The sequence below is a fragment of the Alterinioella nitratireducens genome (assembly GCF_013155465.1).
Lineage (GTDB): Bacteria > Pseudomonadota > Alphaproteobacteria > Rhodobacterales > Rhodobacteraceae > Alterinioella > Alterinioella nitratireducens.
Genome location: NZ_JABJVX010000004.1, coordinates 1 through 223,868 on the forward strand (window position 1 = coordinate 1; position 223,868 = coordinate 223,868).

Consider the following 223,868-nt stretch of genomic DNA (forward strand, 5'->3'; position numbering starts at 1 on the left):
CAAAAGTACGCACTCGATCACAAGTCCAGAAGATCAGAATTTCCTTGCAAACCGAGCGGCATCCACAAAAGAAGGTTGGACGTCAGACCCATCCCCTCCGCCATTATCCTTTGATTTCATTGGATAAATTCGTTACGCGGGCCTTTTCTCGGCAATTACGGCATGTCTCCGGTCTATCGCGCCGCACTCATGTGCATGCAATGCAGCACCCCACCTGTTACCGATATGATTGATTGTCCGTGCGGATCTGCGCGTTGTGCTGTATCAGTCCATGACCCGATCCGAGTGAGGTTTCCACCGATGCCCCGTCCCGATACCATGCAGGCCGTTCTCTTGACCGGCCATGGCGGGCTCGACCGGTTGGAATGGCGTGACGATGTTGCTGTTCCGGTGCCTGAGGAAGGCGAGGTCTTGATCCGTGTCGGCGCATCGGCGGTCAACAATACCGATGTGAACACGCGCACCGGCTGGTATTCCAAGGCCGTGCGCGGCGATACGGGGTCGGCGGCGACGACTGGTTACGATGGCGCCTCGGATGCCGACGGGGCCTGGTCCGGCGCGTTGAGCTTTCCGCGCATCCAGGGTGCCGATTGCTGTGGCGAGATCGTTGCCACGGGCTCCGGTGTGGATACCGGGCGCACCGGTCAGCGTGTGCTGGTGCGGCCGATGTACCATCCGACAGGCGCGGAGGATCCCCATGCCCTCGTGACTTTCGGGTCCGAGCGCAACGGGGCCTTTGCCGAGTTCTCCACGGTCGAGGCCGAACACGCGATCCGGGTCGATAGCGCGCTGAGCGACCTGGAGCTTGCCTCCTTTCCTTGCGCCTTTTCCACCGCGGAGGGCATGATCCAGCGCGCCGCGCTCGGGGCGGAACGGGTTCTGATCACCGGGGCCTCGGGCGGGGTCGGATCGGCGGCGGTGCAATTGTCCAAGCGGCGCGGGGCGCATGTGACGGCGGTGACCAGCGCCTCAAAGCAGGCGGAGCTGATGCGGTTGGGGGCAGATACGACCCTGACCCGCGAGGATGCGGTGCCGATGGACGGGTTTGACGTGGTGCTGGACCTTGTCGGCGGGCCGCGTTGGCCGGAATTGCTGGAGGCGCTGGCCATTGGCGGGCGCTACGTGACCTCGGGCGCCATCGCCGGGCCGATCGTGGAGCTTGACCTGCGCACACTCTACCTGCGCGACCTGACCCTCATCGGCAGCACCCGGCAGAACCCGCGCGTCTTCACCGATCTCGTGCGCTACATCGAGGCGGGCGAGATCCGGCCCGTTGTGGCCGAGAGCTTTCCGTTGCGCGATTTGCGCGCGGCGCAGGAGGCGTTTCTTGAGAAATCCCACATGGGCAAGATCGGCATCGACGTGCCGGGTTGATCGCGCGCGGGCGTGAATGGGGACACGCTACCCTGCCTCGCCCGCCTCATCGCGCGCAAGACCAAGCAGCCAGTCCCGAACCTGCGCCGCTGCCCCGGACCCGATATGCCGTGGTGCAAGCAGGTAGAAATCCAGACCTCCCTCCAGGCTGCATCTGACCGGCTGGACCAGGCGTCCCTCGGCCAGGTCCCGCGCCACCAGGAAACGGCTGGCAAGGGCAATCCCCTGTCCCGCGAGGGCCGCATCGAGGCTGAGCGTCGTCTGGTTGAAACGCAGACTGCGTGGCGCGTCCACGCTCTGGCCGAACGCCGACTGGAAGAATTTCGGCCAGAGGTCATGCGTGTCATGCAGCAACGTCATCCGCGAGAAAGCCAAGGCATCGAGCGGCAGATCCTGATTGGCGACAAGTGCGGGGGAACAGACGGCGATAACGTCTTGCGTGAACAGCAGATCGGCCCGAAGGCTTGCCCCGAAAGGCGGGCGTGCCTGCCGCACAGCAAGGTCGATCCCGTCCGAGTGAAAGCTGGCAACCCGCTCGGTCGCGGTGAGGCGGAGATCAATGCCGGGATGGGCACGGGTCAGGTCCGCCAGGCGCGGGATGAGCCATTTGGAGGCGAAGGTCGGCGTGACGCTGATCGTCGCCCGCGCGGGGGCGCGACGCAACGCGTCCGTCGCCTCGGCAAGCTGCGCAAAGGCGCGAGAGACAGCCGCATGGTAGGTGCGCCCTTCCTCGGTGAAGGACAGACCCCGCGGATGCCGGAGGAACAGGCGCAGCCCGAGATGATCTTCCAGTCCGCGCACCTGTTGGGCAACGGCGCCCTGCGTCACGCCCAAATCATCGGCGGCGGCGCGGAAATTCAGGTGCCTGCCCGCGGCAGAGAAGGCGCGGAGGCCGTTCAAAGGCGGCAATGCGGCGTCATCGGGCATGATAGAATTTCTACTGTCACGTGACAGAGCTTCTGGTTGGTGATTCAAGCATAGGCGCCCTATTTCAAGAAGAGAAGGTAAAATTGATATGCGACATGCGGCAAGGAGGAACGGAGCATGACGATAGAAAAAACAGCACTGATCACGGCGGGCGGCAGCGGCATCGGGGCCGGCGCGGCGAAACGGCTTGCGGCTGATGGATACAAGGTTGGCGTCCTTTCCTCCTCCGGCAAGGGCGAGGCCCTCGGTGAGGCGCTTGGCGGTTTCGGCGTCACCGGGTCGAACCGGTCGGTCGCCGACCTTGCCCGCCTGGTGGATGGCGCGATGGATCGGTGGGGGAGGGTCGATGTCCTCGTGAATTCCGCCGGACATGGGCCAAAAGGCGACATCCTCGAAATGACCGATGAGGATTGGCATGACGGGCTGGACGTCTACCTGATGAACGTGATCCGTCCGACCCGTCTTGTCACGCCGATCATGGCGGCGCAGGGCGGTGGTGCGATCATCAACATCTCGACATTCGCGGCCTTCGAGCCCGACCCGTTATTTCCGATCTCGGGGATCTTCCGGGCGGGGCTGGCGGGGTTCGCCAAGCTCTTCGCCGACCGCCATGCGGCGGAGAATATCCGCATGAACAACATCCTGCCGGGCTTCATCGACAGCCTGCCCGAGACCGAAGACCGACGCGCCCGCATCCCGATGGGGCGTTACGGCCGGGAGGAGGAGGTTGCCTCGCTGATCGCGTGGCTTGCGTCCGGAGATGGCGGCTATGTCACCGGCCAGAACTGGCGCATTGATGGGGGTCTGACGCGTGGTGTCTGAAGCGACACCTATCCCCTGCCGATATAGGCTGCCAATGCCGCCTCGGTCCCGTCCTGCCAGATCAGCGTAAGCCAGCGTACGAAGGCGGCGGAGAAGGCCGGATCGGCGGCGGTATCCGCGTATATGCCGGATTGCTCCAGCCAGGCGAGCGGTCGGGTCTTGGCCGCGTTGGCGGCCTGGTGCAAGTCCGCCCAAAACGGGTCGTTCGGCTCGATCACCGTGCCGTCCTCGCGCTGACCGGCGCACATGCGCGCCCATAGCGCCTCGACCAGGGCCAGTCCCTCGACGGGCCCGCCCGCCGCCGGCGCATCGTGCAGGATCGGCAGGACAAAGCCGGGATGGCGCGAGGAGCCGTCAAAGGCCACCCGGCGCGTCGTGTCGCGGATCGCGGGATTGGCAAAGCGGCTTTCGATCAGGTCAAGATACTGGTCCGGCGTCATGTCCGGCACCGGGTCGATATGGGGCAGGATCTCTTCGGTCTGCACCTTGCGGAAGAAGGCGCGGATGACGGGATGCGCCATGCAATCGGCGATGGTGCCCTGGGACAGAAGCTCGCCCGCATTGGCCAGAACCTGGTGGCCCGCATTGAGAATGCGGATCTTCATCATCTCGTAGGAATGCACATCTGCGGTGAAGGTCGCGCCGACCCTGTCCCAGTCGGGGCGGCCCGCGCAGAACGCATCCTCAAGCACCCATTGGCGGTAGTTTTCATGCGTGACCGGCACTTCGTCCGCGATGCCGAGGTCGCGCGCCAGCGCGCGTTCGGCGGGGCCGGTGGCGGGCACGATGCAATCCACCATCGAGTTCGGGAAGGCGCCCTCGCTGTCGATCCAACCGGCAAGGTCGGGATCGCTCAACCGGGCCAGCCCGACGACGGCCTGACGCAGGATGTCCCCGTTGCCGCGCAGGTTGTCGCAGCTCATGCCGGTGAAGGGGCCGTGCCCCGCCGCGCGGCGCTGGTGCAATGCGGCGACCATCGCGCCGAAGGCGGTGCGCGGCCGGTCGGGGTTCTGCGCGTCATGCCGGATATCGGCATGGCCCGTGTCCAGCCCGCCGGTGGCCGGGTCGATATGGTAGCCGCCCTCGGTCACGGTCAGCGCCACGATACGGATCGCGGGGTCGGCCATGGCGCGGATCAGGCTGGCATTGCCCTCCTCGATGGGCAGGTAGTCGATCATCGCGCCGGTCACTTCCGCCGAACGGCTGTCGGGCGACAATTCGATCAGCGTGGTCAGGCAATCCTGCGCCAGCAGCTTCTCGCGCATGGCCGCGTCATAGGACCGGACACCGGCCCCCAGGATCGCCCAATCCCGCGCCGCGCCCAACTGCATCAGCCGGTGCAGATACCAGGCCTGGTGCGCGCGGTGGAAATTGCCCAGGCCGATATGAACCATGCCGGGGGTCAGCGCCGCGCGGTCATAGACCGGTCTGGCGATATCGGCGGGCAAGCGGTCCAGCGTCGCGTCGGACAGCGGAAGGGGGTCTGAAACTGAAACTGTCATTAGCTCATCCAATTGCCGCCATCGACGTTGTAGGTTTGCGCGACGATGTATTCGGCCTCGTCCGAGGCGAGGAACACCGCCATCCCGGTCAGATCCTGCGCGGTGCCCATGCGACCGAAGGGAACAGCCGCGCCGACCTCGCGTTTCTTCTGCCCCGGTGCCTTGCCTTCATGCTTGGCAAAGAAGGCATCGACGCCGTCCCAATGCTCGCCATCGACGACACCCGGCGAAATGGCGTTCACGTTGATCCCGTGCCGGATCAGGTCCAGCCCCGCGGATTGCGTGAGGCTGATGATCGCGGCCTTCGAGGCGCAATAGACCGCAACCAGCGGCTCGCCCCGGCGGCCCGCCTGGCTGGCCATGTTGATGATCCGGCCTCCGCCCCCGCGCGCGATCATGTGCCGGGCGACGGCCTGCAAGGTGAAAAGCGTTCCCGCCACGTTGATCTTGAACACGGCGTCGAAATCGGCGCGCGCGATCTCGACAATCGGCGCGGCGGTGAAGATCGCGGCGTTGTTGATCAGGATGTCGATCTGCCCGAACCGGTCCACCGTCTCGGCCACAGCGGCCTCGATGCTTGCCTGCTGGGTCACGTCCATCTCGACCGCGATGGCCGCATCGCCGATGTCCCGTGCGGCCTTGCTGGCGCGCTCGAGGTCGATATCGGCGAGGGCGACCTTGGCCCCCTCCGCCGCATAGGCCTGGGCGAAAGCCAGCCCGATCCCGCGCGCGGCGCCGGTGATCAGGGCTGATTTTCCTCGCAGGCGGCCCATCAGATCCGCAGCCCCTCGGCGTCGAACCTGTGGATCCGGTCCGCGTGCAGCGGCGAGATATGGACGGTGTCGCCATGGCTGGCCACAAACTCGCCACCGACGCGCACGGTCAGCGTGGCCGCCGGATCGCCCTCGGGATGGACGTGAATGAACGTGTCCGAGCCGAGGTGTTCGGCGACGCCGACGGTGCCTTTCCAGCGCCCCTCGGTGGTCGAGACCGTCAGGTGTTCGGGCCGGATGCCGATGGTGTGGGCATCGTGCTCGGCGGCATCCGCGCCGGAGAAGAAATTCATCTTGGGGCTGCCGATGAAGCCGGCCACAAAGAGGTTCTGCGGCGAATGATACAGCTCCAGCGGGCTGCCGACCTGTTCGATCACACCGGCCTGCAGGACCACGATCTTGTCGGCCATGGTCATCGCCTCGACCTGGTCATGCGTGACGTAGATCATCGTCGTCTTCAGCCGCTCATGCAGTTCGCTGATTTCAAGCCGCATGCCGTGGCGCAGGGCGGCATCGAGGTTCGACAGCGGCTCATCGAAGAGGAACGCCGCCGGTTCGCGCACGATGGCCCGACCGATGGCGACGCGCTGGCGCTGGCCGCCCGACAATTGGCCAGGACGCCGGTCCAGGTAATCGGTCAGGTTCAGCGCCGCCGCCGCGCCTTCGATGCGGCGGTCCTGCTCGGCCTTGTCCATGCCCGCCATGCGCATCGGAAAGGCGATGTTCTTGCGCACCGACATATGCGGATAGAGCGCGTAGGACTGGAACACCATCGCCAGGCCGCGCTTGGCGGGCGGCACGCGCGTGGCATCGTTTCCGTCGATGCTGATCACACCGCCGGAGACGTCCTCCAGCCCCGCGATCAGCCGCAGAAGGGTGGATTTGCCGCAGCCCGAGGGGCCGACGAAGACAACGAATTCGCCGTCATTGATGGTCAGGTCGAGCGGCGGGATGACGGATACGTCGCCAAAGCTCTTCTCGACCTTATCGAGTGTAATGCGTCCCATGGGGCCCTCCGTTCATTTCACCGCGCCGAATGTCAGGCCACGGACAAGTTGTTTCTGGCTGAACCAGCCAAGGATGAGGATCGGTGCGATGGCCATTGTCGAGGCGGCACTGAGTTTTGCGAAGAACAGGCCCTCGGGGCTGGAATAGCTGGCGATGAACGCGGTCAGGGGCGCGGCATCCACGGCGGTCAGGTTGAGGGTCCAGAACGCCTCGTTCCAGGCGAGGATGAAATTCAGCAGCAGGGTCGAGGCGATGCCCGGAATGGCCATCGGCGTCAGCACATAGAGCAGCTCGTCCTTCAGGGATGCGCCGTCCATCCGCGCGGCTTCCAGGATCTCGCCGGGAATTTCGCGGAAATAGGTGTAGAGCATCCAGACGATGATCGGCAGGTTGATCAGCATCAGGATCACGACCAGGGCATAGCGATTGTCCAGCACCCCAAGCTGGATGCAGAGCAGGTAGATCGGGTAGAGCACGCCGACCGCGGGCAGCATCTTGGTCGAGAGCATCCACAGCAGGATGTCCTTGGTGCGGCGCGACGGAACGAAGGCCATTGACCAGGCGGCGGGGATCGCGACGAGGAGGCCCAGGATGGTCGAGCCGCCCGCGATGAAGATCGAGTTCCACAGGAACCGCATGTAGTTCGACCGCTCCTGCACCACCTCGTAGTTTTCCAGTGTCCAGTCGAAGAACAGGAAGACGGGGGGGTTGGCGATGGCATCCGCCTCGGTCTTGAACGATGTCAGGATCGTCCAGAGGATCGGGAAGAAGATCAGGAACCCGACAAGCCACGCGAGTGTGGTGTTCAGGGCCTTGCGTCGGGATGTGACAGCGCGTGCCATGGTTCAGCTCCTCCTCAACGATCCAGGTTCTTGCCGACGATGCGCATCAGGAAGAGCGCAATGATGTTGGCAAGGATGATGGCGTAGACGCCGCCCGCGCTGCCCAGTCCGACATTCTGGCTTTCCAGCACGCGCTGGTAGATCAGGTAGGTCAGGGTCCGGGTTCCGAAGGCGCCGCCGGTGGTCACGAAGATTTCGGCGAAGACGGCCAGAAGAAAGATCGTCTGGATCAGGATCACGATGGTGATGGCGCGGCTCAGATGCGGCAGGGTCAGGTAGAAAAAGCGCGACAGCGGCCCGGCGCCATCCATCTCGGCGGCTTCCATCTGTTCTCCGTCCAGCGACTGGATCGCGGTCAGCAGGATCAGGGTCGCGAAGGGCAGCCATTGCCAGGACACGATCACGACAAGCGCGAAGATCGGCATCTCGCTGAGCCAGACCACCGGGTCGGCCCCGAAGAATCGCCATAGATGGGCGAAGAGACCGTTCACGGGATCCATGAACATGTTCTTCCAGACCAGCGCGGAGACCGTCGGCATGACGAAGAAGGGCGCGATGACCAGGATGCGGACAACGCCCTGTCCCCACATCGGCTGATCCAGGAGGATCGCCAGAAGGATGCCGAAGACGATCGAGATCAGCAGCGCACCGCCGACGATCATCAGCGTGGTGACGATGGACGGCCAGAAGGCGCTGGACGAGACGAAACGGACGAAATTCTCAAGCCCGACGAAGCCCTGGTCGCCGCCACGCAGGGGCAGGTAGCTTCTGAGCGAGAACCACACGGTCATGGAGAGCGGCACGAGCATCCAGACGAGGAGCAGGAAGACGGCGGGGGCCATCATGACTCGGGCGGCTGATCGGGAATGCTGTGTCGCCATGGGACAAATCCTCTGCGGTCAGGCGCTAGGCCCGTTGGAAACCGTGTTCAGGGGGAAAGATGCGGGGCTTTGGGGCCGGAAGGCAACGGCGCGCGCTGCCTTCCGGAACGTTTGCGAGGGGCGGCTTAACGGTAGCCGGCCGCTTCCATCGCTTCGTTGGTGATGGCCTGGGCGTTCTCCAGGGCCTCTTCGACCGAGATCTGACCGGCATAGGCGGCCGCGAATTCCTGGCTCACCTCGGTCGCGATACCCGCGAATTCCGGGATCGCCACGAACTGGATGCCGACGTAAGGAACGGGGTCCACGGTCGGGTTGGTCGGATCGGCCGCAAGGATCGAGTCCAGCGTCATCTGTGCAAAGGGCACATCCTGGTAGTTCGGGTTCTCATAGAGCGAGGTGCGCGCACCCGGAGGCACATTGGCCCAACCTTCGTTCTCGGCCACCAGCTCGATATAGTCGGTCGAGGTTGCCCATTCGATGAACTGCATCGCGGCGTCTTCCTGCTGCGTGCCGGCGGGGATCGCCAGCGCCCAGGCCCAGAGCCAGTTCGCCCGGCGATCGACGCCTTCGGAATTGGGGGCCAGTGCAAACCCGACGCTGTCGGCGACGGTGGAATCTTCCGGGTTGGTTACGAAGGACGCCGCGACGGTGGCGTCGATCCACATGCCGCAGAGGCCCTGGTTGAAGAGGTTGAGATTCTCGGTGAAACCGTTGTTCTCATACCCGTCCGGCCCGTAGTCGTTCATCAGGCTGACGTAGAAGTTGAGCGCCTCGGCCCATTCCGGCTGGTCGAACTGGGCGTTCCAGTCCTCGTCGAACCAGCGTGCGCCGAACGAGTTGCCGGTGACGGTGATGAAGGCACCGCCTTCGCCCCAACCGGGCTTGCCGCGCAGGCAGACGCCGTTGACGCCGTTTTCAGGATCATCCATGGCCGCGGCGGCCTCGCGGATGAACTGCCAGGTCGGTGCCTCGGGCATTTCCAGACCGGCCGCATCCATCAGGTCGGTGCGGTACATGATCATCGAGCTTTCGCCGTAGAACGGGGCGGCGTAGAGCGTGCCGTCATGGCTGAGGCCCGCGCGCATCGCGGGAAGCAGGTCGTCGACATTGTATTCTTCCGACAGGCCGTCCAGCGGAACGAGCCAGCCATTTGCGCCCCAGATCGGGGTCTCGTACATGCCGATGGTCATGATGTCGAACTGGCCACCATTGGTGGTGATGTCGGTCGTCACGCGCTGACGAAGGACGTTTTCCTCCAGCGTGACCCATTCGACATTGATGCCGGTCTCTTCGGTGAACTGGTCGGTGTAGCCCTGCATCCGGATCATGTCGCCGTTGTTCACGGTGGCGATGGTGATGGTGGGCGCGTGGCTTTCAGCGAATGCCGCAGTTGCCGATACGCAGAGCGCAAGAGCAGTGGATGTGCGTAGTGCTGCCTTGAAGAACATCCTATTCCTCCCTGTTTGGATGTGATCGCAGGCAAGATGTCCAGAATGTTACTCCGAGTCAACAAAATATTTTACGCGCGTAAAATTTACTGATGAATCAGGCCGAATCCCGCAAGATCAATCGGGCCGCGAACAGGGTTTCGCGCCGCTGATCGAATCGCCCGCCGCTTTCGATCAGTTCAAACAGCGTATCGACGCTGCGCCCGGACACTTCCGCGTAATCATGCGCCGCCGTGGTCAGCGAAGGGCAGGTGAAGCGCGAATAGGGGTGATCGTCATGACTGGCGACGCGCATCGCGCAGCCATCGCCGCGCCCCACGCGCAGCCCGTGCTCGTAACAGGCCGCCAGAAGGCCGATCGCGAGCCGGTCGTTGCTGCACAGCACCGTGTCGGACGGGAAGCCGCCGGATGCGATCACGTCATGCGTGCCCTTGTGGCCGATCTCCTCGAAGCGCCAGCCCTCGCCGTCGATCTTGATCACCTGCGGGTCCAGCCCCGCGCGTTCCATCGCCGCGATATAGGCCAGCCGCCGCTTGTTGGCATTCGGGTTGGCGGGGGTTTTCATCTCGAAGAAACAGGGCGGTGTGCCGGTGCGGCAGAGGTAATCGACGGTCTGATCGACGAAACTGACATTGTCCGATCCGATGAAGGCAGCGCCTGTCCCCTCCATGTTGCTGTCGAACAGCACGGTGGGAACCGCCTTGCAAAAGCTCTCGATCGCGGACCGGTCCGAGATCCGGCCAAGCGGTGCCAGCAGGACACCGGCGGGCTTGATCGAGCGCAGGCTTTCCAGGTTGTCGATCTCTTGCCCGCGATCCCCGTGCGAGCCGAGCAGGATGGGCCGGAACCCGGCCTCGATCACCAGCATCTCGATGCTGCGCGCGATCTCGGCAAAGAAGGGATCCGCCAGGTAGGGAACCACGATGCCGATATTCTTGGTCAGGCGCCGGTTCTGGTTCACCGCGTAGATGTTCGGGCGGTATTCGTGGCGCTCCAGCGCGGCCTCGATTCGTTTGCGTGTCGTGGCCCGGACGCTGTCGGGATCGTTGAAATACTTGGATACGGTCGGACGCGACAAGCCGCTGACGGCGGCGAACTCCTCCATATTCCGTATCTTTTTTTCGGGCATCCCGTGGCTTCCTGGTCCATGTTCCTGTGCAAGCCGGGCGAACGGGGCTTGCGTCTTGCCCAGTTAACCTGAAAAACATTACGCGAGTAAAGTTTTATTCGAGAGCCGCGACCGTCGCGGCAAGGGGACTGGAATGTATCTGGGCATAGACTTGGGAACCTCCGGGGTAAAGGTCTGCCTCATGCGCCCGGATGGCACCGTGTCGGAAACGGCCACCGCCCCGCTTGCCACAAGCCATCCCTTTGATGGTGCCAGCGAGCAGGATTGCCTGTCCTGGTGGGACGCCTGCTGCACCGCCGTGCAGTCGCTTCCATCGGCGTTGCGCCACGAGGTGCGCGCCATCGGGCTGTCGGGGCAGATGCACGGGGCGGTCCTGCTGGATGGGCAGGGGCAGCCGGTGCGGCCCGTGATGCTGTGGAACGACGCCCGCGCCACGAAGGAAAGCGCCGACATGATCGCGGCGGAACCCGAGACGGGCGAGATCGCGGGCATTGCCCCGATGGCGGGCTTCACCGCGCCCAAGCTGCTCTGGCTGGCCCGGCATGAGCCGCAGGCCCATGCCCGCATCGCCCATATCCTGCTGCCCAAGGATTATCTGGGCCTCCGCCTGCATGGGCGCTATGTCACCGATCCGACCGATGCGGCGGGCACCTCCTGGCTGGACCAGCGCACCCGGCAATGGTCGGAGAAGATCTGCGCGGTCAGCGCGACGGACCCGGCCTGGTTGCCCGAGATCGCCTATGGCACCGAGGTGGCGGGGGAGTTGCGGACCGATGCCGCCCTAGCGCTCGGGCTGCCCGCGGGCATTCCCGTGGCGGTCGGAGGTGGCGATATTGCGGCGGGCGCCGTGGGGATCGGTGCTATCGGGGCGGGGGACGGGTTCATCTCGCTCGGCACCTCGGGGCAGCTTTTCGTGACGACGCCGGACTATCGCCCGAACACCGACAGCCTGATCCATGCCTATGCGCATACGGTGCCGGGGCTGTGGTTCCAGATGGCCGCGATGCTGAACGGCGCACGCCCGATGGCGTGGCTGGCCAACCTTCTGGGCCGACCCATCGCCGACCTGCTGGCCGAGGCCGAGGTGGCGGAGGCGGGGCCGATCTTCCTGCCCTATCTGACCGGCGAACGCACGCCGCATGGCGATTCGACGATCCGGGCCGGATTCTCGGGCCTGGGCGAGACCACGACACCGGGCGGGTTGATGCGCGCGGTGGTCGAGGCGATTGCATTCACCCTTGCCGATGCCTCAGATGCGTTGCGGCGCGGGGGCACGGAGCCTGGCACGCTGCTGGCCATTGGCGGCGGCACCAAGAGCGATTTCCTGATGCAGACCATCGCCACCGTCATGGATTGCCGGATCGGCAGAAGCGGCGCGGCCGGGGTCGGGCCCGCGCTTGGCGCGGCGCGGCTTGCCTGCGTGGCACAAAGCGGGCGGGCGATGCGCGATGTGATGACCAAGCCCGAAGTCGCCAGGTGGTTCGAACCGCAGAGCGCCGACAGGGACCGGCTGCAAGCGCGGCTGGCGGGGTTCCGCGCGCTCTACCCGGCCCTGCGCGGCGTGCAGGCGGCAGGCCGGTCGACCTAACGCTGTGGTTTGGAAATGTCTGCCGCGATCCTGCGCCGCATCAGGCGCTGGTATAGCCCCGGCGACGCGCGCGAGATCAGCGCGGCAAGACGGGCCACGCGGCCCACGGGAATGAACTCCTGCCCCCGCTCGACCCCGCGCAGGATGGTTTCGGCGGCAGCCTCTGCCGACATGTAATCCACACCGTCAGTGGCCGAGCCTGGCCGCTGGATGCCGTCCTCGCCGCGCCCCGCATTGCCGAGGTTAGTCGCCACGAAACTGGGGGCCGCGATCAGGCAGCGCACGCCGAACGCCGCCTCCTCGGATCGCAGCGACCCGAAAAACCCCTGCATCGCATGTTTCGACGCGGCATAGGCGGTGCGGCCATGGAGCGGCGCAAAGCCCGCGACGGACGAGATCGCCAGATGGGTGCCCTGGCTCGCCCGGATCGGGTGCAGGAACGCGCGGGCCAGCTCCACCGCGGAAAAATAGTTGATCTCGAACACGCGCCGGTGACTGGCCGCATCCGCCTCGGCAAAGGGGCAGATCTGCGACACGCCCGCATTGTAGATCACCATGTCGATCGAGGGGCGCGCGGCGATGATCCGATCCGCCGCCCGCGCCAAAGCCTGCCGATCGGTGAGGTCGACGGCCACCGGCGTCCGGGTCTCGGTATGCTCCAGCCCGCCGATGTCGACATCCATCAAGACGCAGTGCCAGCCCCCGGCCTCCAGCCGTGCCGCCATCGCCCGTCCAAGGCCGCCATTACCTCCCGAAATGACAGCCGTTCTCATGGGTTCGCCTCCCGCCGCCAGAGGTCGAAGACCTGGGCCGAGGTCAATTCGGGCGTGTAGCCGAACACCTGCTTGAGCCGCTGATTGTCCAGCACGGGCCGGTATTGCAGGAACCTCACCTGCTCCGGCCCATAGCGCGACAGGCCGAGGGGATGCGCCACCGCCAGCGCCAGTTTCAGGGCCGACGCCGGCAGGCGGAGAACCGGCTTGCCCAGGGCGCGCGCAATGTCATCGACCGTCATCCAGCCATCCCCCGCGACATTGTAGACCCCCGCCGGGGCGCCCGTCGCGGCGCGTTCGACGATCCGGGCCAGGTCACGGGTCCAGATGAAGACGAAGGGGCTGTCGCTGCCCCGGATCGCCAGAAGCCGCCTGCGCCGGAAGAGCGCGGTGATCTGGTTGTCGGTGCCCGCCCCAAGCACGGTGCCGACGCGCAGCACGACCTGTTCCAGCCCCGGATGATCGCGGCGCGCGTCCGCCAGCATCGCCTCGACGCGGGCCTTGTGGTCGGCATAGGCGAATTCGGGATTGCCGTGGCAGGGCACCTCCTCGGTCAGCGGCACGGGGTTGTCGGCGTGATAGCCATAGGCCGCGCCGGAACTGGTGACGACCAGCCGCCTCACCCCATGCTCGACACAGGCCGCCAGCACGTTGCGCGTGCCGGTCACATCGACCGCGAAGGCCCGGTCGCGGGTCATCCCCGGCGGTGGCGTCACGATGGAGGCGAGGTGGACCACGACATCCGGTTTCTCGTCGCCGATGACGGTATCAGGATCGGGGCCGGTCACGTCCATGCGCCGGAACCGCACGCCTTCGGGCAGGCCCACGCGGGCGAGGTCGGTGACCAGGATGTCCTCGCGCGGCAACGCATCGGCCAGCGCCCGTCCCACCATGCCCGCGCCGCCGGTGATCAGGATGCGGGTCATGGCGCGACCGGGGTGCGGGCCATCACGCTGGCCAGTGCCAGCCCGGAAATCGCGTGCCAGATGCCCCAGAACGCGGCGACGATTGCCATGCCGCCGAGCCCGCCAAAAAAACCGAAGATCAGGACAAGGCCGAGCCCTGAGTTCTGGATCCCGGTCTCGATGGTCACGGCGCGGCGGTCGAAGGGCGACAGCCCCGCGAGGCTGGCCAGCGCGTACCCCCCCGCAAGGGCCAGCGAATTATGCGCGATGACCAACCCGGCAATGCCGCCCGCAAAGGCCAGGAACAGGGCCCAGTTCGCGGCGAGGGCCAGCGCGATGAAGGCCACGAAAATCGCCATCGACACCCATTGCAGCGGCCTGCGCAACCGGCGCGTCAGATCGGGCCGCCCGGTGTTCAGCGTCACCCCCAGGATCAACGGCAGGACCAGCATCAGGCCCACGGTAATCGCGATGCGCACGGGGTCGATCGAGGTGGCGCGCAGGATCTCGGCGGAGGGTTCATAGAGGCTGCCCCAGAACGCGATGTTGAGCGGGGTCAGCAGGATGGCGCCGACAGTGGCGAAGGCGGTCATCGACACTGACAACGCCGCATTGCCCCCGGCCCGATGGGTGATGAAGTTCGAGATATTGCCGCCCGGACAGGCCGCGACCAAGATCAGCCCCAACGCCACCGAGGCGCGCGGCGCGGTGGCCAGCACCAGCAGGAAGGTCAGCGCGGGCAGCAGCAGGAATTGCGAGGCGAGGCCCACGATCAGCGGTTTCGGGGCCTTCGCCAGCAGCTTGAAATCGCGCGCGGTCAGGTCGATGGCGATCGAGAACATGACGATGGCCAGGATCGCGTTGAGCAGGGTCAGCGACCCGGCCGAGAAATTCAGAACCGCCTCGTCAATCATGCGCGGTTGCCTTTCAGCTTGCGGATCCAGCCTCGCACGGCCTTGAGATAGGTCGCCTTGTCGACGTAATAGGCCATGCGCGGCAGGTCGAGGTAATTCATGCCCCCCGTCGCGCGGTCGAACTCCTGCGCTTTTGCTTGCTGCAACCCCCGTGCCTCGGGCGTGCCCTCGCGCAGCCCCTTGATATAGCGCACCACCATTTCCGCCTGGTCGTGGCGCCCCTGCCAGCCGAGGCCCGTGGCCTCGACCATGCCGAGGAGGAAGAGGTCATCGCGCTCCGGGTGCATGGCGTTGAGGAAGAGATGTGGCGCATCACCCTGCCAGTTGAGCAACCCGTCGTCGATGAACGGGTAATCCAGCTTGTAGCCGGTCGCGGCCAGGATCATGTCATACTCGGCGCTGGTGCCATCGTTGAAATGGACGGTCTGCCCGTCGAACCGGTCGATATCGGGCCGGATCGAGATGTCGCCATGGCCCGCATGATAGAGCACCAGCGAATTGACCACGGGGTGACTTTCATAGAGCTTGTGGTCGGGCTTGGGAAAGCCGTATTTCTGCGGGTCGCCCACGAACCATTTCAGGATCGTGCCATCGACGATCCGTTTCAGCGCCATCGGCAGCCGGATCGCACCGCCCAAGGTGTCGGCGGGCCTGCCGAAGACGTATTTCGGCACGAAATGATAGCCCCGCCGCATCGACAGGTCGCACGACACCCCGTGATGGATCGCGTCCACCGCGATGTCGCAGCCGGAATTGCCCGCGCCGATCACCAGCACGCGCTTGCCGTCGAACTGGCGCGGATGGCGGTAGTCGGCGGCATGGATCAATTCGCCGTCGAAATTGCCCTTGAACGTTGGCATGTTGGGCGTGCTGAGCGTGCCATTGGCAATGAGGAGGCCCGCGAAGTCCTCCTCATGCGTGCCGTCCGCGTCGCGCCAGGTCACACGCCAGCCGTCGCCAGGTGATCCAAGCGGCGTGCAGGACAGAACCTCGGCCCCGAACCGGTAATGCCGGTTCAGGTCGAACGCCTCGGCGAAATCCTCGAAATAGCGCTTCATCTCGCGGTGCGAGGGGTATTCGGCCACATCCTCACGCATCGGGAAATCGGTGAACTCGGTCATCTTGCGCGATGAGATCAGATGCGCCGTTTCGTACATGGTCGAGCGGGGGCCTTCGATGTCCCACAATCCGCCCACACCTGAGCTCAGCTCGAACCCCTGAAACCCGATCCCATGCCGGGACAGCAGCTTGGCCGTCGCCAAACCCATCGGCCCCGCCCCGATCAGGGCGAAGCGTTCGCGCGCGTTGGTCATTATCGTCCTCCGTTCTTCCGCTTAAGTTGAACAACTGTTCAAAACAAGGCAAGATGAAATCCATGATGACAACCCAACCCACGGAGTCCGAACGCAAAAGAGCGCCGTCCAAGCGGGCGCTGGCGACGCGGGACCGTGTGTTTGATGCTGCGGAACGGGTCTTTGCCCTGCGGGGGTTCGACGGCGCCACGATTCGCGACATCGCGGCGGAGGCGGGCGAACCGGTCGGCACGATCCACCATCACGGCGGCGGCAAGGAGGTGCTGTTTCAGCGAATCGTGGCGCGCCGGGCCGACGCCTTGTCGGATGCGCGCCTGGCCATGCTGGAGCGGACCAAGGAAAACCTGACCCTCGAATCCGTGCTGGAGGCTTTCATCCGCCCCTTCTTCGCGCTGTCGGCACAGGACGGGCGGTGGCGCGATTACGCGCGGCTGGTGGCCTATGTCTCGGTCGATGACAGGTGGCGCGAGGTCTCGGCGCGCCATTTCGATCCAACAGCGGCGATCTTCATTGCCGAAATGCGCGAGCTGATGCCGGGGGCCTCACCCCAGCAGGTGGCCGAAGGGTTCGTGTTCTCGGTCTCGGCGATGCTGGCGCTCCTGACCTCCGCCGACCGGATCGCATCTCTTGGCGGATCGGTCAGGTCCGAGGCCGACCAGGTCGACCGCCTGATCCGGTTCTGCGCGGCGGGCATGGCCGGGACGCTGAGCCGATAGGATCACGCCGCGACGCGCGGCTCCACTTCTGCAAGCGACCAGATCAGCAACTCGTTTATGTCTGCCGGGATCTGCACGGCCAGACCGGCGGTGAAGGCGTGAAACGCCTCGGCGTTCAGGCTGTTCAACCCGACCAGAACCGGAATGCCCCGTGCTGCGGCCTCGGCGATGGCGCCCCGAAACCCGCGCCCGTCGGCCTCGTGCTTGCCGAACTTGTTGATGATCAGCATATCCGCGCCTTGCGCCAACCGCGCCTCGGCCTGCGCCACCGCCGTTTCCAGCGCGGCGGGGTCCAGCCGACATCCCCGCGCCGCCGCGCCCAGGTTCTGCGAGATCCGCAAGGTCGGCCCGTCCGGCAAGACCCGCACATCCATGTCGCAGCGATGCGTGTCGGGCCGGTCGGTATTGATCTGGACGGTGCCGCACAGGCGCGTGCCCCCGGCGATCAGGCGGTCGGCAAGATCGGCCAGCAGCAGGTCGGTATCGCCGCGCCCCTCGGCCATGACATAGGCTATGTTCATTATCTCTCTCGCTTTCTCATCAGGTCTCGAAGGGCAGGAATTCGACCAGGTCGCCCGCGCGCATATGGTCGGCCTCTGCCGGGATCAGGATCAGCCCGTCGGCGCGCGCCAGCGTGGCGACACGGGCGGAATGGGTTTGCCCCTCGAACCGGACCATCTCGCGGCCATTGGCGTCATGTCCGGCCAACAGGGCGGGGCGCATCTCGCAGCGGCCCGGCTTGTGCTCAAGCGGATCGGCAAGGACCGCGTGGCGGCGCGCGGTGACGGGCTGCCTGCCGGTCAGGTGGTCCAGCAGGGCGGTTCCGAAGACCTGCCAGATCACATGGGCCGAAACCGGGTTGCCCGGCAGCCCGAGCCAGGCGGTGCTGCCGAGCGTGCCGACCGAAACCGGCTTGCCCGGTTTGATCGCGACGCCGGAAAGGTGGATCGTGCCGCCAAGCGCCAGCAGCGAGGGCTTGACCAGATCGGTATCGCCCACGGAAATGCCGCCGCTGGTGATCAGAAGATCGGCCATATCGGCCAGCGCGGCGATCTGCGCGGTCAGCGCGTCGGCGTCATCCTCGGCCACGGCACGGGCGGTGATCTCGACATCCGGGCGGGTCAGCATCGCGATCATCATCGGGCCGTTCACGTCCCAGATCTGACCGGGGGCGAGGTCCTGGCGCTGCGGCACGATCTCGTTGCCCGTCAGCAGGAGCGCCACCCGCAGCGCCTTCGTTACGGTCACCGACGCGCGCCCCGATGCGGCGGCGGCGGCGATGTCGCGGGCTGTCAGGCGCCGTCCGGCGGGCAGGATCACGTCGCCCTGTTCCATGTCATCGGCCACCGAACGGACATGCTGGCCGGGGGTGGGCCGGGTGCGGATCTCGATGCGACCGGGATGGGCGGTGACCGCCTCCTGCATCACCACGCAATCGGCCCCGCCGGGCACTGCGCCGCCGGTGAAGATGCGCGCGGCATGGCCGGGGGGCAGTGGGGCACGGGCATCGTCGCCCGCCGCGATCCGGGCCGAGACCGGCAAGACCCAGGGGCCATCGCCGATCAGGTCGCCCGCGCAGAGTGCGTAGCCATCCATCGCGGAAGAGGCGAAAGGCGGCACATTGGCGCGCGCGGTCACCGGGCGGGCCAGCACGCGGCCCATGGCCACCGCCAGCGGCACGTCTTCGGTATCTTTCCGGCGGGGCAGGGCGCGGATGCGCTCCAGCGCCTGGTCGATGCTGGCCAGTCCCTGCGCGGCGTCGCAGCCGCAGCCGGGCGCGTCCAGTCGGGCGATCACGGTCATGTTTCGGCCTCCGTCACGTTTCGTGGGCGTGCGACGCTGCATTGCAGATCGCGCAGGCGCCCGTCTTTCAGCCCATAGATCAGGCCATGCACGCGGACATCCTCGCCACGTTTCCAGGCCGCTTGCAGGATCGGCGTTTCGGCCACCCTTCGCACGCCCTCGACGACATTCAATTCGGCCAGCTTGTCGCGCCGTGCCTCGGCGCTGTCCAGCCGCGCCAGGTCCAGGGCGTAGGCGCGGCCAAGGCGGCGGATCGGTTCAAGCCAGTGATCGGCCAGCCCATGAGCGATCTCCTCGGTCGCCGCCTTGACGCCGCCGCAGCCGTGATGACCGCAGACGACGATTTCGCGGACATTGAGCGCATCGACCGCAAACTCCAGCGCGCTGAGCAGGTTGAGGTCGGAGGAATGCACCACATTGGCGACATTGCGATGCACGAAGACCTCGCCCGGATCCAGACCTGCCACGACATTGGCCGAGATCCGGCTGTCGGAACAGCCGATCCAGAAGAACTCCGGCACCTGCTGCACGGCGAGGCGGGCGAAGAACTCCGGCTCCGCCGCGCTCCGGCCCTCGGCCCAGTCTCGGTTGCGTTGCAGAAGATCGCTCAGCATCGCGCCCGCCTAGCCCGCCATTTCCGGGTTCTTCAGGTCCGCGCCCTTGATCTCGGCTTCGGCCACCAGACCGGCGACGAAATCCTTGGCGGCGCGGGCCCAAGCGGCCTTCTCCATCGCCTCGGCGATGCGCGGCTTGACGGCGTCGAAGGGCAAGACCGCCCCTTTGGCCAAGCCATCGAGGCGGATGATGTGATAGCCGTGACGGGTCAGGACGGGGTCCGCCGTGATCTCGTGTTCGGCCATCTCGCGCAGGGCGGCCTCGAATTCCGGCACGGTGTCGCCGGGTCCAAGCTGGCCCAGGGCACCGCCTGCGGATTTCGAGCCGCAATCGCTTTCCTCACCGGCCAGTTTGTAAAACCCCTTGGGCGCGTCCAGTGCCGCGGCGGTCAGGGCCCTTGCCTTGGTCAGCGCCTTTTCGCGGCCCGCCTCGTCGCGCGGATCGCAGGCCACCAGAATATGCGACACCTCCCAAAGCGGCGGTGCGCGGAAGCGCGACGGATCTTTCAGCCATTCGGCGCGGATGGCGTCCTCGGAGGGGGCCTGGGCGTCGATGGCGGTGTCGAGAAGGCCCCGGATCAGGGCCTCCTCCTCGGTCTCGAACCGGCCCGGTCCCACTTCGGCGGGCTCGGGCGCGATGCCCCGGCGGGCCGCCTCCTGCAACAGCAGGGTCCGGATCGCGACGGCATTGGCGGCCTTGCGCCAGGCGATGCCGGGCTTGCCCTTGGGGCCGGTGTGGTTCTGGGTCTCGGCGGCCACCACGGCGTGGGGGACGGTTTCGCCATTGACCACCAGGTCGGGGAAGAGTGCAGCATTCATGGCAGCTTACTCCGACCGGGCCGCAGGGGCGCGGCGTGTCCGCACGATCTGATAGCCCGAGCGGAACAGGTAACGGAACGGAGCAGCGAAGCCCGACACCATATGCACAAGCCGCGTGAACGGGAACAGGATGGTGATCAGCAGGCCCAGGAAGATATGCACTTTGTAGAGCCAATGCACGTTGGCCACGTCCAGCCAGGCGTTGATGTTGAGCAAGATCACGCTTTGCGACCAGTTCATGAAGGTGACCATCTCGACCCCGTCCATATGGCGCAGCGTCAGGGTGATCGTGCCCAGGCCGATCAGCAATTGCAGCCAGATCAGCACCATGATGCCGATATCGGAGAAGCTGGAGTTCATCCGGATGCGGCTGTCGGTCAACCGGCGGTGCAGCAGGATTGTCGCGCCGACAAGCGCCACGGCGCCGGCGATGCCGCCGATCAGCACGGCCATCCACTGTTTCACCGCGTAGGGGATACCCAACGCGTCCAGCACCCAGACCGGGGTGAAGAGGCCCAACAGGTGGCCGAAGAACACCGTGATGATACCGACATGGAAGAGGATCGAGCCCAGGATCAGCTGCTTGCGGCGCAAGAGCTGGCTGGAGGAGGATTTCCAGGTGAAAGGGTCGCGCTCGTAGCGCGCGATCGAGCCCACGATCAGCACGGTCAGCGCGATATAGGGCATGATCCCGAAGATGAAGAAGTCGATACTGAAGTTTGCAAACATTTCCATTACTCCCTATTCGGCCGCGTGGGGCGCGTTACGGACGGGCATGTCCATTTTCGACAGCATGTCGCGAACCTGCGGACAGCCTGCGTTGGGGTCGGGGCCGAAGCGCACTTCGCTTTCCTCCCAGACCTCGTCCAGCGCCTCCAGATCCTCGGGGTCGTCGTCGGGCTGCTCCAGCAGTTCCGCCAGTGCCTCGTCGTTCGCCCTGGCACCCGATAGCTGGAAAAGAGCGGCGAACACGGCACCATAAGGACTTTCGCGCCGGTCAAGCCGGGTGGCGAGCGCCTCGAAGATATGGGCCGCGTCCGCCAGAGTTTCCCTGGCCTCGACGAAGGGTTGCGTGGCCAGGAATTCCAACAATACGGGCAGGTGATCGGGCAGTTCGGGCGTGGCGGGGTCGAACCCCGCCGCGCGGTAGGTTTCCACCAGCGAAACCATCGCGCCGCCCCGGTCCCGGCTTTCGCCATGGACATGCTCGAAGAGGTTGAGCGACAGCGTGCGCGAGCGGTCGAAGAGCATCACGAACTGCTCCTCCAACTCGTAGATGTCACGCTGCGCCAATTCCTCCAGCAAGGGGCTCAGGTCCCGGCGGGCGGCGGCGGTCAGACGGCTTTCCGCCATCAGCGTGCCGGCGATCTCGGGCATGGCTGCCTGAAGCTCCCGGGTGGGATAGCTCAGGATCAGCGACAATGCCTTCAAGGTGCGGTCTTGCAATTGCAGGGTCATTACCTTGCCTCCGTCGGCATCTTCAGGGGTTTCTTGCCGCCACCGAAGAGCGATCCGCCCTTGTTGCCGGTGGAGCAGCCATTGCTGTCGGTAAAGCCGCAGCCGCCGCGCAGGTCATAGGCTTCCTCGACATGTTCGCGGTGCGTCGTCGGGATGACGAAACGATCCTCGTAATCGGCCAGCGCCATGATCTTGTACATGTCCTCGATCATGCGGCCATTCAGGCCGACGCTTTCCGCGATGCCTTCGTCGATGACGCCCTCGACGGTCTTGGACCGCATGTAGGAGCGCATCGCCAGCATCCGTTCCAGCGCGGTGACAACCGGGGCTTCCTCGCCCGCCGTCAGCATGTTGGCCAGATACTTGACCGGGATCCGCAGGTTGCGCACATCCGGCATCCCGTTCTTGGAGCTGATCGCGCCCGCCTCGGCGGCGTTCTGGATCGGGGAAAGCGGCGGGATATACCACACCATCGGCAGCGTCCGGTATTCGGGATGCAGCGGGAAGGCGACCTTCCACTCCATCGCCATCTTCCAGATCGGGCTTTGCTGCGCGGCCTTGATCCAGTCCTGCGGGACGCCGTCACGCTTCGCCGCGGCGATCACTTCGGGGTCCTTGGGGTCCAGGAAGACGCTCAGTTGTGCCTCGTAGAGGTCGCTCGTTTCATGCGCGTTCGCCGCTTCCTCGATCCGGTCGGCATCGTAGAGGATGACGCCGAGATACCGGATTCGACCGACGCAGGTTTCCGAACAGACGGTCGGGTTGCCGCTTTCGATCCGGGGATAGCACAGGGTGCATTTCTCGGATTTGCCGGTTTCCCAGTTGTAATAGACCTTCTTGTAGGGGCAGCCCGAGACGCACATCCGCCAGCCCCGGCATTTCTCCTGGTCGATCAGGACGATACCGTCCTCCTCGCGCTTGTAGATCGCGCCAGAGGGGCAGGAGGCCGCACAGGTCGGGTTGAGGCAATGTTCGCACAGCCGCGGCAGATACATCATGAAGGTATTTTCATACTCTCCATACATCTGCTTCTGGATGCCTTCGAAATTGTAATCCTTGCTGCGCTTCTCGAACTCCCCGCCCAGGATTTCCTCCCAGTTGGGGCCTTTCTCGATCTTCTGCATCCGCTCGCCCGAGATCCGCGACCGGGGCCGGGCGGTCGGAAATGCCGCGCCCTCGGGGGCGGATTTCAGGTGGTCGTAGTCGAAATCGAACGGCTCATAGTAATCGTCGATCTCGGGCAGGTCCGGGTTGCCGAAGATGTTGGACAGGATACGCCACTTGTTGCCCTGCTTGGGCTGCAACTTGCCGGCGCGGGTCCGTTCCCAGCCGCCGTTCCAGCGGGCCTGGTTCTCCCAATCGGTGGGATAGCCAAGGCCCGGCTTGGACTCGACGTTGTTGAACCAGGCGTATTCGACGCCGTCGCGGCTGGTCCAGACGTTCTTGCAGGTAACGGAGCAGGTGTGGCACCCGATACATTTATCGAGGTTCAGCACCATGCCGATTTGAGCGCGGACTTTCATTCTGCTGCCTCCGTGGGGGTTGCTTCATTGTCGAGCCAGTCGACGTTCTTCATTTTGCGGACCACGACATATTCATCGCGGTTCGACCCGACCGTGCCGTAGTAGTTGAAGCCGTAGGCCTGATGGGCGTAGCCGCCGATCATATGCGTGGGCTTCAGCGTGGCGCGGGTGACCGAGTTGTGGATGCCGCCGCGATTGCCGGTCTTCTCACTGCCCGGTGTGTTCACGATCTTCTCCTGCGCGTGATACATGAAGGTCGAGCCTTCCTTGATCCGCTGGGACACAACCGCCCGGGCCGTCAGCGCCCCGTTCACGTTGTAAAGCTCGATCCAGTCGTTATCGACGATGCCCACCTTCTGCGCGTCCACCTCGGAGATCCAGACGACCGGCCCGCCCCTGTTCAGCGTCAACATCAGCAGGTTGTCGGTATAGGTCGAGTGAATGCCCCATTTCTGGTGCGGCGTGATGAAGTTCAGGAACAGGCTGTCGCCTTCGTCCAGCACGTCCTTGTTGATGGTCTTGAGGTCCACCGGGGGCCGGTAGCTCATCAAGCCTTCGCCGAATGCGCGCATCCACAGGTGATCCTGGTAGAGCTGCTGACGCCCCGTCAGGGTCCGCCACGGGATCAGCTCATGCACGTTGGTGTAGCCCGCGTTGTAGCTGACCTTCTCGGATTCAATCCCCGACCAGGTGGGGCTGGAGATGATCTTGCGGGGCTGCGCCGCGATGTCCCGGAAGCGGATCTTGTTGTGATGCTCGCCTTCGGCCAGGTGCGCATGTTCGCGACCCGTGGCCTTCTCCAGCGCGTGCCAGGCCTTGACGGCCACTTCACCGTTGGTTTCAGGCGCCAGCATCAGCACCGCTTCGCAGGCATCGAGCGCGCTTTCCATCTTCGGACGACCCTCGGCCGAGCCGTCAAGCTGGCGGCCATTCAGATCGCCGAGATTGTCCACCTCGCTTTGCGTGTTCCACGAGATCCCCTTGCCGCCATTGCCGAGCTTGTCCATGAGCGGTCCAAGCGCGGTGAAACGGTCGTAGATCTTGGTGTAATCCCGCTCGACCGCGATGAAGTTCGGCGCGGTCTTGCCGGGGATCAGGTCGCATTCGCCCTTCTTCCAGTCCTTGACCTGGTCCTGCGCGATCTCGGCAGGGGTGTCGTGCAGGATCGGAAGCGCGACGATGTCGGTCTCCTCGCCCAGGATTTCCGGCGCGACCTCCTGCACCTTCTTGGCAATCGCCTTGAAGATTTCCCAATCCGACTTGGATTCATACGCCGGATCGACCGCCGCCTGAAGCGGGTGGATGAACGGGTGCATGTCCGACGTGTTCATGTCGTCCTTTTCGTACCAGGACGCGGTCGGCAGAACGATGTCGGAATAGACGCAGGTGGTGGACATCCGGAAGTCGATGGTCACCAGCAGGTCCAGCTTGCCGCGCGGGGCCTCCTCGTGCCACTTGGCCTCCTTGGGCAGTTGCCCGCCTTCCTCGCCCAGGTCCTTGCCCATGACGCCATGCTTGGTGCCCAGGAGGTGCTTGAGGAAATACTCATGCCCCTTGCCGGACGAGCCAAGCAGGTTGGAACGCCACACAAACAGGTTGCGCGGCCAGTTCGCCGGATCGTCGGGGTCTTCGCAGGCCATCTGCAACTCGCCCGATTTCAGCTGCTCGGTGACGTATTCCGGGATTGCCTTTCCGGCCGCCTTGGCCGCCTTGGCAACCTCCAGCGGGTTGGTCTTGAGCTGCGGCGCGGAGGGCAGCCAGCCCATGCGCTCGGCCCGGATGTTGTAGTCGATCAGGTTGATGTCCCAATCGCCTTCGGGCGCGGTGGGGCTGAGGATCTCCTTGGCCTCCAGCGTCTCGTAGCGCCACTGGTCGGTATGGGCATACCAGGCGCTGGTGGAGTTCATGTGACGCGGCGGGCGGTGCCAGTCCAGCGCGAAGGCCACCGGCAGCCAGCCGGTCTGCGGGCGCAGTTTCTCCTGGCCCACGTAATGCGCCCAACCGCCGCCGGATTGACCGACGCAGCCGCACATCACCAGCATGTTGATGATGCCGCGATAGTTCATGTCCATGTGGTACCAGTGGTTGATACCGGCCCCCAGGATGACCATGGACTTGCCCTGCGTGTCCTCGGCGTTCTGCGCGAATTCACGCGCGACATGGATGATCTTGTCGGCGGGCACGCCGGTGATGCGCGATGCCCAGGCCGGGGTGCCCGGCATCTCGTCGGCATAGTCGGACGTCACCCAGTCGCCGCCAAGCCCGCGATCCAGGCCATAGTTGGCGCAAAAGAGGTCGAACACCGTCGTCACCAGGGTCTCGCCCTCGGCGGTGGTCACCTTGCGGGCGGGGATGTTGCGCGTCAGGATATCGGGATGGTCCGCGCCGGTGGCGAAATGCTCATGCGCCTGGCCGCCGAAATAGGGGAAATCGACGCCGACGACATCGTCATGGTCTTCTTCCAGGATCAGGCTCATCTTGAGCTGCGTATCCGCCCCCTTGGCGCGTTCCTCGAGGTTCCATTCACCCTCTTCGCCCCACCGGTAACCGACCGAGCCATTCGGTGCGACCAGGTCGCCGGATGTCTCGTCCAGCGCGACGGTCTTCCATTCCGGGTTGTTGTCCTCGCCCAGTTTGCCATCCAGATCGTCGGCGCGCAGGAAGCGGCCCGGAACGTATCTGCCGTCTTTCTCCTCCAGCTTCACCAGCATCGGGAAGTCGGAATATTTGCGGCAGTAATCCTCGAAATACTCGGCCTGACGGTCGAGGTGGAATTCACGCAGGATGACGTGACCGAAGGCCATCGCCAGCGCCGCGTCGGTGCCCTGCTTGGCGGGCAGCCAGACATCGCCGAACTTGGCGGCCTCGGAATAGTCGGGGCAGACGACGGCGGACTTGGTGCCCTTATAGCGCGCCTCGGTGTAGAAATGCGCATCCGGCGTCCGCGTCTGCGGCACGTTCGAGCCCCAGAGCAGCAGGTAGCCCGAGTTATACCAGTCAGCCGATTCCGGCACGTCGGTCTGTTCGCCCCAGGTCATGGGCGAGGCGGGCGGCAGGTCGCAATACCAGTCGTAAAAGGACATGCAGACGCCGCCCATCAGGGACAGGTAGCGCGAGCCCGCGGCATAGGAAATCATCGACATCGCGGGGATCGGCGAGAAGCCGAAGATGCGGTCGGGGCCATAGGTCTTGGCGGTGTAGGAATTGGCGGCGGCGACGATCTCGGTCGCTTCTTCCCAGGTGGCGCGCACAAAGCCGCCCTTGCCGCGGGTCTCGACATAGCCCTGGCGCAGGATCGGATCGGCTTGGATCGCGGTCCAGGCCTCGATCGGCGATTTCGTCTCGCGCATCTTGCGCCAGACCTTCATCAGCTTGCCACGGATAAGCGGGTTCTTCACCCGGTTGGCGGAATAGAGATACCACGAATAGGAGGCGCCGCGGGCGCAGCCGCGCGGTTCGTGGTTGGGCAGGTCGGGCCGGGTGCGCGGATAATCGGTATGCTGCGTTTCCCAGGTGACGATGCCGGACTTGACGTAGATCTTCCAGCTGCACGACCCGGTGCAGTTCACGCCATGGGTCGAGCGCACGACTTTGTCGTGGCGCCAGCGGTTGCGATAGGTGTCCTCCCAATCGCGGTTTTCACGGGTCATCTGCCCATGTCCGTCCGAGAACTTTTCGACCGTGTCGGAGCGGAGGAAATTCAGTCTGTCGAGCAGGTGGCTCATGTCATTGGCTCCCTAAGGGGTGGGGTGGTGGGGCCTGCCCGAAGCGGCGCTCCGGGCAGGCGCTGTCGGATCAGGGGTTCTTGATGTAGGCGTTCGGGCGCAGGTAGAACCACCAGTTGATGGCGATACAGAGCACGTAGAAGGCCGCGAACCCGTAGAGGGCGTATTCCGGCGTGCCGGCGCTCATCTGCTCCCCGAAAATCTGCGGGATGATGAACGCGCCATAGGCGGCAACCGCGGCAGTCCAGCCCAGGACCGGTCCGGCCTGCTCCTTGTTGAACGCAACCGCGATCGTGCGGAAGGTCGAGCCGTTGCCGATGCCGGTGGCGGCGAACAGGATCAGGAACAGGATCAGGAAGGGCAGGAAGAAGTCCTGCGGTGTCGCCGAGGCATAGGCGGCCTGGATGAAGTAGGCCACGCCAAGCGCCGAGGCGACCATCACGATGGAAATCCACTGCGTCACACGCGCCCCGCCCAGTTTGTCGGCCATCATGCCGCCGATCGGACGGATCAGCGCACCGATGAACGGCCCCATCCAGGCGAACATCAGGGCGGATGGGCCATCGGGGTTGGCGGTGTCATGCGTCATGATGCCGTCGATCTCGATATGCTGGAAGCCGAAGACCACCTTGATGGTCAGCGCCAGTGCCGCCGAATAGCCGATGAAGCTGCCGAAGGTCATCGTGTAGATCACGGTCATTGCCCAGGTGTGCTTGTTGCCGAAGATCTTGTACTGGCGCGACAGGTTCTGCCCGACGGCACCGGGGATCAGCTTGAGGCCCAACACGGTCAGCGCGATCACGATGGGCAGCACGAGCCATTTCGACAGGCCCAGACCGGAGGACGGCATGCCGCCTTCCACGCCCGGAAGCATCAGCCAGATGCCAAGGACAGAGGTCGCAAACCCGATCAGCAGCATGCCGGTGATGATACCAAAGGCACCAAACGGGTTCGGGATGTTCGGGCTGACATGTTCGTCACGGATGTTGTTCATCCCGAACCAGCCGATGATGACCAGCGGAACCAGCGCAAGCAGCCAGACGAAGCCTGCGTTCTGAATGTAGGTCTCGGAACCTGCGGGGATACGGGCAAAGAAGGTGCCGGAGGTGTTCTGCAGCGTCATCGACTCGCCGCCGAACAAACCGAAAGTCATCACAAGGGGGATCACGATCTGCATCGTGGTCACGCCGAAATTGCCCAGACCGGCGTTCATGCCAAGTGCATAGCCCTGGATCTTCTTGGGGAAGAAGAACGAGATGTTGGACATCGAGGAGGAGAAGTTGCCGCCGCCGATACCCGACAGGAACGCCAGAACCTGGAACTGCCAGAGCGGCGTATCCGGGTTGGTCAGGGCAAAGCCCGTCAGGACAGCGGGGATGATCAGCAGCGCGGTCGTAAAGACGATGGTGTTGCGCCCGCCAGCGATGCGGATGAAGAAGGTCGAGGGGATACGCAAGGTCGCCCCGGCGAGACCCGCGATCGCGGTCAGGGTAAAGAGCTGTGATTGCTCGAAGGCAAAGCCCAGGTTGATCATCTGGACCGTGATGATGCCCCAGTAGAGCCAGACGGCAAAGCCGCAGAGCAGCGATGGAATGGAAATCCAGAGGTTGCGGTTCGCAATCCCCTTGCCGGTCGACGCCCAATAGGACTCATCATCCGGTGTGTAGTTTCTCAGGTCTTGTCCCACGAGTGGTCTCCTCGTTCTTTAGGGTGTGTGACGCCCCGCCGCCTGGGATCGGCGGCGAAGCGCGGGAGATGTTGCTTATTGCGGCTGCGGCGCTTGATCGCGGCTTCTGATCGCGATCAGGCCTTCCTCCAGCTCGGCATTGGCCCGTTCAGCACGGCGGCGCAGCGTCTCGATATTGGCCGCGGCGAAGTTGGCGCGTTCCTCGTCTTCCTGGCGGGTCGAGAAGCGGACGAAGAAGGCCAGGAACGAGGCACAGGTCACCACGATGCCGAGGATGAAGAAGGCTTCGGACCAGTCGATCATGTTCTTGAACAGGAACCCCGCCAGAACCGCGCCCGCATTGCCGCCCGCGCCGACCACGCCGGCCACGGCACCAAGCGCCTTCTTGTTGATGAAGGGCACGACCGAATAGGTGGCCCCTTCGGCCATCTGGGTGAACAGCGAGAAAACGATGAGCGACGGAATGGCCAGGAACAGCACCTGCATCTGGCTGAAGATCATCAGCGCGATGCCCTCGAACAGGAGGCAGATGAACAGCCAGAACGACCGGCCGCGCAGGCCCCAGAGCGCCCCGAAATTGTCCCCGAAAATGCCGCCGAGCGTCCGGGCAAAGAGGTTCATCAGGCCAAAGCTTGCGGCCACCAGGCCGGCAGTCACCAGCGTGAGGTCGAAATAGTCGATGAAGTAGAGCGCGGCGACGTTGTTGACCGTCAGCTCGATGCCGAAAGAGGCCCCGTAGATGACGAACAGAACCCAGACCCTCGGGTCGCGCAGCGCCTGCCTGTAGTTCTTGTTGACGTTCTTTTTCTCGATCATGCGGCCCTGGGCGCGCAGATCGTCGAAATTGCCGTCGGGCGCGTCCTGGGTCAGGAAATAGTAGGCGATCCCGACCAGGAAGATGATGATACCGACAACGACCATCGACAGTCGCCAGCCGACCGCCTCGGAAAAGCCGAACCCGACAACCATGACCGAGAACAGCAGCGGCATGACGAACTGCGTGACACCGCCGCCCAGGTTACCCCAACCGGCCGATGTGGCGTTCGCCTGGCCCACCACGTTCGGTGCGAACATGACCGAGGTGTGGTATTGCGTGATCACAAAGGAGGCCCCGATGCCGCCGATAAGAACGCGGAACAGCAGGAAGGTCTCGAAACTTTGCGCCAGACCGATGCCCATCACCGGCAGCGAGCCCAGAATCAGCAGCCAGGTATAGGATTTCCTGGGGCCGATCCGGTCGCAGAGCCAGCCGATGAACAGCCGCGCGAAGATTGTCATCGACACCGAGCCGATGATCGCCCAACCGATCTGGTTGGGTGTCAGCGCCAGTTCATCGCGCACGACAGACATAAGTGGCGCAATGCCGAACCATGCGAAAAAGCACGAAAAGAACGCAAACCACGTCATGTGGAAGGTTCTGATCTGCACCATCTTCACGTTTAAGAAATTGCCCCAGAGACTGGTGGCCTTGTTTTGCAGCTCCATCGAGTTCCCTCCGATCCTTGGCAGATGCAAACCTGACTGCCTTGCTTGATCTGGCCGGACCCTGTCAGGATGGATGGGCGGGCTGCTTGATCTGGGTCAAAAACCGGGAAAAAGCGTATGAAATAAATGAGTTACAAAAATATGTCAGTTGGCGGGGCAGGGTTTCGCAAGGCAGGGCCCGAGAAATTCTGCAGAGGTGTTGACATCGCCCCCGCCCCGCCTTGATAAATGTCAATCCATCCAAAAGCGGGGCGCGCTGCCACCATGCCTGAGTCGGAAAAGCATCATATCCGATCCCTGAACGTGTTTTCGCAGATGGCGGATTCGCATTTCGATCGGCTGACGCGCGGGGCCTATGTGCAGAATTTCCCGCCGATGATCGACCTGATCGCCGAGGGCGACCAGAGCGATTTCCTGCATATCCTGCTGTCGGGCTCGGTCGAGCTCTATTCAAGCTGGAACGGGCGCGAGACGACGATGTCCACGGTCTGGCCGGTCTCGACCTTCATCCTGGCCGCCACCATCAAGGACGCGCCCTACCTGATGTCCGCGCGCACGCTGGAGAAAAGCCGGGTGGTGCTGCTGCCCTCGTCGGATGTGCGCGAAACCTTCGATGCCGACCCCGATTTCGCCCGCGCCATCGTGACCGAACTGGCGCAATGCTACCGCTCGGTGGTGCGCAACACCAAGGATCTGAAACTGCGCAGCTCGGTCGAGCGGCTGGCCAACTACCTCCTGCGTCAGCAGAAGCGGGCAAACGGTGCCGCGGTATTCACGCTGCACACCGAAAAGCGCCGCCTTGCCTCGTCGCTTGGCATGACGCCCGAGAACATGAGCCGGGCGCTCAAGAACCTGCGCGCCTACGGGGTGCAGGTCGACGGCAACAGGGTCACGATCACCGATCAGTCCGATCTTGAGCAGTTCGCCAAGCCAAGCCCGCTGATCGACGATTACCGGGTCTAGGGCGGGTGACGATGCCACAACGCCGGGCCGTCTTCTTCTTGCACGGGCTGCCCGATTACGAGGCACTGTTCCCGCTGGCCTGTCACCTGGCGGCGCGCGGTGTGCCGGTAAACTGTTTCGGAGCGTCGGCCGCCCCGCGCCGGGAGCCGCGCCTGCGCGGGCTTGTCGCGAAGGCCCCTGTCCCTGTCAGGTTGATCCCCAACCGTCTGCTCAAGCGATTTTCGGGGCTGTGGCTGAAACCGGGCGATGTGCCGGTGGTGCTGGCCGATCCGGCCTATGACAGCAGCGCGACGGGGCGGCGGGGGCAGCATATCCTGCGCCACGGGATCGACAGCATCTTCGTGCAGCATGGCGTGATCCAGACCCATGTGAACTATCCTCTCGACATGGCAGACCCGCAGCCGTTTCATTCCGCCCTGCTGCTGCTCTATGGCCCGCCTCAAGGAGCCACCGCGATCACCGAGGAGGCCCGTGGCCGCGCCCGGCAGGTCGGGTTCCTGAAACGGCCCCTCTTCGCGCCCCGCCCGCCGTCACCGGCCTTTCGCCAACTGCAATCGGGCTTTGCCCGGACCGTTCTGCTCTGTCATTCCTTCCGCTGGCAGGCGCGCTACTCGGGCTCGGAGATCGAGAGCTATTATGCCTTCGTCCGGCAGGTCGCGGGCGCGCGCCCCGATCACCTGTTCATCCTGCGCGGCCACCGTGGCAAGGCGCGGGCGATGCACCGTGAGAAGGATGCCGAGCTGTTGCGCGCGGTCCCCAATGTCGTGCTGTCCAACGCCCATTCGGGACCGTTGAAAGCCATGGACATGCACGATGTGCTGGACCTTGCCGACCTCACCATATCGACCGCGTCAACGGCGATCCTGGACAGCCTCTATCGTGGCAGGATGGCCGCCGTCTTTCGCAACGAACACCCCGTGTTTCAGGATCTGCCCAATATCGAAACGGCCGAGGATGCGCTGCGTTTTCTCGACGCGCCGCCACAGCAGGCGGGGGACGCGCTACTTGGCCGGTTCGGAGAGGTCGACACCAATCTTGACCGCGCGGCGGATGAGATCGCTGATTTCCTCGCCCGCTGAGCCGGATCAGAAATCCACCGTCACGCCGGGCAGGTTCATCGCCTTGACCAGGTCGCGCACTTCCTGCCGCGCGGCGACGTTCGAGATGTTCATCTTCTCCACCCCCATGTCGCGCAGGTCCAGCAGCGTCATGCCCGTCGGGAACAACTCGCGGAAGATCACCCGTTCGGACAGGCCGGGGGCCACGCGAAACCCGATGCGCTGCGACAGCGCGGTCAATGCGTCGCCCACCTTGCGCTTGTTGTGCATGTATTGCGCGCCAAGCCGGTTGCGCACGACGATCCAGTCGATCGGGCTGAGGCCCGCCTTGGCGCGCAACTGACGCGCGTGCCAGACCATCTCGGAATAGACCGATGGGCCCTTGATCTCGTAGGTCTCGGGTTCGATCCGGGCCAGCAGGTCGAAATCGACGAAACTGTCATTCATCGGCGTGACCAGCGTGTCGGCCAGGGAATGAGCCACCTGGCTGAGGCGGGTGTGGCTGCCGGGGCAATCGATGACGATGAAATCGCAGCGCCCCTCAAGATCGCTGACCGCCGCGGACAGGCGCAGGTCATAGATGTTCTCATCGGGGCCAAGCGTGTCTGGGTCGATCTCGGGCAATTCGATCAGCATTGGAGCGGCCAGGGTCAGGTCGCGGGCGGCGATCGAGTTGCGCCGGTTCTCGATATAGCGCCCGAAACTGCGCTGGCGCAGGTCGAGGTCCAGCCCGCCGACCCGGTGGCCCATGCGCGCCAGCGCCGTCGCCACATGCATGGCCGAGGTCGATTTGCCCGACCCGCCCTTTTCGTTGCCGAAAACGATGATATGCGCCACCGCTGTCCCCTTTGAGATATGTCCCGAACCGACCCTCGTTTGGCGGGGCCGACCTCATTTTCGCGGCAATATACGGAAGGGTTTGCCGGGTGTTAAGGCGGAAAGGTCAGGCAGTTGGAAACTGTGTCTGAAACTGCGCGCGTCCGTGGGGGGGAAAGCGGATCACGCGGCTGTTCGGGTCGCGCGTGGCCCATCCGCGCGCCTGCATCATCTCCAGCATCGCCTGCCCCAGACTGCCGGCAAGATGCGTGCGCCGCTCGCTCCAATCCAGGCAGGAGCGGCAGAGCGGGCGGCGCGCGGCCTCCAGCGGTGCCAGGTCAAGGCCCATGCCGATCAGCGCCGCGCGGCCCTTGGCGGTCAGTTCGGGAAACTCGGCATCGTCGCGCAGGAGGCCCCGGCGGATCATGCTGTCATACATCGCGATGCCCATGGTGCCTGCCAGGTGATCGTAGCAGATGCGCGCCTCGCGCAGCGCTGCATCCTTGGGGCCAATGCGGGTGCGCAGATGGCCGGTGCCCGCCGCCAGCCCCATCAGCGCCTCAAGCACATCGGCCACCTGGTCCGAGGCGATGGTGAAATACTTGTGCCGCCCCTGCTTGCGCGCCGCGATCAACGCGCCGCCTGCCAGTTTCGATAGATGCGCGCTGGCCGTGGGCAAGGTGACGCCCGCCTCTGCCGCCAATTCACTGGCGGTCAGGGCCTTGCCGCTCATCAGCGCGGTCAGGATATTGGCGCGGGCCGGGTCGCCGATCAGCGCGGCGATGGCGGATATGTCGGGGCCTTCTTTCATGGTTCGACCGTAGCCGAACCATCGGCGCGAATCAATCCGCTATGGTTCGCCCATCATCGAACCATGAAGGAAGACCCCATGCTGACCTGCATCATCCGCTACCAGATCGACCCGACCAAGCGCGATGCCTTCGCGCAATATGCCCGCAACTGGGGCCAGGCCATTCCGCGCAACGGCGCCGATCTGATCGGCTATTTCGCCCCGCATGAGGGATCCTCGACGCTGGCCTATGGCATCTACAACATCCCGTCGCTGGCCGAATACGAGGCCTATCGCGCGCGGCTGGCCGATGATCCCCTGGGGCACGAGAATTACGACTATGCGCAGCGCGAGAAACTCCTGCTGCGCGAGGATCGGACGTTCCTCAAATGCGTCTCGCTGCCGCATGGGGGGTGAATTGACAGTCCCCGCCCCGGCCTGCATGGTCCGCCACCTACTGCCAATTTGCTGGAGATACTGTCATGATGTTGGGTGAAGTCCTTGCCGCCGCGCGCAAGTCCGGGTCCGGAATGGAAGACTGGCTGGCCCGTGCCGAGCCGGAAATCTGGGCCGCATTGGGCGAGGCCGCCGCGTCCGAAGGCATGGACCCCGCCGGTTATGCCCGCATGGCGGTTGCCGACTTCTCGAACCGCGCGCCCGAGGAAGACTGGGCCACGCTGATGGGCCGCATCCGGGATGCGCGCGACCCCGGTCAGGCCTGCCTTCTGTCCATGATCACCTGGCGGTTGAGAAAACCCACCAGCTCCTGCGGCCACAATCACTAAGCCGCACGCCGACCAGGCCCAAAGAAAAACGCCGCCCGAACGGGGGCGGCGTTTTTCCGTAGAACAGCGAGAGCGAAGGCTTAGAAGCCGAGCCCCTCGTATTTCTTCTTGAACTTGGACACGCGGCCGCCGGTATCCATCAGGCGGGACGAGCCGCCGGTCCAGGCCGGGTGAACGGTCGGGTCGATGTCCAGCGACAGCTGGTCGCCCTCGGACCCCCAGGTGGATTTCATCTGGATCACATCGCCATTCGTCATCTTGACGTCGATGATGTGGTAATCGGGATGGGTCTCTTTTTTCATGACATCCGCTCCTTACGCTTCAGCGCCGGATTTGGGCTTGTAGTTGGTGACTTCCGCGATCCGGGCCGACTTGCCGCGGCGCGAGCGCAGGTAGTAGAGCTTGGCGCGGCGTACACGGCCACGGCGGACAACCTCGATGCTGTCGATATTCGTGGAATGCAGCGGGAACACACGTTCCACGCCTTCGCCGAAGCTGATCTTGCGGACGGTGAAGGATCCGGCGATGCCCGACCCGTTCTTGCGCGCGATGCAGACGCCTTCGTAGTTTTGCACACGGCTGCGCGTGCCCTCGGTCACCTTGTAACCGACGCGGATGGTGTCACCCGCCTTGAAATCGGGGATGTCTTTCCCCAGGGCGGCAACTTGCTCCGCCTCGATCTGTGCGATCAGGTCCATCGCAATTCTCCAATACTGACCACGGTTTGTCCCGTGAATGTGATGCCGCCCTCGAGAGCTCTCGGTCTTCTTCCGGGTCCGCATGATGCGCCCGCCAGAGGTCAGGTCAACGTTTCCTTGTCGCGTCTTGCAGGTGCCAGTGGCCGCAGGGAGGGGGCGAAGAAACCCCGTTTGCAGATGGCCGTGGCAATAGCAAAACGGCCCCGAGTCGGATTTCCGACCGGGACGGGCGGGGTATAGGCAGGAAAGGGGCCGGGATCAAGCGCAACTTGGCGGCGCGCCCCCAAATCGCGGGAACCTGACCTTGGCAGCACCCTTCGGCCAATGCAACATGGCGCGAAACGCATAGGGGGAACACGATGGCAGGTTCGGGCAGGGCGGTTGACCTCGCGGTTATCGGCGGCGGCACGGCAGGGTTCGGTGCGGCGGTGACGGCTGCGCGGCAGGGGCTCGAGGTCTGCCTGGTCGAGGCCGGGGCCAGGATCGGCGGGGTCATGGCCTTCTGTCCCGGCATGCCGTGGGGCGGCGGATATCCCTGCGGCACGTCCATCGGGGGGGTGATGGAGGAGCTGACCGACCGGCTCAGGGCGCTTGATCCGCCAGCCGCGGAGATCCGCCGGTCGACATTGGAGAATTTCGGGCCCGAGATTGTTTACGACCCCGACATGCCGCAAATCGCGATGTTCGGGATGCTGGAAGAGGCTGGCGTCGAATGCCACCTGAACACGCTGGCGCAAAGGCCCGTGATGGACGGGGCGCGCATCGCACGCATTGATTGCGCCAACCGGCATGGCTGTTTTGCCCTGACCCCGCGCCTTGTCGTGGATTGCTCGGGCGATGGCGATCTTTCGGCGCAAGCCGGGGTGCCGTTCGACCTGGGTGACGCGAGCGGCGCGATGATGGGGGTGACGCTCTCGTTTCTCTTGGTGAACGCGCCCTGGGACGTGGTGTTTGCCGATCCCGACCCCTATTTCACGAGCCATGCCAGGCGCGGTGTTGCCGATGGTCGCCTGCACTCCGATCTGGCGCAGCTTTACCTGATGCGGGGGTTTCACAGCGATACGGTATTCTGCAACTCGGTGATCATCCGCGATGTCGATGGCCGGGATGCCGATGCCATCGCCCGCGCCACACAGGAAGGCCGTCGCCGGGTGGCGCAGCTGGTGGCGTTCCTGCGGGCCGAGGTGCCGGGATTCTCAGATGCGTGGATGACCGCGCTCGGGCCGACAGTCGGCGTGCGCGAAACCCGAAAATTGCACGGGTTGTATCGACTCAGCGCCTCGGACGTGGCGATGGCGACAAAGTTCGAGGACGGGATCGTGGCCTGTTCCAACCCGGTCGATGACGTGATGCGGGGGGCCGATGGCGCAATGACACATGAGGCGGCGGTTGAAGGGCAGGGATATTACACGCTGCCCTTTCGCTGCCTGGTGCCCGAAATGGTCGAGAACCTGCTTTTTGCCGGTCGGATCGTTTCGGCCGACCCGGCGGCCTTCGCGTCCATTCGCGGCATGCCGCAATGCATGGCGATGGGGCAGGCTGCTGGCAACGGGGCAGCCCTGGCGCTGCGCGGGGAATGCGCGGTGCAGGCGATTGATCCTGCCGATGTGGTGGCCGCGATGCAGGCGCAGGGCATGCGGGGGCTGGCCGGTGAGGGGCTTGGGCCGCCTCAGCTCTGATCCTTGCGCGCCTCATACGCGGCCCAGAGGTCGGGGCGGCGTTCCTGCGTCAGCTTCTCGGCCTGCGCGCGCCGCCATTCGGCGATCTTGGCGTGATTGCCCGAGAGCAGCACCTCGGGGATGGCATGGCCCTGCCAGTCTGCGGGCTTGGTGTATTGCGGATGTTCCAGCAGGCCGTCGGAGAAGCTCTCCTCCTCGGTCGAGGCCTGGTTGCCGAGGACATTGGGGATCAGCCGCACGGTCGCGTCGATCAGGGCCTGCGCCGCGATCTCTCCGCCCGTCATGACGAAATCGCCAAGGCTGACCTCCTCCATGTCGAAATGGTCGATCACGCGCTGGTCGACGCCCTCGAAACGCCCGCAGAGCAGGGTCATGCCCTCGGCGCGGGAATAACGCTCGGCATCCGCTTGCGTGAAGGGCCGCCCGCGCGGGGTCAGGAAGACGCGGGGCCAGCGGGCGGGATCCTCGGGCGTGCCGCGTGACGCCATGCCGATGGCGCGGCCAAGCACATCGGCGCGCATCACCAGCCCCGCCCCGCCACCCGCCGGCGTGTCATCGACATTGCGATGCTTGCCCTGGCCGAAGGTCCGCAGGTCGATAGGCTCCAGCGCCCATAGCCCGTGTTGCAGCGCCTTGCCGGTCAGGGATTGGCCAAGCACGCCGGGGAACGCCTCGGGGAAGAGGGTGATCACCTTCGCCTTCCACGCGCCCTTCAGATGCGGCGTGGGCGTCATCAGGTCGCGCGGCGTGTGGCTGGCGCTGATCGACAGGCGACCATGGGATTTCCTGGGCGGTTCTTTCATGAGCGATGGCGTTACCGGGAAAGCGGGGCGGTGACAATATCAGGCAGGAACGACCCCTTGTTTGCAGGGCCGGTGAAATAGGTTAACGTGCCCGTCATTCAAGACCATCCCTGCCAGGATGGGGTTTTTCATGGGGGCATCCAATGCGCATTTTTTCGCGCCTGTTTCTGGCGGGCCTGCTGATCCCGCTTTTCGGCTGCGCCACCGGCACGCAGACCCGCGCCACGCCGACGGAAGGCACGCCCGTCACCGTCTGGGCGACGATCTACCGCCTGGTCGAGGCGCGCCCGGTCGAGGGAGGTGTGCCGATCCGCAACATGCGCGGCGCCGAGATCGGGCCAGCGGTGGCCCGGGCCGACTGGTGCGCCGGAGCCTTGGCAGGGTCGATGCGCGTCGGCGGACAGGTCTACAACTTCGCGGGCACCAATGGCGGCTCGCAGGCCTCCTGCCCGCATGACCCGAGCGAGCGGGTGCGCTGGCAACGCTCACCGCACCCCTACGGCACCGGATCCCGCTCGAACCCGCTGCGCCCCTTCCGCACCATCGCCTGCGACCTGGGATGGGTCGGCGGCTCGCGCCCCTGGGTGGCGGGGGGATACCCGGAGTTTGGCCAGAGGCTCTATATCCCGGCCGCCGATGGCACGGTGCTGCCCGATGGCTCCGTGCATGACGGCATTTTCACCTGCGGCGATACCGGCGGCGCGGTCACCGGCAACCATATCGACGTGTTTCTGGGCCCGTTTCGCGGCGACCTGACGGCGGCACTGGCGTACAACCCGTTCGATTTTGTCAGCCATGGCGATAACCGCGAGGTCGAGGCACTGCTTCTGCCAATGGAAAGCCCGGAGCCCGAGGCCCCCCCGGTCCCGCGTTGCGGCGCGCCCGCCTTCCTGTGCCGGTTGGGCGGTCCGGGCTAGGCGTCGTCCAGCAGACCCTCCGGCGGGTCGATCACGATGCGGCCCGAGGCGAGATCGACGGTCGGCACGATGCCTTGCGTGAAGGGCACCAGCGCGGTGCCGGTCCGGCCCTTCTGGCGCAACTCCAACAGGTCACCGCCGCCATGGTTGTGGACGGCATGAACCTGGCCCAGTTCTTCCCCGCCGGTCTCGACCGCCGTGAGGCCGATCAGGTCGGCGTGGTAAAACTCATCGTCTGGAAGCGCGGGTAATGCCTCCCGCGGGGCGTGGAGCGTGGTGCCGCGCAGGGCGTCGGCCTGTTCCTTGGTCTTGACGCCCGAGAGGCGCACCGCGAAGCCGCCCTTGACGGGGCGGGTGATGGTCAGGCTGTAGCTGGTCTGCCCGTCCTTGGTGGTCAGCGGGCCGTAATCGCCGATCGCGGCGGGCTCGGCGCAGAAGCTCTTGACGCGGGCTTCGCCCTTGACGCCGAAGGAGCCGGTGATGGCGCCGACACAGATGCGATCCGTCATGACAGTCCCATCCCCTCTGCTATCAGGTTGAAATCGCTTTCCGAAATCTCGAACTGGCGGCACCTGAACGGCGATTTGGCGAAGCTGAGACGGTCGAGCAGCGGGCGCAGGAAATCGCCCTTGAGCGTATAAGACAGGACATGGTCCCCCGGAGAGCGCGTCTTCGCCGCAGCTTCCTTGCCATGTGACAAGGCAATGAGCCCGGCCGCTTGCGCGGCGCGGGCCTGGGCTTGGTGAACGACGCCGATCCAGTATCGGGGGACCATGTTTTCTTGTGTCCTTCCAGACGCTTATTCCGCGCTGTCGTCGGCCGGGGCGGCCTCGGCGGGGGCGTTGGCGGCCTCGGTGGCGGCGCTGGCTTTGGCGGCTTTTTCCTCGGCGCGGTCGGTGGCTTTCTTGCCCGGCGTGCCTTTCTTCAGGTTGGCGCGCTCTTTCTTGGCGATCACGCCGGAGGCTTCCAGGAAGCGGCTGACGCGGTCGGTCGGCTGTGCGCCCTGGTCGAGCCAGTATTGCACGCGCTCCATGTCCATCTGGATGCGATCCTCGGAATCCTTCGGCAGGAGCGGGTTGTAGGTGCCCAGTTTCTCGATGTAGCGGCCATCGCGGGGCATCCGGCTGTCGGAGGCGACGATGCGATAGAAGGGACGCTTTTTCGAACCACCACGGGCGAGACGAAGTTTCATGGCCATTTGAGTTTCTCCTTTGAAATGGCGGGTTTGGCGGGGGTTGCCCCCGCGCCTTACGATTGGTGTCGCTGGTGATGCCGAATGACTTCGGCGATGATGAAGTTGAGGAATTTCTTGGCGAATTCCGGATCCAGATCGGCCCTGCGGGCCAGGTCTTCGAGCCGTTCGATCTGCGCCTCTTCGCGGGCGGGATCGGACGGGGGAAGGGCGTGTTCGGCCTTGAGTCTGCCCACGGCCTGGGTGTGCTTGAAGCGCTCGCCAAGCGTGTAGACCAGGATCGCGTCGAGCCTGTCGATGCTCTCGCGGTGGTCCTTCAGAAGGGCGGCGGCGCGGGTCGCGGCGTCGGTCATGTCTGGCCTCCAGAGGTCGAAATCGGGTGTGCACCCCCCGTACACCCCCCGATGCACCCCCCGTACATACGCGTGGTCATGTTCGGGCCTCCGGGGTGGGGTGGCGGTAGACGCGGATGGAGTTGCCATGCGCGGCTTCGGCCGCACAATCGCGGGCCGCGCCGAGCCGGGTGGCGAGGCGGATGGAGCGGGCATTGTCAGGGTCGATGGTGCTGACGAGGCTTGGCAGGGCGAGGGTGGTGAGGGCGTGGTCGCGGGCGGCGGTTGCAGCCTCCTGCGCATATCCCCGGCCCTCGGCGGTCTCGCGGAAGAGGTAGCCCAGTTCCGGTTCGTGATCGCCGGGCTCGAACCCGATCAGGACGAAGCCCAGGACCGCGCCATCCGTGCGCGCCTCGACCGTCCAGACGCCATGGCCGCGCAGGAGCCATGTTGCGACCATCTGGGTGAAATCGAGCCAGAGCGCCGCGCGGTCGGTATTGTCCGCGACCAGGTGGCGGCCCCGGTCGCTGGCGCCGATCCGGGCATAGATCTCGAAATCCTCCAGCCGGGGCGCGCGCAGGATCAGGCGGGCGGTTTCCAGCCGCGGCAGGGCGGCCCGCATCCGGACAGCCGCATCGGCGGCGGGGCCGGGGGTGGCGATCTCATGCGGAGGCCGGATCATGCCAACGCCTCCGGGGCGGGGTGGCGGTAGACGAGGATCGGCCTGTCGGCCTCGGTCGCGGGGGCCTCGGCCTGCGGGTCGAGGGTGCAGCCAAGCCGTTCGGCCAGCGCGATGGAGCGGGTATTGCGCGCGTCGATATAGGAGACGGCGGTGGTCCAGCCGAGCCTGTCATAGGCGAAGCGGCGCGCGGCGGTCGCGGCCTCACTCTTGCCTTCGGCGGCGGCGGACCAGATTGTCCAGCCCAGTTCCTTTTCCGGCCAGTCCAGCGGATGCCAGGGGCCGGTCATGCCGAGCGGCGTGCCGGGGTCGGATTTCAGGGCGAAGACGAAGCTGCCATAGCCGCGCAGCATCCACATGCCCGCGGCATGGGCAAAGCCGCGCCAGCCTTTCGCCAGCCCCAGATTCGGGCCGCCGACAAACTCCGCACGGTCGGTCTCCACGAAATCGACCCAGGGCTGCGCGTCGCCCATGACGGGGCCGCGCAGGATCAGGCGCGCGGTTTCGAGGGTGGGGATAGGCAGGGGCGCGGTCATGCACTCAACCAAATTGACGCGCTGCCGCGCGGCTTGTTTGCAGGCAAGGGGCCGGTGATCGCATCAACGCGGGCGTGGCGCGGATGCGGGCGGTGTTGTTTGAGTATTTGGACCAAGAAGATGGGATCATTTCTTTTTTCCCAGGCCGGAGAGACCGGGGGGAAGCGGCTGGCCGCCGAGGCCGGGCAGGCTGCCGCCCTGGCCCATCTGGCGGGCCGCCGCCTCCATCGCGGCGGGGTCCATGCCCGCGCCCGCGCCGCCCGGGCCACCTTGCATGCCGCCCTTGCCGAAGAGCGCGCCGAGGCCGCCGCGCATCATGCCCTTCTTGCCCATCTTGCCGAGCTTCTTCATCGCGTCCGACATCTGGCGGTGCATCTTCAGGAGCTTGTTGAGGTCGGAGACCTCCTGGCCCGCGCCCCTGGCGATGCGTTTCTTGCGGCTGGCCTGAAGGAGGGCCGGATTGGCGCGCTCGCGTTTGGTCATCGAGTTGATCAGCGCGATCTGGCGGCGGATCACCTTGTCATCCATGCCCGCATCCTCGACCTGTTTGGCCATCTTCTTCATGCCGGGCATCATCGACATCATGCCCTCCATGCCGCCCATCTTGAGCATCTGTTCAAGCTGGCCCCGCATGTCGTTGAGGTTGAACTGGCCCTTCTGGAAGCGCTTCATCATGCGTTCGGCCTGTTCGGCCTCGAGCGTTTCCTGCGCCTTTTCCACCAGCGCCACGATGTCGCCCATGCCGAGGATGCGTCCGGCAATCCGTTCGGGCTCGAAGGTTTCGATGGCGTCCATCTTTTCGCCGAGGCCGACGAAGCGAATGGGCTTGCCGGTGACGGCGCGCATCGAAAGCGCCGCGCCGCCGCGCCCGTCGCCATCCATCCGGGTCAGGACCACGCCGGTGACGCCGATCTTGTCGTCGAATTCCTGCGCGACATTGACCGCGTCCTGGCCGGTGAGGCCGTCGACTACGAGGAGGGTTTCGCGCGGGGTGGCGATGTCGCGGACCTCCTGCGCCTGGGCGATCAGCTCCTGGTCGATATGCAGGCGACCGGCGGTGTCGAGCATGTAGACGTCATAGCCGCCGAGGCTGGCCTGGGTCTTGGCGCGCTTGGCGATCTGTTGCGCGGTCTCGCCCTTGACGATGGGCAGGGTGTCGACGCCGATCTGGCTGCCGAGGATGGCGAGCTGTTCCATGGCCGCGGGGCGGTTGGTGTCGAGCGAGGCCATGAGGACGCGCTTGCCCTCCCGCTCCTTCAGGCGCTTGGCGAGTTTCGCGGTGGTGGTGGTCTTGCCCGAGCCTTGCAGGCCGACCATCAGAATGGGGGCGGGCGGGCTGTCGATCTTGAGCTTGCCGGGGTCGCTATCGCCGGTCAGCGTGGCAATGAGCTCGTCATGGACGATCTTGATGACCTGCTGGCCGGGGGTCACGGATTTGGTGACGGCGGCGCCGGTGGCCTTGGCCTCGACCGCCTTGATGAACTGCCGCGCGACGGGCAGGGAGACGTCGGCCTCCAGGAGCGCCACGCGGACCTCGCGCATCGCGGTCTTGACGTCATCCTCGCTAAGTGCGCCCTGCTTGGTCAGGCGGTCGAAGACACCGGAGAGGCGTTCGGAGAGATTTTCAAACATCGGGCGCGGCCCTTTCCTTCATGCGTCACTGGTCCCCGCCAAGATAGGGGCCGAGCCCGAATGCACCAACACCCCCGTGGGCGAAACCTCGCTGACGGGGGGCGATCCTGACGCAGGCCAGGACCGGAAAGCTGGCACTTCCCGGGTATTGGCGCGGGGTTTAGTCCTGTGGGGCGTCGGAGTCAACACAGGTGGCATCCAGCCGGGTGACGTCGCCGCCGAGCATGTCCTGGCTGTTGGAGGCGTGCAGGATGAAGACGCGGCGCAGGTCGAGGCTGTCCCATTCATCTTGCGTGATCGGCGGGCGGTCATGGCGCCAGCTGCCGGGATCGCCGTAGAGGGTGATGGCCATCGGTCCGGTGAATTCCTGACCCGCGAATTCCAGCCCCTCGACATCGACGGCATAGACCCCGACCAGATCGGCGGCCTGGGTGCGCCGGGTGGTGATGAGCGTCCACAGGCGACCGGCGATATTGCCGTCCAGGGTCATCGAGCCGGTGGCGAGGTGGCCGGTGGCGCCGCCTTCCTGGCGGAAGGAGCGGACCGTGCGGAATTGCGCCTCGCCGGACAGGGTGGTGCCGGGCGGGTAGGGGCCGATGCCGTGGGTGACGGTGATGTCGAAGCTCAGCGCGCAGGTGAGGGCGAGGGCCGGCGAGGGGAGGAGGGTGAGGGCGAGAAAGACAAGGGAACGCATGGGACGCAGGCTAGCACGGGCCTGCCTATATGCGAAACGCCGCGTTGGGCGTCGCCGGACGGGCGGTGGATGGGATGCGTTCGGTTTCATCTGGCAGGGGCAGGCTGAGGAGGCGGGCCAGCGGTTTGCGCCTCTCCGCCTTCGGAATGCGCGCAGGCTCGATACCTTTGCCGAACAAGATGTCGAAGACGCGATTGACCAGGCCGTCGGTCAGCCATGCGCCATGCCTTCCGTTCCGACAGGCGGAAGAGACCGGGTATCGCGCCCGGTCCGGCCCCGGCAATCCATTCCGCACTGGAACGGAGCCCAAAGGTCCGGATTGCAAAGAAGATAGCCCGTCCATTCGGGCCCATCCGCAGGCCGCGCTGCCCCTGCGGAGGCTGGTCGCGCCTCCGCAGGGGTGGCGCGCCTCGTCGGGGTCACGCCGCCAGTGGCAATGCGGCGACCTGGTCATGCGCGGATTTCACCGTCGCCTCGGGGTCCAGCGCCATCCGGTCGGCGCTGACGAAGCTGACATCAGTGATGCCGACAAAGCCGAGAATATGGCGCAGGTAGCCGGTGGCGAAGTCCAGTGGCGATCCTGTCTCGGTGCCGCCAGATGCAACCGCGACGATGGCGCGTTTGCCGGTCAGAAGGCCCTCGGGCCCGGCCTCGGTATAGCGGAAGGTCACGCCGGCCCGCGCGATCAGGTCGATCCAGGCCTTGAGCGTCGCGGGCACGCCGAAATTGTAGATCGGCAACCCGATGACCAGCGTGTCGGCGGCCCTGACCTCGGCAATCAGCGTATCGGAAAGGGCGAGGGCGGCGCGCTGGGCGGCGTCGCGGTCTGCCTCGGGCGTGAAATTCGCGGCAACCCAGGCGGCGTCGATCAGCGGCAGGCCGTCGGCCAGGTCGCGGGTGGTGACATCGGCCTGCGGGAACCGGGCCAGGATACGACCGGTCAGGTCGCGCGTGACCGAGCCGTCGCGGCGGGCGGAGGCATCGAGGCGGAGGATGGAATGGGGCATGATCTGGATCCTGTTGATGGGGGGTCTTGCATGCTCCGACAAATTGGGCCTTGCGCGATCAGGCACAATCTGGCCAGATGATATGGTTTATGTGCAGTGGCGCACGGAGTTATGGATATGTCATTTGATCATTGGGATGAGATCCGCACCGCCTACCAGGTGGCGCGGATGGGGACGGTCAGCGGCGCGGCGGATGTGCTGGGGGTGCATCATGCCACCGTCATTCGCCATATCGACGCGCTGGAGGGGCGGCTTGGCGCGAAGCTGTTTCAGCGCCACGCGCGCGGGTACACGCCGACCGAGGCGGGCCAGGACCTGTTGAGCGTCGGCAGCCGTGCCGATGACCAGTTCACGCAGCTTGCGGGCCGCATCAAGGGGCGCGGCAACGAGGTGACGGGCGACCTGATCGTGACCTCGATCAACGGGCTCTCGGGCCTTCTGGTGCCCGCGATGGGCGAGTTCCAGGAGCGTCATCCCGACCTGCGGGTGCAGCTTGTCACCGATACGCGGCTCTTCCGCATGGAATACGGCGAGGCGCATGTCGCCATCCGGGCGGGCAAGCCCGGCGACAGCCCCGACAATATCGTGCAGCCCTTCTGCACCTCCTCGGTCGGGCTTTACGCCACGCAGGCCTATGTCGACGCGCATGGCCTGCCCGATGACACCAACCTGGACAGTCACCGTTTCATCGGCTCGACCATCGAGAACAGCCGCGCGCCGTTCCTGCGCTGGCTGACCGAGCAGGTGCCGGCCGAATGTATCGTGTTCCGCGCCAATGAGCTGGACACGTTCCGCCACGCGGTGCGGGCGAATATGGGCATCGGCTTCATCAGCCGGGCCGAGGTGCGCGAGGAAGACGCGCTGGTCGAGGTGCTGCCGCCGATGGAGGAGTGGTCGACCAAGCTGTGGCTGGTCACCCATATGGACCTGCACCGGACGGCGAAGGTGCAGACCTTCCTGCGGTTCCTGAAAGAGAAAGTGCAGGATTGGCCGGTGGAGCCCGCCTGACATGTCAGGCGTGTCTCGCGGCCACCTGGCCATGCTGGTGTTCTCGGCGCTGGTGGCGGGGTCGTTCTCGCTGGGCTCACTGGCGGCCAATCATATCGCGCCGGTGGCCCTGAACGCGGTGCGTTTCGTGTTGGCGGCGGCGGTGATCGGGGGCGTGGCGCTGGCATGGGGCGGGGTGCCGCGCGCCGCCTTTCGCGCGCCCTGGCGCTACCTGGTGCTGGGCGGCCTCTTCGGTTTCTATTTCGTGATGATGTTCGAGGGGCTGAAGACCGCGCCGCCGGTGTCGGCCTCGGCGGTGTTCACGCTGACGCCCCTGATGGCGGCGGGGTTCGGATACCTGCTCTTGCGCCAGCACATGACAGGCCGGATGGCGCTGGCGATGTTCTGCGGCGCGGTGGGCGCGCTCTGGGTGATCTTCCGGGCCGACCTGGGGGCGCTGATGGCCTTCGAGGTGGGCCGGGGCGAGGTGATCTATTTCATCGGCTGCGCGGCGCATGCGCTTTACGCGCCGATGGTGCGGATGCTGAACCGGGGCGAGAACGCGGTCGTCTTCGCCTTCGGCACCATGCTGGGCGGCGCGGTCACGCTGATGGGCTGGGGCTGGCAGGAGGTTGTGGCGACCGACTGGCCGGGGCTGCCCGCGATCGTCTGGATCACGCTGGTCTACACGGCGGTCTTCGCCAGCGCGGCGACCACGGTGCTCTTGCAATTCGCGGCGCTGCATCTGCCCTCCTCCAAGGTCATGGCCTATACCTATCTGACGCCGACCTGGGTGATCGGGTGGGAGTTCTTCCTAGGCAACGGATTGCCGGGGCCGCTGGTGGCGGTGGGGGTCGGGCTGACTGCGGTGGCGTTGCTGCTCCTGTTGAAGGATGAGCATTGACGGGTGGGTGGGCCCGCCCACCCACCCCCTTTCGTGGGGGCGCTGCCCCCACACCCCCGAGGTATTTCCGGCAAAATGAAAGGGTCAGTCTGAGGGCGTGTTGAATTCGCGCGCCAGGAAGGCCTCGAAGGCGTCGAGGTTGACCGGCTCGAACTGGCCGAAGCCCTGCATCCAGACCGAGGCCGCTTTCAGCGCGTCGGGCTCCAGCTTGCACCATTTCAGACGGCCGCGTTTTTCCTGCGTGATCAGGCCCGCATGGGCCAGGATGGTCAGGTGCTTGGAGATCGCGGCCAGCGACATCTCGAAAGGCTCGGCCACATCCGTCACGGCCATGTCATCCTCGAGCAGCATCGACAGGATGGCGCGGCGGGTGGGGTCGGCGAGGGCCGCGAAGACGGTGTCGAGAGAGGCGGGCATGGCGGAACTCTACGCGGTGCGGAGCGGCAGGGAAAGCGCAGGTTCCGGATTGTGCATGGCGCGCGATCGGGGGTAGAGCGGGCGGCGGACCGGACGCGACAGGAGAGACCGACAGATGACAGTGCGCCATTGGCTGGTGATCTTCGTGCTGGGCATCGGCTGGGGGTCGTCCTTCTTCTTCAACGAGATCCTGCTGCGCGAGCTGGGACCGATCACGGTGGGCTTGGGTCGGGTCGGCATGGGGGCGGTGGGCTGCTGGCTGTGGCTGTCGGTGCGGCGGGTGTCGGCGGCGGTGCCGCGCGCGGCGCTGGCGCAGCTGGCCCTGTTCGGCACGGTGCAATATGCCGTTCCGCTGACCATCTACCCGGTTATGCAGCAATTCATCACCTCCTCCGCCGCGGGCATCGTCAATGCGATGACGCCGATCATGGTGGTGCTGGTCAGCCATGTCTGGCCGCAGGGCGAACGCGCGACGCCGCTGAAATCGGCGGGGGTGGTGCTGGGCTTTGCCGGCATCGTCGTCATGGCGATCCCGGCGATGCGGGGGCAGGGGCCGTCGAACCCCTGGGCGCTTCTGGGCACGATCTCGGCGCCGCTGTGTTATGGCATCGCAGTGAACCTCTTGCGCCGGATGGATGCGATGGACCGGACCGTGCTGACCGCATGGTCGCTGAGCTTTGGCGCGCTGATCATCGCGCCCCTGGCGATCTGGGCCGAGGGCGTGCCGGTGATCACGCGGGCCGAGACCTGGGGGGCGCTGCTGTTCATCGGGTTGTTGCTGACCTCGGCCAGCTTCATCGTGATGTTCTGGCTGATCCGGATCGTCGGCGGAACCACCGCCTCGACCATCACCTTCATCGCGCCGGTTTCGGCGGTGTTCCTGGGCGTCGTCATCCTGAACGAGGAGATCGGGGCCTTTCACATCGCCGGGATGGCGTTGATCTTCGCCGGGTTGCTGTTCATCGACGGGCGCGCGATGCGGGTTTTCGGGCGCCGGGTCGGGCATGTGCCGTAGAATACTCAACCAAAGGGTTGAATATGGGATTTGCGGATCGCGGGCCGCCGTGCCGGGAGGCGGGTGGTACGACAAATGGAAAAATATAGCTATATCAATGACATGGGCAGCCTCCAACGACGTCAACTTCGCGTTGACTCCCACCCCCCGCCTGCCTAGGTTCCGCACGACACCTCGGATGGGGCAATTTCGATGTCTGACCACCCTGATCCTGATCGCCTGAAGGCGCTGGAAGAACGGCTGGACCGGCTGAAGGGCCAGGGCGACGCGAAACCGCATACCGAGGAGCATTATTCACAGGCGCAGCACGCCTGGCGGATGGTGGTAGAGCTGGTGGCCGGTCTGGGGATCGGATTTTTCATCGGCCTCGGTCTGGATGCCCTGATCGGCACCGCGCCCTGGCTGATGGTTGTGTTTACATTGCTGGGGTTCGTGGCGGGGGTCAAAACCATGATCCGATCCGCCCATGAGATGCAGCGGGATGCGCAGGCGAATGAGGCCGCGCAGGGCGATGAGAGGGACTGAACGGTGTCTGAAGATACAGCAACCAACGGCGCGGAAACCCTTGCGGAAGGCGGCTCGAACCATGGCGGTGACGCCGCGGCCGCCGTTGGCGGATCGAGCCATGACATTCCCGGCGTCGAGCCGAGCGGGTTGCAGATCCACCCGATGGACCAGTTCATCCCCGAGCGTCTGTTCGGCGAGGGCGCGATTGCTTGGTACACCCCCACCAATGTGAGCCTGTGGATGCTGCTGGCGGTTCTGGCGGTCGCGCTGATGATGGTTGTCGGTACCTCGGGCCGCGCGATCATCCCGAGCCGGGCGCAGTCCATCGCGGAGCTGGCCTATGGCTTCGTGCGCAAGATGGTCGAGGATGTGGCGGGCCGCGATGCGCTGCCCTTCTTCCCCTATATCATGACGCTCTTCATGTTCATCGTGATGGCCAATTTCCTGGGCCTCATCCCGATGAGCTTTTCCACCACCTCGCATATCGCCGTCACCGCCGTGCTGGCGCTGGCCGTGTTCCTGACCGTCACCGTGGTGGGCTTCGTCAAGAACGGCACCAAGTTCCTGGGCCTGTTCTGGGTGGCCTCGGCGCCGCTGGCGCTGCGCCCCGTCCTGGCGATCATCGAGCTGATCTCGTATTTCGTGCGCCCCGTCAGCCATTCCATTCGTCTGGCGGGCAACATCATGGCCGGTCACGCCGTGATCAAGGTCTTCGCGGGCTTTGCCGGGGTGCTGGGGGTCGGCTCGGTCCTGCCGATCTTCGCCATCACGGCGGTCTTCGGGCTGGAGGTGCTGGTCGCCTTCATCCAGGCCTATGTCTTTACCATTCTGACCTGTGTGTATCTGAAAGATGCGCTGCATCCGTCACACTGAGGTCCGACCCGTCACTCTCAATTCAAACTTCCAATCGTAAGGAGAATTCTCATGGAAGGTGAACTCGCACATATCGGCGCAGGTCTTGCAGCAATCGGGTCCGGCGCTGCCGCGATCGGGGTTGGCCATGTGGCCGGCAACTTCCTGTCAGGCGCCCTGCGCAACCCCTCGGCCGCTGCCGGCCAGACCGCGACCCTTTTCATCGGCATCGCCTTCGCGGAAGCGCTGGGGATCTTCGCGTTCCTCGTCGCCCTGCTGCTGATGTTCGCCGTCTAAACCCCCGAGCGGACCATCCTTACGCACGGCCCATCTGTTTGGACGGGTGGGCCGGAGTAACCCGGTTTCCAGGAGGATATGATGGCTGTTGACGCAACAGAGGGCGCTGCTTCCGCACCCGGAATGCCGCAGCTCGACTTTTCGACTTTCCCGAACCAGATCTTCTGGCTCGTGGTCGCCATCGTGGCGATCTACCTGATCCTGGACCGCGTCGCGCTGCCCCGGATCGGGGCGGTTCTGGCCGAGCGCCAGGGCACGATAACGAATGACATCGCCGCGGCCGAGGATCTGAAACGTCAGGCCACGGAGGCGGAGACCGCCTATAACAAGGCGCTGGCTGACGCCCGTGCCGAGGCGCAGAGCATCGCCGCCGAAGCCCGGTCCGAGATCATGGCCGAGCTGGACGAGGCGACCGCCAGGGCCGATGCCGAGATCGCGGCGAAAGCGGCGGAATCGGCTGCCGTGATCGACGAGATCCGCGCCGGTGCGCTGGAGGCGGTGGAAGCCGTCGCCAAGGACACCGCGCAGGCGATCGTGGCCAAGCTGGCCCCCGGTGCCGCCGCCGACGAGGCCGATATCGCCTCGGCTGTCGAAGCCCGCGTGAGAGGATAGGATCATGAAACGACTGACCCTTCTCTTTACCCTGATCGCAACGCCGGCACTTGCCGCCGAAGTGTCGTTCTTCTCGCTCTTCAACACCGATTTCGTGGCGTGGCTTGGCTTCCTCGTCTTCATCGCGGTGCTGCTCTATTTCAAGGTGCCCGGCATCCTGGCCGGTATGCTGGACAAGCGCGCCGAGGGCATCCGCGACGATCTGGACGAGGCGCGTGCCCTGCGCGAAGAGGCGCAGACGATCCTGGCCACCTATGAGCGCAAGCAGCGTGAAGTGGCCGAGCAGTCCGAGCGTATCGTCGCCCAGGCCCGCGAGGAGGCGCAGCTGGCCGCCGAGCAGGCCAAGGCCGATCTGCAAGCCTCGATTAAGCGCCGGTTGGCGGCGGCGACCGATCAGATCGCGTCCGCCGAGGCCAATGCCGTGCGCGAGGTGCGCGACCGCGCCATCGCCATCGCCACCCAGGTGGCGGCGCAGGTGATCGCCGAGAAGACGAGTGCGGCCGATGCCAACAAGCTGATCGACGCCTCGATCACCGAGGTGGGCGAACGTCTGCACTGACAGTGCGAACGTCTGCACTGACAGGCGCCGCCCCTGGCGAAACGAGATACCCGGACTGACGCGGCGTCGGTCCGGGTTTTTCTTTGCGGGGGCGGGTCGGGCGCACTAGGTAGAGTCGGAATGCTGCCAAAGGAGACCCAGCCATGACCCTGCCCTCCAAGATGTCCGCCCTGATCCAGTGCCATGACGGCTACGCCAGTGGCGGCGACCGGGACATGCCGAAAGACCTGACCGGGCTGGTCGAGCTGGCCGAGGTGCCGCTGCCCGAGGTCGGTTCGGGGCAGGCGCTGGTCAAGGTGGCGCGCGCGGCGGTGAACCCCTCGGACCTGATGTTCGTGGCGGGGCTTTACGGTCAGCCGCGCGTCAAGGGTGCGCCTGCCGGTTTCGAGGGTGTGGGCGAGGTCGTGGCGGGCGACACGCCGCTTATCGGCCAGCGGGTCAGCTTTTTCGGCAGCGGTTCGGGCACCTGGGCGGAATACGCGCTGACCGATGCGAAACAGATGATCCCGCTGCGCCCCGACCTGAAGGACAAGGATGCCGCCGGACTGATCGTGAACCCGATGACGGCGATGGCGATGTTCGGCATCGCGCGGGAGGATGGCGCGGAAAGCTTCCTCTTTACCGCCGGTGGCTCGCAATTGGGCAAGTTCATGATCGGGCTCGGCAAGGATCACGGGCTCGCGCCCATCCCGGTGGTGCGCCGGGCCGAGCAGGTCGAGGACCTCAGGGCGCTCGGGGCTGCGGAGGTTCTGGTCACCTCTCAGGATGATTTCAAGGAGAAGGCGGCGGAGGTGATCAAGGCGCGGGGCCCGCGCGTCCTGCTGGATGCGGTGGCCGACCAGATCTCGGCCGACCTGTTCTTTGCCATGCCGAAGGGGGCGCGCTGGATCACCTATGGGCGGCTGGCGACCAAGCCGCCGGTGCTGAGAGAAATGGGCCAGTTCATCTTCATGGACAAGCGGATCGAGGGGTTCTGGCTGAGCCAGTGGATGCGCGAGGCCGGGGTCGAGAAACTTGGCAAGGCCGTCACGGATGTGCAGGCGCGGTTCGCGACCGGGGCCTGGTCAACCGACATTTCCGCCACCCTGCCGTTGAATGAGGCGCTGGAGACATCCGCGCAGGCGCTGGCGGTCAAGGACGCGAAACTGCTGATCGCGCCCTGACCGAGACCGGCCCTATTGCCCGAAATTTTGCATCTCGCGGAAATCCATGGTTTCGAGGTGGGCGATCATGGTGTCGATATCGCCGCCCTCGGCCTGCACCAGGATGCGGTTGGCCACCAGCGCGTTCAGGTCGCCATCCTGCTCGACGAAGCTGACGCGGCCAATGCGGTGGATCGTGCCCATCGAGGCCATCAGGGCGGAGTTGCCGAGCATGGCGCCCATCGAGGTGACCATGGGGCTGTCGGCCATCAGGGTGATGGTAAAGCCGTCGCCATTGCCGGAATAGTCCCCTGACGCGATGGAGCCGCCGCCCATGAAGCCCATCGCGGCCCCGGCTTCCTCGTTGAGGGTCATGGTCCAGCCGTCCATCGGCTCGGGCAGGAATTCGGCCAGTCCTTCCGCCTTGAGCGCGTTCAGAAGCTGTTCGGCATAGGCGAGCTCGTCCAGCGCGTATTGCAGGTCACCATCGGCATAGGCGTCCAGCGCGTTTTGCAGGCTGGTTGCGATGGGATCGGCATGGCTGTCGGCGAGGCTTGGCACGGGGGCAAGCGCCAGGGTTGCGGCGGTGGCGAGGGTCAAAAGACGCATGGGACATCTCCGTTCGGTGAAAACTTCCCCGTCAGGGTAACGCCGCCGGGGCTTTCGGGGAAGCCCGATCAGGACCGGCGGAAGCGGTCGGCATGGGTGGGCAGCGTGTCGCCCCTGGCGGCGGTCGCGTGAAAGACGCCCCGCGCGATGGCCCGCGAGAGGCACAGCGCCGCGGCATGACCCAGCAGAAGCGGGGTCTGACCGGAAGGATCGAGCGGGCGGGTGCCGGTGGCGGCGGCGAACACGAGGTCGCCATCCATCGGCGTGTGACTGGGCGAGATCGCGCGTGCCATGCCGTCATGCGCGGCGGTGGCCATGCGGGTGGCCTCGGCCTGGGTCAGCGCGGCATCGGTGGCGACGATAGCGATGGTCGTCGCCTCGCGCGCGTGGCCCTTGAAGCGGGGCATGGCGGTGGGGTCATGGATGGGCGCGGGGCCGAGGCCGCCGAACTCGGCCCCGATCTCAGAGGGCGCGGCGAGGAAATGCGGGCTGTCGCCCACCGTCACCTGCCCGAGCGCATTGACCACGACCAGCGCGCCGACCGTATGGCCCGAGGGCAGGATCAGCGAGGCCGATCCGAGACCGCCCTTGAGATCGGCAATCGTGGCGCCGGTGCCCGCGCCTGTGGTCCCGATGGGGAACTGTGTGTCCGCCGCCTCCAGCGCCGCGCGCCCGAGGCGCTTGTAGGGGTTGTCGCGCCAGTCCTTGTCGCCGCCATTGAGCAGGTCGAAGACGATCGCACCGGGCACGATCGGCACGCGCTGGCCGCCGACGTCGAAGCCGCGCCCCGCCGCGCGCAACCCGTCGGCCACGCCCGAGGCCGCATCCAGCCCGAAGGCCGAGCCGCCCGACAGCACCAGCGCGTCGATCTGCTGCACCGTCTTGTCGGGGGCCAGAAGGTCGGTCTCGCGCGTGCCGGGGGCGCCGCCCATGACATGGACGGCTGCGGTGAAGGGGGTGTCGGAGAGAAGCACGGTTGCGCCGGTCTTCACGGCGTGATCCTCGGCATTGCCGACAAGAAGGCCGGGAATGTCGGTGATCAGGTTGCGGGGACCGGGGCGCATCATGGGCGGGGGGCCGAGTTTGGATGGGTTCGACGCGCAGGCGCGCCGACCGGTGCGAGGGGGCTGTCTGCCCCCTCGCGCTCCCCCGAGGATATTTTCGGAACAAAGAAGGGGAAAAGGAGGGGTGTCATATGCAGCGGCCTCCGTCGACTTCCATGGCGACGCCCGTGACCATGCTGGCCTCGTCCGAGCAGAGGTAGAGCGCGGCATTGGCGATGTCGTCGGGCGTGGAGAAGCGGCCGAGCGGGATGGTGGAGAGGAATTTTTCGCGGATCGCGGGTGTGTCTTCGCCCATGAAGCTTTTCAGGAGCGGCGTTTCGCCCGCCACCGGGTTGACCGCGTTGACGCGGATGCCGTGCGAGGCAAGCTCCACCGCCATGGTCTTTGTGGCCGTGATCATCCAGCCTTTCGAGGCGTTGTACCAGTTGAGGTTGGGGCGCGGCGAGACGCCCGCCGTGGAGGCCACGTTGAGGATCGCGCCGGCGCCTGCGGCCTTCATATGGGGCACGATGGCGCGCGCCGTCAGGTAGACCGACTTGGCGTTGACCGAGAGGACGCGGTCGAACTCTTCCTCGCTGACCTCCTCCAGCGGTTTCGGCATATGGGTGATGCCGGCGTTGTTGACGAGGATGTCGATGCGGCCCCAGCTGTCCATCGCGGTCTGGGTCATCGCGGCCACATCCGCCGCGGAGGACACATCGCAGACCTGCGCGATGCCGCCGATCTCGCCCGCGACACCCTGTGCCGCGCCTTCGTTGAGATCCACCACCATGACGCGCGCGCCTTCCGCCGCGAAGCGGGCCGCAATGCCCGCGCCGAAGCCCGAGCCCGCGCCGGTGATGATCGCCGTCTTGTCCTGCAACCGCATGGGGGTACCCTCCGTTATCGCGGGCAGCGTTTCACGGAAATCGCCTGTCGAAAAGCCCTAAGAACCCGCGCCGAGGACCAGCGCCACCACCTGCGTGGCCGAGGTCAGGCCGAGCTTGCGATAGGCACGGCGGCGCAGGGTGCGGATGGTGTTCTCGGACACGCCCAGTTCCAGCGCGCTGCCCGCCACGCTGATGCCCTTGACGATGAGGTCGCAGACCTGCGCCTCACGCATGGAGAGGCCGGCGAAGCCCGCGACGCTGCGCTCCCGCAGGGCGGAGGCGCTGGCGCGGGGGGCGAAGTGGAACGCCTCGGAGCCCACGATGCGATGGCGCAACCCGATCAGTTCATGGGCCAGCGGCAGGACCGATTTGAGGCGGGCGAGGTCCGGCGCGCTGATCGGTCCGGCCTCGGCCCCGCGCAGGTAGAAGGACAGGAATCCGGCCCGGCCCGTGCGCGAGGAGACGGTGACCCTTTCGATCACGCCATCACGGGCGTAGATCGGTGCACGGGGATCGTGACTGGGCGGGTGCCAGTGTTCGATGGCGAGGCCACCCTCGGGCGCGGCCGCGATCCGCGAGGCGATGTCGTCGCGCAGGAAGGGGTTGGACAGGATCGTGCGGGCGTTGCGGTTGAACCAGTAATCGCTCATCTCGCCCGACCAGACCGACAGCACCGGGTCGGGCCGCGCGCGATCGGCGATGTAGAAGGCCCCGAAATTGGCGATGCTGGCGGCGGTGCGGATATGGGCCAGCAGCCTCTGCCCGAAATCGGGGCCGGGGACCGAGGCCGCAAGGCGCGCGGCGGCATCGCGGGGCAGGGGGCGCATGATGTCATACATTCGGGTGACATGACTAATCTCCGGCGGCGCGGTATTCAAGGCGAGGATCGCCAGACAGGACCGCTCATGACCCGCATCTTTTCCGACAAGTCCCGCCCCGTGCATCTGGGGCCCTTCCCGCTGGAACGGCTGGCGCGGGTGGCGCGCGTGGACCTGGACGCCGTAACGCCGATGCGGCCCCTGTCCTTCCGCAGGCCGGGGGCGCCGGAGAGCATCGTCAACGCGATGGGCGAATACCAGGCGATGATGGATGCGATCCGGATCGGGCTGGTCAACAAGGCGGTGGCCGAGATCCCCGCCGATCCGGTTGAGCGGTCGAACCACCTGAAATCATTCGGCTACTTCTCGGATGCCGCGATGGTGGGGGTGTGCGAGCTGCCGCGTGCGGCGCTGCTGGAAACCCCCGTCGAGAACCCCGATATCGACCGCCTGGCGCAGGATCTGCGCACCAAGCAGACCAAGACGCTGGCCTCGGGGATCGACATGATCATGGCCGACCTCAAGGAAAGCATGGAGGCCCCGGCGACGAGCATCGCAGGGCATAGCCATGCTCTGGTCTTCCTCTACGAGAACCCGCGCGCGCCGGAGCCAGGCGAGGAGGGCTGCGACTGGCTGGAGGATGCGCAGGAGCATCGCGCCTGCCTGCGGGCGACGGAAACCGCCTGCGTCATCGCCAATTACATCCGCATCCTGGGGTTCGACGCGCGTGCGCATTCCTCCAACGCCAGCGATGTGGACCTGAACAAGCTGGCCGTTGCGGCGGGGCTGGTCTGGGGGGAGTCCTTGCGCGCGCCCTATATCGGGGATCGCTTCGGGCTGGCGGCTGTGACCTGCGACCTGACGCTCGAGGCCGACAGGCCGCTGGCCCCCGAGGCGGCGCAGCCCGCGTTCCGCACCAGGGGCCCCGCGTGGCAATTGGGGATGGGCTTTGCCCGGTCGGGGCTGAACGGCAACCCTTATGACAAGCGCCGCTTCGTCGATGGCGCGCAGCCCTTTGAGAAGCTCAAACGCGTCGACACGCCCACCACCTATATCGACGAGCCCCGCGTCGCGCGGGTGCCGAAACGCGCCGACATGTTCGCCCGTGCGCAATTCGGCGATATGGGCAAGGCGTTGCAGGACGGGGCCAAGGGCGGGCATTACGTGCGCAAGGCCGCGCCCGCCTTTGCGCAGCGCCGCGCGCTTGGCGCTTTCGTGCTGTTGCAGGACGGCCCCGCCGGGGACGGTCCGCGCCCCGATGACGCCGCCCGCAATGCCGCCAATATAAAGGCGGCGAGCTATTTCCTGGGCGTCGATGCGGTGGGGATCAGCCGCTGCCCGGACTGGACGTGGTATTCCCATGACGCCGCCGGCGACCCGATCGACCCGCCGCATGACCAGGCCATCAGCATGATCATCGACCAGGGTTACGAGACGATGGAAGGATCCAGCGGCGATGACTGGATCGCGGTGGCGCAGTCGATGCGGGCCTATCTGCGGTTCTCGCTGCTCGGTGGCGTGATCGCCAAGCAGATCCGCAACCTCGGCTACAAGGCCAAGGCGCATACGGTGATGGATGGCGAGGTGTTGCAGCCGCCGCTGCTGCTGCTCTCGGGGCTGGGCGAGGTCTCCCGCATCGGCGAGGTGATCCTGAACCCCTATCTGGGCCCGCGCCTGAAATCCGGCGTGGTGACGACCGATATGCCGCTGACCCATGACAAGCCGATTGATTTCGGGCTGCAAAGCTTTTGCGAGTCCTGCAACAAATGCGCCCGCGAATGCCCGTCCGGCGCGATCACCGCCGGGCCGAAGCTGATGTTCAATGGCTACGAAATCTGGAAATCCGACAGCCAGAAATGCGCCACCTACCGGATCACCACCAAGGGCGGCGCGATGTGCGGGCGCTGCATGAAGACCTGCCCGTGGAACCTTGAGGGGCTGTTCAAGGAGGCCCCGTTCCGGTGGGCCGCGATGAAGCTGCCCAAGGCGGCCCCCGTGCTGGCGAAGCTGGATGATGCGGTCGGCAATGGCGGGCTGAACGATGTCAAGAAATGGTGGTGGGATATCGAGTTGCAGGAGGATGGCGGCTATCGCCCGACGCAGCACGCGGTCAACCGACGCGATTTGCAGACGGATCTGGACCTGAAATTCGAGGATCAGACGCTGGCCGTCTATCCCGCGCCGCTGGCCCCGCATCCCTGGCCCTACCCGTTCCACATGGACCGCGAGGCGGGGATCGAGGCCTATCAGGCGATGGTCACGGCGCGCGAATACCAGGCGCGGCTGAAGATGGGCGAGACCGGGTTCCTGCACAGCTACAAGGTTCCGGGCGATGCCCCCGTGATCCGGGTCGAGGTGACGAAGGCCGAAAAGATGACCCCCGAGGTGACCAAGTTCGAGTTCCGCGCGCTCGATGGCGGCGACTTGCCGGAATGGACCGCCGGGGCGCATCTGGATATTGTCGTCGCGCCCGAGTTCCTGCGCCAATACTCCATGTCCGGCGACCCGGCGGACCGGTCGAAATACCAGATCGGCGTGCTGCGCGAGGAGGGCGGGCGGGGCGGATCGGCGCTGATGCACCGGATCTTTGCCGAGGGGCGCAAGATCTTCATCTCCAAGCCGATCAACCACTTTGAGCTGGTGGAAGACGCCGGAAAAACCTTCCTCATGGGCGGTGGTATCGGGATCACGCCGATGATCGCCTTCGCCCACAGGCTGCACGCGTTGGGGCGCGATTTCGAGCTGCATTACTCCTGCTCCAGCCGGGGCGCCGCGGGGTATCTGGACGATCTGGCGGCGATGCCCTGGGCGGGCAGGGTGCAGTATCATTTCTCGGATGAAGGCAGCCGCGCCGATCTGCCCCGCATCCTGACCTATGCCCCCGGCACCCATGTCTATACCTGCGGGCCGGATCGCTACATGGCGGGCGTGATCGAGGCGGCGGAGGCGGCGGGCTTCCCGGACGAGGCGCGGCACCTGGAGTATTTCTCGGTCCCCGAGGTGCCGGATTACGTCAACCACCCCTTCACGCTGGAACTCAAGGATGGCCGCAGGCTGGAGGTGCCCGAGGACCGATCCGCCGCCGAGATGTTGCAGGAGGCCGGGATCGCCGTCGATATAAAATGCGAGGATGGCATCTGCGGTGTCTGCAAATGCGGCGTGCGGGAGGGCGCGGTGGAGCATCGCGATTTCGTGCTGTCCAAGGCGCAGCGCGAGGGCGCGATGATCACCTGCCAGAGCCGCGCCGCCAGCCCCGGCGCGGTGATCAAGCTGGATATCTAGCCAGGTTTAGTGGCGCACAATCTGCTCCGAAAACTGGTGCCCACTTTTCGGATTGCGCTCTTTTGAGGACGCGCAATCTGCTCCGAAAACCGGTGCCCACTTTTCGGATTGCGCTCTTTTGTGGACGCGCAATCTGGTCCGAAAACCGGTGCCCACTTTTCGGATTGCGCTTAGTGACTCATCAGCACCGGGATTTTCGGGGCTTTCAGGATGTCATGGGTGACGCCGCCAAAGATGTCCTGCGAGAACTTGGAATGTTCGAACGCGCCCATGACCAGCAATTCGGCCCCGACCTTCTGCGCGGCTTCGGCGATGATCCGGGCGATGGAGCGGCGGTCGCGGTCGACATGCATGGACACCGCGTGGATGCCGTGGCGCTCCAGCAATGTCATGATGCCGCCACCGGGCATGGCCGCGGGCAGGGTCTTGCCGATGGTCAGCACCGTGACCTTGGCCTTTTCCTCCAGCGTGGCCATCGCGTCGCCAAGCGCGCGGGCGGCGGATTTCTTGCCGTCCCAGGCGATGATCGCGTGGCGGGACAGCCCCTCGGCCTCGAACCCGTCGGGCACCACCAGCACCGGGCGGCCACTGTTCAGCGCCAGCGTGTCGGGATTGGCCGAGAGGTGCGATTCGGCGGTCGCGCCGCTATGCGGGCCGGTGACGATCAGGTCGTAATGGCGGGCAAGCTCGGACAGGCGAACGCCGCCCTCGGGCTCCAGGCTGATGAACTCGGAGCGGTCCTGCATCCCCGACTTCTCCATCGTGCGGGCGAACTTGCGCTTCACCTCGGTGATGCGGTCAGAGTCGAGGTTGCGAAGCTGCTTCATCAGGTCATGCGGGATCATCGCGTGATGGCGCGATTGCAACAGGTCGTTGCCGTGGCGCAGCACGCCGGTTAGGTGCGCGCCGTGGTGATCGGCCAGGCGCAGGGCATGGCGCAATTCGCCTCCGCCGCTGGTCTCGCCGCCATAGGCGCACAGGATGCTCTTCAGACTCATGCCGTTTCCCTCCGCTGGTCCTGACATGGATCATAGCGGGTTTCAGCCGACGGGACTTGATCCGGATCAATCGCGGGCGACCGGGCCATTGCAACGCCCGGTGGCTTCGGTGCAGGCTGGCCCGGACCCGACCCCAGGAGTGACCCACGCAATGACCCTTCGCCCGACCCGCCGCATGATCGCCCTCGGCCTGCCTGCGCTGGCCCTTGCGGGCTGTTCCACCGGGATCGGCGGCATCGCCCCGCCCGCGCGCAGCGCCAATGAATGGCGCACGGTGCCGAATGCCGATTTCGACGCCTGGCTGGCGGGGTTCCGGACCCGCGCGGTGGCCAGCGGCATCTCGGAGCCGACGGTGACGCGCGCCAGCCGCGAGATGGGCTATGTGCCGCTGGTGATCGAGCGCGACCGCAACCAGGCCGAGTTCAACCGCACGATGGAGGACTACCTTGCCATCGCCGCCTCGGATGAGCGGATTTCGCTAGGTCGCCAGAGGCTGCGCCAGCATGGCGGCACCCTGGACGGGATCGAGGCGGAATACGGCGTGCCGGGAAACGTGGTCGCGGCGATCTGGGGGATGGAGACCTTTTACGGCACGCGCATGGGCGATGCCCCGACGCTGGCCGCCATGGCCACGCTGACCTTTGACGGGCGGCGCGAGCGGTTCTTCAACGCGCAGCTTCTGTCGGCCTTGCGCACGCTGGACCGGGGCGATGCGCAGCTTGGCGATATGTATGGCTCCTGGGCGGGGGCGATGGGGCATACGCAGGTCATGCCCGAGGTGCTTGAGGAATACGGCGTCGATTTCAACCGCGACGGGCGCAAGGGCGCCTGGGAGGACGACCCGACCGACGCGCTCGCCACCACCGCCAATTACCTGCGCCGCTACGGCTGGCAGCGCGGCCGCCCCTGGGGGATGGAGGTGCAGGTGCCGGACGGGTTCGACGCCGACTTGGCCGGCCGCGGCAACGGGCGCAGCGTGGCGGCCTGGAACGCGGCGGGCGTGCGCGACATGGACGGGGCCCCGGTGCCCGATCACGGCGAGGCGGCGCTGCTTCTGCCGATGGGGGTGAACGGGCCGGGGATCATGGCGTTCCGCAACTTCTTTGCGATCCGGCGCTACAACCCCGCCGACAATTACGTCATCGGCATCGGGCATCTCTCCGACCGGCTGGTCGGCGGGCCGCCCATTCGCGGCACCTATCCGCCCGATGAATACGGGCTGACGCGGGCCGGACGGCAGGAGGTGCAACGCCTGCTGACCCGCGCGGGTTATGACACCGGCGGGGTGGATGGCGTGATCGGGCCGGCCAGCCAGTCGGCGATCCGCGACTACCAGCGCGCCAACGGTCTTGGCGTGGACGGCATCGCCAGCGCCGCCCTGCTGACCCATCTGCGAGGGTGAGCCGGGGTAAATCCAGGACAAACCTTGAGCGAACCCGGCGACTCCCCCTAGGCTGTAACCCTTAATCAAAGCAATTTTGGAGGGTTTTCACCAATGTCCCGTTTCGCATCCGCCACAGTCCTTGCCCTGGCCCTGTCGCTGCCTGCGGCGCCCGTTCTGGCGCAATCGCCGCTGACGCCGGTCTCGATCTCCGTCACCCGCTATGACACGCTGCCGCAATTGCAGCCCGATCACGGCATGGCCTGCTGCGCCCTGCCGATGCTGGAAAGCGGACCGGATCAGGATTTCTACTATATCGACCTGGATTTCAACGTCGCCTGGTCGGATGATCTGGACCGCGTCTCGATTTCGCGGCGCGACATCTTGCTGAATTTCGAGGGCGGCGACGAGGACGGGCTGCGCGCCTTCGGGCGGATCAACTACCTGCCGATGGTGGAACTCTCCGGCGGCTCCATCTCGGCCCGCCGCCCGCGCGACTGGCCCGATGAGACCGCGCAGGCGTTCCTGAACAACCTGTGGATGGTGCCAGACGGCGTCACGCAGGCGACCTTGACCGTGGGGGAGGAGGGCGAGCAATTCGAAATCATCCTGAACCTCGACATCCCCGTCAGCGAGATGATGAGCCCGCTGGAGACAGTCGAGGTCACGCTGAACGGCCTCTCCATCGACGAATCCATGTCGCGCGACCGGCGGCTGACGGGCGGCGAACTGGCCATCACCATGACGCCGACCATGGGGCAGCTTCTGCGGCTGGATGCGACGTTGAGGCCGCTGATGAACACCAAGACGGATTCCGATCAGGGTGAAAACCGCTTCTTCTTCTATAACAACTACATCTCGCTGGTCGGCCCCGATGGCATTCCCCTGGCCCCGCTGGGGCAGGATCTGAGCGGGTCGTTGCAGAACGATTACTCCAACTCGATCAGCTGGGATGACGAGGAGGCGAACGGCTCGGATCGCGGGCTCTATTTCCTCGGCGCGGGCACGCCGGGCACCTACCAGGTCTATTACCTCAGCGATCTGGTCGGCGAGATCACGCTGCAATAACCGGCCAGTGGCACGCATGGGCGGCGGATGGGCAATGGGCCCCCCGCCGCCCATTTTCGTGCTGGCCATTCGGGCGGCCCGGTGGTCAACTCCCCGCGCGATGGCAAGAACGGAGGACCGGCCCGATGAGCATGACCTGTGGCGAAGCGACGATGCGCCTTCTGGCGCGCTATGGCGTGAGCACCGTCTTCGGTATTCCCGGCGTTCACACGCTGGATCTGTGCCGGGGCCTGACCGGCGGCGACAATGCGGGCGCGATCACCCATATCCGGGCGCGCAATGAACAGGGCGCGGGCTACATGGCCGAGGGGTGGGCGCGCGCGACCGGCGAGGTCGGGGTGGCCGTCGTCATCTCCGGCCCCGGCGTGACCAATGCGGCCACCGCTGTGGGGCAGTGCTATGCCGACAGCCTGCCGATGCTGCTGATCTCGGCCGAGCCGCCGACGCGAACGCTTGGCAAGGGGTGGGGCGTATTGCACGAGATCACCGAACAACGCGGCGTGACCGAGCCGATCTGCGCGTTTTCCGCCACCGCGCATTGTGCCGCCGACATCCCCGACCTGGTGGCGCGCGCCTTTGCCGCCTTCAACAGCCAGCGGCCCCGCCCGGTGCATATCTCTTTGCCGATGGATGTGCAGGCCGAGTTGGTGGACGAGATCTGGGAGGCCGTTCCGCTGCCCGCCCGCCCGGCACCCGATATGGCTTTGGTCGACCGCGCGGCGGAATTGTTGCGGGGGGCCAAGCGCCCCCTGATCCTGCCCGGCGGCGGCGCGACCGGGGCGGCGGCGGACCTGACCGCGATTGCCGAGGCGCTGGGCGCCGCCGTGATTCCATCCAGCGCGGGCAAGGGGATCGTACCGGATGATCACCCGCTGTCGCTCTCTGCCGCGATGGGCAAGCCTGAAGTCAGGGACTTCGCGGCCAAGGCCGATGTGATCCTGGCCGTCGGCACGGAACTGGCCGAGACCGACAGCTATGTCGAGCGGATGGACCTGCCCGGCGACATCATCCGCGTCGATATCGACCCGACCAAGATCAGCGATCTCTACCCGCCCAAGATCGGCATCGTGGGGGATACGAAACACGCCATGGCGCGGCTGCGCAAGGCGCTGGAGGGGGGCGCGGCGGTGTGCGATCCGCGACCGGAATTGGTGCAGGTCCGCGAGAGCATCGCCGCCACGCTCAGCCCCGCCGAGCGTCAGCATGTGCGCCTGACGAGGATCATGGACGAGGTCGCGCCCGAGGGCACGATCTGGTCCGCCGATGCGACGCAGATCGCCTATACCGGGCTCTTCTCCCTGCCCACGCGCGCGCCGCGCCACTGGATGTATCCGGCGGGGTTCTGCTCGCTCGGCAATGCGCTGCCCAATGCGATCGGCGCGATGAAGGCGCGGCCCGGCGTGCCGGTGGCGGCGATGGTGGGCGATGGCGGATTCATGTTCACCATGCCCGAGATCCTGGTGGCCGCCGAACAGGGCCTGTCCCTGCCCATCGTGATCTGGAACAACGAGGCGCTGAAACAGATCCGCGACGACATGGATGCGCGCGGCATCGACCGGGTCGGAATCGACGGGATCAACCCGGATTTCCAGATGCTGGCACGGTCCTGTCAATGCCATGCGGAATGCCCGGGATCGGAGGCGGAATTCCGCGAGGTCTTCGCGGCGGCCTTCAAGGCGGGTCGCCCGACGCTGATCGAGGTGCGCGAAGGCAGCGACTGGCTGCTGTGACGCGCTACCGCGCGACGGCGTAATGCACCGGCATCGGTGTGCAGTCCGGGCCGTTGATCGGGGCCGCGCCGCTGCCCGGTGGGACATCCATCGGGCAGGTCGAGAGCACGAGAAAAAGGTCGCAGAGCGCGCGGAAGGTAACGTTATCGCCCGGACGGCTGAGCGGCGCGGTGACGGTGACGGAATTGCCCTCGACCGGCACATTCATCCACAGGTTCAGCGGGTTCGGCGCGGTATCGGCATGGAGGCCCTGTTCGGCCAGCGCGGCGATGAAATTGTCGCGGCAATTGGCATGACCGGGGGCACAGCCGAGATGCGCATAGAGCCACGGATCGCAACAGGCCACGATGGTGTCATGCGTGCCGGGAAAACTGTCCTCCACCAGAGCCAGCATGGGCGTGCGGCGATTGCTGAGCATGTGGTCGCCTGTCACCGGATGCAGATGGCCGGTGACGCGACGGGTATGCTCCATCGACAGAACCTCGGATGGGTCATTCGCGCTCACGGCCCAGGTGTCGACGACCTGGCTGCCATGCGTGTTGGTGATGCGGATGCGGTCGCCGGGGCGCAGCCGGATGGCGGTGCCCGTGCGGGCGGGCAGTTCGGTGGGTGGGCCGAAATCGGGTGCGGTCATGGCTGGTATCCGGGACTGGACAGGGATCGGAGCATTGTAGGCGGCGTCGGAGAAGGGATCAATTTCGGGCAGGGGGATCCTCTCGCATATCCTTGGGATATGCTGCCGGATCGTGCAGCTTGCGTTGCAAGGTGCTTGGTGGAGCCTAGCGGGATCGAACCGCTGACCTCCTGCATGCCATGCAGGCGCTCTCCCAGCTGAGCTAAGGCCCCGAATACCGCCGCTGTCGCGACCGTAGGCGCGGTTTATGGGAGAGCGCGGACAGGATCAAGGGAAAAATTCGCGGCCCTTTACCCCGGCAATCCGGCACGAAAAAAGGCGGGCATGATGGATGCCCGCCCCGTCTCGTTCTCCGCAAGTCGGACCCGCTCAGCTGTCGTCGTCATCCGAGGCGACATCGGCCAGATCGTCCAGCGCGACGGTATCGTCGTCGTCGTCATCCTCGAGCAGATCGTCATCCAGTTCGATGTCGTCATCGTCATCTTCCAGGATCGCATCCGCATCATCGACCACGGCGGCATCATCGCCATCCTTGGCCTTCGCCTTGGTTGCGGATTTGTCGGGCTTGTCGGCGGTCAGGCTGCGCGACCCCTTGCCGGTGTCGATATTCACGACCTCGCCGGTATACGGGCTGACGACAGGCGACTGGTTCAGGTCATAGAACCGCTTGCCGGTGGTTGGGCAGACCCGTTTGACGCCCCATTCTTCTTTGGGCATGACACCCCCTTCAATCATCGCTATCGAGTGAATGCGGTCACCTGACACAATGTTCCGGGGCTGTCAAAGCCTTTCCTCGGCTGCCGGGGGTGGGCCAATGAGGAAAGCGGGCGCATGGGGCGGAAAACCCATATTCTGGACGGAGATCCACCGATCGAGGTGGCGCTGAAGCGCAATCCGCGGGCGCGGCGGTTCACCTTGCGGGTCTCGCGCTCGGGCGGGACGGTCAGCCTGTCGATGCCGCCCTTCGCGCGCGAGGCCGAGGCGCTGTCCTTCCTGCACGATCGCGCCGGTTGGGTGCGCAAGCATCTGTCGGATGCACCGGGCCCCAGGCGGCCCGAGATCGGCGGCAGCTTTCCCGTGCAGGGCGTGGAACGGCTGGTGCAGGCCGCACACGGACGCGCCGCACGGTTTCGCGATGGCGTGCTGTTCATGCCCGAGGGACCACGCGGGCCGGTGGCGCTGACCTCCCTCCTGAAACGCATGGCGCGCGAGGAATTGGCGGCACGCTGCGCGGTTCATGCACGAGCGCTTGGCCGGTCCCACGGCAAGATCACGCTGCGCGATACGCGGTCGCGCTGGGGCAGTTGTTCCTCGCGCGGGGATCTGATGTTCTGTTGGCGGCTGATCATGGCGCCGCCCGAGGTCTTGGATTACGTCGCCGCGCATGAGGTCGCGCATCTGGCCCATATGGACCATTCGCCCGCCTTCTGGGCCACCTGCGCGCGGCTTTGCCCCGGCTACGCCGCGCCGCGGGGGTGGTTGAAGGCGCAGGGCTCCGAGCTTCTGGCCTGGCGCTTTGACAGCTTGCCCTGAGGGGCGGCTTGTGATCACGTAATTTCATGCTGTTGAACCCCCGCCCGCCCGATGCCGGTGTCGCCCATGACCGCGTGTTCCGCACCTTGCGGACCCGGATCATGCATGGCGAGATTGCACCGGGCCAGGCGCTGACGCTGCGCGGGATCGGCAAGGAGTTTGGCGTCTCGATGACGCCCGCCCGCGAGGCGGTGCGGCGGCTGGTCAGCGAAGGGGCGCTGTCTCTGTCCTCGTCGGGGCGGGTCGGGACGCCGGAACTGAGTAATGACCGGATCGAGGAGCTGGCCGCGATCCGGGCGCTGCTGGAGCCGGAACTGGCCGCGCGCGCGCTGCCGCGGGCGCATCTGGCACTGCTGGATCGGCTGGATACGATCAACACCACCGTGGCCGAGGCGGTCGCGAAACGCGATGCCGTGGGCTATATCCGCGCCAACCTGGAGTTTCACCGCACCCTCTACCTGCGCGCGCAGGCCCCGGCGATGCTGGCGCTGGCGGAAACGGTCTGGTTGCAGATGGGCCCGACGATGCGTGCGCTTTACGGGCGGCTCAGGCGGACCGATCCGCCACGTCACCACCGGCTGATTCTGGCGGCGTTGAAGGCGGGGGACGAGCCGGGGTTGCGCGTGGCGGTGCGGGCCGATGTGACGCAAGGCTTGCGGCTCTTGGCGGGGTAGGGGATCGAATTGCTTCGCAATCCGACGAATTGGGGGGCCAGCCCCCCAAACCCCCCGGGATATTTCCGGAACAAAGAAAGGTCAGGTCGGGGCAAGGTGCGAGGCGGGGAGCCAGCCTTCGTTGCCCGTGCGGTCGCGGCACCAGTGCCAGCCGGCGCGGGTCTTGAGGCTTGTGACGATCATGCCGGGATGCACCGTCAGTTCCGCCGTGTCGAAATCTGACGCGACGCGGCCCCCCTCGAGCAGGCTGGCCGGGATCCAGCCGCCGAGGCCGCTGGCATTCGTGACCCATTGCCAGCCGGGATAGTCGTCGTCCATCCGTCCGGGCGTGACGCTGTCGCCCGCGCGGACGGCAAGCGCCGGCACGTAGGTCGCGCGCCAGGCGGAGGTGACGCGCATGCTGCGCGGTTCAGGCGTGGATGGCGCCATCGCCGCACGCGAGCGCGGCTTCCCGCACGGCCTCCGAATAGGTGGGGTGGGCGTGGCAGGTCAGCGCCAGGTCCTGCGCGCTGGCCCCGAATTCCATAGCGACGCAGACCTCGTGGATCAGATCGCCCGCCGAGGGGCCGATGATATGCGCGCCGAGGATACGGTCGGTCTCCTTGTCGGCCAGGATCTTGACGAAGCCTTCGCCCTGGAACACGGCCTTGGCCCGGCCATTGCCCATGAAGGAGAACTTGCCCACCTTGTAGGCGCGGCCTTCGTCCTTCAGCGCCTCTTCGGTCTTGCCGACGGTCGCGACCTCGGGCGTGGTGTAGATGACGCCCGGAATGACGCCGTAATTCACATGGCCATGCTTGCCCGCAAGTACTTCGGCCACCGCCATGCCCTCATCCTCGGCCTTGTGGGCCAGCATCGGGCCGGGGATGGCGTCGCCGATGGCATAGATGCCCTTGACGCTGGTGGCCCAGGTATCGTCGGTCTTGATCTGGCCACGGTCGGTCATCTCGACGCCGAGCTTGTCGAGGCCGAGGCCGTCGACGTAAGGTTTGCGCCCCGTCGCGACCAGCACGACATCGGCGTCGATCTGGTGCTCGCTCTCCTTCTTGCGCAGGGTGTAGTTCACCTTGGCCTTGGTCTTGAGCGCCTCGACGCTGGAGACCGCCGCGCCCATGACGAAATTCATCCCCTGTTTCTTGAGGATGCGCTGGAAGGTCTTGGCGACCTCGCCGTCCATGCCCGGTGTGATGGCGTCGAGATATTCGATCACCGTGACCTCGGCCCCGAGGCGGGCATAGACCGAGCCAAGCTCCAGCCCGATCACACCCGCGCCGATCACCACCATCTTCCTGGGCGTCTTGGACAGGCTCAGCGCGCCCTCGGAGGTGACCACGACCTTTTCATCGACCTCGACACCGGGGAGCGATGAGGGCTCCGACCCCGAGGCGATGATGATGTTCCTGGCCTCGTGCGTGTCGTCGCCGACCTTGACCTTGCCCGCCTCGGGGATCGAGCCCCAGCCCTTCAGCCAGTCGATCTTGTTCTTCTTGAATAGGAATTCGATGCCCTTGGTGTTCTGGCCGATCACCTCGTCCTTGTATTCCAGCATCGCGGGCCAGTCGACCGACGGCGATTTGCCCTTGAGGCCCATCTTGGCGAAGTTGTGCTCGGCCTCGTGCAGCATGTGGCTGGCATGGAGCAGCGCCTTGGAGGGGATGCAGCCGATATTGAGGCAGGTGCCGCCGAGCGTCTCGCGCCCCTCGACCACCGCCGTTTTCAGACCCAGCTGCGCGCAGCGGATGGCGCAGACATAGCCGCCGGGGCCGGAACCGATGATGATCACGTCATAGCTTGCCATGTCAGGGTCTCCTTGTCAGAGGCACGGGGCCGATTTCCCCAAGGTTTGGGCCGTTCGCGACGCGAGGTCAACCGGAATTGGAAAGCGGCGCCAAAATCGGGGCGGTTTTTCGCGCGCGTTTCTCCGCGTGCCGAATTGTGTGATCACAAATGGGCGGGCTCAGACCAGGGCGGCGCAGAGCATCACGATTGTGGCCAGGAATCCCAGCCCCCAGATCGCCGAGCGCCACATGCCGACGGCGATCACATAGGCCGGGACATAGAGGATGCGCGCGACCAGATAGGCCCAGGCGCTGGTGACGGTCACGGCGCTGGACTGGTCCGAGACGGTGATGACCATGACGGCGATGGAGAACAGGATCAGCCCCTCGAAATGGTTGTCCTGCGCGCGTTTCAGCCGCCCGGCCAGCCCGTGCAATTCCAGCGGCTGGTCGCGCGGGCCGGTCGTCTTGGCGGGTCCAAGCTGGATGTTCGCGGGCACGGCCATGATGACGAATTGCACCACTTGCAGCAGCGCGGCCAAGGTCAGGGCGGTCAGTTCCTGGGTCATTCGGCAGCTTGTGGCAGATCGGCGGGGTCGGTCGTCCACTCGGCGATCTTCTCGGGGGTCAGGATGCGATCGCGGCGCTCATGGAACCAATGCAGCGCGGCCTGTTCGAGATGGTAGAGGATCATGTCGTCGCGCAACTCCTCAAGCTCCTCCTTCAACGCGGGCAGGATGCGCAGGATCGACGCATCCTCGACATCGTTGCGGTTGCAGCGGGTGTAGAAGATCGAGTCCATGAAATACTTGCCCAGGCCTAGCGTATTCGCCGCGCCCCTGTCGTTCTTCATCAGGAAGGTATCGTCCGAGCGCACGGCGTAATGGTTGATCTGGGCGTTGTCCCAGGTCAGTTCCGCCCGGTCCATCTTGCGGTGGCGTTCATGGGCCGGTTTGAACATCGAATCCGTGGTGATGGCATTGCCACGCGTGTTGTGGTTGCGCACTTTCGGATGGGTCGGGTTCTTGGGCATGTGGATCGAGATCGTGTTGAACTTGCGCGCCTTGAACAGGGCCTTGTGCAGGCAGGAATTCCAGGCCGGTTCGGCGCGGGCGCGGGTGAAGTTCTCGGTCACCAGCCCGCCGGGCCAGGTCTTGTGGCCATTGTTGCCGAAGAGGCGCCAGGCGATGGCCACCGTCTCGGTCGGCGGCATCAGGTCCAGCAGGTCATCGACATGGCCGTCGCCGCAAGTGACATTGAGAAATTCGTCGCTATCGACATGCAGGCACCATTCGGCCAGCACGAGATCGTCGATCTCCTCACGCGCGATGCGCAAGCTCTCCATCTGCGGCCGTCCCGCCCCGCGCCAGTCATTGCGCAGGTGGCGGACATAACCCATCTGCTCCAGCCGATCCAGCATCAGGTCGGTGCCATCGGTGCAATTGTTGGTGACGACGACCGCCTTCTCGAACCCGATCACGCGGTAATAGGCGATCCATTCCAGCAGGAACATGCCCTCGTTGCGCATGCAGCTGAGCACGATCTTTGACCCGTGGCGGCTTTCCATCAGGCGGCCTTTGCGGGGGTGTCGGCGCCCTCGACCGGCAGGGTCCATTCGGCGATACGCTCGGGCGTCAGAACGCGGTCGCGGCGGTTGTCCCACCAGATCTGCGCGGCCTGTTCCAGCGTCGCCAGCAGGGGATCGGCACGCATTTCGGACATCCTTTCGCTGACCTCGGGCATGTGCCGCAGGATCGAGCTGTCGGAGCGGCGATTGGTGTTGTAGCGGCGGTGGAAGGTGGAGTTCAGGTAGCGTTTCGTGCCGCCCTGGTTGGCCCCGTCGCCACGGTCGTTCTTGAGCAGGAACAGATCCTCGGACTTGATCGTGTAATGGTTCAGGCAGGCCCCTTCCCAGGTCAGCTTGGCCCGGTCCATGCCGCGATGGCGTTCATGCGCGGCGGTATAGAGCGCGGCGGCGTCGATCTCCTCGCCCATGGCGTTGCATTGGCGCGCGTCGGGGCGCAGGGGGTGTTTCGGCATATGGACATGGATGCCCTGGAACTTGCGCGGCTTGAACAGGGCCTTGTGGAAGGCATTGTTCCAGAACGGTTTCTTGTCGCAGCGGAGGAAGTTTTCCAGCACCGTGCCGCCGGGCCAGGTCTTGTGACCGCTATCGCCGAAGGGCCGCCAGGCGATGGCGCAGGCGTCGAAGCCTTGCGCGACCTCGATCAGGTCGTCGATTTGATGATCGCCGTGAAAGATGTTCAGAAATTCGTCGCTGTCGATATGCAGAAGCCAGTCGGCCTCACCCACGATGGGCAATTCCTCCTTCGCCTTGCGCAGCCCGAAGATCTGCGGGCTTTCCGCGCCATAGGCATTGTTGCGCAGATGGGTCACGAGGCCCATTTCCTGCATCCGGTCCAGCATCAGGTCGGTGCCATCGGTGCAGTCATTGGTGATGACGACGAGGTTGTCGAAGCCGAGCGCGCCGTAAAAGGCGACCCATTCCAGCAGAAAGAGCCCCTCGTTGCGCATGCAGGACAGGACGGTTCGGGTGCCAAAGCGACTGCTCATCGCGTGCCTCGTTCGGTGACTGCTCGGGTTTGCGGTCTTTGCCGCTTTGGCGACAGTATGGAGGAGAGGTCAAAATTTGGCAAATGAAAGCGCCCGGTCCTGTGACGGACCGGGCGCGTGGGCGGGAAAAATCTTCCCGAAGATTTTTCAGGGCGGAAGAATTTTGGGCAAAATTCTTCCGCTTGGACCGCTTACAAATCCATCAGCAACCGGCGCGGATCCTCCAGCGCTTCCTTGACGCGCACCAGGAACGTCACCGCCCCCTTGCCGTCAACGATCCGGTGATCGTAGCTGAGCGCCAGATACATCATCGGGCGGATCACGATCTCGCCGTCCACGACCATCGCGCGGTCCTGGATCTTGTGCATCCCCAGGATCCCCGATTGCGGCGGGTTCAGGATGGGCGAGGACATAAGCGAGCCGTAGACACCCCCGTTCGAGATGGTGAAGGTGCCGCCCTGCATCTCGGCCATGGACAGCTTGCCATCCCGCGCGCGTCGGCCCTTTTCGCCGATCGCCTTCTCGATCTCGGCAAAGCTCATCCGGTCGGCATTGCGGATGACCGGCACGACAAGGCCCTGCGGCGTGCCGGCGGCGACGCCCATATGCACGAAGTTCTTATAGACGATTTCATTGCCGTCGATCTCGGCATTGACCTCTGGCACCTCTTTCAGCGCGTGGCAGCAGGCCTTGGTGAAGAAGGACATGAAGCCCATGCGCACGCCGTGCTTCTTCTCGAACGCCTCCTTGTAGGTGTTGCGGAGCGCCATCACCTCGGTCATGTCCACCTCATTGTAGGTGGTCAGGATCGCGGCGGTGTTCTGGGCGTCCTTGAGGCGGCGGGCAATGGTCTGGCGCAGGCGGGTCATCTTGACGCGTTCGATGCGGTCGGCGTCCTCGGCGGCATCGGGCGCACGCGGGGCTTGGGCGGGGCTTTCCGTCTTGGCGGGGGCGGAGCCTGCGGCGGCCTTCACCACATCCTCTTTCATCACCCGGCCATCGCGGCCCGAGCCCTTGACGCTGGCCGCGTCGATGCCCTTTTCGGCCATGATCTTCTTGGCGGCGGGGGCGTCTTCCACGTCCTTGCCGCTGCTGGCCTGGGCCTTTTCTTCCGACGCGTCGGGGCGGGGGCCGGGTTCGACCGTGCCATCCGCGCTGCCCGAGATCACCGCGAGCTTGGCCTTGGCATCGACCGTGGTGCCCTCGGGGGCGACGATTTCCGTCAACACGCCGCCGCAGGGCGCGGGCACCTCGACCGAGACCTTGTCGGTCTCCAACTCGCACAGCATCTCGTCCTGGCTGACGGCATCGCCGACCTGCTTGAACCAGGTGGCCACCGTCGCTTCGGTGACACTTTCGCCCAATGTCGGCACCATCACATCGGTGGAGCCGTTGCCTCCCTTCGCGGGGGTCTCATCGGCATCCGGTTTCGCCTTGGGCTTCTCCTCGGCATCGTCTTTGGACCCGCCGTCAGAGGCCCCGTCACCGGCATCCAGCGTCGCCAGCAGCGCGTCGACGCCGACGGTCTCGCCTTCCTCGGCCACGATCTCGGCCAGCGTTCCGGCGGCGGGCGAGGGCACTTCGACCGTCACCTTGTCGGTCTCCAGCTCGCAGAGCATTTCGTCTACGGCGACAGAGTCACCCGGTTTCTTGAACCAGGTTGCGATGGTCGCCTCGGTGACACTTTCGCCCAGGGTGGGCACGCGGACTTCTACGGACATGGATTACTTCCCTTCGATCGTGAGCGCATCGTTGACGAGTGCGGCTTGCTGTTCTTTGTGCATGGAGGCGAGGCCGGTCGCGGGCGACGCGGCGGCGTGACGCCCGGCATAGCGCGGGCGCGTGTGATCGGCGCCGATCCGGCTCAATACCCATTCGATATTGGGTTCGACAAAGCTCCACGGGCCCTGGTTCTTGGGCTCTTCCTGGCACCAGACCATCTCGGCGCCCTTGAAGCGCTCCAACTCCTTGACCAGGGCCAGCGCCGGGAACGGGTAGAATTGCTCCAGCCGCAGCAGGTAGACATCCGTGATCCCGCGCTTGTCGCGTTCTTCCAGCAGGTCGTAATAGACCTTGCCCGAGCACATGACGACGCGCTTGATCTGGTCATCCGCCACCAGTTCGGTGTCGGAATGGCCCTTCTGGGCGTCATCCCACAGCACCCGGTGAAAGCTGGACCCGGTGGTGAAATCGTCGGCATCGCTGATCGCCAGCTTGTGACGCAGCAGCGATTTCGGCGTCATCAGGACCAGCGGCTTGCGGAAATCGCGGTGGATCTGGCGGCGCAGGATGTGGAAGTAGTTGGCGGGCGTCGTGCAGTTGGCGACGATCCAGTTATCTTCGGCGCACATCTGCAACCAGCGCTCCAGCCGGGCCGAGGAGTGTTCCGGCCCCTGGCCCTCATAGCCATGCGGCAGCAGCATCACGAGGCCCGACATGCGCAGCCATTTGCGTTCGCCCGAGGAAATGAACTGGTCGAACATGATCTGCGCGCCATTGGCGAAATCGCCGAACTGCGCCTCCCAGGCGACCAGCGCGTTGGGTTCGGCTAGACTGTAGCCGTATTCGAACCCGAGCACGGCATATTCCGACAGCATCGAGTCGATGACCTCGTATTGCGCCTGCCCCTCGCGGATGTTGTTGAGCGGGTAGTAGCGGTCCTCGGTCTCCTGGCTGACCAGCGCGGAATGACGCTGGCTGAAGGTGCCGCGGCTGCTGTCCTGACCCGACAGGCGCACCGGGTAGCCCTCGGTCAGGAGGCTGCCGAAGGCAAGCGCCTCGGCGGTGGCCCAGTCAAAGCCCTTGCCGCTGTCGAACATCTCCTTCTTGGCGTCCAGAAGCCGCCCGACCGTCTTGTGCAGGGCGAAGCCGTCCGGGGCTGTGACCAGCGCCTTTCCGACCTCCTCGAAGGTCTCGGGCTTGATCGCGGTCTGGCCGCGCTCATATTCCTCGCCCTCGCGGTCCAGGTGGCTCCAGCGCCCGTCCAGCCAGTCGGCCTTGTTGGGCTTGTAGCTTTTTCCGGCCTCGAACTCATCGTTCAGATGGCTCTGGAAGGCGGCCTTCATATCCTCGATCTCGCCCTCGGGGATCAGCCCGTCATTGACCAGCCGGTCGGTGTAGATCTGAAGGGTGGTCTTCTGTTTCTTGATCTTCTTGTACATGATCGGGTTGGTGAACATGGGCTCATCGCCCTCGTTATGACCGAACCGGCGGTAGCAGAAGATGTCCAGCACCACGTCCTTGTGGAATTTCTGGCGGAACTCGGTGGCGACGCGGGCGGCGTGGACCACGGCCTCGGGGTCGTCGCCATTGACGTGGAAGATCGGCGCCTCGACCATCAGCGCGATATCGGTGGGGTAGGGGCTGGAGCGGCTGAAATGCGGCGCGGTGGTAAAGCCGATCTGGTTGTTGACGACGATATGCATCGTGCCGCCGGTGCGGTGGCCGCGCAGACCGGACAGGCCGAAGCCCTCGGCCACCACGCCTTGCCCCGCAAAGGCCGCGTCGCCATGCAGCAAGATGCCCAGAACCGCGGTCCGGTCCGAGTCGTTCTGCTGATCCTGCTTGGCGCGCACCTTGCCCAGGACGACGGGGTTCACCGCCTCAAGGTGGCTGGGGTTCGCGGTCAGGCTGAGATGAACCGAATTGCCGTCGAAACTGCGGTCCGAGGACGCGCCGAGGTGATATTTCACATCGCCCGAGCCATCCACGTCCTCGGGCTTGAAGCTGCCGCCCTGAAACTCGTTGAAGATCGCGCGGTAGGGTTTGGCCATCACGTTGGCCAGCACCGAAAGACGCCCCCGATGCGGCATCCCGATGACGATGTCCTTGACGCCCAGGGCGCCGCCGCGCTTGATGATCTGCTCCATCGCCGGGATCAGTGCCTCGCCGCCATCGAGGCCGAAGCGCTTGGTGCCCATGTATTTCACATGCAGGAATTTCTCGAAGCCCTCGGCCTCGACCAGCTTGTTCAGGATCGCCTTGCGCCCCTCGCGGGTGAATTTGATCTCCTTGTCGAAACCTTCGATCCGCTCCTTCAGCCAGCCGGCCTCCTCGGGGTTTGAGATGTGCATGTATTGCAGCGCGAAGGTGCCGCAATAGGTCCGCTTCACGATCTCCAGGATCTGCCGCATCGAGGCGACATCGAGCCCAAGCACCTGGTCGATGAAGATGGGCCGGTCCATGTCGGAATCGACAAAGCCGTAGCTCGCCGGGTCCAGCTCGGGATGCGGCGTGTGGGCGCGCATGCCAAGCGGGTCCAGATCGGCCACCAGATGCCCCCGGATGCGGTAGGCCCGGATCAGCATCAGCGCGCGCAAGCTGTCCAGAACCGCGCGGCGCACCGCCTCATCCGAGACCGAAACGCCCTTTTCGGACGCCTTGTCGGCGATCTTCTTGGCCGCCGCCTTTGCCTCGGCGGACGCCGTGTCGGGCCATTCCCCGGTCAGGGCATGGGTCAGGTCGTCTCCCGGCATCGGCGGCCAGTCGGCGCGCGCCCAGGACGGGCCGGCGGCCTCGGCCTTGACCTGCGCCTCGCCATCGCCGAGCGATTTGAAGAACTCCACCCAGGCCTGGTCCACGGCGGCGGGATCGCGCGCGTACTGGGCGTAGAGCTGCTCCAGATATTCGGCATTATGGCCCTGCATGAAGCTGGAGGCCTGGAAGGCGTCGTTGGGGGATTGGTCGGTCATGGGGGGGACCTCATGTGGGTTGGGACCGTATCTATTGGGGCCGGGTTAGGGGCAAATGTGTGGAGCGAGGTAGAGGCGAACCCGCGACAAAATGAAATGGCTTTCGACAGGATGGGCACACCGCGGACAAGGCGAACCCTTGGAATTTACCAAATCTCCACCGGTTTGCGTCACGTGCTGAGAACTCTTGAGGCATCGTCAGGATCTAGCGAGTAGCCGCCCGCAGCGAACATCCAGCCAAGCTCATTGCGAACGATATCTGCGGTCGAGCGATCATACCAGTCCGCAATCGGCATGCGATCTCCACTGCGCGAAGCCGTTTTTGATTTTCCGACACGAAGTTCCATGGGCTCCATACTACAGCTAGCGCAGACTCTTCGCATATCGTCCTCGAGGAACTCAGAGCGAACCCAGTGGTCAATCACCTGCTGATTGCCCAAATGAGTTGCCTCGTAGTCTACATGGAAACCTGGCCGGGTTCGGATGTCGCCGCCGGTTGTTTGGACGAACTCTCGGAATTTGGACACAAGTTGTGAGCGGCTCAATCCACTGATGTCCAAAACCACATCATGTCCTTTCGACCGCCAGAAAAACGCGGATACTGTCTTGTCGAAGGGATTCCGCACCATTGCAATTTTCGAATACCGATCAAAGAGCTCTTCTCCGAGTGCCGCACGGATGCGTTTCACCGGTGCGTGTGGCCCCCCCCAGCAATCGTCGCCGTGATTTCCGCCTGTCGAGATTATTCCATGCTCAGTTTCACGTGGGAGCGGCCTAATTGTTGGGTCGGTTCCAGGCGCAAGGCAAAAAGGAACAAGGGCGTTCTCCGCGGCCGTACTCGCTGTTTTGAACGTCTTCATATAAACGAATTGGTATCGGTGCGAAATCAACATGGTATCACCCAATCGCCTCAAGCACCGCCTCTCCAAGCGTCGCGGGGCTGTCGGCCACCACGATCCCGGCGGCGCGCATGGCTTCGATCTTGTCGTCGGCGCCGCCCTTGCCGCCGGCGACGATGGCACCGGCATGACCCATGCGGCGGCCCGGAGGGGCGGTGCGGCCCGCGATGAAACCGGCGGTTGGCTTCCAGCGGCCCTTCTTCCTCTCGTCGGCCAGGAATTGCGCCGCGTCTTCCTCGGCATTGCCGCCGATCTCGCCGATCATGATGATCGACTGGGTCTCGTCATCTGCCAGGAACATCTCCAGCACGTCGATATGCTCGGTCCCCTTGATCGGGTCGCCGCCGATGCCCACGGCGGTGGACTGGCCCAGGCCGATATCCGAGGTCTGCTTGACCGCCTCATAGGTCAGCGTGCCGGAGCGGCTGACGACACCCACCGACCCGCGCTTGTGGATATGGCCCGGCATGATGCCGATCTTGCAGGCGTCGGGCGTGATGATGCCGGGGCAGTTGGGGCCGACCAGACGCGACTTGGAGCCCTCCAGCGCGCGCTTGACCCGCATCATGTCCAGCACCGGGATGCCTTCGGTGATGCAGCAAATGAGCTCCATCTCGGCGTCGATGGCCTCAAGGATGCTGTCGGCGGCAAAGGGTGGCGGCACATAGATGACACTGGCATTCGCCCCGGTTGTCGCGCGCGCCTCATGCACCGAGTTGAAAACCGGCAGGTCCAGATGCGTCTGCCCGCCCTTGCCGGGGGTCACGCCGCCGACCATCTTGGTGCCATAGGCGATCGCCTGCTCGGAATGGAAGGTGCCCTGGCTGCCGGTGAAGCCCTGGCAGATAACCTTGGTGTTTTCGTCGACGAGTACGGCCATGTTGCCTGTCCCTCTTTTTCTGGTTCTAGTCGGCGGGCGGCGGCAGCCGCTCCACGTTGATGAATGTTTCCTGGCCGTCCGACCCGTCCCGCGTGCCCACATGCACAACGGCCCGGATGCCGCGGGCGTTCAGCAGGCGGGCTTGGATGAAATGTGTGCCGTCATGGGCTTCGAAGCCGTCTGGCAACTCGGTGACGGTGCCGAAGACAGGCGGGCCTTGCATGGCGCTCCGCAAGGTCTCGGTCGCGTCCTCGACATGGTCGCCGGGAAAGGACACCTCGCAGCGCCGATTGGTGCCGGGCGTCGGATCATCCGGCGTGTCGCCAAGCGTGGTGTCGTAGAAGCTGGTCCCGAAGGGCAGGCCCGAGCCGCCCGCGTTGGCCACATGCGCCCGCATCCGCGCCTCCATCACCGCCGCCGTCTGGCCCGGATTGGTGCAGATCGCGGCGAAGGCCGATTGCGCCAGCGCGGCGGTATCAGGGGCCTCGTCGGCCACGGCCTGCCCTGCCGCAAACGCGACGGCCCCCGCGATGCAGAGGCCCTGCAAGAGCCGCCAATGGGGAAGGGAAGTCATGGGCTCAGATGCTCCTGGTCTCCAGCCGGGGTGGTCAGTAGTGGCGGGTGGCGGTGACGGCCTGCCCGTTCAGGATCACGCCGGGATGGCCCGGATCATCCAGCACCCGCTCCATCCCGTCGGTCGAGATCGGCGGAAAGAACGAATGGCCGTTGTTGCGCACCAGTTCCCGCGAGCAGCCCGCCAGGCCGAGCACGAGGACAGAGGCAATCGCGAGTTTCATGATGGCAGTCATGGTCGTCTCCTTTTGGTTTTCGTTCTGATTGTCTCTAAATTCCTGAATCTACAACGAGGGGTGCCAACTCAAAGCGAATCCAGTCGTAGGAGAATTTGGACGGTCTGACAGCCAGATTTCCCCCGGAGTATTCGGCAAGCTCCAACGGTGAAGGCCATCCTCAACGACAGCTGTAGTTAGACGATCGTCCAACCAGGTAGAGCGCGAAATGGATGACAACACTGAACTAAATTCACCATATTGTGAGGAAAGTGTGCAACCTTCGGTCCCAGGGCCTTGATCATACGCAAGCATAAAGACTCCGCTTCGGTAAACCCTCCGATCAGCTGCCGAAATTAAGTGCTCAAATCCGACTGCGAGGACGGTTTGGGACTCGCCGCCTGACCGCCAAGTCGATTGGAGACACAGTAGTTCGAATACTTGGCCAGCAACGTCACCGACGCTTATGGTGGGCTCGCTAGTCTGTGCGTAGGTCAGCGTCGGAAAAGAACCGCTGATGACCTGAAGAACTGCTGCGAAAGACAATATGGACAGGCTTCGCAAATCCCTTACCCCTTCACTGCTTTCACGATCTTCTGCGCGCCGTCTTTCAAATCGTCGGCGGCAATGACGTTGAGGCCCGAGGAATTGATGATCTCCTTGCCCTTTTCGACATTGGTCCCTTCCAGGCGCACCACCAGCGGCACCTGAAGGCCCACTTCCTTGACCGCCGAGACCACGCCCTCGGCGATGATGTCGCAGCGCATGATGCCGCCGAAGATATTGACCAGGATGCCCTTCACGTTCGGATCGGAGGTGATGATCTTGAACGCCTCGGTCACCTTCTCGGCGGTGGCGCCGCCGCCCACATCGAGGAAATTCGCAGGCTCGGCCCCGTAGAGCTTGATGATGTCCATCGTCGCCATGGCAAGCCCTGCACCATTCACCATGCAGCCGATCTCGCCATCCAGCGCGATATAGTTCAGGTCGTATTTCGAGGCCGCCAGTTCCTTGGGGTCTTCCTCGGTCTCGTCGCGCAGGGCCGCGATGTCGTCATGGCGGTAGATCGCGTTGCCGTCGAACCCGACCTTGGCGTCCAGCACCTTGAGGTCTCCATTATCCGTCACGATCAGCGGGTTGATCTCCAGCATCTCCATGTCCTTCTCGGTGAAGGCCTTGTAGAGGATGCCCATCAGTTGCACGCATTGCTTGACCTGCTGGCCCTGGAGGCCGAGGGCAAAGGCCACGCGGCGGCCATGGAACGGCTGGTAGCCGGATGCAGGGTCAACGCTGAAGGACAGGATCTTGTCGGGCGTCTCGGCGGCGACCTCCTCGATATCCATGCCGCCTTCCGTCGAACAGACGAAGGAGATCCGGCTGGTCTGCCGGTCGACCAGCAGCGCCAGGTACATCTCGGTCTCGATGCCCGAGCCATCCTCGATATAGATGCGGTTGACCTGCTTGCCCGAAGGGCCGGTCTGATGCGTCACCAGGGTGCGGCCGAGCATCTTCTTGGTGTGCTCGGCGGCCTCTTCGACCGACTTGGCCAGGCGCACGCCGCCCTGCTCGCCGGCATCGGCCTCCTTGAAGCTGCCCTTGCCGCGCCCGCCGGCGTGAATCTGCGCCTTCACGACCCAGAGCGGGCCGTCCAGCTCGCTTGCGGCTGTCTTGGCATTTTCGGCTTTCTGAACCACGCGGCCATCACTGACCGGGGCACCGTATTGGCGAAGCAGAGCCTTCGCCTGGTATTCATGAATGTTCATGAAACTGTCCCGTGTTGCTTTCGGTTGGGGCAGTCTAAACATGACCGGATGTTGAAAAGAAACAGCAATCCAGTTGCTTTTCAGGGATTCGCGGGGAAATCCGACATTTGTGATCACACGAATTGGGCCTGTGATCACATAAGTTCAAACCCGTGCCAATTCCGGTCTTCGCACGGCGAATCGACCCCGAATCGCGGGGTCGACCGACAGCATGCTGTCCCAGGCAGGCCGGGGTGACAAACGGAAAAGGGCCGGAGGCGATGCCCCCGGCCCCTGCGATACCCGCGCGGGGTGTGCCTTACTTCAGGCTCTCGTCGATGCCCTTGCAGGCTTCGATCAGGCCCTTGACGGCCTCGACCGATTTGGTGAACCCGGCCTGTTCTTCCTTCGACAGGTTGATCTCGACGATGCGCTCGATCCCGTCCTTGCCGATCACGGTCGGCACACCGACATACATGCCGTCGAGGCCGAACTCGCCGTCACACCAGGCCGCACAGGGCAGCACGCGCTTCTGGTCTTTCAGATAGGCTTCGGCCATTTCGATGGCGCTGGTGGCGGGCGCGTAGAAGGCCGAGCCGGTCTTCAGCAGGCCGACGATCTCGGCGCCGCCGTCACGCGTGCGCTGTACGATGGCGTCCAGTTTCTCCTGCGTGGTCCAGCCCATCTTGACGAGGTCGGGCAGGGGGATGCCCGCGACGGTGGAATAGCGCACCGAGGGCACCATCGTGTCGCCATGCCCGCCAAGCACGAAGGCGCTGACATCGCGCATCGAGACGCCGAATTCCTCGGCCAGGAAATGCCGGAAACGGCCCGAGTCGAGCACGCCCGCCATGCCGACGACCTTCTTGTGCGGCAGGCCGGAAAACTCGCGCAGCGCCCAGACCATTGCGTCCAGCGGATTGGTGATACAGATCACGAACGCATCGGGCGCGTTGGCGGCAATGCCCTCACCGACGGATTTCATGACTTTCAGGTTGATGCCAAGAAGGTCGTCGCGGCTCATGCCGGGCTTGCGCGGCACACCGGCGGTGACGATGACCACATCGGCGCCCGCTATGTCGGCGTAATCGGTGGTGCCTTTCATATCGGCATCGAACCCTGCGGCGGGGCCGGCCTCGGCGATATCCAGGGCCTTGCCCTGGGGGATGCCATCCGCAATGTCGAACAGGACGACATCGCCCAGTTCCTTGAGTGCTACCAGATGGGCAAGCGTGCCGCCGATCTGTCCTGCGCCGATAAGGGCGATCTTGGGTCTGGCCATGAGAGACGTTCTCCGAAGCTCCGTTGATATTGGAGCGTGGCCTATCCCCACTGGGAGAGTCGTGCAAGGCCCCTGCAATACGGCCCCATAGGCCACTGGTCGGGCGTTACCGGGCGCGGGCGTTCTAACGGTCGGATATCACGTTGTTTTTCGCGCCGACTGATGCAAATCGTCACTGTATACCGCAGTATGCCATCAGCGATTGCACCGCCCTACAGCGCTCCGCCCACCGGAACCGGGGCCAGGTTTTCCCAGTAGCGGCCCGAGGCGACAAGGCATGTGGTGCCGTTGGCGTCGGTCACGGTGATGGTCCAGGTGCCGGTTTCCTCGGACGCGAAGACCTCCACGATGCGGTTGCCCGGCCCCATGCCCCAGCTTTGCGCGACCTCGCCGAAGCGCCCGGTCAGCGTCTCGACGACCTGGTCGCGCGCGCCGCAGACGGCCCTTGGGGCCTGTGCGTGGAGCGTGCCGGTGGTGAGGATGACCGCCAGCGCGCCGGTGATCAGTTTGATTGCCTGTGTCATGGTCCTGCCTTTCAGGTCGAAGGGGGCAGGCTGACGGGGATCGGCATCCGAAAGGGGTGGGTAGGCAACGGATCCGTCCCGCAGCTCGTCCCCCGATTGGATCGGGTCCGCCATGAGCGGCGGATCGTCCCGACTATGCTCATAAAATAGCAAAGTAATGGTTAAGGCGCGAATAACCATTCTTCACCCCTCGGCGCGCGCCGCGTGATTGCGCAATAATATTTCGCTACGCTGCGGCGAAACGGAACTTGCGTTCGCAGCATTCTTGCTGTTCCTTGCGCCCGGAAGCAGACCGGACACAGACAGAAGGACCGCCCGCCGATGGATCAGACCGCCCGCCCATTCCGCTCGGTTCTCTATATCCCCGCCTCCAAGCCCCGCGCGCTGGAGAAGGCCAGGACCCTGCCCGTCGATGCCATCATCTTCGACCTCGAGGATGCCGTCGCGGTCGAGGAGAAGCCCGCCGCGCGCGCCACGCTGGCCGAGGCGCTGGCCCAGGGCGGCTACGGCCCGCGCATGAAGATCGTGCGCATCAACGGGCTGGATACCGATTGGGGCGCCGACGATGCCAGGGCCGCCGCCGGTATGGGCTGCGACGCAATCCTCCTGCCGAAAGTCGAACGCGCGGATCAGGTGCTGGCGCTGGCCGACCTCATCGGCGACACCCCCATCTGGGCCATGATGGAGACGCCGCGCGGTATGCTGAACGCGGCCCAGATCGCCGCCCATCCTCAGTTGCAGGGCTTTGTCATGGGCACCAATGACCTCGCCAAGGATCTGAACACGCGGGCTCGCCCCGACCGCCTGCCGGTGATGGCGGGGCTGGGCCTCTGCCTGCTGGCGGCCAAGGCCGAAGGCATCCCCATCGTCGACGGTGTCTACAATGCCTTCAAGGATGAGGACGGGCTGCGCGCCGAATGCGACCAGGGCCGCGACATGGGCTTTGACGGCAAGACCCTGATCCACCCCGCCCAGGTCGCCATCGCCAACGCCGCCTTCGCCCCGTCCGAGGCCGAGATCGACCTTGCCCGCCGCCAGATCGCAGCCTTCGAGCAGGCCGGGGCCGAAGGGCAGGGCGTCGCCGTCGTCGATGGCAGGATCGTCGAGAACTTGCATGTCGCCACCGCCCGCGCCACGCTGGCCAAAGCCGACATGATTGCCAGATTGGAAACCGCCTGATGTCCCTTATCCTCCTCCTCGCCGGTCTCGCCCTCTGGGCCGGGGCGCATTTCTTCAAGCGTATCGCACCCGATGCCCGCGCCCGGATGGGGCAGGGCGGCAAGGGCGTCATCGCGCTGGCTCTGGTCGGCGCGATCGTCCTGATGGTGATCGGCTATCGCGGGATGGACTTCATCCCGGTCTGGTCGCCGCCGCCCTTCCTGACCCATGTGAACAATCTGCTGGTCCTCATCGCGCTCTATCTGTTCGCGGCGGGCGATACCAAGGCGTCGCTGACGGCCCGTATGCGCCACCCGATGCTGGCGGGGATGAAGACCTGGGCCATCGCGCATCTGCTGGTCAATGGCGACCTTGCCTCGATCATCCTCTTTGGCGGGCTCCTGGCCTGGGCCGTGGCCGAGGTCATCGTGATCAACCGGGCCGAGCCCGGCTGGAAGGGCCGCGAAAACACCTCGCTCAAGGGCGATGCGATGGCGGCGGTCGGCGCGCTCGTCCTCTTCGTCGTGATCGGCTATATCCACAGCTGGCTCGGTCCCTGGCCGTTCGGCGGCTGAAGGGGCGCTGATAAATGGCCAAGACCAATCCCGGCAATTTCTTCGAGGATTACCGCCTCGGGCAGCGCATCGACCACGCCGTGCCGCGCACCGTTTCGGGGGGCGAACGCGCGCTCTACCATGCGCTCTACCCGGCCCGTCATGCGCTGCACTCCTCGGACGACTTCGCGCGCGCCTGCGGGCTGCCTGCCTCGCCCATCGACGATCTGGCCGCGTTTCATGTGGCCTTCGGCAAGACCGTGCCGGATGTCTCGCTCAACGCTGTCGCCAATCTGGGCTATGCCGAGGGGCGGTTCCGGAAGCCTGTGTTCCCCGGCGATACGCTGCGCAGCACCTCCGAAGTGATCGGCCTCAAGCAAAACTCCAACGGCAAATCCGGCGTGGTCTATGTCCGCACTGAGGGGCTGAACCAGAAGGGCGAGGTGGTGCTGGATTACGTGCGCTGGGTCATGGTGCGCAAGCACGACCTGAATGCCCTAGCCCCCGAAACCGTGATCCCCGATCTGGCCAAGGTGGTTCCGCCCGACAGCCTCGTGATCCCCGAGGGCCTCGATTTCACGCGCTACGATTTCACTCTGGCGGGTGAGCCGCACCGGATGGCCGATTACGAGGTCGGAGAGGTGATCGACCATGTCGATGGTGTCACCGTCGAAGAGGCCGAGCACATGCTGGCCACCCGCCTGTGGCAGAACACCGCCAAGGTCCATTTCGACGCGACCAACCGCGCCGATGGCAAGCGGCTGATCTATGGCGGGCACGTGATCAGCCTTGCGCGCGCGCTGTCCTTCAACGGCCTTGCCAACGCGCAGATGATCGCGGGCATCAACGCGGGCGCCCATGCCAACCCCTGCTTCGCGGGCGATACGGTCCGGGCCTGGACGGAGGTGCTGGACAAGGCCGAAACCTCTGCGCCGGGTGTGGGCGCGATGCGCCTGCGGCTGGTGGCAACCAAGGGCGGAGAGGTCGGCGCGCTGAAGGGCGCGGATGGCAAATACCTGGCCGACGTGCTGCTCGACCTGGATTACTGGGTGCTGATCCCGGTTTGACGCGGGGCACCCGCTGCGGCTACCGTGCCCCCATTCGTAACGGAGCGACGCCCCCATGATGATCCTGTCCCTGTCGCTCTATGGCCTTGCCGCGCTTGGCACCATCGGCATCGCCGCGCTCTATGTCTTCGGCCCGGTGCCAATGCCCTATCATCGCGAGATCCTGGAACGCGACGGCACGACACTCACGCCCGGGCTGGAGGCGGTGCTGACCGCCCTGTGCCGGATCCTGGGCGCGGGGCTGATGGCAAGCGGCATATCCGCGCTGCTCTTCGCCCTTGCGATCCAGGCGAGCGACCCCTTGCTGATCAAGATGCGCCCCCTGTTGATCGGGCTGATCGTCGGCCTGCCCTGCGTGATCTATCCGCGCCGGGTCGAGACGTTGACAGGGGTGCGCACACCCTGGCGTCCCGCCGTCGCGCTGATCGCGGTGATGCTGGCGGGGTTCGTTGCCTCGGTTCTGTGATCACACCGCCAATTCATGTGATCACAACCGCGAAAAATGCGGCGATACGACCCATGAAAGGGCGATGTTTTCCCATTGTCCCCCGTGACTCCGCCACAAAACTCGGTATTCATTGGGGCACACGGACCTGAGATACGCCTAACCTGAAAGGGTCACAGCCATGGCAGACGTTAACAGGGGCGACCGGCCCCTATCCCCGCACCTGCAAGTCTATCGCACCGAAATCAACATGGTCACGTCGATCCTGACCCGGATCACCGGCGTGGCGCTTCTGGGCGGCGCGGTTCTGTTCGTCTGGTGGCTGATGGCGGCGGCGGTGTCCGAGGAGTATTTCGCGACGGTCGACTGGCTGCTGACCTCGATCCTGGGCGATATCGTCATGACGCTCAGCGTCTGGGCGCTGTGGTATCACGCGCTGGCGGGCATCCGGCACCTGGTCTGGGACATGGGCTATGGCTTCCATCCCGACACCTCCGACAAATCCGCCTGGGGGGCTGTGATCGGCTCGGTGGCGCTGACCTTCCTGACCATCATCACGATCTGGGGGACCTGAGCCATGGCCATGATGACCGCCCGCAAACGAGTCGAGGGGTTGGGCTCGGCCCGCTCCGGCACCGATCACCACTGGAAGACGACGATCAGCTCGGTCGCGCTTCTGGTCATCGTGCCGATGTTCCTCTTTTCCGTCGCGCCGCTTCTGGGCAATCCCTATACGGACGTGCAGGCCGCCCTTGGCCGTCCCTTCCCGGCGCTCTCCACTGCCTTGATGCTGATCGTGGGCTTCTATCACTTCCGCCTCGGCATCCAGATGGTGATCGAGGATTACGTGCAGGGAACCGCGCGCAAGGTGTCCATCGTGGTCATGGCCTGCATCAGCTACGGTCTGATGGCGCTCGGCCTCATTTCCCTCGCTCAAATCGCGCTCTAATCCATTTCAGGGGGCTTTTCCGCTCATGACCGCTTCGCAAGAGATCATCCATCATACCTATGACGTCGTTGTTGTCGGGGCCGGCGGCGCGGGCCTGCGCGCGGCACTCGGCATGGCGGAACAGGGGTTGAAGACCGCCTGTGTCACCAAGGTCTTCCCGACCCGCAGCCACACGGTCGCGGCGCAGGGCGGGATCGCTGCCAGCCTCTCGAACATGGGGCCGGATCATTGGCAGTGGCACATGTATGACACCGTCAAGGGCTCCGACTGGCTCGGCGATACCGACGCGATGGAATATCTCGCGCGCGAGGCGCCCAAGGCGGTCTATGAGCTGGAACATTACGGCGTGCCCTTCAGCCGCACCGAGGAAGGCAAGATCTACCAGCGCCCCTTTGGCGGCCACACCACCGAGTTCGGCGAAGGCCCGCCCGTGCAGCGCACCTGCGCCGCCGCCGACCGCACCGGCCACGCCATCCTGCACACGCTCTATGGCCAGTCCCTCAAGCATAACGCCGAATTCTACATCGAATATTTCGCCACCGACCTGCTGATGTCCGAGGATGGCGAATGCCAGGGCGTCGTCGCGTGGAAACTGGATGACGGCACGCTGCACGTCTTCAACGCCAAGATAGTCGTGCTGGCCACCGGCGGCTATGGCCGCGCCTATTTCTCGGCCACCTCCGCCCATACCTGCACCGGCGATGGCGGCGGCATGGTGGCCCGCGCTGGCCTGCCGCTTCAGGATATGGAGTTCGTGCAGTTCCACCCCACCGGCATCTACGGCGCAGGGTGTCTGATCACCGAAGGAGCGCGCGGCGAGGGCGGGTATCTGACCAACTCCGAGGGCGAACGCTTCATGGAACGCTACGCGCCCACCTACAAGGATCTGGCGTCGCGCGACGTGGTTTCCCGCTGCATGACGATGGAAATCCGCGAAGGTCGCGGCGTCGGCGAAAAGGGCGACCATATCCACCTGCACCTCAACCACCTGCCCAAGGAAACGCTGGACCTGCGCCTGCCGGGCATCTCCGAATCCGCCCGCATCTTCGCCGGTGTCGACCTGACAAAGGAGCCGATCCCGGTCCTGCCGACCGTGCATTACAACATGGGCGGCATCCCGACGAATTACTGGGGCGAGGTGCTGAACCCGACCAAGAAGGATCCCGACGCCATCGTGCCGGGCCTGATGGCCGTGGGCGAGGCGGGATGCGCCAGCGTTCACGGGGCCAACCGCCTCGGCTCCAACTCCCTCATCGACCTCGTCGTTTTCGGCCGCGCCGCCGCGATCCGGGCGGGCAAGGTTGTGGACCCGGAGGCGTCGAACGCGCCCACCAACCAGGCCTCGCTCGACAAGGCACTGGGCCGCTTCGACGACATCCGCTATGCCAACGGGTCGATCCCGACCGCCGATCTGCGCGACGAAATGCAGCAGACCATGCAGGAAGACGCCGCCGTCTTCCGCACCGACAAGACGCTGGCCGAGGGCGTCGAGAAGATGCAGGCCGTCGCCGGCAAGATGTCCGATCTCAAGGTCACCGACCGCTCGCTGATCTGGAATTCGGACCTGATGGAGAGCCTTGAGCTCACCAACCTCATGCCCAACGCGATGGCCACCATCGTGGCGGCAGAGGCGCGCAAGGAAAGCCGCGGTGCCCATGCGCATGAGGATTACCCCGACCGCGACGACAAGAATTGGCGCAAGCATAGTCTCGCCACGGTCGACGGGGCCAAGGTGACGCTGGCCTATCGTCCCGTGCATCTCGATCCGCTGACGGACGAGGATCAGGGCGGCATCGACATGAAGAAGATCGCGCCCAAGGCGCGGGTCTATTAAGGTGGCCAGGTGAACGCGGCGGGTCATATTGCCATCGGGGTCGCTCTGGTCGTGCTTACGGCCTGCGGCCCGATGAGCGCCAGCCGCGCCTATGATCTCTGTTCCGAGCGCGCCCGCCTGGCCGCCCAACCGCGCGGCATGATCGGGGTGGGCGTCGGCTCGGGCGGGGCGTCCGCGACGGGGTCCATCACCATCACCAGCGACTACATCCAGGGCCGCGATCCCTACCTCGTCTATGACACTTGCTTCCGCCAGAACACCGGTGCCGGTCCGACCCGGCCCCTGTCGCTATGAGGCCCTTGATGCGCGCACGACTGCTTCCCCTTATGGCGCTGACCGCCCTCATCGCCTCCTGCGGTGTCGTCTCCGAGGCGACCGACGACCTCGCCCGCGACCAGGCCAGATCCACCGTCAACCGCGTCGTCGCTGACCGCTTTCCGGGCGTCAACGCGGCCCCCGTCACCGATTGCATCATCGACGCGGCGGATGCGTCCGAGATCCTGTCGCTGGCGGGCGCCTCCGTCACCGGCGTCACCGACCGCACCGTGCAAAACGTCCTCGACATCGCCGCGCGCCCCGAGGCCGTCACCTGCCTCGCCCGCAACAGTTTGAGCCTACTGTGATCCGCGCCGCCGCCATATCCAGGAGGGCGCCATGGAATTGACCCAACCCCGCGTCATGGGGCTCGGCACCCATCACAAGACCGGCACCGTCTGGATGCAGCGGGTATTCCGCTCGATGGGCCGGACGCTGGGCATCCCCTGCGCGCAGGTCTTCCGCAAGACGGCTGACGAATTGGTGCCCGAGGAGGGCCGCATCTTCCTCTTCTCCTGGTCGACGCGGTTTCACGAAAGCATCCTGGCGCGCCCCGATACCCGCATCATGCACATCATCCGCGACCCGCGCGACGTGCTGCTGTCGGGCATGCGCTATCACCAGGTCTGCGGTGAATTTGGCGAGAAAGCCATCCACATGAAGCGCGATGATCTCGGCGGGCTGAGCTACCAGGAACACATCTGCAGCCTTCCCAATGACGAGGAAAAGCTGCTCTTCGAGATGCGCGAACGTCACGCACGGACGATTGGCGAAATGGTCGCCTGGGACTACACCCGCCCCAACGTGATCGAGCTGCGCTACGAGGATCTGATGCAGGACAGGGACGCGGTCGCCTTCACCCTGCACCTGCGCGCCCTCGGCCTGACTGTGCCCGAGGCCGAGGAGGGGGCAAAAATCTTCTGGCGCAAGAGCCTCTTCGGCGGCCTCGCGAAAGACACCAAGCGCGACGACCGCGTGAAGACACATGTGACCTCCGGCAAGATCGCGCAGTGGAAGACCGCCCTGCCGCGCCGCGTCGCCGAGATATACGCCGAACGTCATGGGCAAGACCTCGTGACACTCGGCTATGAGACCCACCCCACGTCCTGGTTGCGGGAGCTGCGCCATGCAGCCTGACCGCCCATCCACACCGCCTGAAGGAGCAGCCCCATGGTCCAACTGACGCTTCCGCGCAATTCCAAGATGATGACCGGCAAGACCTGGCCCAAGCCGAAGGGCGCGACGAACCTGCGCAAGTTCCAGATCTACCGCTGGAATCCCGATGCCGGGAAGAACCCGCAGATCGACACCTATTTCGTCGATATGGACAACTGCGGCCCCATGGTCCTGGACGCGCTGATCAAGATCAAGAACGAGATCGACCCGACCCTGACCTTCCGCCGCTCCTGCCGTGAAGGCATCTGCGGCTCCTGCGCGATGAATATCGACGGCATGAACCGGCTGGCCTGCATCTTCGGCATGGACGAGATCAAGGGCGACGTGAAGATCTACCCCCTTCCGCACATGCCCGTGGTCAAGGATCTGGTGCCGGACCTCACGCATTTCTACGCGCAGCACGCCAGCGTCATGCCCTGGCTGGAGACCAAGACGCAGCGCCCGGAACATGAATGGCGCCAAAGCATCGAGGACCGCAAGAAGCTCGACGGGCTCTATGAATGCGTCATGTGCGCGTCCTGCTCGACCGCCTGTCCCAGCTACTGGTGGAACGGCGACCGCTACCTGGGGCCGGCCGCGTTGCTGCACGCCTATCGCTGGATCATTGACAGCCGCGACGAGGCGACGGGCGAACGCCTGGACGACCTCGAGGATCCGTTCAAGCTCTACCGCTGCCACACGATCATGAATTGCACCAAGACCTGCCCCAAGGGCCTGAACCCCGCCGAGGCCATCGGCGCGATCAAGAAGATGATGGTGGAGCGGCAATTGTAGCCGCAGAGCCTTCCAAGGCTCTGCTGAGGCTCTTCGAAGAGCCTCGCCCCTGCCGATAGCTCCGGCCCCCGGAATCGTGCTACCTTCCCCACCCAGGGGGAGGCGCATCCATGACCCATCCAACCATCCTCATCGGCACCACCAAGGGGGCCTTCCTCCTCAGCCATGCCGACGGCTGGCAGGTCTCCGGCCCGCATTGTGGCGGTTGGGGCATCAAACATGTCGTCGGCGATGCGGAGACCGGCCATATCTGGGCCGGCGGTGGTGGCGACTGGTTCGGCGCGGGCATCTGGCGCTCGACCGATCGGGGCGCGACCTGGACGCTCGCCAAGCTCTCCAACGGCCAGATGGATGAATGGGCCGCGGGCGATCCAGACATGGCGGCGATGTTCGACTGGACGCCGACCGAGACGCCCTTTGACGGGCAGGTCACATCCATCTGGTCGCTGCACCACGCCCATGGCCGCCTCTACGCGGGCGGCAACCCGGCCAACCTCTACGTCAGCACCGACAATGGCGAAACCTGGACCCAGTCCGAGAGCCTCGCCAGTTTCCCAGACCGCGAGCAATGGGCCCCCGGTGCTGCAGGCCTCGTCCTGCACTCCATCGTCAGCCATGACGACCCCGCGAAACTCTGGCTCGGCATCTCGGCGGCAGGTGTCTTCGCCACCGAGGATGGCGGCGAGACATGGGCGCGCCGCAACCGCATCTCCAATGCCGATGCCTGCGACCATCACCACCACCCCGCCGCCCCAAGCGGGGGCGAGATCGGCCATTGCGTCCACAACATCGCCCGCGCCGAGGGCGACCTGCTCTACCAGCAGAACCATCACGGCACCTATCGCAGCCCCGATGGCGGGCGCGTCTGGCATGACATCAGCCACGGCCTGCCTTCCCATTTCGGCTTCCCCATCGCGGTGCACCCGCGCGATCCCGAAACCCTCTGGACCATCCCGCTCAACGGCGACATCGACGGCCGCTTCCCGCCCGGGGCCAGGGCCGCCGTCTGGAAATCCACCGATGGCGGGCAAAGCTGGTCCGACAAGCGCGCTGGGCTGCCGCAACAGGGCTGCTTCTTCACGGTGCTGCGCCAGGGCATGGCGGTCCACGGCGACGCCACGCTGGGTTTCGGCACCAATACCGGCTCGATCTTCCTCAGCCATGATGAAGGCGAGACCTGGGACGAGGTCGCCCGCCACCTGCCCACAATCCTCTCGGTCGAGATGATGTGACCGACCCTGCCTTCACCGCCGGATAAGGTTAACGCGCCCCCGCCCCCCTTCTTTGTTCCACAAATATCCCTGCCCATTGCCCGATAGGCGGCGTCATACCGCTGAAAGGGGAGGCTCCCGTGCCCCGGCCAAGCGCACAACCTCTCAAACCACGGCACGCCGCCATCCCCATTCCCGCAACACACCCGCACCGAATCCGCCCCTCCATCGATTTCCAGCTTGCCCCGCCCCGTCCCTCGCCTAGGCTGAACCTCCGAAGGAGAGGGGGGGCATGGACGCAGACGTGATCATCATCGGCGCGGGTCTTGCGGGCATGAGTGCCGCGCATGAGGCCGTGAAACGCGGCCGCAAGGTCATCTTGCTCGACCAGGAGGGGCCGCAATCCCTGGGCGGGCAGGCGTTCTGGTCCCTGGGCGGCCTCTTCATGGTGGACACGCCCGAACAGCGCCGGATGCGGATCCGCGACAGCCACGCATTGGCGCGCTCCGACTGGATGGGGTCGGCGCGCTTCGACCGGGCCGAGGACGCGAACCCCCGCAAATGGGCCGAGGCTTATCTGGATTTCGCCGCAGGCCCGATGCGCGCCTATCTCTCTGCCCTCGGCATGTCGTGGTTTCCCGTCGTCGGTTGGGCCGAACGCGGCGGCGGGCTGGCGACGGGCCACGGCAATTCGGTGCCGCGCTTTCACATCACCTGGGGCGCGGGCGAGGGCGTCGTCGCGCCCTTTGCAGCGCGAATGCGCGAGGCCGAGGCAAAGGGTCAGCTGCAATTGAAATTCCGTCACCGCGTCACCGCGCTGGACTACCACGATGACGGGGTCGAGGGCGTGCATGGCGACATCCTGGCGGATGACGACGCGCCGCGCGGGGCCCCCACCAGCCGCGAGATCACCGGCAGTTTCGACCTCAAGGCCGGGGCCGTGGTCATCACCACCGGCGGCATCGGCGGCAACCAGGAGGTCGTGCGCGACTACTGGCCGCGCGACCGTCTCGGCATGCCGCCCGAGCACATGGTCACCGGCGTGCCCGACTACGTCGATGGCAAGATGCAACTGACGGCGGAGCGCGCGGGCGCCCATGTCATCAACCGCGACCGGATGTGGCATTACTGCGAGGGGCTGAAGAACTGGGATCCGATCTGGCCGGGCCACGGCATCCGCGTGCTGCCCGGCCCCTCCTCGCTCTGGTTCGACGCCGACGGGGTGCGGATGGAGGCCCCCTGCCTGCCCGGTTTCGACACGGCAGCGACGCTCAAACGCATCCTGCAAACCGGCCACGCGCACAGCTGGTTCATCCTGACGCAAAGCATCATCGAAAAGGAATTCGCCCTCTCCGGCTCGGAACAGAACCCCGACCTGGTGGCGGCGAAATGGAAGGCGGTTCTGAAGGAACGGCTCGGCAAGGGGGCCACCAGGGCGGTCGAGGCGTTCAAGGAGAAGGGCGAGGATTTCGTCGTCGCGCGCGATCTCGACACGCTGATCGAGGGCATGAACCGGCTGACGCCCGAGGCGACGCTGAACCCCGCCGAGATCCGCGCCCAGATCGAGGCGCGCGATGCCCAGATCGCCAACCCGTTTTCCAAGGACGCGCAGATCATGGCCATCCGCGCGGCCCGCGCCTATCGCGGCGACCGGCTCATCCGCACCGCCAGACCGCATCGCATCCTCGATCCGAAACACGGGCCGCTCATCGCCGTGCGCCTCAACATCCTGACCCGCAAATCGCTCGGCGGGCTGCACACCGATATGCAGGGCCGGGTGCTGCAACCCGGCGGCCAGCCCTTCACCGGTCTCTTCGCAGCCGGTGAGGCGGCAGGCTTCGGCGGCGGCGGCTATCACGGCTACAACGCGCTGGAGGGGACGTTCCTGGGCGGCTGCATCTTCTCGGGCAAACGGGTGGGCGAGGCCGTGTGATATTTTCGCGCCCCGTATCCGCCGGGGGGGTGTACAGGGGGTGCATCGGGGGGTGTACGGGGGGTGACATGCCAATTTCAGGGGAGAAACCGACCATGACCGAGCCAAAAGACGCCGAGGCCCGCCGCGCCGTCACCCCCGTGATCTGCTACCCGAATGACACGCTGCCCAGGCTGGACCCGGCCCTGATGGAGCGCGCCAGATCGGATTGGCAGAAGGTGTCCGAACTGCTGGTTCCGCCCCGCGACGCGCGCTGTTTTCACGTCAAACCGGGCCAGGCGTTCCGCATCACCTCGGTCGAGGGGCCGCAGGTGGGCGACCTCAACCTGTGGAATTCAAAGGATTTATCCGAACGCTTCTATTCCGGCAAGACCCGAGCGCTGCACGGGGCGCATGTGACGACGGGCGACCGGCTCTGGTCAGGTTTCCCCGCCCTGCGCCCGATGGCGACCATCATCGCCGACACGCTCGACTGGTATGGAATCGACAGATTCGGCGGCTCGGTTCATGACGTGATCGGCACAAGATGCGACCCCTACACACATCATCTGTTAAGCGGCGGGCAGTATCATCACTGCTGCCATTCCAACCTGACCCGCGCCCTCGTCGCTGAAACCGACCTCTCCCCCGACGAGGCCGAGCCGCTCGTGCATGACGTGCTCAACGTCTTCATGTGCACCGGCTTCACCCGCGACACGGGCCAGTATTTCATGAAACAAAGCCCGGTGCGCCCCGGCGATCATATTGATTTCATATCGGAAATCGACCTTCTCGGCGCGCTCTCGACCTGTCCGGGCGGCGATTGCGGCGCGCAACATTCCTCCGATGCCGCCGCCTGTCACCCGCTGCTGGTCGAGGTCTTCGACTGCGCCGCAACCCCCGATTGGCAAGCCCCGGAACGCAACGGATATTGCGGCGGGCACGGGCTGAAAAAATAATCTGGCCGACGCGAAAAAAGTCTTGATTTGTGATGCGAACGGGCGCAAATGCGCAATCAAGACGCCAACGCACGCGCCTCTGTCACGGTGGGCTACATCCCACGCAGTTACGTAGCGACGGTAACGTCTCCCTTTGAAGTGAGCGGTCTGCGCCGGGAAACCGGAATGGCCGGGTCTTATGGAGATGACCAATGCACGTAACGCAAGCCGATTTCTCGGCACGATTCCCTGTCGCCACCCCCTCCCGCGTGGAGCAGTTCATCCGTCAAACCAGTTTCGACCGGCCGACGCTGGTCCTGGATATCGACGCGGTCGAGACGCAGTATCACGCGCTGAAAGCGGGCCTTGGCCGCGCCGACATCCATTTCGCCGTCAAGGCAAACCCGGCGCGTGAGATCATCGAACGTCTTGTGTCGCTCGGCTCGCATTTCGACGCGGCCTCGCGCGGCGAGATCGAGCTCTGCCTGTCGCTCGGCGCGCATCCGGAGCATATCTCCTTCGGCAACACCGTCAAACGCGCCTCGGACATCGCCTTCGCGCACCATGCCGGGCTGACCCTCTTCGCCGCCGATGCGGAGGAAGAGCTTGAGAAGATTGCGGAAAACGCCCCCGGTGCGCAGGTCTACATCCGCCTGATCGTGGAAGCCTCGGGCGCGGATTGGCCGCTCACGCGCAAGTTCGGGACCACCCGCGGCAAGGCGCTGCACCTGCTGGCGATGGCGCGTGACCTCGGCCTCGATCCGGTCGGCTTCTCGTTCCATGTGGGCTCCCAGACCCGCAAGCCCGAGATGTGGTCCTCGACCCTCGATCAGGTCGCGGCGATCTGGACCGACGCGCGTGACGCGGGCTTCGCCCTGTCGCTGATCAATATCGGCGGCGGCTTCCCGGCCTTCTACGGCGAGGAGATCGCCCACCCCACCACCTACGCCGCCGCCGTCATGGCGCAGGTCGAGGCGCGCTTCCCCGGTGCCCGCGTGATGGCCGAACCCGGTCGCGGGCTGGTCGCCGAGGCCGGCATGATCGCCGCCGAGGTGCTGCTGGTGTCGCGCAAATCGGACGACGATCTGTGCCGGTGGGTCTATCTGGATATCGGCAAATTCTCGGGGCTTGCCGAAACCATGGAAGAGGCGATCCGCTACCAATTCACCACCGACCGCGATCACGAGGATACCGGCCCCTGCATCCTGGCCGGTCCCTCCTGCGACAGCGCCGATGTGCTTTACGAGATTCGCCCGGTGGCACTGCCCCTGGGTCTGAAATCCGGCGACCGGATCCTCATCCGCAACTGCGGCGCCTACACGTCGAGCTACAGCTCGGTCGGCTTCAACGGCTTCCCGCCGCTGGATGTCGTGGCAATCTAGAGCTTTTCAGGTCCCGATCGAAACAGAGGATCGGTTTTCGCGTTCGGCCCTGAAAGGGACGAGGCAGAGAAAACCGATGCTTTGCGGACCTGAAACGATCTGAGGACAGGGTCAAGGGGGAGGGGGTCCGGGGGTCCTGCCGCGTCTGAATGACGGCAAGACCCCGGAGTCCAAGGGCCTGACGGCTCAGGCGAAGGCCGCCTCCAGCGCGATCTCGACCATGTCGGCGAAGCTGGACTGCCGATCCTCCGACGGCAGCGCCTCGCCGGTTTGCAGGTGATCGGAAATCGTCAGAACCGCCAGCGCGCGCGCCCCGTGACGCGCGGCGACAGTGTAGAGCTCGGCGGCCTCCATCTCGACGCACAGCACCCCGTGACGGGTCATCTGCTCGGTCAGGTCGGGCCGTTCGTCATAGAATACGTCCGAAGAATAGATGCCGCCGACATGGATGCCCGCGCCGGTCTTCTCCGCCGTCTTGTGCGCCGCCATGAGCAACCCGAAATCGGCGCAGGGCGCATAGTTGAGTTCCTTGAAGAAACCCGAGGACGGCGTGGAAAGCGTCGTCGAGGTCATCGCCAGCACCACGTCGCGGATCTTGACATGTGGCTGCATCCCGCCCGCCGATCCGATGCGGATCAGCGTCTTGGCGCCATAGTCGCGGATCAGTTCATTGGCGTAGATCGACAGGCTCGGCATCCCCATGCCCGAGCCATGGATGGTCACCGGGTTGCCCTTCCAGGTGCCGGTAAAGCCCAACATGCCGCGCACGTCATTGACGCATCTTGGATCGTCCAGAAATGTCTCCGCCGCCCATTTCGCGCGCAGCGGATCGCCCGGCATCAGGACGGTTTCGGCAATATCACCTGGCTTCGCGCCGATATGGACTGTCATGGGAACCCCGCATGTGACTGATTGCGGGCATCAGACCCAAAACACGGACCCGGCGCAACCCAGTGAAAGCGCGCCGGGCCCGGTGCGGGATTTCAGATCTCCATTTCGGAGGCGTCTTTTCCGGCTGCGATGGCCGATTTGTACCAGGCAGGCTGGCGTCCGCGTCCGGTCCAGGTCTGGCTCGGGTTCTCGGGGTTGCGGTATTTCGGCACCGCGGTCTTGCCTGAAGTTTTCTTGCCGAGAATTTCGTCCAGCGAAAACCCGTGCTCCTCGGCGGCGCGTTTCGCAGCGGCCAGAGCGGTTTCCTTCTGGCGCTTCTCGAAACTCGCCAGCGCCTTGTCGACGTTCTTCCTCAATGCCAGCAATTCGTCTTTCGACATCGAATCAAGGTCGATTGCCATTCTCATTTCTCCCTGTTTGCGTTCAGGGACTGACATAGCCGAAGTAGAACCGAATTCAATTCCCATTGGCGTGACCTGACGAAAAGTATAGGCGGATTGCCGAGGGAATGACGGATCGCGCCTTATTCCGCGGCAATTTCCGTCGGGTCGAGCAGACCGACAATATCCATCATGATCCGGTTCAATTCGAAATCCTTGGGCGTATAGACCCGCGCCACGCCGAAACCGCGCAATTTCTCGGCATCGTCATCGGGGATGATTCCGCCCACCATTACCGGAATGTGACCCAGGTTTTCGGCGCGCAGCCGGTCCATCACTTGGCCGATCAGGGGCACATGGCTGCCTGACAGGATCGACAGGCCGATGACATCCGGGCGCTGCTCAATCGCCGCCGCCACGATCTGTTCCGGCGACAGGCGAATGCCCTCGTAGGAAATATCCATGCCGCAATCGCGCGCGCGGAAGGCGATCTGCTCGGCCCCGTTGGAATGCCCGTCGAGGCCCGGCTTGCCGACCAGGAATTTCAGCCGATGGCCGAGCTTGTCCGAAACGAGGTCAACCGCCGCGCGAATATCCTCCAAGCCTTCGGTCTTGTTCGACACGCCCCGTGCTACACCCGTGGGGCCGCGATATTCACCATGCACGACGCGCATCACATCGGCCCATTCGCCCGTGGTGACGCCGGCCTTGGCGGCCTTGATCGAGGCGGGCATGATGTTGCGCCGCTCGGTGGCGGCGGCGCGCAGATCGTCCAAAGCGCGGCCCACCTCATCCGCGTCGCGGGACGCGCGCCAGTCGTTAAGGCGTTCGATCTGCTCGGCCTCGGTGGCGGGATCGACGACCATGATTCCGCCCCCTTCGCTCATCAGCGGCGAGGGCTCGCCCTCGGTGTATTTGTTGACGCCGACCACGACCGTGTCGCCGCGCTCGATCGCGTTCACACGGTCGGCATTCGATTCGACCAGCCGTGTCTTCATGTAATCAATCGCCGCAATCGCGCCGCCCATGGCATCGAGATTGGCCAATTCCGCCCGCGCGCCCTCTTTCAGCGCCTCGACCTTGCCATCGACCACGGGATTTCCGTCAAAGAGGTCGCCATATTCCAGCAGGTCGGTTTCATAGGCCATGATCTGCTGCATCCGCATCGACCATTGCTGATCCCAGGGGCGCGGCAATCCGAGCGCCTCGTTCCAGGCGGGCAATTGCACGGCGCGGGCGCGGGCGTTTTTCGACAGGGTGACGGCCAGCATTTCGATCAGGATGCGGTAGACGTTGTTTTCGGGCTGCTGTTCCGTCAGCCCAAGCGAATTGACCTGCACGCCGTAGCGAAAGAGCCGCATCTTGGGGTCGTCAACGCCATAGCGGTCGCGGCAAATCTCATCCCAGAGATCCACGAAAGCGCGCATCTTGCACATTTCGGTGACGAAGCGAATGCCCGCATTCACGAAGAAGGAAATGCGCCCGACCAGCATCGGGAAATCACCCTCGGGCACCCGCGGTTGCAGCGCGTCCAGCACCGCGATGCCCGTGGCCAGCGCAAAGGCCAGTTCCTGCTCGGGCGTGGCACCGGCCTCCTGCAAATGGTAGGAACACACGTTCATCGGGTTCCATTTCGGCACATTCGTGTAGCAAAACTCGGCCACATCCGCGATCATCCGCAGGCTCGGCTCGGGCGGGCAGACATAGGTGCCCCGGCTGAGATATTCCTTGATCAGGTCATTCTGCACCGTGCCGGTCAGCTTGGAGATGTCCGCGCCCTGTTCCTCGGCCACCGCGATATAGAGCGACAGAAGCCAGGGTGCCGTCGCGTTGATCGTCATCGAGGTGTTCATCTGCTCCAGCGGGATCTGATCGAACAGCGCCCGCATGTCGCCCAGGTGACAGACCGGCACGCCAACCTTGCCGACCTCGCCGCGCGCCAGTTCGTGGTCGCTGTCATAGCCCGTCTGCGTCGGCAGGTCGAAGGCCACGGAAAGCCCCGTCTGCCCCTTGGCTAGGTTCCCGCGGTAGAGCGCGTTCGACGCCTTGGCGGTGGAATGGCCCGCATAGGTGCGGATCAGCCAGGGGCGGTCTTTCTGGGCGGCGGTCATGGCAAGGCTCCTGAGCGAACGGGTAATCTTGTTTCGTTAGTCACGATATATGAGAAACAAAAATACCTTGTCAACGTGCTGCGTTGCGGCATGGCGGGACCGTCAGCCGCATTTGCGAAACTGCATGATCAGGGCCCTGTCAATGCCGTGGTCGCCCCCGGGCTTGTCGTAGATGTCAAACTCATGAAACGAGACCGGCGTTATCTGTCCGCGCGCCACCATCTGCGCCAGCGCGGATCCGAACCCGGCGCTGTCCAGAACATCCGCGATCACGGTGCAGACAAAGAGGGCATCCGGCCTGGCGATGCGCCACAGTTCGGCCAAGCAGACCGCGCCGACATGGCCATGCGTGAAAGTGCCGGTTGACACCAGGCCGCCATAGCTTTCGGACGGGATATCCAGCGGCCCGGTCAGGTCGCCGGTCATCAGATTGCGATAGACGCCCTTGCCGCGCGCGACCTCCAGCATCTCGGGCGACAGGTCCAGCGCGTCGATCACCGTGCCCTGCATGGCTTCGCCAAGCAAGCCCGTGCCCGCGCCGATATCCAGAACCGGCGCGTTATTCCCCTCGGCGGCGCGGAACACCCGTGCCACCTCACGCGGGGAGGCATAGCCGCGCGCCTCGGCAAAGCTCTCGTCATAGGTCTCGGCCCAATCCGCGTAGAACTCCTTGGTCTCTTTCGCGTCGCCAAGGGCATAGGCGCTGTCGAGATCGGGCTTGGGCATCGGTCGTCTCCTCTTGCTGTCCGGCCCCGATCATGCTGCATAAGCGCAATTGATGCCACGCGGTTTTCCTGCCACCGTCGCCCGCAATGTTCAGATCAATCGAAGTCCCGGCCTGGTTCCTGATCCTGATGCTGCTTTTCGCGGCGGTCACCGCGTTGGACCGGGTGCTGATGCCGTCCGTCCGATGGTATCTGCGCCGCCGGTTGGAGCGCGCGGTCGAGCGGTTGAACCAGCGCCTTGCGATCCCGATCCGGCCCTTCAAGCTGGCGCGGCGCCACGACACGATCATGCGGTTGCGCTATGATCCCGCCGTTGCCCGCGCGGTGCTGGATTACGCGCGCGAGCATAATATCCGCGAGGATGCCGTGGCTGAACGCGCCGAGCGCTACGCGCGCGAGATCGTGCCCTCCTTCTCGGCCTTCACCTATTTCGGGTTTGCCATCCGCGTGGCAAGGTTCCTGTCGCGCTCGCTCTACCAGGTGCGGGTCGGCACAGAAAACGCCGACGCGCTGGAGGGCGTGGCCGAGGATGCCACCGTCGTCTTCGTGATGAACCACCGCTCGAACATGGATTACGTGCTGGTCACATGGCTGGCCGCGAACCGGTCCGCGCTGGCCTATGCGGTGGGGGAATGGGCGCGGGTCTGGCCGCTGCAACCCCTCATCCGGATGCTCGGCGGCTACTTCATCCGCCGCCGCCACAACAACCCGCTCTACCGCAAGGTGCTGGCGCGCTACGTGCAGATGGCGACCGAGGCGGGCGTGACCCAGGCCGTGTTCCCCGAAGGCGGCCTCAGCCGTACCGGCGCATTGCGTGAACCGAAACTGGGGCTGCTGTCCTATATCATCGACGGGTTCGAACCGGGCAAAAGCCGTGATGTCGTCTTCATGCCGGTGGCGATCAACTATGACCGGGTGATGGAGGATCGCGCGCTGATCCAGGCCAACACATCCGGCACGCGGAACTTCCGGTTCTCGCTCAAGCCGATCTACCGTTACCTGCGCAACCTTGTCTGGCAGAAACTGACGGGCCGGGTGCATCGCTACGGGATCGCCGCCGTCAGTTTCGGCGAGCCGCTGCGCCTGAGCAGTTTCATGGAAGAGCACCAGGGCCAGGCCGAGACACTGGGCGATGACCTGATGGCGCGCATCTCGGACGTGATGCCCGTCGTGCCCTTCCCGGTGATCGCCCATGCGATGACTGCGGGCGTGCGCAGCCGGGCGGCGCTGACCCCTGCCGTCAAGGCCCGTGTCGCGTATCTGGAGGCGCGGGGCGCGCGGATGCAGATGCCCGAGGCTGACCTCGACACCGTCATCGACGCAGGGCTCAACGGGCTGGCGCTGCGCAAGATGCTGCAGGTGCAGGATGATGCCCTGATCCTGACCCAGGATGGCGAAGAGATCATGCAATTCTACGCCCAATCCATCGCGCCTCTCCTGGTGGATTTTGACGGAGACAGCCCGGACTGATCTACGCCGCGACATAATATTACGCGATACCCCCATTTCCGGGTTGCATAGTTGCGCAGGGGCTTTTATCCCTTGCTGCAAGCGCGGAATCATTCCGCATTGCAGAAATTCCTGATGGAGGAGCTGATGGCCTTGGACAGCAACCCCCCAATCGCGACCTATGACGCGCCCGAAAAAGACCTCTACGAGATGGGCGAGATTCCCCCGATGGGGTTCGTTCCCAAGCAGATGTATGCCTGGGCGATCCGCCGCGAACGCCATGGGGAGCCGACCGAGGCGTTCCAGGTCGAGGTGGTCGACGTGCCGGTGCTGGACAGCAACGAGGTGCTGGTCCTGGTGATGGCGGCAGGCGTCAATTACAACGGGGTCTGGGCGGGCCTCGGCGTGCCGATCAGCCCCTTCGACGGCCATGGCGCGCCCTATCACATCGCGGGCTCGGACGCCTCCGGCATCGTCTGGGCCGTGGGCGACAAGGTCACGCGCTGGAAGGTCGGCGACGAGGTCGTGATCCACTGCAACCAGGACGATGGCGACGACGAGGAATGCAACGGCGGCGATCCGATGTTTTCCACCAGCCAGCGGATCTGGGGCTACGAGACGCCGGACGGCAGCTTCGCGCAGTTCACCAACGTGCAGGCGCAGCAGTTGATGGCGCGTCCCAAGCACCTGACCTGGGAAGAAAGCGCCTGCTACACGCTGACGCTGGCCACCGCCTACCGGATGCTCTTTGGCCACCACCCGCATGAGCTGAAGCCCGGCCAGAACGTGCTGGTCTGGGGCGCCTCGGGGGGCCTGGGGTCTTACGCGATCCAGCTGATCAACACGGCAGGCGCCAACGCAATCGGCGTGATCTCGGACGAGGACAAGCGCCAGTTCGTGATGGACCTGGGCGCAAAGGGCGTGATCAACCGCAAGGACTTCAAGTGTTGGGGGCAATTGCCCACCGTCAACACGCCGGAATATGCCGAGTGGTTCAAGGAAGCGCGCAAGTTCGGCAAGGCGATCTGGGACATCACCGGCAAGGGCAACAATGTCGACATCGTCTTCGAGCATCCCGGCGAGGCGACCTTCCCGGTCTCGACCCTGGTCTGCAAGAAGGGCGGCATGGTGGTGATCTGCGCCGGAACCTCCGGGTTCAACACGACCTTCGACGTGCGCTACATGTGGATGCACCAGAAGCGCCTGCAAGGCTCGCATTTCGCCCATCTCAAGCAGGCTTCGGCGGCCAACAAGCTGATGGTCGAGCGGCGGCTGGATCCCTGCATGTCCGAGGTCTTCCCCTGGGAGGAGCTGCCGCAGGCGCATATGAAGATGTACAAGAACGAGCACAAGCCGGGCAACATGTCGGTCCTCGTGCAGGCCCCGCGCACTGGTTTGCTGACGCTGGAGGATGTGCTGGAGGCCGGGCCGAAAGCCTGATCCGGATGCACTGGACTGAGAGGCCCGCGCCCATTGAACGCGCGGGCCTTTGTCGTTGCGGGGGGCCGGGGCGGCGCGCGTCAGGCCGCGTTTGGCAGCCCTCCTTGCGCCGCATTTCCATGGACAGGATCAGGGGGCGATGAGTCCAACTGACCATGGTGGTTGTGACCGCTGTTGCGCCGGTGAGTATTTGCACCAAGAAGATGATCAGACGCGGTTTTCGCATGGTGGCCCGATTTCCTTGCCGGTAGGGTGGCCCCATGGCAGGCGCGGCAGTGACATTTTCGGACGATCAGGCGGCGGCCTTCGATGCGCTGGCCGAGGCCATGCGCAAGGTCGGTGTCGATCTGGAGGCCGAGACGCTTCTGCCCGCAGCCGAGGGCAAGGCGCAGGTCATGGCCGTGATCGGCAAGGCGGGCAGCGGCAAGACCTTGCTGTTGGCCGAGCTTGTCACCGCGCTGGAGGGCCTGGGTGTGGAGCTGGTCTCGGGCGATTGGGAGGGCAAGCGGCGGCGCGACCGGCGCACCCTGGCCATCCTGGCCCCCACGAACAAGGCGGCCTCCGTGTTGCGCACCCGCGGCGTGCCCGCGACCACCATTCACCGCATCCTCTATACGCCTGTCTATGACCCGGAATACGAGAAGGTCGCGGAATGGCTGGCGGGCCAGGGCGAGCGCCCCGAGATCGAGGCACTGACCGAGGCCATGCTGGACCGCGCCAAGCTGGTCTATGACGCGCATAAATCGGTGCCCGCGGCGCTGGCGGCTGCGGGGCTGCGCGGCTCGGATTTCATCACCGGCTGGAAACGGCGCGAGGACGGCTTGGATATCGGCTTCGTCGATGAAAGCTCGATGCTGGATGAGAAACAGCTGGACGATCTGCGCGAGATCTTTCCGATGCTGGTGCTTTTCGGCGACCCGGCGCAATTGGCCCCTGTCGGTCAATCGGGTGAGATGGTGTTCGACCGGCTCTCGGGCCCGCGCAAGCTGGAGCTTCGCCGCATTCACCGGCAGGAGGCGGATAACCCGATCCTGGACCTGGCCCATGCGCTTGGCGATCCGGACCTCGGCTTTGAGCAGTTCGAACGCATGGTCGAGGAGGCGGCAGCCCGCGATGAGCGGATCGTGTTGGGCGCACGGGCCGATAGCGACCTGATGGCGCGCAGCCCGGTCCTGGTCTGGCGCAATGCCACGCGTATCCGGCTGATCCGGGCCTTCCGGCTGGCGCATGGCGCGCCCGAGGATGCGCTCTTGCCCGGCGAGCCGCTCATTTGCGACGGCATCGAGTTGCCCGTGAAGCACCGCAAGAAGCGCATCGACCTGGAGGCGCGCGGCCTGATCAAGGGCGCGCAGGTGGTCTACCTGGGACCGGGGCGCAAGCCCGGCTTTTCGCGTCTGCACGTGGTCGGGGCGGAGAGCCCGCAACTGTCGGCGGCCTCCATCGTCAAGATCGAGAAACCGGATGAGGAGGAGCCCTTCATCCCCTATGCCGCGCGCATGGGGGCGGCGTTCCTGCACGGGGCGGCGGTAACCATCCACAAGGCGCAAGGGTCGCAGTGGAAGGATGTGCAGGTCTTCGCGCCCGACCTCTACGGCGCGGCGCGGATGGGGCGGATGGAGGCGGGGCAGGCCCTGTGGAAGCGGCTGGCCTATGTCGCGATCACGCGGGCGGAGGAGCGGTTGATCTGGATCCGGCGCTATGCCCTGTCGAAACCGACCACGCCGCTTGGCACCGACGATCTGGAGGTGCCGGTGACGCCGCTGACGCTGCAAGCGCAGGACGATCTGGAGGGGATATGAGATGGGCGTGATCCTGATCACCGGGGCAAGTTCGGGCATTGGCCGGGCGACGGCGCAGGCGTTCCTTGGCGCGGGCTGGCAAGTCGGTCTGCTGGCACGGCGGCGGCAGGCGCTGGAGGCGGTGGCGGAGGGCCACGAAGAAGCGCTGATCCTGCCCGCCGATGTGACCGACCTGGCCGCCATGCAGGGCGCAGTGGCGGCGCTGGTGGCCCGCTTCGGCCGGCTCGATGCGCTGTTCAACAATGCGGGCATCTTCGCGCCGCAGGGCACCATAGACGAAATCGACCCGGAAGATTGGGCCGCCAGCCTCGCCGTGAACCTGACCGGCATGTTCAATGCGGCCCGCGTGGCATTCGGCCAGATGCGGGCGCAGGTGCCACAGGGCGGGCGGATCATCAATAACGGCTCGATCAGCGCCCATTCCCCGCGCCCCGGATCGGTCTGCTACACGACCACCAAGCATGGCGTGACTGGCCTGACCAGGACGCTGAGCCTTGATGGGCGGCCCTATGACATCGCCGCCGGTCAGATCGACATCGGCAATGCGCGCACGCCGCTCCTTGAAAGCGTGGCGGAGGGGGCGCGGGCGCTCGGCCAGGAAGAACCGCCGATCATGGAGGTGGAGGATGTCGCCCGCGCCGTGCTGCATATGGCCAGCCTGCCGCCGGGGGCGAATGTGCAGTCGATGACCGTGATGGCGACGAAGATGCCATTTGTTGGCCGAGGCTGAGGGGGCGCCGCGTCGGCGCGGCGTATTCCACGCGGTTTCGAAACCGCGTGGAAGGGCCGTCGACGGCCCTTCTTTCCAAGGCCTGTCGACAGGCCTTGCGCGCCGCTCAATTGCTGCGGATATACCGGAACACCGCCGAGGCCGACCAGCCCGCCGCGATGGCGATCACCAGCGACAGCAGCCCGTAGACCAGCGGGCGTTCATGCGCCAGCGTGTAGATCAGCCGTTCCAGCCCGACCTTGCGCACCTCGATGGCGGCGGTGTAGCTCGACACCACCTCGCGCCCGCGGGTCAGGAAGATGCGCGCGCGGTAATCGCCCTCGACCAGGTTGGCGGGCAGCGCGATGGAGGTGTTGAACAGGGTTTCGCCGCGCAGCGTGACCGTGTTTTCCAGCACCTGGTAGAGCCCCGCATCGGAGCGGATGCGGATCACGGCCTGGGTGAAATCGGCGGGCCTGTCGCTGCCGGTGCCCACGGCCCGGATCGCGCGCGGGATCGAGATGCGATGGCGCAGGTCCTCGGTCGATGTGATCACCTCGTTGAAAGGCGCGGTCGTGGCGACCGCATAGAAAGTGGGGGCGGCGTCGATCTCGACCGACTCGACATTCATCCAGATGCCGTAATTGCGGTCCATCCGGCGCACGGTGGCGGGGCGCGGAGGGCCCTCGATGGAGATGATGACCTCCAGCGGGTCTTCGCCCTCCACCGGTCCGTCTCGCCGCACCGCCCCGAAGACGAGGATTTCCGAGCCGTTGAAATTCGCGGTGATGGCGACGGATTCCTGGCTGAGGCCGACCACGATGGATTCGGGCGGGGTTTCGTCGTCTTCCTGCGCCAGCCCTGCGAGGGGGGCCAGCATCAGCGCACATATGAGGGCGAGCCGTTTCAATGCGACCCTTCCATGCCGATCGAGAACAGCTCGGCCGGTTGCACCAACAGGTCGAAGGCCAGCTTGCCGCAGACCGCCAGCACCATGATCGCCAGCAGGATGCGCAATTGTTCGGCCTTGAGGTAGACACCGATCCGCGCGCCCACCTGTGCGCCGACGACGCCGCCGACCAGCAGCAGCACCGCCAGAACCATGTCGACGGTAAAGTTCGTGGTCGCGTGCAGAAGCGTCGAAAAGGCGGTGACGAAGATGATCTGGAACAGCGACGTGCCGACCACGACCTTGGTGGGCATGCCGAGGATATAGATCATCGCGGGCACCATGATGAAGCCACCGCCGACGCCCATGATCGCGGCCAGCACACCGACCGCGACCCCGACCAGGAGCGGCGGAATGACGCTGAGGTAGAGGCCCGAGGTGCGGAACCGGGTCTTGAAGGGCAGGGCATGGATCCAGCCGCGATGGTGGCGGCGCGGTGGTGGGCCGCTGGCCTTGCGGGACTTGGCGATGGCGTTCAGGCTTTCGACGAACATCAGCGCGCCGATGATGCCGAGGAAAACCACGTAGGACAGCTTGACCAGCAGATCGACCTGCCCGATGGCGCGCAGCGCATTGAAAAGCTGCACACCGAGCGCGGCACCGATCAGCCCGCCAACCAGCAGCACGCCGCCCATCTTCAGATCGACCGTCTTGCGCTTGAAATGCGCCAGCACGCCGGAAAAGGAGGAGGCGACGATCTGGTTCGCCTCGGTCGCCACCGCGACGGCGGGCGGGATGCCGATGAAGAACAAGAGCGGCGTCATCAAGAACCCGCCGCCGACGCCGAACATGCCCGACAGGATGCCGACCAGCCCGCCAAGCCCAAGCAAAAGAAACGCGTTTACGCTGACTTCTGCGATGGGAAGGTAGATCAACATGTGCGGCGCATTTCCTTATACGTGCATGTCCCTTAGCCTGACCCGCGCGCCATTGCCAGTCACGCACGCGGGCCCCTGCCTGCGACAGATCGGAGCAATCGGCCCTTGGGTTCGGGGCCGGTGCGAAAAACCCGCGCCGCCGGGGATCGCGCGTCAGGTCGCGCGCAGATACCGGCGCAAGATCTTTTCCAGCTTGGCCGCGCCAAGCGGGGCCATCTCTTGGTGTGCTCGTGGCTGATGGACTCGTCGCTGAGGCCCGCCGCCATGTTGGTCACGGTCGAGATCGCGGCCGCCTTCAGCCCCAGGAACCGGGCCAGGATGACCTCCGGAACGGTCGACATGCCGACGGCATCGGCACCCAGGATGCGGATCGCGTTGATCTCAGCGGGGGTCTCGAAGGAGGGGCCGGAATACCAGGCATAGACGCCTTCGGACAGCGCGATGTCCTCGGCGATGGCGGCGGCCTGCAGGGCGCGGCGGATCGCCGGATCATAGGCGTCCGTCATCGGCACGAAGCGCCGGTCCGAGGCTTCCCCGATCAGCGGATTGAGGCCCGAGAAATTGATGTGATCGCTCAGCAGCATCAGGTCGCCGGGCTGGATATCGGGCCGCATGGAGCCTGCCGCATTCGTGGCAATCAGCGCCTCGGCCCCAAGCGCGTGCAGCACCTCCAGCGGAAAGCGCATCGCATCGCCGCGCCCGCTTTCGTAGTAATGCGCGCGGCCCCCGAAGACGGCGACACGCGTGCCCTCCAGATCGCCGATGACCAGCTTGGGATTGTGACCCGACACGCCCGCATGGGGAAATCCCGGTAGGTCGGCATAGTCGATCGCCACGCCCTCGACCGCGTCGGCCAGGTGCCCCAGGCCCGAGCCGAGGATCAGGCCGATGGCGACCGGATCGGCCCCCGCACGGTCGCGGATGGTTGCAAGCACACGGTCGAGCCCGGCCATCTCAGCGCTCCTTCACGTAAGGCTCGCCGCCGGCGCGTGGCGGAATCGCCTTGCCGACGAAGCCCGCCAGGATCACCACGGTCAGGATATAGGGCAGCGCCTGCATGAACTGCACCGGGATCACGAATTCGCCAATCGCGATGTTCTGATACCGCGCCCCCACCGCGTCCAGCAGACCGAAGAGCAGGCTGGCATAAAGCGCATACCAGGGCCGCCATTTGGCAAAGATGAGGGCGGCCAGCGCGATAAAGCCACGGCCCGCGCTCATGTCCTTGTTGAACCCGGCGGCCAGGCTGGTGGCAAGGTAGGCCCCCGCGATGCCGGTCAGCACGCCACAGATCAACACGGCCGAATAGCGCGCCCGCACGACCGAGATCCCGGCGGTATCGACCGCGGCGGGGTTTTCGCCCACGGCCCGCAGGCGCAGCCCGAACCGGGTGCGGTAGAGGACCCACCACGTCAGCGGCACGAAGAAGAAGGCCATGTAGACCAGGATCGAATGGCCCGAGATGAGGTCGGAATAGATCGGCCCGACCAGGGGCACGTCGGCGATTGCCTCGGCAAAGGGCAGGGTGATGTCGCGGAACCGGCCATCGCCCACCAGTTGCGGCGTGCGGCCGCCAAGCTGGAACCAGCTATCGCCAAGCACCACGGTCATCCCGGCAGCAAGGAAGTTGATCGCCACGCCCGAGATCAGCTGGTTGCCCCGGAAGGTGATCGAGGCCAGCCCGTGCAGCGCCGCAAAGACCATGGACGCGGCGATGCCCGCCAGAAGGCCGATCCAGACATTGCCGGTGAAGGCCGCGACCGAGGCCGAGAAGAAGGCCGAGATCAGCATCTTGCCCTCGAGCCCGATATCGAAAATGCCCGAGCGCTCCGAATAGAGCCCCGCCAGGCAGGCCAGCAGCAGCGGCGTCGCCGATCGGACGGTCGAGTCGAGCAGTTGGAGGATGGTTGCGAAATCCATGGCTCAGCTCCGGCTGGTGGCAAGTTTGAAGGCGGCAAAGGCAAAGAACACGCCAAGCGCGCCTTCGACCCCGGCCCTGGCGCGGGCATTGGGCGCGCGGAACGGGGCCAAGGACAGCGCGACGGCCCATGCCCCGTGCCCGAGGAACGAGATCAGGAAGCCGCAGACCAGGATCAGCGCGACACCGGGGCCGGATGACAGAACGCCGGTCAGGTGCGCAGCCCCGGCGATCAGCAGGTTGGGCAGCCGTTCGAGGATCATGCCCTCTCCCTCCTGAGGCTGAGGAACACCCGCGCGACGGGTGTGCGCACCATATTGTCCAATGCGCCGGTAAAGAGGATCACCAAGGCCTGGATCACCAGGAGCATCTCGCGGCTCACGGCGGGCATCTCGAACTCCAGCTCGGCCCCGCCCTGGTAGAGCATCCCGAAGAGGAGTGCCGCCAGGAACACGCCGACGGGGTGCGAGCGGCCCATCAGCGCCACCGCGATGCCGACGAACCCCGCGCCCTGCACCGGGTCGATGACCAGCCGTTCGGCCTCGCCCATCACCGAATTGATCGCCATCAGACCGCTCAGCCCGCCCGAGACCAGCATCGAGATCATGATGATCCGCACCGGGTTGATGCCGGCATAGACCGCACCGGGTTCGGAAAACCCGTAGGCCCGGATCTCGTAGCCGAGCCGGGTGCGCCAGATCATCAGCCAGACCCCGATACAGGCGGCGACGGCGACGAAGAACGAGACGTTGAGGGGGGTCGAGCGGCTGAAGCCGAGCCAGGGCGCGACATCATAGGCATTGGGCAGGCGCGCGCCCTCGGCAAAGCGCGCCGTTTCCGGGGCCATGTTGCCGGGCACGCGAAAGACGTTGACCAGCAGGTAGACCAGCAGCGCCGAGGCGATGAAGTTGAACATGATCGTGGTGATCACGATATGGCTGCCGCGCTTGGCCTGCAGATAGGCCGGGATCGCGGCCCAGGCCGCCCCGAAGATCGCCGCCCCGATCGTCGCGCCGAGCAGCGCCAGCGACCAATGCGGCCAGGGGATGTAGAGACTGACCATGGCCACGCCAAGCCCGCCCAACGCGGCCTGCCCCTCGCCGCCGATATTGAACATGCGGGCGTGGAAGGCCACCGCCACGCCAAGCCCGGTGAAGATGAAGTTGGTGGCGTAATAGAGGGTAAAGCCCCATCCATAGGCGCTGCCGACGGAGCCCCGGATCATGACCTGCAATGCCTCGACCGGGCTTTCGCCGATATAGAGCACGACCAGCGCCGACACCGCCAATGCCAGCACCAGATTGATGAAGGGGATCAGCGCCACGTCGGCCCATCTCGGCATCTTGTCCATTACGCGGCCCCCTTGGTCACACCGGCCATCAGCAGGCCGAGTTCCCCCTCATTGGTCTCGTCCGGCAGGCGCTCGCCCATGATGCGCCCGTCGAACATCACCGCGATGCGGTCCGATAGCGAGAAGATCTCGTCCAGCTCGACCGAGACCAGCAAGATCGCCTTGCCCTCGTCGCGCAGGGCAATGATCTGCTTGTGGATGAACTCGATCGCGCCGATATCCACGCCCCGCGTCGGCTGCCCGACCAGCAGCAGGTCCGGGTTGCGCTCGATCTCGCGGGCGACGACGATCTTCTGCTGGTTGCCGCCCGAGAAATTCTTGGCCTGCAACATCGGATCGGGCGGGCGCACGTCGTAATGTTCCATCTTTTCGGCCGTGTCGCGCTTCATCGCGGCATTGTCCATGAAAAGGCGGTTCTTCTGGTATTTCGGATCGTGGTGATAGCCGAAGGCGACGTTTTCCCACGCCGCGAAATTCATGATCAGCCCCTCGCGCTGGCGGTCCTCGGGCACATGCGCGATGCCACGCTTGCGGCGGCTCTGGCCGTCGGATTTCGCCCCGGTCAGGTCGATGCTGTCGCCGTTCAGGACGATCTCGCCGCTGGTCGCGGCGATCATGCCGCCGAGCACTTCCAGCAACTCGGTCTGGCCATTGCCGGACACCCCCGCGATGCCCAGGACCTCGCCGGCCCTGATCTCGAAACTGACGCCTTTCAGCCGTTCGACCTTCTGTTCGTCATGCACCACCAGGTCGCGCACTTGCAGGACCGTCTGGCCCGGTTTCGTCGGGGACTTGTCCACCCGCAAGAGAACCTTGCGCCCCACCATCAGTTCGGCCAGTTCCTCGGGGCTGCTGTCGGCGGTCTTGACCGTCGCGGTCATCTCGCCGCGCCGCATGACGCTGACGGTATCGGTCACATCCATGATCTCGCGCAGCTTGTGGGTGATCATGATGATCGTCTTGCCCTCGTCCTTGAGACGTCCGAGGATGCGGAAAAGCTGATCGGCCTCGGCGGGCGTCAGAACCCCGGTGGGTTCGTCCAGGATCAGGATGTCCGCCTCGCGGTAGAGCTGTTTCAGGATCTCGACCCGCTGCTGGTGACCGACGCTGAGATCCTCGATGATCGCATCGGGATCGACATGCAGCTCATATTCCGCCGCCAGTTCGGTCAGCAGCTTGCGCGCCTTGGCGACCGAGGGCTTCAGCAGCGCGCCATCCTCGGCCCCCAGGATGACATTCTCGACAACGGTGAAATTCTCGACCAGCTTGAAATGCTGGTGGACCATGCCGATGCCCGCGCGGATCGCGGCCTGGCTGTCGGGGATCGGGGTCAGGGTGCCATTGATGAAGATCTCGCCCTCATCGGCCTTGTAGAACCCGTAGAGGATCGACATCAGCGTCGATTTTCCGGCCCCGTTTTCACCCACGATGCCGTGGATTGTGCCCTTGCGGACCTTGATCGAGATGTCCTTGTTGGCCTGGACCGGCCCGAAGGCCTTGGAAATGCCCTTGAGCTCGATGGCATAGGGCGCGCTGTCCGATTGGGCGTCTGTCATTGGCTGATCTCTGTCCCGCGTGGTCTTGTTGGTCTTTCCGGCCCGCCGCCCGGGCAGACTCAGACGTTACCACAGCACTTCCCCCTGTCCAGCGCCGAGGCAACAGAAAACGGGCCGCCCCTTGCACCGGGCGGCCCGTCCTTGTCATGTCAGGGCTGTGGCGATCACATCACCGGGCAGGCCCCGTCATCCGAGTAGTTATGCACCTCGATCTCGCCGGAGATGATCGCGTCGCGGGCCTCGGCCACACGCGCCTGCATCTCTTCGGTGATCAGGTCGGCGTTGTTCTCGTCCAGCGCATAGCCCACGCCGTCTTCTTCGAGGCCAAAGAAGTGCAGGCCGGTCTCGATCTCCTCGACGGGAGTCGAGAAAGCGTCATAGACGGCCACATCGACGCGCTTCAGCATCGAGGTCAGGACCGAGCCGGGATGCAGGTGGTTCTGGTTGCTGTCCACGCCAATACCCAGAATGCCCTCATCCGCCGCGGTTTGCAGGACGCCCAGGCCGGTGCCGCCTGCGGCCGCGAAGACCACGTCGGCGCCCTGGCTGATCTGGCCACGGGTCAGTTCACCGCCGCGCACCGGGTCGTTCCAGGCCGCGGGCGTTGTGCCGGTCATGTTCTGGATGATCTCGATATCGGGATCGACCGCACGCGCGCCTTGCGCATAGCCGCAGCCAAAGCGGCTGATCAGCGGAATATCCATGCCGCCGACAAAGCCGACCGTGCCGGTCTCGGAGGCCATCGCGGCCAGCATCCCCACCAGGTACGAGCCCTGCTCCTCCCGGAACACGACCGAGCGCACGTTCGGCGCGTCGACCACGCCGTCGATGATCACGAAGGTGGTGTCGGGATAGTCGGGGGCCACGACTTCCAATGCCGAGGCCTGGCTGAAGCCTGCCATGACGATGGGGTTCGAGCCCGCTTCGGCCAGGCGGCGCATCGCCTGTTCGCGCTGCGCGTCCGACTGCAACTCGATCTCGCGGTAGGAATTGCCGGTTTCCTCCGACCACTGCTCGGCCCCGCGCCAGGCGGCCTCGTTGAACGAGCGGTCGAACTTGCCGCCGAGGTCGAAGATGATGGCCGGGTCCTGGGCCAGCGCGGCACCGGCCGAAAGGGCCATGGCCGCAGCGGCACCGAGGAAGGTTTTCATGAGTGTCATATAAGTCTCTCCCGAGTTGGATGGCGGCGGGGCATCGTTCGAAAGGCGTGTGCCCCGCCCGCAAAGATCATCTGATCCCTGCGGGATTAAGGCCAAAGAGGGGGCGGGCGGTCAACCGGATTCTGGCATTGCGACCGTGCCGGAGGTCAGGTTTCGCGCCATCAGAACCGCATCGGCCCGCGTTCCGTCGGGGCAGGCGTAGTAGGCGGGACGCAGGCCGATGCGCCGGAATCCGGACGCCTGGTATAGGGCAATCGCGCCTGCGTTTCCGGCGGCAACCTCAAGAAACATGGCCTCGCCCCCCCGCGCCGCGGCCCTGTCCAGGGCGGCCCCCATCAGGCCCTGCGCGATTCCCTTGCGCCGATGCGCCGGATCAACGGCGATGGTCAGAAGCTCGGCCTCGCCTGCAAGGGTGCGGACGAGGGCGAAGCCGTGATCATGGGGAATCAGGTCGCAGAGGGGATCGGCCAGGAAGCCCGCGAACTCCTCCGCCCGCCACGGGCGCGGCACCGTGAAGCCGGCGCGGTGCAGGCTGGCCAGCGCCTCGGGCGTCACAGCAGGACCGGCCCGGTATCGCGCGCGGGTGCCGCATCGGGGCTGCGCAGATAGAGAGGGGCGGGGCGGGGGGCACCGTCGCGGTAGCGCCGCGCCGCGATCCGGGCGATGGCAGGGGCGGGCGCAAAGGGGGCGGGGCCGGTTTCGGCATTCAGCTTGGTCGCTATCTCGGCGGCACGGTTGCCGAGACACATCAGCCCCGGAAGCGACCAGCTATCGTCAATCGCGTCGAAGGCCACCATTTCAGGGCCGCGATGCGCGCCCTCGGCAAAGCGTTGCAGGTAGAGCTGGTCGCGCCGCGCGTCGATGCTGGCCAGAACCGGGCCGTCATGGCCCTCGCGCAGCGCCTCCAGCAGCGTCACACCGACCGCCGGGATGCCGAGCGCCAGCGCCAGCCCCCGTGCTGCCGAGACCGAGATACGCACGCCGGTGAAATTGCCCGGACCGATCCCGACGCCAATGGCGGTCAGGTCGCGCAGACCCGCACCGCCCGCGCCCATCACCGCCTCGATCATCGGCATCAGCGCCTCGGCCTGGCCCTTGCCCATCTCCACCTGCTGAGCCGCCAGCACCCTGTCGCCCGACAACAAAGCGGCCGCACAATGCGCGGCCGATGTGTCGAAGCTGAGGATCAGGGGGGTGTCAGACGGCAACGGGCCGCACCTCGACCACTTCGGGGATGTAATGGCGCAGCAGGTTCTCGATCCCCATCTTCAGCGTCACGGTCGAAGACGGGCAGCCCGCGCAGGCACCCTGCATGTGCAGGTAGACAATGCCACGGTCAAAGCCGTGGAAGGTGATGTCGCCACCGTCCTGCGCCACGGCAGGCCGTACGCGGGTGTCAAGCAACTCCTTGATCTGGCCCACGATCTCGGCATCCTCACCGCTGTGTTCGGCATGGCCGCCCGCGCCTTCGGAGCCCTCCATGGCGGGCGCGCCGGATTGGAAATGCTCCATGATCGCGCCCAGGATGGCGGGTTTCACATGGTCCCATTCGACGCCGTCCTGCTTGGTCACGGTCACGAAATCGGTGCCCAGGAACACGCCGGTCACACCATTGACGCCGAAGATGCGGCTGGCCAGCGGCGAATTGCCCGCCGTGTCCGCCGCCGGGAAATCGGCGGTGCCTGCGTCCAGCACCTGCTGGCCCGGCAGGAATTTCAGCGTGGCGGGGTTCGGGGTGGATTCGGTTTGGATGAACATCGGGCGCACTCCTTCGCGGTTGCATCGGATATGCGCGTCAGGGGCGCAAATGTCAAGATTTAGAACCGTTCTAAACGGTCAGGTGATCGCCTCGAGCTGCTCTTTCGACAGCTCCCCCGGCACGATGGTGATCGGCACCGGCAAGGTGCCCGCGCTCTTGGTCAGCGACGTGACCAGCGGCCCCGGCCCCTTGCGGCCCGTTCCGGCCCCCAGGACCATCACGCCGATCTCGCGGTCTTCCCGGACCTGCGCCAGGATCTCGTCGAGCGGCACGCCCTCGCGGATCACCAGTTCGGGGTCGACATTCTGCTTGTCGCGCATCCACTTGGCGAAGACATTGAAATGTGCCTCGATCCGCTCGCGGGCCTCGGCGCGCATGACCTCGCCCACGCCGATCCAGTGGTTGAACTCATCGGGCGGAATCACCGACAGAACCTGCACGCCGCCGCCGGTATGCGCCGCCCGCATCGCGGCAAAGCGCATCGCGTTCAGACATTCGCGTGAGTCGTCCAGAACGACAAGAAACTTGCGCATGGGCTGATCCTTCTCTCCCCGGCGGGCATCATGGCCGAGCACGGCCCATCCCGCAACCGCCGGATTTTCCTTGGGCCGGACGCATGACCTGCGGCATGATGGCACCGGCAAGGGGGGGGCGCGATGGCATTCTACCACGATCTCAAGGGCTATGGGCCTGAAAAAGCGGCCTGGATCGCGCAGCGCCTGCTGGAGTTGCGCGCCGACTTGGAATTGCAGATCCGGGTGCGGCGGCGGTCGAACTCGCTGATCATCGGCTCGTGGAACATCCGCGCCTTCGACGATGGCCGCCCCCGCATGGACGAGAGCTTTCACTATATCGCCGAGATCATCGACAATTTCGACATCTGCGCCGTGCAGGAGGTGAAGTCCGACCTTGCCCCCCTGCGCCGGTTGGTGAAGCTGCTTGGGCCGTCCTGGGATTTCTTCGTCTCCGACGTGACCGAGGGCGGCCCCGGCAACCGCGAACGCATGGCGTTTCTCTACAATCGCAACCGGGTCCGGTTCCGCAACCTGATCGGCGAGTTGGTGCTGCCGCAGGAGGCCCTGATCGAGGGGCGGCAGATCGCGCGTTCGCCCTTCTTCGCCAGTTTCCAGGCCGGCTGGTTCCGCTTCACCCTGTGCAGCGCGCATATCCTCTATGGGGGCACGGGGCCGCGCGACCATGCCCTGCGCGCCGCCGAGATCGCGGCCATTTCCGACGCGCTGATCAAGCGTTCGAATGCCGAGGATGAGGTTTATGTCCTGCTTGGTGACATGAATATCGAGGCGGCTGATGACAGCATCATGCAGGCGATGACAGACCGCAGGCTGCATGTGCCCCTGTTCGGTCCGACCAATCTGGGCGGGACCAAGCATTACGACCAGATCGCCTTTACCAAGGATCACGTCAAGACGCGGCTTCTGAACAAGGGCTGTTTCGATTGGCGCAGCGCGGTCTACCGGCCCGGCGACATGGACCATTACCGGCCTCACGCGAACGCGATGCGGGATGCGCCCTACAAGGATTTCTCACGCTCCTACAAGACCTGGGCCACCTACGAGATGTCCGATCACCTGCCGATCTGGATCGAACTTGAGGTGGACTATTCCGACGACTACCTGCGCCGGTTCGTGCCTTAGCCGCCCTTCGCCCAGGCCCAGTAGAGATCGCGCGCGGCCCTTGCGACCGGGCCGACCTGGTAATGGGTGCCGTCGAACTCCACCACCGGGGTGACCTTGGACATGTTGCCGGACATGAAAACCTCGTCCGCGCTGCGGAAATCGTCGAAACTCAGCACCTCTTCGCGCACGTCATGGCCCGCCGCGCGCAGGTTGACGATATGGCGCGCGCGGGTAATGCCGGACAGGAAGGTGCCGTTTGGCACCGGCGTGCGCACGATGCCGTCCTTGACCATGAAGATATTGGCGGTGGCGGTCTCGGCGACATTGCCCATCGCATCGGCCACCAGCGCGTTGTCATAGCCCTTGGCGCGCGCCTCGGCCAGCATCCGGGCGTTGTTGGGGTAGAGGCAGCCCGCCTTGGCATTGGTCACGTTGTCGGCCAGCACCGGGCGGCGGAACTGCGTCGTGGTCAGGCGCGCGGTGCGATCTGGCGGGGCCAGCGGAATCTGTTCCAGGCAGATGCAGAACCCGACCGTGTCCGATTTCGGCACCACCGCGGTCGCGTCCCCGTCGAGGCCCCAATACATCGGTCGGATATAGAGCGGCGTATCGGCATCATAGAGCGCGATGCCCTGCCAGGTGATGTCATGGATCTCCTGCGCCGAGTGCGTCGGCTCCAGCATCAGGGCACGGGCCGATCGGTTCACCCGCTCGCAATGTGCCATCAGGTCGGGGGCGACGCCATAGGCGTAGCGCGCGCCGTCGAAGACCGTGCTGCCGACCCATGCGCCATGATCGGCGGCGCGCATGATGGGCACGTCGCCCTCATGCCATTGGCCTTCGAAATATGTGCGGATATTGGTGCCGGTCGCCATTGCAGATGCCCCCTTTCAGATCTCGGGGGCACCTTGCGTCGTATCGGGCCTAGCGTCCAGACGTAAAGCCCTGCTGGTAGTCCATGGTGACGGGAATCGCCGCAGGCTCGGGCTTGTCGGCTGCCGCCGCGGTTTCGGGCTTCGCTTGGGGGGCCTGCGTGACGGGTGTAGGCGTCGGGTGTGCAAGTGTCTTGGCGTCAGACATGCCGTCTCCTCCTTGTCGATTTTTATTGACTGTCGCGCCTCGTGAGAAGGCGCAAGTGCACTATCCCGCTTAGGTCTTAAGCGCGGGTTAACGCTAACAAGGAGGGTTTAGCCGATCAGGCTCAAAATGCCAAGGGTCAAGCGCGCGGGACCGGGGATTGGGCGGTGCCTTGCGCATGAATGTTGCGTCAAATCAGGGCTGATCTGTCAGATGTTGCGGCAGTTTGTCCCGCTCGGATCAGCGTCCGACCATGCCGACGATGCGGTAGGTTTCCTCCAGAACCGGCGCGCTCAGCGCGCGGGCCCGGTCCGCCCCGCGCGCCAGGATGCGGTCGATCTCACCCTCGTCCTGCATCAGCCGGGCCATCTCATCCGCGATCGGAGCCAGTTTTTCCACCGCGATCTCGGCCAGGTCCTGCTTGAAATAGCCAAAGAGCTTGCCCGCATTGGCCTCGACCACTGCCTCGGGCGTGGTTTCGGCCAGCGCGGCCCAGATATTGACCAGGTTGCGCGCCTCGGGCCGTGCGTCCAGCCCCCCCAGATTGTCGGGCAGCGGGTCGGGGTCGGTCTTGGCCTTCCTGATCTTCCTGGCGATCGTGTCGGCATCGTCGGTCATGTTGATGCGCGTCATGTCGGACGGGTCGGATTTCGACATCTTCTTGGTCCCGTCGCGCAGGTTCATCACGCGGGTGGCGGCGCCTTCGATCACAGGTTCGGTGATGGGGAAGAAATCGACGCCGTAGTCATGGTTGAACTTGGCCGCGATATCGCGGGTCAGCTCAAGATGCTGCTTCTGGTCCTCGCCTACCGGCACATGGGTCGCATGATAGATCAGGATGTCAGCGGCCATCAGCGCCGGATAGGCGAAAAGCCCAAGCGATGCGGCCTCGGCATTCTTGCCTGCCTTGTCCTTCCATTGCGTCATCCGGCCCATCCAGCCCATGCGCGCGACGCAGTTGAAGATCCAGGCAAGCTGCGCGTGTTCCGGCACCTGGCTCTGGTTGATCAGGATGGATTTCTCCGGGTCGATCCCGGCGGCGATGAAGCCCGCGCACAGCTCGCGCGTGCTGCGGGCCAGCGCGGCGGGATCCTGCCAGACGGTGATCGCGTGCAGATCGACCATGCAATAGACGGTCTCGTGCGTCCCGGCGTTCTGCATGTCGACCCACCGCTTCATCGCGCCCAGGTAATTGCCCAGATGCAAATCCCCCGAGGGCTGCATCCCCGAGAACACACGGGGGGTAAACTTGGCTGTCATCGCTGTCGCCCTTCGCTGGTGCCCTTGCGGTCGGGGCATCTTTTCATCCACGCGCGTCTCGCTTACCCATGGGCGCAAGGCCCGTCAACCGAGAGGCACAGACGATGCGTAGCGACGATTCATCCCCCTTCAACGTGATCCCGCCCGCCGTGGTGGCCCTGTCGGTCCTGATCGCGGGGCTGGAGGTGATGTTCCAGCTTGCCGCCGCCGGAATACTCGGCGGGCAGGACGGGGTCGGCTGGCGCATCGCGGCGCTGACCGATTACGCGGTGCGCGACGATGTCTGGGAATGGATGCTGGCCAACCGGAATTTCCGGCCCGATGAACTGCTCCGCTTCATCGCCTATCCGCTGCTGCATGGCGGCTTCGTTCATGCGGCCTTTGTCGTTGTCTTCCTGCTGGCCCTTGGCAAGCTGGTGGCCGAGGCGTTCTCCTCCGCCGCCTTCCTCGCGATCTTCTGGATCTCGGCCCTTGTCGGCGCATTGGCCTTCGTCACGATCCTGGACAGCCGTCCGGCACTGGTCGGGGGCTATCCCGGTGTTTATGGCCTGATCGGGGCGTTTTCCTTCATCCAGTGGGTCGGCCTGCGCGGCACCGGAGGCAGCCAGTTCCGCGCGTTCCAGCTGATCGCCATCCTGCTGGCGATCCAGCTTCTCTTTGCCACGCTTTACGGCCAATACGGGGATATCGTCGCCGATCTCGGCGGCTTCGTGACCGGGTTCCTCCTGTCCTTCCTGCTAAGTCCTGGCGGCTGGCATCGCTTCCTGGTCAAGATCCGGCGGCGTTAGCCCCGGCGCAGGGCCTGCCGGAAATCGGACAGGCGAAACGCGCCCATCACCTGCCCCGCGACCCCGTAGACCGCGATCCCGAGCACCACCAGAAGCGCCAGCGCCAGGTAGCGCCAGCCGCCCGTTTCCAGCATCGGCGCCAGCGCGCGGGCCAGGCCCCAGAGGAACGCCGCCATGAGAGCCGAGGCCATCACGATCCGGCCAAGACGCGCCATATAGCGGGCGTCGAACCGCGCGACGTCTCCGAATTTGCGCGCGCCCCAGAACAGCAGCCCGCACATCGCCCAGGCCGAGACCGTGGCGGCGACGGCAGGGGCCAGCCAGCCGATCCAGGGCATGAGGCCGAAGGCGAGAGCGGCATTCACCACCATCGCAACCAGCGCATAGCGGAAGGGCCGCGCCGTATCCTCGCGCGCGAAGAAGAGCGGCTGTTGCAGCTTTTGCAGGACGAAGGCGGGCAGGCCGAGACCGTAGATCGCCAGGGCGGAGGCAATGGCGGCACTGTCGCTGGCCTCGGTCGCGCCGCGTTCATAGAGGACCGAGACCAGCGGCAGGGGGATGACAAGGAAGGCCGCCGCGCAGGGCAGGGTCAGGGTCATGGCAAATTCGCCCGCACGGCTGAAAGAGGACCGAGCGCCCGCGTCATCGCCCGATTTCAGCCGCCGCGACAGCTCCGGCAGCAGCACGATGCCGATGGCGATGCCGACCACGCCAAGCGGCAATTGATAGAGCCGGTCGGCCGCGAAAAGCCAACTGACCGCGCCCTCGGTGCGCGAGGCGACCAGTTGCCCCACGACAAGATTGATCTGCACCACGCCATTGGCGAGCGCGGCAGGCAGGCCCACGGCCACAAGGTGCTTCATCTCGGGCGACCAGCGCGGGCGGCTTGGCCGGATCACGACGCCCGCCTTCTCCGCCGCGCGCCAGACCAGCGCCAGTTGCGCGGCCCCCGCCAGTGGAATGGCCCAGAGAAGCCAGGTGATCACCGCGCCACCCGTCAGCGCGCCAAGCGTCATCGCACCGATGGCGAAGATGTTGAGCAGCACCGGCGCGGCGGCGGCGGCGGCGAAACGGCCATTGGCGTTCAATACGCCCGAGAACAGCGCCGCCAGCGACATGAACAGGATGTAGGGAAAGACGATGCGCCCAAAGCCCACGGCGAGGTCGAACCGTTCATCGCCCCGGAACCCCTCCGCCGTGGCCCAGACCAGCGCGGGCATGAAGACCATGCCAAGTGCGACCAGCACAAGCACGACCGCCGAGAGACCGCCGAACGCCTCGCGCGCGAAATCATCGGCATCCGCGCCCGCCTCGGCGCGCTTGGCATACATCGGCACGAAGGCCGCGTTGAACGCGCCTTCGGCCAGGAAGCGGCGGAAGAGGTTGGGCAGCCGGAAGGCGGCGACGAAGGCATCCAGCAACGGGCCGGGGCCGATCAGCGCCAGGATCAGGATCTCGCGCAGGAACCCCATGACGCGGCTGACCAGCGTCCAGCCCCCCACGGTCAGGAACCCCGAGACCAGCCGGATGGGCCGCGCGCTCATGCGCCCGCCCGTTCCGCGACGCGGGCGATGGCGGCGCGCAGCTTCTTCTCCAGCGCCTCCTGCTTGAGCTTGTTGTGCAGCTTCAACCCGAACATGTCCTTGACGTAGAAACTGTCGATCACCTGTTCGCCGAAGGTCGCGACGACGGCGCTGGCGATGTAGATATTGCTGTCGGCCAGCGTCTTGGTCAGGTCATAGAGCAGGCCGGGCCGGTCGCGGGTATCGACCTCGATGATCGTGTAGATCTCGGATCCGTCATTGTCGAAGGTGATCGTGGTCGGCACGTTGAAGCGGCGTTCACGCTTCTTGATCTTGTCGCGCTGGTCCATCGCGGTCGAGGTCACGACCTCGCCCTTCAGCGTCTTCTCCATCATCGTGCGCAGGCGGGGCAGGCGGCGTTCCTCGTAGGGGTGGCCCTCGTGGTCCTGCACCCAGAAGACGGCGGTGGCATAACCGTCCTTGGTGGTGAAGGTGCGCGCATCGACGACATTGGCCCCCACCAGGCTGAGCGCGCCCGCCATGCGGCTGAAGATGCCGGGATGATCGGCCAGCGCGAATGAGACGCGGGTGGCGTCGCGATCCTCGTCCAGGCCGGTTTCGATGCGGATCTCGTGCTCGGTTATATCGCGCAGCATCTCGGCGAAGATGACATGCGCATCGGTGTGCAGGCCCTGCCAATAGGGCGCGTAATGGCGCCCCGTCTCGGCAGTCAGCGCCTTGCGGTCCCAGCCTTTCAGCCGCGCGCGCAGGGCCTTCTTGGCCTCGGTCTTGCGCTTGTCGCGGTTCAGGTCCTCCAGCCCCGTCTCCAGCGCCTCGCGCGTGGTGTGGTAGAGTTGGCGCAGAAGCGTCGCCTTCCAGTTGTTCCACACTTTCGGCCCGACGCCGCGAATGTCGCAGACCGTCAGCACCGTCAGCAGGTCCAGCCGCGCGATGGTCTTCACCGCCTTGGCGAAATCGCGCACCGTTCGCGGGTCGGAAATGTCGCGCTTCTGCGCCATGTCCGACATCAGCAGGTGATGGCGCACCAGCCAGGCGACGGTTTCGGTATCCTCGGGTTTCAGACCCAGGCGCGGGCACATCAGCCGCGCGATCCGGGCCCCCAGGACAGAGTGATCCTCGGATCGGCCCTTGCCCAGGTCATGGATCAGGCAGGCCAGGTAGATGACCTTGCGGTTGACGCCCGCCTTGAGGATGGCGGAGGCCACCGGCAATTCCTCCTCGACCTCGCCGCGTTCGATCTGTGCCAGGTGCGAGATCACCTGGATCGTGTGCTCGTCGACCGTGTAGCTGTGATACATGTTGAACTGCATCATCGCCACGACCGGCGCGAATTCCGGCAGGAAGGCGGCAAGCACGCCAAGCTCGTTCATCCGGCGCAGCGCGCGTTCGGGATTGCCGTGTTTCAGCAGCAGGTCCATGAAGATGCGGGTGGCGACCTTGTCGCGGCGCATCTCGTCGTCAATGAGGTGCAGGTTGGCCACCACCAGCCGCATCGCATCGGGATGGATCAGGTAGCGGGTGCGCAGCGCCTCCTCGAAGAGGCGCAGAAGGTTCAGCTTGTCGGACAGGAACTCTGCGTCATCGACGATGGCCAGCCGCCCCTGGATCACGGTGAAATTCGGTTTCAGCTTGCGCCGCCGCGCCCGCGCCCCGCGCAGAAGGCCGATCAGCATCGGCTCCTTCTTCAGATGCGCCGCCTCCATCGCGGTCAGGAAGATGCGGGTCAGCTCGCCTACGCGGGTGGCGTGGCGGAAATAGTCCTGCATGAAATGCTCGACCGCCCGCCGCCCCCCGTGATCGACATAGCCGATGCGCTCGGCCACCTCGACCTGCAGATCGAAAGTCAGCTGGTTCTGCGCCCGGCCCGTGATCAGGTGCAGATGACAGCGCACCGCCCAGAGGAACCGCTCGGCGGCATTGAAGGCGCGGTATTCGTCCAGCGAAAAGACGCCGAGATCGACCAGTTCGCGCGCGCGCTGCACGTCATGCTCGTATTTCGCGATCCAGTAGAGCGCCTGCAGGTCGCGCAGGCCGCCCTTGCCCTCCTTCACGTTCGGCTCGACCACGTAGCGCTGGCCGCCCTGTTTCTCATGCCGTTCGGCGCGTTCCTCCAGCTTGGCCTCGATGAACTCGCTGACGGTGCCGGCAAAGACCTTGTCATGCAGGGTGCGGGTCAGATCCTCGGCCAGCCCCGCATCGCCCGCGACATAACGCATCTCAAGCAGTGAGGTGCGGATGGTGAAATCCTGGCGGGCCAGCCGGACGCAATCGGGGATCGAGCGGCTGGCGTGACCCACCTTAAGGCGCAGATCCCACAAGATGTAGAGGCAGCTTTCGATCACGCTCTCGGCCCATCCGGTCATCTTCCAGGGCAGCACGAAGAGCAGGTCGAGGTCGGAATAGGGCGCCATCTCGGCGCGTCCCGAGCCGCCAACCGCCATCAGCGCCAGGCGTTCGGCCTCGGTCGGGTTGGGGCAGGGGTGCAGATAGGTGGTGGCCACGCGCAGCGTCTCGCGCACCATCCCGTCGGCCAGAAGGGCATAGGCCCGCAACACCCGGCGCGCGGCCAGCGGCTTTTGTGCGAAGGCCGCGGCGATGGCGGCGCGCGATCTGTCCTGAACCTCGTTCAGCACCGCGACCGTTGCGGCGCGGATGTCAGCGGCATCGCTCAGACCGGCCAGGTCGGCATCCAGCCGGTCAGCGACGGCGCTTGCGTCAAATATCTCGGACCCCGGAAGAATAAGCTCTCCGGGGTCCGATGAAATGGCGGGAAGGCGGGGGTTCCGGTCAGAAGCCGGGACCGCCAAGGCGTCCTGGAGCGGGGTCAATGATCGCCACCTGTTGATCTTGGATTTCAGCGATGGCCAGCGCGCGCTGCACGGTGCCGGTGCTGCGCAGACGGAACGCGCCCCCGGCCCCGTTGAAGCCGGTCGCGCCCGCCAGATTGGTCACCCCGAGGGCACCGGTCGTTGCCGCCGTTTCGCCGACCGCGCGCATCGCGTCATAGCCGATCCCGGCCAGCACATGCGGCGCGTCGCCATAGGCGGCGGTGTAGCGCGCGTTGAAGGCGGCGGCGGCGTTCGGGTCGGGCAGCGCGAACCAGCCGCCCTGCAGCCCCGACAGCTCCAGCGTCTGCGAGGGCACATCCCACCGGGTCAGGCCCATCACCCGCACCGCCTCGGTGTCCAGCCCGTTCTCCGGCAGAAGCTGCGCGAAGAGGGGCAGGGCGGCGGAGGCGTCCGAGGTGATCACCAGCGCATTGGCATCCGCCGACCGGATCTGGCCCATCACGTCGGGAATGGCGTTGATCACGCCGGTTTGCGAGAACTCGTAGCTGGTCACGCCCGCGACCGTGCCGCCGGCGCGGGAAACGGCGCTCTGCACCGCGTCGCGCGCGACCTCGCCGGCCAGGTTCTGCGCGTGCAGGATCATCACCCGGTTGCGCCCCTGCGTGACCGCGTAGCCCGCCAGCCGCTCGGCGGTGTTCTCGTAGGTGTTGCCGAGGACAAAGACATTGCCGCCCGCGATTTCGGTGTTGTTGGAGAAGCTCAGCACCGCGATATTGCTGCTGGCGACGGCCACGCCAACGGCGGCGGCGGCATCCGAGCGCAGCGGCCCGATGATGACCTGCGCGCCGTCCTGCACCGCCTGGCGCGCCACCGACGCGGCCTGTGCGGCATTGCCCGCCGTGTTGTAGACGGTCAGCTCGACCTCGACGCCGTTCAATTCCGAGGCCGCCAGCCGTGCCGCGTTTTCCAGCGACCGCGCGACCAGCTCGTCGCCTGCATTGGCCGAGCCATAGGGCAGCAGCATGGCGACCGACACAGGCGTGCCGCTGCGCAGTTGCGGGCCCGCGCCGCCGATCGGCAAGGCCACGTCGCAGGCGGCCAGCACGAAGGCGAGGAAGGTCAGGATCAGATAGCGTGGCGTCCGGCGAAGCAGGCTGATAGCAATGGTCATGAAAGCCGTCTCCCGATGCGGCGAGGGGGATGTTTTGCCCGGACCCTACACGGGTTCATTGCCACAAGTAAACGACAGGAAACGCCCGCGATGAGTGATCAGCCAGCCACCGCCAAAAAGGGGCTCGCGCACGACCTTGCACCGGGCCTCTACCTTGTGGCGACCCCGATCGGGGCGGCGCGCGACATCACGCTGCGCGCGCTCGATGTCCTGGCCGGGGCCGATGCGATCGCGGCCGAGGATACCCGCACCGCCCGCAAGCTGATGGAGATCCACGGGGTCGCCGTCGCCGGGCGGCCTCTTCTGGCCTATCACGATCACAGCAAGGACAGCGCCCGTACCCGCGTGCTGCGCCTGATCGAGGAGGGCAAATCCGTGGCCTATGTCTCCGAGGCCGGCACGCCGCTGGTCGCCGATCCCGGCTACCAACTGGCCCGCGCCGCGATTGCGGAGGGCTTGCCGGTGACCACCGCGCCGGGGGCCTCGGCGGCCATCGCCGCGCTGTGCCTCTCGGGCCTGCCAAGCGACCGTTTCCTCTTCGCGGGTTTCGCGCCGCAGTCCAGGGCCGCGCTGAAGACCTGGGTCGCGGAACTGGCCCCGATCCGCGCCACGCTGATCCTCTACGAATCGCCGCGCCGGATTCACAAATTGTTAGATGTTTTGGCGGATGGTCTGGGGGGCGACCGGCGGGTCGCGATCTGCCGGGAACTGACGAAACATTTCGAAGAGGTGCTGCGCGGCAGTATTGATGACCTGCGTGACCGAATCGCGGATCGAGCGCTCAAGGGCGAAATCGTCGTCGTAATCGACAAGGGCGACGCGGTGGAAACAGACGCGGAAACACTTGACGATGCGTTGCGTCAGGCCCTTGTCGGCCAGTCGGTCAAGGATGCGGCGGCGATGGTGGCGGCGGCGACCGGGTTGCCGAAGCGGCAGGTATACCAGGCGGCATTGCAACTGTCGCGGCAGGAGGATGAGACATGAGCGGCAAGGTTTCCTATCTCGCGGGGTTGTCGGCGGAAGACCAGGTTGCACGCGACTACGCCCGCTCGGGCCATGTGATTCTCTCCCGCCGCTGGCGGGGCGCGGGCGGTGAGATCGACCTTGTCGTCGAACGCGATGGCGTTGTCATCTTCATCGAGGTCAAGAAAAGCCGCGATCACGCGCGTGCCGCGGAACGCCTGTCGCAACGCCAGTTGCGCCGCATCTTCCTCAGCGCCGAGGATTACATCGGCTCGCTGCCGGACGGGGCCAACACCAATGCCCGCGTCGACGTGGCGCTGCTCGACGCGCAAGGCCGGATCTGCATCCTCGACAACGTGATGTGCGCCTGAGGCGGCAGGCCCGCCATTGCACCTCGCGCCAACTCGGGTCATCTATGCCGCAGCCTGACCAGCCCGGAGATGCGCCATGGCCCTCAAGATTGCCTTCCAGATGGACCCGATCGACGCGGTCGATATCGACGCCGACAGCAGTTTCCGCATCGCCGAGGAGGCGCAGGCGCGCGGTCATTCGCTGTTTTACTACACCCCCGACAAGCTCGCCTACCAGGAGGGGCGGATCACCGCGCGGGGCTGGCCGCTCACGGTCCGCCGACAGCGCGGCGATCACTTCACCCTGGGCGACAGGGCCGAGGTCGATCTTGCCGAATTCGACGTGGTCTGGCTGCGCCAGGATCCGCCCTTCGACATGAGCTATATCACCACGACGCATCTGCTCGACCGCATCCATCCCGAAACCCTCGTGGTGAATGATCCGTTCTGGGTCCGCAACTACCCCGAGAAGCTGCTGGTCCTAGACTTCCCCGACCTCACGCCGCCCACGACCGTGGCGCGCGATCTGGCCACGCTCAAGGCCTTCAAGGCGCGCCATGGCGACATCATCCTGAAGCCGCTTTACGGCAATGGCGGGGCGGGGGTCTTCCGCCTGACGCCCGAGGATCGCAACCTCAATTCGCTGCATGAGCTCTTTGCCGTCCTCAACCGCGAACCCCTCATTGCGCAGAAATTCCTGCCCGACGTGGCGGCGGGCGACAAGCGGATCATCCTGGTCGATGGGGAGCCTGTGGGCGCCATCAACCGGGTGCCCGCCGAGGGCGAGACGCGCTCCAACATGCATGTCGGCGGCCGACCCGAAAAAGTCGAGATGACCGAGCGCGACCGAGAGATCTGCGCCCGCATCGGGCCGCTTTTGCGCGAAAAGCGCCAGATTTTCGTCGGCATCGACGTGATCGGCGGCTGGCTGACCGAGATCAACGTGACCTCGCCCACCGGCATCCAGGAGCTTGAGCGCTTTGACGGCCTGAACATTGCCGAAAAGATCTGGCAGGCCATCGAGGCGAAACGGGGCTGAAGCGAGGAGCGCGCGCAAGCGGGCGAGGAGCGGCCCCTCAATTCCGCGCCGCGATCAGCCGGAAACTCAGCGCCTCGGCGATATGGGGCATCGCCACGCCGTCGGACCCTTCCAGATCGGCAATCGTGCGCGCCACCCGCAAGATCCGGTGGTAGCCGCGCGCCGAGAGGCGGAACTTGTCGGCGGCCTTCAGCAGCATGTCGCGTCCTTCCTTGTCTGGGGTCGCGATCTCCTCCAACAGCGCGCCGTCGGCATCGGCATTCACGCGCGCCGTCACCTCCAGCGCCTCGAATCGCGCGCTCTGCACCGCGCGCGCCGTCGCGATCCGGGCCGCGACCGTGGCGCTGTCATCGCCCGAAGGCGGCAGGTCCAGGTCGGTGAACCCTACCGGCGGCACCTCTAGCCGCAGGTCGAACCGGTCCATCAGGGGCCCCGAGATACGGCCCATGTAATCCTCACCGCACAGCGGCGCGCGCCCGCAGGCCTGGTCGGCATCGTAGAGATGGCCGCAGCGGCAGGGATTGGCGGCGGCAATCAGCAGGAACCGGCACGGGTAGGTCACATGCGCATTGGCCCGCGCGACCACGACATCGCCGGTCTCGATGGGTTGGCGCAGAGTCTCCAGCACGGGGCGGGCATATTCGGGGAACTCGTCCAGGAACAGCACACCATTATGGGCCAGGCTGATCTCGCCCGGCTTGGCATTGCGCCCTCCGCCGACAATCGCGGCCATCGACGCGGTGTGATGCGGCGCGCGGAAAGGCCTTGTGCGGGAAATTCCGCCCTCGTCCAGCAGGCCCGCCAGTGAATGGATCATCGAGGTTTCCAGCGCCTCGGCGGCAGTGAGCGGCGGCATCAGGCCGGGCAGGCGCGCGGCCAGCATCGACTTGCCGGACCCCGGCGCCCCCACCATCAGGAAGTGGTGCCGTCCGGCGGCGGCGATCTCCAGCGCCCGCTTGGCGCGTTCCTGCCCGCGCACTTCGCGCAGGTCCTTCACCGATGCCTCGGCGATCACCTCGCCGGGTTCGGCGGGGGCCAGCGGCGCGCGGTCGGTCAGGTGGCCGATGATCTCGGCGAGGGTGCGCCCCGCGAACACCGGCGTCGCCCCGACCCAGGCGGCTTCCGCCCCGCAGGCGGCGGGGCACAGCAGCGCGCGGCCATCCTCGCCTGCCGCCAGCGCCGTGGGCAGCGCGCCGATGACGCCCACGAGCGAGCCATCGAGCGACATCTCGCCCAGGCTCATCGCCGCCTCGACCCGCTCCTGCGGGATCACGCCGAGCGCGCCCAACAGCGCCAGCGCGATGGGCAGGTCGAAATGCGAGCCCTCCTTGGGCAGGTCGGCGGGCGACAGGTTGATCGTCACGCGCTTGGATGGCAGCGCAATCGCCATGGTCGAGAGCGCCGTGCGCACCCGGTCGCGCGCCTCCGAGACCGCCTTGTCGGGCAGGCCGACGATGGAAAAGGCGGGCAGGCCGGGGGTGACGGCGCATTGCACCTCGACGCGGCGCGCCTCCAACCCCTCGAAGGCGACGGTGTAGGTGCGGGCAAGGCTGTCTGGGCGCGGGGCATCGAGCATGGTTAACGATTAGCCCGCGCGGGTTAGCGAAAGGTTAACCGCCGATCAGGATTGCGGAAATTCCCGGCGCGGCAGGTCCATCTCATAGGCGGGCTGGTCCGGCCCCTCGTCCAGCCCCGCCTTGCGCCATTCGACAAGGCGCGGGTGGGCCAGGTGGCGACTGACATAGGCGCGCGCCCTCTCGGAGACCGGCAGACCGTATGTCACCAGCCGCGTCGCCAGCGGGGCAAAGAACACGTCGGCCAGAGAATAGGCGCCACAGAGCCACGGACCGCCATGCGCCCCCAAGGCCCGCGCCCACAACGCCTCGACCCGTCCGATATCGGCCAGAACGGCGGCGCTCGGCTCGAACCCCGTCCAGCCCGTGCGCAGGTTCATCGGGCAGGCGGCGCGCAGGGCGGAAAACCCTGAATGCATCTCGGCCACGAGGCTCAGCGCGTCGCCGCGCGCGCCTGGGTCGGCGGGCAACAGCCCCTTGTCGGGGAAGGCTTCTGCCAGAGCCCATGCGATGGCCAGGCTGTCAGTCAGCAGCGCGCCGTCCGGTGCCTTCACCAGCGGAACCGTGCGGGCCGTGTCGGAAAACGCCGCCAGATCACGGGCGAAATCGTCGCAATACATCCGGGTCGAGGTCACGTTCACCGGAATACCGAACGCGGCGAAGCACAGCCAGCCGCGCAGCGACCAGCTGGAATAGGATTTGTCGGCGATGAGCAATTCATATGTCATGGCGGCACAAGACCCTGATCCGGCGCGCCTGTCCAATGCCAATTCGTGGCGCGCCCCATCACGGGCAGCGATTGATCGCCTCGACGCGCCAGCCGCCCTCATGCACCAGATGCGTCACCGAGAGATTGCCGATCTCATGCGCCAGCGCCTCATAGGCCGTGCAGCTTGATGCGCGCTGGATCTGCGTCAGGATTACGCCGATATGGGCCACCGCGATGATCTCGGCCTCGGGATGGACCGCATTAATCCGATCGACGAACCCCGCCACCCGTTCCGCCGCCGCGTTCCAGCTTTCGCCGCCGGGGGGCGCGACATCGCCGGGCTCCTCCCAGTAGCGGCGGCTCAAGGCCGGGTCGCGTGCAGCGACCGCGTCGAACCGCAGCCCGTCCCAATCGCCCAGGTTGAACTCGCGCAGATCCGCCGCATGGGGCAGGCGTGTGCGTCCACCCGCCAGCGCATCCGCCGTTGACACCGCGCGGATCAGGTCGGAGGAGACCAGCAGCGCCCCCACTGGCAGCGCCGCATCAAGCCGCGCGATCCGCGCCCTATCGCTCAGGTCGGCGGGCACGTCGCGCCAGCCCACGAAGGCCGTCTCATGCGTCGGAGCATGCCGCACCCAGTGCCAGACGGTCATGGGCCGTCCCCTTTCAGGACCATCGGCAGACCCGCGACCACCATGGCGACAAATCCGGCCTCCGTTGCCAGCTTCTGGTTCAGCCCGCCCTGCGCCGCGCGAAACCTTCGCGCCAGCGCGTTCTCCGGCACGATGCCCTGGCCGACCTCGTTGCTGACGACGACCACCGGGCAGGGGCAGGCGGCAAGGGATGCCATCAGCGCCCGCGCCTCCGCCTGCCAATCGCGGTCCGCCAGCATCAGGTTGCTCAGCCACAGCGTCGCGCAATCGACCAGCGCCACGTCCCCCGCCGCAAGCCCGCCAACCGCATCGGCCAGCGCAAGCGGAGCCTCGACCGTGTCCCAATCGTCTCCCGCCCGCGCCTGCCTGTGCGCCGCGATCTTGGCCTCCATCTCGGAATCGAACGCTTGCGCCGTCGCAATATAGACCCGCCGCGCGGAGACCGCGCGCACCAGCCCCTCGGCATAGGCCGATTTGCCGGACGCGGCCCCGCCCAGGATCAATGACAAAGACGGCAAAGACATGCGCGGCCCCCCGCATTTTTTCGCAGAAAATTTGAACCAGACCCCTTAACGGCGCGTAACCCTAGCAGAACCTGACCCAGGAGGGGGCGTTATGGCACTCGATATTCACGCTGACCAGACACTTTCCCGGCACGCCCGCGCGGCGGAATTGCTGGATGCGGAAACCGAGGCCGACCTCGCCCGCGCCTGGCGCGATGACCGCGACGAGGCCGCCCTGCACCGCCTGATCACCGCCTATATGCGGCTGGCCATCTCGGTCGCCTGGAAATTCCGCAATTACGGCGCGCCCATGAGCGACCTGATCCAGGAGGCGGGGCTTGGCCTGATGAAAGCCGCCGACCGGTTCGACCCGGATCGCGGCGTGCGCTTTTCCACCTATGCCGTGTGGTGGATCCGGGCGGGAATGCAGGACTTCGTGATGCGCAACTGGTCGATGGTGCGCACCGGCTCGACCTCCTCGCAAAAAAGCCTCTTCTTCAACCTGCGCCGTGTGCGCGCCCGGCTGGAGCGCGAGGCAGCCGCCAATGGTGAACGCCTCGACGGGTTCCAGCTGCGCGAGATGATCGCGCATGAGATCGGCGTCAAGCTGAGCGAGGTCGAGATGATGGAAGGCCGCCTTGCCGGCTCGGATTTCTCGCTCAACGCCGTGCAGAGCGAGGGCGAGGAGGGCCGCGAGTGGATCGAGCTTCTGGAGGATGAGACTGAACAGGCCGCCGATCAGGTCACGCGCGAACGCGACACCGAGACATTGAAGGGCTGGCTTTCGGGGGCCATTGGCAGCCTGACCGAGCGCGAACAGACCATCATCCGCGCCCGCAAGCTGTCCGAGACTGCCCGCACGCTGGAATCGCTAGGCGAGGAGCTTGGCCTCTCCAAGGAACGCGTGCGCCAGATCGAGGCGGCGGCGCTGGTCAAGATGCGCCAGAACCTCGCCCCCCGCGAAGAGGAGTTGCGCGCCTTTATCGGCTGAGCTTGCGGATAGGGGGCCGATCATGGTCAAGATACGCGCCATGATGCTGCGCCTTTTCCTTGCCCTGTTCATCTTCACCGTCCCCGCACTGGGCGAGGAGCTTTCAGGCATCGACGCCCTGGCCGGGGCCGATGTGGTGCTGCTCGGCGAAGTGCATGACAATCCCGATCATCACCTCTTCCAGGCCCGTGCCCTGCGTGCCCTGACCCCCACCGCTGTTGTCTTCGAGATGCTGAGCGGAGACCAGGCCGCCCGCATCACGCCCGACCTACTGGACAACCCCGAGGCGCTTGCCGCCGACCTGGACTGGGATAACAGCGGCTGGCCAGATTTCGGGATCTACGCGCCGGTCTTCGCGGCCCTCGGCTCGGCACGGGTCTACGGCGCCGCGCTGCCGCCCGCGACGGTGCGCGCCTCCGTGACGGAGGGCGCGGTTGCGCATTTTTCGGGCGATGCAGATCAGTTCGGGCTGGCCGCGCCACTGGAGCCGGACGAACAGGCGGCGCGCGAGGCGGGGCAGGGGGCGGCCCATTGCGGCGCCCTGCCGGTCGAGATGCTGCCCGGCATGGTCGCGGCACAGCGCCTGCGCGACGCGGAACTGGCCCGGCAGGTGATCCTGGCGCAAGAGGCCACCGGCGGCCCGGTCGCGGTCATCACCGGCAATGGCCATGCGCGCAGCGATTGGGGCGTGCCGCGCGTTCTGGCACAGGCCGCGCCGGAGCTGACCACCCTGTCGCTCGGCCAGCTGGAGGCCCCGCCGGAGGGCACGGCCCCTTATGATCTCTGGCGCGTTACCCCGCCCATCGACCGCCCTGATCCCTGCGACGCCTTCCGCTGATCCGGGCCATTTCGATTGAGTTTGGCCCCTCAACCCCCTACCTCTGGGGCAAGCGGCACAAAGGGACATCACGATGCTGACCGACAAGCGCATTCTCCTGATCATCGGCGGCGGCATCGCGGCGTTCAAATCGCTCGACCTCATTCGACGGTTGCGCGACCAGGGCGCCACCGTCACGCCGGTCCTGACCCGCGCGGCGGAGGAATTCGTGACGCCGCTATCGGCCTCGGCGCTCTCGGCGGAGAAGGTCTATCGCGACCTCTTCGACCTGACCGATGAGGCCGAGATGGGCCATATCGAGCTATCCCGCGCCGCCGACCTGGTCGTCGTCGCGCCCGCCACCGCCGACCTGATGGCCAAGATGGCGGGCGGGTTGGCCAATGACCTCGCCTCCACCCTGCTGATGGCCACCGACAAGCGCGTGGTGATTGTTCCGGCCATGAATGTGCGCATGTGGGAGCATCCGGCGACGCAGCGCAACCTGGCGACGCTGAAAGGCGACGGCGTGCTGGTCGCGGGACCAGAAGAAGGCGCGATGGCCTGCGGCGAGTTCGGCCCCGGACGCATGGCCGAGGTGCCCGACATCATCGAGGCGATCCGCGCCGCGCTGACCGATGGGCCCTTGAGCGGCAAGCATGTCCTCGTGACCTCCGGCCCGACGCATGAACACATCGACCCGGTGCGCTACATTGCCAACCGCTCCTCGGGCGCGCAAGGATCGGCGATTGCCGCGGCCTTGCGCGACCTGGGCGCGACAGTGAGCTTTGTCACCGGCCCCGCCGATATCCCGCCGCCTGCCGGGGTCCGCGTGGTCCGGGTGCAGACCGCGCGCGAGATGCTGGAGGCGGTCGAGGCCGCCCTGCCCGCCGACGCCGCCGTTTTCGCCGCCGCCGTCGCGGATTGGCGCGTGGCCAATGCCGCCGACCGCAAGATGAAGAAGACCGACAGCACCGGGCTGCCGACGCTGGAATTTGCCGAGAACCCCGATATCCTCAAGACCGTCGCGCAGATGGGCGAGGGCCGCCCCGCCCTCGTCGTGGGCTTTGCCGCCGAAACGCATGAGGTCGCCGCCAACGCCACCGCCAAGCGGATGCGCAAGGGCTGCGACTGGATCGTGGCCAACGATGTCTCGGCGGCGACCGGCATCATGGGCGGGGCCGAGAACAAGGTGAGCATCATCACCGGAACGGGGGTCGAGGACTGGCCGCGCCTCAGCAAGGAGGAGACCGCCCGCAGGCTGGCGCGCCGCATCGCCGATGCGCTTGGCCGCTAGGGCGGAATTTTGAGTATTTTGGCCAAGAAGATGGGAGGGGCGATGCGCGTCGATATCCGGGTCATGCGGGAAGATTGGGCCGATGCGCGCGTGGCGTTGCCCGCCTATGCGACGCCGGGCGCGGCGGGGGCCGACCTGCGGGCGAATTTCGCGGAAAGTGATCGGGACGGGATCGTGCTGGCCCCGATGGCGCGGGCGATTGTGCCGACCGGGCTGCGGGTCGAGATCCCCGAAGGCTACGAGATGCAGATCAGGCCGCGCTCGGGCCTGGCGCTGAAACAGGGTCTTTCGCTGCCCAACACGCCCGGCACCATCGACAGCGACTACCGGGGGCCGCTTGGGGTGCTGATGATCAACCTCGGGGCTGAGCCCGTGCATATCGCCCATGGCACCCGCATCGCGCAGGCCGTGATCGCGCCGGTGGTGCGGGCGGGGTTCGACCTGGTCGACGCCTTGACCGAAAGCGACCGGGGCGGCGGCGGTTTCGGCTCCACCGGGGTGGGCTGATGGGGTGGGTTCTGCTGATCGCGGGCGGTCTCTGGGCGCTTGGCTGGTGGATGGGAACGCCGGTGCGGGCGCGGCTGATCCTGCTCGGGCTCCTGTTCCTGGGCGTTCTGGCGATCCATGTAGCCCTGCCGGACGGGCATCCCTTGCGTCTGGCCCTGGGCGACAGCGCCGGTCCCTGGCTGGTGCTGGCGGGGCTGGTCGGGCTGGTGCTGGCCTATCGCCAGGTTCTCGGACGCCTGCGCGCGCGTGCCGGTGAGGCCGAGGAGGCCCGCGCCGACGAGGCGCCGCAACCGGGCCCTTTCAGTGACGCCGAGCTTGAGCGCTACGCCCGCCACATCACCCTGCGCGAGATCGGCGGCACCGGGCAGCGGCGTCTGAAGCAGGCCAAGGTGCTGGTGGTGGGGGCAGGCGGCCTTGGCTCGCCCGCCTTGTTCTACCTTGCGGCGGCGGGGGTGGGCCGCATCGGGGTCATCGACCATGACGTGGTGGACCTCTCGAACCTGCAACGCCAGATCATCCATACCGACGCGGCGCAGGACATGCCGAAGGTGTTTTCCGCGGCCGAGCGTGTCGCGGCCCTCAACCCGCATGTCGATCTCCGCCCCTACAACCGGGAACTGACAGAGGATATCGCGCAGGAGCTTTTCGCCGAGTATGACCTCATCCTCGACGGCACCGACCATTACGCGATCCGCGCGCTGATCAACCGGGCCGCAGTGGCGACCGGAACGCCTGTCGTGTCCGGGGCCATCGCCGCCTGGGAGGGGCAGGTGACGATCTTCGACCCTGCGCACGGCGCGCCCTGCATGGCCTGCGTCTTTCCCAAGCCCCCCGCGCCAGGACAGGCGGCAACCTGTTCCGAGACCGGCGTGATCGGCGCTTTGCCCGGCATCATCGGCTCGCTCATGGCCGCCGAGGCGATCAAGCATATCGCGCATGCGGGTGAACCGCTGAAGGGCCGGATGCTGATCTATGATGCGCTCTACGCCGAAACGCGCGTCATCACCGTCAAGCGCGACCCCGACTGCCCGGTCTGCGGCGCGGGCTGACCCCCTTGCGCGGGCGGGGAACCGCGCCATACTGCGGGGATAACAGACAGGGAGATCACGAAAATGAACCGCCTAGTTGCTGCCGCGCTGGCCATTGCCGCGCTGGCCCCGACCCTTGCCCTGGCCGATGGCCACCTGCCCGATCTCGACGGGCGCGAGATCGTCATCGCCACCGAGAACGCCTATCCGCCGCTGCAATTCGTCGATCCCGTCACTGGCGACCCCGTGGGATGGGAATATGACGCGATGGAGATCATCGCCGCGCGCCTCAATGCCGACATCACCTATGAGACGATCTCCTGGGATGCGATGATCGCCGCCGTTGCCGAGGGCCAGTTCGACATGGGCATGACCGGCATCACCATCCGCGAGGACCGCGCCGAGATGGTCGATTTCTCGGACAGCTACATGACCAGCCAGATGCGGATGCTGGTGCGCGCCGATGAGGACCGGTTTTCCGACGCGCAGGGCTTTGCCTCGGATGACGATTTCCTGATGGGCAGCCAGGCCGGCACCACGCCCTTCTATGTCGGCGTCTACGAGGTTCTGGACGGCGACGAGGCCAACCCGCGCATTGTCCTGTTCGAGACTTTCGGGGCCGCCGTGCAGGCGCTTTTGACGGAAGATGTCGATATGGTGCTGACCGATTCGACCGGCGGCGAGGGCTATGTGCGGGCCAATCCCGACGACCTCCGGATTGTCGGAGACCCTCTGGGAACCGAGGAGTTCGGCTTCATCTTCCCGCCGGGATCGGACCTGGTCGGCCCGATCAATGCCGCGATCGCCTCGATGCGCGAGGATGGCACGCTGGATGCGCTGAACCAGCACTGGTTCGTCGAGTATGAGTTCGAATAACCTGCAACGATAACGTGTTTGCGGCCCGGCCACCCCTGCGAGTGGCCGGGCTTTCGCATGGAGGGCGGCGATCATGGCGGCATCCGCGCCGGACAAGGATTTCCCCTGGTGGCTGCTGGCGGTGGTGGCCCTTGGCGGCTTTGCCTATTGGCAGATCCTGTCGGACGACCTCTATACCCAGGTTCTGTCCACGCTGAGGCGCGGGATCGTGACGACGGTTTTCGTGACGCTGGTAGGCTTTGCGCTGGCCGCCGCGCTTGGGCTCCTGCTGGCGCTGGCGGCGCTGTCGCGGTCCCTGATCCTGCGCCAGGTCTCGCGCTTCTATGTCGAGATCATCCGCGGCATCCCGATCCTCGTTCTGCTGCTCTATGTCGCCTTCGTGCTGGCCCCGGCGCTGGTCGCGCTGTGGAACTGGGGCGCGGAAAGCGTCGGGGCCGACCCCATCCGCACCCGCGATTTCAACCTGCTCTGGCGGGCGATCCTGGCGCTGTCCATCGGCTATTCCGCCTTCCTGGCCGAGGTGTTCCGCGCCGGGTTGCAATCGGTGGACGCGGGCCAGATCGAGGCCGCCGAGGCGCTTGGACTGAACCGCTGGAACCGGTTTCGCCATATCGTCTTTCCGCAGGCGATCCGCACCATCCTGCCGCCCCTGGGCAATGATTTCGTGGCGATGGTCAAGGATAGCAGCCTGGTCTCGGTTCTGGGTGTGCTGGACATCACGCAACTGGGCAAGGTTACGGCGGCGGGCAACTTCCGCTATTTCGAGACCTATAACGTGGTCGCCCTGATCTACCTGACGATGACCATCACCCTGTCGCTGGTCCTGCGCCGGTTCGAGAAACGGATGCGGCAGAGGCCGGACGGGTAGGGGCGTGCCAGGGCTTGTGGGTGCGGTGCCTGTGGCTTGGGTCGGATTTTGAGTATTTGGACCAAGAAGATGGGGGCAGGCGCGCGTTAACCTTAATCGGGGGTTAGCGGGGCATGGCGGTTGCGGATGTGAAGGTCTATCTAGGCGCCAACAGAGGAGATCGTATATGACCAACCCGCTCTTGCAGGACTGGACCACGCCGTTCGGTCTGCCGCCCTTCGATGGGATCGAGGACGCGCATTTCGGACCCGCGCTGGAGGCGGCCCTGGCGGAAGGACGGCGCAATATCGCCGCGATTGCGGAGGATCCCGAGGCGCCCACATTCGCCAATACGCTCGAGGCGCTGGAGTGTGCCGACCGGCTTCTGGATCGGGTCGCGGGCGTGTTCTATAACCTCGCCGGGGCCGATGCGACCCCGGCCCGCGAGGCGTTGCAGCGCGAGATGGCGCCGAAGCTGGCGGCCTATTCCTCCGAGATCACCAATAATCGCGCCCTGTGGCGCCGGATCGAGACGCTCTGGCAGAGCCGCGAGGCGCTCGGCCTGACCGAGGAGCAGGCCCGGGTGCTGATGCTGACCCGCCGGTCTTTCCTGCGCGCGGGCGCGGCGCTGGAAGGTGAGGATCGCGCGCGGCTGACCGAGGTGAAGGCGCGGCTGGCGGTGCTTGGCACGCAGTTCACCCAGAACCTGCTGGCCGAGGAACGCGGCTGGTTCTTGGAGCTGGCCGAGGGCGATCTCGAGGGCCTGCCCGGTTTCGTCGTCGATGCGGCGCGGGCGTCAGGTAGGGAAAAGGGTGCGGCGGGGCCGGTGATCACGCTGTCGCGCTCGCTGATTGTGCCGTTCCTGCAATTCAGCCCGCGCCGGGACTTGCGCGAGAAGGCGCAGAAGGCATGGGCGGCCCGCGGGGCCAATGGCGGCGACACCGACAACCGCGCCATCGCGGCGGAGATACTGGCCTTGCGCCAGGAGCGGGCGCAGCTTCTGGAGTATGAGAGTTTCGCCACCTACAAGCTGGAAACCGAGATGGCGAAGACGCCGGGCAATGTCCGCGAGTTGCTGATGCAGGTCTGGGAACCGGCCCGCGCGCAGGCACAGAGGGATGCCGAGATCCTCACCGGAATGATGCGTGAAGACGGGATCAACGGCGACCTCGCGCCCTGGGACTGGCGCTACTACGCGCAAGCAAGGCGCAAGGTCGAGCACGATCTGGATGAGGCCGAGCTCAAGCCCTATTTCCAACTCGAGCGCATGATCGCGGCGGCCTTCGATTGCGCAAACCGCCTCTTCGGGTTGGACTTCACGCCGCTCGATGTGCCCCTCTATCACCCGGATGTCCGCGCCTGGGAGGTGACGCGGGAGGGCCGCCACATGGCTGTCTTCCTCGGCGATTATTTCGCGCGCGGCTCGAAGCGCTCGGGCGCGTGGTGTTCGGCGATGCGGTCGCAGTCGAAGCTGGATGGCGAGACCCGGCCCATCGTGGTCAATGTCTGCAATTTCGCCAAGGGCGACCCGGCGCTCCTGTCGCATGACGATGCGCGCACGCTGTTCCATGAATTCGGCCACGCGCTGCACCAGATGCTGTCGGATGTGACCTATCAATCCATTTCCGGCACCTCGGTGGCGCGCGATTTCGTCGAATTGCCGAGCCAGCTCTATGAACACTGGCTGGACGTGCCGGAGGTGCTGGAGAAACACGCGCTGCATGTCGAGACCGGCCAGCCGATGCCGCGCGACCTGTTGCAGCGGCTGTTGGCCGCGCAGACCTATGACATGGGGTTTCAGACGGTAGAGTTCATCGCCTCGGCGCTGGTCGATCTCGATTTCCACGACGGCCCCGCACCCGCCGATCCGATGGCGGCCGAGGCCGAGACGCTTGCCCGGATCAAGATGCCCGATGCCATCGTGATGCGCCACGCGACGCCGCATTTCGCACATGTTTTTTCCGGCGACGGCTATTCCTCGGGCTATTACAGCTACATGTGGTCCGAGGTGATGGATGCCGACGCCTACCGGGCCTTCGAGGAGGCGGGCGATCCGTTCGATGCGGACACGGCGGCCAGGCTGGAACGCTTCATCCTGTCGGCGGGCGGCAGCGCTGAGGCCGATGCGCTCTACACCGCGTTCCGGGGGCGGATGCCGGGGGTCGGGGCGCTGCTGGACGGGCGTGGGCTCAGCGCGGACAGCCCGTAGGGGCAGGAGACGCGGCGCGGGGCGCGGTCAATCGAACTCCTCGCCCGGATCGACGCCCCAGAGCGTCGTGATCGGCACCCATCCGCTATGCCCGCCCACGTCCAGCCGGCACCAGTCGTCGGCGCACTCCTCGACAAAGGCGATGACGCCAAGCTCGGCCTGCGCGCGCACCGGGGAGTCGGGGTCGGGGCGCTGGCGCAATTCCAGCATGTCGACCTCGACAATCGCCGTGCGCACGCCCGAAAGCAGCGAGTAATGCATCCAGCCACCAGCCCCGTCGCGGTCGATCACGCGCCGCCAATTGCCATATTCGGCGACGATCTGCATCGGGATGTTGCGGCGCTGGAAAACCCAGTCGATGCGGTGACTGCGCGACGGTCCGCGCCGGGCATGGGCCTCGGGGGCCCGGATCGAGACGTAGCGCGGCAAGGGAAAGCCGGTGACGGGTCCGACGGCCTGATCCTGCGCCGGAACCGGGTCCGCGCCAAGTGACAGTGCCAAAGCCAGGACGAGGCCCGCCCAGATGCGTTTCATGTGGTTGTCTGCCCGTCTCATGGGCCGCGTTTGTTGCGGCCTCGTTGGTGTTTTTGTCGCGCCCGCGCGGCGATGCCTTGCGGCGCGGGCGCGGATAAGAGAGTGTCACGGAAAGGGCAGCAAAGCCAGCAAAGGATGCATGTGATGCCAGGTCAGAAGCTGAGTGTTGTCGTAACGCGACGGTTGCCCGAAGCCGTTGAAACCCGGATGTCGGAACTGTTCGATGTCGAGTTGCGCAGCGACGACACCCCGATGAGCCGCGATGAACTGGTCGCCGCGACGCGTCGGGCCGATATCCTTGTTCCTTGCGTGACCGATACGATCGACGCAGGGCTTCTGGGCCAGGCGGGCGAAAAGCTGAAACTGATCGCCAATTACGGCGCTGGCGTGGATCATATCGACGTGCACACCGCCCGCCAGCGCGGCATCCTGGTCTCGAACACGCCGGGCGTGGTGACGGAAGACACCGCCGACATGACCATGGCGCTGCTGCTGGCCGTCACCCGCCGCATCCCCGAGGGGCTGGCCACGATGCAGGCGGGCCGCTGGACCGGATGGGCCCCCACCGCCTTCATGGGCGGGCGCATTGGCGGCAAGCGTCTGGGCATCCTCGGCATGGGCCGGATCGGGCAGGCCGTCGCCCGCCGCGCCGCGGTTTTCGGGATGCAGGTGCATTACCACAACCGCCGCCGCTTGCATGAGGATATCGAGGCCGAGTTGGAGGCGACCTATTGGGAAAGCCTCGACCAGATGATCGCGCGCGTCGATGTGTTGTCGATCAACTGCCCGCATACGCCGTCGACCTTTCATTTGATGAACGCGCGGCGGCTGAAGCTGATGAAGCCCTCGGCGGTCATCGTGAACACCTCGCGCGGTGAGGTCATCGACGAGAACGCCCTCACGCGGATGCTGCGCGCGGGCGAAATCGCGGGGGCAGGGCTGGACGTCTTCGAACACGGCAAGGACGTGAACCCGCGCCTGCGCGAGTTGGAGAACGTGGTGCTGCTACCGCATATGGGCTCGGCCACGGTCGAGGGCCGGGTCGAGATGGGCGAGAAAGTGCTGATCAACATCAAGACCTTCGCCGATGGGCACAGGCCACCCGATCTTGTGGTGCCGAATATGTTGTGAGGGGGGTGGCGGGAGATGCCGTATTGAAAGCCTTGCGTTTCAAATCGTTGGCATTTGTCCTGATCGGCACCCTGGCCTTGGTTGTTGGCTTGTGGGAAATATCCGGTGGCGGTGGCGTCAACCCCGCAGTTCCGATTGCGGAGGAAAGGGCAAGCGAAATCGCCGCGGCGACCGCAAGCGTCTATGTTTCCCTTCGCGTGATCAACGCGGCGCTCTCGGCGGCACAGGAGATTGAAGTTGGTGGTTCCATTGGCGTTCAGGCCTCCGCGCAGCCCTTCAGAGTGCTCGAACCCGTTGATGATACCGTCGAACGGGTAAGTCATGTAATCTTTGCGATCGCCGCTGGTGCCGCGCTGATGCTGGTCGGACTGGGGCCCGTGGCCAGTTTGGGCTTGGTCTTGTTGGGAATTGGATCGCTCGGCTTGGCTGCCGCGGATGTCTCGGGATCATCCAAGATCCAAAGGTCCAGTTTGCGCGCCGCACGACTCGGCCTCGCTTTCGGCTTGGCATTGCCGCTCGTCTTTGCCGGCGGCAGTTGGCTTGGTGAGCGTATGACCCAACCACAATGGGACTCGGCCATCTCTCAACTGGACGCTGTGGCGGGGGAGGCACGTGTCCTGATCGGCGAGGGCGACGATGTCGAGATTGAGGTTGAGGAAGAAGCAGGCGGTCTGTTCAGCTGGGTGGGAGATGGCGTGTCCGCGGCTGGCGATGCGATGGATGCTGTCGCCCGCTACAGAGACGCTGTGCGCCTGTTCATGAACGAGGCGGATGTGTTGTTCAGCTCAAGCCTGACGATCATCGGTCTCTTCGTATTGCGAATGGTTGTGCTCCCGGCGCTGCTGCTGTGGGGGCTGATGGCGCTGGTTAGACGTTCGATCGCGTAGGTGTGCCTCCTCCTCCCCGCTCTGATCGCGTTCGCCTGTCTCCTCGCCGGTCTGGGGTCCGCCGCGCACCGGCGCATGCGAAAAGCTGACAAACCTGTCAGGAATTTCTGACAACCGCGTCGGAAATGTGCGCTATCAGGTCGGGTCAACCTGTCACCCCGGCGCGAATTTCGCCAGATTGGCCGCAACAAATCAGACGCGCGGAGTCCGTTCCCCATGAAAACCCAGGTCAAAGCCCTTGTCGTCGGCGGCGGTGCCGTCGGAACCTCCATCGCCTATCACCTGGCCAAGGCCGGGTGGGAGGATGTGATGCTGCTGGAACGCGATGAGCTGACCTCCGGCTCGACCTGGCACGCGGCGGGCCTCCTGCCGCTCTTCAACATGAGCTTCGCCACCACCCATATCCACAAATACTCGGTCGATTTCTACAAATCGCTGGAGGCGGAAACCGGCCTCAACGCGGGCTTCGCCGTGGTCGGCAACCTGCGCATGGCGCAGACCGATGCGCGGATGGATGAATACATGCTCTATGCCTCGACCGCCGAAACCTGCGAGGTGCCGTATCAGTGGCTGACCCCCGACGAGATCAAGCAGCGTTGGCCCCTGATCAATACGGAAGACCTGAAAGGCGCACTCTATCACCACACGGACGGCTACATCAACCCCGCCGATGTGACCCAGGCCATGGCCAAGGGTGCCCGCCAGCGCGGCGTCGCGATCGAGCGCAAATGGCAGGCCGATGCCTTCCACTGGACCGGCGAGGCCTGGGAGGTCACTTGCACGAGAATGGTGGAGAAGGGCGGCAACCTGGTGCCCTCCGACGAGCAGATCGTGATCACCGCCGAACACGTCGTCACCGCCAGCGGCAACCACGCGCAGAGCACGGCGAAGAAGCTCGGCATCAAGATCCCCGCGATCCCGGTCGAGCACCAGTTCATCGTCATGGACAAGGATCCGGCGCTGGTCGAGTACCGCCAGCAGGGCGGCAAGGAACACCCCGTCATCCGCGACGCCGATGCGCAATCCTACGTGCGCGAGGAACGCGGCGGCTGGATCCTCGGCGTCTACGAGAAACACGCGCCCGCCGTCTTTGAACATGGCGTGCCCGACAGCTTCCGCGCCGACCTCTTCCCGCTCGACCTGGAGCGGATCGAAGAGCAATACATGGCGATGATCCACCGCATCCCGTCCTGTGAGGAAAGCGGCCTCAAGGACGATTTCAACGGCCCGATCTGCTACACGCCCGACGGCAACCCGCTGGTCGGCCCCGCGCCCGGCCTGCGCAACATGTGGCTGGCGGAGGGGTTCTCCTTCGGCATCACGGCGGCGGGTGGAACGGGCTATTACCTGGCGCAGATGATGGTCGATGGCGAGGCCGAGATCGACATGGCCTCGCTCGACCCCAAGCGCTACAGCCAAAGCTGGATGACCACCGAGTTCGCCGCCCGCAAGAACGAGGAATGCTACGACCACGTCTACATCCTGCACCACCCCGATGAGGAACGCCCCGCCTGCCGCCCCCTGCGCACCGCCCCCGCCTATGACCGCCAGAAAGCGCGCGGCGCGCAGTTCGGCTTCGTCAACGGGTGGGAACGGCCCAACTATTACGGGCCCCTCGATGCGCCCGAGACGTTCGACCACGACGCGCGGTCCTTCCGGCGCGGCGATTGGTGGCAATACGCGGTCGAGGAGGCGAAAGCGATCCGGGAAGGTGTGGGCCTGATCGACGCGACCGCCTTCACCAAGCATGTCGTCAAGGGGCCGGGGGCCACGCGGTTCCTCGACTGGTTCACCTGCAACAAGCTGCCCAAGGTGGGGCGGATCAACCTGACCTACGCCCTGACCGCGCATGGCACGACGCGCACCGAATACACCATCGTGCGCAATGGCGAGGACAGCTATTACCTCGTCTCCGCCGGGGCCTGGACGGAATATGACGCCGATTTCCTGCGCAAGGCAGCCGCCGACAAGATGGGCGAGTTCGGCTATATCGAGATCCAGGATGTCACCACGCAATGGGGCGTCTTCGCCATTGCCGGTCCCAAATCGCGCGATGTGCTGCGCGAGGTGGTCAAGGATGCCGACCCCGACACGGTGCTGTCGAACAAGCGCTTCCCGTGGCTCTCGGCCCGCAGGATCGAGCTTGGCATGTGCCCCGTCAACGCCATCCGCGTCGCCTATACCGGCGAATTGGGGTGGGAGCTGCACCATCCGATCGAGATGCAGAACTACCTCTTCGACCTGCTGGAGACCGCGGGCGCGAAGCATGGCATGAAGCTGGTCGGCGCGCGGGCGCAGAACTGGCTCAGGCAGGAGAAGAGCTACCGCGCCTTCGGCAATGAGCTTGGCCGCGACGCGACCCCGCTCGAGGCCGACCTGCCGCGCTTCGTCGATATGGACAAGGACTATCACGGCAAGCAGGCGATGCTGGACACGGGCGTGCGCGCCAAATGCGTCACTCTGCTGATCGACGGGCCGGAGGATGCCGACCCCTGGGGCCGCGAGGCGCTTTATGACGGCGACACCAAGGTGGGCCGACTGACCTCGGGCGGCTATTCCGTCGCTTTCGGCAAATCCATCGGCATGGGCTATGTCCGCCCCGATCTGGCGGTGCCCGGAACTCGGCTGAAGGTCAAGATGTTCGACCGGCTCTGGAATGCCGAGATCGCGCAGGACAGCCCCTATGACCCGACCAACGCGGCGATCCGCAAGGACGGATAACCCCTTTCATTTTGCGAAAAATACCTCGGGGAGCGCGAGGGGCAGCGCCCCTCGCATCGGTCGGCGCGCGTAGCGCGTCGATACTTCTACCGGATAAACCGCCCCAACACGTCATCCAGCGCCGATCCGTCGCCATCGGCGTCCAGCATCCGTGACAACGCGTTCGCGCCACCCCCACCGCCGCCGCCGAGCAATCCGCCGACAAGCCCCATCAGCCCGCCACCCTGATCCTCGGTCTCCATCGCGTCGATCGAGCTGTCGGGCACCTGACGCTGCAAGCCGCCCTGCACCATTGCGGCAAGGGCAGGCAGGAATTGCTGCACGGTGCCGCTATCGACGCCCGCGCGTGTCGCGGCTTCGCTGGCCAATTCGTCGGCCTGATCGCGGCCGCCAAGCAGCGCGGACAGGAAATCGCGTCCCTGTTCGCGCCCCTCCTCGCTGGCCGCGAGTGTGGCGTCGTCGAAATTCCGTGCCTGCGCCTCACCGCGCAGCGCGCCGAGCAGGTCGGCCATGCCGCCCGATTGCACCCGCCTGTTGGCTGCCGAGCCGATGGCCGGGGCCAGCATGCCCGTCAACTGGTTGGCCTGATCGCGGTCGATCCCCAGTTGCTCGGCCAGCTGGTCGATGCCGTGCCCGCCCTGGGCCTCTTGCAGCAAACGAAGAATGGACATGAATGACCCCCCGGTCGGTTTCCAAAATCCGCCTCAGATCAGCATGTTTGGGGGCCCCTTGGGAAGGAGAATCTTGGCGGTCAGCCGCCCCGATCCGCCTGGCGTGCGATCAGCATCAGGTTGTTGGCGGGCATCTCCTGGGCGGTGACGACCAGCGGAGACAGCCTGTCAACGACCCAGGCGAGGTCCTTGTAACCGATCTGCGCGTCCTGCGCCTGAAGGCTGGCGTGGAACTGCGCGTCGCCCGCGCTGGTGGTCGCGCCGTCGCGCAGGAACGGACCGTAGAGGAAACCCGTGCCGCCGGGGGCCAGCGCGCGGGTCATCTCGGACAGCAAGGTCTCGGTCTCGCGCTTGGAGATCAGGTGCAGCAGGTTGACAGCCAGGATCATCTCGACGGGACCGTGATCTTCGGCCCATCCGGGTCTTGTCGCATCCATGTGGATCGGGGCGCGAAGGGTTTCCGGCCCCTCGGCCCGCGCCCAAGCCGCGATCGAGGCAAGCCGGGTCTCGTCAATATCACTGGGCTGCCAGTCGAGGCCGGGAAAGGCGCGGGCAAAGGCCACGGCATGTTCGCCGGTTCCCGCCGCGATCTCCAGCGCGCGGCCCTCGCGGGGGGCATGGCTCAGCAGGACATCGAGGATCGGCCCCAAATTGCGCGCCGTTGCGGGCGCGCGCAGGCGGCCATTCTCCTCTGCATCGGGTCGGTCGGGATGAATGGGCGCGCGGGTCATGCGAAGCGCGCGGGGCTGAGGGCCGCGACGATCCCGGCGGGGAGTTCGGGCCTGCGGTCCGCGATCAGGTCCGCGATCAACTGGCTGGCTGCAGGCGCGGTCTGGAACCCATAGCCGCCCTGCGCCGCAACCCAGATGAAATCACCGGCGTCCACGGCAGGCCCAAGCACCAGCGTCCGGTCGGGCGCGAAACTGCGCAGGCCCGCCCAGGAGGTCTCGACCCGCGTTACCTCTTCGGTGACATAGGGCTGATAGCGGGCGATCCCCTCGGCCAGCACCATGTCATCGGCCCAGGCATCGTGGGGCGTTTCCACCGGGTCTTCCTCGGCAGGGGAAACCAGCCACTTGCCCGCGTCGGGCTTGGCATACCAGGTCTCGCCCGCGCCGATCAGCATCGGCCAGCCGCCGACATCATGGCCGCCAGGGGCAGGCAGGCGCGCCATCGAGCGGCGCAGCGGCGTGATGCCGATGGGGGCGACGCCCGCCATGCTGGCGATGTGATCGGCCCAAGCACCGCCCGCATTGACCAGGATGCGGGCGCTGTAGCTGTCCGATGCGGTGTCGACCTGCCAGCCGGAGCCACCCCGCGCGATGCCGGTGACCCGCGCCTTCGTCGTGATCACCGCGCCATTGCCCCGTGCCTCGCGCGCGAAATTCTGCACCATCAGGTCGGTGTCGATGTCCCAGGCGCTGGCGTGATAGGCGGCCCCCGTGAGGTAGGCCGTATCCAGGATCGGCACCATCGCCCGCGCGTCCGCAAGGCTCATCGGCGTCAGGTCCATCGCTTTGATGTCGGCCTCTAGGCCCGCCTCTTCGCCCGGTCCCGCCAGGAACATCAGCCCGCGCGGGGACAGCACGCCGCCATTGGCCCCCTGCAGATAGGCCGCCGAGGCGCGGTTGAGGGCCACGGTCGGCGCGTTGCCATAGGAGGGCTCGAACAGCGCCGCCGACCGGCCCGAAGCGTGATAGGCCAGCGCCTCCTCGCCCTCCAGCACCTGGACCGAGCCGAGATGAGACAGCCGCGCGGCGGTCGAGATGCCCGCGATGCCGCCGCCGATGATGAGGAAATCCGTGCTCATGCGCGAAGGCATGGCATGTCAGAAGCGGACGGGCAAGGCGAGGGGGCCGCGAAAGGTGAAGCCGTGCCATCTGACGGCGCCTGCGTCGATCAGCGCCATGTCGGGAAAGCGATCCAGTAGCGCGGGCAGCAGCGCCTCGGCCACGCTCATCCGCGACATTCCCCGCCGACAGGCCGGGGGCCAGCGCGCCGTCCTTGCGCATCATCGTGGTGGCCTGGAAGCTACGGTCGGCGGGGGTGGTGGTGTCCTCGGCTCGCGAAGAGGTCGGGGCTTTCCTTGATGTGGCGCAGGTCGGCGGCGCGGGTGATGAAGACCCGGCCCGTCGCGGGGATATGCGCGACGGGCGCCTCATGCCTCAACCGCGTGTAGATCGCCTGCGGGTCGCGGTAGAGATCGGCAATGGTGACGTCGTCGAAACGGGGTATCCGGGTCATCGCCGGTTCCTTTGTGTCTGACCGACCCCGGCATGAATCGAGGCGCGGCGAGGAGCTGAAGGCGAGGAGCAGCGTCGAAACGAAAAGAGGCCCGCCGGGTCAGGGCGGGCCTCTCGCTGTCTTTGTGCTGCCGGGCTTAGTTCGGCACGTCGCCGGTCATGCCCTCGACATAGAAATCCATGCCCAGGAGCGTGCCGTCATCGGCGGTTTCGCCCTCGGCCAGCCAGACCGAGCCGTCCTGCCGGTTGATCGGGCCGGTGAAGGGGTGGTAGCTGCCATCCTCGATGCTGTCGGCCAGTGCCTGCGCCGAGGCGCGCACCTCTTCGGGGATCGCGTCGGATATTTCGCCGATTTCCACCATGCCGCTGTCGATGCCGCCCCAGACATCGCTGCTTTCCCAGGTGCCATCCATGACCGCCTGCACCCGCTCGATGTAATAGGGGGCCCAGTTGTCGATGATCGAGGAGACGCGCGGCGTCGGCGCGAACTGCCCCATGTCGGAGGCCTGCCCGAAGCCGATGGCGCCCGCCTCGGCCAACACGGTCATCGGTGCGGTCGAATCCGTGTGCTGCAAGATCACGTCGGCACCCTGGTCGATCAGCGCCTGCGCGGCCTCGGCCTCGACCGCCGGATCGAACCAGGTATAGGCCCAGATCACGCGGAACTCGACATCCGGGTTCACTTCGGCCGCGTGCAGATAGGCCGAGTTGATGCCCCGGATCACCTCGGGAATCGGGTAGGAGCCGATATAGCCGATGATGTTGCTTTCCGTCATGTTGCCCGCGATATGGCCCATCACGGCGCGGCCCTCATAGAAGCGCGCGGCATAGGTCGAGACGTTGGGCGAATTGCGCAGATAGCCGGTGGCGTGCTCGAACATCACGTCCGGGAACCGCGCCGCGACGTTGTTGGTGGGCTCCATGTAGCCGAACGAGGTGGTAAAGATCAGGTCGGCCCCCGACAGCGCCATCTGCGTCATCACGCGTTCGGCGTCGGCGCCTTCCGGCACGTTCTCGACATAGGTGGTCTCGACCGCGTCGCCGAAATACTCCTCGACCGCGAGGCGGCCCTGGTCATGCTCATAGGTCCAGCCCAGATCGCCGATCGAGCCGACATAGACAAAGCCGACCTGAAGCGGCTCGTCCTGCGCCATCGCGCCGCCCGCCAGGCCAAGCGCAAGCGCCGCCCCGGCGAGGAGTGTTGTGGTTGTCTTCATGTGACATCTCCCTTGTTGTCATCGTTGTCTTCATGCGTTTCCGAAAGCTCCAGCCCTGCATCCTCCAGATCGGATTCGAGCAGGGCCGCCGTGATGATCGCTGCGGGACCGGCCACGATGCCGAGGCCCACGAAAAGAACCAGTGTTGTGAAAATCCGCCCTCCCACTGTCAGCGGAACCATGTCCCCATAGCCGACAGTGGTCAAGGATGCGACGGCCCACCAGAGCGCCATGGGGATCGAGGAAAAGATCTCGGGTTGTGCCTGGTGTTCGAAAATGTAGATGCCCACGGCGGCGACATAGAGCACCATCGCCGCCATCACGCCCAGGACCGTCAATTCGCCGCGCACCGAGCGTACGGCCCGGCGCATCCGGTTCAGCGCCAGCGAGGTGCGGAACAGTTTCAGCAGACGCACCAGGCGGATCAGCCGGAACACCCGGACCGAGGCCCATTGCGGTTGCAGCAAGACCAGCGCGGGCAGCACGGCCAGCAGGTCGACCAGCCCCCAGAAACTGAAGATGTAGCGCCAGGGCCGGGGCGCACAGATCACGCGGACCATATATTCGACCGCGAAGATCGCCAGGATCGCGACCTCCAGCCAGAAGAGGGCGGATCGCAGCGGGGCGGGCAGGCCCGGCATGGTCTCGACCGCGATCGTGGCGGCCGACAAGAGGATCAACCCGTTCAGCGCCAGCGCCACGGATTTGCCAAAGCGCGGCCCGGTTCCATCCAGGATGTGCAGGACATCGCTGCGGGTCATGGTCTCTCCTAGCCGGTTGCATGGAACACCTTGCCGAGGGATGCGGGCGCATTCAATGCGGCACGATTGCGGTCGGAGGACATGATGACCAGCACCAGGATGGTGACGACATAGGGCGACATCGACAGGTACTCGACCGGAATGTCGAAGCCTGCCGCCTGTAGTCGCAGTTGCAGCGCCGTGATGCCGCCGAAGAGGTAGGCGCCAATCAGGGCGCGCCAGGGTTTCCAGCTGGCGAAGACCACGATGGCCAGCGCGATCCATCCCGCGCCCGCCGTCATGCCCTCGGTCCATTGCGGCACCCGCACCAGGCTGAGATACGCCCCGCCGAGCCCCGCGCAGGCCCCGCCGAACATGATCGCCAGAACCCGGATCCGCACCACCTTGTAGCCAAGCGCATGGGCGGCATCGTGGCTTTCACCGACGGCGCGGATGATCAGGCCCACGCGGCTGTATTTCAGCGTCGCCCAGACAGCGGCGACCAGGGCCACCGACAGGTAGACGATGGCGTCATGCGAAAAGAGGATGGGCCCGAGCACTGGCATGTCGCTGAGGCCGGGGATGTCCAGCGAGGGCGTCACCGGCGGCGAGATACCCGAATAGCTGACCCCGATCAGGGCCGAGAGGCCGAGCCCGAAAAGGGTCAGTGCCAGCCCCGTCGCCACCTGATTGGACAAAAGGTATTGCGTGAGGAAGGCGAAGACCAGCGACAGCGCCGCGCCGCCCCCTGCCGCGGCGATAAAGCCGAGCGTGGGCGAGCCGCTATCGACCGCGATGGCAAACCCGCAGATCGCGCCGGTGATCATCATGCCCTCGACGCCCAGGTTGAGGACGCCCGCCTTCTCGACGACCAGTTCGCCGATGGCCGCCAGCAGGATCGGGGTGGAGGCCACGATCAGCGCGGCGATAAGGGTGACCGGATCAATGCCCATCATGCCAGGCCCTCCCGCTTCAGTCTTATTCGGTAATTCGACAGCACGTCGACGGCCAGCAGGAAGAACAGCAGCATCCCCTGGAACGCCTGGATCGCCGGGGCGGGGATGGTCAGCATAAGCTGCGCAAGCTCCCCCCCGATATAGGTCAGTGCCATCAGGAGACCGGCCAGCAGGATGCCCACCGGGTGCAACCGGCCCAGGAAGGCCACGATGATCGCGGTGAAGCCGTAGCCGACGTTGAAGTCGATGCTGATCTGACCGGCTGGACCCGTAACCTCGAAGACGCCGGCAAGACCCGCCAGCGCGCCCGAGGTCCCGAGGCAGAGCACGATCAGCCGCGTCGGCCTGACGCCCGCGAAACGGGCCGCGCGCGGGGCCTGACCGGCCAGCTTGATCTGATAGCCCAGAATGTGCCGGTTGAGCAGGATATAGGCCATGATCACCGCGATGAAGGCGGCCACGACGCCCCAATGCATGCCCGTGTTCGCAATCAGCTCGGGGTTGTTCATCGCCTCGATCTGGCTCAGGTTCCGGCTGCCCGGAAAGCCGCGCCCGTCGGGGTTGCGCAGCCAGCCCGTCGCGGCGGAGGCCAGGAGTTTCTCGGCCACGTAGACCAGCAGCAGCGAGACCAGGATTTCATTGGTGCGGAACCGGGTCTTGAGGATGGCGGGAATCATCGCCCAGGCCCATCCGCCTGCGGCCCCCGCGATGATCATGCCGGGAAAGACCAGCGGGTTTTCGGTCGGGTAGAAATAGAGCCCGAAAGCCGCACCCGCCAGCGCGCCCATGATATATTGCCCCTCGGCCCCGATATTCCAGATACCGGCCCGAAACCCGAGCGCCAGCCCGATGGCAATGAGGATCAGAGGCGCCGCCTTCACCAGCAATTGCGGCCGCGCATAGGAGGCGAATTGCGCGTTGAAGAGCGGATCCCAGAAGATGATCCGAATCGCCTCGACCGGGTTCTTGCCAAGCGCGGCAAACATCAGCCCGCCCGCGATCATGGTCAGCACCACGGCCAGAACCGGCGTCGCCGCGATCCAGCCTTTCGACGGCTGCGGGCGTTTTTCAAGCACCAGCATGGAGTGCCTCCTTGTCTGCTTCGTGCATGTCATGCGCCCCGCCGAGCATCAGGCCGATGGTCTCCATCGTCAGGCCGGACGTGGCGCGCACATTGGACAGGCGGCCCTCGTTCAGAGCGGCGAAATTGTCCGAGACTTCCAGCAACTCATCGAGGTCCTGGGAAATCACGATCACGCCCGCGCCTTCCTGCGCCAGGTTCAGCAGCGCCTGCCGGATATCGGCGGCGGCCGAGGCATCGACGCCCCAGGTGGGCTGGTTGACGACCAGCACGGTGGGGCCCTGCAGCACCTCGCGCCCGGTGACGAATTTCTGCAGGTTACCGCCCGACAGCGACCGCGCCGCGTTCTCCGGGCCGGGGGTGCGCACGTCGAAATCCCTGATGATCTCTTCGGCGTAGCTTCGGGTCTTGCCCCAGTTGATGAACCCGCTCCGGGCCAGCCCCTTGCGCCCGCGCGCGGTCAGCAGCGCGTTTTCCGTCAGGCTCATATCGGGGGCGGCGGCGTGGCCGAGCCGTTCCTCGGGCGCACAGAGCAGCCCGCGCGCGCGGCGTTCATTGGGGCCGAGCGCGCCGATCTTCTCCCCCTCCAGCGTGACCGATCCGGGTGCCGTCGTGGCCTCGCCCGACAGGGCGGCCAGCAATTCGTCCTGTCCGTTGCCCGCGACGCCGCCGATGCCCAGAACCTCGCCCTTGCGCAGCTCGATCCCGATATGGCGCAGCGGCGTGCCGAAGGGGCTGGCGGGCTCCACCGAGAGACCGGAGACCTTCAGGACCACCTCGCCATGCGTGACATCGCTGCGCCCCGGTTTGGCCAGCGACTTGCCGACCATCAGTTCGGCCATCTCGGCGGCGGATGTTTCGCGCGGGGTGCAGGTGCCGACGACCTTGCCAAGCCGCAGGATCGTGGCCTCGTCGCAGATCGCCCGGATCTCCTCCAGCTTGTGGCTGATATAGAGAATCGCGGTGCCCTCCTCGGACAGCTTGCGCAGGGTGTGGAAAAGAATCTCGACCTCCTGCGGGGTCAAGACGCTGGTCGGCTCGTCCATGATCAGCAGCTTGGGATCTTGCAACAGGCAGCGGATGATCTCGACCCGCTGGCGTTCGCCCGCGCTGAGATCACCGACCAGTCGGTCAGGGTCGAGCGGCAGGCCGTAAGCCTCGCTCACCTCGCGGATGCGGGCGGCAAGGGCGGCCTGTTTCGGCGGGTTTTCCATGCCAAGCGCGATGTTCTCGGCCACGTTCAGCGCCTCGAACAGGCTGAAATGCTGGAACACCATGGCCACGCCCGAGGCCCGCGCGGCGCGCGGCTCTGATGGCGTGAAAGGCGCGCCCTTGAAGCTCATCGACCCGCTGTCGGGGCGCACCAACCCGTAGATCATCTTGACCAGCGTGGATTTCCCCGCGCCGTTTTCGCCAAGCAGGGAATGCACCTCGCCGGGCATGATCTGGAACGAGACGTCATCATTGGCGACGACGCCGGGATAGGCCTTGGTCAGCCCCTCGATCTTCAGAAGCGGCGTATCGCTCATGGTCCCGCCCCCTGATCCGCGTCTTGTGTCATGGTCATGTCCCCTGTTGCGGCGTGTGACGCGGCTCTTGCGCGTGTGAGTAAGTCTGCGGCGACGCCGACGGCAATGGCCTGCGGATGTTTGCCGAGATCCGGATCGCCGATCGGGCAGGTGATCCTGTCGATGGTCTCCGCCGCATGTCCGAGCGCCTTCAATCGGCTGCGGAACCGCGCCCATTTGGTGTCGGACCCGATCAGCCCCGCAAAGGCGAAATCACGCGATAGCAGCCGGTGGCAGATCTCCAGGTCCATCTCATGGCTATAGGTCAGAATGAGGTGTTCAGCGTTATCCGGCGCGTGGCGCACGGTATCGGCAGGCTTGACGGCGGGCAAATACGAGACGCCGGGTTCGCGGGTTGCGGGGTAACGCGATGGCGAGGTGTCGATCCAGGTGATCCGCCAATCCGGCAACGGGGCCATGACCCCGACGATGGCCCGCCCGACATGGCCCGCGCCGTAGATCCAGAGGCTGTGCGCGGGTCTCAGTTCGGGCTCGATGAACCAGCCCTCCAGCACGGTCGGCCCGTCCAGCGCCCCGTCCTGCACCAGCCGCGCGACCGATTGCGGCATGTCGGCCGGATCGTCGTGTGGGTCGAGAGGGCGCGCATAGGGCAGCGGCATGGCGGTGTCGGCGATGTCGAAGCGCTCCATCAGCAATGTGACGGCCCCGCCGCAGCACTGGCCCAGTTCGGGGCCGAGCGGCAAAGTGACAAGCGCGCGGGGCTGCGCCTGTCTGCGGGCGCGGGTGGCGGCCTGAAACTCAAGCTCTCCCCCGCCGATCGTCCCCGATTGCCCGCCCGGCCAGACCAGCATCGACGCGCCGACCTCGCGCGGGGTCGAGCCGCGCACCCGCACAATGACCACCCGCATCACAGGCCCATGCGCATGGGTCGCCCGGGCAAGGGCTGAGCGGTCGAAACTCACCCGCGCGCCCTCGCAACGGCGGCCAGCACGGCCTCTGCGGTGGCGGGGGCCTGCAGGTCCGGGTAGTTCGGCCCGCAGGCGGAGACCGCATCGGCCAGGGCCGACCAGACGCTTATCCCCAGCATGAGGGGCGGCTCGCCCACGGCCTTGGAACGGTAGATCGTCTCGGCGGGGTTGGGCGCATCCCAGAGCGCCACGTTGAAGATGCGGGGCCGATCGGAACAGGCGGGGATCTTGTAGGTCGAAGGCGCGTGGGTGCGCAGGCGGCCCGTCTCGTCCCAGACCAGTTCCTCGGTGGTCAGCCAGCCCGCGCCCTGCACGAAACCGCCCTCGATCTGGCCGATATCAATCGCTGGATTCAGGCTGGAGCCCGCGTCATGCAGAATATCGGTGCGCAGGATGCGGTTCTCGCCGGTCAGGGTGTCGATCACGACCTCGGAACAGGCGGCCCCTTGCGCGAAGTAGAAGAACGGGCGGCCCCGCCCCGCGATCCGGTCCCATTCGATATCGGGGGTCTTGTAATACCCGGTCGCGGACAGGCTGACGCGGCCCATATAGACGCGATTGGCGGCCTCGGCGAAGGGGATCTCCTCGGCGCCCACATGCACCATGCCATCGGCAAAGCGCACCTGATGCGGTTTCACCTGGTGTTCGGTGGCGAGATATTCGGCCATGCGGTCGCGGATCGTGTCGCAGGCGGCCTTGACCGCCATCCCGTTCAGATCGGAACCCGAGGAGGCGGCAGTGGCCGAGGTGTTGGGCACCTTGCCGGTATCGGTCGCGGTGATCTTGACCATGTCGGGCGAGATGCCGAAGCGGTCGGCGGCAACCTGCGCGACCTTCTGGTTCAGCCCCTGGCCCATCTCGGTGCCGCCATGGTTCATATGGACCGAACCATCGGCATAGACATGGACCAGCGCGCCCGCCTGGTTGAGATGCGTCAGCGTGAAGGAAATCCCGAACTTGACCGGCGTCAGCGCGATGCCCTTCTTCAGCACCGGCTGGCCCGCGTTCCACTCGGCAATCGCCGCCTTGCGCGCGGCGTAGTCGCAATCCGTGGCCAGTTTCTCGGTCAGCCCGTTCAGCAGGAAATCGGTGACCTCCATGTGATAGGGGGTGGTCTGCGCGCCGCCTGCCATCGGCTCAGGCGAATGCGCCCCGCCAAAGCGTTTCGAGGCCCCGGTCCCGCTCGACAGCTTGTGCGCTGTCCCTGCCTTCTTTGTTCCGGAAATATCCTCGGGGGGGCCGGGGGGGGCAGACAGCCCCCCCTGCGCCACGCCTGCCCCAAACGCATCGTCGTAATAGTTGCGCTGCCGCACCTGCAACGGGTCCAGCCCAAGCGCGTGCGCGATATGGTCCATCACCCGCTCGATCCCCACAACGCCCTGCGGCCCGCCGAACCCGCGAAAGGCGGTGGCGCTCTGGGTGTGGGTGCGCAGCCGGTGCGAGGTGATCCGCGCGGCGGGCAGGTGATAGGCGTTGTCGGCATGCAGCATGGCGCGGTCGGCCACCGGCAGCGACAGGTCCAGCGCCCATCCGCAGCGGGTCATCTGGGTGAACTCGGCACCGGCTATGCGGCCCTCATCATTCACGCCGACGCGGTAATCAATCCGGAAATCATGCCGCTTGCCGGTGATCATGAAATCATCGTCCCGGTCATAGCGCATCTTGGCGGGCAGCCCGGTGCGATGCGCAATGAGGGCGCAGGCGATGGCCAGGTGGTTGCCCTGGCTCTCTTTGCCGCCGAAACCGCCGCCCATGCGCCGCGTTTCGACCCGGACGCCGTTCATCGGCAGGTGCAGGGCATGCGCCACCTTGTGCTGGATCTCGGTCGGGTGCTGCGTCGAGGAATGCACGATCATGTCGCCATTATCCTGCGGCATCGCCATCGCGGCCTGACCTTCGAGGTAGAAATGCTCCTGCCCGCCCATCTCGATGCGGCCTTCGATGACATGCGCGGCGCTGGAAAGGGCCTGATCCACGTCACCCTTTTCATAGACGCGCGGCCCGTCCTCGAACCGGCTATTCGCTTCCAGCGCGGCGTCGATGGTCAGCAGCGGCGTGGCCTCCTCATACGTGATCTTCGCCAGCGTCACCGCCCGGCGCGCGGCCAGGTGGCTGGTGGCGGCGACCAGGAAGACGGGCTGTCCGAGGTAGTGGATGGTGCCGTCCGACAGAAGCGGCTCATCCTCGGCGGAGGGCGAGCAATCGGGGATCTCGTCCAGATCGGACCCGGCGATGACCTGAACGACGCCCTGCGCGGATCGCACAGCGTCCAGGTCCATCGAGGTGATGCGCCCATGCGCGATCTGCGCCATCCCGAAGGCCAGGTGCAGGCAGGTCGCGGGTGTCGGGATGTCATCGACATAGCGCGCGCGACCCGTGACATGCAGCGGCGCGGAATCGTGGGGCAGAGGGGTGCGCACGCTCATGCCGACACCTCCAGCACATTCGTAGCCACGCCCTGATCCTCGTGGAAATAGCGCATAAGCATGTTGGCCGCCGTGGTCAGGCGGTAATGGGCCGAGGCGCGCATGTCGCTCATCGGGGTGAAATCGTCGCCATAGCGGGCCATCGCTTCGCGCACCGTGGCCTCGGTCCAGGCTTGGCCGATCAGGGCTGCCTCCACGTTGGTGGCGCGTTTCGGGATACCCGCCATGCCGCCATAGGCGATGCGGGCGGCGGTGACAGTGCCGTTTTCCACCGTGATGTTCAGGCATCCGCAGACGGCGGAAATATCCTGGTCAAACCGTTTCGACAGCTTGTAGCAGCGCAGCCGGTCGGTTTGGCGGGGGATGGAGACGGCCTCGACGAACTCACCCGTCTCGCGGTCCTGCTTGCCGTAATCGAGGAAGAACTCCTCCAGTGGCAGGCTCCGGCGGGCCTCGCCCTTGCGCAGGTGCAGCGTGGCCTCCAGCGCGATCAGGGCGGGCGGGCTGTCCCCGATGGGCGAGCCATTGGCGATATTGCCCCCCACGGTCGCGGCGTTGCGCACCTGGACCGAGGAGAACCGGCGCAGCATCTCGTCCAGGGAGGGGTGCAGGGGCGCGATGACGGGCATCATGTCGGTGAACGAGACCATCGCGCCGAAGCGGATCTCATCCTCCGTGGAGGTGATCTGCTTGAGGTCATCGCAGCCCGACAGGAACGCCACCGGATCGAGATGGCGCAGCGCCTTGGTCACCCAGAGCCCCACATCGGTGGCCCCCGCGATCAGCACCGCGTCGGGATTGGCCAGATACCACTCGGCCAACTCATCGGCAGAGGTCGGCGCGTAGGGCGGGTGGTTCTGCGGCGCCGCAGCGGGGTCACCCACCAGCCTTGCATCCTCCAACATCCATTCCGGCACTTCATGGCTCGCCGCCGCCTCAGCCGCGCGGATGATCGGCGCATAGCCGGTACAGCGGCAGAGGTTGCCCGCCAGCACATCATCGTAATCCGTCGCACCCTTCAGATGCGCCACCGCCAGCGACGCCACGATCCCCGGCGTGCAGAAGCCGCATTGCGACCCGTGCAGATCGACCATCGCCTGTTGAATGGGGTGCATCCGGCCATCCGGGCCGCTGATGCCTTCCACCGTGCGCACCGCCTTGCCGTCGATCTGCGGCAGGAACAGGATGCAGCCATTCATCGCACGCGGGCCGTTCTCATCGGTGACGATGATCGTGCAGGCGCCGCAATCGCCCTCGTTGCAGCCTTCCTTGGTGCCGGTCAGGCCCATATCCTCGCGCAGCCAATCCAGGAGTGTGCGCGTCGGCGGGGGGGCCGGCACCTCGACAGGCTGGCCGTTCAGATGAAAACGCACCGTGTCAGTCATGACGTAACTCTTGGTCGCGATCTTGTCGGAGGATCGTTGTCCTCTATTGCGCGGCCCGAGGCGACGATAAGGCGCAGCGCCGTATTTCCCTGTTGCATGGGGCAGGAAAGCGGCTTTTGGGGCGTGTGGCAAGGGTGGATGCCCGACGGTATCGGGAAAGTCTTTCAACGATGCGGCGAAAATCTCTGTGGTTCGGCCCGCATCTGCACCATTGGCTGACCGCTCCTCGCCCCCGTTCCGGGCGCTCCTCGCCACTTCCCGGGTGGTTTTGCGTGGCGGCGCGATGCGGCCTGCGCTAGCCTCGCCCCCATGACCGATAGCCCCCGATTCATCCACCTGCGCACCCATACCGAATACTCGTTGCTGGAAGGCGCGATGCGGGTCAAGAAACTGCCCGCACAGGCCGCGGGTCTGGGTATGCCCGCGATTGCAGTCACCGATACCAACAACATGTTCGCGGCGCTGGAGTTTTCCGAGACCGCCGCCAAATCCGGCGTGCAGCCCATCATCGGCTGCCAGATGGACCTGGACTATGATCCGCCCGCCCCGGGCGAGAAACCGCGCCTGCCCGCGCCCATCGTGCTGCTGGCGCAGAACCAGGCGGGCTATTCCAACCTGATGAAGCTCAACTCCTGCCTCTACCTGCGCGGCGATGGCAGCGTGGCGCACATCACCGAGGCCGAGCTTTCTCTGCACAGCGAGGGGCTGATCTGCCTGACAGGGGGGCCGGACGGGCCGGTCGGGCGGTTCCTGCAGGGTGGCCAGCATCCAAAGGCCGAGGCGCTGATGGCGCGGCTCAAGGATATCTTCGCCGACCGGCTCTATGTCGAGTTGCAGCGCCACCCGTCCGATGGCGGCCTGCCCGAGGCCGAACGCGCCAGCGAACGCGGCTTTGTCGAGATGGCCTATGCGATGGAATTGCCGCTCGTTGCCACCAACGATGTCTATTTCCCCGAGGCCAGGATGTACGAGGCGCATGACGCGCTGATCTGCATCGCCGAGGGGGCCTATGTCGACCAGCAACAACCCCGCCGCCGCCTGACGCCGCAGCACTATTTCAAGTCGCCCGAGGAGATGGTCACGCTCTTCGCCGACCTGCCCGAGGCGCTGGAGAACACCGTCGAGATCGCCCGCCGCTGCGCCTTCCGCGCCCGCACGCACCCGCCGATCCTGCCGAAATTCGCCGATGACGAGGTCGAGGAGTTGCGCAGACAGGCCCGCGAGGGTCTGGAGAAGCGGCTCGCCGTCATCCCCCATGCCGCCCCGGTCGAGGATTACGAAAAGCGGCTGGAATTCGAGCTTGGCATCATCGAGAACATGGGCTTTCCCGGCTATTTCCTGATCGTGGCCGATTTCATCAAATGGGCCAAGGATCATGACATTCCGGTCGGGCCGGGGCGCGGTTCCGGTGCCGGGTCATTGGTTGCCTATGCGCTGACCATCACCGACCTTGACCCGCTGCGCTATCAGCTTCTGTTCGAACGCTTCCTGAACCCCGAACGCGTTTCGATGCCCGATTTCGACATCGACTTCTGCATGGACCGCCGCGAGGAGGTGATCCGCTACGTGCAGGAGAAATACGGCCGCGAGAAGGTGGGCCAGATCATCACTTTCGGCGCGCTCCTGTCCAAGGCCGCCGTGCGCGATGTGGGCCGCGTCTTGCAGATGCCGTTCGGGCAGGTCGATCGCCTGTCCAAGATGATCCCGGTCGAAGGCGTCAAGCCCGTCAGCATCGAAAAGGCGCTGGCCGATGAGCCGCGCCTGCGCGAGGAGGCCAAGAACGAGGAGGTTGTGGACCGCCTTCTGACCTATGGCCAGCAGGTCGAGGGGCTGCTCAGGAACGCCTCCACCCATGCCGCCGGGGTGGTGATCGGCGACCGGCCGCTGGATGAGCTTGTGCCGCTTTACCAGGATCCCCGCTCCGACATGCCGGCGACGCAGTTCAACATGAAATGGGTGGAGCCTGCCGGACTGGTCAAGTTCGATTTCCTGGGGCTGAAGACCCTGACCGTGATCCAGAACGCGCTGGACCTTCTGAAACCGCGCGGGGTGGAATTCGATATCGGGCTCATTCCGCTCGATGATCAGAAGACCTATGACCTTTACGCCAGCGCCAAGACGGTCGCCGTGTTCCAGGTGGAAAGCTCGGGCATGATGGACGCGCTGCGCCGCATGAAACCCACCTGCATCGAGGACATTGTGGCGCTGGTCGCGCTCTACCGGCCCGGCCCGATGGAGAACATCCCGACCTATTGCGAGGTCAAGAACGGCCTCAGGGACCGCGCCTCGATCCATCCGCTGATCGACGACATCCTGGAGGAAACGCAGGGCATCATCGTCTACCAGGAACAGGTGATGCAGATCGCGCAGGTGATGGCGGGATACTCCTTGGGCGGTGCCGACCTGCTGCGCCGCGCCATGGGCAAGAAGATCGCCGAGGAAATGGCCAAGGAACGCCCCAAGTTTGAGGCGGGCGCGATGGCGAACGGGGTCGACAAGCGCAAGGCCACCGAGGTGTTCGACCTGTTGGAGAAATTCGCCAATTACGGCTTCAACAAATCGCATGCCGCGGCCTACGCGGTGGTCAGCTACCAGACCGCCTACCTCAAGGCGAATTACCCGGTCGAGTTCATGGCCGCCGTGATGAATTGCGACATCCACCTGACCGACAAGCTGAGCGTCTACAAGCAGGAGGTCGACCGGCTGGAGATCGAGGTGATCCCGCCTTGCGTCAACCGCTCCGCCGCCATGTTCACGGTCAAGGATGGCTGCGTGGTCTATGCGCTTGGCGGTCTCAAGAACGTCGGCACCGACGCGATGCGCCTCATTGAGGAGGCGCGCGGCGATCAGGTCTTTTCCACCCTCTTCGACTTCGCCCGCCGGGTCGATCTGAAACGGGTCGGCAAGCGGTCGCTCGAAATGCTGGCGCGGTCCGGTGCCTTCGATGAGCTTGACCGCAACCGCCGCCGCGTCTTCGACAGCCTCGATGCGCTGGTGGCCTATTCCGCCGCGATCCACGAGCAGCGCAATTCCAACCAGGTCTCGCTGTTTGGCGAGGCCGGGGATGACCTGCCCGAACCGCGCCTGACCTCGCCTGCCGACTGGCTGCCCAATGAACGGCTGGCCGAGGAACACAAGGCGGTCGGCTTCTACCTGTCCGGTCATCCGCTGGACGACTATATGCCCGCCCTGAAACGGCGCAAATGCCTGACGCTGGAGGAGGTGCAGGCGCGCGCCGAGGGCGGGGCTTTCGTGACCAAGATGGCCGGGTCGGTGTCGTCACGCCAGGAACGCAAGAGCCAGCGCGGCAACCGTTTCGCCTTCGTCTCGCTGTCGGACCCCACGGGGCTTTACGAGGTCACGATGTTCTCGGACGTCCTGGAGGCAAGCCGCGAGCACCTGAATTCCGGCTCCAACCTGGTACTGACGGTCGAGGCGACGTTTGAAGGCGATCAGCTGAAACTTCTGGCGCGCGGCGTGCAACCCATCGACGGCGCGGTGGCGGATGCGGGCGGCAGCGGCTTGCGCGTCTTCATCGAGGAACCCACGGCGGTGCCCGGTATCGCGGGGCTCTTGGAACGCGCGAAGGGCGAGGCCAAGCTGAAGGGCCGCGGGCCGGTGCAGCTTTGCCTGCTGGACGCCGATTTGCCGGGTGAGGTGGAGGTGCTGCTCGGCGAGGATTTTCCGGTCAACCCGCAGATCAAGGGCGCGCTGAAGAGCCTGGAGGGCGTGGTGATGGTGGAGGAGGTTTAATTGAGAACCTATGAAAGATACGTATTCCAGTCTGGCACGTTCACTCGGGATTCAACGGTCAGAGGGCTTTCCTGGTCTCATCGTGCAGAGTGATCGCGTGCATACACTAGAGGTTGTCAAATGCCCCCCAACGCATGTGGGTCTAGGGCGGGTTGTGATTCATAATTCACAACGGGATGGAGCAAAACGCCATCAGGTGGTTCGGATCCTGACGTCTTGCGGAAAGTTTGCAGATGCAGCCGTTATTGGTCGGCAAGTTCTCGACAATAAGATCGGCATGGATTTCGAGCTTCGTAACTCGCTCGGTTTGAACGTCGGAAAGAAATACTCTCTCGAAATTCGCAAACTCAGATTCTGGGGGGCGCTGCGCTGGTACTTGCGTCGACGCGATCCCGCGATAAGAATCCCGGCGCTCTTGGCTTCCCTCTCAATCGGTCTGGGAGTTGTAAGCCTGTTGATAGCATTGTTTTCTTGATCGCATCTTCCCATTCCCCACCCTCGCGCCTACCGTCCGGCGCATGATGCACCCCTCCGCCCTCGACTCGCGCGCCTCCTGGCTGCGCCTTGCGATCTCGCTGGCCATCGCCGTGGTGGGCAATGTGGGGATGTGGGCGATCATCGTGATCATGCCCGCGATGCAGACCGAATTCGGGGTCGAGCGGGCCGATGCCTCGATCCCCTATACGCTGACCATGATCGGCTTCGCGCTTGGCAACTACTACATTGGCCGCGTCGTGGACCGGTGGGGCATCACCGTGGCGCTGTCCGGCGCGGCGCTGATGTTGGGGGTGGGGTTCGGCCTCGGGGCGTTTGCGCCCAATATCTGGGTACTGTCGGCGTTGCAACTGATCACCGGCTTCGGCTCGGCGGCCTGTTTCGGGCCGCTTATCGCCGATATCTCGCATTGGTTCCTGAAACGGCGCGGCATCGCGGTGGCGATCGCGGCCAGCGGCAATTACCTTTCCGGCGGGATCTGGCCCCTGGTCCTGGCCGAAGTGCTGGCCGGTCCGGGGGGCTGGCGCAGCGCCTACCTGATCATCGCGGCGACCTGCGTGGCGGTGATGATCCCCCTCTCGCTGCTCCTGCGCGCGCAGGTTTCCGAGGCGGGGCGGGCCGAGGCCGAGAGCGCCGCCGCATCGCGTGCGCTGACCTCGGGGTTCAGCCCGCGCGCGCTGACCTGGCTGCTGGCCGCGGCCGGGATCGGCTGCTGCGTGGCGATGTCGATGCCGCAGGTTCATATCGTGGCGCTGAGCGCGGACCTCGGCTATGGCCCTGCCGTGGGGGCCGAGATGCTGTCGCTGATGCTGTTCGGCGGGGTTGCCTCGCGGCTGGTCTCGGGCGCGCTGGCCGACAGGATCGGCGGGGTGGCGACGCTGCTGATCGGGTCGGGGCTGCAATGCGTGGCGTTGTTCCTCTACCTGCCGACCAGTGGGCTCAATGCGCTCTATCTCGTCAGCCTGATCTTCGGACTCAGCCAGGGCGGGATCGTGCCGAGCTATGCCGTCGTGGTGCGCGAGTATCTCCCTGCGCGCGAGGCGGGGCAGCGGGTGGGCTTCGTGATGATGTCGACGATCCTGGGCATGGCTTTGGGCGGCTGGATGTCGGGTTGGATCTATGACCTGACCGGCAGCTATCAATGGGCCTTCCTGAACGGGATCGCCTTCAACCTGGTCAATATCGCCATCATCGGGCTGATCCTGATACGGTCCCGCCCGCGCCGGCGCGGGACGGTTCCGGCCTGAACGGGCGGCTTTCGGCCCATTGCGCGCGGCCCCAGTCGGCCGCTGGACAATTCCGCCATTTCCTTGAAATCATTCGCGATGATCCTAGACTGCCGGGGTGAAACCAAACCCGCCTTTGAAGAGTTTCAGTGTCATGGCCACGATCCGAGAGATTACCCGCGCCTATTGCAACCGCAGCGATCCGCTGGCCGCGGCCAGTTATTTCGGCACGTTCGCGGTGTATTTCCTGACGCTGTGGCTGGCGGTGATCAGTTTCGACACGCTGTGGCTGATGGTGCCTTTGGCGGTGATCAATGCGCTGTCGGGGGTGCGGCTTTACGTGTTGCAGCATGATTGCGGGCATCATTCGCTCTTCGCCAGGGCCTGGGTGAACGATTGGGCGGGTTATGGCCTGTCCACCTTCACGCTGACGCCCTACCGGGTGATGCAGTTCAACCATAACCAGCATCACAAGTTCCTCGGCGACCTGGAGGAGCGGCGCTCGGGCGAGATCCACACGATGACGCTGGCCGAATGGGAGCGGGCAGGGGTCTGGGAGCGGCTTGGCTACCGGCTCTACCGCAACCCCGCGATCCTGATTCCGCTTGGCGGCATCTTCGTCTACGCGCTGCGCTATCGCTGGCCCAAGAACACGGGCCGGGTCGGCGTCACCGGCGTGCTGATCCACAATATCCTGTTGATTGCATGGATTTTTCTGCTGTGGATCCTGGGCGGTACAAATGCGCTGATCGTCTATGCCATCACCGTTTTCGTGGCGGCCTGCACCGGGGTTTTCCTGGTCTATCTGCAGCATAATTTCGAGGACACCTATTGGGACCGCCGCCCCGATCTGCGCCCCGACATGGCGGCGCTGCAGGGCTCCTCGGCGCTGGATCTGGGGTGGTGGTTCGACCTGGCGACGGGCAATATCGCCTATCACGACATCCACCATTTCAACGCCAATATCCCCTCCTACCGGTTGCGCAAATGCCACCGGGCGCTGCGCGATGAATACGGGCTGAGGGTGATCAAATGGCCCGAGGCTTTGCGCAGTTTCACGCTGAAACTGTGGGACGAGGAACACGAGCGGCTGGTGCCGTTTCCGCGTCGGGCGGCGGGGCATCTGGTGGCGAATTGAGGGGGGTGCATATGCGTACACCCCCCGATGCACCCCCCGTACACCCCCTGATGCATTAATTCGGGGTTATTGGAGACTTGGTTTCGCCGCGCCCTCGGCGCGCCGACCGGCCGGGGCTCTGCCGTCGTCATTGTCGCTCGGACCAATGGCGCAACAATGACGACCCCGAGGTATTCTCAGCAAAATGAAAGAGGCATGTCGGTGGGCTTACCAATGCGGCGGTTTCTGGTCGGCCAGCGGGATGGTGCCGGAACTGTCGGCCTCGCGTTCGGCCTCGCGGTTCATCAGCATCTGGACGCGGGCCGTAAGGCGGTCGATCTCTCGGTCCTGGCGGGCGATCACGTCCGACATCTCCTCGACCTGGCAGGTGAGGTGGGCGAGGGCTTCTTCGAGGTCTACGAGGCTGCTCATGGCGCGGTTCTAGGGCAGGGGAGGGGCTTTGGCCAGCCCGGCCCTCCTTGCCCCCCGCTGGCCACTGGGCTAGGAGGCGGGCGACCCAGAGTTGAGCCGGGATGGACCAGATGGCCAAAGTCAAGAAACAGCCGCGCCCCAAGGCGGAAACGCCGAAAGGGTTCGTCGATTATTTCGGCGCGGATGTGCGCGAACGAAATGCGATGCTGGAGACGATCGGCAAGGTCTATCACCGCTATGGCTTCGACCCGCTGGAGACCTCGGCGATCGAAACGGTCGAGGCGCTGGGCAAGTTTCTGCCCGATGTGGACCGCCCGAATGAAGGCGTCTTTGCCTGGCAAGACGAAGATGAGAAATGGCTGGCGCTGCGCTATGACATGACGGCGCCCCTGGCGCGTGTGGCGGCGCAGTTCCGCAATGACCTGGCCGCACCCTACCGGCGCTACACGATGGGGCCGGTCTGGCGCAACGAGAAGCCGGGGCCGGGGCGGTATCGGCAGTTCTACCAGTGCGATGCGGATACGGTGGGGTCTGCCTCGATGGCGGCGGATGCGGAGATCTGCGCGATGCTGGCCGATACGCTGGAGGCGGTGGGCATCCCGCACGGGGATTATGTGGTGCGGGTGAATAACCGGAAGGTCTTGAACGGGGTGCTGGAAAGCATGGGGTTGGGCGACGACCAATCCCGCCGCGACGCCGTGCTGCGCACTATCGACAAGTTCGACAAGGTGGGCGAGTCGGGCGTGCGAGAGTTGTTGGGAAAAGGGCGTCTGGATGCGTCGGGGGCCTATATCGACGGGGTGGGGTTGAGTGAGGATCAGGCGGGGCCGGTGCTGGCCTTCCTGACCTCGAAAGGGGCAACCGGGGCCGAGACCGTGCGGAACCTGCGCGCTGCCGTGGGGGACTCGGTCATGGGGTCCGAGGGTGTGGCGGAGCTTGAGGAGATCGCCGCCCTTCTGGATGCCCAAGGCTACGGCCCCGACCGCATCGTCATCGACCCTTCCGTCGTGCGCGGCCTCGGCTATTACACCGGGCCGGTCTATGAGGCGGAGCTGACCTTCGAGGTGCTGGACGACAAGGGCCGTCCGCGCCAGTTCGGCTCGGTCGCGGGCGGCGGGCGGTATGACGATCTGGTCAAGCGGTTCACCGGACAGGCGGTGCCCGCGACGGGCATCTCCATCGGCGTCGACCGGCTGCTGGCCGCCTTGCGCGCCAAGGGACGCGCGGGCGGCAAGATGCAAGGCCCCGTCGTCGTCACCGTGATGGACCGGGACCGGATGGCCGACTATCAGGCGATGGTGGCGGAGCTTCGCAATGCAGGCATTCGGGCCGAAGTCTATCTGGGCAACCCGAAGAATTTCGGCAATCAGCTTAAATATGCCGACAAGCGCGAAAGCCCGGTGGCGATCATTCAGGGCTCGGACGAAGCGGCGCGCGGCGTGGTGCAGATCAAGGACCTGGCGCTTGGGGCCGAGATTGCCGCCAGCGCCAGCCTTGAGGAATGGAAGAGCCAGCCGGCGCAGCGCGAGGTGGCGCGGGACGACCTGGTGGGCGAAGTGCGGGCGATCCTGGACCGGTTGGCATGAGCGACAAACTGGCGGTGCGGGCCGAGGCGGAGCGGCTCTTTGCCTTTTTCAAGGCGGGCGGCGCGGAGCCGGTGGATGCCGATCTGCTGCAACCGGCGGGCACGCTCCTGGACCTCTATGGCGAGGATATAAGGGCGCGGGCCTATGTCACGCAGGACCCCGACGCGGGCGAAATGATGCTGCGCCCCGATTTCACCGTGCCGGTGGTGCAGACCCATATGCGCGAGGGCGGCGAACCGGCGCGCTACACCTATATGGGCGAGGTGTTCCGCAAGCAGCAAAGCGGCTCGGACCGGGCGCGGGAATATCTGCAGGTGGGCTACGAGGTCTTTGACCGGGAGAACCCCGAGGCCGCCGATGCCGAGGTCTTCGCGCTTTTTGCCGAGGCGCTGTCGCCGCTTGGCCTGCGCGCGGCGACGGGCGATATCGGGGTGCTGAAGGCGGCGGTGGGCTGCCTGTCCACGACCGGGCGGCGCAAGGCGGCGCTGATGCGCCATATCTGGCGGCCGCGCCGGTTTCGCGGGTTGCTGGACCGCTTCACGGGCCGCGTGGCGACCGACCCCTTGCGGCTGGCGACGCTGGCCATGGTCGCGCAGGACGGGGCCGAGGCGGTGCTGGAGCGCGCCGGACCCCGGATCGGGCAGCGCAGCGCGGGCGATGTGCTCCGGCGGCTCAACGCGCTGGCCGAGGATTCGGCGGCGCCTGCCATCGGGCGGGCCGAGGCGGAGGTGCTGGACACCATCCTGTCCCTGCGCGAGACCCTGCCCAATGCCCGCAACCAGTTGCGCGACATCGCCGTCGACCTGCCCGGTCTGACGCCTGCCCTTGAGCGGATGGAACGGCGGATGGAGGCGCTGGCGCAGGCGGGTGTCGATGTGGCGGGGCTGCCCTTCGAGGCCAGTTTCGGGCGCACCACGATGGAATATTACGACGGGTTCGTCTTCGGCTTTTTGGCCGAGGCGCGGCCCGACCTGCCGCCTGTCGCCACCGGCGGGCGCTATGACGCGCTGACGCGGGTTCTGGGGCGCGGAGCCGAGATCCCGGCCGTGGGCGGCGTGATCCGTCCGGGCCTGGTGCAGATCCTGCGGGAGGGGCTGGCATGACGCTGAAACTGGGCGTGCCGTCCAAGGGGCGGCTGATGGAGAAGACCTTCGACTGGTTCGCGGCCCGTGGTGTCACCATGCGGCGGACCGGGTCGGACCGGGAATATGCCGCCGAGGTCGAGGGGGCGGACCTGGACCTGGTGCTGCTGAGCGCCGGGGAAATCCCGCGTGAATTGCAGGCGGGGCGCATCCATCTGGGTGTCACCGGCAGCGATCTGGTGCGGGAGCGCATCCCGGCCTGGGAGGCGGTTGTCAAGGCGATGCAGCCGATGGGGTTCGGCTATGCCGACCTGATCATCGCGGTACCGGCCTTCTGGGTCGATGTGAACACGCTGGAGGACCTCGATGCCGCCGCCGCCGATTTCCGCCGCAGCCACGGCCACCGGCTGCGCATCGCCACCAAGTACCACCGGCTGGTGCGCGAGTTCTTGCGCGATGCGGGCGTTGCCGATTACCAGTTGGTCGATAGCCAGGGCGCGACGGAGGGCACCGTCAAGAACCTGACCGCCGAGGCTGTGGCCGACATTACCTCGACCGGAGAGACCCTGCGGGCCAATCACCTGAAGCTCTTGTCCGACGGGTTGATCCATCGCAGCCAGGCGGTGCTGTTCAAGTCGCGCGTGGCGGAGTGGAGCGACGCGGACCGCGCGGCGCTGGAGCAGTTGAGCGAGCGGTTGCGGTAGACAACGGTTCGACCTGGGGATGCGCTCGGTCGATCGAGCGCATCGGCGGCCCGTCGACGGGCCGCGGACCCGTTCCGAACGCTCAGGAATCGCTGCTGACCACGCCCCAGATATTCCCGACCGGGATCATGCCGGGGCCGCCGCTATGAGCCGGAAGTCGGCTGTCAGCGGCGTTGTCGCGGTTGTCGCCGAGGACGAAGACATGGCCCTCGGGCACTGTCAGCAGGCCGGTGTCGTCCAGCGGGCCGTCCCTGAGGTTCAGCACCGGGTAGTTGGCCCCGCCGGGCAGTGTCTCCATCGCCCGGTCGATCTCGCAGGTCGCGGTGCCGGGCGGGGCGGAGGGGCAAGGGAAGGTGGGGTCTTGCGATGTGTCATAGGTCAGATCGGGCAAGGCGCTTTGCGCGACCTCCGCGCCGTTCAGCCAGAGCCGTCCGTTGCGCATCTGCACCTCGTCACCGGGCAGGCCGGTCAGGCGGAAGATGGGGTCGGCATCGGTGAGCGGATGGCGAAACACGATGATCGCGCCGCGCGGCGGCGGATTGGTGTCGCGGTCCCGCCTCTCGGTCACGAAACAGGCACCGGGGGCGAAAGCGGGCAGCATGCTGGTGCTGGCGGCCTGGAAAGACCGGAAACCGGGCAACACGCATTGCGGACAGAAACAGAGCGCGGCAGCCTAGCCCGCCATCAGTGAGGCGGCGAGGAAAGTTGCCAGCCCCGTCATCGCACGCCGATCTCGGCCAGGGCCGATTGCAGCTCGGGCGGCAGTTTCTCTTCCCGCGCGCGGGCAGCGGAGAGGTCGGCGGGCGCATCATCGGGGGGCAGATAGCGCCAGCCCTGGAAGGCGCGTTTCGGCGTCGCCTCGACCCGGATCAGGGGGCGGTCGAGCACGATGCCGCAGCGGCGGATGCCGTCTTCGCGGATCACCTCCTCCAGCGCCAGGATACGCTGGCGGCACAGGATCACGCCCTTGATGACCCAGTAGATCGAGCCGCCATTCAGCACCTCATCGGCGCGCTTGGGCCACATCCGCGTGATGTGGCGCGGCTGTTTGTCCGGCCAGCGCAAGCGCGCGGTCTCCTGCCACTCGGTGAGCGATTCGACGGACTCGGTGCCGACCGAGAGCTTGATGAGATGGGTAAAGGTGCCGGGCATCGCGATTCCTTCCGAATTGCAACATAGGGTGTCAAACCGGTGCCGTCCACGTTGACCCGGCAAAGTCTTGTGGGTATCTTGTCCCTCTTCCACCACCTATATGGACCTGCCCCAAGGGCGCAGGCAGTGACCCATGAGCCGTTTCTCCGCCCCCATCGCCGAGGCCATCTGGGATATGAAATACCGGATGAAGGAGGCCGATGGCACGCCCATCGACCAGACCGTCGAGGATAGCTGGCGGCGCGTGGCGCGGTCGCTGGCGGCGGTCGAATCGGAGCCGGACCTGTGGGAGGAGCGATTCTACGACGCGCTGGACGGGTTCAAATACCTGCCCGCGGGCCGGATCGCGGCGGGGGCGGGGACGGGGCGCAACGTCACCCTGTTCAACTGTTTCGTCATGGGCACCATCCCCGACAGCCTGGGCGGCATTTTCGAGGCCCTGAAAGAGGCCGCGCTGACCATGCAGCAGGGCGGCGGGATCGGCTATGACTTCTCGACCATCCGGCCCAAGGGCGCGGATGTGAAGGGCGTGGCCGCCGATGCCTCGGGCCCGCTGTCCTTCATGGATGTCTGGGACGCGATGTGCCGCACCATCATGAGTGCGGGCAGCCGCCGGGGCGCGATGATGGCGACGATGCGCTGCGATCACCCCGACATAGAGGAATTCATCACCGCCAAATCCGACGCCGCCCGGCTGCGCATGTTCAACATGTCCGTGCTGGTCACCGATCCGTTCATGGAGGCGGTGAAGGCCGATGGCACCTGGGACCTGGTCTTTGGCGGCAAGGTCTACCACACCGTGCAGGCGCGCGATCTGTGGAACCGGATCATGCAGTCGACCTATGACCATGCCGAACCCGGCGTGATCTTCATCGACCGGATCAATGCCGCGAACAACCTGGGCTATGCCGAGACCATCGCCGCCACCAACCCTTGCGGCGAGCAACCCCTGCCGCCCTATGGCGCCTGCCTGCTGGGCTCGGTGAACCTGGCGCGTCTGGTGAGCGACCCGTTCGAGGAGGCGGCAGCCCTGGACATGGGCGCGCTGGAGGACCTGGTGCGCGTCGCGGTGCGGATGATGGATAACGTGGTCGATGCCTCGCGGTTTCCGCTGCCGGAACAAGCGGCCGAGGCGAAGGCGAAACGCCGGATCGGGTTGGGCGTGACCGGGCTGGCCGATGCGCTGCTGATGCTGGGGCTGCGCTATGGCTCGGACGCGGCGGCGGCGCAGACCGAGGCCTGGATGAAGGCCATCGCGCATGCGGCCTATCGCGCAAGCGTCGATCTGGCCAAGGAACGCGGGGCGTTTCCGCTGTTCGAGGCGGAGGCGTATCTGGCCTCGGGCAACATGGTGAACATGGACCAGGAATTGCGCGATGACATCCGCAAGCATGGCATCCGCAACGCGCTGCTGACCTCGGTCGCGCCCACGGGCACGATCAGCCTCTATGCGGGCAACGTGTCCTCGGGCATCGAGCCGGTCTTTGCCTATGCCTACACGCGCAAGGTGCTGCAACGCGACGGCAGCCGGACCGAGGAAGAGGTGGTCGATTACGCCGTGCAGATGTGGCGCGAAAAGTTCGGAGACCGCGAGTTGCCGGAGTATTTCGTCAACGCCCAGACCCTGACCCCGCTGGAGCATGTCAAGATGCAGGCGGCGGCGCAGAAATGGGTGGATTCGTCGATTTCCAAGACCATCAACTGCCCCGAGGATATTTCCTTCGAGGCGTTCAAGGATGTCTACATGCAGGCCTGGGATACAGGCTGCAAGGGCTGTACGACCTATCGCCCGAACGAGGTGACGGGATCGGTATTGAGCGTGTCGGAAGCCTCCGAGGCCCCGGCGGCCACGCCCGACGACCAGGGCGACGTGGTCTATATCGCCGAGCCGCTGGACCGCCCCGCGCAACTGGAGGGCCACACCTACAAGCTGAAATGGCCCGACAGCAATCACGCCATCTACATCACCATCAACGATATCGTCATCGCGGGCCACAGGCGGCCCTTCGAGATCTTCATCAACTCCAAGAACATGGAGCATTTCGCCTGGACCGTGGCGCTGACCCGGATGATCTCGGCGGTGTTCCGGCGCGGGGGGGATGTGTCTTTTGTCGTGGAAGAATTGAAAGCGGTGTTCGACCCGCGCGGCGGGGCCTGGATGCAGGGCAAATATGTGCCCTCGATCCTGGCGGCCATCGGCGGCGTGATTGAGAAGCATCTCATCGCAATCGGCTTTATCGGCGGCGAGGGGATGGGCCTGAAATCGGACCCGCAGGCGGAAGTGGTCGAGATCGGCGCGCGTCCGTCCTCTCCCGCCTGCCCGAATTGCGGCGAGCACGAGATGCGGATGATGGAAGGTTGCCTGACCTGCGCCAATTGCGCCTATTCGAAATGCGGGTGAGGCGGGGCTAAGGCGGAACAGATCGCGCCCCTCAGCCGTTGGCTCGCCAACGAAAGGATGAGGAGCCCTGACATGTCCCAGATCACCACGATCAACCCCGCCACCGAGGAACCCCTGGCCAGCTATGACCTGATGTCCGAGACGAAAGCCACACAGATCGTCGAAGCGGCCCATGCCGCGTTCCTGGATTGGCGCACGAAAACGCATGCCGAACGCGGCGAGCATCTGACCGCCATCGCCGCCAAGCTGCGCGAGAACGCCGATGACCTGGCGAAGCTGATGACGCAGGAGGTGGGCAAGCTCTACAAGGACGGCAAGACCGAGGTGGAGCTCTGCGCCGGGATTTTTGAATATGCCGCCAAGCACGGTCCCGAGTTGCTGGCCGATGAGGAGCGCGTCCATGGCGACGGGAAGCGCGGTGTCGTGACCTACCAGCCAATTGGTGTCGTCTATTCGATCCAGCCGTGGAATTTCCCGCTCTACCAGCCGGTCCGCGTGCTGGCGGCGAACCTGATGGCGGGCAATGGCTGTGTCCTGAAACACGCCGCGATCTGCACCGGCAGCGCATTGCGCCTGGCCGAGATCTGCGTCGAGGCGGGGCTGCCCGAGGATCTGTTCCAGGTCCTGGTGATCGACCACGACATCAGCGACCGGATCATCGCCCATCACCATGTGCGCGCCGTGACCATGACCGGCAGCGACGATGCCGGGCGTCATATCGGCGCGAAGGCCGCCGAGGCGCTGAAGAAATCGGTGCTGGAGCTTGGCTCGAACGACGCCTACCTGGTGCTGGAGGATGCCGATATCGAAACGGCGGTGAAATTCTCCACCATCGGGCGGCTCTACAATAACGGTCAGACCTGCGTCAGCGCCAAGCGGTTCATCGTCACCGACAAGGTCTATGACGCCTTCGTCGACGCCTATGTCGAACAGATGAAGCAGATCGAGATGGGCGACCCGATGGAGGAAGGCACCAAGCTGGGCCCGCTCTCCAGCCAGGAGCAGCTGGATACGGTCGTCAGACAGGTCACGAAGAGTATTTCGAGAGGTGCCAGCCTGCTCTGCGGTGGCGAAGCGCCGGAGCGGGTGGGGGCCTATTACCCCGCCACGGTGCTGGGTGATGTGGAGCCGGGCATGCCCGCCTATGATGACGAGATCTTCGGCCCCGTCGCCTCGATCATCCGCGCCAGGGACGATGAGGACGCGATGCGGATCGCCAATGACAGCCGCTACGGGCTGGGCGGGGGCATTTTCTCGAAGGATGAGGCGCGCGCGCTGGACCTGGCGCGCAAGCATTTCGACACCGGCATGGTGCGGATCAATTCCTTCGGCGCGGCTGACCCGAACATGCCGTTCGGCGGCGTGAAAAACTCCGGTTATGGCCGCGAACATGGCGGGTTCGGAATGCGCGAGTTCGTCAATATCAAGTCGGTCTTCCTGCCGTCGAAGGCCGCCTGACCGGGGGTGCCGAAGATCCTTCTTGAAGGATTTTCCGGTGAGGAAGAATTTTGTGACAAAATTCTTCCTCACGGCCCCGAATTTCGAATCGATGCCACCTTGGGCTGGTCCGATCGGACTCCGCGTGATAATTTCGCCTCAATTCAACAATAAGCTCGCAAAAAAATCGCGACGGGCAGATGAGGCAATGACGATGATGCAGGTGCTGGGCCGGGCAGGTGTCCTCCTTTTTCTATTGGCGCTCTTGCCGCAATCCGCGCTGGCGCAGTCCTGGTGGGACAGTCGCGAGACGCTGGGGCGCGCGCGCCTTTTCACAAACGATCTGATCGGCGATGGTGAAGACCGCTGGCGATCCGGGGCCTATAGCGTCTCGGTCCTGCGCGGGTCCGGCTGGGATGGGGGCCTGCCCATGCGCATGGGCGAGATCATGGAATACCGGTTCCGGGGCGAGACCATCACGCCCGCCAATATCAACCGCCCCGCTGCGGGCGACCGGCTCTATGCCGGGGTGCTGTCGGTGGGCGCGCATACGTATTTCACCTGGCAGGGCCTGGAGGCCGCGCTTGGCGCAGACGTCATGGTGTTGGGCGAACAATCCGGCGTGCGCCACATGCAGGAGGCGGTGCATGACGTCTTCAGCCTGGTCAGCCCGAATGTACAGAATTTCCAGGTCGAGAATGGTGTCTACCTGCATGGCACGTTTGAACTGGGCCAGGAGATCGACCTTGGCGGCGCGCGCATCCGCCCGTTCGTCGAGGTGCAGGCAGGGGTCGAGACGCTGGCCCGGATCGGGTTCGACCTGACCATCGGCGATTACGGGCTGGACGGGCTGCGCGTGCGCGACAGCACGACAGGCCAGCGGATCACCGCCATCGACGGCGGCATCGACCAGGGCTTTTCGTTCCTGCTGGGCGGTGACATGGCCTATGTCGACAGCTCGCGCTACCTGCCATCGGATCGCGGCTACGAGGTGGAGGAGGCGCGCTACCGGCTGCGCGCGGGCGTCAATTACGCCTTCGGCTCCTCCAACATCTTCTATGGCCTGACCCACCTGTCCGAGGAGTTCGTCGGCCAGCCCGAGGGGCAAACCATCGGCTCGGTCTCGTTCGGGTTTCAGTTCTGACAGCGCTGCCGCAGTGATTCGAAAAAATGCCGCAGGGGCGAATCATCTACTTCACAGGGTGATTCGCGCGTGTTAGCGTCGGTCCAAAGAGCGGTATAAGCACTATAATAAACAGGCAAATGAAGATGGGCACGGGCATTCGGGGCCTGACCATGATCGCATGGTCGCAAACCCTGATAGAGGGCGATCCGGCAGATAATAATAGTGAACTGGCCGAAGGGATGACCTGGCGCTGGCATGGCCGCGCACTTCCTCTGGAAGGCGATGGCGCCGCGCTGCTTCTGGGAGTCAGCCAGGATCACGCCGAGCTGCGTGCCAGGGCGGCGCGGGTGGTGCGCAAACTGATGCACCACCCCGCACCCACCCAGAGCGAGACCGCCGCCGATGAGGCCGACCCGCTATTCGCCGATGCGTTCGTGCTGTCCGATGGCACCCGGTTCTACACCGTGGTGCCGGTCGCGGCCCATGCCGGGCGGCTGCCGATCCTGATCTTTCCCGACACCATCCCGCCAGTGGGGCGCGACCTGACCATCGTGCGCGCCAACCAGCCGCGTCCGCGCGCCTATGCGCCCGAGGTCGCCTCGGTCATCTGCTTCACCCCAGGCACGCGGCTGCGCACGCCCGAGGGTGCGGTCGCGATCGAGAATCTCGGCCCCGGCGACAAGGTGCTGACCCGCGATGACGGCCCGCAGGAGGTTCAGTGGACCGGCCAGCGCCGCATGTCGGGTGCGCGCCTTTTCGCGATGCCCTCGCAGCGGCCGATCCGTATTCGCGCCGGTGCGCTTGGCCTCTACAGGCCCGACGCCGATCTGGTGGTGTCGCCCGAGCATCGTGTGATCGTGAAGGGGGCCGCCGCGCGCGACCTCTTTGCGCAGCCCGAGGTTCTGGTCTGTGCCAGCGACCTGATCGGCGACGCGCGGGTGACGGTCGATCACTCGATGCGCGAGACCTGGTATGTGCACCTGATGCTGGAACGTCACCAGGTGGTCTGGGCCAACGGGCTGGAGGTCGAGACCTTCCACCCCGGCTATATGGGGCTGGAGCATCTGGACGGCAAACAGCGCGAGACGCTGCTGGACCTGCGCCCCGAGCTTGGCACCGATCCCTTCACCTATGGCGCGCCCGCGCGGCGGATGCTGGACCGGGCCGAGGCGGCGATCCTGATGCATGGAATGAAGCCACGGCTTTCGCGGCATTGACACCGGCGCACACGGGTGTAAAAGGCCCCGATCCCGGCAGGCGACTGCCGGGGTTTTCATTGGTGTTGGTGGCCCCCGCAAGGGGATGCCTGTCAAAGCGCAAGCTTAGAGGACAACGCCCTTCAATGCCGCGTCTGGTTTGGACGTCGGTTCGCGCAACGGGGACTGTCGCAGCAGCGACCATCACCCGAAAAGTGGGAACCGGTTTTCGGATCAGATGATGGTGCCAAGATAGAAGGAGATCAGACGGTGACCAAACGCACCTCTGCCAAGTACAAGATCGACCGCCGGATGGGTGAAAACATCTGGGGTCGTCCGAAATCCCCGGTCAACCGCCGCGAATACGGCCCCGGCCAGCACGGCCAGCGCCGCAAGGGCAAGCTCAGCGACTTCGGCCTGCAGCTGCGCGCCAAGCAGAAGCTGAAAGGCTATTACGGCGATCTGACCGAAAAGCAGTTCCGCCGCATCTATGCCGAGGCCGAGCGTCAGCGCGGCGATACCGGTGAACAGCTGATCGGCCTGCTGGAGCGTCGCCTCGATGCCGTCGTCTACCGCGCCAAGTTCGTGCCGACCGTCTTCGCCGCGCGCCAGTTCGTGAACCACGGCCATGTCCGCGTGAACGGGCAGAAGGTCAACATCCCCTCCTACCGCGTGAAGGAAGGTGACGTGATCGAGGTCCGCGACCGCTCGAAGCAGAATGTCGCCGTGCTGGAAGCCGTCGGGCTGGCCGAGCGCGACGTGCCCGATTACATCGAGGCCGACCACTCCAAGATGACCGCCACCTTCGTGCGCGTCCCGGCCCTGGGCGATGTGCCCTACCCGGTGATGATGGAGCCGAACCTGGTCGTGGAATACTACGCCAAGAACTGAGCCGCGCCTCGCGCAGCAAAGGAAAAAGGGGCCGCGCCATATGGCTGCGGCCCCTTTTCATATGTGGTGATGATCGCGGCCAGGAGGAGGTCATCGTTTCGCACGATGCTGCGGGAGGGTTGCATGGCCGCCTTGCCGGTCCGGGCGGGTCTGGGCATGTCCTGGCCTCGTGGTAAGCTGGTACGGACTGCCGAGCAATGATCCGGAGAAACACATGCTGTTCGTGATGGGGGCGACGGGACGCATGGGCGGCGCGGTGCTGCGCCATGCCGCCGGTCGCGTCCGGGCGGGCACACGGTCGGGCGCGCCCGTGGACGGCGCGGCTGAGGCCGTGCGCTTCGACCTGGATGACCCGGACGGCTTCACCGCCGCGCTGACGGGCTGCACGGAGATCTTCGTCATGCGTCCGCCGACCACGACCTCGCGCGCGCCGTTCGAGCGGTTGATGACCGCCGCGCGGGAGGCGGGCCTGCGCCACGTCGTCTGCGCCTCGGTCTACGGTGCCGACACCTCACGGGTGCTGCCGCATCGGCACATGGAGGCGGCTGTGCGGGCAAGCAGCCTGCCGCACACGTTCCTTCGGCCTGCCGACTTCATGCAGAACCTCGCCGACAGGCATGGGGTTTCGATCCGGAAGGACGGAGAGATCGCGGTACCGGCAGGGCGGGGCCGGTCGGCATTCCTCGACGCCGACGACATCGGGCGCGCCTGCGCCGCCGTGTTGGCCGCGCCGGGCGAGCATGACGGGCGCGGCTACGATCTGACGGGGCCCGAGGCGCTGACTTTCGGGGAAGTGGCCGAAGTGATGACGCGGCTGCTCGGTCGGCGGGTCTGCTACCGCCCCACCTCCGTCCCCGGCTTTGTCCTGCGCGAGGTCCGACACGGGCGGCCCGCCTCCTTGGCCTTGGTCATGGCCGCGCTCTACACCGTGCAGCGCCTTGGCCGCGCGGCCCCCGTGCGTCCGGACCTCGAACGCCTGACCGGCCATGCCCCGTCCAGCCTGGCAGATTACCTGGCGCGCGAGAGAGCGGCGTTTGCCCCGCCATAGGAGCGGCGGACAGCATGGCGTCAGCCCCTTTCTTCCTGTTCCCGAAGGGTGTCAGAAACTGACCGAACCTTGCGCGCCCGCATCGGGCTTGGCGTCGGTCAGCGTGCTTTTCGCGATTTCATAGAGGAATTTCGCCCCGCCATCGGTTAGCGAGACCTCGCCCGCGCGCGGCGTGAATTGCAGCAGGCAGACATCGGGGTCGGTCTCGCCGCCCTCGAACCAGGCTTCGGCGATGAAGCTCCAGACCTCGTCCAGCGCCTCGCGGTCGTTCGATTGGCGCAACTGGCCCGCGACATCGGCATAGAGCCCCGATTTCGCGTCTGCCACGACAAAGCGCGCGTCCTTGGGGCCGCTTGCCACGCCCTCGGCCAGATCGGTGCCCTTGGCGGTGATGAACCAGACATGGCCCGGTACGTCATCATCGACCTGCGGCGACATCGGGACCAGCCGATCCTGGCCGTCAAGCCCGAGCATGCCGGCCTGGACATCGTCCAGCCTCTTCCAGAACTCCTGTCTCAGATCGGTCATGTTGCGTGTCCTTTCAAAGCGGTGCGTTTCGGACCCAACCGAATGCCCCCGCCCCTTGTTCCCCGCCGCCTTGCGCGCGCGGCGACAAAAGACCCCCTTGCGATCCGGCCCCGACCGTCGCATCACGGGTTCCCACGGCAAGACACGCGCGGAGGATGCAGGCCATGACCACGGAATACCCGGTTTACGGCAGGATCGACGGACCCATCGTCATCATCGGCTTCGGCTCGATCGGCAAGGGAACCTGGCCGCTGATCGAACGCCATTTCGACTATGATGCCGACAAGCTGGTGGTGATCGAGCCCGATGCGGGGCAGGCGAATTTCCTGCGCCAGCATAAGCTGAACCACGTTGCCACGGCGCTGACGCCGGAGAACTACCGCGATGTCCTGGGCGGGCTGTTCGAGCGCGGCAAGGGGTTCTGCGTCAACCTGAGCGTCGATACCTCATCCCTCGACCTGATGAAATTCTGCCGCGAGATGGAGGTGCCTTACATCGACACGGTGGTGGAGCCCTGGGCCGGGTTCTATTTCGACACCACGGAAAACGCCGAGCGCACCAATTACGCGCTGCGCCAGGCGGTGCGGGACGAGAAGGCGCGCAATCCGGGCGGGTCCACGGCGGTCAGTTGCTGCGGCGCCAACCCCGGCATGGTCAGCTGGTTCGTGAAAGAGGCGCTGTTGACCCTGGCCCGCGATACCGGGCGCAAGATCAAGCAGCCGGTGGCGCGCGAGGGATGGGCCGGGCTGATGCGCGATCTGGGCGTGCAGGGCATCCACATCGCCGAACGCGACACGCAGGCCCGCCGCAAACCGCGTCCGCGCGGCACCTTCGTCAACACATGGTCGGTCGAGGGCTTCATCGCCGAGGGCTTCCAGCCCGCCGAACTGGGATGGGGCACGCATGAGCCGTGGTTCCCCGAGAACGGCCACCGTTTCGAGACCGGCTGCCAATCCGCGATCTGGCTGGAGCGGCCCGGCGCCATCACCCGCGTGCATAGCTGGTGTCCCACGCCGGGGCCGCAATTCGGGTTCCTGGTGACACATAACGAGGCGGTCTCGATCTCGGATTACTACACCATCGGCGATGCGGGCGACCCGGAGTATCGCCCGACCTGCCATTATGCCTATCACCCGAGCGACGACGCGGTGTTGTCCTTGCACGAGATGTTCGGCTCGGGCCGGCAGCAGACGCGCCATGAGATCCTGGATGTCGACGAGATCGTCGAGGGCATCGACGAGTTGGGCGTGCTTCTCTTCGGGCACGAAAAGAACGCGCTCTGGTTCGGCTCGCGCCTGTCCAATGACGAGGCCCGCGATCTTGCGCCCTATCAGAACGCGACCGGGTTGCAGGTCACCTCGGCGGTGCTGGCGGGCATGGTCTGGGCGCTGGAAAACCCGCAGGCGGGCATCGTCGAGACCGATGAGATGGACCATGCGCGGTGCCTGGACGTGCAGCGCCCCTATCTGGGCCCGGTCGAGGCGCATTACACCGATTGGACCCCCTTGCAGGACCGGTGGGAGCATTTCCCCGAGGAGATCGACGAAAGCGTGCCCTGGGCGTTCCGCAACGTGCTGGCAACCTGATCGGCGGCCCCTGGCCGGGGCTGTGCATGGAGGCACAGTGCAGCCGCAGGGGCCGCGTGTCCCTGACCTCTCGTCAATCCCGCGCCGCGGGTGTAAAGGGCGGGGATGATTGGCGACAAGATCAGAACCGTGACATTGGAGGAGGCCCGCGCCCTGCCGCGCTGGCGTCAGCCGATCGGCTTGCTGGTCCTGATGGCGCTGGCCATGCCGATCGCCTATTCGACCTGGTCGGCATTGCTCAACAATTTCGTCATCGAGGTGGCCAGTTTCGACGGGGCCGATATCGGGCTTCTGCACACGGTGCGCGAGATCCCCGGTTTCCTGGCCGTGGGGGTGATCGCGCTGATCATCTTCATCCGCGAACAGGTGTTGGGACTGGTCTCGCTGGTGCTGCTGGGTGTGGCGACCGGGCTGACGGCACAGTTTCCGTCGCTTGGCGGCATCCTGGTGATCACGCTCTTCAGTTCCATCGGGTTTCACTATTACGAGACGGTGAACCAGTCGCTGCAACTGCAATGGCTGGACAAGAAGCGCGCGCCGCAGGTGCTTGGCTGGCTGATGGCGGCAGGGTCCGCCGGGACGCTGCTGGCCTATACGCTGATCATCCTGACCTGGCGCGCCTATGATCTGAGCTATTCCACCGTCTACTGGGCGGGCGGCGGCTTCACCGCGCTGGTGGCGGTCGCGGCGCTGCTGCTCTACCCGCAATTCGAGGCCCCGAACCCGCAGCGCAAGCAGATGATCCTGCGGCGGCGCTACTGGCTCTACTATGCGCTGCAATTCATGGCAGGCGCGCGGCGGCAGATCTTCATCGTCTTCGCGGGCTTCATGATGGTGGAGCGGTTCCATTTCGACGTGCATGAGGTCGCGGGACTGTTCATGGCGACGCTGGTCCTGAACATGATGGTCGCGCCCATCCTGGGCCGGGTCGTGGCCGTCTTCGGCGAACGCGCGGCGCTGGTCTTCGAGTATATCGGGCTGGCGGTGATCTTCCTGCTCTATGCCGGGATCTACCTGTTCGACTGGGGCGTGTGGCTGGCCATCGTGCTCTATATCGTCGATCACCTGTTCTTTTCGCTGGCCCTGGCGATCAAGACCTATTTCCAGAAGATCGCCGACCCCGGCGACATCGCCCCCACGGCGGCGGTGGCCTTCACCATCAACCATATCGCGGCGGTGTTCCTGCCGGTGGCTCTGGGGCTGTTGTGGCTGACCTCGCCGATGGCGGTGTTCCTGATGGCGGCCGGAATGGCGCTGACCTCGCTGGTGCTGGCGACGCTGATCCCGCGCCACCCGGAGCCGGGGCATGAGACGGTGTTGACGCTGCCGACACCGCGCCCGGCGGAGTAGGGGTTTCGCCGCCTGACGGCGTCGACCGGGCGCGCGGGCTGACGCCCGCGCGGAGTTGAGTATTTGGACCAAGAAGATGGGGCTGGCGAAGTTGCGCGTCCCGGCCTATGCGGGGGGCCATGTTCCGAATGGGAGAGACCCGATGCCGACCTTTACCGCGCTGACCACCCTGACCGAGCGGTCCCAGGCCGAGGCCCTGGGCGAGAAGCTGGAGAGTCTCGATCCTGCCCCGACCGGCGTTGGCGTGTTCGAGATGGAGGACGGATCAAACCTGTGGGAGGTCGGGGCCTATTTCGTGGAGGCGCCCGACGACGTGGCGCTGGCGGTGCTGGCGGCGGCCTATGGGGCCAAGCCCTTCGTGGTCTCGGAACTGCCCGAGACCGATTGGGTGGCGCATGTGCGGCGCGAGCTGCATCCCGTCGAGGCCGGGCGGTTCTTCGTCTATGGCAGCCATGACGCGGATGCCGTGCCCGAGGGGCGGGTGGCGCTGCTGATCGAGGCGGCGATGGCCTTTGGCACCGGGCATCACGGCACCACGCAAGGCTGCCTGGAAGCGCTGGAGCGGCTGATCCAGGCGGGCCATGAGAAGCGCAACGCGGTCGATATCGGTTGCGGCACCGCCGTTCTGGCGCTGGCGGCGGCCAAGACCTGGGGCCAGCCGGTGCTGGCCTCGGATATTGACGCGGTCGCGGTCGAGGTGGCCCTGGCCAATGTCGCGGCCAATGGCGAGGCGGGGCGGGTCGCTTGCGTCGAGGCGGCGGGGTTCGACCATCCGACGCTTGGCAAAGCGGCGCCCTATGACCTGATTTTCGCCAATATCCTGAAGGGGCCGCTGATCGAATTGGCCCCGGATGTGGCGGCGCATCTGGGCACGGGCGGGCATGTGATCCTGTCCGGGCTGCTCAACGCGCAGGCCGGGGATGTGATCGCTGCCTATGAGGCCGAGGGCCTGCGGCTGGAGCATCGCGCCGAGATCGGCGACTGGACGACGCTGACGCTGATCCGCTGATGACCACAAATTTGCCACAATTCTGCATATAATTTGCCACGGGGTTGGGGGCGTCAGATGCAGGGCTGCCACCCATGGATCAGAACTTGTCGCGCTTCAACCAGCGCGTGAACCGAATCGAACGCTCCGCCTCGGCGCGGCTTCCCCGTAACATGCATATCCGCCGCGATGGGCTGGTCGAATACCGCAAGCCGATCTGGCGGCCCGGTATCCCCTGGCGTAGCCTGACACTGGCACTGGCCTGTTTCCTGGCCCTCAAGGGTTTCATGATCTGGCACCAGGGCGAGACCGGCTATGCCGCGCGGCTGGCCGAGTTGGAGACCGGGACGACCGGTGGCCAGATCGCGGCGCGGGTTCTGTCGATGGATCCGGCCTCGACCTGGATTGCGCAACAGATCTCTGCCGTTATCGGCGCGCCACCGGACCGCGAGGCCGCACCGGAGAGGACTGCCGGTCTGGAGGATGGCGCGCCCGCGCCGGTCCAGTAGGCGGAACACGAATGGGCCGCGTCCGCGCGCGGCGGAAACGGCCCTTCGATCTGTGACCTGTGCGGCCGGCTTAGCGGCGGATGCCGGTCGCGATGCCGTCGATGTCGCCGCGATGCAGGCCGAGGTCGTCCAACTCACGGTCGGTCAGGGCCGACAGCGCCTTGCGGGTCACGCGGGCGTCGTTCCAGGCGGCGATGCGGCCCACCAGGGCGGCGAAGATGTTCACAGTGCTGAGGCCAGCGCCGAGGGTGCGGTTCGTCATGATAGCCATCTGAGTCATCCTTTCCGATCTCTGAAATTGGGGCCTGTCAATACGTTCGATAAGTCGCAACTAGGCTTTGGCCCCTGCCGGGGCAATAGGTGAATTTTGCATGGGTGCCATGCGATTTCCGCATGACGGGAATCGCGCTTAACATGATGTAAACACGGCAAGAATCCGCTCTGTCACATGTCCGAAACTGACTATCCGCTTGTCTGGTTCGGACAGGATCAACGCCGCATGTCGCAATCAGGATATCGGCGCACTGAAAGCGACCAAGGCTGGTCAGTGTTCGCGTTTCGTGCTAGTGGTGCAAAAAAGAAACAACAAAAACGACGGGTCGGGCGGAAATGCGGATAATCGGAATCGATCCGGGGCTGAGATACCTCGGATGGGGCGTGATCGAGGCGGATGGGTCGCGACTCAGCCATGTCGCCAACGGGGTCTGTTCCAGCAGCGGCACCGACCTGGCCGCGCGGCTTCTGTCGCTGCATGTCCAGTTGAGCGCGATCGTCGCCCGCTACGCCCCCGATCAGGCGGCGGTGGAGCAGACCTTCGTCAACCGCGACGGGGCCGGGACGCTGAAACTGGGGCAGGCGCGCGGAATCGCGATGTTGGTGCCTGCGCAGGCCGGGCTGGCCGTTGCCGAATACGCGCCCAATGCCGTAAAGAAGACCGTGGTGGGCGTCGGCCATGCCCAGAAACAGCAGGTGGCGCATATGGTGCGGTTGCAACTTCCCGGCGCGTTGCCCGAAAGCGCGGATGCCGCCGATGCGCTGGCCATCGCGATCTGTCACGCGTTTCATGCCCGGACCGCCGCGCGCATCGCCGTCGGGGCCGCAAGATGATCGGCAAGCTGACGGGGGTGGTCGATCACAAGGGGCCGGGGATGGTCCTGCTGGATGTGAACGGCGTGGGGTATGAGCTGCATTGCTCCGACCGGACGCTGGCGGAATTGCCGGGGGTGGGCAGCCGCGTGGCGCTCTTCACCGAGCTTCTGGTGCGCGAGGATCTCATGCAGCTTTTCGGCTTTCGCACCGCCTATGACCGGGAATGGCACCGGCTGCTGGTCTCGGTCCAGGGGGTGGGCGCGAAGGCGTCGATGGCCATTCTGGGCACTTTGGGGGCGGAAGGCGTGGCCCGCGCGATCGCTCTTGGCGATGCGGCGGCGGTCAAGGCCGCGCCGGGTGTCGGCCCGAAACTGGCCGCGCGCGTCGTGAACGAGTTGAAGGACAAGGCGCCGGGCGTGATGGCGATGGGCGGCGATGTGGTCGAGGCGTTGGGCGATGCGCCTGCCGCGCCCGCTGCCGCCGTCACACCCACCACATCTGCCGCGCAGACCGAGGCGCTGTCGGCCCTGCGCAACCTCGGATATGCCCCCGCCGATGCCGCGCAGGCCGTGGCACGGGCAGCGGGTGCGGAGGAGGGGGCCGGAACCTCCGCCCTGATCCGCGCCGCGTTGCGCCTGCTGGCGCCGAAGGACTGACATGACCGACCCCGATCCCACCCTGCGCCCGACGCCCCTGCCCGAGGATCAGAGCCCGGATCGCGCCTTGCGGCCGCAGCACCTGTCCGAGTTCATCGGGCAGGAGGAGGCGCGCGCCAATCTGGGCGTTTTCATCGAAAGCGCGCGCAGGCGGGGCGAGGCGATGGATCACGTCCTCTTTCACGGGCCGCCGGGATTGGGCAAGACCACGCTGGCGCAGATCATGGCGCGGGAATTGGGCGTGAACTTCCGCATGACCTCCGGGCCTGTCCTGGCAAAGGCGGGCGATCTGGCGGCGATCCTGACCAATCTGGATGCGCGTGACGTCCTGTTCATCGACGAGATCCACCGCATGAACCCGGCGGTGGAGGAGGTGCTCTATCCCGCGCTGGAGGATTTCGAGCTGGACCTCGTGATCGGCGAAGGCCCCGCCGCGCGCACTGTGCGGATCGAGTTGCAGCCCTTCACGCTGGTTGGCGCGACGACGCGGCTGGGGCTGCTGACGACGCCCTTGCGGGACCGGTTCGGCATTCCCACGCGGCTGCAATTCTACACCGTTCCCGAGCTGAACGAGATCGTGACCCGTGGCGCGCGCCTTCTGGGCATTTCCTGCGACCCCGATGGCGCGATGGAGATTGCGCGGCGGGCGCGCGGCACCCCGCGTATCGCGGGCAGGCTGCTGCGCCGGGTGGTGGATTTCGCCCTTGTCGAAGGCGACGGCACCCTGACCCGCGCGATTGCCGATTCAGCGCTGACCCGGCTTGGTGTCGATCACCTGGGCCTCGACGGGGCCGACCGGCGCTACATGAGCCTGATGGCCGAAAACTACGGCGGCGGCCCGGTGGGGGTGGAAACGATGTCGGCGGCTCTGAGCGAAAGCCGCGACGCGATCGAAGAGGTGATCGAGCCGTTTCTGCTGCAACAGGGCTTGATCGCGCGCACCCCGCGGGGAAGGATGCTGGCCAGCAAAGGCTGGTCGCATCTGGGCCTGGACGCGCCAAAAAGCCCCGATCAGGCCAGCCTGTTCTGAGTTTTCGTCCTGAAGGAGGACCGTCATGCGCCGTTTCCTGTGTTCCCTGTCACTGGCGCTTGCCGCGACGACGGCCAACGCCGATGTGGAATTGGGCGCCTACCAGCAATACCAGACCCGGTTCGGCCCGGCGCAGGTGACGGGTGAGATCTATCAGCAAAGCCTTTCGGTCCTGGGCGCGGCCCTGCCGGTCGAGACCGATTACCGCTGGACCATCCTGGGGGCCTATGCGCTGGCGGAGGCTGATCACGACTGGCTCCTGGCCACGCATCACCATGGCGGCAATATGTGCGGACCGGGCATTACCGTCATCCGTGTGTCTGAGGCGCGCGTGCAGCCGATGGGCGAGACCGGCGGCTGCGAGGGGGCCTTGCGCGATCTGAGGGTCTACCCCGAGGCGCTGGAGCTTGACATCTACCGCGACGGGATGCGCCAGCAATTCACAACCTACCGGTTCAGCGACGAGGGCCAGCTTGAGACGCCGAACGAATTGCCCTTCGCCTCCGGCCAGCCTGCCGGGGCGGGGCCGGAGGCGCAGCGCTGGATCGGCGAACACCCCTACGAGATCTTCCGCCACGCCGATGAGCGCGCCCGGTTCCTGACCATCATGACAGTTGAGGAGATCCGCGACCTCTCGACCCGCATCGGCCCCGCGAACAACGTGATCCAGCGCGGCGACTGGGTGCTTGGCGCGGGCTGCATGGCGCATAGCTGCAACGTCTCGGGCGGGGTCTGGGGCATCCGCATCTCGGACGGCGCCCCGGCGGCGGCATTGCTGGATGCGGGCAGCCCCCCGGTCACCTATGGCGCTGAGGCGGGCGACCCTGTATTCCGCGGCTGGATCAACGAGCACAGCAACTAGGAAGGCCCGCCATGGACGCCGACACCGCCGCCGCGCTGTTTACCCGGTCGACGGGGGAATATCTCTTTGCCCGTTGGGGCCGCCCCATCGTGCCGGTCGTCTTCGGGGTGGAGGAGGCCACGGTGTCCATCGTCAAGGGCGCGATCGAGGCGGTCGTTGCGCTGGCCGGTCACAAAATGGCCGAGACCGACCCGGAGCTTGGCGCGAACCTGATGATCTTCTTCATCCGCGACTGGGACGAGTTGACCGAGACACCCAACCTGCACCGCCTGATCCCCGATCTAGGGCCGTTGGTCGAGCGGTTGAAGGCGGCGGACGCCAACCAGTATCGCAGCTTTCGCTTCGACGGGGACGGCGCGATCCAGGCCAGCTTCGTCTTCGTGCGGATGGACGCGGCCATGCGCGACCTGCCCGCCGAGACGATCGCGCTTGGCCAGATCGTGCAGGTGATCTTGCTGTGGTCCGACACGGCCTTCGCGGAAACCTCCCCCCTGGCCGCCGCCGAGGGTGGCCCCGCGCTGCTCAAGCCCGAGATCGCCGAGGTGATCCGCGCCGCCTACGACCCGGTGATGCCCGTCAGTGCGAGTGACCCGGCCCATGCGCTGCGACTGGCGGCGCGTGTTTCGGCCCCGAGGTCGGGTTGACCCGTATCGCCGCGGCGGCGGCAAGCTATGCGGGGCTGATCTTTGCGGCGGGGTTTGTTCTGGGCACGTTGCGGGTTCTGGTGCTGGTGCCGCGGATCGGCGCGGTATGGGCCGAGGCCATCGAGGTTCCGATCATGCTGGCGTTGTCCTTCCTGGTCGCGCGCTGGCAGGTGGCGCGGCATGGCGTGCCCGCGCGCCTGCCCCTGCGGCTTGCGATGGGCGGGGTCGCCTTCATTTTGCTGATGTCTGCCGAGATCGTCTTGGGGGTGATCGGGTTCGGTCAGCCGCTGGCGGAGGTTCTGACCAGCTATGGAGACCCGCGGCGATGGATCGGCCTGGGCGGCCAGATCGTCTTTGGCCTCATGCCCGTGCTGCTGCTGTTGAAGGGAACCCGGCCATGACCCACCATTTCCACACCCGCGTCTATTACGAGGACACCGACCTTGCGGGGATCGTCTACCACGCCAATTACCTCAAGTTCATCGAGCGCGCGCGATCCGAGTTGGTGCGCGAGGCGGGGGTCAGCCAGAGCGACCTCAAATCCGATCACGGGATCGTCTTCGCCGTGCGCAGAATGGCGGTGGAGTTTCTCGCCCCCGCGAAATTCGAGGATATGCTGGAGGTGCGCACTGGATTCGTCAGCCTGACCGGCGCGCGATTCACGCTGGATCAGTCGGTCTGGCGCGATGGGACGCGCCTCTTTCAGGCCGATGTGCAGGTGGTCTGCCTGGACGCGGCAGGCCGTGCGGCGCGGATTCCGGCGGATATTCGCCAAAAGTTAACGCGATTTCAGCAAGCCAGCGGCGCAGACCCGGAATAATTGGTTTTTTCCCTTCCGCTTTGCTAGTGTCCGGCCCAAATGAGGTGTCGCGAACAACCAGACACCCGATCAGAGGCCGGGCAATCAGGAATACGACTTCATGGAAACCGAAACGCTTGCAGCCGCGCAGGAGCTTGATTTTTCCTTGCTCGCGCTGTTCTTCCGCGCATCCTTCGTGGTGCAGATCGTCATGGTGCTGCTGTTTGCGGCCTCTGTCTGGGTCTGGGCCATCGCCTTTTCGCGCTTTTCGACCTATCGCCGCTCGCGCCGCCGCGCGGCCGAGTTCGACGCCGCCTTCTGGTCGGGCGAGCCACTGGATGAGCTTTACGAGCAGATCGTCGAATCACCCAAATCGGCCTCGGAACGGGTCTTCGCGGCGGGCATGACCGAATGGCGGCGATCCTTGCGTGACGATGGCGCGCTGATCCCCGGTGTGCAGCAGCGCGTCGACCGGTCGATGGACGTGGCGATCACGCGTGAGGCCGAGCGGCTGACCTCCGGCCTCAACTTCCTTGCCACCACCGGGGCCACGGCGCCCTTCATCGGGCTGTTCGGCACGGTCTGGGGCATCATGCGGTCCTTCCAGGAGATCGCGACCTCGGGCAACACCTCGCTGGCCGTTGTCGCGCCGGGTATCGCCGAGGCGCTTCTGGCCACCGGGCTCGGCCTTCTGGCCGCGATTCCCGCCGTCATCCTCTACAACAAGCTTTCCGCCGATTCCGACCGGCTGGTCGCGATCTACGAGGGCTTCGCGGATGAGTTCTCGACCCTGCTGTCGCGGCAATTGGACTGAGCCATGGCCGCCGGTATCCGTCAGAAACAGACAGGCCGCAGGCGCAGCCGCCGTTCGGGCCATGCCGCGATGTCCGAGATCAACGTCACGCCCTTCGTCGACGTGATGCTGGTGCTGCTGATCGTGTTCATGGTCTCGGCGCCGCTGATGACCGTGGGCGTGCCGGTGGAACTGCCCGACACCTCGGCCGAAGCATTGCCAAGCGACAGCGATGAGGAACCGCTTTCCGTCACCCTGACCGAAGATGGCCGGGTGCTGATCCAGACCACCGAGGTGGCGATGGACGAGTTGATCACCCGGCTTCAGGCCATCGCCGCCGAACGGACGAGCCGCCAGATTTTCCTGCGCGCCGACGGGGCCATTCCCTATGACGCCGTGATGCAGGTGATGGGGGCGCTGAACGCCGGTGGCTTCCGCGAGATCGGCCTGGTGACGGATGCGGGCGGCCCGCGCCTTGACGCGGGGCTGGAATGACATGGAGATGCGGCGCGCGCTTTACGCATCCGGCGGGATTCACCTGGCCGTGCTGCTCTGGGCGGTCCTTGGCGGCAACCTGCTTTGGGACCGGGAAGAGCCCGAGTTCCAGGTCACCGGCGTGACGCTGCTCAGCACCTCCGAGTTCGACGCGATGTTCGAACAGGCTCCGGCCCCCACCGTGTCGGACGCGCCGACACCGCCCTCGGTCGAGGCCCCGACCGAAACGCCTGTCGCCCCCACGCCCGAGGCCCCCGCGCCGGAAACCGCCGTGCCCGACGCCACGCCGCCGCCGCCCACCGAAACCGAACCGGATGTCACCGCGCTGGCGCCGCCGCCACAGGCCGATGTGACCGATGAGGTCGGCGCCCTGCCGAGCCCGCCCGCGCAGGACGAAACAGCACCGCCGAGCGAGACCCCCGCACCGAGCGAGGCCCCGCGCGTGGCCCCCACCCCCGCGCCAGCACCGCCGCCCGAGGCCGACATCGCGCCCGAGATCGTGACGCAGCCCGAGCCGTCCGAGACGCCCGCGCCGCTGCCGGAAGTGGCGGAAACAGCGCCCGAGGAAGCCACGAGCGAGATCGTGACCGAGGCCGAAACGCCCGCCGCCAGCCTGGCCCCTGTGGCCTCGACCCGGCCCGCCGCGAGGCCCGACCGCGTTGTGGCTGCTGCCGAACCGGCGCCTGAGGTGCAGGTGCCGGACACGGCCGACGAGCCGGAGACCGAGGAGCCTTCCGACGCGATGGCCGACGCGATTGCGGCCGCCGTGGCCGAAGCCGCGACCTCTGCCCCCGCCACGCCCTCCGGCCCGCCGCTCAGCGCGGGCGCGCGCGAGGGCCTGCGCCTGGCGGTGCAGGAGTGCTGGAATATCGGATCCCTCTCGACCGAGGCGCAGCGCGTGACGGTGACGATCTCGGTGCAGATGTCGCAAAGCGGCGTGCCCGAGACCAATTCGGTGCGGATGATCGACAATACCGGCGGCTCCGAGACCGCGATCCGTCAGGCCTTCGAGGCCGCGCGACGGGCGGTCCTGCGCTGTGGCACATCGGGCTATGACCTGCCGGTCGAAAGCTATGACCATTGGCGCGAGATCGAGATCACCTTCAACCCCGAAGAGATGAGGTTGAGATGAGCGAGACCAAGCGGCCCATGACCAAGAAGAGTGGCGGTTCGGTCACGCCCCTCGGGCAAGCCTTTGATGCCGACCGATGTGCTGTGTCAGGCCTGGGCCAGTCCGGCTATGATTTCCCGATTGAACCTTTTTGGTTGTTGCGCCGTTTTGACATGACGCCATTTTCCCCGGAGAAGAGGTTGAGATGACCCGATTCCTGACCATTGCCTTCCTGGCCCTCGCCAGCCTCGCCGCGCCCGCTGTGGCGCAGGACACTCCCGGCCCGCTGAGGATCGAGATCACCGAGGGCGTCATCGAGCCGTTGCCGTTTGCCCTGCCGCAATTCATCGCCGGACCCGGCGCCGAGGACCAGGCCGCCGACATCACCCGTGTGATCGCCGCCGACCTCTCGGGCACCGGCCTCTTCCGCGAGATCCCGCGCGATGCGCATATCTCGCCGATCACCAGTTTCGACAGCCCGGTACAATATGCCGATTGGCAGGCGATCAACGCGCAGGCGCTGATCACCGGCTCGGTCACCATCGAGGGCGGGCAGCTGGTGGTGCGGTTCCGCCTGTTCGACGTGTTCTCGAACGAGCCGCTCGGAGCCGGTCTGCAATTCGTGGGCTCGCCCGACAGCTGGCGCCGCATGGCCCATAACGTGGCCGACAATGTCTATGAGCGTATCACCGGCGAGAGCGGCTATTTCGACAGCCGCGTCGCCTTCGTGCATGAGGAAGGGCCGAAGAATGCCCGCCTCAAGCGGATCGCGATCATGGATTACGATGGCGCGAATGTGCAGTATCTGACCGACAGCCGGTCGCTGGTGCTGGCTCCGCGCTTCGCGCCCGATGGGCAGACGCTGCTCTTTACAAGCTACGAAAGCGGCTCGCCCCGGCTCTACACGCTGGACCTGGCCACTGTCAGCCGCCGACCGCTTTCCGACCATCTCAACGGCACGATGAGCTTTGCGCCACGTTTTTCGCCCGACGGCGACCGCATCGTGTTCTCGCTGGAGCAGGGCGGCAATACCGACATCTACCTGATGGATGTGGCGACCGGCATGCAGACGCAGCTGACCGAGGCGCCGTCGATCGAGACCGCGCCGAGCTTTTCGCCCGATGGCACCCAGATCGTCTTTGAAAGCGACCGCTCGGGCAGCCAGCAGATCTACATCATGCCCGCCACGGGCGGCGAGGCGCGCCGGATCAGCCAGGGCGAGGGGCGCTATGGTACGCCGGTCTGGTCGCCGCGCGGCGATCTCATCGCGTTCACCAACCAGCAGAGCGGGCGATTCCATATCGGCGTGATGCGCACGGATGGCTCCGAGGAACGGCTGCTGACCTCCTCCTTCCTGGATGAAGGACCGACCTGGGCCCCGAATGGTCGCGTGATCATGTTCACCCGTGAAACCGCCGGGACCGATGGCGCGCCCGCGATCTATTCCGTCGACATCTCGGGGCGCAATTTGCAAAGGGTGGCGACGCCCGGCATGGCCTCCGATCCCGCGTGGTCGCCGCTCAATAACTGACTCTTTCACGCCGCCCATGTTCAGGGCGGCGAAGACATGGTAATTTGCCGCAAAAGGGCAAGAAACAAGGATACCGCAGGTATGAAACTCCTCCTCAAACTGACATTGCTCGTCGCAGTCCTGGGCCTTGGGGCCTGTGCCAACAACCGCTATCTGGGCGACACCACGATCAATCCGAACGCCGCAGGCGCGGCGGGCGACCCGAACTCTGTGGCCTATTTCAACCAGACCGTGGGCGACCGTGTGCTGTTCCTGGTCGATCAATCCAGCCTTACGCCGACCGCCGAGGCCACGCTGGACGACCAGGCCGATTGGTTGCTGCGCAACATGGAATACACCGCGCTTATCGAGGGCCATGCCGACGAACAGGGCACCCGTGAATACAACCTCGCGCTTGGCGCACGCCGCGCGGCCTCGGTCCAGGCCTACCTGATCAGCCGTGGCGTCTCGGCCTCGCGCCTGAACACGATCAGCTATGGCAAGGAACGTCCGATCGAGATCTGTTCGAATGAAAGCTGCTATGCCCAGAACCGCCGCGCCGTGACGGTGCTGTCGGCTGGCCTGGGGAGCTGACGGTCATGTGGCGCGCGGCTCTTGTCTCACTGGCCCTGCTGGTGCCCGGCGCGGCCCATGCGCAGCAGGAAACGCTGGCCGATATTCGGCAGGAACTGTCGGTGCTCTATGTCGAGTTGCAGCGCCTGCGCGGTGAGCTGAACACGACCGGCGCACCGTCGGGTTCGGGCGGCGGCGGGTCGGTCCTGTCGCGGGTCGATGCCATCGAGGCCGAGCTGCGCCGCCTGACCAGCGCCACAGAAGAGCTGGAGCTGCGCATCGACAGGGTGGTCTCGGACGGCACCACCCGTGTCGGCGACCTGGAGTTTCGCCTCTGCGAATTGGAGAGCGATTGCGACATCTCCACACTGGACGAGACCTCGACCCTTGGCGGCGGCGATTCGGCGGGGCTGGCCCCTGCGCCCGCCCCGACCACCACGTCCCCCGGCACCAGCATGGCAGCGGCCGAGCAGAGCGACTTCGACCGCGCCATGGCCGCCTATGAAGAAGGCGATTTCGACAGCGCCGCGACACAGTTCGAAGCCTATACCGAGACCTATCCCGGCGGCGCATTGTCCGCCGAGGCGCATTTCTGGCGCGGCGAGGCCGAAGCCGCGCAAGGGGCGTGGAACCGGGCCGCGCGCGCCTATCTGGCCAGTTTCAGCGGCTCGCCCGAGGCCCCGCGCGCGCCGGAAAGCCTCTACCGGCTAGGCACCAGTTTGCAGGAGCTTGGCCAGTCGGACGAAGCCTGCCTGACCCTGGGCGAGGTCGAACGGCGCTATCCCGATTCTCCGAGTGTCCTGGACGCCCGTGCCGCGATGACGCGTTTCGGCTGCAATTGACCCTGACGGACAGGTTTGCCGAGGCGATGGCCCGCGTGCTGGATGGTGCGCGGCCGGATCGCCTCTGCGTTGCCGTCTCGGGGGGTAGCGATTCGCTGGCCCTCTTGGCGCTGACCTGTGATTGGGCCGGACGCGGCACCGCCGTGGAGGCTGTCACCGTCGACCACGGGCTGCGAGAAGGCAGCGCCGAGGAGGCCGCGCAGGTGGCCAGGGAGGCGCAGCGCCTGGGGGCCGATCACACGCTCTTGCACTGGCAGGGATGGGACGGGACCGGCAACCTGCAGGCCGAGGCGCGGCAGGCCCGCCGCCGCCTGATCGCGGAACATTGCAAGGCGGAAGGCATCGACGCGGTTCTTCTGGGTCATACGCAGGACGATCAGGCCGAGACGCTGCTGATGCGGCTGGCGCGGGGCTCGGGCGTCGACGGGCTGGCGGCGATGCGCCAAGGGCGCATGGGCCGGGATCTGTTCCTGCGCCCCCTGCTGGCCGAGACCCGTGCCGACCTGCAAGCCTACCTGACGGCGCGCGGCATGACCTGGGCCAGCGACCCCAGCAATGACGATCCGCGCTTTGACCGGGTGCGGGTGCGGCGCGCGATCGACGCGCTAGGCCTCGATCCGGCGCGCCTGGCCGAGACCGCGCGCGCCATGGACCGGGCACGCGAGGCGCTGGAGCGCCGGGCCGAAGATGTGGCGACCCGGATTGCGACCGAACAGGCCGGCATCATCGCCTTTGACATTCAGGGACTGGCCGGGACCGAGGCCGAGACCCGTCTACGCCTCGTCGCCCACGCGTTTAAATGCCTCTCCGGCGCGCCCTATCGCCCCCGCCTGACAGCCCTCGAACACACGCTGGCCGCCGCATTGGCGGGTAAGGCGGGCACGCTGCATGGCTGCCAGCTGATGCCGTATCGCGAAACCCTGCTGATCTGCCGGGAATACAGCGCGGTCGCGGGTCTTGAGGTCGCCGCCGACGGCACCGCCTGGTGGGACAACCGCTGGCGCATCCAGGCGCCCGATCACCCCGCCGCCACCATCCGCGCGCTCGGCGATTCCGGTACCGCGCAACTGCCGCGCCCCGAGGGCCTGCCGCAGGCCGCGCTGGCCGCTTTGCCGGGCGTCTGGCAGGGCGATAACCTGCTGGCCGTCCCGCAATTCCATCACCCCGAGCGGATCGCGGCCACGCCTGCCCCATGGGCGAGTTTCCACCGGACCATTTTATCGCATTGAAACCCCGGCGCGCATCCCTATTTTAAGCCCGTGGGACCGTGGCACCGCTGCGCGCCCCCGACCGCCATGTAGAGGAGATCACTTTTGGGCAACGCTAGAAACATCGCTTTCTGGGTCATTCTGTTTTTGTTGATCCTCGCGCTCTTCAATCTCTTCAGTGGCAACCAGTCCGAAATGACCGCGCGCTCGGTCGCCTATTCCGATTTCATTTCCCAGGTCGAGGGTGGCGGCGTGACCTCTGTCGTGCTGGATGGCGAGACCATTCAATTCACGACCGGACAGGGCACGTTCGAAACCGTGCGCCCCTCCGAGGTTGATGTGACCCCGGTGCTTCTGGAAAACGACGTGCGCATCCAGGCCCGCCCGCAGGAGCAGTCGGGCTTCATGGCCGGCCTCGTGATGTGGCTGCCGGTGCTGGTGCTGATCGGCGTCTGGATCTTCTTCATGAACCGGATGCAGGGCGGCGGACGTGGCGGCGCGATGGGGTTCGGCAAGTCCAAGGCAAAACTCCTGACCGAGAAATCCGGTCGCGTGACCTTCGACGATGTGGCGGGCATCGACGAGGCCAAGGAGGAGCTTGAGGAGATCGTCGAATTCCTGCGCAACCCGCAGAAATTCAGCCGCCTTGGCGGCAAGATCCCGAAAGGCGCGCTGCTGGTCGGCCCTCCGGGCACCGGTAAGACGCTGCTGGCGCGTGCCATCGCAGGCGAGGCCGGGGTGCCCTTCTTCACCATCTCGGGCTCCGATTTCGTCGAGATGTTCGTGGGCGTCGGCGCCAGCCGTGTGCGCGACATGTTCGAGCAGGCCAAGAAGAACGCCCCCTGCATCGTCTTCATCGACGAGATCGACGCCGTGGGCCGGTCCCGTGGCGTGGGCTATGGCGGCGGCAACGACGAACGCGAACAGACGTTGAACCAGTTGCTGGTCGAGATGGACGGGTTCGAGGCCAATGAGGGCATCATCATCGTCGCGGCCACCAACCGTCCCGACGTGCTGGACCCCGCGCTGCTGCGCCCCGGCCGTTTCGACCGCCAGGTGCAGGTGCCCAACCCCGACATCAAGGGGCGTGAGAAGATCCTGGGCGTTCATGCCCGCAAGGTGCCGCTCGGACCGGATGTCGACCTGCGCATCATCGCGCGCGGCACGCCGGGGTTCTCGGGCGCGGACCTTGCCAACCTCGTCAACGAAAGCGCCCTGATGGCGGCGCGTGTCGGACGGCGCTTCGTGGTGATGGAAGATTTCGAGAACGCCAAGGACAAGGTGATGATGGGGGCGGAACGCCGATCCATGGTCATGACCGAGGACGAGAAGAAGCTGACCGCCTATCACGAGGCGGGCCATGCCATCGTCGGCCTCAACGTTCCGGAACACGACCCGATTCACAAGGCCACGATCATCCCGCGCGGGCGCGCGCTCGGCCTTGTCCTGTCGCTGCCGGAACGCGACCAGTTGTCTGTGACGCTGCGCAAGTACAAGTCCAAGATCGCCATGGCGATGGGGGGGCGCGTGGCCGAGGAACTGATCTTCGGGCCCGAACATGTCACCTCGGGCGCGGCCTCGGATATCCAGCAGGTCTCGAAGATCGCGCGCGCCATGGTCACGCAATTCGGCTTCGCGGAGGAGCTTGGCTATGTCGATTACGCCAATGAACAGCAGTCCCACCTGGGGCCCTATGGCGGCGGCACGTCGCATTCGGCAGACACGCAGAAGGTGATCGACGACAAGGTCAAGCAGTTGATCGACGAGGGGTATCAGACCGCCAAGCGCATCCTGACCGAAAAATCCGACGATCTGGAGCGGCTGGCGCAGGGCCTCCTGGAATACGAGACCCTGACCGGCAACGAGATCACCCGCGTGATCGCCGGTGAGCCGCTCAACCGGGGCGAGGATGACGACGACGCCGATACCGGCGGCACCCCGTCCATCACGGCCATTCCGAAGACCAAGACCAAGGCGTCTTCCTCGGATGAGGATGGCGGGATGGAGCCGGAACCCTCGACCTGATCGCCCCTGCTGCAGGATAGACGAAAGGCCCCGGACAAGAAAATCCGGGGCCTTTTTGCGTGTGGACGCAGGCGCGGGTTACTCGAACCGCTTGCGGGCGGATTCCATGGATTTCTCCATTTCCTTCCATGCCTTGTCGACACCCGCCTGCATGTCTTTCATCGCGGCGCTGTTGGCGTTGGCCATGGTCTCCAGCTGCTTCTCGGCCTCCTTGCGCTGTGCGTTCAGGGCCTCCAACTGGGTCTTCATATGCTCCTGCCCGCTCTCCATGGCCTGTTTCTGCAGCTTCTGCATCTCGCTTTGCCATTTCTCCATCTGGGCCTTGGCCTGATTGAAAAAGTCCTTCTGATCCGACATGTCCATTAGCCTCCGTTTGGGGTTGCGCCCGATGCTAGCACGATTTCCGGGGGGCAGGTCAAATTTGGTCGCCTCTTCGCGGGTCTGCTGCTATCCGGGGGGCCGACCCCGCATACGAGGACTTGGGACATGCCCGCGCTTTTGCCCACACAGTATTATGGCACGATCATCTGGCTAGGCATCGTCGAGGATCGCGACGCCGCGCTGCCCTCCGCCCGCCGCGACCGGATGGAATTGCGCCTTTCCGGCCCCGAGGGTGAGGCGCATGGCGGGCTGACGCGCCCCTCTTGCAGCCGGGTGACGGCGCAATACCCGCGCGGGACCGAAATCCGCAACACCCGGCAGCTGTCCATCGTCAGCGCCGAGGATCTGGCGCGGATTGCGCGGAATATGGGGGTGGAGGGGCTGGATCCGCATCTGATCGGGGCCAGCATGGTGATCGAGGGCATCCCCGATTTCACGCATATCCCGCCGGCATCCCGTCTACAGGGCGAGGGCGGCGCGACATTGGTTGTGGATATGGAAAACCGGCCCTGTCATCTGCCCGCGAAGCCGATTGACGCGGAGGGGCCGGGGCGGGGCCGTGCCTTCAAACAGGCGGCGCAAGGTCTGCGCGGCATCACCGCCTGGGTCGAGCGCGAGGGGGTGCTGGCCATCGGCGAGCGCATCCGTCTGCATGTGCCGGACCAGCCGCGTGGCCGCATCTCGCGGCGGCGCGGCGGGGCGCTTAGGCGCCGATCAGGACCAGGGCCGCGAGGCCGAGGCCAATGCCGAAACCGAAACCTGCATGGATCAAAAGGATCGGGGTGCTCATCTGGTTTACTCCTGCTTGAATGCATCGTCGTTACCAGTAAGACGCGCAGGCCCGCCAAAAGGTTCACAAAAAAACGTCTTCGTGATCGGGACGCCGGTTTTGGCGGATGCAAGACGGAATTGGTCGCAATCGCTCAGCTTGCCGCCCGGTCAGGTTGCTATAGGCTGCGCATGAACAACGCCGCTTCCAACAGGAGCCTGCCCAATGGCCTTCAAGACCGACATCGAAATAGCCCGCGAGGCCAAGAAACGCCCGATCCAGGAGATCGGAGAGAAACTTGGCATTTCCAGCGACCACCTGCTGCCCTATGGCCATGACAAGGCAAAGGTCAGCCAGGAGTTCATCAACTCGGTCCAGGACCGCAAGAACGGCAAGCTGATCCTGGTGACGGCGATCAACCCGACGCCCGCGGGCGAGGGCAAGACGACCACCACGGTGGGTCTTGGCGACGGCCTCAACGCCATCGGAAAAAAGGCCGCGGTCTGTATCCGCGAGGCCTCACTGGGCCCGAATTTCGGGATGAAGGGCGGGGCCGCCGGGGGCGGCTATGCGCAAGTGGTGCCGATGGAGGAGATGAACCTGCATTTCACCGGCGATTTCCACGCCATCACCAGCGCCCATAACCTGCTGTCGGCGATGATCGACAACCACATCTACTGGGGCAATGAGCTGGAGATCGACGAGCGCCGCGTGACCTGGCGCCGGGTGCTGGACATGAACGACCGCGCGCTGCGCGACACCGTGACCTCGCTTGGCGGCGTCTCCAACGGGTTCCCGCGCCAGACCGGGTTCGACATCACCGTCGCCTCCGAGGTCATGGCGATCCTGTGCCTGGCCCGCGACCTGGCCGACCTGACCGAACGCCTGGGCCGGATGATCGTGGCCTACCGCCGCGACCGCAGCCCGATCTATGCGCGCGACATCAAGGCCGATGGCGCGATGACCGTGCTGCTCAAGGACGCGATGCAGCCCAACATCGTGCAGACGCTGGAAAACAACCCCGCCTTCGTGCATGGCGGCCCCTTCGCCAATATCGCGCATGGCTGCAACAGCGTCATCGCCACCACCACGGCCCTGAAACTGGCCGATTACGTGGTGACCGAGGCGGGCTTCGGCGCCGACCTGGGGGCCGAGAAATTCATGAACATCAAATGCCGCAAGGCAGGGCTGGCCCCCGATTGCGTGGTGCTGGTCGCCACCGTGCGCGCGATGAAGATGAATGGCGGTGTGGCCAAGGCCGACCTGGGACAGGAAAACGTCGATGCCGTCAAGGAAGGCTGCGCCAACCTGGGCCGTCATATCGGCAACCTGAAAAGCTTTGGCGTGCCGGTCGTCGTGGCGATCAACCATTTCGTCACCGACACCGATGCCGAGGTGCAGGCGGTCAAGGATTACGTGAAGACGCAGGGTTCCGAGGCGATCCTGAGCCGCCATTGGGAGCTTGGCAGCGAAGGCTCCGCCGAGCTTGCCACCCGCGTCGCCGAGATCGCCGATAGCGGTGTCAGCCAGTTCGCGCCGCTCTACAAGGACGAGCTGAGCCTCTTCGAGAAGATCGAGACCGTGGCCAAGCGCATCTACCGCGCCGATGAGGTGCTGGCCGATGCCAAGATCCGCAACCAGCTGAAGGAATGGGAAGAGGCCGGGTATGGCAACCTGCCGGTCTGCATGGCCAAGACGCAATACAGCTTCACCACCGATCCGAACCGGCGCGGCGCGCCCACGGGCCATTCGGTGCCGGTGCGCGAGGTGCGGCTGTCGGCGGGCGCGGGCTTTGTCGTGGTGATCTGCGGCGAGATCATGACCATGCCGGGCCTGCCGCGCACCCCTGCCGCCGAAAGCATCCGCATCAATGACGCGGGCGTGGTCGAGGGGTTGTTCTGAAAAACAAGGGGAGAGGGCGTGCAACCGGCGCGCCCTTTCTCTAGAAGCGTGACCAGTTCGACCGAGGGAGACAGACCAGATGACGGCCAAGATCATTGACGGCAAGGAATTCGCGGAACGGGTGCGGATGCAGGTGGGCGCCCATGTTGCGCGGCTCAAGGACGATCACGGGCTGACGCCGGGCCTGGCCGTGGTGCTGGTAGGCGAAGACCCGGCAAGCGAGGTCTATGTCCGCTCGAAAGGCAAGATGACGGTCGAGGTCGGCATGGAGAGCTTCGAGCACAAGCTGCCCGCCGACACCTCCGAGGCCGACCTGCTGGCGCTGATCGACCGGCTGAACAACGACCCGGCGGTGCATGGCATCCTGGTGCAACTGCCGCTGCCGGATCACCTTGACAGCGACCTGGTGATCAACGCGATCAACCCGGCCAAGGATGTGGACGGGTTCCATATCTCGAATGTCGGCCTTCTGGGCACCGGGCAGAAAAGCATGGTGCCCTGCACCCCGCTCGGCTGCCTGATGATGCTGCGCGATCATCACGGCTCGCTGTCGGGGATGAATGCGGTCGTTGTCGGTCGGTCCAACATCGTCGGCAAGCCGATGGCGCAGCTTCTGCTCGGCGACAGCTGCACCGTGACCATCGCCCATAGCCGGACCAAGGATCTGGGCGAGGTTTGCCGCGGGGCAGATATTCTTGTCGCCGCCGTGGGCCGGCCCGAGATGATCCCCGGCGATTGGGTGCGCCCCGGTGCCACCGTGATCGACGTGGGCATAAACCGCATCCCCCATCCCGAGAAAGAGGGCAAGACCAGGCTGGTCGGCGACGTCGATTTCGCCAGCGCCAAGGAGGTCGCGGGCGCGATCACGCCGGTGCCGGGCGGCGTCGGGCCGATGACGATCGCGTGCCTGCTGGCCAACACCGTGACCGCGTGCTGCCGGGCGAACGGGCTGGAAGAGCCCGAGGGCCTGACGGCCTGAGTGGGGGGCGCACGGGCCTCAGGCCCCCTGCAGGAGCCCTCGTCCGCGCGCATTGCCATGGACCCGTGGCGGGTCGCGGGGGCAGAGTCGCGGAGGTTCGGGGTCTCTTGCAGGCGTTGCGAGGGGTTTTACCCCTCGCGCTCCCCAAAGTATTTCGACCAAGATGAAGGCAGAACCGGGCCTATTGGTGACCCGGGGCGCGGGCGGCTATGCTCGATCCCAGTGCAGCCACGCCAGGAGGATCCCATGGCCAAGCCCCGCAGCTATTCCGGGACGGATATCGACATCAGCTTCGACATGTCCCGCTGTATCCATTCGCGCAATTGCTTTCTGTCCTTGCCACAGGTCTTCGACCCCGCGCGCATGCCCTGGGTCGATCCGGATGCCGTCCCGGCAGAGGAGGTGGCGGCAATGATCCGGACCTGCCCTTCCGGCGCGTTGCAGTTCGCCCGCAAGGACGGGGGCGCTGAGGAGCGTCCCGCAGGCATCAACCGGGTGCGGATCCAGGAGAACGGGCCGCTGGAACTGACGGGCGATCTGCGCCTGAACGGCGAGAGCCATACCCGGCTGACGCTTTGCCGCTGCGGCGCGTCGAAGAACAAGCCGTTTTGCGACAGCGCGCATAAAGAGGCCGGGTTCGCCGCGACAGGCATGCCGCCTGCATCCGACAAGGACAGCGGCGGGAACGAGATCGGGGCGGTGCTGGAGATCAGGCCGGTGCCGAACGGGCCGCTTGGCCTGGTCGGCCCGATGGAAGTGACGGATGCGACCGGCGGGCGGATCGCGCGGGGCGAGAAGCTTTTCTTCTGCCGTTGCGGGCAGTCCGCCAACAAGCCTTTTTGCGATGGCAGCCACAAAGCGGGCGGGTTCAGCGCCCCCGCGGAGGAGTGATCAGCCTGATTTCGGAATCACCGGCACCATCGTGCCTTGCAGGATCGCGACGGGTTTGCGGGTGCCGTCGGCGGTCTCGGTCTCGACCGTGGCGCGCACCACGACCAGCTTGCGGCCCGGTTTCACGACCTCGCCCGTCGCGATCAGCCGGACCCCGTCGGCGGGGGCCAGCAGGTTGATCTTCATCTCGGCGGTCAGCACCTCGGCCCCCTCGGGCATAAGCGTCAGGGCCGAGTAGCCCGCGGCACTGTCGCCAAGCGCGAAGGTCATGCCTGCATGGGCGAAACCGTGCTGCTGGCTGGCCGCAGGGGTGATGGGCGCGGTGATCACGACGCGGCCTTCGGCGATCGCGGAGAGTTCCGCGCCGAGCGTCTGCATCAGGCCCTGTCTGGCAAAGCTGTCCTTGATCCGGTCCATGTCCTCAGGATGCCCGCACCGAGGCGGGCGCACAAGTCCGGCGCGGCATCGGCACCGCGAGGGGCGGATCGGCCAGCATCAGGGCGCGGGCCTCGGGGGCCATGAGATCGGTGAGCACCGCGCTGTCGCTGTAGAGCCCGCCGGTATAGGTGCCATAGGCGGGCAGGATCAGGCGGGCGTCATCGACGAGGAAACAGGCGCGCGTCAGGGTCCGGCCCTTGAGCGCAAGCCGCGCCTTCGGGTGGTAATGGCCGGACACTTCGCCCCTGGCATCCGGGCTGGCGATATGGCGGAAGGTGAGGGGGGCGACTTGCAGATCATGCAGATGCGAGCCGCCAAGATCGACCGGTCCGGCATCGTGATTGCCCTCGATCCAGATCCAGCGCCGTCCGGCCATCAGCGCCGCGATCTCGGCCTTGGCTGCGTCCTCCAGCGCGCGCATGGCCCCCAGGTCGTCGAAGCTGTCGCCAAGGCAGATGACGGTCTGTGGCCTCACCGCGTCGATGTCGCGGGCCAGTCGGGCGAGCGTCTCCCGCGCCTCGTAGGGCGGCAGGATCGGGCCGCCGCGCCGGGCCATCCGCTCGGATTTTCCAAGATGCAGGTCCGAGACGCAGAGCAGGTCCCGCGCGGGCCAGAACAGCGCGCCGGAGGCCAGGGCCAGCAGGTCCGCGCCCGCAAGACTGAAGGAAAGCCCGTTCATGATTTGTTCAATCGCACGGGGCGCCGCGCTATTCAAGCCCCGCCGCCGCCATCAGCGCGTGCCGTTCGCGGTCTATCAGCGTCTCTTCGGCCCGTCCCGCGACGGGCACCCGGCCAGCCTCAAGAAACAGGGGGGCGGCGAGGGGTGAAACGCGGGTGAGCACGACATGGTCGATGCGGCCCCCGATCCGGTCCAGCATCGCCTCGATGCGGCTGAAATCGACCAGCCCGCGCATCGCCTCGTCCCGCGTGACCTGCATCATCAGGTGGTCGGGATCGTATTTGCGCAGCGTGTCATAGAGGATGTCGGTGGAAAATGTCGCCTGCCGCCCCGATTTGCGCCTGCCGGGGCTGTTGCGGTCGATGAGCCCCGCGACCAGCGCCGCCGTCTTGAAGGTGCGTTTCATCACCGCGTTGCCCGCCAGCCAGCCCTCGAGCGCGTCTTTCAGGTTGTCGCGGGCAAAGAGCGGGGCGGGGTCGGTCACGGGATCGAGCCCCCAGATCAGCGTGGCGTAATCGGTGGCGACGAAGCCGAGCGGGTTCAGACCGGCCGCCTCCATCCGCTGCGTCAGGAGAAGCCCGAGCGTCTGTTGCGCATTGCGGCCCGCGAAGCCGTAGGCGGTCAGGTGATGCAGCCCGTCATGCGGAAACGTCTCGACCAGCAGCCGCTTGCGTTCGGGCAGGCGCGAGACCTGGCGTTGCAGGGCCAGCCACTCGGCCGTGTGGGTGGGCAGGTTGGGCCAGCTCTCTTGCTGGAACATCGCGAGGATACGGTCGGAAAGCTGGGTGGAGGTGGCGAACTTGGTGCCCGAGAAGACCGCGACGCGGGGTTTGCGGCCGGCGTTCTTCGTCACTTCCACGACCATCTCGCGCAAGCCTTCGTAGCGCACGATGCGGCCCCCGATCAGAAAGGTGTCGCCTTGTGTCAGGGTGGCGGCAAAGCCTTCCTCGACCTCGCCAAGCGCAGCCCCGCCGCGGGCGTGTCTGAGCCGCACCTTCAGTTTCTCGCTATCGGTAATGGTGCCGATATTCATCCGGATGCGGGATGCGGCGCGCGGGTCGCGCAACTGCCAGAGGCCGTCCGGGCGCTGGACCAGCCGTTGCCACTGATCATAGGCGCGCAGGGCATAGCCGCCGGTTGCCGTGAAATCCAGGCAGCGGTCGAATGTGGCGCGGGGCAGGGCGGCATAGGCCCCCACGGTGATGATTTCTGCGAAGAGGTCATCGGCGTCGAACGGCCCCGCGGCAGCGCGGATCAAGACGTGCTGGCAGAGAACGTCCAGCGGACCGGGGCCGCGCGCCTCGCCGTCTAGGTCGCGGGCGCGCACGGCCTCCAGCGCCGCGACGCATTCGACGACCTCGAAGCGGTTGGCGGGCACCAGCAGCGCCTTGGAGGGGGCGTTGTAGCGGTGGTTGGCGCGCCCGATACGCTGCACCAGGCGCTTGACGTTCTTGGGCGCGCCGACTTGGATGACCAGATCGACATCACCCCAGTCGATGCCCAGATCGAGCGAGCCGGTGCAGACGATCGCGCGCAACTTGCCCGCGACCATCGCGGCCTCGACCTTTTCGCGTTGCTCGCGGGCCAGCGCGCCGTGATGGATGCCGACGGGCAGGGCCTCGTCATTCGCAAGCCACAGGTTGTGAAAGAAGATCTCGGCCTGCGCGCGGGTGTTGTGGAAGATGAGCGTGGTCTTGTGCTGGCGGATCTGGTCCAGCACGGCAGGGATCGCATAGGCGCCACCCCCGCCGGACCAGGGCGGTTTCTCCCGCGTTTGCAGCATCGAGATGTCGGGATCCGGGCCGGGATCGGCCATCAGGATGGCGCAGGGGTCGGGGTGGCGGGCGAGGAGGTTGGCCAGCGCGGGAGGATCCTCGACCGTGGCCGACAGCCCGACACGGCGCAGGCCGGGGGCGAGGGTCTCCAGCCGCGAGAGGGCGAGGAAGAGCTGATCGCCGCGCTTGCTTTCGGCCAGCGCATGGATTTCATCGACGATCACCCGCTTGAGGCCCTTGAAGGTGCGCGCTGCATCCTCGTAGGAGGTCAGCAGGGCGAGGCTTTCGGGCGTCGTCAGCAGGATATGCGGCGGGTCGGCGCGCTGGCGTTTGCGCTGCGTCTGGCTGGTGTCGCCGGTGCGGTCCTCGATGCGGATGGGCAGGCCGATCTCCTCGACCGGGCGGCGCAGGTTGCGCTTGATGTCGGCCGCGAGCGCCTTGAGCGGCGAGATGTAAAGCGTGTGCAGCCCGTCATGACTGCCATCGGCCAGCTCGGCCAGCGTGGGCAGGAACCCGGCCATGGTCTTGCCGCCACCCGTGGGTGCGATCAGCATCAGGGCGGGCTCGCCCGCGCGGGCGAGCATGGCGCGCTGATGCGGATGCAGGTGCCAGCCCTGATCGGTGAACCAGGCTTCGATGGTGGCGGGGAGGGGCGTCATGCCCCAAGGGATACGCCAGAGCCGGGGCGCGGGGAAGGCGCATGATGCGCCTTTGCGCGCGGTCGACCACGCGGCGGTCTTTTCCGTCGACGGAAAAGGCGCGCGTCAGTGGGCGATGGTTTCCTGGGTCACATACATGTTCTGCCAGGCGCGATCGAGAAGGTCGGGCCGCATCTGGTAGGGGATGCCCTCGAACTCGCAAATGGCGATCAGCTGATCCATCAGGAACGGCGCGTGATAGTTGGCATAGAGGTTGTCGATCGTCGGGTATTTCTTCTTCAGAAGGTGCAGCAGCGACGCCTCGTCCAGCGGCACTTTCTTCTTGCGCGCGACCATGGCGAAGATCTTGAGGAATTCCTCCTGCGTGGGGCCGTCCACCTTGACCTTGAAAAAGATCCGGCGCAGCGCCGCACCGTCGAAGAGGTCATTGGGGTGGAAGTTGGTCGAGAACACCACCAGCGTGTCGAAGGGCACCTCGAACTTTTCACCCGATTGCAGCGTCAGGATGTCATATCCGACCTCCATCGGGACGATCCAGCGGTTGATCAGGGCCTGCGGCGGCTCCTCCTGGCGGCCAAGGTCGTCGACGATGAAGACGCCGCCCGAGGATTTCAGTTGCAGCGAGGCCTGGTAGGTGCGCGAGGTCTTGTTGTAGTTGAGGTCCAGCATCGACAGGGTCAATTCGCCGCCCGTCATCACCGTGGGCCGCTGGCACATCAGGTAGCGCGTGTCGAAGCGTTCCGAACGGCGGCGCAGCGCGCTGGTTTCGGTCTCGTCCACGGCGACGGGGCTGTGCACGATGGGGTCGAAGACCGTGATCACCTGACCGGCATAGGAAATCGCGCGCGGCACGTAGATCGTGTCGCCAAGGGCCGCACGGATACCTTCCGCGATGGAGGATTTGCCGTTGCCGGGAGGGCCGTACATCAGGACCGAGCGGCCCGAACTGACGGCTGGCCCAAGCTGGTCGATCATGCCCTTGGGCAGGATCAGGTGGCCCATGCTGGCCTCAAGCGCGGCTCGCGTGATCAGCACGTTCTTGACCGACTGGCGCTTGACCTGTTCCTTGTAGGCCTCCAGCGGGATCGGCATCGCGCCGTAATACTCGGACTGGGCGAGCGCATCGAGCGCGCGCGCCTTGCCCGCATCGGTGAGCTGAAACCCCATCTCGGAGCTTGAGGTCGCGTGCATCGTGCCCATGGCCTGCAACAGGCCCATTTCCCGCAGCCCGTCGATCAGCGCCTGTGTCAGTGGCATCGGCAGGCAGATCGCCTCGGCAATCTGGCTGGCCTGTTCGACATTCTTGCGAAAGACCGTCTTGAGCAGGATATCCCGCATCATCACGGGTTGGAGGCCGGTATCCTCCAGCCGCCGCAGCTTGGGCGGCGCGAAGGAGGCAGTGTCATTTGCGTGCATGTTCATGGGCGACGGACCTTCTGCTTCACACCAGCAATTTCACACCAGAATTGCGAATTAATTAAGGCGCGGTGACAATCCCGAGGGCCAGGTAAACCACCAGCGCACCGGCCAGCGCCACGCCCATGGGGAAAAGCTTGCCGCGATCCCAGGAGACCCAACCGGGTGTCGCGCGGCGGACCGCCGGCACGGCCTTGGCCCCGCGATGGGTGATCCACGATCCGATCAGCACGGCGGCGAAGAGGGTCAGGAACATCAGGTAATCACCCGGTGCGATGAAGGGCGCCATGGCGGCAGCGAACTTGGAATCGCCCGCGCCGACCAGGCCGAGCGAGGTCAGCAGGAACCCCGCCAGCAGCACGATCGCCAGTTGCAGCAGGCGCATGTAATAGACTTCGAAGGGCAGCGCGATGAGACCCACGGCCAGGAAGACACCGGCCAGCGCCAGCACGCTGACATTGGGGATGCGCATCTCGCGCAGGTCGGACCAGGCGACCCAGATGCAGATCGGCAGGACGAAGGGCAGGAACCAGAGGGCCTCAGCGGCGGTCAGGGCGAGGGTCATGGGCGGTCATCCTTGGCTATCGAGCGAGCGCAGCGCGGTGACGGCTGCCTCGAAATGCTGCGGGTGGGTGTCGATGGCATCCTGCAACAGGCCACGACCGATATCGATATCGCCGCGACGCACGGCGGCCAGCGCCATGGTGTGCAGCAGCTGCGCCCGTTCCACCTGCGTCACCTGCACCAGCGGCAGGGTGTACTGCCCGCGCGCGGCACGGGCCAGCACAAGGTTGTTCTTGGCGTGGAACAGGTCGGGGTCATAGGTCAGCGCCTCGGTGAAGAGGCGTTCGGCCCCTTCGTGATCGCCGCGCGTCAGCATCGAATAGCCCCAGTTGTTGAGCACGCCCGCGGGCTGCATCGTCAGCCCCACGGCGGTTTCATAAAAACTGTCGGCGCGGTCCCATTCCTGGTCGCTGTCGGCGACCATCGCCTCCAGCCGGTAGCGTTCATAGGTCTCGAAGGTGGGCGGCACCAGGTCCAGCTGCTCTTCCGCCCCGCCCCAGTCATTGGTGCGGATCAGCGCATCGGCATAATCGACCCGGTCCTGGTCGGTGACCTCGTCGCTTGCCACCACGCGGGCCCAGGCGGCGGCCCCTTCGGTGTGCATTCGGGCGCGAATGAGGCTGGTGGCCAGACCGCGTTGCAGGTCGATCCGGTCGGGGTTTTCGGCGGCGGCACTGCGGAAATAGGTCACCGCCTCGGCCGGGTCCGCCGCCGACAACATGATGTCGTTGAGGTTGTTTTCGTCGATGACATTGAGATCCCCGATCGCGCGGTCCACATCCGCGGAACCCGATTGTTCGCAGCCTGCAAGCGCAAGCGCGACAGAGATCACTGCCGTGATTTTGATATATGGGCGCATTATCGGCCTCTCACTGCTCTCGTTTCCTTCGATCATGGGGTCCGGAGGAGGAGGTATCGCCCGCCGCCTCGCCGCTCCAACTCGAAGCTGTTATTCGTATTTTCCTCAGTGTAGTCGGGAATTTCGGTTCGCGCGATAGCCAGCCGAAGATTTTCGCGGATCGAGTCGCTTTCGCCACTATCCAGCGCATAGGCATGGCGGAAGATGCGCCGCGCCTCGCCGTATTCGCCGCGTTCCATCAAGACCACGCCGAGGTTGTTCCAGGCGGGGACCGAGTCCGGGTCAAGCTCGACCGCCTCGCGCAGCTGGTCCTCGGCCTGGCCCAGGCGGCCCAGGCGCAGGTTGGCCGACCCGAGCGAGGACAGCGCCTGCGCCGTCATGCCGTTCTCACCGGCGGCGCGCATATAGGCGGTCAGCGCAAGCTGGTATTCGCCCGCATCCATCAGCCGGTGGCCGACGATCATCTGGTCGACGCCGCCGCGCTGGACCGCCATGCCGGGGGGCAGCGGGGGCCCCCCTTCCAACGGGTCAAGCCGCGCCGAATTCTCGCACGCGGCCAGACCGAACACGGCCATCACCAGGAATGTCTTGCCCCACATCCAGTTTGCCCCTTCTTCTCCTATTGCCCGCCCAGGTTCTGGCTGATGCCGTAGACCGACGGACCGATCAGGATGATCAAGAGCGGCGGCACGCAGAACATCATCGTGGCCAGTGTCAGTTTCGTGGGCAGCTTGTTGGCCTTTTCCTCGGCCCGCATCACCCGCTTGTCGCGCATTTCCTCGGCATAGACCCGCAGCGCTTCGGCGATCGAGGTGCCGAAGGTGGCCGACTGGATCAGCACGGTGACGAAGCTGTTCACATCCTGCACGCCGCAGCGTTCGCCGAAGTCGCGCAGCACCTTGGTCTTGTCCTTGCCGGCCTTCATCTCATAGGCGACGATCTCGAACTCGTCGGCCAGCGATTCATAGGAGGACCGGATTTCCTTGGCGACGCGGATGATCGCCTGGTCCAGCGACTGGCCCGCCTCGACGCAGACCAGCATCAGGTCGAGCGCGTCGGGGAAGCCCGAGGTGATCTCCTCCTCGCGGGTCTGTACCCGGCGCTGGACCCAGTATTTGGGCAGGTAATAACCGACCGCACCGGGGATCAGCACGCTGAGGATGCTTTTCTGCGTCGTCATCTCGCCCGCGATGAAGGTGTAGATCACGCCGAGCGCCAGAAAGCCCATGCCAAGCGCGAATTGCGCGAAATGGAAGGTCTGCACCGCCCCCTTGGAGCGATAGCCGGCCCGGATCAGCATCAGCTGGACGGCGCCGTATTCCTCCTGGTTCTGCGGCTCCAGGAACTGCTTGAACTTGTCCAGTTTCTCATTCTTGCCGCCGACGCGCAGGCCCTTGGGAACGCCTGCATGGCGATCGTTCTGCGACTCCTTCAGCTTGGACAGCGGATCCTTCTTCTGGAACAGGATCGCGGGCACCGCCAGCAGGACCAGCAGAAGGCCAAGCCCGCCGACCACGAAGAGGGGGCCGAGGGGGCCGAGGAGATCGGTGATATATGTGTTGATCGCGTCCATACTGGTTGCTCCTCAGACCTTGATATTGACCATCATGCGCATGACGATGACGTTGACACCCAACATGACGGCAACGACGGCGGCGGCCGGAATGAAGGCGGCACTTTCCATGACGTCATCGTAATAGTCGGGCTGCATCACGTTGATGCCGACCAGCGCCAGCAGCGGAAAGATCGACAGGAACATGCCCGACCACTTGGCCTCGGCGGTGATCGCCTTGACCTTGCGAAAGAGCTTGAACCGCGAGCGGATCACGGCGGCGAGGCCGGACAGGATCTCGGCCAGGTTGCCGCCCGATTTCTGCTGGATGCCCACGGCAACCGCCAGAAAGCGCAGATCCTGCAGGTCCAGCCGTTCGGCCATGGCCTCGATCGCCTCGGAGATGTCGCGGCCATAGGCGGCCTCGTCCGCGATGATGCCGAGTTCCGAGCCGAGCGGATCCTGAACCTCCTTGGCCACGGTGTTGATGGCCGAGATGAAGGGGTGGCCGACGCGCAGGGACCGCACCATCAGTTCAACCGCGTCGGGCAGTTGTTCCTCGATCATGCCGATGCGCTTCTTGGCCTTGGAGTTGACCCAGTAATAGACCCCGCCGACCCCCATGATGACCGAGACCAGGAGCCTGATCGGCAGCGACGCACCCGTCGCGGTGGTCAGCATTACAAAGGCGGCGACCGTCAGCCCGGCCATGACCAGCAAGAGTTGCGGCGGCGTGAAGGCGATATTGGCCTTCTGCGCCTTGGACGCGATCAGGGTATAGAGCGGGATCGTCTTCGACCCGGTATGCTGGTCCAGTTCCTTGCGCAGCTTGGCCAGCACATCCTCGCGGTTGCCGCCCTTGTTGATCAGGTCCAGGCGCCGGTTGACGCGGGAATTGAGGCTGATCGACTTGCCGAAGACCATAAGGTAGACGCCTTCGACCAGCATGATGACGCCGATGAAGATGCCGATATAGATAAGCGGTTCGATGGAGAGGTTCATGGGCGTCAGTCCCCGGCGGGTTCATAGATGGAGGTCGGCAGGTCATAGCCCCATTGGCGGAACCTGTCGGAATAATGGCTGCGCACACCGCAGGCGGTAAAGCGGCCGATGATCTTGCCATCGGGTTGCAGGCCGAGGCGCTCGTAGCGGAAGATCTCCTGCATCGAGATCACGTCGCCCTCCATCCCCGTCACTTCGGTGATCGAGACCATGCGGCGTGAGCCGTCCTGCAGGCGGCTGGCCTGCACGATCAGGTTCACGGCCGAGGCGATCTGGCTGCGCACCGCTTTCAGCGGCATTTCGATGCCCGCCATGGCGATCATGTTCTCCAGGCGGCTGACTCCGTCGCGGGCGCTGTTGGCGTGGATCGTGGTCATCGAGCCGTCATGGCCGGTATTCATGGCCTGGAGCATGTCGATCACTTCCTCGCCGCGCGTCTCGCCGACGATGATCCGGTCGGGCCGCATCCGCAGGGCGTTGCGCAGGCAGTCGCGCTGCGTGACCGCGCCCTTGCCTTCCACGTTCGGCGGGCGGCTTTCCATCCGGCCCACATGTTCCTGCTGCAATTGCAGTTCCGCCGTATCCTCGATCGTCAGGATGCGCTCGGAATTGTCGATGAAACTGGACAGCGCGTTGAGCGTGGTCGTCTTGCCCGACCCCGTGCCGCCCGAGACGACGACATTCAGGCGGCAGGCGACGGCGGCTTGCAGATAGGCGGCCATTTCCTCGTTGAAGGCGCCGAACTGCACCAGGTCGTCGATCTGCAGCTTGTCCTTCTTGAATTTACGAATGGAGACGAGGCTGCCATCGACGCCCACGGGCGGCACCATCGCGTTGAAGCGCGAGCCGTCCTTCAGGCGCGCATCGACATAAGGGTTCGATTCGTCGACCCGGCGGCCCACGGCGGACACGATCTTGTCGATGATGCGCAGAAGGTGGCGTTCATCCTTGAAATGGATACTGGATTTTTCCAGCTTGCCGGCGCGTTCGATGAAGATGTTGTAGGGGCCGTTGATCAGGATGTCGTTGACCGTGTCGTCCTTGAGCAGCGGCTCCAACGGACCGAGCCCCGTGACCTCGTCAAAAAGCTCGGTCTGCAACGTGGTGCGATCCTCACGGTTCAGCACCGCGCCCATATCGGCCAGCTCGTCATTGGTGATCGAGATGATCTCGGCGCGCAGCTCGCTTTCCTTGGCGGTTTCCAGCGCCGAGAGGTTGAGATTGTCCAGAAGACGCGAATGCATCTCGGTCTTGATCTCGTCCAGGCGCTGGCGGCGCTTGGCTTCCTTGTCCAGCGCGACAGGTTCCGCCGGGGCCACATCCGATTTCTTCGGCGGCTTGCGCAGCGTGGTCTTGGGCTTGACCTCGGCCTCGGCGGATCTGGCCGGGGCAGGGGGGGCGTCGGTCATCAATGCGGGGTGGATGGGCGTCGCATTGCCGGATTTCTTGTAGCGCGAAAACATCCTAGGCGTCCTCTATCTGGCGACCGCTTGGACCGCGATGGCCTCATGCAGGGTCTTGGCAAGCTTCAGGATTTCCTTGCGCAGCGGGTTCTTGCGGGCCATGTCGGCCAGTGGCACGCCATGGTCGCAGGCCTGGCTGACCTGCTTGGTGCCGTCGGGAAGCTGTGTCTTGAGCTCGATATCCAGGCTTTCGGCCAGGCGCTTGACGCGGCCCTTGCCGGACAGGTCCAGGTTGCGGGGCGCGCGATTCAGCACGTAGTGCAACTTGTCTGTTGGCAGGCCCTCGGCCTGAAGCGCCTTGATGAAGCGCATCGTGTTCTGCGCCGACCGCATGTCCAGTTCCAGCGTGGCGAAATAAACATCGGCCTCGTTCATCACGGTCTCGGACCAGCCCACGATGGTCGAGGGCATATCGACGACGACCACATCGAAGGTCTCGCGCGCCAGTCGCAAGAGCGCCTTGACCTCTTCCTGGCCGATGATGTCCAGCGGCAGGATATCCGAGGGCGCGGTGAAGACCGACAAACGCTGGTTGAAGCTGAGCAGCGCCTGCTTGAACGCATCCACATCCATGGTCTGCGCGTCCGAGAGCACCTCGTAGATCACCTCGCGGCGCGGCAGGTCCAGATAGGTCGAGGTCGAGCCGAATTGCAGGTCCAGGTCCAGAAGGCAGACCGAGGGCGACAGTTTCTTGTCGATATTGGCCAGTTCCCAGGCCAGGTTGACGGCCAGCGTCGTGGCCCCGGTGCCGCCTGCCATGCTTTGCACGGCGAAAAGGACGTGATCCTTGATATCGGTCGTGGTGGGCTGGATCGACTCTGCCCCCTCGCTCACGTGATCGCCGATCTCGGCGGGGGCGGGGGTGTTGCTGCGGATGCGGGCCAGCGAATCGTGAAAGGCGCGCTCGGGCAGGGGGTAGGGCACGAAATCGTCGGTGCCCGATTGCAGCAGCTTGTGAAGTGCCGCCGGGCTGACATCCTCGGCGATCAGCATCACCTTGATATCCTTGGATTTCGCAAGCCGGATGATGGAGCAGACAAGCTCGATCTCGGGCTCGTCCTCGTCGTCGATGGCAATCGCCACGAACTCCAGGGTTTCGGCATCGGGCTGGTTCAGGAAGGTCTGTGCCTCAAGAAAGCTCAGGTCGCCCCATGCTTCGCCCAGTTCCGCCTCGATGTCGTCGATCAGCAGGTCAAAGATCTGCACGTCTCGCGCAATTGTACATGCAACGATTGGTGCTGGATTAGATTGTAACGCCAAGCCTCCGCTCATCCTCAGTACCCCGGTTCGCCCGGCTTGTCGCCGGATCGGTTGTCATATCGGTCCGGGCAGATAGCCCAAGGAACCGGGAGGACCATGTTCGGGGATATGCTCGATCAGAACCCGGGTCTGGTGCCTCCGCTCCGATACTTGCCCGTTAACTTGGGCGAGATTGCGACCAAAAAGCCGAAATACTGGGGTATTGTTCCCGATTTTCGGCAGTTTGGCCGGTTATTCCCCGCTCCCGCCCGAGGCGACATAGGTGCGGTAAACAATATCGGCATAGCGCCCGTCCAGGACCATCGGATGATCCTGCATGAAGCCCGACACCTCGGTCACGGTGCGCCGGTTGCGCATTTCCGGGTTCGGCGTGGCGACCAGCGGCTGCGTCTCGCCGAAGGAAACCAGCGCATCCAGGCGGTGGCGATCGACGCCTTGCGCGATCATGTAGTTGACGGCGGCCTGCGCGCGGCGGCGTCCCAGACGCAGGTTATAGGCGTCGGTGCCGACAAGGTCGGTATGGCCGTAGACGCTGAACCGAACCTCGGGGAAGGCATTGATCCAGCGCGCCTGTTGCCGCAGCACGGCCTGTGCCTGCGGGCTCAGCTGCGCCGAGTTGAAGGCGAAGTTGATCGTGGTCGGCACTTCCGCGGCAAAGCGTTGCGCCAGTTGTTCGTAATAGTCGCGCTGGCCGGTCATCACCAGGATGTTGTTCATCGTCGGGTCGCCAAAGCGGCCCTCATCCAGGGAATGCCCGGCTTCGCGGACCCCGCCGATGGTTTCACAGCCCGCGACGGCAAGGACCGAGAGGCCCGCGACAAGTGCGATCGGGAATCGAATGGTCATGTCCTTACTCCATCACATAGCCGTAGGAACCGCTGAAATCCTGCTGCGCGACATCGCCGGCGGCGCTGCCTGCGGCGGGCCGCCCGGCGGTCTGTCCAAAGAGGAACAGCTCGTTTTCCGTAGGGATGCGCACGCGATCGGTGGGCAGGGCCAGCGCCTCGCCCCGTGTCGGCGACACCAGGTGGGCGGTGACGATGATGACCAGTTCCGATTGCTCGCGCTGGTAATTGGTGCTGCGGAAGAGCGCACCCAGAACCGGGATGTCGCCAAGCCAGGGCACCTGGCCGATGCTGTCGCGGAAATCGTCCTGCAAGAGCCCTGCGATGACGAAGCTTTCCCCGTCACGCATTTCCACAGTGGTCGAGGCGGTTCGGGTGCGCAGGCCGGGGACGCCCTCAACCCGAAGAGCCGGATCAGCGTCGATTGCCGAAACTTCAGCAGCCAAGTTCAGGTTGATGATCTCATCGCTGAGCACGGTCGGGGTGAATGCCAAGTTGATGCCAAAAGGACGAAACTCGATCGACACGCCGTCGTCGGAGCGAACAGGAACAGCAAACTCACCGCCCGCATTAAACGACGCGGTTGCGCCGGATAACGCACTCAAGTTCGGTTCGGCCAGGGTGCGCACCATGCCGTTGCTTTCCAGCGCTTCGAGCAAGACGGCGAATTGCGCAGATCCGGACCCAAAAGTGACACCAAGAGCGCCGTTTGCATCACCAGACGGGCTTGGGGATGGCGGGAACGCAGCCGCTGCGTTGCCTGTGCCAAGTTGAAAATCGCCCACAGTTGCCCCGAAGCTCGCGTTCAATTCTCGCCGTACGGTACGCGACATCTCCGCGAAGCGGACCCGCAACATCACCTGCTGCGTGCCGCCGACGACCATCAGGTTCGACACCCGGTCCGGCGCGTAGCGTTGCGCCAGTTCAAGCGCGCGATCCAGGATCTGCCCCGAGGAGACGGTGCCGGACAGGACAATGCCGTCATTGGCGCTGCGCACCTCGATGGCCTCGCTTGGCAGGATCTCCCGCAGGCGTTCGCGGAATTCGGCCAGGTCGGGGATGACCTGAACCTCGACATTGGCGATCAGCCCGCCATCGACACCCAGAAGCGTCATCGTCGTGCGGCCGGGCGCGCGCCCGAGGACGTAGATGGTACGCTCGGACAGGGTCGCGATATCCGCGATCTGCGGGTTGGCGACGGACAGCTCGGCGAAGAGAGCCTCGCTCTCGACCACCACGGCGCGGTTCATGGGCACGCGCAACGTGGTCGATGTCGCGCCTTCCAGCACGCGCAGGACCTGGGCCGTCGAGGGAAGGGGGGTTGTGACGATCACTGCACAGCCCAGGAGGACCGCGCAGATATGGCGTATAATGCTCATTGTGATCCTGCCTCTCTGATCACGGATTTGGGAGGGTTCTTTTGACCCGATTGTGCGCACCATGCCCCAATTTGCAATAATGCGCAAGAATCAGCATCTTGTGGGGTGAGTTTCATGTGATTTGAAAAGCACGCAACCGCAAGTTCAGCAGTGGAACGCAAACGGCCCCCAATATTGTGGAGGCCGTTTTGTCATTTGTTTCCGGTTAGTTGGTGCAAGGCACCTGCGTGACGATCACTTCGGCTCCGCGCCGGTTGCGCACGGTGCAGATCTCGGGCCCTTCGGCTTCCACGGCCTGGGCGATACCCAGAAGCGCGTCCTGATCGACCTCGATGGTCTCGCTTTCGCTGTCGTCGCGCACACCGACCAGCGACAGGCTGAGCGCGCCGGTGGACTGCGCCTGTGCCAGCGCCGCGATCTGATGGGCGGGTGCGGCGATGGTGATGGTACGGGCCACGGTCGGGTTGCGCCGGTCCTGATCCGAGATCTGGTCGATCGCGATGATCGGAACCGAGGCCTGGATCAGACGGGTCACGTTTTCCCCGCGTGCATTGCCGGACCAGTAGACATCGACCCGGTCGCCGGGCCGGATGAAACCCGACACGCCGGTGGCGACATCGACGCGCAGCGCAAAGGCGCGCATCCCGCGTTCCAGCCGCGAGGCGACGCCGGCATCCGCACCGGGGGCCGAGACCTTGGTGATCAGCACCGGTTCATTGCGTTCCATCACGCGCAGAACGGTGCGCAGGTCCTCGCCTTCGGGAAACAGCTCCTCGGCGCTGGTGAAGGCCCCGAAAGGGACACTTGCCTCGGGCCATTCGATGGCCTCGACATCCGCCGGTCTGATCTGTTCGCCATAGCGCATCTCGCGGTTGACGACATAGACGGATGTGGTCGGAACGATGGCATCGCGCTGCGAGGCCAGTGCATCCTGGTATTGCGTGAACCGGTCCTTTGCCACGTAAACGGCAAATCCCGCGAGGCCAACGCCTATGATGAGGACGAGTCCGAAAATTACGCGCATGTCACGAGCCCCTTATATAGTGCCTGTCATCAGGCCGGATCGGTCCCGGCCGGTTTCGTTCCGCGCCAATCTGTCAAAGGATTGGGGCGAAAGAATGGTCGGCGCGGGACGTTTGATCGGCAGTTTTGGTTCGGCGCGCAACCGCGAGGCGGGCGGCGCGCCGAACATGCGAGTGGATTGGCCGGGCCGCTCATGCGGGGCCAGGTCAGGCGGATGTGGCAACCTCAGTCCGAAAAGGCGTCGGTGATGTGGTCTGCTTCCAGCTGGCTGTTGATATCGCCCGAAAGATCCTCGAGCCCGCCCGAGACGACCGACATCACGGCCAGGCCAAGGCCCACCAGCGCGGCGGTCAGCACGACCCAGTCGACGGTCACGGCGCCGGATTCGTCGGCAAGGAAATTGGGAAGAGATTTGAAAGACATGGGGTTTGCTCCTGCGTTTGTCTTGGAAAGACCGCCACGCGGATATCGCGGGGGCCGGAGCGCATTCTGTCGCCTGCACCTTGTAGGGCCCGCTCAATTGGCCCGCAGGAGGGGGCAGAAAAAAGGCAGAGCGGGGACCGGGCGGTGCAAAACCGCGAGAGTTTGACTCAATTCCCCCCGGACTCCGGTGCAGGATCCGGAGCGGGGGGGGAACGAGACCCGTCGGGGATCAGTCGAAGCCGGTGCTGATGTGGTCACGCTCCAGCTGTGTCCGGATTTCATTGGACAGGTTCGACAGACCCGCGCCGACCGTGTTGGTTACGGCAAGCCCCAGGCCGACAAGAGCGGCGGTCAGGACAACCCAGTCGACGGTGACAGCACCGGATTCCGACAAGGCAAACGACTTCAGGCGAGCGGCAGCACGCATGGCAGATCCTCCAGGTTTTTAAGGGATGTGGCAGCATCCCGAGCAGACCTGGAAATAATCGCGGCGAACTAAGGCGGAAATTGGGCAAAAGTGGGCAATTGATGACAAATTGCGGGTGAAATTTGGAAACAAATTTCGTGAATTATCTGGGTATTGGAAACATGAAAAGGGCCGCGCTGGTTGCGCGGCCCTCTTTGCGGGAGGTGTTTGGGATCGCGTCCTATCAGGGCAGGGTGGCTGCGGTGCTGAAATCGGTGTCGATGCCCTGGCCCACCAGTTGGCCTTGGATGTCGCCCGACAGGTCTTCCACACCGGCAGACACGACGGCCATGACGGCCAGACCAAGGCCGACGATGGCGGCGGTCAGCACGACCCAGTCAACGGTCACGGCACCGGATTCGGATTTGGTGAAGTTCTTGATATATGCGGTCATTTGTTTAGCTCCAGATTTGGTTTGTCTTCAGTCAGGGTTGGCCCGTTTGAGGGGTGTGCCCCCTTGGGATGAGATGAATATGCTGGTCCATTGAGGCACGAATTGGGCGATCGAGGGGATTTGTTTGGATTTTAGTAAGAAGATTCGGAGACTTTTCGGGATCGTATGGCGCGTCTCTGGAAATGAGAAAAGGGGGCCGCGCTGGTTGCGCGGCCCCCTTTGTAGGAGGTGTTCTGGATCGCGTCCTATCAGGGCAGGGTGGCTGCGGTGCTGAAATCGGTGTCGATGCCCTGGCCCACCAGTTGGCCTTGGATGTCGCCCGACAGGTCTTCCACACCGGCGGACACGACGGCCATGACGGCCAGGCCGAGGCCCACGATGGCGGCGGTCAGCACGACCCAGTCAACGGTCACGGCACCGGATTCGGATTTGGCGAAGTTCTTGATATATGCGGTCATTGGATTGTCCCTCGACAGGTTTGTGGTTGCTCGGTTTCTTCTTGCCCGCCTCTGGTGATCCGGACCGGGGATGTGCTCTGCGTTGGTCCCGCCCGGATCGGCGAATGAGAGAAGTTAGGCCCCGGAAATCGGGCAGGAATTGGGCGGGTTTTCGGTCATTTCACGTAATATTTACCATGCCGGCTCAGGGTTTTGGGGTGGGAATTATTTATTATCAATAAGTTAACGCAGATTGGTCAGAGGCGCGGCCTGGACCTCTTTCCTAAAAAATGCGGATCAGGCAGACTGAAAGGAAAAAATCGCAGCCATGAGGAGCAGGTTCCATGCGCAGTGCAGGTCTTTCCGCCGTCTTGCTGGTTCTGGCGGGGCTGGTCGCGCCCGTCGCGGCGCAGGAGGGTGATACAGACGGTCCGCCGCCGTTCCCCGAATTCAGTTTTCGCCGCATCACGGTGCCCGATGCAGGCCATACCGGTCCCCTGATCAATATCCAGATCGGGCCCCAGGCGGTTGCACCCGCTGCCGTCGCCACACCCGAGAGGCCAGCCGCGCCCGCCTCCTCGGCGTGGTTCTGGGACCAGATACCGGCAGGCCGCGATCAGGGCGCGGGGCGCTTCATGGCGGCGATCCGTCTGCTGGAAACCGCGCCCGAGGCGGCGGGCCTGCCCATCGCGCGGGCCGAGACATTGCTGGCGCTCTCCGAAAGTCATGACCTCGACATCCTGCGCGCCACCATCGGCACGCGCGTCTCACCGGCCTTGGTGCTGGCGGTGATGGCGGTGGAATCGCGCGGCGACCTGCGGGCCGAAAGCAGCGCGGGGGCGCAAGGTCTGATGCAGCTGATCCCGGCCACCGCCACCCGGTTCGGCGTGTCCGACAGTTTCGATCCGGTCCAGAACATCTCCGGCGGTGTCGCCTATCTCGATTGGCTGATGGAGGAGTTCGACCGCGATCCGATCCTGGCGCTGGCGGGCTACAACGCGGGCGAGGGGGCCGTGCGCGCGGCGGATGGCGTGCCGGATTACGCGGAGACGCGGGACTATGTGACCAGGGTTCTGGCAACCTGGCGCGCGGCGCGGCTGCTTTGCGTGACACCGCCGGAACTGGTCACGGATGGCTGCGTGTTGCGCACGATGATGGACGGGTAGGCGCGGGGTCGTCTCAAGCGCGTCCTTTACTCAGGCCGCAGCCCCAGGATCTCGCGCGCCTCCTGCCAGCTGGCAACCGGGCGCCCGTATTTCTTACAGGCATTGACCGTGCGTTCCACCAGCGCCGCGTTGGAAGGGGCAAGCGTGTCGCGGTCCAGGCGGATATTGTCCTCCAGCCCCGTCCGCGTATGCCCGCCCGCGGCAATCGCCCATTCATTGACCTCAAGCTGGTGCCGCCCGATCCCCGCGGCGCACCATTCGGCCTCGGGGGCCAGGCGCTCCATCGTTCTTACATAATAGTCGAACACGTCCCGATCCACCGGCATCGCGTTCTTCACCCCCATGACGAACTGCACATAGAGCGGCTTTGGCAGCCGCCCGTCCTTGTGCATCGCCACCGCCTGGTGGATATGGCTGAGGTCGAAGGCCTCGATCTCGGGTACGACATCATGCGCGCGCATTTCCGAGGCCAGCCAATCGACCAGATCGGGCGGGTTCTCATAGACACGGGTGGGGAAGTTGTTGGACCCCACGGCCAGCGAGGCCATGTCGGGGCGCAGGGGCAACATGCCGCCGCGCGCCGACCCCGCGCCCGACCGCCCGCCTGTCGAGAACTGGATGATCATCCCCGGACAGTGCGTCTTGATCCCCTCCATCAGGCGGCCGAACTTCTCCGGGTCGCTGGTGGTGGAGCCGTCATCGTTGCGCACATGCGCATGCACGATACTGGCCCCGGCCTCGAACGCTGCCTGGGTGCTCTCGATCTGTTCCGCGACCGTGATCGGCACGGCGGGATTGTCCGATTTCTGCGGCACCGAGCCTGTGATCGCCACGCAGATGATGCAGGGTTTGGTCATGTCGGGGCCTCTCAGATGTCGAAGAAGACGGTTTCGTCCTGTCCCTGCACCTTGATGTCAAAGCGGTAGAGGGGCAAGCCGTCGCGGTCCTCGCGCCTGGCGATCAGCGTCGCGCGGCGACGTTCCCATTCAATGAGGTTGATCACCGGATCCTCGGCATTGGCCGCGTCCTCGTCAGCGAAATACATCCGGGTGTTAAGCCCCAGGTTGATCCCGCGCGCGACAATCCAGAGGTTGATATGCGGCGCCATGAGCCGCCCGTTGCGCCCCATCACGCGTCCCGGCTTGACCGTGTCGAAGCCCCATTCGCCGGTCTCGAAATCGGTGATGACACGGCCCCAACCGCGAAAACCCTCCTCGACCTCGCCGCCGCCCTCGGGATGGGCGTAATGCCCGTCGGCATTGGCCTGCCATGCCTCCAGCAGCACATCCTTGATCGGGCTTCCGGTGCCGTCGATCACCAGACCTTCGACGCGGATGCGTTCGCCCTTGGGGTTCGGTCCGGCGATGTCATGGCCCAGTTCCTCGCGGTAGATGTCGAAGCCCGCCGCACCGGGGGCGAGGCCGATATGGACGTAAGGCCCTGCCGTCTGCGAGGGCGTTTCCTTGAGGTATTTCATTCCCATCAGTTCCCCTCCAGCCGGTTTTCAAACAGGGTCGAGCGTCGCCCCCGCAGCACGATATCGAAATGATAGGCGATGGTATCGAGCGGAATGGTTGCGTTCATGTCCAGCCGCGCGATCAGCATGTCGATCGCCTGTGGGTCGGGAATGGTCGCCACGATGGGGCATTTCGCGATCAGCGGGTCGCCCTCGAAGTAAAGCTGCGTGATCAGGCGCTGCGCGAAGCCCGAGCCGAACACGGACACATGAATATGCGCGGGCCGCCAATCGTTGACCCAGTTGCGCCACGGGTAGGCACCGGGCTTGACGGTGCGGAAATAGTAATAGCCGTTCTCATCCGTCAGGGTCCGCCCGCAACCGCCGAAATTCGGGTCGATAGGCGCAAGATAGGTGTCCTTCTTGTGCCGGTAGCGTCCGCCCGCATTGGCCTGCCAGATCTCGACCAGCGTGTTCGGCACGGGCCGGGCGTTTTCATCCAGCACCCGGCCATGAACGATGATGCGCTCGCCGATGGGGCTTTCACCCGGCTGCGCGTAATTCGCCAGCAGGTCATTGTCGACCGCGTCGATGTCGTTATGGCCGAAGACCGGGCCGGTCAGTTCCGAGGCCGAGTGCTGCAAGGAAATCGCGGCGTACTGAGGCGACCGGGTGACGGAGGTCTTGTAATCGCGCGCCAGCGCGGGCGGGTGCCAGCGTCGGTCGCGGGCATAGAACTCTGCGGGTTTCATGTCTTGTCCTCCCTCATTTCGGCATAGGTGGCCTTGGCCAGCTTGATCGCATGATTGGCTTTCGGCACGCCCGCGTAAATGGCGACATGCTGGAACGCCTCGATCACGTCGGCCTCGCTGGCGCCGGTGTTAACGGTCGCGCGGATGTGCATCGGGATCTCCTCGAAATTGCCGGTCGCCGCCAGCAACGCCAGCGTCAGCATCGACCGTTCCCGCAAACTGATCGCGTCCGAGGCCCAGACCGTGCCCCAGGCCGCCTCGGTTATCAGCGTCTGGAAGGGCGCATCGAAATCGGTCTTGTTCGCCTCGGCCCGGTCGACATGCGCATCGCCCAGAACCTTGCGGCGCACGGCCATGCCGGTCTCGATTCTCTCGCTCATCGCATGTTCCTTCAATAGGGCAGGCCGACGTAATTTTCCGCGAAAACCTTCTGCGCGCTGTCATTGTCGCGCAGGAACTCCAGATCGGCGCGCTGCATCTTGATGTCGAACTCGCTCTGATCGGGGTAGCGGTGCAGCATGTTGGTGGTGGCCCAACTGAAGCGCTCGGCCTTCCAGACGCGGGCCAGCGCCTTGCCGGAATAGCTGTCCAGCCCCTCCGCCTCGCCGTCCTGATACTTGGCCAACAGACCGTGATAGAGGTAGTGGATGTCCGAGGCCGCCGTGTTCAGCCCCTTGGCCCCCGTGGGCGGCACGATATGGGCCGCGTCGCCACAGAGGAACAGCCGCCCCCACCGCATCGGCTCGGTCACGAAACTGCGCAGCGGTGCGATGGATTTCTCGATGCTCGGCCCGGTGATCAGGTTGTCGGCATGTTCTTCCGGGATACGGCGCTTCAATTCCTCCCAGAAACCCGCATCATCCCAGTCGTCGGGGGAATCGCTCAACGAGCACTGGATATAGTAGCGGCTGAGATTGGCATTGCGCATCGAACAGAGCGCGAAACCGCGATCCGAATTGGAATAGATCAGTTCCTCATGCACGGGCGGCGTTTCCGACAGGATGCCGAGCCAGCCGAAGGGATAGACCTTCTCATACTCGCGCCGCACCGACAGGGGGATGGTCTGGCGACTGACACCATGAAACCCGTCGCAGCCCGCCACGTAATCGCAGTCGATCCGGTGTTCGACCCCGTCCACGAAATAGGTGACATGCGGCGCGTCGCTGTCGGCCCCGTGGATCGTCACCCCATCGACGTTGAAGACGACCTTGCCCTCCATTGCCTCGCGCGCATCATAGAGGTCGCGCGTCACCTCGGTCTGGCCGTAGACCATGACCGTTGTGCCGGTGTGGCGTTTGAAATCGACGTGGAAATCCTCGTTGTCGAAGGCGATGACGGTGCCATCATGGATGAAGCCTTCGTTATCCATGCGCGCGCCCACCCCGGCCTCGCGCATCAGGTCGACGAAGCCGACTTCCAGGATGCCCGCGCGGATGCGGCCAAGCACGTATTGCCGCGTCTTGCGTTCCAGCACGACCGTGTCGATGCCCTTGCGGTGCAGAAGCTGGCTGAGCAGGAGGCCCGAGGGCCCGCCGCCGATGATGACCACTTGTGTACGCATGATGATCCTCCCTTGCCTAACCGTAACTTGACGGCCAAGGATTGCAAAATCCGTTTGTCGCCAGTTTACTTATCGAAATGGGCAAGCAATGATCGACCGTCGCATCAAGATCCGCCATGTTCAGGCCTTCGTGGAAATCACGCGCCAGGGCCGCATGAACCGCGCGGCCGAGGCGCTCTATCTCACCCAACCGGCCATGTCGCGCACGTTGAAGGAATTGGAGGAGATCGTTGGCCAGCCGCTCCTCATTCGCAGCCGCGCAGGCGTGACGTTGACGCCGCAGGGCAAGGTCTTCCTGCATTTCGCCCGGATGAGCCTGGCTGCCCTGCGCCAGGGCTTCGACGGCGTGGCACAGGTGGAACGGCGCGGGCGGTCGCTGCTGTCCGTCGGCCTCCTGCCCAGTGTCGCCGCCTGGCTGATGCCCGAGGTCGTGCGAGAGGCCGAACTGGCGTTGCCCGAGCTTGCCCTGCGCATCCTCGACGGCCCGCACGCCTACCTGATCGAGCGATTGCGCAGCGGGGATCTGGACCTCGTGATCGGGCGCATGGGGCCCCCTGACACGATGCAAGGTCTGTCCTTCATGCAGCTTTACAATGAGCACGTTGTTTTCGTCACCCGCCCCGGCCACCCGATCCTTGAGGCCCCCAGCCTGGATGCGCTGACCGACTGGCCCGTGGTCTACCCGCCCGACGGCTCGGCCATCGCGCCCTTGGTCGAGCGTTTCCTGATCGCCAATGGCGTGGGCGAGATCCCCCGCAAGCTGGAGACCGTTTCGGGCGCGTTTGGCCGGGTCTACACCCACCGGTCGGACGCGATCTGGATCATCTCTTCGGGCGTCGTGGCCAATGAGGTGGCCGAGGGCAAACTGGTCGAACTGCCCTTCGACACCAGCCTGACCACCGGGCCGGTCGGCCTGATGCTGCGCCCCGATGCGGAACCCGCACTGGGGGTGGAGCCATTCCGAAAGGTGCTGGAGGAGGTCGTCGCGCGGCTGGTGCCCGCGCGGTGAGGTGCCGGGCAGGGGAAAGCCCCCCCGCCCGGCCCGATCTCAATTGACGATGGTCGCCTCGGTCGCGGCGCGGATCTCGTCTTCGGTCACGCCCTCGGCGGTCTCGACGATCTTCAGCCCGCCCTCGACGACATCGAGAACACCCAGGTTGGTGATGATCCGGTCCACCACGCCGGTGCCGGTCAGCGGCAGGGTGCATTCCTTCAGGAGCTTGCTGTCGCCATGCTTGTTGGTGTGGTCCATCACCACGATCACGCGGCCCACGCCCGCGACAAGGTCCATCGCGCCGCCCATGCCCTTGACCAGCTTGCCGGGGATCATCCAGTTGGCGAGGTCGCCGTTTTCGGCCACCTCCATCGCGCCCAGGATCGCCGCCGCGATCTTGCCGCCGCGGATCATGCCGAAGCTGGTAGCTGAATCAAAATAGGCGGTGCGGCTCAACTCGGTGATGGTCTGCTTGCCGGCGTTGATCAGGTCGGGGTCTTCCTCGCCCTCATAG

226 protein-coding genes, 1 tRNA gene and 1 pseudogene (1 of these 228 running past the window's edge) are annotated in these 223,868 nt (G+C 65.4%); 99 read left to right on the forward strand and 129 right to left on the reverse strand.

The window, feature by feature from the left end; all coding sequences use genetic code 11:
- Positions 1–300 precede the first annotated feature (300 nt).
- A complete protein-coding gene (locus HNS34_RS07665) occupies positions 301–1,374 on the forward strand; it encodes an alcohol dehydrogenase family protein (RefSeq protein ID WP_172319470.1) in 1,074 nt (357 codons plus the stop codon).
- 27 nt (positions 1,375–1,401) lie between these two features.
- Here the strand turns inward: HNS34_RS07665 and HNS34_RS07670 are convergent, their stop codons facing one another.
- Positions 1,402–2,301, reverse strand: coding sequence for a LysR substrate-binding domain-containing protein (locus HNS34_RS07670; protein ID WP_172319471.1), 900 nt, complete (start codon positions 2,299–2,301; stop codon positions 1,402–1,404).
- Positions 2,302–2,418: 117 nt separating this feature from the next.
- Here HNS34_RS07670 and HNS34_RS07675 point away from each other — a divergent pair, with 117 nt between their 5' ends.
- A complete protein-coding gene (locus HNS34_RS07675) occupies positions 2,419–3,123 on the forward strand; it encodes an SDR family oxidoreductase (RefSeq protein ID WP_172319472.1) in 705 nt (234 codons plus the stop codon).
- An 8-nt stretch (positions 3,124–3,131) separates the two neighbouring features.
- Here HNS34_RS07675 and HNS34_RS07680 read toward each other — a convergent pair whose 3' ends face one another.
- The 7 genes from HNS34_RS07680 to HNS34_RS07710 form a co-directional block, all read right to left on the reverse strand.
- On the reverse strand, positions 3,132–4,625 hold the full coding sequence (locus HNS34_RS07680; RefSeq protein WP_172319473.1) for a mannitol dehydrogenase family protein: 1,494 nt from the start codon (positions 4,623–4,625) through the stop codon (positions 3,132–3,134).
- Positions 4,625–5,398 (reverse strand): L-iditol 2-dehydrogenase, encoded by a 774-nt coding sequence (locus HNS34_RS07685; protein ID WP_172319474.1) that lies wholly within the window; start codon positions 5,396–5,398, stop codon positions 4,625–4,627. The genes HNS34_RS07680 and HNS34_RS07685 overlap by 1 nt, the downstream gene beginning before the upstream one ends.
- On the reverse strand, positions 5,398–6,405 hold the full coding sequence (locus HNS34_RS07690; protein WP_172319475.1) for an ABC transporter ATP-binding protein: 1,008 nt from the start codon (positions 6,403–6,405) through the stop codon (positions 5,398–5,400). The genes HNS34_RS07685 and HNS34_RS07690 overlap by 1 nt, the downstream gene beginning before the upstream one ends.
- 12 nt (positions 6,406–6,417) lie before the next feature.
- Positions 6,418–7,248, reverse strand: coding sequence for a carbohydrate ABC transporter permease (locus tag HNS34_RS07695; RefSeq protein WP_172319476.1), 831 nt, complete (start codon positions 7,246–7,248; stop codon positions 6,418–6,420).
- Positions 7,249–7,262: 14 nt separating this feature from the next.
- Positions 7,263–8,129, reverse strand: coding sequence for a carbohydrate ABC transporter permease (locus HNS34_RS07700; protein ID WP_172319477.1), 867 nt, complete (start codon positions 8,127–8,129; stop codon positions 7,263–7,265).
- 125 nt (positions 8,130–8,254) lie between these two features.
- Entirely contained in the window at positions 8,255–9,577 is a 1,323-nt protein-coding gene (locus HNS34_RS07705) for an ABC transporter substrate-binding protein (RefSeq protein WP_172319478.1), read from the reverse strand.
- Between the two features lie 97 nt (positions 9,578–9,674).
- The gene (locus HNS34_RS07710; RefSeq protein ID WP_172319479.1) at positions 9,675–10,706 is read right to left on the reverse strand and encodes a LacI family DNA-binding transcriptional regulator; all 1,032 of its coding nucleotides are present in this window, start codon (positions 10,704–10,706) and stop codon (positions 9,675–9,677) included.
- A 133-nt stretch (positions 10,707–10,839) separates the two neighbouring features.
- Between HNS34_RS07710 and xylB the strand changes: the two genes are divergently transcribed.
- Complete coding sequence (gene xylB, locus HNS34_RS07715) at positions 10,840–12,294, forward strand: xylulokinase (protein WP_172319480.1); 1,455 nt, start codon at positions 10,840–10,842, stop codon at positions 12,292–12,294.
- Here xylB and HNS34_RS07720 read toward each other — a convergent pair.
- Genes HNS34_RS07720 through HNS34_RS07735 form a run of 4 tightly spaced genes read right to left on the reverse strand, consistent with a single transcriptional unit; the run spans position 12,291 to position 16,199 of the window.
- On the reverse strand, positions 12,291–13,067 hold the full coding sequence (locus HNS34_RS07720) for an SDR family NAD(P)-dependent oxidoreductase (RefSeq protein ID WP_172319481.1): 777 nt from the start codon (positions 13,065–13,067) through the stop codon (positions 12,291–12,293). The genes xylB and HNS34_RS07720 overlap by 4 nt on opposite strands.
- The gene (locus HNS34_RS07725) at positions 13,064–13,993 is read right to left on the reverse strand and encodes an SDR family oxidoreductase (RefSeq protein WP_172319482.1); all 930 of its coding nucleotides are present in this window, start codon (positions 13,991–13,993) and stop codon (positions 13,064–13,066) included. Before HNS34_RS07725 ends, HNS34_RS07720 begins: the two co-directional genes overlap by 4 nt.
- Positions 13,990–14,886: a bile acid:sodium symporter family protein gene (locus HNS34_RS07730; RefSeq protein ID WP_172319483.1), complete on the reverse strand. Its 897-nt coding sequence runs from the start codon at positions 14,884–14,886 to the stop codon at positions 13,990–13,992. Before HNS34_RS07730 ends, HNS34_RS07725 begins: the two co-directional genes overlap by 4 nt.
- Positions 14,883–16,199, reverse strand: coding sequence for a flavin-containing monooxygenase (locus HNS34_RS07735; protein ID WP_172319484.1), 1,317 nt, complete (start codon positions 16,197–16,199; stop codon positions 14,883–14,885). The genes HNS34_RS07730 and HNS34_RS07735 overlap by 4 nt, the downstream gene beginning before the upstream one ends.
- Positions 16,200–16,261: 62 nt before the next feature.
- On the opposite strand from HNS34_RS07735, the gene HNS34_RS07740 reads away from it, so the two are divergent.
- A complete protein-coding gene (locus HNS34_RS07740; RefSeq protein ID WP_235952667.1) occupies positions 16,262–16,915 on the forward strand; it encodes a TetR/AcrR family transcriptional regulator in 654 nt (217 codons plus the stop codon).
- A 2-nt stretch (positions 16,916–16,917) separates the two neighbouring features.
- Here the strand turns inward: HNS34_RS07740 and HNS34_RS07745 are convergent, their stop codons facing one another.
- The 10 genes from HNS34_RS07745 to HNS34_RS07790 all read right to left on the reverse strand — a co-directional run bounded on the left by HNS34_RS07745 (position 16,918) and on the right by HNS34_RS07790 (position 30,029).
- Positions 16,918–17,436, reverse strand: coding sequence for a DUF2478 domain-containing protein (locus HNS34_RS07745; RefSeq protein ID WP_172319485.1), 519 nt, complete (start codon positions 17,434–17,436; stop codon positions 16,918–16,920).
- A 19-nt stretch (positions 17,437–17,455) separates the two neighbouring features.
- Positions 17,456–18,718, reverse strand: a complete 1,263-nt coding sequence (locus HNS34_RS07750; RefSeq protein ID WP_172319486.1) for a molybdopterin molybdotransferase MoeA — start codon at positions 18,716–18,718, stop codon at positions 17,456–17,458.
- Positions 18,715–19,332, reverse strand: a complete 618-nt coding sequence (locus HNS34_RS07755) for a carbonic anhydrase (protein ID WP_172319487.1) — start codon at positions 19,330–19,332, stop codon at positions 18,715–18,717. The genes HNS34_RS07750 and HNS34_RS07755 overlap by 4 nt, the downstream gene beginning before the upstream one ends.
- 9 nt (positions 19,333–19,341) lie before the next feature.
- On the reverse strand, positions 19,342–20,151 hold the full coding sequence (locus HNS34_RS07760; RefSeq protein WP_172319488.1) for a peptidylprolyl isomerase: 810 nt from the start codon (positions 20,149–20,151) through the stop codon (positions 19,342–19,344).
- Positions 20,152–20,157: 6 nt separating this feature from the next.
- Positions 20,158–20,880, reverse strand: coding sequence for a respiratory nitrate reductase subunit gamma (gene narI, locus HNS34_RS07765; RefSeq protein WP_172319489.1), 723 nt, complete (start codon positions 20,878–20,880; stop codon positions 20,158–20,160).
- 12 nt (positions 20,881–20,892) lie between these two features.
- Positions 20,893–21,609 (reverse strand): nitrate reductase molybdenum cofactor assembly chaperone, encoded by a 717-nt coding sequence (gene narJ, locus HNS34_RS07770; protein ID WP_172319490.1) that lies wholly within the window; start codon positions 21,607–21,609, stop codon positions 20,893–20,895.
- On the reverse strand, positions 21,609–23,132 hold the full coding sequence (narH, locus tag HNS34_RS07775; protein WP_172319491.1) for a nitrate reductase subunit beta: 1,524 nt from the start codon (positions 23,130–23,132) through the stop codon (positions 21,609–21,611). The genes narJ and narH overlap by 1 nt, the downstream gene beginning before the upstream one ends.
- Positions 23,129–26,857 carry a nitrate reductase subunit alpha gene (locus tag HNS34_RS07780; protein WP_172319492.1) on the reverse strand — a complete coding sequence of 1,243 codons (3,729 nt, stop codon included), beginning with the start codon at positions 26,855–26,857 and terminating at the stop codon, positions 23,129–23,131. The genes narH and HNS34_RS07780 overlap by 4 nt, the downstream gene beginning before the upstream one ends.
- Before the next feature lie 70 nt (positions 26,858–26,927).
- Positions 26,928–28,544, reverse strand: a complete 1,617-nt coding sequence (locus HNS34_RS07785; protein WP_172319493.1) for an MFS transporter — start codon at positions 28,542–28,544, stop codon at positions 26,928–26,930.
- Positions 28,545–28,619: 75 nt separating this feature from the next.
- On the reverse strand, positions 28,620–30,029 hold the full coding sequence (locus HNS34_RS07790; protein ID WP_172319494.1) for an MFS transporter: 1,410 nt from the start codon (positions 30,027–30,029) through the stop codon (positions 28,620–28,622).
- A 264-nt stretch (positions 30,030–30,293) separates the two neighbouring features.
- On the opposite strand from HNS34_RS07790, the gene HNS34_RS07795 reads away from it, so the two are divergent.
- Together HNS34_RS07795 and HNS34_RS07800 are read left to right on the forward strand one after the other, a co-directional pair.
- A complete protein-coding gene (locus HNS34_RS07795) occupies positions 30,294–30,992 on the forward strand; it encodes a helix-turn-helix domain-containing protein (protein ID WP_172319495.1) in 699 nt (232 codons plus the stop codon).
- 11 nt (positions 30,993–31,003) lie between these two features.
- On the forward strand, positions 31,004–32,071 hold the full coding sequence (locus tag HNS34_RS07800) for a hypothetical protein (RefSeq protein WP_172319496.1): 1,068 nt from the start codon (positions 31,004–31,006) through the stop codon (positions 32,069–32,071).
- A 6-nt stretch (positions 32,072–32,077) separates the two neighbouring features.
- Here HNS34_RS07800 and HNS34_RS07805 read toward each other — a convergent pair whose 3' ends face one another.
- Entirely contained in the window at positions 32,078–32,887 is an 810-nt protein-coding gene (locus tag HNS34_RS07805; protein ID WP_172319497.1) for a division plane positioning ATPase MipZ, read from the reverse strand.
- A gap of 106 nt (positions 32,888–32,993) precedes the next feature.
- Positions 32,994–33,677 carry an ArsR/SmtB family transcription factor gene (locus HNS34_RS07810; protein WP_172319498.1) on the reverse strand — a complete coding sequence of 228 codons (684 nt, stop codon included), beginning with the start codon at positions 33,675–33,677 and terminating at the stop codon, positions 32,994–32,996.
- 78 nt (positions 33,678–33,755) lie between these two features.
- On the opposite strand from HNS34_RS07810, the gene HNS34_RS07815 reads away from it, so the two are divergent.
- A complete protein-coding gene (locus HNS34_RS07815; protein ID WP_172319499.1) occupies positions 33,756–34,073 on the forward strand; it encodes an NIPSNAP family protein in 318 nt (105 codons plus the stop codon).
- A gap of 65 nt (positions 34,074–34,138) precedes the next feature.
- Complete coding sequence (locus tag HNS34_RS07820; RefSeq protein ID WP_172319500.1) at positions 34,139–34,441, forward strand: hypothetical protein; 303 nt, start codon at positions 34,139–34,141, stop codon at positions 34,439–34,441.
- 80 nt (positions 34,442–34,521) lie between these two features.
- Here the strand turns inward: HNS34_RS07820 and rpmE are convergent, their stop codons facing one another.
- Both rpmE and rplS read right to left on the reverse strand, forming a co-directional pair.
- Positions 34,522–34,743 (reverse strand): 50S ribosomal protein L31, encoded by a 222-nt coding sequence (gene rpmE, locus HNS34_RS07825; protein ID WP_172319501.1) that lies wholly within the window; start codon positions 34,741–34,743, stop codon positions 34,522–34,524.
- A 12-nt stretch (positions 34,744–34,755) separates the two neighbouring features.
- Complete coding sequence (gene rplS / locus HNS34_RS07830) at positions 34,756–35,139, reverse strand: 50S ribosomal protein L19 (RefSeq protein WP_172319502.1); 384 nt, start codon at positions 35,137–35,139, stop codon at positions 34,756–34,758.
- Between the two features lie 359 nt (positions 35,140–35,498).
- Here rplS and HNS34_RS07835 point away from each other — a divergent pair, with 359 nt between their 5' ends.
- Positions 35,499–36,818: an FAD-dependent oxidoreductase gene (locus tag HNS34_RS07835; protein ID WP_172319503.1), complete on the forward strand. Its 1,320-nt coding sequence runs from the start codon at positions 35,499–35,501 to the stop codon at positions 36,816–36,818.
- Here the strand turns inward: HNS34_RS07835 and trmD are convergent.
- On the reverse strand, positions 36,809–37,621 hold the full coding sequence (gene trmD, locus HNS34_RS07840) for a tRNA (guanosine(37)-N1)-methyltransferase TrmD (RefSeq protein WP_172319504.1): 813 nt from the start codon (positions 37,619–37,621) through the stop codon (positions 36,809–36,811). The two genes, HNS34_RS07835 and trmD, sit on opposite strands and share 10 nt — an antisense overlap.
- Before the next feature lie 143 nt (positions 37,622–37,764).
- On the opposite strand from trmD, the gene HNS34_RS07845 reads away from it, so the two are divergent.
- Complete coding sequence (locus tag HNS34_RS07845) at positions 37,765–38,538, forward strand: 3D domain-containing protein (protein WP_172319505.1); 774 nt, start codon at positions 37,765–37,767, stop codon at positions 38,536–38,538.
- On the opposite strand, the gene rimM is transcribed toward HNS34_RS07845, so the two are convergent.
- From rimM to HNS34_RS07890, 9 genes are all read right to left on the reverse strand, one after another.
- Positions 38,535–39,047 carry a ribosome maturation factor RimM gene (gene rimM, locus HNS34_RS07850; protein WP_172319506.1) on the reverse strand — a complete coding sequence of 171 codons (513 nt, stop codon included), beginning with the start codon at positions 39,045–39,047 and terminating at the stop codon, positions 38,535–38,537. The genes HNS34_RS07845 and rimM overlap by 4 nt on opposite strands.
- Positions 39,044–39,313: an EVE domain-containing protein gene (locus tag HNS34_RS07855; RefSeq protein WP_172319507.1), complete on the reverse strand. Its 270-nt coding sequence runs from the start codon at positions 39,311–39,313 to the stop codon at positions 39,044–39,046. The genes rimM and HNS34_RS07855 overlap by 4 nt, the downstream gene beginning before the upstream one ends.
- A gap of 24 nt (positions 39,314–39,337) precedes the next feature.
- Entirely contained in the window at positions 39,338–39,736 is a 399-nt protein-coding gene (rpsP, locus tag HNS34_RS07860) for a 30S ribosomal protein S16 (RefSeq protein WP_172319508.1), read from the reverse strand.
- 50 nt (positions 39,737–39,786) lie between these two features.
- Complete coding sequence (locus tag HNS34_RS07865) at positions 39,787–40,083, reverse strand: chorismate mutase (protein WP_172319509.1); 297 nt, start codon at positions 40,081–40,083, stop codon at positions 39,787–39,789.
- Positions 40,084–40,159: 76 nt separating this feature from the next.
- Positions 40,160–40,744 carry a GNAT family N-acetyltransferase gene (locus HNS34_RS07870; RefSeq protein ID WP_172319510.1) on the reverse strand — a complete coding sequence of 195 codons (585 nt, stop codon included), beginning with the start codon at positions 40,742–40,744 and terminating at the stop codon, positions 40,160–40,162.
- Positions 40,741–41,277 carry a GNAT family N-acetyltransferase gene (locus HNS34_RS07875; RefSeq protein ID WP_172319511.1) on the reverse strand — a complete coding sequence of 179 codons (537 nt, stop codon included), beginning with the start codon at positions 41,275–41,277 and terminating at the stop codon, positions 40,741–40,743. The genes HNS34_RS07870 and HNS34_RS07875 overlap by 4 nt, the downstream gene beginning before the upstream one ends.
- Before the next feature lie 126 nt (positions 41,278–41,403).
- Positions 41,404–42,909, reverse strand: a complete 1,506-nt coding sequence (gene ffh / locus HNS34_RS07880; protein ID WP_172319512.1) for a signal recognition particle protein — start codon at positions 42,907–42,909, stop codon at positions 41,404–41,406.
- 160 nt (positions 42,910–43,069) lie between these two features.
- Entirely contained in the window at positions 43,070–43,603 is a 534-nt protein-coding gene (locus tag HNS34_RS07885) for a hypothetical protein (RefSeq protein WP_172319513.1), read from the reverse strand.
- Positions 43,604–44,022: 419 nt separating this feature from the next.
- Positions 44,023–44,610, reverse strand: coding sequence for an FMN-dependent NADH-azoreductase (locus HNS34_RS07890; protein WP_172319514.1), 588 nt, complete (start codon positions 44,608–44,610; stop codon positions 44,023–44,025).
- Positions 44,611–44,727: 117 nt separating this feature from the next.
- On the opposite strand from HNS34_RS07890, the gene HNS34_RS07895 reads away from it, so the two are divergent.
- Complete coding sequence (locus tag HNS34_RS07895) at positions 44,728–45,618, forward strand: LysR family transcriptional regulator (protein ID WP_172319515.1); 891 nt, start codon at positions 44,728–44,730, stop codon at positions 45,616–45,618.
- A gap of 1 nt (position 45,619) precedes the next feature.
- A complete protein-coding gene (locus HNS34_RS07900; protein ID WP_172319516.1) occupies positions 45,620–46,501 on the forward strand; it encodes a DMT family transporter in 882 nt (293 codons plus the stop codon).
- Between the two features lie 84 nt (positions 46,502–46,585).
- On the opposite strand, the gene HNS34_RS07905 is transcribed toward HNS34_RS07900, so the two are convergent.
- Positions 46,586–46,918, reverse strand: a complete 333-nt coding sequence (locus HNS34_RS07905) for an ArsR/SmtB family transcription factor (RefSeq protein ID WP_172319517.1) — start codon at positions 46,916–46,918, stop codon at positions 46,586–46,588.
- Between the two features lie 115 nt (positions 46,919–47,033).
- Between HNS34_RS07905 and HNS34_RS07910 the strand changes: the two genes are divergently transcribed.
- The 7 genes from HNS34_RS07910 to HNS34_RS07940 all read left to right on the forward strand — a co-directional run bounded on the left by HNS34_RS07910 (position 47,034) and on the right by HNS34_RS07940 (position 51,923).
- Positions 47,034–47,933, forward strand: a complete 900-nt coding sequence (locus HNS34_RS07910; protein WP_172319518.1) for a DMT family transporter — start codon at positions 47,034–47,036, stop codon at positions 47,931–47,933.
- Between the two features lie 192 nt (positions 47,934–48,125).
- Complete coding sequence (locus tag HNS34_RS07915) at positions 48,126–48,458, forward strand: AtpZ/AtpI family protein (protein ID WP_172319519.1); 333 nt, start codon at positions 48,126–48,128, stop codon at positions 48,456–48,458.
- Between the two features lie 105 nt (positions 48,459–48,563).
- Positions 48,564–49,313 carry a F0F1 ATP synthase subunit A gene (locus HNS34_RS07920; RefSeq protein ID WP_328700503.1) on the forward strand — a complete coding sequence of 250 codons (750 nt, stop codon included), beginning with the start codon at positions 48,564–48,566 and terminating at the stop codon, positions 49,311–49,313.
- A gap of 51 nt (positions 49,314–49,364) precedes the next feature.
- On the forward strand, positions 49,365–49,589 hold the full coding sequence (locus HNS34_RS07925; protein WP_172319520.1) for a F0F1 ATP synthase subunit C: 225 nt from the start codon (positions 49,365–49,367) through the stop codon (positions 49,587–49,589).
- A gap of 81 nt (positions 49,590–49,670) precedes the next feature.
- Positions 49,671–50,201, forward strand: coding sequence for a F0F1 ATP synthase subunit B' (locus HNS34_RS07930; protein ID WP_172319521.1), 531 nt, complete (start codon positions 49,671–49,673; stop codon positions 50,199–50,201).
- Positions 50,202–50,205: 4 nt separating this feature from the next.
- Positions 50,206–50,760 (forward strand): F0F1 ATP synthase subunit B, encoded by a 555-nt coding sequence (locus tag HNS34_RS07935; protein WP_172319522.1) that lies wholly within the window; start codon positions 50,206–50,208, stop codon positions 50,758–50,760.
- Positions 50,761–50,903: 143 nt separating this feature from the next.
- Positions 50,904–51,923, forward strand: coding sequence for an alcohol dehydrogenase catalytic domain-containing protein (locus HNS34_RS07940; RefSeq protein WP_172319523.1), 1,020 nt, complete (start codon positions 50,904–50,906; stop codon positions 51,921–51,923).
- A gap of 12 nt (positions 51,924–51,935) precedes the next feature.
- Here HNS34_RS07940 and HNS34_RS07945 read toward each other — a convergent pair whose 3' ends face one another.
- The 4 genes from HNS34_RS07945 to HNS34_RS07960 form a co-directional block, all read right to left on the reverse strand.
- Positions 51,936–52,511 (reverse strand): hypothetical protein, encoded by a 576-nt coding sequence (locus HNS34_RS07945; RefSeq protein ID WP_172319524.1) that lies wholly within the window; start codon positions 52,509–52,511, stop codon positions 51,936–51,938.
- Between the two features lie 68 nt (positions 52,512–52,579).
- A complete protein-coding gene (locus HNS34_RS07950; RefSeq protein WP_172319856.1) occupies positions 52,580–53,575 on the reverse strand; it encodes a P1 family peptidase in 996 nt (331 codons plus the stop codon).
- A gap of 127 nt (positions 53,576–53,702) precedes the next feature.
- Complete coding sequence (locus tag HNS34_RS07955) at positions 53,703–54,443, reverse strand: SDR family oxidoreductase (RefSeq protein ID WP_172319525.1); 741 nt, start codon at positions 54,441–54,443, stop codon at positions 53,703–53,705.
- A gap of 57 nt (positions 54,444–54,500) precedes the next feature.
- Complete coding sequence (locus HNS34_RS07960) at positions 54,501–55,283, reverse strand: helix-turn-helix transcriptional regulator (RefSeq protein WP_172319526.1); 783 nt, start codon at positions 55,281–55,283, stop codon at positions 54,501–54,503.
- Positions 55,284–55,349: 66 nt separating this feature from the next.
- Here HNS34_RS07960 and HNS34_RS07965 point away from each other — a divergent pair, with 66 nt between their 5' ends.
- Positions 55,350–58,544, forward strand: a complete 3,195-nt coding sequence (locus HNS34_RS07965) for a reductive dehalogenase (protein WP_172319527.1) — start codon at positions 55,350–55,352, stop codon at positions 58,542–58,544.
- Positions 58,545–58,714: 170 nt separating this feature from the next.
- On the opposite strand, the gene HNS34_RS07970 is transcribed toward HNS34_RS07965, so the two are convergent.
- Positions 58,715–59,542: a universal stress protein gene (locus HNS34_RS07970; RefSeq protein ID WP_172319528.1), complete on the reverse strand. Its 828-nt coding sequence runs from the start codon at positions 59,540–59,542 to the stop codon at positions 58,715–58,717.
- A 151-nt stretch (positions 59,543–59,693) separates the two neighbouring features.
- On the opposite strand from HNS34_RS07970, the gene HNS34_RS07975 reads away from it, so the two are divergent.
- The 3 genes from HNS34_RS07975 (at position 59,694) to HNS34_RS07985 (ending at position 63,721) form a co-directional block, all read left to right on the forward strand.
- Positions 59,694–60,944 (forward strand): lytic murein transglycosylase, encoded by a 1,251-nt coding sequence (locus tag HNS34_RS07975; protein ID WP_235952668.1) that lies wholly within the window; start codon positions 59,694–59,696, stop codon positions 60,942–60,944.
- 93 nt (positions 60,945–61,037) lie between these two features.
- Entirely contained in the window at positions 61,038–61,991 is a 954-nt protein-coding gene (locus HNS34_RS07980) for a hypothetical protein (RefSeq protein ID WP_172319529.1), read from the forward strand.
- Positions 61,992–62,116: 125 nt separating this feature from the next.
- The gene (locus HNS34_RS07985; RefSeq protein WP_172319530.1) at positions 62,117–63,721 is read left to right on the forward strand and encodes a 5-guanidino-2-oxopentanoate decarboxylase; all 1,605 of its coding nucleotides are present in this window, start codon (positions 62,117–62,119) and stop codon (positions 63,719–63,721) included.
- Between the two features lie 4 nt (positions 63,722–63,725).
- On the opposite strand, the gene HNS34_RS07990 is transcribed toward HNS34_RS07985, so the two are convergent.
- From HNS34_RS07990 to HNS34_RS08000, 3 genes are all read right to left on the reverse strand, one after another.
- Complete coding sequence (locus HNS34_RS07990) at positions 63,726–64,355, reverse strand: DUF1989 domain-containing protein (RefSeq protein WP_172319531.1); 630 nt, start codon at positions 64,353–64,355, stop codon at positions 63,726–63,728.
- A 136-nt stretch (positions 64,356–64,491) separates the two neighbouring features.
- Positions 64,492–64,567 (reverse strand) — tRNA-Ala (locus HNS34_RS07995).
- 157 nt (positions 64,568–64,724) lie between these two features.
- Complete coding sequence (locus HNS34_RS08000; protein ID WP_172319532.1) at positions 64,725–65,072, reverse strand: TIGR02300 family protein; 348 nt, start codon at positions 65,070–65,072, stop codon at positions 64,725–64,727.
- A 114-nt stretch (positions 65,073–65,186) separates the two neighbouring features.
- Here HNS34_RS08000 and HNS34_RS08005 point away from each other — a divergent pair, with 114 nt between their 5' ends.
- Both HNS34_RS08005 and HNS34_RS08010 read left to right on the forward strand, forming a co-directional pair.
- Positions 65,187–65,888, forward strand: coding sequence for a M48 family metallopeptidase (locus tag HNS34_RS08005; protein WP_172319533.1), 702 nt, complete (start codon positions 65,187–65,189; stop codon positions 65,886–65,888).
- Positions 65,889–65,914: 26 nt separating this feature from the next.
- Positions 65,915–66,562: a GntR family transcriptional regulator gene (locus HNS34_RS08010; RefSeq protein WP_172319534.1), complete on the forward strand. Its 648-nt coding sequence runs from the start codon at positions 65,915–65,917 to the stop codon at positions 66,560–66,562.
- 81 nt (positions 66,563–66,643) lie between these two features.
- Here HNS34_RS08010 and HNS34_RS08015 read toward each other — a convergent pair whose 3' ends face one another.
- The 14 genes from HNS34_RS08015 to HNS34_RS08080 form a co-directional block, all read right to left on the reverse strand.
- Positions 66,644–66,961 carry an SH3 domain-containing protein gene (locus HNS34_RS08015; RefSeq protein ID WP_172319535.1) on the reverse strand — a complete coding sequence of 106 codons (318 nt, stop codon included), beginning with the start codon at positions 66,959–66,961 and terminating at the stop codon, positions 66,644–66,646.
- Between the two features lie 10 nt (positions 66,962–66,971).
- Positions 66,972–68,360, reverse strand: coding sequence for a dihydrolipoyl dehydrogenase (lpdA, locus tag HNS34_RS08020; RefSeq protein WP_172319536.1), 1,389 nt, complete (start codon positions 68,358–68,360; stop codon positions 66,972–66,974).
- Positions 68,361–68,519: 159 nt separating this feature from the next.
- Positions 68,520–68,909 carry an MAPEG family protein gene (locus HNS34_RS08025; protein WP_172319537.1) on the reverse strand — a complete coding sequence of 130 codons (390 nt, stop codon included), beginning with the start codon at positions 68,907–68,909 and terminating at the stop codon, positions 68,520–68,522.
- Positions 68,906–69,907 carry a glycosyltransferase family 2 protein gene (locus HNS34_RS08030; RefSeq protein WP_172319538.1) on the reverse strand — a complete coding sequence of 334 codons (1,002 nt, stop codon included), beginning with the start codon at positions 69,905–69,907 and terminating at the stop codon, positions 68,906–68,908. Before HNS34_RS08030 ends, HNS34_RS08025 begins: the two co-directional genes overlap by 4 nt.
- Entirely contained in the window at positions 69,907–70,914 is a 1,008-nt protein-coding gene (locus tag HNS34_RS08035; protein WP_172319539.1) for a glycosyltransferase family 2 protein, read from the reverse strand. The genes HNS34_RS08030 and HNS34_RS08035 overlap by 1 nt, the downstream gene beginning before the upstream one ends.
- A gap of 191 nt (positions 70,915–71,105) precedes the next feature.
- Positions 71,106–72,635: a 2-oxoglutarate dehydrogenase complex dihydrolipoyllysine-residue succinyltransferase gene (odhB, locus tag HNS34_RS08040; RefSeq protein WP_172319540.1), complete on the reverse strand. Its 1,530-nt coding sequence runs from the start codon at positions 72,633–72,635 to the stop codon at positions 71,106–71,108.
- 3 nt (positions 72,636–72,638) lie between these two features.
- Positions 72,639–75,605 carry a 2-oxoglutarate dehydrogenase E1 component gene (locus HNS34_RS08045; RefSeq protein ID WP_172319541.1) on the reverse strand — a complete coding sequence of 989 codons (2,967 nt, stop codon included), beginning with the start codon at positions 75,603–75,605 and terminating at the stop codon, positions 72,639–72,641.
- 170 nt (positions 75,606–75,775) lie between these two features.
- Positions 75,776–76,498 carry a sulfotransferase family 2 domain-containing protein gene (locus HNS34_RS08050; RefSeq protein WP_268879085.1) on the reverse strand — a complete coding sequence of 241 codons (723 nt, stop codon included), beginning with the start codon at positions 76,496–76,498 and terminating at the stop codon, positions 75,776–75,778.
- A gap of 4 nt (positions 76,499–76,502) precedes the next feature.
- Entirely contained in the window at positions 76,503–77,384 is an 882-nt protein-coding gene (sucD, locus tag HNS34_RS08055) for a succinate--CoA ligase subunit alpha (RefSeq protein WP_172319543.1), read from the reverse strand.
- A 25-nt stretch (positions 77,385–77,409) separates the two neighbouring features.
- Positions 77,410–77,958, reverse strand: a complete 549-nt coding sequence (locus HNS34_RS08060; protein ID WP_172319544.1) for a hypothetical protein — start codon at positions 77,956–77,958, stop codon at positions 77,410–77,412.
- Positions 77,959–77,992: 34 nt separating this feature from the next.
- Complete coding sequence (locus HNS34_RS08065) at positions 77,993–78,193, reverse strand: hypothetical protein (protein WP_172319545.1); 201 nt, start codon at positions 78,191–78,193, stop codon at positions 77,993–77,995.
- A gap of 548 nt (positions 78,194–78,741) precedes the next feature.
- Positions 78,742–79,935, reverse strand: coding sequence for an ADP-forming succinate--CoA ligase subunit beta (sucC, locus tag HNS34_RS08070; RefSeq protein ID WP_172319546.1), 1,194 nt, complete (start codon positions 79,933–79,935; stop codon positions 78,742–78,744).
- A gap of 298 nt (positions 79,936–80,233) precedes the next feature.
- On the reverse strand, positions 80,234–81,196 hold the full coding sequence (gene mdh / locus HNS34_RS08075; protein WP_172319547.1) for a malate dehydrogenase: 963 nt from the start codon (positions 81,194–81,196) through the stop codon (positions 80,234–80,236).
- 212 nt (positions 81,197–81,408) lie between these two features.
- A complete protein-coding gene (locus HNS34_RS08080) occupies positions 81,409–81,720 on the reverse strand; it encodes a hypothetical protein (RefSeq protein WP_172319548.1) in 312 nt (103 codons plus the stop codon).
- 321 nt (positions 81,721–82,041) lie between these two features.
- Here HNS34_RS08080 and HNS34_RS08085 point away from each other — a divergent pair, with 321 nt between their 5' ends.
- The 15 genes from HNS34_RS08085 (at position 82,042) to HNS34_RS08155 (ending at position 95,435) form a co-directional block, all read left to right on the forward strand.
- Positions 82,042–82,899: an HpcH/HpaI aldolase/citrate lyase family protein gene (locus HNS34_RS08085; RefSeq protein ID WP_172319549.1), complete on the forward strand. Its 858-nt coding sequence runs from the start codon at positions 82,042–82,044 to the stop codon at positions 82,897–82,899.
- Positions 82,899–83,453 carry an NnrU family protein gene (locus tag HNS34_RS08090; RefSeq protein ID WP_172319550.1) on the forward strand — a complete coding sequence of 185 codons (555 nt, stop codon included), beginning with the start codon at positions 82,899–82,901 and terminating at the stop codon, positions 83,451–83,453. The genes HNS34_RS08085 and HNS34_RS08090 overlap by 1 nt, the downstream gene beginning before the upstream one ends.
- Positions 83,454–83,467: 14 nt before the next feature.
- A complete protein-coding gene (locus HNS34_RS08095; RefSeq protein ID WP_172319551.1) occupies positions 83,468–84,499 on the forward strand; it encodes a MaoC family dehydratase in 1,032 nt (343 codons plus the stop codon).
- Positions 84,500–84,554: 55 nt separating this feature from the next.
- Positions 84,555–84,965, forward strand: coding sequence for a hypothetical protein (locus tag HNS34_RS08100; RefSeq protein ID WP_172319552.1), 411 nt, complete (start codon positions 84,555–84,557; stop codon positions 84,963–84,965).
- A 160-nt stretch (positions 84,966–85,125) separates the two neighbouring features.
- Positions 85,126–85,518 (forward strand): succinate dehydrogenase, cytochrome b556 subunit, encoded by a 393-nt coding sequence (gene sdhC / locus HNS34_RS08105; RefSeq protein ID WP_172319553.1) that lies wholly within the window; start codon positions 85,126–85,128, stop codon positions 85,516–85,518.
- Between the two features lie 3 nt (positions 85,519–85,521).
- A complete protein-coding gene (gene sdhD / locus HNS34_RS08110) occupies positions 85,522–85,893 on the forward strand; it encodes a succinate dehydrogenase, hydrophobic membrane anchor protein (RefSeq protein ID WP_172319554.1) in 372 nt (123 codons plus the stop codon).
- 25 nt (positions 85,894–85,918) lie between these two features.
- Positions 85,919–87,727 (forward strand): succinate dehydrogenase flavoprotein subunit, encoded by a 1,809-nt coding sequence (sdhA, locus tag HNS34_RS08115; RefSeq protein WP_172319555.1) that lies wholly within the window; start codon positions 85,919–85,921, stop codon positions 87,725–87,727.
- Between the two features lie 9 nt (positions 87,728–87,736).
- The gene (locus HNS34_RS08120) at positions 87,737–88,021 is read left to right on the forward strand and encodes a hypothetical protein (RefSeq protein WP_328700493.1); all 285 of its coding nucleotides are present in this window, start codon (positions 87,737–87,739) and stop codon (positions 88,019–88,021) included.
- Between the two features lie 8 nt (positions 88,022–88,029).
- Positions 88,030–88,350, forward strand: coding sequence for a succinate dehydrogenase (locus tag HNS34_RS08125; protein WP_172319556.1), 321 nt, complete (start codon positions 88,030–88,032; stop codon positions 88,348–88,350).
- A gap of 31 nt (positions 88,351–88,381) precedes the next feature.
- Complete coding sequence (locus HNS34_RS08130) at positions 88,382–89,179, forward strand: sulfotransferase domain-containing protein (RefSeq protein ID WP_172319557.1); 798 nt, start codon at positions 88,382–88,384, stop codon at positions 89,177–89,179.
- Between the two features lie 33 nt (positions 89,180–89,212).
- Positions 89,213–89,992 (forward strand): succinate dehydrogenase iron-sulfur subunit, encoded by a 780-nt coding sequence (locus HNS34_RS08135; RefSeq protein WP_172319558.1) that lies wholly within the window; start codon positions 89,213–89,215, stop codon positions 89,990–89,992.
- A gap of 110 nt (positions 89,993–90,102) precedes the next feature.
- Positions 90,103–91,224: a WD40/YVTN/BNR-like repeat-containing protein gene (locus tag HNS34_RS08140; RefSeq protein WP_172319559.1), complete on the forward strand. Its 1,122-nt coding sequence runs from the start codon at positions 90,103–90,105 to the stop codon at positions 91,222–91,224.
- A 271-nt stretch (positions 91,225–91,495) separates the two neighbouring features.
- Positions 91,496–93,136, forward strand: coding sequence for an FAD-binding dehydrogenase (locus tag HNS34_RS08145; protein WP_172319560.1), 1,641 nt, complete (start codon positions 91,496–91,498; stop codon positions 93,134–93,136).
- Positions 93,137–93,231: 95 nt separating this feature from the next.
- Positions 93,232–94,074 carry an urea carboxylase-associated family protein gene (locus HNS34_RS08150; RefSeq protein WP_172319561.1) on the forward strand — a complete coding sequence of 281 codons (843 nt, stop codon included), beginning with the start codon at positions 93,232–93,234 and terminating at the stop codon, positions 94,072–94,074.
- Between the two features lie 191 nt (positions 94,075–94,265).
- A complete protein-coding gene (locus HNS34_RS08155; protein ID WP_172319562.1) occupies positions 94,266–95,435 on the forward strand; it encodes a type III PLP-dependent enzyme in 1,170 nt (389 codons plus the stop codon).
- A 186-nt stretch (positions 95,436–95,621) separates the two neighbouring features.
- On the opposite strand, the gene deoD is transcribed toward HNS34_RS08155, so the two are convergent.
- The 4 genes from deoD to HNS34_RS08175 form a co-directional block, all read right to left on the reverse strand.
- Positions 95,622–96,326, reverse strand: coding sequence for a purine-nucleoside phosphorylase (gene deoD / locus HNS34_RS08160; RefSeq protein WP_172319563.1), 705 nt, complete (start codon positions 96,324–96,326; stop codon positions 95,622–95,624).
- Between the two features lie 92 nt (positions 96,327–96,418).
- The gene (locus HNS34_RS08165; RefSeq protein ID WP_172319564.1) at positions 96,419–96,727 is read right to left on the reverse strand and encodes an H-NS histone family protein; all 309 of its coding nucleotides are present in this window, start codon (positions 96,725–96,727) and stop codon (positions 96,419–96,421) included.
- Positions 96,728–96,849: 122 nt separating this feature from the next.
- Positions 96,850–98,817: a protein meaA gene (locus HNS34_RS08170; RefSeq protein WP_172319565.1), complete on the reverse strand. Its 1,968-nt coding sequence runs from the start codon at positions 98,815–98,817 to the stop codon at positions 96,850–96,852.
- Positions 98,818–98,919: 102 nt separating this feature from the next.
- Positions 98,920–99,543, reverse strand: a complete 624-nt coding sequence (locus tag HNS34_RS08175) for a class I SAM-dependent DNA methyltransferase (protein WP_172319566.1) — start codon at positions 99,541–99,543, stop codon at positions 98,920–98,922.
- Between the two features lie 86 nt (positions 99,544–99,629).
- Between HNS34_RS08175 and HNS34_RS08180 the strand changes: the two genes are divergently transcribed.
- From HNS34_RS08180 to HNS34_RS08195, 4 genes are all read left to right on the forward strand, one after another.
- Positions 99,630–101,012 carry a 1-acyl-sn-glycerol-3-phosphate acyltransferase gene (locus HNS34_RS08180; RefSeq protein ID WP_172319567.1) on the forward strand — a complete coding sequence of 461 codons (1,383 nt, stop codon included), beginning with the start codon at positions 99,630–99,632 and terminating at the stop codon, positions 101,010–101,012.
- A 126-nt stretch (positions 101,013–101,138) separates the two neighbouring features.
- On the forward strand, positions 101,139–102,431 hold the full coding sequence (gene ccrA / locus HNS34_RS08185) for a crotonyl-CoA carboxylase/reductase (RefSeq protein WP_172319859.1): 1,293 nt from the start codon (positions 101,139–101,141) through the stop codon (positions 102,429–102,431).
- A 260-nt stretch (positions 102,432–102,691) separates the two neighbouring features.
- Entirely contained in the window at positions 102,692–104,230 is a 1,539-nt protein-coding gene (locus tag HNS34_RS08190) for an ATP-dependent DNA helicase (protein WP_172319568.1), read from the forward strand.
- A 1-nt stretch (position 104,231) separates the two neighbouring features.
- Positions 104,232–104,960, forward strand: coding sequence for an SDR family oxidoreductase (locus tag HNS34_RS08195; RefSeq protein ID WP_172319569.1), 729 nt, complete (start codon positions 104,232–104,234; stop codon positions 104,958–104,960).
- A 106-nt stretch (positions 104,961–105,066) separates the two neighbouring features.
- Here HNS34_RS08195 and HNS34_RS08200 read toward each other — a convergent pair whose 3' ends face one another.
- The 12 genes and pseudogenes from HNS34_RS08200 to HNS34_RS08255 form a co-directional block, all read right to left on the reverse strand.
- Positions 105,067–105,819 (reverse strand): TIGR02186 family protein, encoded by a 753-nt coding sequence (locus HNS34_RS08200; protein ID WP_172319570.1) that lies wholly within the window; start codon positions 105,817–105,819, stop codon positions 105,067–105,069.
- 26 nt (positions 105,820–105,845) lie between these two features.
- Positions 105,846–106,766, reverse strand: a complete 921-nt coding sequence (locus HNS34_RS08205; RefSeq protein WP_172319571.1) for a sulfite exporter TauE/SafE family protein — start codon at positions 106,764–106,766, stop codon at positions 105,846–105,848.
- A gap of 153 nt (positions 106,767–106,919) precedes the next feature.
- Positions 106,920–107,719: pseudogene (locus HNS34_RS08210) on the reverse strand (purine-nucleoside phosphorylase).
- A gap of 1 nt (position 107,720) precedes the next feature.
- Positions 107,721–108,686, reverse strand: coding sequence for an ABC transporter permease (locus HNS34_RS08215; protein ID WP_172319573.1), 966 nt, complete (start codon positions 108,684–108,686; stop codon positions 107,721–107,723).
- Between the two features lie 3 nt (positions 108,687–108,689).
- A complete protein-coding gene (locus tag HNS34_RS08220) occupies positions 108,690–108,947 on the reverse strand; it encodes a hypothetical protein (RefSeq protein WP_172319574.1) in 258 nt (85 codons plus the stop codon).
- On the reverse strand, positions 108,944–110,035 hold the full coding sequence (locus HNS34_RS08225) for an ABC transporter permease (RefSeq protein WP_172319575.1): 1,092 nt from the start codon (positions 110,033–110,035) through the stop codon (positions 108,944–108,946). The genes HNS34_RS08220 and HNS34_RS08225 overlap by 4 nt, the downstream gene beginning before the upstream one ends.
- Complete coding sequence (locus tag HNS34_RS08230) at positions 110,035–111,591, reverse strand: ABC transporter ATP-binding protein (protein WP_172319576.1); 1,557 nt, start codon at positions 111,589–111,591, stop codon at positions 110,035–110,037. Before HNS34_RS08230 ends, HNS34_RS08225 begins: the two co-directional genes overlap by 1 nt.
- 164 nt (positions 111,592–111,755) lie before the next feature.
- Positions 111,756–112,751 carry a BMP family lipoprotein gene (locus HNS34_RS08235; protein ID WP_172319577.1) on the reverse strand — a complete coding sequence of 332 codons (996 nt, stop codon included), beginning with the start codon at positions 112,749–112,751 and terminating at the stop codon, positions 111,756–111,758.
- 111 nt (positions 112,752–112,862) lie between these two features.
- A complete protein-coding gene (locus tag HNS34_RS08240) occupies positions 112,863–113,306 on the reverse strand; it encodes a GNAT family N-acetyltransferase (RefSeq protein ID WP_172319578.1) in 444 nt (147 codons plus the stop codon).
- Positions 113,303–113,959: a tRNA (adenosine(37)-N6)-threonylcarbamoyltransferase complex dimerization subunit type 1 TsaB gene (gene tsaB, locus HNS34_RS08245; protein ID WP_172319579.1), complete on the reverse strand. Its 657-nt coding sequence runs from the start codon at positions 113,957–113,959 to the stop codon at positions 113,303–113,305. Before tsaB ends, HNS34_RS08240 begins: the two co-directional genes overlap by 4 nt.
- Positions 113,949–114,509, reverse strand: a complete 561-nt coding sequence (locus HNS34_RS08250) for a NifU family protein (RefSeq protein ID WP_172319580.1) — start codon at positions 114,507–114,509, stop codon at positions 113,949–113,951. The genes tsaB and HNS34_RS08250 overlap by 11 nt, the downstream gene beginning before the upstream one ends.
- Positions 114,510–114,587: 78 nt before the next feature.
- Complete coding sequence (locus HNS34_RS08255; protein ID WP_172319581.1) at positions 114,588–115,043, reverse strand: universal stress protein; 456 nt, start codon at positions 115,041–115,043, stop codon at positions 114,588–114,590.
- Positions 115,044–115,166: 123 nt separating this feature from the next.
- On the opposite strand from HNS34_RS08255, the gene HNS34_RS08260 reads away from it, so the two are divergent.
- The gene (locus tag HNS34_RS08260; RefSeq protein WP_172319582.1) at positions 115,167–116,165 is read left to right on the forward strand and encodes an endonuclease/exonuclease/phosphatase family protein; all 999 of its coding nucleotides are present in this window, start codon (positions 115,167–115,169) and stop codon (positions 116,163–116,165) included.
- Here HNS34_RS08260 and HNS34_RS08265 read toward each other — a convergent pair.
- The 3 genes from HNS34_RS08265 to trpS all read right to left on the reverse strand — a co-directional run bounded on the left by HNS34_RS08265 (position 116,162) and on the right by trpS (position 118,484).
- Complete coding sequence (locus HNS34_RS08265; RefSeq protein WP_172319583.1) at positions 116,162–117,022, reverse strand: branched-chain amino acid aminotransferase; 861 nt, start codon at positions 117,020–117,022, stop codon at positions 116,162–116,164. The genes HNS34_RS08260 and HNS34_RS08265 overlap by 4 nt on opposite strands.
- A 49-nt stretch (positions 117,023–117,071) precedes the next feature.
- Complete coding sequence (locus HNS34_RS08270; protein WP_172319584.1) at positions 117,072–117,227, reverse strand: hypothetical protein; 156 nt, start codon at positions 117,225–117,227, stop codon at positions 117,072–117,074.
- A gap of 237 nt (positions 117,228–117,464) precedes the next feature.
- Positions 117,465–118,484: a tryptophan--tRNA ligase gene (gene trpS / locus HNS34_RS08275; RefSeq protein WP_172319585.1), complete on the reverse strand. Its 1,020-nt coding sequence runs from the start codon at positions 118,482–118,484 to the stop codon at positions 117,465–117,467.
- A gap of 104 nt (positions 118,485–118,588) precedes the next feature.
- Here trpS and HNS34_RS08280 point away from each other — a divergent pair, with 104 nt between their 5' ends.
- Positions 118,589–119,272, forward strand: coding sequence for a rhomboid family intramembrane serine protease (locus tag HNS34_RS08280; protein ID WP_172319586.1), 684 nt, complete (start codon positions 118,589–118,591; stop codon positions 119,270–119,272).
- Here HNS34_RS08280 and murJ read toward each other — a convergent pair.
- The 3 genes from murJ to HNS34_RS08295 are packed head-to-tail and all read right to left on the reverse strand — an operon-like array spanning position 119,269 to position 124,776.
- Positions 119,269–120,816, reverse strand: a complete 1,548-nt coding sequence (gene murJ, locus HNS34_RS08285) for a murein biosynthesis integral membrane protein MurJ (RefSeq protein ID WP_172319587.1) — start codon at positions 120,814–120,816, stop codon at positions 119,269–119,271. The two genes, HNS34_RS08280 and murJ, sit on opposite strands and share 4 nt — an antisense overlap.
- Positions 120,813–123,644, reverse strand: a complete 2,832-nt coding sequence (locus HNS34_RS08290) for a [protein-PII] uridylyltransferase (RefSeq protein ID WP_172319588.1) — start codon at positions 123,642–123,644, stop codon at positions 120,813–120,815. Before HNS34_RS08290 ends, murJ begins: the two co-directional genes overlap by 4 nt.
- Complete coding sequence (locus HNS34_RS08295) at positions 123,604–124,776, reverse strand: penicillin-binding protein activator (protein WP_172319589.1); 1,173 nt, start codon at positions 124,774–124,776, stop codon at positions 123,604–123,606. The genes HNS34_RS08290 and HNS34_RS08295 overlap by 41 nt, the downstream gene beginning before the upstream one ends.
- A gap of 90 nt (positions 124,777–124,866) precedes the next feature.
- Here HNS34_RS08295 and rsmI point away from each other — a divergent pair, with 90 nt between their 5' ends.
- From rsmI to gshB, 3 genes are all read left to right on the forward strand, one after another.
- The gene (gene rsmI / locus HNS34_RS08300; RefSeq protein WP_172319590.1) at positions 124,867–125,760 is read left to right on the forward strand and encodes a 16S rRNA (cytidine(1402)-2'-O)-methyltransferase; all 894 of its coding nucleotides are present in this window, start codon (positions 124,867–124,869) and stop codon (positions 125,758–125,760) included.
- Entirely contained in the window at positions 125,757–126,110 is a 354-nt protein-coding gene (locus HNS34_RS08305) for a YraN family protein (RefSeq protein WP_172319591.1), read from the forward strand. Before rsmI ends, HNS34_RS08305 begins: the two co-directional genes overlap by 4 nt.
- Before the next feature lie 76 nt (positions 126,111–126,186).
- Positions 126,187–127,128, forward strand: a complete 942-nt coding sequence (gene gshB / locus HNS34_RS08310; RefSeq protein WP_172319592.1) for a glutathione synthase — start codon at positions 126,187–126,189, stop codon at positions 127,126–127,128.
- Positions 127,129–127,165: 37 nt separating this feature from the next.
- On the opposite strand, the gene HNS34_RS08315 is transcribed toward gshB, so the two are convergent.
- The 4 genes from HNS34_RS08315 to cobU are packed head-to-tail and all read right to left on the reverse strand — an operon-like array spanning position 127,166 to position 130,588.
- The gene (locus HNS34_RS08315; RefSeq protein ID WP_172319593.1) at positions 127,166–128,704 is read right to left on the reverse strand and encodes a YifB family Mg chelatase-like AAA ATPase; all 1,539 of its coding nucleotides are present in this window, start codon (positions 128,702–128,704) and stop codon (positions 127,166–127,168) included.
- 45 nt (positions 128,705–128,749) lie between these two features.
- A complete protein-coding gene (locus HNS34_RS08320) occupies positions 128,750–129,430 on the reverse strand; it encodes a glutathione S-transferase (RefSeq protein ID WP_172319594.1) in 681 nt (226 codons plus the stop codon).
- Between the two features lie 58 nt (positions 129,431–129,488).
- The gene (locus HNS34_RS08325) at positions 129,489–130,064 is read right to left on the reverse strand and encodes a histidine phosphatase family protein (protein WP_172319595.1); all 576 of its coding nucleotides are present in this window, start codon (positions 130,062–130,064) and stop codon (positions 129,489–129,491) included.
- The gene (gene cobU / locus HNS34_RS08330; protein ID WP_172319596.1) at positions 130,061–130,588 is read right to left on the reverse strand and encodes a bifunctional adenosylcobinamide kinase/adenosylcobinamide-phosphate guanylyltransferase; all 528 of its coding nucleotides are present in this window, start codon (positions 130,586–130,588) and stop codon (positions 130,061–130,063) included. Before cobU ends, HNS34_RS08325 begins: the two co-directional genes overlap by 4 nt.
- Positions 130,589–130,679: 91 nt before the next feature.
- On the opposite strand from cobU, the gene HNS34_RS08335 reads away from it, so the two are divergent.
- From HNS34_RS08335 to HNS34_RS08370, 8 genes are all read left to right on the forward strand, one after another.
- Positions 130,680–131,558, forward strand: coding sequence for an RNA polymerase factor sigma-32 (locus HNS34_RS08335; RefSeq protein WP_172319597.1), 879 nt, complete (start codon positions 130,680–130,682; stop codon positions 131,556–131,558).
- A gap of 43 nt (positions 131,559–131,601) precedes the next feature.
- The gene (locus HNS34_RS08340) at positions 131,602–132,396 is read left to right on the forward strand and encodes a ChaN family lipoprotein (protein WP_407925858.1); all 795 of its coding nucleotides are present in this window, start codon (positions 131,602–131,604) and stop codon (positions 132,394–132,396) included.
- Between the two features lie 73 nt (positions 132,397–132,469).
- Positions 132,470–133,669 carry a bifunctional phosphopantothenoylcysteine decarboxylase/phosphopantothenate--cysteine ligase CoaBC gene (gene coaBC / locus HNS34_RS08345; protein ID WP_172319598.1) on the forward strand — a complete coding sequence of 400 codons (1,200 nt, stop codon included), beginning with the start codon at positions 132,470–132,472 and terminating at the stop codon, positions 133,667–133,669.
- A 42-nt stretch (positions 133,670–133,711) separates the two neighbouring features.
- The gene (gene dut / locus HNS34_RS08350) at positions 133,712–134,176 is read left to right on the forward strand and encodes a dUTP diphosphatase (protein ID WP_172319599.1); all 465 of its coding nucleotides are present in this window, start codon (positions 133,712–133,714) and stop codon (positions 134,174–134,176) included.
- Positions 134,176–135,225: a HesA/MoeB/ThiF family protein gene (locus tag HNS34_RS08355; protein WP_172319600.1), complete on the forward strand. Its 1,050-nt coding sequence runs from the start codon at positions 134,176–134,178 to the stop codon at positions 135,223–135,225. Before dut ends, HNS34_RS08355 begins: the two co-directional genes overlap by 1 nt.
- 63 nt (positions 135,226–135,288) lie before the next feature.
- Complete coding sequence (locus HNS34_RS08360) at positions 135,289–136,080, forward strand: transporter substrate-binding domain-containing protein (RefSeq protein ID WP_172319601.1); 792 nt, start codon at positions 135,289–135,291, stop codon at positions 136,078–136,080.
- Positions 136,081–136,153: 73 nt separating this feature from the next.
- On the forward strand, positions 136,154–136,948 hold the full coding sequence (locus HNS34_RS08365) for an amino acid ABC transporter permease (protein WP_172319602.1): 795 nt from the start codon (positions 136,154–136,156) through the stop codon (positions 136,946–136,948).
- A gap of 166 nt (positions 136,949–137,114) precedes the next feature.
- A complete protein-coding gene (locus HNS34_RS08370; protein WP_172319603.1) occupies positions 137,115–139,136 on the forward strand; it encodes a M3 family metallopeptidase in 2,022 nt (673 codons plus the stop codon).
- A gap of 27 nt (positions 139,137–139,163) precedes the next feature.
- Here HNS34_RS08370 and HNS34_RS08375 read toward each other — a convergent pair whose 3' ends face one another.
- Positions 139,164–139,670, reverse strand: coding sequence for an SH3 domain-containing protein (locus HNS34_RS08375; RefSeq protein ID WP_172319604.1), 507 nt, complete (start codon positions 139,668–139,670; stop codon positions 139,164–139,166).
- Between the two features lie 144 nt (positions 139,671–139,814).
- Here HNS34_RS08375 and HNS34_RS08380 point away from each other — a divergent pair, with 144 nt between their 5' ends.
- From HNS34_RS08380 to HNS34_RS08390, 3 genes are all read left to right on the forward strand, one after another.
- On the forward strand, positions 139,815–140,801 hold the full coding sequence (locus HNS34_RS08380) for a 2-hydroxyacid dehydrogenase (RefSeq protein ID WP_172319605.1): 987 nt from the start codon (positions 139,815–139,817) through the stop codon (positions 140,799–140,801).
- A 23-nt stretch (positions 140,802–140,824) separates the two neighbouring features.
- Positions 140,825–141,688 (forward strand): hypothetical protein, encoded by an 864-nt coding sequence (locus HNS34_RS08385; protein ID WP_172319606.1) that lies wholly within the window; start codon positions 140,825–140,827, stop codon positions 141,686–141,688.
- Between the two features lie 216 nt (positions 141,689–141,904).
- On the forward strand, positions 141,905–144,409 hold the full coding sequence (locus HNS34_RS08390; protein WP_172319607.1) for a GcvT family protein: 2,505 nt from the start codon (positions 141,905–141,907) through the stop codon (positions 144,407–144,409).
- 86 nt (positions 144,410–144,495) lie between these two features.
- On the opposite strand, the gene HNS34_RS08395 is transcribed toward HNS34_RS08390, so the two are convergent.
- The 13 genes from HNS34_RS08395 to xdhA form a co-directional block, all read right to left on the reverse strand.
- Positions 144,496–145,080, reverse strand: coding sequence for a DUF937 domain-containing protein (locus HNS34_RS08395; RefSeq protein WP_172319608.1), 585 nt, complete (start codon positions 145,078–145,080; stop codon positions 144,496–144,498).
- An 80-nt stretch (positions 145,081–145,160) separates the two neighbouring features.
- Positions 145,161–145,811, reverse strand: coding sequence for a DUF938 domain-containing protein (locus tag HNS34_RS08400; protein WP_172319609.1), 651 nt, complete (start codon positions 145,809–145,811; stop codon positions 145,161–145,163).
- Positions 145,808–146,890, reverse strand: coding sequence for an NAD(P)/FAD-dependent oxidoreductase (locus tag HNS34_RS08405; protein WP_172319610.1), 1,083 nt, complete (start codon positions 146,888–146,890; stop codon positions 145,808–145,810). The genes HNS34_RS08400 and HNS34_RS08405 overlap by 4 nt, the downstream gene beginning before the upstream one ends.
- A gap of 18 nt (positions 146,891–146,908) precedes the next feature.
- Positions 146,909–147,040, reverse strand: coding sequence for a cytochrome P450 (locus HNS34_RS20550; RefSeq protein ID WP_214647454.1), 132 nt, complete (start codon positions 147,038–147,040; stop codon positions 146,909–146,911).
- Positions 147,041–147,111: 71 nt separating this feature from the next.
- On the reverse strand, positions 147,112–147,324 hold the full coding sequence (locus tag HNS34_RS08410) for a hypothetical protein (protein WP_172319611.1): 213 nt from the start codon (positions 147,322–147,324) through the stop codon (positions 147,112–147,114).
- 136 nt (positions 147,325–147,460) lie between these two features.
- Positions 147,461–148,540, reverse strand: a complete 1,080-nt coding sequence (locus HNS34_RS08415; RefSeq protein WP_172319612.1) for a BMP family ABC transporter substrate-binding protein — start codon at positions 148,538–148,540, stop codon at positions 147,461–147,463.
- Positions 148,537–149,301, reverse strand: a complete 765-nt coding sequence (locus tag HNS34_RS08420; RefSeq protein WP_172319613.1) for an ion transporter — start codon at positions 149,299–149,301, stop codon at positions 148,537–148,539. The genes HNS34_RS08415 and HNS34_RS08420 overlap by 4 nt, the downstream gene beginning before the upstream one ends.
- Before the next feature lie 8 nt (positions 149,302–149,309).
- Positions 149,310–150,233 (reverse strand): ABC transporter permease, encoded by a 924-nt coding sequence (locus HNS34_RS08425; protein WP_172319861.1) that lies wholly within the window; start codon positions 150,231–150,233, stop codon positions 149,310–149,312.
- Complete coding sequence (locus tag HNS34_RS08430) at positions 150,233–151,318, reverse strand: ABC transporter permease (protein ID WP_172319614.1); 1,086 nt, start codon at positions 151,316–151,318, stop codon at positions 150,233–150,235. The genes HNS34_RS08425 and HNS34_RS08430 overlap by 1 nt, the downstream gene beginning before the upstream one ends.
- The gene (locus tag HNS34_RS08435; protein WP_172319615.1) at positions 151,305–152,846 is read right to left on the reverse strand and encodes an ABC transporter ATP-binding protein; all 1,542 of its coding nucleotides are present in this window, start codon (positions 152,844–152,846) and stop codon (positions 151,305–151,307) included. The genes HNS34_RS08430 and HNS34_RS08435 overlap by 14 nt, the downstream gene beginning before the upstream one ends.
- A complete protein-coding gene (gene xdhC / locus HNS34_RS08440; protein WP_172319616.1) occupies positions 152,843–153,808 on the reverse strand; it encodes a xanthine dehydrogenase accessory protein XdhC in 966 nt (321 codons plus the stop codon). The genes HNS34_RS08435 and xdhC overlap by 4 nt, the downstream gene beginning before the upstream one ends.
- Complete coding sequence (xdhB, locus tag HNS34_RS08445; protein ID WP_172319617.1) at positions 153,805–156,240, reverse strand: xanthine dehydrogenase molybdopterin binding subunit; 2,436 nt, start codon at positions 156,238–156,240, stop codon at positions 153,805–153,807. Before xdhB ends, xdhC begins: the two co-directional genes overlap by 4 nt.
- Positions 156,237–157,625 (reverse strand): xanthine dehydrogenase small subunit, encoded by a 1,389-nt coding sequence (gene xdhA, locus HNS34_RS08450; RefSeq protein WP_172319618.1) that lies wholly within the window; start codon positions 157,623–157,625, stop codon positions 156,237–156,239. Before xdhA ends, xdhB begins: the two co-directional genes overlap by 4 nt.
- Before the next feature lie 309 nt (positions 157,626–157,934).
- On the opposite strand from xdhA, the gene dnaE reads away from it, so the two are divergent.
- The 4 genes from dnaE to HNS34_RS08470 all read left to right on the forward strand — a co-directional run bounded on the left by dnaE (position 157,935) and on the right by HNS34_RS08470 (position 164,237).
- On the forward strand, positions 157,935–161,378 hold the full coding sequence (dnaE, locus tag HNS34_RS08455; RefSeq protein WP_172319619.1) for a DNA polymerase III subunit alpha: 3,444 nt from the start codon (positions 157,935–157,937) through the stop codon (positions 161,376–161,378).
- A gap of 196 nt (positions 161,379–161,574) precedes the next feature.
- Positions 161,575–161,853: a hypothetical protein gene (locus HNS34_RS08460; protein WP_172319620.1), complete on the forward strand. Its 279-nt coding sequence runs from the start codon at positions 161,575–161,577 to the stop codon at positions 161,851–161,853.
- A 43-nt stretch (positions 161,854–161,896) separates the two neighbouring features.
- The gene (locus tag HNS34_RS08465; RefSeq protein ID WP_172319621.1) at positions 161,897–163,120 is read left to right on the forward strand and encodes an MFS transporter; all 1,224 of its coding nucleotides are present in this window, start codon (positions 161,897–161,899) and stop codon (positions 163,118–163,120) included.
- Between the two features lie 133 nt (positions 163,121–163,253).
- Positions 163,254–164,237 (forward strand): fatty acid desaturase, encoded by a 984-nt coding sequence (locus HNS34_RS08470; protein WP_172319622.1) that lies wholly within the window; start codon positions 163,254–163,256, stop codon positions 164,235–164,237.
- A gap of 207 nt (positions 164,238–164,444) precedes the next feature.
- Here HNS34_RS08470 and HNS34_RS08475 read toward each other — a convergent pair whose 3' ends face one another.
- The gene (locus HNS34_RS08475; RefSeq protein WP_172319623.1) at positions 164,445–164,648 is read right to left on the reverse strand and encodes a SlyX family protein; all 204 of its coding nucleotides are present in this window, start codon (positions 164,646–164,648) and stop codon (positions 164,445–164,447) included.
- Positions 164,649–164,758: 110 nt separating this feature from the next.
- Between HNS34_RS08475 and hisS the strand changes: the two genes are divergently transcribed.
- From hisS to hisG, 3 genes are read left to right on the forward strand one after another with little or no spacing between them, the layout of a single operon-like run.
- Positions 164,759–166,234 carry a histidine--tRNA ligase gene (hisS, locus tag HNS34_RS08480; RefSeq protein ID WP_172319624.1) on the forward strand — a complete coding sequence of 492 codons (1,476 nt, stop codon included), beginning with the start codon at positions 164,759–164,761 and terminating at the stop codon, positions 166,232–166,234.
- Positions 166,231–167,337: an ATP phosphoribosyltransferase regulatory subunit gene (locus tag HNS34_RS08485; RefSeq protein WP_172319625.1), complete on the forward strand. Its 1,107-nt coding sequence runs from the start codon at positions 166,231–166,233 to the stop codon at positions 167,335–167,337. Before hisS ends, HNS34_RS08485 begins: the two co-directional genes overlap by 4 nt.
- On the forward strand, positions 167,334–168,020 hold the full coding sequence (hisG, locus tag HNS34_RS08490) for an ATP phosphoribosyltransferase (RefSeq protein ID WP_172319626.1): 687 nt from the start codon (positions 167,334–167,336) through the stop codon (positions 168,018–168,020). Before HNS34_RS08485 ends, hisG begins: the two co-directional genes overlap by 4 nt.
- Before the next feature lie 82 nt (positions 168,021–168,102).
- On the opposite strand, the gene lepB is transcribed toward hisG, so the two are convergent.
- Together lepB and HNS34_RS08500 are read right to left on the reverse strand one after the other, a co-directional pair.
- Positions 168,103–168,663 carry a signal peptidase I gene (gene lepB / locus HNS34_RS08495; protein WP_328700496.1) on the reverse strand — a complete coding sequence of 187 codons (561 nt, stop codon included), beginning with the start codon at positions 168,661–168,663 and terminating at the stop codon, positions 168,103–168,105.
- A gap of 74 nt (positions 168,664–168,737) precedes the next feature.
- Positions 168,738–169,172: a DUF1489 family protein gene (locus HNS34_RS08500; RefSeq protein WP_172319628.1), complete on the reverse strand. Its 435-nt coding sequence runs from the start codon at positions 169,170–169,172 to the stop codon at positions 168,738–168,740.
- Positions 169,173–169,305: 133 nt separating this feature from the next.
- Here HNS34_RS08500 and HNS34_RS08505 point away from each other — a divergent pair, with 133 nt between their 5' ends.
- The 6 genes from HNS34_RS08505 to HNS34_RS08530 all read left to right on the forward strand — a co-directional run bounded on the left by HNS34_RS08505 (position 169,306) and on the right by HNS34_RS08530 (position 177,271).
- A complete protein-coding gene (locus HNS34_RS08505; protein WP_172319629.1) occupies positions 169,306–171,573 on the forward strand; it encodes an adenosylcobalamin-dependent ribonucleoside-diphosphate reductase in 2,268 nt (755 codons plus the stop codon).
- Positions 171,574–171,645: 72 nt separating this feature from the next.
- Positions 171,646–173,031: an NAD-dependent succinate-semialdehyde dehydrogenase gene (locus HNS34_RS08510; protein ID WP_172319630.1), complete on the forward strand. Its 1,386-nt coding sequence runs from the start codon at positions 171,646–171,648 to the stop codon at positions 173,029–173,031.
- Between the two features lie 187 nt (positions 173,032–173,218).
- Positions 173,219–174,154, forward strand: a complete 936-nt coding sequence (locus HNS34_RS08515; RefSeq protein ID WP_172319631.1) for a lipid A-modifier LpxR family protein — start codon at positions 173,219–173,221, stop codon at positions 174,152–174,154.
- A 125-nt stretch (positions 174,155–174,279) separates the two neighbouring features.
- Positions 174,280–175,353 carry a Hint domain-containing protein gene (locus HNS34_RS08520; protein WP_172319632.1) on the forward strand — a complete coding sequence of 358 codons (1,074 nt, stop codon included), beginning with the start codon at positions 174,280–174,282 and terminating at the stop codon, positions 175,351–175,353.
- A 249-nt stretch (positions 175,354–175,602) separates the two neighbouring features.
- Complete coding sequence (gene rpsD / locus HNS34_RS08525) at positions 175,603–176,223, forward strand: 30S ribosomal protein S4 (protein WP_172319633.1); 621 nt, start codon at positions 175,603–175,605, stop codon at positions 176,221–176,223.
- Positions 176,224–176,437: 214 nt separating this feature from the next.
- Positions 176,438–177,271 (forward strand): NmrA family NAD(P)-binding protein, encoded by an 834-nt coding sequence (locus tag HNS34_RS08530; RefSeq protein WP_172319634.1) that lies wholly within the window; start codon positions 176,438–176,440, stop codon positions 177,269–177,271.
- 51 nt (positions 177,272–177,322) lie between these two features.
- On the opposite strand, the gene HNS34_RS08535 is transcribed toward HNS34_RS08530, so the two are convergent.
- The gene (locus HNS34_RS08535; protein WP_172319635.1) at positions 177,323–177,799 is read right to left on the reverse strand and encodes a pyridoxamine 5'-phosphate oxidase family protein; all 477 of its coding nucleotides are present in this window, start codon (positions 177,797–177,799) and stop codon (positions 177,323–177,325) included.
- A 164-nt stretch (positions 177,800–177,963) separates the two neighbouring features.
- Here HNS34_RS08535 and HNS34_RS08540 point away from each other — a divergent pair, with 164 nt between their 5' ends.
- The 4 genes from HNS34_RS08540 to HNS34_RS08555 all read left to right on the forward strand — a co-directional run bounded on the left by HNS34_RS08540 (position 177,964) and on the right by HNS34_RS08555 (position 182,232).
- Complete coding sequence (locus HNS34_RS08540) at positions 177,964–179,385, forward strand: homospermidine synthase (protein ID WP_172319636.1); 1,422 nt, start codon at positions 177,964–177,966, stop codon at positions 179,383–179,385.
- A 105-nt stretch (positions 179,386–179,490) separates the two neighbouring features.
- On the forward strand, positions 179,491–180,735 hold the full coding sequence (locus HNS34_RS08545) for an MFS transporter (RefSeq protein WP_172319637.1): 1,245 nt from the start codon (positions 179,491–179,493) through the stop codon (positions 180,733–180,735).
- Positions 180,736–180,877: 142 nt separating this feature from the next.
- A complete protein-coding gene (locus HNS34_RS08550; RefSeq protein WP_172319638.1) occupies positions 180,878–181,744 on the forward strand; it encodes a 50S ribosomal protein L11 methyltransferase in 867 nt (288 codons plus the stop codon).
- Between the two features lie 74 nt (positions 181,745–181,818).
- On the forward strand, positions 181,819–182,232 hold the full coding sequence (locus HNS34_RS08555) for a hypothetical protein (RefSeq protein WP_172319639.1): 414 nt from the start codon (positions 181,819–181,821) through the stop codon (positions 182,230–182,232).
- A 70-nt stretch (positions 182,233–182,302) separates the two neighbouring features.
- On the opposite strand, the gene HNS34_RS08560 is transcribed toward HNS34_RS08555, so the two are convergent.
- The gene (locus tag HNS34_RS08560; RefSeq protein WP_407925854.1) at positions 182,303–182,494 is read right to left on the reverse strand and encodes a DUF1127 domain-containing protein; all 192 of its coding nucleotides are present in this window, start codon (positions 182,492–182,494) and stop codon (positions 182,303–182,305) included.
- Between the two features lie 347 nt (positions 182,495–182,841).
- On the opposite strand from HNS34_RS08560, the gene ruvC reads away from it, so the two are divergent.
- The 16 genes from ruvC to ftsH all read left to right on the forward strand — a co-directional run bounded on the left by ruvC (position 182,842) and on the right by ftsH (position 195,869).
- Positions 182,842–183,339 (forward strand): crossover junction endodeoxyribonuclease RuvC, encoded by a 498-nt coding sequence (gene ruvC / locus HNS34_RS08565; protein WP_172319641.1) that lies wholly within the window; start codon positions 182,842–182,844, stop codon positions 183,337–183,339.
- On the forward strand, positions 183,336–183,977 hold the full coding sequence (gene ruvA, locus HNS34_RS08570; protein WP_172319642.1) for a Holliday junction branch migration protein RuvA: 642 nt from the start codon (positions 183,336–183,338) through the stop codon (positions 183,975–183,977). The genes ruvC and ruvA overlap by 4 nt, the downstream gene beginning before the upstream one ends.
- 1 nt (position 183,978) lies before the next feature.
- Positions 183,979–185,007: a Holliday junction branch migration DNA helicase RuvB gene (gene ruvB / locus HNS34_RS08575; RefSeq protein ID WP_172319643.1), complete on the forward strand. Its 1,029-nt coding sequence runs from the start codon at positions 183,979–183,981 to the stop codon at positions 185,005–185,007.
- 25 nt (positions 185,008–185,032) lie between these two features.
- Complete coding sequence (locus HNS34_RS08580) at positions 185,033–185,869, forward strand: hypothetical protein (protein WP_172319644.1); 837 nt, start codon at positions 185,033–185,035, stop codon at positions 185,867–185,869.
- 11 nt (positions 185,870–185,880) lie between these two features.
- Positions 185,881–186,513: a hypothetical protein gene (locus HNS34_RS08585; protein ID WP_172319645.1), complete on the forward strand. Its 633-nt coding sequence runs from the start codon at positions 185,881–185,883 to the stop codon at positions 186,511–186,513.
- On the forward strand, positions 186,510–186,914 hold the full coding sequence (locus HNS34_RS08590; RefSeq protein ID WP_172319646.1) for a hypothetical protein: 405 nt from the start codon (positions 186,510–186,512) through the stop codon (positions 186,912–186,914). Before HNS34_RS08585 ends, HNS34_RS08590 begins: the two co-directional genes overlap by 4 nt.
- On the forward strand, positions 186,911–187,333 hold the full coding sequence (gene ybgC, locus HNS34_RS08595; protein ID WP_172319647.1) for a tol-pal system-associated acyl-CoA thioesterase: 423 nt from the start codon (positions 186,911–186,913) through the stop codon (positions 187,331–187,333). Before HNS34_RS08590 ends, ybgC begins: the two co-directional genes overlap by 4 nt.
- A gap of 100 nt (positions 187,334–187,433) precedes the next feature.
- On the forward strand, positions 187,434–188,126 hold the full coding sequence (tolQ, locus tag HNS34_RS08600) for a protein TolQ (RefSeq protein ID WP_172319648.1): 693 nt from the start codon (positions 187,434–187,436) through the stop codon (positions 188,124–188,126).
- Between the two features lie 3 nt (positions 188,127–188,129).
- Positions 188,130–188,600, forward strand: coding sequence for a protein TolR (gene tolR / locus HNS34_RS08605; protein ID WP_172319649.1), 471 nt, complete (start codon positions 188,130–188,132; stop codon positions 188,598–188,600).
- A gap of 1 nt (position 188,601) precedes the next feature.
- Positions 188,602–189,732, forward strand: a complete 1,131-nt coding sequence (locus tag HNS34_RS08610; protein ID WP_172319650.1) for a hypothetical protein — start codon at positions 188,602–188,604, stop codon at positions 189,730–189,732.
- Complete coding sequence (locus HNS34_RS08615; protein ID WP_172319651.1) at positions 189,729–189,920, forward strand: hypothetical protein; 192 nt, start codon at positions 189,729–189,731, stop codon at positions 189,918–189,920. The genes HNS34_RS08610 and HNS34_RS08615 overlap by 4 nt, the downstream gene beginning before the upstream one ends.
- Positions 189,917–191,242, forward strand: coding sequence for a Tol-Pal system beta propeller repeat protein TolB (tolB, locus tag HNS34_RS08620; protein ID WP_172319652.1), 1,326 nt, complete (start codon positions 189,917–189,919; stop codon positions 191,240–191,242). The genes HNS34_RS08615 and tolB overlap by 4 nt, the downstream gene beginning before the upstream one ends.
- Before the next feature lie 81 nt (positions 191,243–191,323).
- The gene (pal, locus tag HNS34_RS08625; RefSeq protein WP_172319653.1) at positions 191,324–191,815 is read left to right on the forward strand and encodes a peptidoglycan-associated lipoprotein Pal; all 492 of its coding nucleotides are present in this window, start codon (positions 191,324–191,326) and stop codon (positions 191,813–191,815) included.
- 5 nt (positions 191,816–191,820) lie between these two features.
- Positions 191,821–192,636 (forward strand): tol-pal system protein YbgF, encoded by an 816-nt coding sequence (gene ybgF / locus HNS34_RS08630; protein ID WP_172319654.1) that lies wholly within the window; start codon positions 191,821–191,823, stop codon positions 192,634–192,636.
- The gene (tilS, locus tag HNS34_RS08635; RefSeq protein ID WP_172319655.1) at positions 192,633–193,865 is read left to right on the forward strand and encodes a tRNA lysidine(34) synthetase TilS; all 1,233 of its coding nucleotides are present in this window, start codon (positions 192,633–192,635) and stop codon (positions 193,863–193,865) included. Before ybgF ends, tilS begins: the two co-directional genes overlap by 4 nt.
- Positions 193,866–193,949: 84 nt before the next feature.
- Positions 193,950–195,869 carry an ATP-dependent zinc metalloprotease FtsH gene (gene ftsH, locus HNS34_RS08640; RefSeq protein ID WP_172319656.1) on the forward strand — a complete coding sequence of 640 codons (1,920 nt, stop codon included), beginning with the start codon at positions 193,950–193,952 and terminating at the stop codon, positions 195,867–195,869.
- 78 nt (positions 195,870–195,947) lie between these two features.
- Here ftsH and HNS34_RS08645 read toward each other — a convergent pair whose 3' ends face one another.
- A complete protein-coding gene (locus HNS34_RS08645) occupies positions 195,948–196,226 on the reverse strand; it encodes a sll1863 family stress response protein (RefSeq protein ID WP_172319657.1) in 279 nt (92 codons plus the stop codon).
- A 129-nt stretch (positions 196,227–196,355) separates the two neighbouring features.
- On the opposite strand from HNS34_RS08645, the gene HNS34_RS20985 reads away from it, so the two are divergent.
- From HNS34_RS20985 to HNS34_RS08665, 4 genes are all read left to right on the forward strand, one after another.
- Positions 196,356–197,357 (forward strand): MOSC domain-containing protein, encoded by a 1,002-nt coding sequence (locus HNS34_RS20985; RefSeq protein ID WP_328700497.1) that lies wholly within the window; start codon positions 196,356–196,358, stop codon positions 197,355–197,357.
- Entirely contained in the window at positions 197,245–198,921 is a 1,677-nt protein-coding gene (locus HNS34_RS08655; RefSeq protein WP_172319658.1) for a formate--tetrahydrofolate ligase, read from the forward strand. The genes HNS34_RS20985 and HNS34_RS08655 overlap by 113 nt, the downstream gene beginning before the upstream one ends.
- A 79-nt stretch (positions 198,922–199,000) precedes the next feature.
- Complete coding sequence (gene folD, locus HNS34_RS08660) at positions 199,001–199,900, forward strand: bifunctional methylenetetrahydrofolate dehydrogenase/methenyltetrahydrofolate cyclohydrolase FolD (RefSeq protein WP_172319659.1); 900 nt, start codon at positions 199,001–199,003, stop codon at positions 199,898–199,900.
- A 246-nt stretch (positions 199,901–200,146) separates the two neighbouring features.
- Entirely contained in the window at positions 200,147–200,791 is a 645-nt protein-coding gene (locus HNS34_RS08665; protein WP_172319660.1) for a CDGSH iron-sulfur domain-containing protein, read from the forward strand.
- On the opposite strand, the gene HNS34_RS08670 is transcribed toward HNS34_RS08665, so the two are convergent.
- From HNS34_RS08670 to HNS34_RS08755, 18 genes are all read right to left on the reverse strand, one after another.
- A complete protein-coding gene (locus HNS34_RS08670) occupies positions 200,792–201,208 on the reverse strand; it encodes a PaaI family thioesterase (protein WP_172319661.1) in 417 nt (138 codons plus the stop codon).
- 4 nt (positions 201,209–201,212) lie between these two features.
- Positions 201,213–201,908 (reverse strand): ligase-associated DNA damage response endonuclease PdeM, encoded by a 696-nt coding sequence (gene pdeM, locus HNS34_RS08675; protein ID WP_172319662.1) that lies wholly within the window; start codon positions 201,906–201,908, stop codon positions 201,213–201,215.
- Positions 201,909–201,936: 28 nt separating this feature from the next.
- Positions 201,937–204,342: a ligase-associated DNA damage response DEXH box helicase gene (locus tag HNS34_RS08680; protein ID WP_172319663.1), complete on the reverse strand. Its 2,406-nt coding sequence runs from the start codon at positions 204,340–204,342 to the stop codon at positions 201,937–201,939.
- Positions 204,343–204,447: 105 nt separating this feature from the next.
- Positions 204,448–205,764 carry a DUF8689 domain-containing protein gene (locus HNS34_RS08685; protein WP_407925855.1) on the reverse strand — a complete coding sequence of 439 codons (1,317 nt, stop codon included), beginning with the start codon at positions 205,762–205,764 and terminating at the stop codon, positions 204,448–204,450.
- Positions 205,765–205,819: 55 nt separating this feature from the next.
- Entirely contained in the window at positions 205,820–206,323 is a 504-nt protein-coding gene (locus HNS34_RS08690) for a prepilin peptidase (protein ID WP_172319664.1), read from the reverse strand.
- A gap of 6 nt (positions 206,324–206,329) precedes the next feature.
- Complete coding sequence (locus HNS34_RS08695; protein ID WP_172319665.1) at positions 206,330–207,181, reverse strand: tetratricopeptide repeat protein; 852 nt, start codon at positions 207,179–207,181, stop codon at positions 206,330–206,332.
- 32 nt (positions 207,182–207,213) lie between these two features.
- Entirely contained in the window at positions 207,214–207,780 is a 567-nt protein-coding gene (locus HNS34_RS08700; protein ID WP_172319666.1) for a tetratricopeptide repeat protein, read from the reverse strand.
- A 20-nt stretch (positions 207,781–207,800) separates the two neighbouring features.
- Positions 207,801–208,754 carry a type II secretion system F family protein gene (locus HNS34_RS08705; protein ID WP_172319667.1) on the reverse strand — a complete coding sequence of 318 codons (954 nt, stop codon included), beginning with the start codon at positions 208,752–208,754 and terminating at the stop codon, positions 207,801–207,803.
- 12 nt (positions 208,755–208,766) lie between these two features.
- Positions 208,767–209,735 carry a type II secretion system F family protein gene (locus HNS34_RS08710; RefSeq protein ID WP_172319668.1) on the reverse strand — a complete coding sequence of 323 codons (969 nt, stop codon included), beginning with the start codon at positions 209,733–209,735 and terminating at the stop codon, positions 208,767–208,769.
- A 5-nt stretch (positions 209,736–209,740) separates the two neighbouring features.
- Positions 209,741–211,198 carry a TadA family conjugal transfer-associated ATPase gene (locus HNS34_RS08715; RefSeq protein ID WP_172319669.1) on the reverse strand — a complete coding sequence of 486 codons (1,458 nt, stop codon included), beginning with the start codon at positions 211,196–211,198 and terminating at the stop codon, positions 209,741–209,743.
- A gap of 12 nt (positions 211,199–211,210) precedes the next feature.
- Positions 211,211–212,470 carry a CpaE/TadZ family protein gene (locus HNS34_RS08720; protein ID WP_172319670.1) on the reverse strand — a complete coding sequence of 420 codons (1,260 nt, stop codon included), beginning with the start codon at positions 212,468–212,470 and terminating at the stop codon, positions 211,211–211,213.
- 219 nt (positions 212,471–212,689) lie between these two features.
- Positions 212,690–213,304 (reverse strand): OmpA family protein, encoded by a 615-nt coding sequence (locus HNS34_RS08725; RefSeq protein ID WP_172319671.1) that lies wholly within the window; start codon positions 213,302–213,304, stop codon positions 212,690–212,692.
- A gap of 4 nt (positions 213,305–213,308) precedes the next feature.
- Positions 213,309–214,682: a type II and III secretion system protein family protein gene (locus tag HNS34_RS08730; RefSeq protein WP_172319863.1), complete on the reverse strand. Its 1,374-nt coding sequence runs from the start codon at positions 214,680–214,682 to the stop codon at positions 213,309–213,311.
- A gap of 205 nt (positions 214,683–214,887) precedes the next feature.
- The gene (cpaB, locus tag HNS34_RS08735) at positions 214,888–215,706 is read right to left on the reverse strand and encodes a Flp pilus assembly protein CpaB (RefSeq protein ID WP_172319672.1); all 819 of its coding nucleotides are present in this window, start codon (positions 215,704–215,706) and stop codon (positions 214,888–214,890) included.
- A gap of 224 nt (positions 215,707–215,930) precedes the next feature.
- Positions 215,931–216,128 carry a Flp family type IVb pilin gene (locus tag HNS34_RS08740; protein WP_172319673.1) on the reverse strand — a complete coding sequence of 66 codons (198 nt, stop codon included), beginning with the start codon at positions 216,126–216,128 and terminating at the stop codon, positions 215,931–215,933.
- 229 nt (positions 216,129–216,357) lie between these two features.
- Positions 216,358–216,555, reverse strand: a complete 198-nt coding sequence (locus tag HNS34_RS08745; RefSeq protein ID WP_172319674.1) for a pilus assembly protein — start codon at positions 216,553–216,555, stop codon at positions 216,358–216,360.
- A gap of 223 nt (positions 216,556–216,778) precedes the next feature.
- Positions 216,779–216,988, reverse strand: a complete 210-nt coding sequence (locus tag HNS34_RS08750; RefSeq protein WP_172319675.1) for a hypothetical protein — start codon at positions 216,986–216,988, stop codon at positions 216,779–216,781.
- Between the two features lie 248 nt (positions 216,989–217,236).
- Positions 217,237–217,446, reverse strand: coding sequence for a hypothetical protein (locus HNS34_RS08755; protein WP_172319676.1), 210 nt, complete (start codon positions 217,444–217,446; stop codon positions 217,237–217,239).
- 323 nt (positions 217,447–217,769) lie between these two features.
- Here HNS34_RS08755 and HNS34_RS08760 point away from each other — a divergent pair, with 323 nt between their 5' ends.
- Positions 217,770–218,591, forward strand: coding sequence for a lytic transglycosylase domain-containing protein (locus tag HNS34_RS08760; RefSeq protein WP_172319677.1), 822 nt, complete (start codon positions 217,770–217,772; stop codon positions 218,589–218,591).
- 26 nt (positions 218,592–218,617) lie between these two features.
- On the opposite strand, the gene HNS34_RS08765 is transcribed toward HNS34_RS08760, so the two are convergent.
- From HNS34_RS08765 to pobA, 5 genes are read right to left on the reverse strand one after another with little or no spacing between them, the layout of a single operon-like run.
- On the reverse strand, positions 218,618–219,448 hold the full coding sequence (locus HNS34_RS08765) for a 3-oxoadipate:acetyl-CoA acetyltransferase (RefSeq protein WP_172319678.1): 831 nt from the start codon (positions 219,446–219,448) through the stop codon (positions 218,618–218,620).
- Between the two features lie 11 nt (positions 219,449–219,459).
- Positions 219,460–220,068, reverse strand: a complete 609-nt coding sequence (gene pcaG, locus HNS34_RS08770) for a protocatechuate 3,4-dioxygenase subunit alpha (RefSeq protein ID WP_235952670.1) — start codon at positions 220,066–220,068, stop codon at positions 219,460–219,462.
- A 5-nt stretch (positions 220,069–220,073) separates the two neighbouring features.
- Positions 220,074–220,799 carry a protocatechuate 3,4-dioxygenase subunit beta gene (pcaH, locus tag HNS34_RS08775; RefSeq protein ID WP_172319680.1) on the reverse strand — a complete coding sequence of 242 codons (726 nt, stop codon included), beginning with the start codon at positions 220,797–220,799 and terminating at the stop codon, positions 220,074–220,076.
- Positions 220,796–221,179, reverse strand: coding sequence for a 4-carboxymuconolactone decarboxylase (gene pcaC / locus HNS34_RS08780; protein ID WP_172319681.1), 384 nt, complete (start codon positions 221,177–221,179; stop codon positions 220,796–220,798). Before pcaC ends, pcaH begins: the two co-directional genes overlap by 4 nt.
- A gap of 11 nt (positions 221,180–221,190) precedes the next feature.
- Positions 221,191–222,360 carry a 4-hydroxybenzoate 3-monooxygenase gene (gene pobA / locus HNS34_RS08785; RefSeq protein WP_172319682.1) on the reverse strand — a complete coding sequence of 390 codons (1,170 nt, stop codon included), beginning with the start codon at positions 222,358–222,360 and terminating at the stop codon, positions 221,191–221,193.
- An 88-nt stretch (positions 222,361–222,448) separates the two neighbouring features.
- On the opposite strand from pobA, the gene pcaQ reads away from it, so the two are divergent.
- Complete coding sequence (pcaQ, locus tag HNS34_RS08790; protein WP_172319683.1) at positions 222,449–223,369, forward strand: pca operon transcription factor PcaQ; 921 nt, start codon at positions 222,449–222,451, stop codon at positions 223,367–223,369.
- Positions 223,370–223,408: 39 nt separating this feature from the next.
- Here the strand turns inward: pcaQ and HNS34_RS08795 are convergent, their stop codons facing one another.
- Positions 223,409–223,868 carry the 3' portion of a 3-oxoacid CoA-transferase subunit B gene (locus tag HNS34_RS08795; RefSeq protein ID WP_172319684.1) on the reverse strand. It continues 167 nt past the right edge of the window, so 460 of the gene's 627 nt are visible here — the last part of the coding sequence; its start codon lies beyond the right edge, outside the window; it ends in the stop codon at positions 223,409–223,411.

Coding starts and splice junctions, on each gene's coding strand:
- HNS34_RS07665 (WP_172319470.1), top strand. CDS start 301: ATGCCCCGTCCCGATACCATGCAGGCCGTTCTCTTGACCGGCCATGGC.
- HNS34_RS07670 (WP_172319471.1), bottom strand. CDS start 2,301: ATGCCCGATGACGCCGCATTGCCGCCTTTGAACGGCCTCCGCGCCTTC.
- HNS34_RS07675 (WP_172319472.1), top strand. CDS start 2,419: ATGACGATAGAAAAAACAGCACTGATCACGGCGGGCGGCAGCGGCATC.
- HNS34_RS07680 (WP_172319473.1), bottom strand. CDS start 4,625: ATGACAGTTTCAGTTTCAGACCCCCTTCCGCTGTCCGACGCGACGCTG.
- HNS34_RS07685 (WP_172319474.1), bottom strand. CDS start 5,398: ATGGGCCGCCTGCGAGGAAAATCAGCCCTGATCACCGGCGCCGCGCGC.
- HNS34_RS07690 (WP_172319475.1), bottom strand. CDS start 6,405: ATGGGACGCATTACACTCGATAAGGTCGAGAAGAGCTTTGGCGACGTA.
- HNS34_RS07695 (WP_172319476.1), bottom strand. CDS start 7,248: ATGGCACGCGCTGTCACATCCCGACGCAAGGCCCTGAACACCACACTC.
- HNS34_RS07700 (WP_172319477.1), bottom strand. CDS start 8,129: ATGGCGACACAGCATTCCCGATCAGCCGCCCGAGTCATGATGGCCCCC.
- HNS34_RS07705 (WP_172319478.1), bottom strand. CDS start 9,577: ATGTTCTTCAAGGCAGCACTACGCACATCCACTGCTCTTGCGCTCTGC.
- HNS34_RS07710 (WP_172319479.1), bottom strand. CDS start 10,706: ATGCCCGAAAAAAAGATACGGAATATGGAGGAGTTCGCCGCCGTCAGC.
- xylB (WP_172319480.1), top strand. CDS start 10,840: ATGTATCTGGGCATAGACTTGGGAACCTCCGGGGTAAAGGTCTGCCTC.
- HNS34_RS07720 (WP_172319481.1), bottom strand. CDS start 13,067: ATGAGAACGGCTGTCATTTCGGGAGGTAATGGCGGCCTTGGACGGGCG.
- HNS34_RS07725 (WP_172319482.1), bottom strand. CDS start 13,993: ATGACCCGCATCCTGATCACCGGCGGCGCGGGCATGGTGGGACGGGCG.
- HNS34_RS07730 (WP_172319483.1), bottom strand. CDS start 14,886: ATGATTGACGAGGCGGTTCTGAATTTCTCGGCCGGGTCGCTGACCCTG.
- HNS34_RS07735 (WP_172319484.1), bottom strand. CDS start 16,199: ATGACCAACGCGCGCGAACGCTTCGCCCTGATCGGGGCGGGGCCGATG.
- HNS34_RS07740 (WP_235952667.1), top strand. CDS start 16,262: ATGATGACAACCCAACCCACGGAGTCCGAACGCAAAAGAGCGCCGTCC.
- HNS34_RS07745 (WP_172319485.1), bottom strand. CDS start 17,436: ATGAACATAGCCTATGTCATGGCCGAGGGGCGCGGCGATACCGACCTG.
- HNS34_RS07750 (WP_172319486.1), bottom strand. CDS start 18,718: ATGACCGTGATCGCCCGACTGGACGCGCCCGGCTGCGGCTGCGACGCC.
- HNS34_RS07755 (WP_172319487.1), bottom strand. CDS start 19,332: ATGCTGAGCGATCTTCTGCAACGCAACCGAGACTGGGCCGAGGGCCGG.
- HNS34_RS07760 (WP_172319488.1), bottom strand. CDS start 20,151: ATGAATGCTGCACTCTTCCCCGACCTGGTGGTCAATGGCGAAACCGTC.
- narI (WP_172319489.1), bottom strand. CDS start 20,880: ATGTTTGCAAACTTCAGTATCGACTTCTTCATCTTCGGGATCATGCCC.
- narJ (WP_172319490.1), bottom strand. CDS start 21,609: ATGACCCTGCAATTGCAAGACCGCACCTTGAAGGCATTGTCGCTGATC.
- narH (WP_172319491.1), bottom strand. CDS start 23,132: ATGAAAGTCCGCGCTCAAATCGGCATGGTGCTGAACCTCGATAAATGT.
- HNS34_RS07780 (WP_172319492.1), bottom strand. CDS start 26,857: ATGAGCCACCTGCTCGACAGACTGAATTTCCTCCGCTCCGACACGGTC.
- HNS34_RS07790 (WP_172319494.1), bottom strand. CDS start 30,029: ATGGAGCTGCAAAACAAGGCCACCAGTCTCTGGGGCAATTTCTTAAAC.
- HNS34_RS07795 (WP_172319495.1), top strand. CDS start 30,294: ATGCCTGAGTCGGAAAAGCATCATATCCGATCCCTGAACGTGTTTTCG.
- HNS34_RS07800 (WP_172319496.1), top strand. CDS start 31,004: ATGCCACAACGCCGGGCCGTCTTCTTCTTGCACGGGCTGCCCGATTAC.
- HNS34_RS07810 (WP_172319498.1), bottom strand. CDS start 33,677: ATGAAAGAAGGCCCCGACATATCCGCCATCGCCGCGCTGATCGGCGAC.
- HNS34_RS07815 (WP_172319499.1), top strand. CDS start 33,756: ATGCTGACCTGCATCATCCGCTACCAGATCGACCCGACCAAGCGCGAT.
- HNS34_RS07820 (WP_172319500.1), top strand. CDS start 34,139: ATGATGTTGGGTGAAGTCCTTGCCGCCGCGCGCAAGTCCGGGTCCGGA.
- rpmE (WP_172319501.1), bottom strand. CDS start 34,743: ATGAAAAAAGAGACCCATCCCGATTACCACATCATCGACGTCAAGATG.
- rplS (WP_172319502.1), bottom strand. CDS start 35,139: ATGGACCTGATCGCACAGATCGAGGCGGAGCAAGTTGCCGCCCTGGGG.
- HNS34_RS07835 (WP_172319503.1), top strand. CDS start 35,499: ATGGCAGGTTCGGGCAGGGCGGTTGACCTCGCGGTTATCGGCGGCGGC.
- trmD (WP_172319504.1), bottom strand. CDS start 37,621: ATGAAAGAACCGCCCAGGAAATCCCATGGTCGCCTGTCGATCAGCGCC.
- HNS34_RS07845 (WP_172319505.1), top strand. CDS start 37,765: ATGCGCATTTTTTCGCGCCTGTTTCTGGCGGGCCTGCTGATCCCGCTT.
- rimM (WP_172319506.1), bottom strand. CDS start 39,047: ATGACGGATCGCATCTGTGTCGGCGCCATCACCGGCTCCTTCGGCGTC.
- HNS34_RS07855 (WP_172319507.1), bottom strand. CDS start 39,313: ATGGTCCCCCGATACTGGATCGGCGTCGTTCACCAAGCCCAGGCCCGC.
- rpsP (WP_172319508.1), bottom strand. CDS start 39,736: ATGGCCATGAAACTTCGTCTCGCCCGTGGTGGTTCGAAAAAGCGTCCC.
- HNS34_RS07865 (WP_172319509.1), bottom strand. CDS start 40,083: ATGACCGACGCCGCGACCCGCGCCGCCGCCCTTCTGAAGGACCACCGC.
- HNS34_RS07870 (WP_172319510.1), bottom strand. CDS start 40,744: ATGATCCGGCCTCCGCATGAGATCGCCACCCCCGGCCCCGCCGCCGAT.
- HNS34_RS07875 (WP_172319511.1), bottom strand. CDS start 41,277: ATGACCGCGCCCCTGCCTATCCCCACCCTCGAAACCGCGCGCCTGATC.
- ffh (WP_172319512.1), bottom strand. CDS start 42,909: ATGTTTGAAAATCTCTCCGAACGCCTCTCCGGTGTCTTCGACCGCCTG.
- HNS34_RS07885 (WP_172319513.1), bottom strand. CDS start 43,603: ATGCGTTCCCTTGTCTTTCTCGCCCTCACCCTCCTCCCCTCGCCGGCC.
- HNS34_RS07890 (WP_172319514.1), bottom strand. CDS start 44,610: ATGCCCCATTCCATCCTCCGCCTCGATGCCTCCGCCCGCCGCGACGGC.
- HNS34_RS07895 (WP_172319515.1), top strand. CDS start 44,728: ATGTCATTTGATCATTGGGATGAGATCCGCACCGCCTACCAGGTGGCG.
- HNS34_RS07900 (WP_172319516.1), top strand. CDS start 45,620: ATGTCAGGCGTGTCTCGCGGCCACCTGGCCATGCTGGTGTTCTCGGCG.
- HNS34_RS07905 (WP_172319517.1), bottom strand. CDS start 46,918: ATGCCCGCCTCTCTCGACACCGTCTTCGCGGCCCTCGCCGACCCCACC.
- HNS34_RS07910 (WP_172319518.1), top strand. CDS start 47,034: ATGACAGTGCGCCATTGGCTGGTGATCTTCGTGCTGGGCATCGGCTGG.
- HNS34_RS07915 (WP_172319519.1), top strand. CDS start 48,126: ATGTCTGACCACCCTGATCCTGATCGCCTGAAGGCGCTGGAAGAACGG.
- HNS34_RS07925 (WP_172319520.1), top strand. CDS start 49,365: ATGGAAGGTGAACTCGCACATATCGGCGCAGGTCTTGCAGCAATCGGG.
- HNS34_RS07930 (WP_172319521.1), top strand. CDS start 49,671: ATGGCTGTTGACGCAACAGAGGGCGCTGCTTCCGCACCCGGAATGCCG.
- HNS34_RS07935 (WP_172319522.1), top strand. CDS start 50,206: ATGAAACGACTGACCCTTCTCTTTACCCTGATCGCAACGCCGGCACTT.
- HNS34_RS07940 (WP_172319523.1), top strand. CDS start 50,904: ATGACCCTGCCCTCCAAGATGTCCGCCCTGATCCAGTGCCATGACGGC.
- HNS34_RS07945 (WP_172319524.1), bottom strand. CDS start 52,511: ATGCGTCTTTTGACCCTCGCCACCGCCGCAACCCTGGCGCTTGCCCCC.
- HNS34_RS07950 (WP_172319856.1), bottom strand. CDS start 53,575: ATGCGCCCCGGTCCCCGCAACCTGATCACCGACATTCCCGGCCTTCTT.
- HNS34_RS07955 (WP_172319525.1), bottom strand. CDS start 54,443: ATGCGGTTGCAGGACAAGACGGCGATCATCACCGGCGCGGGCTCGGGC.
- HNS34_RS07960 (WP_172319526.1), bottom strand. CDS start 55,283: ATGTATGACATCATGCGCCCCCTGCCCCGCGATGCCGCCGCGCGCCTT.
- HNS34_RS07965 (WP_172319527.1), top strand. CDS start 55,350: ATGACCCGCATCTTTTCCGACAAGTCCCGCCCCGTGCATCTGGGGCCC.
- HNS34_RS07970 (WP_172319528.1), bottom strand. CDS start 59,542: ATGAGTCTGAAGAGCATCCTGTGCGCCTATGGCGGCGAGACCAGCGGC.
- HNS34_RS07975 (WP_235952668.1), top strand. CDS start 59,694: ATGACCCTTCGCCCGACCCGCCGCATGATCGCCCTCGGCCTGCCTGCG.
- HNS34_RS07980 (WP_172319529.1), top strand. CDS start 61,038: ATGTCCCGTTTCGCATCCGCCACAGTCCTTGCCCTGGCCCTGTCGCTG.
- HNS34_RS07985 (WP_172319530.1), top strand. CDS start 62,117: ATGAGCATGACCTGTGGCGAAGCGACGATGCGCCTTCTGGCGCGCTAT.
- HNS34_RS07990 (WP_172319531.1), bottom strand. CDS start 64,355: ATGACCGCACCCGATTTCGGCCCACCCACCGAACTGCCCGCCCGCACG.
- HNS34_RS08000 (WP_172319532.1), bottom strand. CDS start 65,072: ATGCCCAAAGAAGAATGGGGCGTCAAACGGGTCTGCCCAACCACCGGC.
- HNS34_RS08005 (WP_172319533.1), top strand. CDS start 65,187: ATGGGGCGGAAAACCCATATTCTGGACGGAGATCCACCGATCGAGGTG.
- HNS34_RS08010 (WP_172319534.1), top strand. CDS start 65,915: ATGCTGTTGAACCCCCGCCCGCCCGATGCCGGTGTCGCCCATGACCGC.
- HNS34_RS08015 (WP_172319535.1), bottom strand. CDS start 66,961: ATGCGCGTCACCTCCGCCTGGCGCGCGACCTACGTGCCGGCGCTTGCC.
- lpdA (WP_172319536.1), bottom strand. CDS start 68,360: ATGGCAAGCTATGACGTGATCATCATCGGTTCCGGCCCCGGCGGCTAT.
- HNS34_RS08025 (WP_172319537.1), bottom strand. CDS start 68,909: ATGACCCAGGAACTGACCGCCCTGACCTTGGCCGCGCTGCTGCAAGTG.
- HNS34_RS08030 (WP_172319538.1), bottom strand. CDS start 69,907: ATGGAAAGCCGCCACGGGTCAAAGATCGTGCTCAGCTGCATGCGCAAC.
- HNS34_RS08035 (WP_172319539.1), bottom strand. CDS start 70,914: ATGAGCAGTCGCTTTGGCACCCGAACCGTCCTGTCCTGCATGCGCAAC.
- odhB (WP_172319540.1), bottom strand. CDS start 72,635: ATGTCCGTAGAAGTCCGCGTGCCCACCCTGGGCGAAAGTGTCACCGAG.
- HNS34_RS08045 (WP_172319541.1), bottom strand. CDS start 75,605: ATGACCGACCAATCCCCCAACGACGCCTTCCAGGCCTCCAGCTTCATG.
- HNS34_RS08050 (WP_268879085.1), bottom strand. CDS start 76,498: ATGTTGATTTCGCACCGATACCAATTCGTTTATATGAAGACGTTCAAA.
- sucD (WP_172319543.1), bottom strand. CDS start 77,384: ATGGCCGTACTCGTCGACGAAAACACCAAGGTTATCTGCCAGGGCTTC.
- HNS34_RS08060 (WP_172319544.1), bottom strand. CDS start 77,958: ATGACTTCCCTTCCCCATTGGCGGCTCTTGCAGGGCCTCTGCATCGCG.
- HNS34_RS08065 (WP_172319545.1), bottom strand. CDS start 78,193: ATGACTGCCATCATGAAACTCGCGATTGCCTCTGTCCTCGTGCTCGGC.
- sucC (WP_172319546.1), bottom strand. CDS start 79,935: ATGAACATTCATGAATACCAGGCGAAGGCTCTGCTTCGCCAATACGGT.
- mdh (WP_172319547.1), bottom strand. CDS start 81,196: ATGGCCAGACCCAAGATCGCCCTTATCGGCGCAGGACAGATCGGCGGC.
- HNS34_RS08080 (WP_172319548.1), bottom strand. CDS start 81,720: ATGACACAGGCAATCAAACTGATCACCGGCGCGCTGGCGGTCATCCTC.
- HNS34_RS08085 (WP_172319549.1), top strand. CDS start 82,042: ATGGATCAGACCGCCCGCCCATTCCGCTCGGTTCTCTATATCCCCGCC.
- HNS34_RS08090 (WP_172319550.1), top strand. CDS start 82,899: ATGTCCCTTATCCTCCTCCTCGCCGGTCTCGCCCTCTGGGCCGGGGCG.
- HNS34_RS08095 (WP_172319551.1), top strand. CDS start 83,468: ATGGCCAAGACCAATCCCGGCAATTTCTTCGAGGATTACCGCCTCGGG.
- HNS34_RS08100 (WP_172319552.1), top strand. CDS start 84,555: ATGATGATCCTGTCCCTGTCGCTCTATGGCCTTGCCGCGCTTGGCACC.
- sdhC (WP_172319553.1), top strand. CDS start 85,126: ATGGCAGACGTTAACAGGGGCGACCGGCCCCTATCCCCGCACCTGCAA.
- sdhD (WP_172319554.1), top strand. CDS start 85,522: ATGGCCATGATGACCGCCCGCAAACGAGTCGAGGGGTTGGGCTCGGCC.
- sdhA (WP_172319555.1), top strand. CDS start 85,919: ATGACCGCTTCGCAAGAGATCATCCATCATACCTATGACGTCGTTGTT.
- HNS34_RS08125 (WP_172319556.1), top strand. CDS start 88,030: ATGCGCGCACGACTGCTTCCCCTTATGGCGCTGACCGCCCTCATCGCC.
- HNS34_RS08130 (WP_172319557.1), top strand. CDS start 88,382: ATGGAATTGACCCAACCCCGCGTCATGGGGCTCGGCACCCATCACAAG.
- HNS34_RS08135 (WP_172319558.1), top strand. CDS start 89,213: ATGGTCCAACTGACGCTTCCGCGCAATTCCAAGATGATGACCGGCAAG.
- HNS34_RS08140 (WP_172319559.1), top strand. CDS start 90,103: ATGACCCATCCAACCATCCTCATCGGCACCACCAAGGGGGCCTTCCTC.
- HNS34_RS08145 (WP_172319560.1), top strand. CDS start 91,496: ATGGACGCAGACGTGATCATCATCGGCGCGGGTCTTGCGGGCATGAGT.
- HNS34_RS08150 (WP_172319561.1), top strand. CDS start 93,232: ATGACCGAGCCAAAAGACGCCGAGGCCCGCCGCGCCGTCACCCCCGTG.
- HNS34_RS08155 (WP_172319562.1), top strand. CDS start 94,266: ATGCACGTAACGCAAGCCGATTTCTCGGCACGATTCCCTGTCGCCACC.
- deoD (WP_172319563.1), bottom strand. CDS start 96,326: ATGACAGTCCATATCGGCGCGAAGCCAGGTGATATTGCCGAAACCGTC.
- HNS34_RS08165 (WP_172319564.1), bottom strand. CDS start 96,727: ATGGCAATCGACCTTGATTCGATGTCGAAAGACGAATTGCTGGCATTG.
- HNS34_RS08170 (WP_172319565.1), bottom strand. CDS start 98,817: ATGACCGCCGCCCAGAAAGACCGCCCCTGGCTGATCCGCACCTATGCG.
- HNS34_RS08175 (WP_172319566.1), bottom strand. CDS start 99,543: ATGCCCAAGCCCGATCTCGACAGCGCCTATGCCCTTGGCGACGCGAAA.
- HNS34_RS08180 (WP_172319567.1), top strand. CDS start 99,630: ATGTTCAGATCAATCGAAGTCCCGGCCTGGTTCCTGATCCTGATGCTG.
- ccrA (WP_172319859.1), top strand. CDS start 101,139: ATGGCCTTGGACAGCAACCCCCCAATCGCGACCTATGACGCGCCCGAA.
- HNS34_RS08190 (WP_172319568.1), top strand. CDS start 102,692: ATGGCAGGCGCGGCAGTGACATTTTCGGACGATCAGGCGGCGGCCTTC.
- HNS34_RS08195 (WP_172319569.1), top strand. CDS start 104,232: ATGGGCGTGATCCTGATCACCGGGGCAAGTTCGGGCATTGGCCGGGCG.
- HNS34_RS08200 (WP_172319570.1), bottom strand. CDS start 105,819: ATGCTGGCCCCCCTCGCAGGGCTGGCGCAGGAAGACGACGAAACCCCG.
- HNS34_RS08205 (WP_172319571.1), bottom strand. CDS start 106,766: ATGTTGATCTACCTTCCCATCGCAGAAGTCAGCGTAAACGCGTTTCTT.
- HNS34_RS08215 (WP_172319573.1), bottom strand. CDS start 108,686: ATGGATTTCGCAACCATCCTCCAACTGCTCGACTCGACCGTCCGATCG.
- HNS34_RS08220 (WP_172319574.1), bottom strand. CDS start 108,947: ATGATCCTCGAACGGCTGCCCAACCTGCTGATCGCCGGGGCTGCGCAC.
- HNS34_RS08225 (WP_172319575.1), bottom strand. CDS start 110,035: ATGGACAAGATGCCGAGATGGGCCGACGTGGCGCTGATCCCCTTCATC.
- HNS34_RS08230 (WP_172319576.1), bottom strand. CDS start 111,591: ATGACAGACGCCCAATCGGACAGCGCGCCCTATGCCATCGAGCTCAAG.
- HNS34_RS08235 (WP_172319577.1), bottom strand. CDS start 112,751: ATGACACTCATGAAAACCTTCCTCGGTGCCGCTGCGGCCATGGCCCTT.
- HNS34_RS08250 (WP_172319580.1), bottom strand. CDS start 114,509: ATGTTCATCCAAACCGAATCCACCCCGAACCCCGCCACGCTGAAATTC.
- HNS34_RS08255 (WP_172319581.1), bottom strand. CDS start 115,043: ATGCGCAAGTTTCTTGTCGTTCTGGACGACTCACGCGAATGTCTGAAC.
- HNS34_RS08260 (WP_172319582.1), top strand. CDS start 115,167: ATGGCATTCTACCACGATCTCAAGGGCTATGGGCCTGAAAAAGCGGCC.
- HNS34_RS08265 (WP_172319583.1), bottom strand. CDS start 117,022: ATGGCGACCGGCACCAATATCCGCACATATTTCGAAGGCCAATGGCAT.
- HNS34_RS08270 (WP_172319584.1), bottom strand. CDS start 117,227: ATGTCTGACGCCAAGACACTTGCACACCCGACGCCTACACCCGTCACG.
- trpS (WP_172319585.1), bottom strand. CDS start 118,484: ATGACAGCCAAGTTTACCCCCCGTGTGTTCTCGGGGATGCAGCCCTCG.
- HNS34_RS08280 (WP_172319586.1), top strand. CDS start 118,589: ATGCGTAGCGACGATTCATCCCCCTTCAACGTGATCCCGCCCGCCGTG.
- murJ (WP_172319587.1), bottom strand. CDS start 120,816: ATGAGCGCGCGGCCCATCCGGCTGGTCTCGGGGTTCCTGACCGTGGGG.
- HNS34_RS08295 (WP_172319589.1), bottom strand. CDS start 124,776: ATGACCATTGCTATCAGCCTGCTTCGCCGGACGCCACGCTATCTGATC.
- rsmI (WP_172319590.1), top strand. CDS start 124,867: ATGAGTGATCAGCCAGCCACCGCCAAAAAGGGGCTCGCGCACGACCTT.
- HNS34_RS08305 (WP_172319591.1), top strand. CDS start 125,757: ATGAGCGGCAAGGTTTCCTATCTCGCGGGGTTGTCGGCGGAAGACCAG.
- gshB (WP_172319592.1), top strand. CDS start 126,187: ATGGCCCTCAAGATTGCCTTCCAGATGGACCCGATCGACGCGGTCGAT.
- HNS34_RS08315 (WP_172319593.1), bottom strand. CDS start 128,704: ATGCTCGATGCCCCGCGCCCAGACAGCCTTGCCCGCACCTACACCGTC.
- HNS34_RS08320 (WP_172319594.1), bottom strand. CDS start 129,430: ATGACATATGAATTGCTCATCGCCGACAAATCCTATTCCAGCTGGTCG.
- HNS34_RS08325 (WP_172319595.1), bottom strand. CDS start 130,064: ATGACCGTCTGGCACTGGGTGCGGCATGCTCCGACGCATGAGACGGCC.
- cobU (WP_172319596.1), bottom strand. CDS start 130,588: ATGTCTTTGCCGTCTTTGTCATTGATCCTGGGCGGGGCCGCGTCCGGC.
- HNS34_RS08335 (WP_172319597.1), top strand. CDS start 130,680: ATGGCACTCGATATTCACGCTGACCAGACACTTTCCCGGCACGCCCGC.
- HNS34_RS08340 (WP_407925858.1), top strand. CDS start 131,602: ATGCTGCGCCTTTTCCTTGCCCTGTTCATCTTCACCGTCCCCGCACTG.
- coaBC (WP_172319598.1), top strand. CDS start 132,470: ATGCTGACCGACAAGCGCATTCTCCTGATCATCGGCGGCGGCATCGCG.
- dut (WP_172319599.1), top strand. CDS start 133,712: ATGCGCGTCGATATCCGGGTCATGCGGGAAGATTGGGCCGATGCGCGC.
- HNS34_RS08355 (WP_172319600.1), top strand. CDS start 134,176: ATGGGGTGGGTTCTGCTGATCGCGGGCGGTCTCTGGGCGCTTGGCTGG.
- HNS34_RS08360 (WP_172319601.1), top strand. CDS start 135,289: ATGAACCGCCTAGTTGCTGCCGCGCTGGCCATTGCCGCGCTGGCCCCG.
- HNS34_RS08365 (WP_172319602.1), top strand. CDS start 136,154: ATGGCGGCATCCGCGCCGGACAAGGATTTCCCCTGGTGGCTGCTGGCG.
- HNS34_RS08370 (WP_172319603.1), top strand. CDS start 137,115: ATGACCAACCCGCTCTTGCAGGACTGGACCACGCCGTTCGGTCTGCCG.
- HNS34_RS08375 (WP_172319604.1), bottom strand. CDS start 139,670: ATGAAACGCATCTGGGCGGGCCTCGTCCTGGCTTTGGCACTGTCACTT.
- HNS34_RS08380 (WP_172319605.1), top strand. CDS start 139,815: ATGCCAGGTCAGAAGCTGAGTGTTGTCGTAACGCGACGGTTGCCCGAA.
- HNS34_RS08390 (WP_172319607.1), top strand. CDS start 141,905: ATGAAAACCCAGGTCAAAGCCCTTGTCGTCGGCGGCGGTGCCGTCGGA.
- HNS34_RS08395 (WP_172319608.1), bottom strand. CDS start 145,080: ATGTCCATTCTTCGTTTGCTGCAAGAGGCCCAGGGCGGGCACGGCATC.
- HNS34_RS08400 (WP_172319609.1), bottom strand. CDS start 145,811: ATGACCCGCGCGCCCATTCATCCCGACCGACCCGATGCAGAGGAGAAT.
- HNS34_RS08405 (WP_172319610.1), bottom strand. CDS start 146,890: ATGAGCACGGATTTCCTCATCATCGGCGGCGGCATCGCGGGCATCTCG.
- HNS34_RS20550 (WP_214647454.1), bottom strand. CDS start 147,040: ATGAGCGTGGCCGAGGCGCTGCTGCCCGCGCTACTGGATCGCTTTCCC.
- HNS34_RS08410 (WP_172319611.1), bottom strand. CDS start 147,324: ATGACCCGGATACCCCGTTTCGACGACGTCACCATTGCCGATCTCTAC.
- HNS34_RS08415 (WP_172319612.1), bottom strand. CDS start 148,540: ATGAAGACAACCACAACACTCCTCGCCGGGGCGGCGCTTGCGCTTGGC.
- HNS34_RS08420 (WP_172319613.1), bottom strand. CDS start 149,301: ATGACCCGCAGCGATGTCCTGCACATCCTGGATGGAACCGGGCCGCGC.
- HNS34_RS08425 (WP_172319861.1), bottom strand. CDS start 150,233: ATGGGCATTGATCCGGTCACCCTTATCGCCGCGCTGATCGTGGCCTCC.
- HNS34_RS08430 (WP_172319614.1), bottom strand. CDS start 151,318: ATGCTGGTGCTTGAAAAACGCCCGCAGCCGTCGAAAGGCTGGATCGCG.
- HNS34_RS08435 (WP_172319615.1), bottom strand. CDS start 152,846: ATGAGCGATACGCCGCTTCTGAAGATCGAGGGGCTGACCAAGGCCTAT.
- xdhB (WP_172319617.1), bottom strand. CDS start 156,240: ATGAGCGTGCGCACCCCTCTGCCCCACGATTCCGCGCCGCTGCATGTC.
- xdhA (WP_172319618.1), bottom strand. CDS start 157,625: ATGACTGACACGGTGCGTTTTCATCTGAACGGCCAGCCTGTCGAGGTG.
- dnaE (WP_172319619.1), top strand. CDS start 157,935: ATGACCGATAGCCCCCGATTCATCCACCTGCGCACCCATACCGAATAC.
- HNS34_RS08465 (WP_172319621.1), top strand. CDS start 161,897: ATGATGCACCCCTCCGCCCTCGACTCGCGCGCCTCCTGGCTGCGCCTT.
- HNS34_RS08470 (WP_172319622.1), top strand. CDS start 163,254: ATGGCCACGATCCGAGAGATTACCCGCGCCTATTGCAACCGCAGCGAT.
- HNS34_RS08475 (WP_172319623.1), bottom strand. CDS start 164,648: ATGAGCAGCCTCGTAGACCTCGAAGAAGCCCTCGCCCACCTCACCTGC.
- hisS (WP_172319624.1), top strand. CDS start 164,759: ATGGCCAAAGTCAAGAAACAGCCGCGCCCCAAGGCGGAAACGCCGAAA.
- HNS34_RS08485 (WP_172319625.1), top strand. CDS start 166,231: ATGAGCGACAAACTGGCGGTGCGGGCCGAGGCGGAGCGGCTCTTTGCC.
- hisG (WP_172319626.1), top strand. CDS start 167,334: ATGACGCTGAAACTGGGCGTGCCGTCCAAGGGGCGGCTGATGGAGAAG.
- HNS34_RS08500 (WP_172319628.1), bottom strand. CDS start 169,172: ATGCCCGGCACCTTTACCCATCTCATCAAGCTCTCGGTCGGCACCGAG.
- HNS34_RS08505 (WP_172319629.1), top strand. CDS start 169,306: ATGAGCCGTTTCTCCGCCCCCATCGCCGAGGCCATCTGGGATATGAAA.
- HNS34_RS08510 (WP_172319630.1), top strand. CDS start 171,646: ATGTCCCAGATCACCACGATCAACCCCGCCACCGAGGAACCCCTGGCC.
- HNS34_RS08515 (WP_172319631.1), top strand. CDS start 173,219: ATGACGATGATGCAGGTGCTGGGCCGGGCAGGTGTCCTCCTTTTTCTA.
- HNS34_RS08520 (WP_172319632.1), top strand. CDS start 174,280: ATGGGCACGGGCATTCGGGGCCTGACCATGATCGCATGGTCGCAAACC.
- HNS34_RS08530 (WP_172319634.1), top strand. CDS start 176,438: ATGCTGTTCGTGATGGGGGCGACGGGACGCATGGGCGGCGCGGTGCTG.
- HNS34_RS08535 (WP_172319635.1), bottom strand. CDS start 177,799: ATGACCGATCTGAGACAGGAGTTCTGGAAGAGGCTGGACGATGTCCAG.
- HNS34_RS08540 (WP_172319636.1), top strand. CDS start 177,964: ATGACCACGGAATACCCGGTTTACGGCAGGATCGACGGACCCATCGTC.
- HNS34_RS08545 (WP_172319637.1), top strand. CDS start 179,491: ATGATTGGCGACAAGATCAGAACCGTGACATTGGAGGAGGCCCGCGCC.
- HNS34_RS08550 (WP_172319638.1), top strand. CDS start 180,878: ATGCCGACCTTTACCGCGCTGACCACCCTGACCGAGCGGTCCCAGGCC.
- HNS34_RS08555 (WP_172319639.1), top strand. CDS start 181,819: ATGGATCAGAACTTGTCGCGCTTCAACCAGCGCGTGAACCGAATCGAA.
- HNS34_RS08560 (WP_407925854.1), bottom strand. CDS start 182,494: ATGACGAACCGCACCCTCGGCGCTGGCCTCAGCACTGTGAACATCTTC.
- ruvC (WP_172319641.1), top strand. CDS start 182,842: ATGCGGATAATCGGAATCGATCCGGGGCTGAGATACCTCGGATGGGGC.
- ruvA (WP_172319642.1), top strand. CDS start 183,336: ATGATCGGCAAGCTGACGGGGGTGGTCGATCACAAGGGGCCGGGGATG.
- ruvB (WP_172319643.1), top strand. CDS start 183,979: ATGACCGACCCCGATCCCACCCTGCGCCCGACGCCCCTGCCCGAGGAT.
- HNS34_RS08580 (WP_172319644.1), top strand. CDS start 185,033: ATGCGCCGTTTCCTGTGTTCCCTGTCACTGGCGCTTGCCGCGACGACG.
- HNS34_RS08585 (WP_172319645.1), top strand. CDS start 185,881: ATGGACGCCGACACCGCCGCCGCGCTGTTTACCCGGTCGACGGGGGAA.
- ybgC (WP_172319647.1), top strand. CDS start 186,911: ATGACCCACCATTTCCACACCCGCGTCTATTACGAGGACACCGACCTT.
- tolQ (WP_172319648.1), top strand. CDS start 187,434: ATGGAAACCGAAACGCTTGCAGCCGCGCAGGAGCTTGATTTTTCCTTG.
- tolR (WP_172319649.1), top strand. CDS start 188,130: ATGGCCGCCGGTATCCGTCAGAAACAGACAGGCCGCAGGCGCAGCCGC.
- HNS34_RS08610 (WP_172319650.1), top strand. CDS start 188,602: ATGGAGATGCGGCGCGCGCTTTACGCATCCGGCGGGATTCACCTGGCC.
- HNS34_RS08615 (WP_172319651.1), top strand. CDS start 189,729: ATGAGCGAGACCAAGCGGCCCATGACCAAGAAGAGTGGCGGTTCGGTC.
- tolB (WP_172319652.1), top strand. CDS start 189,917: ATGACCCGATTCCTGACCATTGCCTTCCTGGCCCTCGCCAGCCTCGCC.
- pal (WP_172319653.1), top strand. CDS start 191,324: ATGAAACTCCTCCTCAAACTGACATTGCTCGTCGCAGTCCTGGGCCTT.
- ybgF (WP_172319654.1), top strand. CDS start 191,821: ATGTGGCGCGCGGCTCTTGTCTCACTGGCCCTGCTGGTGCCCGGCGCG.
- HNS34_RS08645 (WP_172319657.1), bottom strand. CDS start 196,226: ATGTCGGATCAGAAGGACTTTTTCAATCAGGCCAAGGCCCAGATGGAG.
- HNS34_RS20985 (WP_328700497.1), top strand. CDS start 196,356: ATGCCCGCGCTTTTGCCCACACAGTATTATGGCACGATCATCTGGCTA.
- HNS34_RS08655 (WP_172319658.1), top strand. CDS start 197,245: ATGGCCTTCAAGACCGACATCGAAATAGCCCGCGAGGCCAAGAAACGC.
- folD (WP_172319659.1), top strand. CDS start 199,001: ATGACGGCCAAGATCATTGACGGCAAGGAATTCGCGGAACGGGTGCGG.
- HNS34_RS08665 (WP_172319660.1), top strand. CDS start 200,147: ATGGCCAAGCCCCGCAGCTATTCCGGGACGGATATCGACATCAGCTTC.
- HNS34_RS08670 (WP_172319661.1), bottom strand. CDS start 201,208: ATGGACCGGATCAAGGACAGCTTTGCCAGACAGGGCCTGATGCAGACG.
- pdeM (WP_172319662.1), bottom strand. CDS start 201,908: ATGAACGGGCTTTCCTTCAGTCTTGCGGGCGCGGACCTGCTGGCCCTG.
- HNS34_RS08680 (WP_172319663.1), bottom strand. CDS start 204,342: ATGACGCCCCTCCCCGCCACCATCGAAGCCTGGTTCACCGATCAGGGC.
- HNS34_RS08685 (WP_407925855.1), bottom strand. CDS start 205,764: ATGAACATGCACGCAAATGACACTGCCTCCTTCGCGCCGCCCAAGCTG.
- HNS34_RS08690 (WP_172319664.1), bottom strand. CDS start 206,323: ATGACCCTCGCCCTGACCGCCGCTGAGGCCCTCTGGTTCCTGCCCTTC.
- HNS34_RS08695 (WP_172319665.1), bottom strand. CDS start 207,181: ATGCGCCCATATATCAAAATCACGGCAGTGATCTCTGTCGCGCTTGCG.
- HNS34_RS08700 (WP_172319666.1), bottom strand. CDS start 207,780: ATGTGGGGCAAGACATTCCTGGTGATGGCCGTGTTCGGTCTGGCCGCG.
- HNS34_RS08705 (WP_172319667.1), bottom strand. CDS start 208,754: ATGGACGCGATCAACACATATATCACCGATCTCCTCGGCCCCCTCGGC.
- HNS34_RS08710 (WP_172319668.1), bottom strand. CDS start 209,735: ATGAACCTCTCCATCGAACCGCTTATCTATATCGGCATCTTCATCGGC.
- HNS34_RS08715 (WP_172319669.1), bottom strand. CDS start 211,198: ATGTTTTCGCGCTACAAGAAATCCGGCAATGCGACGCCCATCCACCCC.
- HNS34_RS08720 (WP_172319670.1), bottom strand. CDS start 212,470: ATGAGCGGAGGCTTGGCGTTACAATCTAATCCAGCACCAATCGTTGCA.
- HNS34_RS08725 (WP_172319671.1), bottom strand. CDS start 213,304: ATGACCATTCGATTCCCGATCGCACTTGTCGCGGGCCTCTCGGTCCTT.
- HNS34_RS08730 (WP_172319863.1), bottom strand. CDS start 214,682: ATGAGCATTATACGCCATATCTGCGCGGTCCTCCTGGGCTGTGCAGTG.
- cpaB (WP_172319672.1), bottom strand. CDS start 215,706: ATGCGCGTAATTTTCGGACTCGTCCTCATCATAGGCGTTGGCCTCGCG.
- HNS34_RS08740 (WP_172319673.1), bottom strand. CDS start 216,128: ATGTCTTTCAAATCTCTTCCCAATTTCCTTGCCGACGAATCCGGCGCC.
- HNS34_RS08745 (WP_172319674.1), bottom strand. CDS start 216,555: ATGCGTGCTGCCGCTCGCCTGAAGTCGTTTGCCTTGTCGGAATCCGGT.
- HNS34_RS08750 (WP_172319675.1), bottom strand. CDS start 216,988: ATGACCGCATATATCAAGAACTTCACCAAATCCGAATCCGGTGCCGTG.
- HNS34_RS08755 (WP_172319676.1), bottom strand. CDS start 217,446: ATGACCGCATATATCAAGAACTTCGCCAAATCCGAATCCGGTGCCGTG.
- HNS34_RS08760 (WP_172319677.1), top strand. CDS start 217,770: ATGCGCAGTGCAGGTCTTTCCGCCGTCTTGCTGGTTCTGGCGGGGCTG.
- HNS34_RS08765 (WP_172319678.1), bottom strand. CDS start 219,448: ATGACCAAACCCTGCATCATCTGCGTGGCGATCACAGGCTCGGTGCCG.
- pcaG (WP_235952670.1), bottom strand. CDS start 220,068: ATGAAATACCTCAAGGAAACGCCCTCGCAGACGGCAGGGCCTTACGTC.
- pcaH (WP_172319680.1), bottom strand. CDS start 220,799: ATGAAACCCGCAGAGTTCTATGCCCGCGACCGACGCTGGCACCCGCCC.
- pcaC (WP_172319681.1), bottom strand. CDS start 221,179: ATGAGCGAGAGAATCGAGACCGGCATGGCCGTGCGCCGCAAGGTTCTG.
- pobA (WP_172319682.1), bottom strand. CDS start 222,360: ATGCGTACACAAGTGGTCATCATCGGCGGCGGGCCCTCGGGCCTCCTG.
- pcaQ (WP_172319683.1), top strand. CDS start 222,449: ATGATCGACCGTCGCATCAAGATCCGCCATGTTCAGGCCTTCGTGGAA.